At 65.4% G+C, this 227,267-nt stretch carries 210 protein-coding genes, 1 tRNA gene and 1 pseudogene (2 of these 212 running past the window's edge); 104 read left to right on the plus strand and 108 right to left on the minus strand.

What is annotated here, in order from left to right:
- Together MFF62_RS08935 and MFF62_RS08940 are read right to left on the minus strand one after the other, a co-directional pair.
- A protein-coding gene (locus MFF62_RS08935; protein WP_238262287.1) for an anti-sigma factor family protein crosses the window boundary here: on the minus strand, nt 1-125 show its 5' portion. Its footprint begins 631 nt before the window's first position; only the first 125 of its 756 coding nucleotides appear in the window; it begins with the start codon at nt 123-125; the stop codon falls past the left edge of the window.
- Nucleotides 122-640, minus strand: a complete 519-nt coding sequence (locus MFF62_RS08940) for a sigma-70 family RNA polymerase sigma factor (protein ID WP_238262289.1) — start codon at nt 638-640, stop codon at nt 122-124. The genes MFF62_RS08935 and MFF62_RS08940 overlap by 4 nt, the downstream gene beginning before the upstream one ends.
- Nucleotides 641-864: 224 nt before the next feature.
- Between MFF62_RS08940 and MFF62_RS08945 the strand changes: the two genes are divergently transcribed.
- Genes MFF62_RS08945 through MFF62_RS08955 form a run of 3 tightly spaced genes read left to right on the plus strand, consistent with a single transcriptional unit; the run spans nt 865 to nt 3,438 of the window.
- A complete protein-coding gene (locus MFF62_RS08945) occupies nt 865-1,182 on the plus strand; it encodes a FeoA family protein (RefSeq protein ID WP_238263060.1) in 318 nt (105 codons plus the stop codon).
- A gap of 35 nt (nt 1,183-1,217) precedes the next feature.
- Complete coding sequence (gene feoB, locus MFF62_RS08950) at nt 1,218-3,077, plus strand: ferrous iron transport protein B (protein ID WP_238262291.1); 1,860 nt, start codon at nt 1,218-1,220, stop codon at nt 3,075-3,077.
- A 40-nt stretch (nt 3,078-3,117) separates the two neighbouring features.
- A complete protein-coding gene (locus MFF62_RS08955; RefSeq protein WP_238262292.1) occupies nt 3,118-3,438 on the plus strand; it encodes a DUF6587 family protein in 321 nt (106 codons plus the stop codon).
- A 365-nt stretch (nt 3,439-3,803) separates the two neighbouring features.
- On the opposite strand, the gene MFF62_RS08960 is transcribed toward MFF62_RS08955, so the two are convergent.
- The gene (locus tag MFF62_RS08960) at nt 3,804-5,180 is read right to left on the minus strand and encodes a hypothetical protein (RefSeq protein ID WP_238262294.1); all 1,377 of its coding nucleotides are present in this window, start codon (nt 5,178-5,180) and stop codon (nt 3,804-3,806) included.
- Between the two features lie 576 nt (nt 5,181-5,756).
- On the opposite strand from MFF62_RS08960, the gene leuA reads away from it, so the two are divergent.
- Together leuA and MFF62_RS08970 are read left to right on the plus strand one after the other, a co-directional pair.
- Entirely contained in the window at nt 5,757-7,445 is a 1,689-nt protein-coding gene (leuA, locus tag MFF62_RS08965; RefSeq protein WP_238263062.1) for a 2-isopropylmalate synthase, read from the plus strand.
- 353 nt (nt 7,446-7,798) lie between these two features.
- Complete coding sequence (locus tag MFF62_RS08970; protein ID WP_404990708.1) at nt 7,799-8,455, plus strand: OmpW/AlkL family protein; 657 nt, start codon at nt 7,799-7,801, stop codon at nt 8,453-8,455.
- Between the two features lie 101 nt (nt 8,456-8,556).
- On the opposite strand, the gene MFF62_RS08975 is transcribed toward MFF62_RS08970, so the two are convergent.
- The gene (locus MFF62_RS08975; RefSeq protein WP_473700883.1) at nt 8,557-10,044 is read right to left on the minus strand and encodes an AMP nucleosidase; all 1,488 of its coding nucleotides are present in this window, start codon (nt 10,042-10,044) and stop codon (nt 8,557-8,559) included.
- Between the two features lie 250 nt (nt 10,045-10,294).
- Here MFF62_RS08975 and MFF62_RS08980 point away from each other — a divergent pair, with 250 nt between their 5' ends.
- Nucleotides 10,295-10,684, plus strand: a complete 390-nt coding sequence (locus tag MFF62_RS08980) for a GNAT family N-acetyltransferase (protein ID WP_238262298.1) — start codon at nt 10,295-10,297, stop codon at nt 10,682-10,684.
- Between the two features lie 38 nt (nt 10,685-10,722).
- Here MFF62_RS08980 and MFF62_RS08985 read toward each other — a convergent pair whose 3' ends face one another.
- Nucleotides 10,723-11,454, minus strand: coding sequence for an NADPH-dependent F420 reductase (locus MFF62_RS08985; protein ID WP_238262299.1), 732 nt, complete (start codon nt 11,452-11,454; stop codon nt 10,723-10,725).
- A 222-nt stretch (nt 11,455-11,676) separates the two neighbouring features.
- Here MFF62_RS08985 and MFF62_RS08990 point away from each other — a divergent pair, with 222 nt between their 5' ends.
- Entirely contained in the window at nt 11,677-13,764 is a 2,088-nt protein-coding gene (locus MFF62_RS08990) for a ParB/Srx family N-terminal domain-containing protein (RefSeq protein ID WP_238262301.1), read from the plus strand.
- A gap of 246 nt (nt 13,765-14,010) precedes the next feature.
- On the opposite strand, the gene MFF62_RS08995 is transcribed toward MFF62_RS08990, so the two are convergent.
- From MFF62_RS08995 to MFF62_RS09005, 3 genes are read right to left on the minus strand one after another with little or no spacing between them, the layout of a single operon-like run.
- Nucleotides 14,011-14,991, minus strand: a complete 981-nt coding sequence (locus tag MFF62_RS08995; RefSeq protein ID WP_238262303.1) for a Bug family tripartite tricarboxylate transporter substrate binding protein — start codon at nt 14,989-14,991, stop codon at nt 14,011-14,013.
- A 44-nt stretch (nt 14,992-15,035) separates the two neighbouring features.
- On the minus strand, nt 15,036-15,386 hold the full coding sequence (locus MFF62_RS09000; RefSeq protein WP_238262305.1) for an AtuA-related protein: 351 nt from the start codon (nt 15,384-15,386) through the stop codon (nt 15,036-15,038).
- A 12-nt stretch (nt 15,387-15,398) separates the two neighbouring features.
- On the minus strand, nt 15,399-16,763 hold the full coding sequence (locus MFF62_RS09005; RefSeq protein WP_238262307.1) for an acyclic terpene utilization AtuA family protein: 1,365 nt from the start codon (nt 16,761-16,763) through the stop codon (nt 15,399-15,401).
- Nucleotides 16,764-16,888: 125 nt separating this feature from the next.
- Between MFF62_RS09005 and MFF62_RS09010 the strand changes: the two genes are divergently transcribed.
- Nucleotides 16,889-17,791, plus strand: coding sequence for a LysR family transcriptional regulator (locus MFF62_RS09010; protein ID WP_238262309.1), 903 nt, complete (start codon nt 16,889-16,891; stop codon nt 17,789-17,791).
- 11 nt (nt 17,792-17,802) lie between these two features.
- Here the strand turns inward: MFF62_RS09010 and MFF62_RS09015 are convergent, their stop codons facing one another.
- From MFF62_RS09015 to MFF62_RS09050, 8 genes are all read right to left on the minus strand, one after another.
- Nucleotides 17,803-18,582, minus strand: coding sequence for an SDR family oxidoreductase (locus tag MFF62_RS09015; RefSeq protein ID WP_238262311.1), 780 nt, complete (start codon nt 18,580-18,582; stop codon nt 17,803-17,805).
- Nucleotides 18,583-18,629: 47 nt separating this feature from the next.
- Complete coding sequence (locus MFF62_RS09020) at nt 18,630-19,784, minus strand: ABC transporter substrate-binding protein (protein WP_238262313.1); 1,155 nt, start codon at nt 19,782-19,784, stop codon at nt 18,630-18,632.
- Between the two features lie 301 nt (nt 19,785-20,085).
- On the minus strand, nt 20,086-20,598 hold the full coding sequence (locus MFF62_RS09025) for a DUF1269 domain-containing protein (protein ID WP_238262314.1): 513 nt from the start codon (nt 20,596-20,598) through the stop codon (nt 20,086-20,088).
- A 171-nt stretch (nt 20,599-20,769) separates the two neighbouring features.
- A complete protein-coding gene (locus MFF62_RS09030; protein WP_238262316.1) occupies nt 20,770-22,206 on the minus strand; it encodes an acetate kinase in 1,437 nt (478 codons plus the stop codon).
- A 71-nt stretch (nt 22,207-22,277) separates the two neighbouring features.
- A complete protein-coding gene (locus MFF62_RS09035; RefSeq protein WP_238262318.1) occupies nt 22,278-23,471 on the minus strand; it encodes a hypothetical protein in 1,194 nt (397 codons plus the stop codon).
- 13 nt (nt 23,472-23,484) lie between these two features.
- On the minus strand, nt 23,485-24,183 hold the full coding sequence (locus MFF62_RS09040; RefSeq protein ID WP_238262319.1) for a C39 family peptidase: 699 nt from the start codon (nt 24,181-24,183) through the stop codon (nt 23,485-23,487).
- Nucleotides 24,180-24,638, minus strand: a complete 459-nt coding sequence (locus MFF62_RS09045; RefSeq protein ID WP_238262321.1) for a hypothetical protein — start codon at nt 24,636-24,638, stop codon at nt 24,180-24,182. Before MFF62_RS09045 ends, MFF62_RS09040 begins: the two co-directional genes overlap by 4 nt.
- A 179-nt stretch (nt 24,639-24,817) precedes the next feature.
- Entirely contained in the window at nt 24,818-26,377 is a 1,560-nt protein-coding gene (locus MFF62_RS09050; protein ID WP_238262323.1) for a hypothetical protein, read from the minus strand.
- A 675-nt stretch (nt 26,378-27,052) separates the two neighbouring features.
- Here MFF62_RS09050 and MFF62_RS09055 point away from each other — a divergent pair.
- The 4 genes from MFF62_RS09055 (at nt 27,053) to MFF62_RS09070 (ending at nt 30,804) form a co-directional block, all read left to right on the plus strand.
- Nucleotides 27,053-27,835: a GntR family transcriptional regulator gene (locus tag MFF62_RS09055; RefSeq protein WP_238262325.1), complete on the plus strand. Its 783-nt coding sequence runs from the start codon at nt 27,053-27,055 to the stop codon at nt 27,833-27,835.
- Between the two features lie 127 nt (nt 27,836-27,962).
- On the plus strand, nt 27,963-28,979 hold the full coding sequence (locus MFF62_RS09060) for a tripartite tricarboxylate transporter substrate binding protein (protein WP_238262327.1): 1,017 nt from the start codon (nt 27,963-27,965) through the stop codon (nt 28,977-28,979).
- Nucleotides 28,976-30,295, plus strand: coding sequence for a 3-isopropylmalate dehydratase large subunit (locus tag MFF62_RS09065; protein WP_238262329.1), 1,320 nt, complete (start codon nt 28,976-28,978; stop codon nt 30,293-30,295). The genes MFF62_RS09060 and MFF62_RS09065 overlap by 4 nt, the downstream gene beginning before the upstream one ends.
- A complete protein-coding gene (locus tag MFF62_RS09070) occupies nt 30,292-30,804 on the plus strand; it encodes a LeuD/DmdB family oxidoreductase small subunit (RefSeq protein ID WP_238262331.1) in 513 nt (170 codons plus the stop codon). Before MFF62_RS09065 ends, MFF62_RS09070 begins: the two co-directional genes overlap by 4 nt.
- Here the strand turns inward: MFF62_RS09070 and MFF62_RS09075 are convergent.
- Nucleotides 30,801-31,556, minus strand: coding sequence for a phosphoribosyltransferase (locus tag MFF62_RS09075; protein WP_238262333.1), 756 nt, complete (start codon nt 31,554-31,556; stop codon nt 30,801-30,803). The genes MFF62_RS09070 and MFF62_RS09075 overlap by 4 nt on opposite strands.
- Nucleotides 31,557-31,882: 326 nt before the next feature.
- On the opposite strand from MFF62_RS09075, the gene MFF62_RS09080 reads away from it, so the two are divergent.
- Nucleotides 31,883-32,047: a hypothetical protein gene (locus MFF62_RS09080; RefSeq protein WP_238262335.1), complete on the plus strand. Its 165-nt coding sequence runs from the start codon at nt 31,883-31,885 to the stop codon at nt 32,045-32,047.
- 79 nt (nt 32,048-32,126) lie between these two features.
- On the opposite strand, the gene cynS is transcribed toward MFF62_RS09080, so the two are convergent.
- Entirely contained in the window at nt 32,127-32,570 is a 444-nt protein-coding gene (cynS, locus tag MFF62_RS09085; RefSeq protein ID WP_238262337.1) for a cyanase, read from the minus strand.
- A gap of 61 nt (nt 32,571-32,631) precedes the next feature.
- The gene (locus tag MFF62_RS09090; RefSeq protein WP_238262339.1) at nt 32,632-32,772 is read right to left on the minus strand and encodes a hypothetical protein; all 141 of its coding nucleotides are present in this window, start codon (nt 32,770-32,772) and stop codon (nt 32,632-32,634) included.
- 542 nt (nt 32,773-33,314) lie between these two features.
- Between MFF62_RS09090 and MFF62_RS30775 the strand changes: the two genes are divergently transcribed.
- The 3 genes from MFF62_RS30775 (at nt 33,315) to MFF62_RS09100 (ending at nt 35,550) form a co-directional block, all read left to right on the plus strand.
- Entirely contained in the window at nt 33,315-33,440 is a 126-nt protein-coding gene (locus MFF62_RS30775) for a hypothetical protein (protein ID WP_029050781.1), read from the plus strand.
- Nucleotides 33,441-33,484: 44 nt separating this feature from the next.
- Complete coding sequence (locus MFF62_RS09095) at nt 33,485-33,790, plus strand: hypothetical protein (RefSeq protein WP_238262341.1); 306 nt, start codon at nt 33,485-33,487, stop codon at nt 33,788-33,790.
- 809 nt (nt 33,791-34,599) lie between these two features.
- Nucleotides 34,600-35,550, plus strand: coding sequence for a helix-turn-helix transcriptional regulator (locus MFF62_RS09100; RefSeq protein WP_238262342.1), 951 nt, complete (start codon nt 34,600-34,602; stop codon nt 35,548-35,550).
- A gap of 58 nt (nt 35,551-35,608) precedes the next feature.
- On the opposite strand, the gene MFF62_RS09105 is transcribed toward MFF62_RS09100, so the two are convergent.
- From MFF62_RS09105 to MFF62_RS09115, 3 genes are read right to left on the minus strand one after another with little or no spacing between them, the layout of a single operon-like run.
- A complete protein-coding gene (locus MFF62_RS09105) occupies nt 35,609-36,685 on the minus strand; it encodes a GNAT family N-acetyltransferase (RefSeq protein ID WP_238262345.1) in 1,077 nt (358 codons plus the stop codon).
- Nucleotides 36,686-36,718: 33 nt separating this feature from the next.
- Nucleotides 36,719-37,429, minus strand: coding sequence for a phosphatase PAP2 family protein (locus tag MFF62_RS09110; RefSeq protein ID WP_238262347.1), 711 nt, complete (start codon nt 37,427-37,429; stop codon nt 36,719-36,721).
- 2 nt (nt 37,430-37,431) lie between these two features.
- Nucleotides 37,432-38,670 (minus strand): DegT/DnrJ/EryC1/StrS family aminotransferase, encoded by a 1,239-nt coding sequence (locus MFF62_RS09115; protein WP_238263066.1) that lies wholly within the window; start codon nt 38,668-38,670, stop codon nt 37,432-37,434.
- Between the two features lie 491 nt (nt 38,671-39,161).
- On the opposite strand from MFF62_RS09115, the gene MFF62_RS09120 reads away from it, so the two are divergent.
- The 11 genes from MFF62_RS09120 (at nt 39,162) to MFF62_RS09170 (ending at nt 53,487) form a co-directional block, all read left to right on the plus strand.
- On the plus strand, nt 39,162-41,177 hold the full coding sequence (locus MFF62_RS09120) for a polysaccharide biosynthesis protein (RefSeq protein ID WP_238262349.1): 2,016 nt from the start codon (nt 39,162-39,164) through the stop codon (nt 41,175-41,177).
- Nucleotides 41,178-41,238: 61 nt separating this feature from the next.
- Nucleotides 41,239-42,345 (plus strand): GNAT family N-acetyltransferase, encoded by a 1,107-nt coding sequence (locus MFF62_RS09125; protein ID WP_238262350.1) that lies wholly within the window; start codon nt 41,239-41,241, stop codon nt 42,343-42,345.
- Between the two features lie 310 nt (nt 42,346-42,655).
- Nucleotides 42,656-43,972 (plus strand): UDP-N-acetyl-D-glucosamine 6-dehydrogenase, encoded by a 1,317-nt coding sequence (gene wbpA / locus MFF62_RS09130; protein ID WP_238262352.1) that lies wholly within the window; start codon nt 42,656-42,658, stop codon nt 43,970-43,972.
- An 18-nt stretch (nt 43,973-43,990) separates the two neighbouring features.
- Entirely contained in the window at nt 43,991-44,941 is a 951-nt protein-coding gene (locus MFF62_RS09135) for a Gfo/Idh/MocA family protein (RefSeq protein WP_238262354.1), read from the plus strand.
- 7 nt (nt 44,942-44,948) lie between these two features.
- Nucleotides 44,949-45,530: an acyltransferase gene (gene wbpD, locus MFF62_RS09140; RefSeq protein ID WP_238262356.1), complete on the plus strand. Its 582-nt coding sequence runs from the start codon at nt 44,949-44,951 to the stop codon at nt 45,528-45,530.
- A gap of 47 nt (nt 45,531-45,577) precedes the next feature.
- Complete coding sequence (locus MFF62_RS09145) at nt 45,578-46,690, plus strand: DegT/DnrJ/EryC1/StrS family aminotransferase (RefSeq protein WP_238262358.1); 1,113 nt, start codon at nt 45,578-45,580, stop codon at nt 46,688-46,690.
- Nucleotides 46,687-48,147, plus strand: coding sequence for a lipopolysaccharide biosynthesis protein (locus MFF62_RS09150; RefSeq protein ID WP_238262360.1), 1,461 nt, complete (start codon nt 46,687-46,689; stop codon nt 48,145-48,147). Before MFF62_RS09145 ends, MFF62_RS09150 begins: the two co-directional genes overlap by 4 nt.
- Before the next feature lie 70 nt (nt 48,148-48,217).
- Nucleotides 48,218-49,330, plus strand: coding sequence for a glycosyltransferase family 4 protein (locus tag MFF62_RS09155; protein ID WP_238262364.1), 1,113 nt, complete (start codon nt 48,218-48,220; stop codon nt 49,328-49,330).
- A 280-nt stretch (nt 49,331-49,610) separates the two neighbouring features.
- Nucleotides 49,611-50,840, plus strand: coding sequence for an O-antigen ligase family protein (locus tag MFF62_RS09160; RefSeq protein ID WP_238262365.1), 1,230 nt, complete (start codon nt 49,611-49,613; stop codon nt 50,838-50,840).
- Between the two features lie 49 nt (nt 50,841-50,889).
- A complete protein-coding gene (locus MFF62_RS09165; protein WP_238262366.1) occupies nt 50,890-51,843 on the plus strand; it encodes a GNAT family N-acetyltransferase in 954 nt (317 codons plus the stop codon).
- A gap of 51 nt (nt 51,844-51,894) precedes the next feature.
- A complete protein-coding gene (locus MFF62_RS09170) occupies nt 51,895-53,487 on the plus strand; it encodes a hypothetical protein (protein WP_238262369.1) in 1,593 nt (530 codons plus the stop codon).
- Nucleotides 53,488-53,529: 42 nt separating this feature from the next.
- On the opposite strand, the gene MFF62_RS09175 is transcribed toward MFF62_RS09170, so the two are convergent.
- Complete coding sequence (locus MFF62_RS09175) at nt 53,530-54,873, minus strand: polysaccharide deacetylase family protein (protein WP_238262371.1); 1,344 nt, start codon at nt 54,871-54,873, stop codon at nt 53,530-53,532.
- A 492-nt stretch (nt 54,874-55,365) separates the two neighbouring features.
- Between MFF62_RS09175 and MFF62_RS09180 the strand changes: the two genes are divergently transcribed.
- From MFF62_RS09180 to MFF62_RS09200, 5 genes are all read left to right on the plus strand, one after another.
- Nucleotides 55,366-56,637 carry a glycosyltransferase family 4 protein gene (locus MFF62_RS09180; protein WP_238262373.1) on the plus strand — a complete coding sequence of 424 codons (1,272 nt, stop codon included), beginning with the start codon at nt 55,366-55,368 and terminating at the stop codon, nt 56,635-56,637.
- Between the two features lie 336 nt (nt 56,638-56,973).
- Nucleotides 56,974-58,068: a polysaccharide biosynthesis/export family protein gene (locus MFF62_RS09185; RefSeq protein ID WP_238263067.1), complete on the plus strand. Its 1,095-nt coding sequence runs from the start codon at nt 56,974-56,976 to the stop codon at nt 58,066-58,068.
- A gap of 13 nt (nt 58,069-58,081) precedes the next feature.
- Nucleotides 58,082-58,546 (plus strand): low molecular weight protein-tyrosine-phosphatase, encoded by a 465-nt coding sequence (locus MFF62_RS09190; protein ID WP_238262375.1) that lies wholly within the window; start codon nt 58,082-58,084, stop codon nt 58,544-58,546.
- Nucleotides 58,543-60,765, plus strand: coding sequence for a polysaccharide biosynthesis tyrosine autokinase (locus MFF62_RS09195; protein WP_238262377.1), 2,223 nt, complete (start codon nt 58,543-58,545; stop codon nt 60,763-60,765). The genes MFF62_RS09190 and MFF62_RS09195 overlap by 4 nt, the downstream gene beginning before the upstream one ends.
- 83 nt (nt 60,766-60,848) lie before the next feature.
- The gene (locus tag MFF62_RS09200; protein WP_238262379.1) at nt 60,849-61,517 is read left to right on the plus strand and encodes an acetyltransferase; all 669 of its coding nucleotides are present in this window, start codon (nt 60,849-60,851) and stop codon (nt 61,515-61,517) included.
- A gap of 28 nt (nt 61,518-61,545) precedes the next feature.
- On the opposite strand, the gene MFF62_RS09205 is transcribed toward MFF62_RS09200, so the two are convergent.
- The 5 genes from MFF62_RS09205 to MFF62_RS09225 form a co-directional block, all read right to left on the minus strand.
- Complete coding sequence (locus tag MFF62_RS09205) at nt 61,546-62,259, minus strand: phosphatase PAP2 family protein (RefSeq protein ID WP_238262381.1); 714 nt, start codon at nt 62,257-62,259, stop codon at nt 61,546-61,548.
- Between the two features lie 8 nt (nt 62,260-62,267).
- Nucleotides 62,268-62,945 carry a sugar transferase gene (locus MFF62_RS09210; protein ID WP_283205328.1) on the minus strand — a complete coding sequence of 226 codons (678 nt, stop codon included), beginning with the start codon at nt 62,943-62,945 and terminating at the stop codon, nt 62,268-62,270.
- Nucleotides 62,946-63,222: 277 nt separating this feature from the next.
- Entirely contained in the window at nt 63,223-64,296 is a 1,074-nt protein-coding gene (locus MFF62_RS09215; protein ID WP_238262383.1) for an acyltransferase family protein, read from the minus strand.
- A gap of 96 nt (nt 64,297-64,392) precedes the next feature.
- The gene (locus MFF62_RS09220) at nt 64,393-65,190 is read right to left on the minus strand and encodes a class I SAM-dependent methyltransferase (protein WP_238262385.1); all 798 of its coding nucleotides are present in this window, start codon (nt 65,188-65,190) and stop codon (nt 64,393-64,395) included.
- Between the two features lie 45 nt (nt 65,191-65,235).
- A complete protein-coding gene (locus tag MFF62_RS09225; protein ID WP_238262387.1) occupies nt 65,236-66,567 on the minus strand; it encodes an NAD(P)-binding domain-containing protein in 1,332 nt (443 codons plus the stop codon).
- Between the two features lie 346 nt (nt 66,568-66,913).
- On the opposite strand from MFF62_RS09225, the gene MFF62_RS09230 reads away from it, so the two are divergent.
- The gene (locus tag MFF62_RS09230) at nt 66,914-67,573 is read left to right on the plus strand and encodes a sugar transferase (protein ID WP_238262388.1); all 660 of its coding nucleotides are present in this window, start codon (nt 66,914-66,916) and stop codon (nt 67,571-67,573) included.
- A gap of 77 nt (nt 67,574-67,650) precedes the next feature.
- On the plus strand, nt 67,651-68,724 hold the full coding sequence (locus MFF62_RS09235) for an ATP-grasp domain-containing protein (protein WP_238262390.1): 1,074 nt from the start codon (nt 67,651-67,653) through the stop codon (nt 68,722-68,724).
- 99 nt (nt 68,725-68,823) lie between these two features.
- Here the strand turns inward: MFF62_RS09235 and MFF62_RS09240 are convergent, their stop codons facing one another.
- A complete protein-coding gene (locus tag MFF62_RS09240; protein WP_238262392.1) occupies nt 68,824-71,160 on the minus strand; it encodes a polysaccharide biosynthesis tyrosine autokinase in 2,337 nt (778 codons plus the stop codon).
- Between the two features lie 425 nt (nt 71,161-71,585).
- On the opposite strand from MFF62_RS09240, the gene MFF62_RS09245 reads away from it, so the two are divergent.
- Complete coding sequence (locus tag MFF62_RS09245) at nt 71,586-72,611, plus strand: DUF1839 family protein (protein WP_238262394.1); 1,026 nt, start codon at nt 71,586-71,588, stop codon at nt 72,609-72,611.
- Between the two features lie 84 nt (nt 72,612-72,695).
- Here the strand turns inward: MFF62_RS09245 and MFF62_RS09250 are convergent, their stop codons facing one another.
- From MFF62_RS09250 to MFF62_RS09290, 9 genes are all read right to left on the minus strand, one after another.
- Nucleotides 72,696-73,424: a Crp/Fnr family transcriptional regulator gene (locus tag MFF62_RS09250; RefSeq protein WP_238262395.1), complete on the minus strand. Its 729-nt coding sequence runs from the start codon at nt 73,422-73,424 to the stop codon at nt 72,696-72,698.
- 390 nt (nt 73,425-73,814) lie between these two features.
- On the minus strand, nt 73,815-76,385 hold the full coding sequence (locus MFF62_RS09255; protein ID WP_238262397.1) for a glycosyl hydrolase 2 galactose-binding domain-containing protein: 2,571 nt from the start codon (nt 76,383-76,385) through the stop codon (nt 73,815-73,817).
- The gene (locus MFF62_RS09260; protein ID WP_238262399.1) at nt 76,382-77,368 is read right to left on the minus strand and encodes a DUF1839 family protein; all 987 of its coding nucleotides are present in this window, start codon (nt 77,366-77,368) and stop codon (nt 76,382-76,384) included. The genes MFF62_RS09255 and MFF62_RS09260 overlap by 4 nt, the downstream gene beginning before the upstream one ends.
- Entirely contained in the window at nt 77,369-78,334 is a 966-nt protein-coding gene (locus MFF62_RS09265) for an amino acid--[acyl-carrier-protein] ligase (RefSeq protein WP_238262401.1), read from the minus strand.
- 10 nt (nt 78,335-78,344) lie between these two features.
- Nucleotides 78,345-79,538, minus strand: coding sequence for an acyl-CoA dehydrogenase family protein (locus MFF62_RS09270; RefSeq protein ID WP_238262403.1), 1,194 nt, complete (start codon nt 79,536-79,538; stop codon nt 78,345-78,347).
- Complete coding sequence (locus MFF62_RS09275; RefSeq protein ID WP_238262405.1) at nt 79,535-79,786, minus strand: acyl carrier protein; 252 nt, start codon at nt 79,784-79,786, stop codon at nt 79,535-79,537. Before MFF62_RS09275 ends, MFF62_RS09270 begins: the two co-directional genes overlap by 4 nt.
- Nucleotides 79,787-80,585: 799 nt before the next feature.
- Nucleotides 80,586-80,846, minus strand: a complete 261-nt coding sequence (locus MFF62_RS09280; protein WP_238262407.1) for a hypothetical protein — start codon at nt 80,844-80,846, stop codon at nt 80,586-80,588.
- A gap of 97 nt (nt 80,847-80,943) precedes the next feature.
- Nucleotides 80,944-81,498, minus strand: coding sequence for a DNA-binding response regulator (locus MFF62_RS09285; protein WP_238262409.1), 555 nt, complete (start codon nt 81,496-81,498; stop codon nt 80,944-80,946).
- 269 nt (nt 81,499-81,767) lie between these two features.
- Nucleotides 81,768-82,586, minus strand: coding sequence for a helix-turn-helix transcriptional regulator (locus MFF62_RS09290; RefSeq protein WP_238262411.1), 819 nt, complete (start codon nt 82,584-82,586; stop codon nt 81,768-81,770).
- A gap of 515 nt (nt 82,587-83,101) precedes the next feature.
- Between MFF62_RS09290 and MFF62_RS09295 the strand changes: the two genes are divergently transcribed.
- Nucleotides 83,102-84,901 carry a methyl-accepting chemotaxis protein gene (locus MFF62_RS09295; RefSeq protein WP_238262413.1) on the plus strand — a complete coding sequence of 600 codons (1,800 nt, stop codon included), beginning with the start codon at nt 83,102-83,104 and terminating at the stop codon, nt 84,899-84,901.
- A 34-nt stretch (nt 84,902-84,935) separates the two neighbouring features.
- On the opposite strand, the gene MFF62_RS09300 is transcribed toward MFF62_RS09295, so the two are convergent.
- On the minus strand, nt 84,936-85,658 hold the full coding sequence (locus MFF62_RS09300) for a glutathione S-transferase C-terminal domain-containing protein (RefSeq protein ID WP_238263069.1): 723 nt from the start codon (nt 85,656-85,658) through the stop codon (nt 84,936-84,938).
- Between the two features lie 251 nt (nt 85,659-85,909).
- On the opposite strand from MFF62_RS09300, the gene MFF62_RS09305 reads away from it, so the two are divergent.
- Entirely contained in the window at nt 85,910-86,608 is a 699-nt protein-coding gene (locus tag MFF62_RS09305; protein ID WP_238262415.1) for a hydrolase, read from the plus strand.
- 1,052 nt (nt 86,609-87,660) lie between these two features.
- A complete protein-coding gene (locus MFF62_RS09310) occupies nt 87,661-89,262 on the plus strand; it encodes a phage integrase family protein (protein ID WP_238262417.1) in 1,602 nt (533 codons plus the stop codon).
- A 9-nt stretch (nt 89,263-89,271) separates the two neighbouring features.
- Here MFF62_RS09310 and MFF62_RS09315 read toward each other — a convergent pair whose 3' ends face one another.
- Entirely contained in the window at nt 89,272-90,288 is a 1,017-nt protein-coding gene (locus tag MFF62_RS09315; RefSeq protein ID WP_238262418.1) for a ParB/RepB/Spo0J family partition protein, read from the minus strand.
- Nucleotides 90,289-90,292: 4 nt separating this feature from the next.
- A complete protein-coding gene (locus MFF62_RS09320) occupies nt 90,293-90,949 on the minus strand; it encodes an AAA family ATPase (protein WP_238262420.1) in 657 nt (218 codons plus the stop codon).
- A gap of 416 nt (nt 90,950-91,365) precedes the next feature.
- On the opposite strand from MFF62_RS09320, the gene MFF62_RS09325 reads away from it, so the two are divergent.
- Nucleotides 91,366-91,569, plus strand: a complete 204-nt coding sequence (locus MFF62_RS09325) for a cold-shock protein (RefSeq protein WP_006159056.1) — start codon at nt 91,366-91,368, stop codon at nt 91,567-91,569.
- Between the two features lie 136 nt (nt 91,570-91,705).
- Here MFF62_RS09325 and MFF62_RS09330 read toward each other — a convergent pair whose 3' ends face one another.
- Both MFF62_RS09330 and MFF62_RS09335 read right to left on the minus strand, forming a co-directional pair.
- Nucleotides 91,706-92,800: a replication protein RepA gene (locus MFF62_RS09330; protein WP_238262422.1), complete on the minus strand. Its 1,095-nt coding sequence runs from the start codon at nt 92,798-92,800 to the stop codon at nt 91,706-91,708.
- A 1,599-nt stretch (nt 92,801-94,399) separates the two neighbouring features.
- On the minus strand, nt 94,400-94,603 hold the full coding sequence (locus tag MFF62_RS09335; protein WP_066737667.1) for a cold-shock protein: 204 nt from the start codon (nt 94,601-94,603) through the stop codon (nt 94,400-94,402).
- Between the two features lie 364 nt (nt 94,604-94,967).
- Here MFF62_RS09335 and MFF62_RS09340 point away from each other — a divergent pair, with 364 nt between their 5' ends.
- From MFF62_RS09340 to MFF62_RS09350, 3 genes are all read left to right on the plus strand, one after another.
- On the plus strand, nt 94,968-96,290 hold the full coding sequence (locus MFF62_RS09340; RefSeq protein ID WP_238263071.1) for an NCS2 family permease: 1,323 nt from the start codon (nt 94,968-94,970) through the stop codon (nt 96,288-96,290).
- 621 nt (nt 96,291-96,911) lie between these two features.
- Nucleotides 96,912-97,385, plus strand: coding sequence for a hypothetical protein (locus tag MFF62_RS09345; RefSeq protein ID WP_238262424.1), 474 nt, complete (start codon nt 96,912-96,914; stop codon nt 97,383-97,385).
- Nucleotides 97,386-97,513: 128 nt separating this feature from the next.
- Complete coding sequence (locus tag MFF62_RS09350; RefSeq protein ID WP_238262425.1) at nt 97,514-98,887, plus strand: sigma-54-dependent transcriptional regulator; 1,374 nt, start codon at nt 97,514-97,516, stop codon at nt 98,885-98,887.
- Nucleotides 98,888-99,047: 160 nt separating this feature from the next.
- Here the strand turns inward: MFF62_RS09350 and MFF62_RS09355 are convergent, their stop codons facing one another.
- Entirely contained in the window at nt 99,048-99,383 is a 336-nt protein-coding gene (locus MFF62_RS09355; protein WP_238262427.1) for a hypothetical protein, read from the minus strand.
- A gap of 838 nt (nt 99,384-100,221) precedes the next feature.
- Nucleotides 100,222-100,431: a hypothetical protein gene (locus tag MFF62_RS09360; RefSeq protein ID WP_238262429.1), complete on the minus strand. Its 210-nt coding sequence runs from the start codon at nt 100,429-100,431 to the stop codon at nt 100,222-100,224.
- A gap of 229 nt (nt 100,432-100,660) precedes the next feature.
- Here MFF62_RS09360 and MFF62_RS09365 point away from each other — a divergent pair, with 229 nt between their 5' ends.
- The 4 genes from MFF62_RS09365 to MFF62_RS09380 all read left to right on the plus strand — a co-directional run bounded on the left by MFF62_RS09365 (nt 100,661) and on the right by MFF62_RS09380 (nt 106,153).
- The gene (locus tag MFF62_RS09365) at nt 100,661-101,656 is read left to right on the plus strand and encodes a YihY/virulence factor BrkB family protein (protein ID WP_404990712.1); all 996 of its coding nucleotides are present in this window, start codon (nt 100,661-100,663) and stop codon (nt 101,654-101,656) included.
- Between the two features lie 117 nt (nt 101,657-101,773).
- Complete coding sequence (locus tag MFF62_RS09370) at nt 101,774-103,366, plus strand: peptide chain release factor 3 (protein WP_238262431.1); 1,593 nt, start codon at nt 101,774-101,776, stop codon at nt 103,364-103,366.
- A 289-nt stretch (nt 103,367-103,655) separates the two neighbouring features.
- Nucleotides 103,656-104,942 (plus strand): MFS transporter, encoded by a 1,287-nt coding sequence (locus MFF62_RS09375; RefSeq protein ID WP_238262433.1) that lies wholly within the window; start codon nt 103,656-103,658, stop codon nt 104,940-104,942.
- A gap of 308 nt (nt 104,943-105,250) precedes the next feature.
- On the plus strand, nt 105,251-106,153 hold the full coding sequence (locus MFF62_RS09380; protein WP_238262435.1) for a mechanosensitive ion channel family protein: 903 nt from the start codon (nt 105,251-105,253) through the stop codon (nt 106,151-106,153).
- A 182-nt stretch (nt 106,154-106,335) separates the two neighbouring features.
- Here the strand turns inward: MFF62_RS09380 and edd are convergent, their stop codons facing one another.
- A complete protein-coding gene (gene edd, locus MFF62_RS09385) occupies nt 106,336-108,162 on the minus strand; it encodes a phosphogluconate dehydratase (protein ID WP_238262437.1) in 1,827 nt (608 codons plus the stop codon).
- Nucleotides 108,163-108,492: 330 nt separating this feature from the next.
- Here edd and zwf point away from each other — a divergent pair, with 330 nt between their 5' ends.
- From zwf to MFF62_RS09410, 5 genes are read left to right on the plus strand one after another with little or no spacing between them, the layout of a single operon-like run.
- Complete coding sequence (zwf, locus tag MFF62_RS09390; protein WP_238263073.1) at nt 108,493-109,941, plus strand: glucose-6-phosphate dehydrogenase; 1,449 nt, start codon at nt 108,493-108,495, stop codon at nt 109,939-109,941.
- Nucleotides 109,942-109,975: 34 nt separating this feature from the next.
- On the plus strand, nt 109,976-110,656 hold the full coding sequence (gene pgl / locus MFF62_RS09395; protein WP_238262439.1) for a 6-phosphogluconolactonase: 681 nt from the start codon (nt 109,976-109,978) through the stop codon (nt 110,654-110,656).
- Between the two features lie 5 nt (nt 110,657-110,661).
- Entirely contained in the window at nt 110,662-111,657 is a 996-nt protein-coding gene (locus MFF62_RS09400) for a glucokinase (RefSeq protein WP_238262441.1), read from the plus strand.
- Between the two features lie 13 nt (nt 111,658-111,670).
- Nucleotides 111,671-112,387, plus strand: a complete 717-nt coding sequence (locus MFF62_RS09405; RefSeq protein WP_238262443.1) for a response regulator transcription factor — start codon at nt 111,671-111,673, stop codon at nt 112,385-112,387.
- On the plus strand, nt 112,387-113,721 hold the full coding sequence (locus MFF62_RS09410; RefSeq protein ID WP_238262445.1) for a sensor histidine kinase: 1,335 nt from the start codon (nt 112,387-112,389) through the stop codon (nt 113,719-113,721). The genes MFF62_RS09405 and MFF62_RS09410 overlap by 1 nt, the downstream gene beginning before the upstream one ends.
- Here MFF62_RS09410 and MFF62_RS09415 read toward each other — a convergent pair.
- A complete protein-coding gene (locus MFF62_RS09415; protein WP_238262447.1) occupies nt 113,718-114,653 on the minus strand; it encodes a 2-hydroxyacid dehydrogenase in 936 nt (311 codons plus the stop codon). The two genes, MFF62_RS09410 and MFF62_RS09415, sit on opposite strands and share 4 nt — an antisense overlap.
- Nucleotides 114,654-115,112: 459 nt before the next feature.
- Here MFF62_RS09415 and MFF62_RS09420 point away from each other — a divergent pair, with 459 nt between their 5' ends.
- Nucleotides 115,113-116,849: an OPT/YSL family transporter gene (locus MFF62_RS09420; protein WP_238262449.1), complete on the plus strand. Its 1,737-nt coding sequence runs from the start codon at nt 115,113-115,115 to the stop codon at nt 116,847-116,849.
- Between the two features lie 20 nt (nt 116,850-116,869).
- Here MFF62_RS09420 and MFF62_RS09425 read toward each other — a convergent pair whose 3' ends face one another.
- The gene (locus MFF62_RS09425) at nt 116,870-118,267 is read right to left on the minus strand and encodes an aminotransferase-like domain-containing protein (protein ID WP_238262451.1); all 1,398 of its coding nucleotides are present in this window, start codon (nt 118,265-118,267) and stop codon (nt 116,870-116,872) included.
- Between the two features lie 123 nt (nt 118,268-118,390).
- Between MFF62_RS09425 and cyoA the strand changes: the two genes are divergently transcribed.
- From cyoA to cyoD, 4 genes are read left to right on the plus strand one after another with little or no spacing between them, the layout of a single operon-like run.
- Nucleotides 118,391-119,371 (plus strand): ubiquinol oxidase subunit II, encoded by a 981-nt coding sequence (gene cyoA / locus MFF62_RS09430; RefSeq protein ID WP_238262453.1) that lies wholly within the window; start codon nt 118,391-118,393, stop codon nt 119,369-119,371.
- Nucleotides 119,372-119,376: 5 nt separating this feature from the next.
- A complete protein-coding gene (gene cyoB / locus MFF62_RS09435) occupies nt 119,377-121,353 on the plus strand; it encodes a cytochrome o ubiquinol oxidase subunit I (RefSeq protein WP_238262454.1) in 1,977 nt (658 codons plus the stop codon).
- A 2-nt stretch (nt 121,354-121,355) separates the two neighbouring features.
- Nucleotides 121,356-122,030: a cytochrome o ubiquinol oxidase subunit III gene (gene cyoC, locus MFF62_RS09440; protein WP_238262456.1), complete on the plus strand. Its 675-nt coding sequence runs from the start codon at nt 121,356-121,358 to the stop codon at nt 122,028-122,030.
- The gene (gene cyoD, locus MFF62_RS09445; protein ID WP_238262458.1) at nt 122,030-122,416 is read left to right on the plus strand and encodes a cytochrome o ubiquinol oxidase subunit IV; all 387 of its coding nucleotides are present in this window, start codon (nt 122,030-122,032) and stop codon (nt 122,414-122,416) included. Before cyoC ends, cyoD begins: the two co-directional genes overlap by 1 nt.
- A 102-nt stretch (nt 122,417-122,518) precedes the next feature.
- Here cyoD and MFF62_RS09450 read toward each other — a convergent pair whose 3' ends face one another.
- Nucleotides 122,519-123,010 (minus strand): DUF421 domain-containing protein, encoded by a 492-nt coding sequence (locus tag MFF62_RS09450; RefSeq protein WP_238262459.1) that lies wholly within the window; start codon nt 123,008-123,010, stop codon nt 122,519-122,521.
- 167 nt (nt 123,011-123,177) lie between these two features.
- The gene (locus MFF62_RS09455; RefSeq protein ID WP_238262461.1) at nt 123,178-123,372 is read right to left on the minus strand and encodes a DUF1059 domain-containing protein; all 195 of its coding nucleotides are present in this window, start codon (nt 123,370-123,372) and stop codon (nt 123,178-123,180) included.
- Nucleotides 123,373-123,511: 139 nt separating this feature from the next.
- Here MFF62_RS09455 and MFF62_RS09460 point away from each other — a divergent pair, with 139 nt between their 5' ends.
- Nucleotides 123,512-124,165 carry a DsbA family oxidoreductase gene (locus MFF62_RS09460; protein ID WP_238262463.1) on the plus strand — a complete coding sequence of 218 codons (654 nt, stop codon included), beginning with the start codon at nt 123,512-123,514 and terminating at the stop codon, nt 124,163-124,165.
- On the opposite strand, the gene MFF62_RS09465 is transcribed toward MFF62_RS09460, so the two are convergent.
- Nucleotides 124,156-125,232 (minus strand): porin, encoded by a 1,077-nt coding sequence (locus tag MFF62_RS09465; RefSeq protein ID WP_238262465.1) that lies wholly within the window; start codon nt 125,230-125,232, stop codon nt 124,156-124,158. The two genes, MFF62_RS09460 and MFF62_RS09465, sit on opposite strands and share 10 nt — an antisense overlap.
- 832 nt (nt 125,233-126,064) lie before the next feature.
- Between MFF62_RS09465 and MFF62_RS09470 the strand changes: the two genes are divergently transcribed.
- Genes MFF62_RS09470 through MFF62_RS09480 form a run of 3 tightly spaced genes read left to right on the plus strand, consistent with a single transcriptional unit; the run spans nt 126,065 to nt 127,318 of the window.
- The gene (locus tag MFF62_RS09470; protein ID WP_238262467.1) at nt 126,065-126,625 is read left to right on the plus strand and encodes a response regulator; all 561 of its coding nucleotides are present in this window, start codon (nt 126,065-126,067) and stop codon (nt 126,623-126,625) included.
- Between the two features lie 41 nt (nt 126,626-126,666).
- Nucleotides 126,667-126,921 carry a hypothetical protein gene (locus tag MFF62_RS09475; RefSeq protein WP_238262469.1) on the plus strand — a complete coding sequence of 85 codons (255 nt, stop codon included), beginning with the start codon at nt 126,667-126,669 and terminating at the stop codon, nt 126,919-126,921.
- Between the two features lie 28 nt (nt 126,922-126,949).
- Nucleotides 126,950-127,318 (plus strand): hypothetical protein, encoded by a 369-nt coding sequence (locus MFF62_RS09480; protein WP_238262471.1) that lies wholly within the window; start codon nt 126,950-126,952, stop codon nt 127,316-127,318.
- A gap of 69 nt (nt 127,319-127,387) precedes the next feature.
- On the opposite strand, the gene MFF62_RS09485 is transcribed toward MFF62_RS09480, so the two are convergent.
- From MFF62_RS09485 to MFF62_RS09505, 5 genes are all read right to left on the minus strand, one after another.
- Nucleotides 127,388-127,873: an SgcJ/EcaC family oxidoreductase gene (locus MFF62_RS09485; RefSeq protein WP_238262473.1), complete on the minus strand. Its 486-nt coding sequence runs from the start codon at nt 127,871-127,873 to the stop codon at nt 127,388-127,390.
- A 181-nt stretch (nt 127,874-128,054) separates the two neighbouring features.
- Nucleotides 128,055-128,735: a response regulator transcription factor gene (locus MFF62_RS09490; protein ID WP_238262475.1), complete on the minus strand. Its 681-nt coding sequence runs from the start codon at nt 128,733-128,735 to the stop codon at nt 128,055-128,057.
- A complete protein-coding gene (locus tag MFF62_RS09495; protein ID WP_238262477.1) occupies nt 128,732-130,366 on the minus strand; it encodes a sensor histidine kinase in 1,635 nt (544 codons plus the stop codon). Before MFF62_RS09495 ends, MFF62_RS09490 begins: the two co-directional genes overlap by 4 nt.
- A gap of 85 nt (nt 130,367-130,451) precedes the next feature.
- Nucleotides 130,452-131,855 carry a class II fumarate hydratase gene (gene fumC, locus MFF62_RS09500; protein ID WP_238262479.1) on the minus strand — a complete coding sequence of 468 codons (1,404 nt, stop codon included), beginning with the start codon at nt 131,853-131,855 and terminating at the stop codon, nt 130,452-130,454.
- Nucleotides 131,856-132,051: 196 nt separating this feature from the next.
- A complete protein-coding gene (locus MFF62_RS09505) occupies nt 132,052-132,402 on the minus strand; it encodes a four-helix bundle copper-binding protein (protein WP_238262481.1) in 351 nt (116 codons plus the stop codon).
- Between the two features lie 240 nt (nt 132,403-132,642).
- On the opposite strand from MFF62_RS09505, the gene MFF62_RS09510 reads away from it, so the two are divergent.
- Entirely contained in the window at nt 132,643-133,014 is a 372-nt protein-coding gene (locus MFF62_RS09510) for a hypothetical protein (protein WP_238262484.1), read from the plus strand.
- Between the two features lie 44 nt (nt 133,015-133,058).
- Here the strand turns inward: MFF62_RS09510 and MFF62_RS09515 are convergent, their stop codons facing one another.
- The 3 genes from MFF62_RS09515 to MFF62_RS09525 form a co-directional block, all read right to left on the minus strand.
- On the minus strand, nt 133,059-135,059 hold the full coding sequence (locus MFF62_RS09515; protein WP_238262485.1) for a sensor domain-containing diguanylate cyclase: 2,001 nt from the start codon (nt 135,057-135,059) through the stop codon (nt 133,059-133,061).
- Between the two features lie 273 nt (nt 135,060-135,332).
- Nucleotides 135,333-135,662, minus strand: coding sequence for a PadR family transcriptional regulator (locus MFF62_RS09520; RefSeq protein ID WP_238262487.1), 330 nt, complete (start codon nt 135,660-135,662; stop codon nt 135,333-135,335).
- A 240-nt stretch (nt 135,663-135,902) separates the two neighbouring features.
- A complete protein-coding gene (locus MFF62_RS09525) occupies nt 135,903-136,112 on the minus strand; it encodes a hypothetical protein (protein ID WP_238262489.1) in 210 nt (69 codons plus the stop codon).
- Between the two features lie 95 nt (nt 136,113-136,207).
- Here MFF62_RS09525 and MFF62_RS09530 point away from each other — a divergent pair, with 95 nt between their 5' ends.
- Nucleotides 136,208-137,119 (plus strand): DMT family transporter, encoded by a 912-nt coding sequence (locus tag MFF62_RS09530; RefSeq protein WP_238262491.1) that lies wholly within the window; start codon nt 136,208-136,210, stop codon nt 137,117-137,119.
- A 10-nt stretch (nt 137,120-137,129) separates the two neighbouring features.
- On the opposite strand, the gene MFF62_RS09535 is transcribed toward MFF62_RS09530, so the two are convergent.
- Entirely contained in the window at nt 137,130-137,528 is a 399-nt protein-coding gene (locus tag MFF62_RS09535) for a hypothetical protein (RefSeq protein ID WP_238262493.1), read from the minus strand.
- Between the two features lie 107 nt (nt 137,529-137,635).
- Nucleotides 137,636-138,103 carry a ferric iron uptake transcriptional regulator gene (gene fur, locus MFF62_RS09540; RefSeq protein WP_238262495.1) on the minus strand — a complete coding sequence of 156 codons (468 nt, stop codon included), beginning with the start codon at nt 138,101-138,103 and terminating at the stop codon, nt 137,636-137,638.
- 534 nt (nt 138,104-138,637) lie between these two features.
- On the opposite strand from fur, the gene MFF62_RS09545 reads away from it, so the two are divergent.
- The 3 genes from MFF62_RS09545 (at nt 138,638) to MFF62_RS09555 (ending at nt 141,547) form a co-directional block, all read left to right on the plus strand.
- Nucleotides 138,638-139,375, plus strand: coding sequence for a 2OG-Fe(II) oxygenase (locus tag MFF62_RS09545; protein WP_238262497.1), 738 nt, complete (start codon nt 138,638-138,640; stop codon nt 139,373-139,375).
- A gap of 194 nt (nt 139,376-139,569) precedes the next feature.
- Nucleotides 139,570-140,031 carry a tripartite tricarboxylate transporter TctB family protein gene (locus MFF62_RS09550; RefSeq protein ID WP_238262499.1) on the plus strand — a complete coding sequence of 154 codons (462 nt, stop codon included), beginning with the start codon at nt 139,570-139,572 and terminating at the stop codon, nt 140,029-140,031.
- A gap of 13 nt (nt 140,032-140,044) precedes the next feature.
- Nucleotides 140,045-141,547: a tripartite tricarboxylate transporter permease gene (locus tag MFF62_RS09555; protein ID WP_238262501.1), complete on the plus strand. Its 1,503-nt coding sequence runs from the start codon at nt 140,045-140,047 to the stop codon at nt 141,545-141,547.
- Nucleotides 141,548-141,617: 70 nt separating this feature from the next.
- Here the strand turns inward: MFF62_RS09555 and selD are convergent, their stop codons facing one another.
- The 10 genes from selD to MFF62_RS09605 form a co-directional block, all read right to left on the minus strand.
- Complete coding sequence (gene selD, locus MFF62_RS09560; RefSeq protein ID WP_238262503.1) at nt 141,618-142,682, minus strand: selenide, water dikinase SelD; 1,065 nt, start codon at nt 142,680-142,682, stop codon at nt 141,618-141,620.
- Complete coding sequence (locus MFF62_RS09565; protein WP_238262505.1) at nt 142,682-143,812, minus strand: transglutaminase-like domain-containing protein; 1,131 nt, start codon at nt 143,810-143,812, stop codon at nt 142,682-142,684. Before MFF62_RS09565 ends, selD begins: the two co-directional genes overlap by 1 nt.
- A 105-nt stretch (nt 143,813-143,917) precedes the next feature.
- Nucleotides 143,918-144,010, minus strand: a tRNA-Sec gene (locus MFF62_RS09570).
- A gap of 164 nt (nt 144,011-144,174) precedes the next feature.
- Nucleotides 144,175-146,097, minus strand: a complete 1,923-nt coding sequence (gene selB, locus MFF62_RS09575; RefSeq protein WP_238262507.1) for a selenocysteine-specific translation elongation factor — start codon at nt 146,095-146,097, stop codon at nt 144,175-144,177.
- Nucleotides 146,094-147,533: an L-seryl-tRNA(Sec) selenium transferase gene (gene selA, locus MFF62_RS09580; RefSeq protein WP_238262509.1), complete on the minus strand. Its 1,440-nt coding sequence runs from the start codon at nt 147,531-147,533 to the stop codon at nt 146,094-146,096. Before selA ends, selB begins: the two co-directional genes overlap by 4 nt.
- Nucleotides 147,530-148,489 carry a formate dehydrogenase accessory protein FdhE gene (gene fdhE, locus MFF62_RS09585; protein ID WP_238262510.1) on the minus strand — a complete coding sequence of 320 codons (960 nt, stop codon included), beginning with the start codon at nt 148,487-148,489 and terminating at the stop codon, nt 147,530-147,532. The genes selA and fdhE overlap by 4 nt, the downstream gene beginning before the upstream one ends.
- Nucleotides 148,490-148,534: 45 nt before the next feature.
- Nucleotides 148,535-149,179, minus strand: a complete 645-nt coding sequence (locus tag MFF62_RS09590; protein ID WP_238262511.1) for a formate dehydrogenase subunit gamma — start codon at nt 149,177-149,179, stop codon at nt 148,535-148,537.
- Nucleotides 149,166-150,140 (minus strand): formate dehydrogenase subunit beta, encoded by a 975-nt coding sequence (gene fdxH / locus MFF62_RS09595; RefSeq protein WP_238262512.1) that lies wholly within the window; start codon nt 150,138-150,140, stop codon nt 149,166-149,168. Before fdxH ends, MFF62_RS09590 begins: the two co-directional genes overlap by 14 nt.
- Before the next feature lie 9 nt (nt 150,141-150,149).
- The gene (gene fdnG, locus MFF62_RS09600; RefSeq protein WP_238262514.1) at nt 150,150-153,218 is read right to left on the minus strand and encodes a formate dehydrogenase-N subunit alpha; all 3,069 of its coding nucleotides are present in this window, start codon (nt 153,216-153,218) and stop codon (nt 150,150-150,152) included.
- A 437-nt stretch (nt 153,219-153,655) separates the two neighbouring features.
- Nucleotides 153,656-154,267, minus strand: coding sequence for an HD domain-containing protein (locus MFF62_RS09605; RefSeq protein ID WP_238262516.1), 612 nt, complete (start codon nt 154,265-154,267; stop codon nt 153,656-153,658).
- Nucleotides 154,268-154,663: 396 nt separating this feature from the next.
- On the opposite strand from MFF62_RS09605, the gene MFF62_RS09610 reads away from it, so the two are divergent.
- Together MFF62_RS09610 and MFF62_RS09615 are read left to right on the plus strand one after the other, a co-directional pair.
- A complete protein-coding gene (locus MFF62_RS09610; protein WP_238262517.1) occupies nt 154,664-156,283 on the plus strand; it encodes a hypothetical protein in 1,620 nt (539 codons plus the stop codon).
- 155 nt (nt 156,284-156,438) lie between these two features.
- Nucleotides 156,439-157,760: pseudogene (locus MFF62_RS09615) on the plus strand (IS4 family transposase).
- A 61-nt stretch (nt 157,761-157,821) separates the two neighbouring features.
- Here the strand turns inward: MFF62_RS09615 and MFF62_RS09620 are convergent.
- Together MFF62_RS09620 and MFF62_RS09625 are read right to left on the minus strand one after the other, a co-directional pair.
- Nucleotides 157,822-158,511 carry an ABC transporter substrate-binding protein gene (locus MFF62_RS09620; RefSeq protein ID WP_238263075.1) on the minus strand — a complete coding sequence of 230 codons (690 nt, stop codon included), beginning with the start codon at nt 158,509-158,511 and terminating at the stop codon, nt 157,822-157,824.
- A 131-nt stretch (nt 158,512-158,642) separates the two neighbouring features.
- The gene (locus tag MFF62_RS09625; RefSeq protein ID WP_238262519.1) at nt 158,643-159,527 is read right to left on the minus strand and encodes a metal-dependent hydrolase; all 885 of its coding nucleotides are present in this window, start codon (nt 159,525-159,527) and stop codon (nt 158,643-158,645) included.
- 323 nt (nt 159,528-159,850) lie between these two features.
- On the opposite strand from MFF62_RS09625, the gene MFF62_RS09630 reads away from it, so the two are divergent.
- Nucleotides 159,851-160,201 carry a mechanosensitive ion channel protein MscS gene (locus MFF62_RS09630; protein WP_238262521.1) on the plus strand — a complete coding sequence of 117 codons (351 nt, stop codon included), beginning with the start codon at nt 159,851-159,853 and terminating at the stop codon, nt 160,199-160,201.
- A 35-nt stretch (nt 160,202-160,236) separates the two neighbouring features.
- Here MFF62_RS09630 and MFF62_RS09635 read toward each other — a convergent pair whose 3' ends face one another.
- Together MFF62_RS09635 and MFF62_RS09640 are read right to left on the minus strand one after the other, a co-directional pair.
- Nucleotides 160,237-160,437 (minus strand): DUF3079 domain-containing protein, encoded by a 201-nt coding sequence (locus MFF62_RS09635; protein ID WP_238262523.1) that lies wholly within the window; start codon nt 160,435-160,437, stop codon nt 160,237-160,239.
- 190 nt (nt 160,438-160,627) lie between these two features.
- Nucleotides 160,628-161,362 (minus strand): GntR family transcriptional regulator, encoded by a 735-nt coding sequence (locus tag MFF62_RS09640; RefSeq protein WP_238262525.1) that lies wholly within the window; start codon nt 161,360-161,362, stop codon nt 160,628-160,630.
- Between the two features lie 144 nt (nt 161,363-161,506).
- On the opposite strand from MFF62_RS09640, the gene MFF62_RS09645 reads away from it, so the two are divergent.
- From MFF62_RS09645 to MFF62_RS09660, 4 genes are all read left to right on the plus strand, one after another.
- On the plus strand, nt 161,507-162,880 hold the full coding sequence (locus tag MFF62_RS09645) for a class-II fumarase/aspartase family protein (RefSeq protein WP_238262527.1): 1,374 nt from the start codon (nt 161,507-161,509) through the stop codon (nt 162,878-162,880).
- A gap of 30 nt (nt 162,881-162,910) precedes the next feature.
- Nucleotides 162,911-164,293, plus strand: a complete 1,383-nt coding sequence (locus MFF62_RS09650; protein WP_238262529.1) for a cation:dicarboxylate symporter family transporter — start codon at nt 162,911-162,913, stop codon at nt 164,291-164,293.
- 130 nt (nt 164,294-164,423) lie between these two features.
- Nucleotides 164,424-165,392 (plus strand): tripartite tricarboxylate transporter substrate binding protein BugD, encoded by a 969-nt coding sequence (locus MFF62_RS09655; RefSeq protein WP_238262531.1) that lies wholly within the window; start codon nt 164,424-164,426, stop codon nt 165,390-165,392.
- A gap of 4 nt (nt 165,393-165,396) precedes the next feature.
- Nucleotides 165,397-166,797 (plus strand): class II fumarate hydratase, encoded by a 1,401-nt coding sequence (locus MFF62_RS09660; RefSeq protein WP_238262533.1) that lies wholly within the window; start codon nt 165,397-165,399, stop codon nt 166,795-166,797.
- Here MFF62_RS09660 and MFF62_RS09665 read toward each other — a convergent pair.
- From MFF62_RS09665 to MFF62_RS09680, 4 genes are all read right to left on the minus strand, one after another.
- The gene (locus MFF62_RS09665; protein WP_238262535.1) at nt 166,794-167,687 is read right to left on the minus strand and encodes a DMT family transporter; all 894 of its coding nucleotides are present in this window, start codon (nt 167,685-167,687) and stop codon (nt 166,794-166,796) included. The genes MFF62_RS09660 and MFF62_RS09665 overlap by 4 nt on opposite strands.
- Before the next feature lie 109 nt (nt 167,688-167,796).
- Nucleotides 167,797-170,010, minus strand: a complete 2,214-nt coding sequence (locus tag MFF62_RS09670; RefSeq protein WP_238262537.1) for a xanthine dehydrogenase family protein molybdopterin-binding subunit — start codon at nt 170,008-170,010, stop codon at nt 167,797-167,799.
- Nucleotides 170,011-170,047: 37 nt separating this feature from the next.
- Nucleotides 170,048-171,031 carry an FAD binding domain-containing protein gene (locus MFF62_RS09675; protein WP_238262539.1) on the minus strand — a complete coding sequence of 328 codons (984 nt, stop codon included), beginning with the start codon at nt 171,029-171,031 and terminating at the stop codon, nt 170,048-170,050.
- Nucleotides 171,031-171,702 carry a (2Fe-2S)-binding protein gene (locus tag MFF62_RS09680; protein ID WP_238262541.1) on the minus strand — a complete coding sequence of 224 codons (672 nt, stop codon included), beginning with the start codon at nt 171,700-171,702 and terminating at the stop codon, nt 171,031-171,033. Before MFF62_RS09680 ends, MFF62_RS09675 begins: the two co-directional genes overlap by 1 nt.
- A gap of 278 nt (nt 171,703-171,980) precedes the next feature.
- Here MFF62_RS09680 and gcvA point away from each other — a divergent pair, with 278 nt between their 5' ends.
- A complete protein-coding gene (gene gcvA, locus MFF62_RS09685; protein ID WP_238262542.1) occupies nt 171,981-172,874 on the plus strand; it encodes a transcriptional regulator GcvA in 894 nt (297 codons plus the stop codon).
- A gap of 54 nt (nt 172,875-172,928) precedes the next feature.
- Here the strand turns inward: gcvA and MFF62_RS09690 are convergent, their stop codons facing one another.
- The 7 genes from MFF62_RS09690 to MFF62_RS09720 are packed head-to-tail and all read right to left on the minus strand — an operon-like array spanning nt 172,929 to nt 178,662.
- Nucleotides 172,929-174,146, minus strand: coding sequence for a CaiB/BaiF CoA transferase family protein (locus MFF62_RS09690; RefSeq protein WP_238262544.1), 1,218 nt, complete (start codon nt 174,144-174,146; stop codon nt 172,929-172,931).
- The gene (locus MFF62_RS09695; RefSeq protein ID WP_238262546.1) at nt 174,140-174,538 is read right to left on the minus strand and encodes a PaaI family thioesterase; all 399 of its coding nucleotides are present in this window, start codon (nt 174,536-174,538) and stop codon (nt 174,140-174,142) included. The genes MFF62_RS09690 and MFF62_RS09695 overlap by 7 nt, the downstream gene beginning before the upstream one ends.
- Nucleotides 174,535-175,530: a Bug family tripartite tricarboxylate transporter substrate binding protein gene (locus MFF62_RS09700; RefSeq protein WP_238262577.1), complete on the minus strand. Its 996-nt coding sequence runs from the start codon at nt 175,528-175,530 to the stop codon at nt 174,535-174,537. The genes MFF62_RS09695 and MFF62_RS09700 overlap by 4 nt, the downstream gene beginning before the upstream one ends.
- A 39-nt stretch (nt 175,531-175,569) precedes the next feature.
- Complete coding sequence (locus MFF62_RS09705; protein WP_238262579.1) at nt 175,570-176,373, minus strand: enoyl-CoA hydratase/isomerase family protein; 804 nt, start codon at nt 176,371-176,373, stop codon at nt 175,570-175,572.
- Nucleotides 176,374-176,383: 10 nt separating this feature from the next.
- Nucleotides 176,384-177,148, minus strand: a complete 765-nt coding sequence (locus tag MFF62_RS09710; RefSeq protein ID WP_238262581.1) for an SDR family NAD(P)-dependent oxidoreductase — start codon at nt 177,146-177,148, stop codon at nt 176,384-176,386.
- Between the two features lies 1 nt (nt 177,149).
- Nucleotides 177,150-178,295 carry a thiolase family protein gene (locus MFF62_RS09715; RefSeq protein WP_238262583.1) on the minus strand — a complete coding sequence of 382 codons (1,146 nt, stop codon included), beginning with the start codon at nt 178,293-178,295 and terminating at the stop codon, nt 177,150-177,152.
- A 4-nt stretch (nt 178,296-178,299) separates the two neighbouring features.
- Complete coding sequence (locus MFF62_RS09720) at nt 178,300-178,662, minus strand: Zn-ribbon domain-containing OB-fold protein (protein WP_238262585.1); 363 nt, start codon at nt 178,660-178,662, stop codon at nt 178,300-178,302.
- A gap of 205 nt (nt 178,663-178,867) precedes the next feature.
- Here MFF62_RS09720 and MFF62_RS09725 point away from each other — a divergent pair, with 205 nt between their 5' ends.
- The 3 genes from MFF62_RS09725 to MFF62_RS09735 are packed head-to-tail and all read left to right on the plus strand — an operon-like array spanning nt 178,868 to nt 181,336.
- A complete protein-coding gene (locus tag MFF62_RS09725; protein WP_238262587.1) occupies nt 178,868-180,088 on the plus strand; it encodes a helix-turn-helix domain-containing protein in 1,221 nt (406 codons plus the stop codon).
- Nucleotides 180,089-180,136: 48 nt separating this feature from the next.
- On the plus strand, nt 180,137-180,769 hold the full coding sequence (locus MFF62_RS09730; RefSeq protein ID WP_238262588.1) for a Vgb family protein: 633 nt from the start codon (nt 180,137-180,139) through the stop codon (nt 180,767-180,769).
- 60 nt (nt 180,770-180,829) lie between these two features.
- Nucleotides 180,830-181,336 (plus strand): GAF domain-containing protein, encoded by a 507-nt coding sequence (locus MFF62_RS09735; RefSeq protein ID WP_238262590.1) that lies wholly within the window; start codon nt 180,830-180,832, stop codon nt 181,334-181,336.
- Nucleotides 181,337-181,340: 4 nt separating this feature from the next.
- Here MFF62_RS09735 and MFF62_RS09740 read toward each other — a convergent pair whose 3' ends face one another.
- From MFF62_RS09740 to MFF62_RS09750, 3 genes are all read right to left on the minus strand, one after another.
- The gene (locus MFF62_RS09740) at nt 181,341-182,252 is read right to left on the minus strand and encodes a bestrophin family protein (RefSeq protein WP_238262593.1); all 912 of its coding nucleotides are present in this window, start codon (nt 182,250-182,252) and stop codon (nt 181,341-181,343) included.
- Nucleotides 182,253-182,337: 85 nt separating this feature from the next.
- Entirely contained in the window at nt 182,338-183,369 is a 1,032-nt protein-coding gene (locus MFF62_RS09745) for an MBL fold metallo-hydrolase (RefSeq protein ID WP_238263078.1), read from the minus strand.
- A gap of 243 nt (nt 183,370-183,612) precedes the next feature.
- Entirely contained in the window at nt 183,613-185,427 is a 1,815-nt protein-coding gene (locus MFF62_RS09750) for a hypothetical protein (protein ID WP_238262595.1), read from the minus strand.
- 313 nt (nt 185,428-185,740) lie between these two features.
- Between MFF62_RS09750 and MFF62_RS09755 the strand changes: the two genes are divergently transcribed.
- Nucleotides 185,741-186,298, plus strand: a complete 558-nt coding sequence (locus MFF62_RS09755) for a ferritin-like domain-containing protein (RefSeq protein WP_238262596.1) — start codon at nt 185,741-185,743, stop codon at nt 186,296-186,298.
- 77 nt (nt 186,299-186,375) lie between these two features.
- Here the strand turns inward: MFF62_RS09755 and MFF62_RS09760 are convergent, their stop codons facing one another.
- Both MFF62_RS09760 and MFF62_RS09765 read right to left on the minus strand, forming a co-directional pair.
- Nucleotides 186,376-187,389, minus strand: a complete 1,014-nt coding sequence (locus MFF62_RS09760) for a DUF1254 domain-containing protein (RefSeq protein ID WP_238263080.1) — start codon at nt 187,387-187,389, stop codon at nt 186,376-186,378.
- Nucleotides 187,390-187,587: 198 nt separating this feature from the next.
- Complete coding sequence (locus tag MFF62_RS09765) at nt 187,588-188,463, minus strand: LysR family transcriptional regulator (RefSeq protein ID WP_238262598.1); 876 nt, start codon at nt 188,461-188,463, stop codon at nt 187,588-187,590.
- 123 nt (nt 188,464-188,586) lie between these two features.
- Here MFF62_RS09765 and MFF62_RS09770 point away from each other — a divergent pair, with 123 nt between their 5' ends.
- From MFF62_RS09770 to MFF62_RS09790, 5 genes are read left to right on the plus strand one after another with little or no spacing between them, the layout of a single operon-like run.
- Nucleotides 188,587-189,588, plus strand: coding sequence for a tripartite tricarboxylate transporter substrate binding protein (locus tag MFF62_RS09770; protein ID WP_238262600.1), 1,002 nt, complete (start codon nt 188,587-188,589; stop codon nt 189,586-189,588).
- A gap of 20 nt (nt 189,589-189,608) precedes the next feature.
- Nucleotides 189,609-190,841, plus strand: coding sequence for a CaiB/BaiF CoA transferase family protein (locus MFF62_RS09775; RefSeq protein WP_238262602.1), 1,233 nt, complete (start codon nt 189,609-189,611; stop codon nt 190,839-190,841).
- Nucleotides 190,841-191,863: a cyclase family protein gene (locus MFF62_RS09780; RefSeq protein WP_238262604.1), complete on the plus strand. Its 1,023-nt coding sequence runs from the start codon at nt 190,841-190,843 to the stop codon at nt 191,861-191,863. Before MFF62_RS09775 ends, MFF62_RS09780 begins: the two co-directional genes overlap by 1 nt.
- 50 nt (nt 191,864-191,913) lie before the next feature.
- Nucleotides 191,914-192,873 carry a tripartite tricarboxylate transporter substrate binding protein gene (locus MFF62_RS09785; RefSeq protein WP_238262606.1) on the plus strand — a complete coding sequence of 320 codons (960 nt, stop codon included), beginning with the start codon at nt 191,914-191,916 and terminating at the stop codon, nt 192,871-192,873.
- A 17-nt stretch (nt 192,874-192,890) separates the two neighbouring features.
- Complete coding sequence (locus tag MFF62_RS09790) at nt 192,891-193,757, plus strand: HpcH/HpaI aldolase/citrate lyase family protein (protein ID WP_238262607.1); 867 nt, start codon at nt 192,891-192,893, stop codon at nt 193,755-193,757.
- Nucleotides 193,758-193,772: 15 nt separating this feature from the next.
- On the opposite strand, the gene MFF62_RS09795 is transcribed toward MFF62_RS09790, so the two are convergent.
- Together MFF62_RS09795 and MFF62_RS09800 are read right to left on the minus strand one after the other, a co-directional pair.
- The gene (locus MFF62_RS09795) at nt 193,773-194,162 is read right to left on the minus strand and encodes a hypothetical protein (protein WP_238262609.1); all 390 of its coding nucleotides are present in this window, start codon (nt 194,160-194,162) and stop codon (nt 193,773-193,775) included.
- Between the two features lie 84 nt (nt 194,163-194,246).
- Entirely contained in the window at nt 194,247-195,143 is an 897-nt protein-coding gene (locus MFF62_RS09800) for a LysR family transcriptional regulator (RefSeq protein ID WP_238263082.1), read from the minus strand.
- A 120-nt stretch (nt 195,144-195,263) separates the two neighbouring features.
- Between MFF62_RS09800 and MFF62_RS09805 the strand changes: the two genes are divergently transcribed.
- Nucleotides 195,264-196,121 (plus strand): aldo/keto reductase family oxidoreductase, encoded by an 858-nt coding sequence (locus MFF62_RS09805; RefSeq protein ID WP_238262611.1) that lies wholly within the window; start codon nt 195,264-195,266, stop codon nt 196,119-196,121.
- 1 nt (nt 196,122) lies between these two features.
- On the opposite strand, the gene MFF62_RS09810 is transcribed toward MFF62_RS09805, so the two are convergent.
- Complete coding sequence (locus tag MFF62_RS09810) at nt 196,123-197,916, minus strand: redoxin domain-containing protein (protein ID WP_238262613.1); 1,794 nt, start codon at nt 197,914-197,916, stop codon at nt 196,123-196,125.
- Between the two features lie 230 nt (nt 197,917-198,146).
- Here MFF62_RS09810 and MFF62_RS09815 point away from each other — a divergent pair, with 230 nt between their 5' ends.
- The 5 genes from MFF62_RS09815 (at nt 198,147) to MFF62_RS09835 (ending at nt 202,110) form a co-directional block, all read left to right on the plus strand.
- Entirely contained in the window at nt 198,147-198,890 is a 744-nt protein-coding gene (locus tag MFF62_RS09815) for a response regulator (protein ID WP_238262615.1), read from the plus strand.
- 29 nt (nt 198,891-198,919) lie between these two features.
- Nucleotides 198,920-200,191 carry a sensor histidine kinase gene (locus tag MFF62_RS09820; protein ID WP_238263084.1) on the plus strand — a complete coding sequence of 424 codons (1,272 nt, stop codon included), beginning with the start codon at nt 198,920-198,922 and terminating at the stop codon, nt 200,189-200,191.
- Nucleotides 200,192-200,531: 340 nt separating this feature from the next.
- Complete coding sequence (locus tag MFF62_RS09825) at nt 200,532-201,005, plus strand: hydroxyquinol 1,2-dioxygenase (RefSeq protein WP_238262618.1); 474 nt, start codon at nt 200,532-200,534, stop codon at nt 201,003-201,005.
- A 54-nt stretch (nt 201,006-201,059) separates the two neighbouring features.
- Nucleotides 201,060-201,479, plus strand: coding sequence for an organic hydroperoxide resistance protein (locus tag MFF62_RS09830; RefSeq protein WP_238262620.1), 420 nt, complete (start codon nt 201,060-201,062; stop codon nt 201,477-201,479).
- 76 nt (nt 201,480-201,555) lie between these two features.
- Entirely contained in the window at nt 201,556-202,110 is a 555-nt protein-coding gene (locus tag MFF62_RS09835; protein ID WP_238262622.1) for a thioredoxin family protein, read from the plus strand.
- 55 nt (nt 202,111-202,165) lie between these two features.
- Here the strand turns inward: MFF62_RS09835 and MFF62_RS09840 are convergent, their stop codons facing one another.
- Together MFF62_RS09840 and MFF62_RS09845 are read right to left on the minus strand one after the other, a co-directional pair.
- Nucleotides 202,166-202,501 carry a cupin domain-containing protein gene (locus tag MFF62_RS09840; protein ID WP_238262624.1) on the minus strand — a complete coding sequence of 112 codons (336 nt, stop codon included), beginning with the start codon at nt 202,499-202,501 and terminating at the stop codon, nt 202,166-202,168.
- Nucleotides 202,502-202,685: 184 nt separating this feature from the next.
- Complete coding sequence (locus MFF62_RS09845; protein WP_238262626.1) at nt 202,686-203,084, minus strand: hypothetical protein; 399 nt, start codon at nt 203,082-203,084, stop codon at nt 202,686-202,688.
- A 538-nt stretch (nt 203,085-203,622) separates the two neighbouring features.
- Between MFF62_RS09845 and MFF62_RS09850 the strand changes: the two genes are divergently transcribed.
- The 5 genes from MFF62_RS09850 to MFF62_RS09870 all read left to right on the plus strand — a co-directional run bounded on the left by MFF62_RS09850 (nt 203,623) and on the right by MFF62_RS09870 (nt 207,268).
- The gene (locus tag MFF62_RS09850; protein ID WP_283205329.1) at nt 203,623-204,006 is read left to right on the plus strand and encodes an NUDIX hydrolase; all 384 of its coding nucleotides are present in this window, start codon (nt 203,623-203,625) and stop codon (nt 204,004-204,006) included.
- Between the two features lie 159 nt (nt 204,007-204,165).
- Nucleotides 204,166-204,357: a hypothetical protein gene (locus tag MFF62_RS09855; protein WP_238262630.1), complete on the plus strand. Its 192-nt coding sequence runs from the start codon at nt 204,166-204,168 to the stop codon at nt 204,355-204,357.
- A 173-nt stretch (nt 204,358-204,530) separates the two neighbouring features.
- The gene (locus MFF62_RS09860) at nt 204,531-205,949 is read left to right on the plus strand and encodes a selenium-binding family protein (protein ID WP_238262632.1); all 1,419 of its coding nucleotides are present in this window, start codon (nt 204,531-204,533) and stop codon (nt 205,947-205,949) included.
- Nucleotides 205,946-206,641 carry a hypothetical protein gene (locus MFF62_RS09865; protein ID WP_238262634.1) on the plus strand — a complete coding sequence of 232 codons (696 nt, stop codon included), beginning with the start codon at nt 205,946-205,948 and terminating at the stop codon, nt 206,639-206,641. The genes MFF62_RS09860 and MFF62_RS09865 overlap by 4 nt, the downstream gene beginning before the upstream one ends.
- A gap of 30 nt (nt 206,642-206,671) precedes the next feature.
- Nucleotides 206,672-207,268 carry a hypothetical protein gene (locus MFF62_RS09870; RefSeq protein WP_238262637.1) on the plus strand — a complete coding sequence of 199 codons (597 nt, stop codon included), beginning with the start codon at nt 206,672-206,674 and terminating at the stop codon, nt 207,266-207,268.
- Here MFF62_RS09870 and MFF62_RS09875 read toward each other — a convergent pair.
- From MFF62_RS09875 to MFF62_RS09890, 4 genes are all read right to left on the minus strand, one after another.
- Complete coding sequence (locus MFF62_RS09875; protein ID WP_238262639.1) at nt 207,228-207,815, minus strand: cysteine hydrolase family protein; 588 nt, start codon at nt 207,813-207,815, stop codon at nt 207,228-207,230. The two genes, MFF62_RS09870 and MFF62_RS09875, sit on opposite strands and share 41 nt — an antisense overlap.
- A 56-nt stretch (nt 207,816-207,871) precedes the next feature.
- The gene (locus MFF62_RS09880) at nt 207,872-208,756 is read right to left on the minus strand and encodes an isocitrate lyase/PEP mutase family protein (protein ID WP_238262641.1); all 885 of its coding nucleotides are present in this window, start codon (nt 208,754-208,756) and stop codon (nt 207,872-207,874) included.
- A 136-nt stretch (nt 208,757-208,892) separates the two neighbouring features.
- Nucleotides 208,893-209,444, minus strand: coding sequence for a hypothetical protein (locus tag MFF62_RS09885; protein ID WP_238262643.1), 552 nt, complete (start codon nt 209,442-209,444; stop codon nt 208,893-208,895).
- Nucleotides 209,445-209,476: 32 nt separating this feature from the next.
- Entirely contained in the window at nt 209,477-210,403 is a 927-nt protein-coding gene (locus tag MFF62_RS09890) for a LysR family transcriptional regulator (protein ID WP_238262645.1), read from the minus strand.
- Nucleotides 210,404-210,493: 90 nt separating this feature from the next.
- Between MFF62_RS09890 and MFF62_RS09895 the strand changes: the two genes are divergently transcribed.
- Nucleotides 210,494-211,261, plus strand: coding sequence for a sulfite exporter TauE/SafE family protein (locus MFF62_RS09895; RefSeq protein WP_238262647.1), 768 nt, complete (start codon nt 210,494-210,496; stop codon nt 211,259-211,261).
- A 38-nt stretch (nt 211,262-211,299) separates the two neighbouring features.
- Here MFF62_RS09895 and MFF62_RS09900 read toward each other — a convergent pair whose 3' ends face one another.
- The 3 genes from MFF62_RS09900 to MFF62_RS09910 all read right to left on the minus strand — a co-directional run bounded on the left by MFF62_RS09900 (nt 211,300) and on the right by MFF62_RS09910 (nt 212,714).
- Nucleotides 211,300-211,704 (minus strand): hypothetical protein, encoded by a 405-nt coding sequence (locus MFF62_RS09900; RefSeq protein ID WP_309295904.1) that lies wholly within the window; start codon nt 211,702-211,704, stop codon nt 211,300-211,302.
- 8 nt (nt 211,705-211,712) lie between these two features.
- Nucleotides 211,713-212,129 (minus strand): cupin domain-containing protein, encoded by a 417-nt coding sequence (locus MFF62_RS09905; RefSeq protein WP_238262649.1) that lies wholly within the window; start codon nt 212,127-212,129, stop codon nt 211,713-211,715.
- 72 nt (nt 212,130-212,201) lie between these two features.
- Nucleotides 212,202-212,714 (minus strand): DUF3016 domain-containing protein, encoded by a 513-nt coding sequence (locus tag MFF62_RS09910; protein WP_238262650.1) that lies wholly within the window; start codon nt 212,712-212,714, stop codon nt 212,202-212,204.
- 90 nt (nt 212,715-212,804) lie between these two features.
- Here MFF62_RS09910 and MFF62_RS09915 point away from each other — a divergent pair, with 90 nt between their 5' ends.
- On the plus strand, nt 212,805-213,272 hold the full coding sequence (locus MFF62_RS09915; RefSeq protein WP_238262652.1) for a nucleoside deaminase: 468 nt from the start codon (nt 212,805-212,807) through the stop codon (nt 213,270-213,272).
- 168 nt (nt 213,273-213,440) lie between these two features.
- Here MFF62_RS09915 and MFF62_RS09920 read toward each other — a convergent pair whose 3' ends face one another.
- The 3 genes from MFF62_RS09920 to MFF62_RS09930 form a co-directional block, all read right to left on the minus strand.
- Nucleotides 213,441-214,388: a Bug family tripartite tricarboxylate transporter substrate binding protein gene (locus tag MFF62_RS09920; protein ID WP_238263087.1), complete on the minus strand. Its 948-nt coding sequence runs from the start codon at nt 214,386-214,388 to the stop codon at nt 213,441-213,443.
- A gap of 242 nt (nt 214,389-214,630) precedes the next feature.
- Entirely contained in the window at nt 214,631-215,371 is a 741-nt protein-coding gene (locus tag MFF62_RS09925) for a helix-turn-helix transcriptional regulator (RefSeq protein ID WP_238262654.1), read from the minus strand.
- Between the two features lie 279 nt (nt 215,372-215,650).
- Nucleotides 215,651-217,210 (minus strand): methyl-accepting chemotaxis protein, encoded by a 1,560-nt coding sequence (locus MFF62_RS09930; protein ID WP_238262656.1) that lies wholly within the window; start codon nt 217,208-217,210, stop codon nt 215,651-215,653.
- 246 nt (nt 217,211-217,456) lie between these two features.
- On the opposite strand from MFF62_RS09930, the gene MFF62_RS09935 reads away from it, so the two are divergent.
- A complete protein-coding gene (locus tag MFF62_RS09935; RefSeq protein ID WP_238262658.1) occupies nt 217,457-218,053 on the plus strand; it encodes a PAS domain S-box protein in 597 nt (198 codons plus the stop codon).
- A 24-nt stretch (nt 218,054-218,077) separates the two neighbouring features.
- Here the strand turns inward: MFF62_RS09935 and MFF62_RS09940 are convergent, their stop codons facing one another.
- Both MFF62_RS09940 and pdxR read right to left on the minus strand, forming a co-directional pair.
- A complete protein-coding gene (locus MFF62_RS09940) occupies nt 218,078-218,566 on the minus strand; it encodes a DUF6130 family protein (protein ID WP_238262660.1) in 489 nt (162 codons plus the stop codon).
- 181 nt (nt 218,567-218,747) lie between these two features.
- Nucleotides 218,748-220,163, minus strand: coding sequence for a MocR-like pyridoxine biosynthesis transcription factor PdxR (gene pdxR, locus MFF62_RS09945; protein ID WP_238262662.1), 1,416 nt, complete (start codon nt 220,161-220,163; stop codon nt 218,748-218,750).
- A gap of 92 nt (nt 220,164-220,255) precedes the next feature.
- Here pdxR and MFF62_RS09950 point away from each other — a divergent pair, with 92 nt between their 5' ends.
- The 8 genes from MFF62_RS09950 to MFF62_RS09985 form a co-directional block, all read left to right on the plus strand.
- The gene (locus MFF62_RS09950) at nt 220,256-220,693 is read left to right on the plus strand and encodes a cupin domain-containing protein (protein WP_238262664.1); all 438 of its coding nucleotides are present in this window, start codon (nt 220,256-220,258) and stop codon (nt 220,691-220,693) included.
- An 18-nt stretch (nt 220,694-220,711) separates the two neighbouring features.
- On the plus strand, nt 220,712-221,167 hold the full coding sequence (locus MFF62_RS09955) for a carboxymuconolactone decarboxylase family protein (RefSeq protein ID WP_238262666.1): 456 nt from the start codon (nt 220,712-220,714) through the stop codon (nt 221,165-221,167).
- Between the two features lie 217 nt (nt 221,168-221,384).
- Complete coding sequence (locus MFF62_RS09960) at nt 221,385-222,038, plus strand: PepSY-associated TM helix domain-containing protein (protein ID WP_238262668.1); 654 nt, start codon at nt 221,385-221,387, stop codon at nt 222,036-222,038.
- Between the two features lie 40 nt (nt 222,039-222,078).
- A complete protein-coding gene (locus MFF62_RS09965; RefSeq protein ID WP_238262670.1) occupies nt 222,079-222,600 on the plus strand; it encodes a DUF2271 domain-containing protein in 522 nt (173 codons plus the stop codon).
- Nucleotides 222,601-222,626: 26 nt separating this feature from the next.
- The gene (locus MFF62_RS09970) at nt 222,627-223,463 is read left to right on the plus strand and encodes a DUF4198 domain-containing protein (RefSeq protein WP_238262672.1); all 837 of its coding nucleotides are present in this window, start codon (nt 222,627-222,629) and stop codon (nt 223,461-223,463) included.
- A gap of 9 nt (nt 223,464-223,472) precedes the next feature.
- Entirely contained in the window at nt 223,473-224,477 is a 1,005-nt protein-coding gene (locus MFF62_RS09975) for an FAD:protein FMN transferase (protein ID WP_238262674.1), read from the plus strand.
- The gene (locus tag MFF62_RS09980; RefSeq protein ID WP_238262676.1) at nt 224,474-226,063 is read left to right on the plus strand and encodes a sulfite reductase subunit alpha; all 1,590 of its coding nucleotides are present in this window, start codon (nt 224,474-224,476) and stop codon (nt 226,061-226,063) included. The genes MFF62_RS09975 and MFF62_RS09980 overlap by 4 nt, the downstream gene beginning before the upstream one ends.
- A gap of 102 nt (nt 226,064-226,165) precedes the next feature.
- Nucleotides 226,166-227,267 carry the 5' portion of a penicillin acylase family protein gene (locus MFF62_RS09985; RefSeq protein WP_238262678.1) on the plus strand. It continues 1,328 nt past the right edge of the window, so the window shows 1,102 of its 2,430 coding nt (coding positions 1-1,102); its start codon is at nt 226,166-226,168; its stop codon lies beyond the right edge, outside the window.

Consider the following 227,267-nt stretch of genomic DNA (forward strand, 5'->3'; position numbering starts at 1 on the left):
TCCACCTGCCGCGCCAGGTCGGGATGGGTGGCAATCAGGGCGTCGATCTGCTGCCGGCGCGTTTCGTCCAGTTCGCCATCGACGTAGGCGTGGAGTTCCGGTTCGGTGGGCATCAACGTATTCATTTGAGGACCTGCAGGGGAGGATGGACGACCTTGCCTTCGGTCAGTTCGCGTAGCGCCTTGCGTGCGCGGGAGATGCGCGACATGACGGTGCCGATGGGCACCTCCAGCGCATCGGCGGCTTCCTGGTAGCTGAGCCCTTCCACTGTCACCAGCACCAGCAGCGCGCGTTGTTCGGCCGACAACTGGTTGAAGCCGTCCAGCGCCGAGCGCGTGATGACCACGTCCTCGGTGGACGGCGCGCTGTCTTCGTCACTGCCCACGCCGAACAGCGTCAGCAGGCCGGCATAGCGCCGCGCCCGGCGCTGGCCGTCGAGGAACAGCCGGTACAGGATCGAGAACAGCCAGGCGCGCAGGTCGCTTTCGGCACGGCGCGTGGCGCGGCGCGACAGCGCACGTTCCAGGCACGCCTGGACCAGGTCGTCGGCGCTGGCCTCGTTACGGGTGAGCGACACGGCAAAGCGGCGCAGTCGCGGAATTACCTCGCGCAGGGCGTCGTCTGAGAAATCGTTGTCCATCGGAGTCTGGGGGGCACGGGGCAGAAGGTTCGTCACGAGGTATCGCGTGGTATACGAACGGCGCTGCGCCCTTATTCCGCCTCACATTACAAACAGCTAACAAAAGTATGGCTTCAGCACGCATGTGGCGCGAATGCTATACAATCGAGAACGATTTTTATTTACGTACCCGACAGGATTTTCCCTGTTGCGCGGCGGCGATCCCGCCCTTGGACTGGAAGCATATGCGGTTGTCTGAACTGTCCCGGCGCACGGTCGCCATCGTGAAATCGGTGGAGGATTCCACCCCCGAAGACCCGGTTGCGCGACGCCTGCGCGATCTTGGTTTCGTGCCCGGTGAAACCGTGCAGATCGTCACTTTCGGCCCATTCGGCAAGGACCCGCTGGTGGCCCAGGTAGGCTACACGCGCTTTGCACTGCGCCGCTCCGAAGCCGATCGCATCACGGTGGAAGTGGCTTCGGCCACCGTTTCCAGCATCGCACCCGCCGATCCGGCCGCGGCCCAGTCCGACAAGTCCGACGCAGCCCAGCGCATCGCCTGAGGGCCTGCCCGCCTTCGCCCGACCCTATTCCCATCATGTCAGTTGCCCAGAATGCCTCCGCCTTGCGCATTGCGCTGGTAGGCAACCCCAATTGCGGCAAGACCGCCCTGTTCAACCGCCTGACCGGCAGCCGCCAGAAGGTGGCCAACTACGCCGGCGTGACCGTCGAGCGCAAGGAAGGCCAGTTCACGTCGCCGGCCGGCCGTACCGTGCGCATCCTCGACCTGCCCGGCGCGTACAGCCTGCACTCGGCCAGCCTGGACGAAGCCATCACGCGTGAAGTGTGCATGGGCCAGCGTCCCGGCGAGGCGCGGCCCGACCTGCTGGTGTCGGTGGTCGATGCCACGAACCTGCGCCTGCACCTGCGTTTCGTGCTGGAACTGCGCCGCCTGGGCCTGCCGATGGTGGTGGTGCTCAATATGAGCGACGCCGCCGCACGCCGCGGCATCATCATCGACCGCGACGCGTTGTCGCAGGCGCTGGGCGTACCCGTGGTGCAGACCGTGGCGGTCAAGCGCGACGGCGCCGCCGCGCTGGTCAGCCTGTTCGACCAGACGCTGCCGCCGGCCCCGCCCGCGCAGCCGCTCGACAGCGTGTCCGAGCTGGACACCCACGCCGAGGTCAAGCGCCTGCTGGAGGCCGCCGTGACCATGCCCACGCGTACCGCGCGCTTCGACGACGCCGTGGACCGCGTGGTACTGCATCCCGTGTTCGGCCTGGTGATCCTGGCCGTGCTGCTGTTCTTCATGTTCCAGGCGGTGTTCTCGTGGGCCGAGCCGATGATGGACGGCATCGAGGGCGGCGTGCACATGGCGGGCGAATGGGTCGGCGCGATGATGCCGGACGGCATGCTCAAGAGCCTGCTGGTCGACGGCATGATTGCCGGCCTGGGCAGCGTGGTGGTGTTCCTGCCGCAGATCCTGATCCTGTTCCTGTTCATCCTGACGCTCGAGGAATCGGGCTACCTGCCGCGCGCCGCGTTCCTGCTGGACCGGCTGATGATGGGTGCGGGCCTGTCGGGCCGGTCGTTCATCCCGCTGCTGTCGAGCTTTGCCTGCGCGATTCCGGGCATCATGGCCACCCGCACGATCCAGGACCCGCGCGACCGCCTGACCACGATCCTGGTGGCACCGCTGATGACCTGCTCGGCGCGGCTGCCTGTGTATGCGCTGCTGATCGGCGCGTTCATACCCGAACGCACCGTGGCCGGCCTGTTCAACCTGCAGGGGCTGGTGCTGTTCGTGCTCTATGTGGCCGGCATCGTCAGCGCGCTGGTGGTGGCATACGTGCTGAAGTGGTTCCGCCGCGACCGCACGGACCATCCGCTGCTGATGGAACTGCCGTCGTACCGCGTGCCCAATCCGCGTGATATCGCCATCGGCCTGTGGGAACGGGCGCGCATCTTCCTGGCGCGCGTGGGCAAGGTGATCCTGACGCTGACCGTGCTGCTGTGGTTCCTGGCCACGTTCCCGTCGCCGCCGGAAGGCGCCACGCTGCCGCCGATCGACTACAGCTTTGCCGGCATGATCGGCCGCGCGCTGGAACACGTGTTTGCCCCGATCGGCTTTAACTGGCAGATCTGCGTGGCGTTGGTGCCGGGCCTGGCCGCACGGGAAGTGGCGGTGGGCGCGCTGGCCACGGTGTATGCGCTGTCGGGCAGCGACGACGCGGTGGCCGTGCAACTGGCGCCGATGATCGCGGCACAATGGTCGCTGGCCACGGCGCTGTCGCTGCTGGCCTGGTACGTGTTTGCTCCGCAGTGCATTTCCACGCTGGCGGTGATCCGTCGCGAGACCAATTCCTGGAAGGTGATGGCGGCGTCCGCTGCCTACCTGACCGGCCTGGCCTACCTCGCGTCGTTCATCACCTACCGTGTGGCGCTGGCGCTGACCTGATTTCGAGGAAACTGGCGGACCATCCGCCAGTCAAACGGCCATGACGCTCTATCACGCCTTTGAAACCCTGATCGTCCCGCTGATCGTGCTGGCCTGCGCCGTGCACGTGGCCGGCCGCTACATGCCCCGCACCCGCGAGCGCGTGAAGGCTCGTCTGGCCACGATGCTGGGCGGCGCCTCGGCCACAGGCTGGCGCGGATGGCTGGCCCGCCACCTGGCACCGACCCAGGCCGCCGGATGCGCCACTGGCTGCGACACGAACAGTGGCTGCGGCACGTGCGGGTCGAATACGTCGGGGTCGGGGGATTCGGGCTCCGGCGATCGTAACGAGCAGATCATTCGCTTCGTGCGCAAGTCTTGAGGGCTGGTTGATTGAGCTGAAACGGCGACCTTTTGGGGTCGCCGTTTTGCTTTTGGGGTGATGGATTGGGGTACGCAGAAACGGGTACGCTTTTGCTTCGCTACCACCAGATTCAGCTCCCCTCTCCCACGCCAGTGGGAGAGGGGTTGGGGGTGAGGGCATCGAGGCTCTGCTTGCCGATCTGTCGCATTTTGAACCGCTGCGCCCTCTCCCCCGCCCCTCTCCCGCCATGCGGGAGAGGGGCGCAAACCACGGGCAAACCGACCCTCAAGTCGCATCCAAACCACCACGCAGAAACGGGTACGCTTTCCCCAAATAAAAACCCGCCGCGACCAAGCGGCGGGTTTTTTCGAGACCCCGACAGCCTACTGTGCCGTGCCCGGAATCGTCAGCGTTACCGGCATCGCCTCGGCACCGGCCGTGCACGTCACCGTCACCGTGAACGGTCCTGTCCCTGTCGGCACCAGCGATGCCAGGTTGTTCGTGAACCCTGCGATCGAGATCGGGCCGCTGGTGACTTGCCAGTTCCAGGTGCCATTGCAACCCGTGATGCCTTCGTCGATGCCCTTGTGCAGCACGTGTGCCGACACCGGTGCGCCGCCGCTCGGCACGACGAACGGGTCCGGGCCGCTGTAGATCAGGCCCCACGTCGGCTGTTCGGTCACCAGCAACTGGGCGCGCGGCTTGGCGGTCAGGGTCAGGCTGCTGGCCATTTCGTCGATCACGCTTTGCAGCGGGGCGATGCCGGTCGGGCGGCTGGTGCTGACCGTGGTCACGCGGGTGGCTCCATTGGGCACCACCGACAGCGACGGCGACGTGGTCATGTAGGTCCACAAGCCCGTGAAATCGGCCGTCGAATCGGTCTCGTCGTTGCGCAACACACGCGAGTCATAGGTCTGCGGATAGCCGTTGAGCACGTTCAGCGCGTTGATCTGCTGGCCGAACTTCGACAGCACCAGCCGATACGTCGACACGCTGCTCTTGAACACCGACACCAGGAAGGCGCCGGTCAGCGTGTTGCCGTCAGGCGCGGTGACCTGCACCGTCACCACCGACTGCGCCGGCGTGTCGCTGCTGTTCACGCCGCGCAGCGTGCCCACGTTCACCGCGCCCGTTACCTGTACCGCCGTCGTGCTGCTGCGCCACGTCCAGCCGCTGGCCACGGACGTGCGGTCCGCGCCGTCGCTGTCGATCAGCGATGCCGTCACCGGCAGCACCTGGCCGTCGGTCATCGACAAAATCGGATATGGCAGCGCCAGGCTGTAGGTGCGCACGCCCGGAGCGACCACGGTGATCGTCGCAGCTACCGCAGGCAAGGCGGTAGTCGCGCCATTGGTGCCGGTAACCGTCGCCAGCACGCTGATGGTGGCGGTGCCGACGCCCACGCCGGTGACCACTGCACTGCCAGGAATCGTGCCGTTGGCCACGGCCGCTATCGACGTGCTGGAGCTCGACCACACGAACTTGGTGGACCCCGTGACATCGTTGCCCAGATCGTCAACAACCGACGCGGTCAGCGAGATCGTGCTGCCCACGCCCACCTGGCCCGACGTGCGGTTCATGACCAGCGTGTACGACTTGGCAACGGCCGTGCTGCCGCCACCGCTGCCACCACCACTGCCGCCGCCCGTGTCCGCCGGCGCTGTCGTGCCCGCGCTCGAGCCGCCGCCGCCCCCGCATGCCGCCATCAACATGACCGTGGCCATGCACGCGATCCACCCGGCCCATGAACGTGTACGCATGATTGTCCCCTCTCGTTATCGATCCCGTTCCCAGTCCTCTCAGCCTAGGCGCGATGTGCATGAGGATGTACTGGCCAGAGGACTGAGCGAAAACGCACATTTCGGGTGGAACTCATCCGTTCGGGGTAAGGCTTTGATGTGCGCACGCCCACACAGGCGCCCGATTCGGACCAGGCAGACAACACTGCGGACGAAATACCAAAGGTTGACGCTGCCGCACGTTTTGCACTACGCTTTGGTTCGTCCCGACCACAAGTCGGACGACATTTACCTTCCGTACGATGCCAGCCAACGCCCTCAACCTCCGCCACGCCGCAGATGCCTCGCGCATCGGTGCCGCCGTGCGCGCGCGTGTTGATGGATCGCTGACCGGCCTGCCGTCGTACCGCGCCCTGGGCGCTTCCTCGCTACTGCTAAGCCTACTGATCGGTTGCCGCGCCTAGTGCCCTGTGGCCGTTCGGCAGCCCTTCGCCACCCGATTTCCGTTTCCGGTTTTTCCGTTTTCTGATTTGAAGCGCTCGCACGACGAGACGCTTCCTCATTGTTTCCTTAGCGAGGAAGGAGATTCCCATGCCGATGTTGCACAACCCCGCCACCAAATACCACCCCGCCACCGTCGTCGACTTGCCTGACCGCACCTGGCCGTCGCGCCAGATCACGCGCGCACCGCGCTGGATGAGCACCGACCTGCGCGACGGCAACCAGGCGCTGATCGAACCGATGAACAGCGCGCGCAAGCTGCGCTTCTTCGAACAGCTCATCAAGGTGGGCCTCAAGGAAATCGAGGTCGCCTTTCCGTCGGCGTCGCAGACCGATTTCGATTTCGTGCGCATGCTGATCGAGGAAGATCGCATTCCCGACGACGTGACCATCGTCGTACTGACCCAGGCGCGTGAAGACCTGATCCGGCGCACCGTCGATTCCGTGCGCGGCGCCAAACGCGCCACCGTGCACCTGTACAACCCTATTGCGCCGGCCTGGCGCCGCATCGTGTTCAATGCCTCGCGCGACGAGATCAAGGAAGTGGCCGTGGCCGGCACGCGCCTGATCCGCGAATTGACCGACGCGATGCCGGAAGCCGCCTGGTCCTACGAATATTCGCCCGAGACCTTCAGCCTGGCCGAGCTCGATTTCTCGCTGGAAGTGTCCGACGCCGTGTCGGCCGTCTGGCAGCCCGATGCTAAGCGTCCGATGATTCTGAACCTGCCCACCACGGTGGAATGCAGCACGCCCAACATCTTCGCGGACCAGGTGGAATGGATGCATCGCCGTCTGGCACGGCGCGAACATATCGTGCTGTCCGTGCATCCCCATAACGACCGTGGCACGGCCGTGGCCGCCGCCGAATTGGCTGTGATGGCCGGCGCGGACCGCGTGGAAGGCTGCCTGTTCGGCAACGGTGAGCGCACCGGCAACGTCGACCTGGTCACGCTGGCGCTGAACCTCTACACGCAGGGCGTGAATCCCGAACTCGATTTCTCCGATATCGACGAGGTACGCCAATGCGTGGAGCACTGCAACCAGTTGCCCGTGCATCCGCGCCATCCGTACGTCGGCGATCTCGTGTTCACGGCGTTTTCCGGATCGCACCAGGACGCCATCCGCAAGGGCTTTGCCCAGCAAAAGTCCGACGCCATCTGGGAAGTGCCCTACCTGCCGATCGACCCGGCGGACCTTGGCCGCAGCTACGACGCCGTCATCCGCGTGAACAGTCAGTCGGGCAAGGGCGGCATGGCCTACCTGCTGGAACAGGCGCACGGCATCTATATGCCGCGCCGCCTGCAGATCGAGTTCAGCCGCGCGGTGCAGGTGATGACCGACGAAACCGGGCTCGAAGCCAGCGCGGAAGACCTCTACGCACTGTTCCGCCGCGAGTACCTGGATGTGGATGCGCCGCTGCGCTACGTCTCGCACCGCATGGTGTCTACCGGTGACAGCGCCGTGGAAATCGAGATGGACATGCTGCGCGATGGTCAGCCGGTGCGCGTACGCGGTGCGGGCAACGGCCCCATCGACGCGACGGTCGATGCGTTCTCGCGCGGCCTGGGCATTGCGGTGCGTGTGATGGACTACCACGAGCACGCCATGACCACCGGCGCCGATGCCAATGCGGCCTGCTATGTGGAAGTACGCGTCGGCGATTCGCCCACTGGCTTTGGCGCGGGCGTCGATACAAGCATCGTCACGGCGTCGCTGAAAGCCATGGTGTCCGGCGTCAACCGCCATCTGGCGGTGCGCGACGAGGCCGAGGCCAAGGCGGCCTGATTGCGGTCTGACTGCGGCTTGACCGCAGCCTGAAAAACGGTGTGCCCTCCCCCCAGAGGGCACACCTGAAAAGACGTCCTGGCGGACGTCCACGACATGCGCGGTGCACAACCACGAGCCCACAGCGTAAGGGGCGCGATGCGCGGGCGCCACGAATAAAACCGCATGTCCATAGAAGCATCGGCACTACGGCGCAAGCCCCCATCACGGCGTTTCAAGCGTGGTGTCGCGCGTTGACGACGCTGTCGCAGTCAAATAGTGTCGGCTGCGCTTCACTTGTTCTGCATCAAGGTTTGGGACGTTGCCACGGCACACACTGGTCGCACTTTTTCGATGTTTCGTGCTTGACCAACATGACCACTGCAACCACTCCCCGCCGCAAGACCCTCGTTTCCTCCCTCTGCATGGCGCTCGCCGCCGCCACCATCGGCACCCTTTCCGCGCCGGCATTCGCCGCCGACGAGGCCCAGAGCAACTGGATGATCCGCCTGCGTGGCACCTACCTCGACATGTCCAACAAGTCCGACCCGGTGGGCGGCGTTGGCGCATCGGATCGCATCCATGTCAACAACAAGTGGATTCCGGAAGTCGATATCACCTACTTCATCGTGCCGCATATCGCGGCCGAGCTGGTGCTGACCTATCCGCAGAAGCAGGACGTGAGCCTGGATGGCAAGAACATCGGATCGTTCAAGCACCTGCCGCCCAGCCTGCTGCTGCAATACCACTTCCTGCCGAATGGCACGTTCCGTCCGTACGTGGGGGCTGGCGTGAATGCCACGCGCGTCTATGGCGTGGACCTGGCCGGTGGCACGCTGGGCCTGGACAAGTGGAGCGTGGGTCCGGCCCTGCAGATCGGCATGGACTACAAGATCAACAAGAACTGGTTCCTGAACGTCGATGCCAAGAAGGTCTGGATTTCGAGCAACGTCTATGCGAACGGCGTCAAGGTGTCCACGGTGAACCTGGACCCGTGGCTGTTCAGCGCCGGCGTCGGCTACCGGTTCTGACCGGGCAATCCTCGAGGAAGGGCTAACTATCCAACGCCCTTCCGCCTCACAGCGCGCGGTGATCCCGCGCGCTTTTTTACGTGAGGCGGCCGGGTTGCCGGCTAGCGGAATGCCGGTTCGTCGAAGCTGCGCAGCTTGCGCGAGTGCAGTTGCTCCACGCCGTTTTCGCGAAGGATGCGGATGGCCTCCAGGCCGATGGTCATATGCTGGCTGACGCGCTGGCGGTAGAACGCATTGGCCATGCCGCGCAGCTTCAGTTCGCCGTGCAGCGGCTTGTCCGATACGCACAGCAACGTGCCATACGGCACGCGGAGCCGGAAGCCGTTGGCCGCCACTGCCGCGCTCTCCATATCGATCGCAATCGCGCGCGACTGGTTGAAGCGCGCATACAGCGCCTTCGACTTCAGTTCCCAGTTGCGGTCATCGGTGGACACCACCGTGCCCGTGCGCATGCGCGTCTTCATCTCGTTGCCCGACAAACCCGTGATGCGCGCCACGGCTTCCTGCAACGCCACCTGGATTTCAGCGATAGGCGGCACCGGCACCCACGGCGGCAGATCGTGGTCCAGCACGTGGTCATCGCGCACATAGGCGTGCGCCAGCACGTAGTCGCCCAGCTGCTGCGAGCGGCGCAGTCCCCCGCAATGCCCCACCATCAGCCAGCAATGCGGCCGCAGCACCGCGAGGTGGTCGGTCATGGTCTTGGCGTTGGACGGACCCACACCGATATTTACCAGCGTCACGCCCAGGCCATCTTCGCGCACCAGGTGGTAGGCCGGCATCTGCGGCAGCGCCTTGGGACGCAATGCCTCGTCAGGCTCGGCGCCATCCAGTTCCTGCACGATGTCGCCCGGCTCCACGAACCGCACGTAGCCGTCGCCACCACCGCTGCTCATCAGGCCTCGACCCAACGTCACGAACTCATCAACATAACGCTGGTAGTTCGTGAACAACACAAAGCGCTGGAAATGCTGGGGCGCGGTGCCCGTGTAGTGGTAGAGCCGCTGCAGCGCCAGGTCCACGCGTTCGGCCGAGAACAGCGACAGCGGCCAGGCTTCGCCGGGCGTGGGCTCATAGGTGCCGTTTGCAATCGAATCGTCGATGCGGCTCAGTTCCGGCAGCACGAACGACGCCTCAAGCTCGCGGGCCTGCGTGAAGCTGATGTCGGTGGTGGATGCCTCGATCACGAACGGCAGCGGAATCGGCCGTCGGGACAGGCCCACCACCACCGGCACGCGGTGATAGCGCATCAGCCGCTCTATCTGGTCGCGGTAGTAGTCGCACAGCAGGTCCGGCCGGGTGACCGTGGTGCCGTAGACGCCGGGGTAGGCCACCGTGCCCCACGACGGGCGACTGTCGGTGACCATGGTTTCCAGATTGACGGAGATGCCGAGATACGGGTAGCACGCGTGCGCCGCCGAGGGCAGCGGCTTGCCTTTGGCGAACGCGTCGAAACGCGCACGCACGGCCGCCACGGAGCTTTCGTAGATCTCGCGGATGCGCGCCATCGCGCTATCGGCATCGCTGAACTCGGCCAGTTGATCGGCCGGGTGGGCGGAGGAGAAGATCGGGGCGTTCATGGAAGCCATCATACCGCCAGCGCGGGGGCTGTGGCAGGCCATTGCGTGCGCGGCCCAACCCGCGCGCATGCGTGCGAATGGTCGCATTTTGCGGACGAAGGTGTTTGACGCCGCTGCATCGGCTTCGCTACACTCTGCGCCGAAATGCGCGGCATATTGCGCGACGCATTGTGCGAAAACGCGGCGCAACCGCACTGCGGCCCCCACTTCTGGAGGGTCTGCGGGCATGCGCTCCGGAATCACGCAGGAGGAATTGTCGATGGAAATCCGTAATCCGTTGCCCGCGGAAATCGAGGCAGCCCGGCTGCTGCTGGCTGCCAACGGTTGGGAACAACGGGTCGGCAATCCCGAGCGCTTTGCGCAACTGATCGCCAACTCGCAGCGCGTGGCGGTGGCCGTGGAAAACGGCGAAGTCATCGGCTTTGCCCGCGCGCTCTGCGACGACATTTCCAACGGCTACATCTCGGTCGTGGCCGTCGCGCCCCAGCATCGACGCCGCGGCATCGGCCGCGCCCTGCTGCGCCACGTCATGGGCAACGATCCCGACATTACCTGGGTACTGCGCGCGGCGCGCTCTTCAGAAGCCGCGTTCTTCGGCCAACTGGGCTTTACGCCGTCGATGGTGGCCATGGAGTGGCGCCGCCGCTAGGCCGCACCACGCTTCACCTCCCCCTGCTACTGCCCCAACTACTGTTCCATCGCACGGCGGAATTCCTCGGCCGTCCCCATCTGGCGGAACAGCTTGCCCCCGGGCGCAAAACGGTCAGCCGTCGATAGCCCGCCCACCACCACCGGTTCGAAACCCGCATCGCGCACCAGACCGGCCGCCACCTCCAGCGCGCCCGCATCGTTACCCGCCATCGGCACCGCCATTAGCGCCCCCTTGCGGTGGCTCTCACGCGTGAACTCGCCCGCGCCCGTGAAGTTGAATACCCGCACGACGCGCGCACCCGCCAGGTATTTGGCCGTGGTGGCACCGATACCGTTGGCCTTGACCTCGTCGACGATGGCACCGTCACGCGGCGCAATCGCATTGGTGGCGTCCAGCACGATCTTGCCCTGCCAGCGGTTCTGCTGGCCCACGTCGGGCACCGCGCCGTAAGGCACGGCAAGCAGGATCACATCGGCAAACGCCAGCGCCTGGGCCACCGTGCCCACCGATGCCAGAGATCCCAAGGAATCTGCCAGTGATTTCAGTTCCTCGGGATGGCGCGAAGCAAACATCACCGGGTGCCCGGCCTTGACCAGCAGGCTGCCGACCGCGCCGCCAAGGCGCCCCGAACCCACCACGCCAATCTTCGACTTGGCGCTGTCCTTCGCCTTGCCGCGCGTGGTCTGCGCCACGGCATGCCCGGCCGGCACCGCCAGCAGCATGCTCCATCCGCCTGCAATCAGCACCCTGCGTCGCCCGTGCGACATGCCTCGATATCCGTGCGCCATGGCTCGTCCCTTCGCTTCACGCGTCGACTAACTCAAACAGGTAAGTACTCCGCTCCGATCACTCTAGGCGAAAAATCCCCGCTCGCCCCAGGGCCAGGTTGTCACAGGACCGTCATGGCGCGTCCCTAGACTGACGCGCGGCCACGTGCCGCCGACGGCGCACGCTGGACACGACACGAACAACGACAACGGGGAAGAAACATGGAAAACACGGCGACCAAACCTGCGCAGTGGATGCGACGTGGCGCCAGCAAGGCGGCCATGCTGATGCTGGCCACCGTGGCGATGACCGCATGCGGCGGCAGCGACGATGGCAACACCACGAACACTGGCACCAATCCGGCCGCCACGCCGGCCGAAGTCAAGCCGCTGGCAGGCGGATCGCTCTACGTGGGCTCGGTCAGCTTTGGCGACACGGTCTCGGTCCAGCTCGACCAGCCCGCCGCAGGCCAGCTTACCCTGCGCTTCCTCGATTCCCGCTTCGGCCTGGCCGGCGCGCTGGTCGGGCAGTACACGCTCGATGGCACCACCTACCGTGTGTCGAACCTGACCGCCACGGGCACCGACGTGCCGGCTGCCCTGGCCAGCGCCGCGGCATCGATCACGTTCAGCTTCACGCTGGACGACGGCCTGCTCTCGGGCGCGCTGGGCCAGGTGCCCAACGTCAAGGCCGGCAACGGCAGCCTGCTGCAAGGCTATATTTCGGCCGCCAACAAGGGCGCCCAACTGAAGGACATCGCCGGTACCTACAGCTACCTGCGTCAGACCAGCGATTCGGCCACCGCCGGCCAGCTGGCCATCCAGGCTGACGGCTCGGTGCGCGTCTGCGCGGGCCAGGGCTATACCGCAAGCTGCGCAGGCGGCCAGACCGGCCAACTGAGCGCCGATGCCGACCAGTCGCGCTATCCGGGCGCCTTCGCGCTGACCATCGCCGGCACCAAGGTGGGCCGCGTGTTCGTCGGCAAGCAGCAGGGCAGCACCGCGCTGTTCGTCGACGAAACCGGCGCCAGCGCCACCGCAGCCACCGGCAACTGGGTGGTGCGCGCCGCCACGACGCTGCCCGCCACAGCCGTCGACGGCGACTGGGTCTGCGCAGAGCCAGAACTCAACGACGCCAACGCCACCACGGGCCGCACGCGCCGCAATATCGTCTCGATTGGCAGCAACGTGCTGGCTGCCGACAATATCCCGGCCGATGTTCCCCTGATCTACAACGGCTTTGGCACCGGCGCCGCCATGGGCTTGATCTCCGGCACGTGGCAGGAACCAATCGCCAACCAGATGCAAAGCGCCACGCTGGCCTGGCTGCCGGTCAGTAGCAAGCTTGCGTACCAGTTGCGCCAGGTTCCGGGCACGCAGCGCGTGCTGCCGGCCGTCTGCACGCCGCTGCCGGCCCCGACGCCGATCAGCACCTACCTGCAGGCCGCCGCCCAGCAGAACATCCTCGTCACCATGGCCGACCTGCGTCCCACGCAGCCCGCCATCGGCCGCGACCAGATCTATTACAAGCTGGGCCGCTACGCCGTGGATTCGGCCAAGAACTTCGACGACGCCTGCGAGAACAACGGCCAAAACAAGACCGCCAAGGACGGCATCAAGTCCGATTCGCGCATCGACAACCTAGCCTCGTTCACCTGCACCAAGGCCGTTGGCGAGAAGCCCGAGGACATGAAGACGCTGGTCGTGGGCCCCTACGGCGAGCCGTACCTGACCGACGGTCACCACGCGTTCACCACGGTCTGGGAAGCACCGACCGCCGGCCCGCAAGCCAAGATGTGGATCCGCGTGCAGGACAACCTGTCGAACCTGAACCGTGCCCAGTTCTTCCGCACCATGCGCGCCCGCAAGCTGGTCTGGCTCAAGGACGGCGACAACCGCCCCATCTACCCGGCCGACCTGCCGCGCAAGCTGGGCCTGTCGAACGGCCTGGGCAACGATCCGTATCGTTCGCTGGTCTACTTCACGCGTGACATCGGCTACAGCCAGCCCACCGGCGCCACCGAATTCACCGAGTTCTACTGGGGCGACTGGCTGCGCAAGGTCGTCGACCTGAAGACCGTGAACTTGAACGACACGGCCGACTACCTGGCCGCCGTACGCAAGGCCGCCGTAGCCATGGTGGCCCTGTCGCCCGATGCAATCGTCAGCGCCGACAAGACCGCCGCCACGCTGGGCCGTCTGGAGACCTTCAACGAAACCGAATTCACCGCGCTGTCGCAGCCGGTGACTGCAACGAAGCCGGGCAAGCTGCCGTATGCAGTGGATTACCGGTTGAAGCTGAAGCCTTGATGGCGGTTGGTTTGGAGGTTTGATGCCAGAAGGCCCGAGACTGGGCCTTCGTATTGGCTGACTGTGAGCACCCCAGGTTCCTGGTAACGGGACTGGGGTGTTTTGTTTTGATGGCTGCTGTCTGGGGCGTTCAATGCGGCAGGTGCGTACCCGTTTCTGCGTGGATGCTATGACGCAGCGCACCGCCGGTTTTTGCTCCCCTCTCCCGCACAGCGGGAGAGGGGAGCAAAACAAGCTAAGCCGTCATCATTCCGGCTGGATATTGGCAGCCTTGATGATGCGGCCCCATTTATCCGATTCCTGGGTCTGGAACTTGGCCAGTTCCGCAGGGGTGCTCGTGAACACCTCGGTGCCGGTCGACTTGTAGAAGTTCGACGCCGTGTCGCTCTTGGCGGCCTTCACCAGCATCTGGTTCAGCTTGGTCACCACGGCCGGCGGCGTGCCTGCCGGGGCGTACGCGGCGAACCAGTAGCTCATTTCGTAGCCCTTCACGCCGGCCTCGTCGATGGTCGGCACGTCAGGGGCCAGCGGCGAGCGCGCCTTGCCCGATACGCCCAGCGCGCGCAGCTTGCCGGTCTTCACCTGCGGCAGGCCGGTGGCGGTGTCGGTGATCATCATCTGGATCTGGTTGCCCAGCAAGTCGGTGACGGCCAGCGGATTGCTCTTGTACGGCACGTGCAGCAGTTGCACGTGGGCCATCTGCTGGAACAGTTCGCCTGCGATGCGCGACGACGAGCTGCCGCTGCCGAAGCTGAGCTTGCCCGGTTCCTTCTTGGCCAGCGCGATGAACTCGCCGACGGTCTTGGCCGGTACTTGCGGGTTGACCACCATGATCTGGCCGCCGCGTCCCAGCGCGGACAACGGTGTGTAGTCCTTCACCGGGTCGTAGGGCAGCTTCTTGAACAGGTGTTCGTTGGCGGCGTGCGTGGTGTTGGTGGTGATCAGCACCGTGTAGCCGTCGGGCGCGGCCTTGGCCACGTCGGACGCAGCGATAAAGCCGTTGGCGCCGGGCTTGTTGTCCACCACGACGGTAGCCTTGCTGTCGACCGTCACGGCTTGTCCGATGGCCCGCGCCAGCTGGTCCGTGGCGCTGCCGGCCGCGAACGGCACGACAAAGCGGATCGGCTTGTCCGGGAACTCCGCCCAGGCGCTGCCGGCGGGCAAGGCCAGGCACGCGAACGTGGCGAGAGCGGCTGCAGCGGCCAGCGGCCAGCGAATTCCGTACATCTGTGTCTCCTCGAATCGTTTTGACATATGGGACGGCTCGGCAATCATGAGGCGCCGCCGGCGAGCCGCGGCGGCAGGGGGATCGGCAGGCCCAGCAGCAGAAACGCCAGCGCCTTGCCGTGGGTATCGAGATTCAATGCATCGTTGACGCCGCCGTCCAGCACGCCGTCGATCACGAAATTCATGGCCTGGATCGACGGCACGACGTAGCGCTTCACGGCCGTGGGCCGGCGTGCCGCGAACAGTGCGCGTACGGCGTCTTCGGTGACATGCGTCACCAGGTGATCGAAATCGCGAGCGTCGTAGGCAATGACGCTGATGTTGGAGCGGTCGCCCTTGTCGCCGGTGCGGCCATGGGCGAACTGGTAGAGCGGCGCGGTTTGCAAGGCAGTCATGGCGGGCTCCGGTCAGGCTTCGATAAACGTATGCGTGGCGACCACGACATGGCGCGGCACCAGGCACGACGTGGCGTTCAGGCGCGTGCGCAACGCAGTACGCACGCCGCCACCGCCAGCGGGGCCGCACGTGTACAACGCGTTCACCTCGCGCAGCAGCGCCTGTGCCACGGCCTTGTCCTCGTGCGCCAGCGCCGCACGCATGCGCACATCGCGCGCCGTGGCCTCGGCCGGCGACGGATCGGCCAGCATGGTGCCGGCGTCATCGCCAAACACGCTCAGCACGCCAATCAGGTCAAAGCGGATCGGCACGTCAAAGCCCAGCCCCTGCATGCGCTTGCGCACGATATCGGCTGCCAGCCGCGCACGGGCGGCGGCGTTGGGGCCGGCGTAGGAAATCTCGCCCTCGGCGAACCAGCCGCCCTGGTGGAACAGGTTGGCCTTGAGTTCGGCCGGACGCGCATGCCCACGGATGCCACGCACGGCCACGCGGTCGGGGCCGATCTGCGACACCGCGACCTCGCCGATATCGGCCACCACGTCGGGCGTCAGGTAGGCGCACGGATCGTGCACCTCGTACAGCAGTTGTTCCTTCACGGTGCGCAGGTCCACGCAACCGCCGGTATTGGCCGCCTTGAAGATTTCGATCGCGCCATCGGCGTCGATCTGGGCAATCGGAAAGCCCACGTCATGCACGTCGGGCACGTCCTTCATGCCAGGGTCAGCAAAGTACCCGCCGCTCACCTGCGCGCCGCATTCCAGCAAATGGCCTGCCATGGTGGCGGCGGCCAGCCGGTTCCAGTCGTCCCAGGCCCAGTCGAAATGCGCCATGGCCGGGCCGACGGCCAGCGCGGGGTCGGCCACGCGGCCGCACGCCACCACCTGGGCCCCGGCGCGCAGCGCGTCGGCAATGCCCTGCGCGCCGATATAGGCGTTGGCGCAGACGAAACGCGCTTCGGGAAATGCGTCGCCGACGATGCCGCGCAGCACCGCGCGGCCCGCGTCATGCGACAGGTCGTCTCCCTCCACCACGGCCACGCGCGGTGCGGGCAGGCCCAGCTCGCCCGCCAGCGCCAGGATGCGGCGCGCGGCGGCGCGCGGGTTGGCGGCGCCAAAGTTGCCGATGATCGGAATGCCGTTGGTCAGGCACAGCCCCAGCACCGGCGTCAGCAGATGGTCCAGCAGCGGCTCGTAGCCGTGTTCGGGATTGTCCCGGCGCGCCAGCTGGGCCAGCGCCAGCGTGCGTTCCGCCAGGGTTTCGAAGATCAGCGCGGCCGGGCCGCCATTGGCGATCAGCGTTCGCACCACGGGCAGGGCGGCGTCGGTGCGGTCACCGGAGAATCCGGCCCCGGATCCGATCAGCAGGGGAGCAGTCATGGGCGTGGGCAACGTCAGGGTAAAAGGGCAGCCACTTCATTCTAGAGCCGCCCGGTGTCACGCGAAAACGGATTATTTGGATTAATCTATCGGCTTCCTGGATGAATCCACGGTCCTGACCCGCCATGCTGTCGAACCTCTCGGTAAAGCACTTGCGCGCCTTCGTGGCGCTGGCCTCGCATCGTAACTTCACGCGGGCGGCGCAGGCCTGCCACCTGTCGCAATCGGCGTTCAGCACGCTGATCCAGACGCTGGAAGACCAGGCCGGCAGCCGCCTGTTCGAGCGCACCACGCGCCATGTGGACCTGAGCGCCGACGGCAAGCGTTTCGAGGAAGTGGCGCGGCGCCTGCTGGCCGATTTCGAGACCGCGTTCGAAGACCTGCGCGACCATGCCGAACGCCGCAAGGGCCGCGTGGCCATCGCGGCGCTGCCCTCGCTGGCGGGCGGCGACCTGCCGCCGCTGCTGGCCGATTTCCATCGACGCTACCCCGGCATCTCGCTGGAACTGTTCGACCAGTTGGCAGATGGCTGCATCGACATGGTCCGGCGCGGGCAAGCCGACTTTGCGCTGGCCCCGGCGCCCGCCCAGGACGGCGACCTGCGCGTGGAATCACTGGTGCACGACACCTTTCACCTGGTGTGTCCCGCCGACCATCCGCTGGCGGCCAAGCGCCGTATCGCACCGCAGGCGCTGGCGGGGCTGCCGTTCATCCAGTTGTCGCGTACCAGCAGCGTGCGCCAGCATCTGGACGCAGCGATGCATCCGCTCAAGCTGCATGGGGTGATGGAAGTGGAGCACCTGGCCACGGTGGCGGCGCTGGTGGAAGCGGGGCTAGGCGTATCGGTGGTGCCGGCGCTGGCGCTGTTCCAGTTCCGCCGCGAGGGGCTGGCCGTGCGGCCGATGCAGATGCCGTCGCTGGTACGCGAGATCTGCCTGGTGCGGCTCAAGGACCGCAGCGATTCCGCCGCCGCCAGCGCCATGATCGACTGCCTGCGCGCGCATTACGGCACGGGCAGGCGCATCTGATATCGGGATGTCTAGAAGTGGCCCAGGTAGCCGCCGTCGACGGCCAGCACCTGGCCCGTGATGTACGACGCGGCCGGCGATGCCAGGAACACCACGGCGCCCGCCACTTCGGCCGGCTGGCCCCAGCGGCCCAGCGACGTGCGGTCGCGCAGCCATTGCGCCACGGTGGCGTCGTCGACCATGGCCTGGTTCGGCTCGGTCGCGAAGTAGCCGGGTGCCACCGCGTTGACGGTAATGCCCGCTCGCCCCAGGTCGGCGGCCATCGCGCGCGTCAGTGCATCGAGTCCGCCCTTGGTGGCGGGATAGAGCACGTCGTTGGCGCGTGCCACCTGACCGGCAATGGACGTCACGTTGACAATGCGGCCGTACTGCCCTTGCTGCATCAGTCGGGCCGCATGGCGGCACAGCGCGTAGGGGGCCACGAGGTTGGTTTCCAGCATCGCGCGCAGGTCGCCGGCATCGAGCTGGGTCATGCCATTGCGATTGCGTGCGCCGGCATTGTTCACGAGGATATCGAGCCGGCCATGCCGGGTCGCGATGGTCTCGAACGCCTGCGTCACGGCTGCATCGTCGGTGATGTCGAGCACCAGCGCCTCGGCACTGCCGCCGCGCGCGTGGATCTGCGCCACGGCGTCGGCCACGCGCTGCGCATTGCGCGCGCAGACCAGCACATGGGCTCCGGCATCGGCCAGCGCCTCGGCCATCGCCAGGCCAAGGCCCTGCGCGCCGCCCGTGATCAGGGCCACGCGTCCAGCCAGCGAGAAAGGATGAACTGCGGGGGAAGTCGCCATGGCGGCAACTATACCGCAGCCATCCGGCCGCGTTTCCTGCCCTCGGCCTAGCGGATCAGCTTGCCGGTCGACGAGACGATCGACATCTCGACGAACGACGAACCCGTGTGCCGCGTGGGGCTGTAGCTGATCAGGATGCCGCCCAGGTCGTAGTCGCGCAGGCCCTCCAGCGCGCCAATCAGCTTCTCGCGCGTGGGTTCCGGCCCGGCGCGGCGCAGCCCTTCCACCAGCACCTTGGCCGACATGAAGCCCTCCATGCCCGCGTTGCTGGCTTCCTGCTTCTGCGCCTTGGCCATGCCACGATATTCGCTGGCGATGCTCATCTGGCTCGAATTCATGCCCGGCACCACCTGCGTGATGATCAGGCCCTTGCCGTCGTCGCCCAGTTCCTTGATGAACGAATCGGCCGCGTTGTTCGACAACGTCACGAACTGCGCCTGGCTGCCGGCCTTCTTCATCTCGCGGATGATCCGGGCGGCCTCCGAGCCCGAACCGATCACCATCACCGCCTGCGGGTTGGCCTTGTTGACGTTGGCCACACCCTGCGCGATATCGCCCATTGGCCGGTTGAACGATGCCGATGCCGCTGGCTGCACGCCACGCGCCTGCAGCGCCGTGTTGAAGCCTTCGAACACGTCCTGCCCGAAGCCGTCGTTGGCGTAGAAGATGGCGATGCGGCTCATGCCGGACGTGGCCAGGTGGTTGATCGCGCGCGCCACTTCGTCCTGGTACTTGGCGCGGACGTTGAACACGTAGCGGTTCACGGGCCGATGCAGCGTAATGGCCCCGGTCAGCGGCGCGATCAGCGGCACTTTCTCGGCCCCGATGATCGGCAGGATGCTTTCGTTCTGCGGCGTGCCGCGCACCATGAACAGCGCGAACACCTTGTCGTCGCCAATCAGCTTGCGCACGTTGTCGGGCGTGCGCTTGGCGTCGAATCCATCGTCATAGGTCAGCAGTTCGATGCGCCGGCCTGCCACACCGCCATTGGCGTTCACGTGGTTCAGGTACACCTGGGCACCGGCAATCTGTTCCTTGACCGATCCGGCCACGGGTCCGCTGACACCGGCCGACTGGCCGATGCGGATGGCGGACTTGGTGATGCCGGGCTCCGCGTGCGCCGCGGTGGGCGTGACGATGGGCGTGACAAACCCGAGCGTGGCGGCAAGGACGCCGCACGCAACGTATCGTGCGTTCTTCATTTTTTGACCCCTCCAGAAGCGCTGGCTTTATAAATGTTTTGCAGCTGCCTGCCGTTGCGGCCTTGTCGCGTTTGAAACGACACGTCGCATGGCGTTTGCGAAAAGTACCTCAACCGAGGTAATTGTTCAAACTTGGGGACAATGGCGGGCGGGGAACTGTTGCTGCGGCATCACACCGACACCTGTTTGGTCCAGTGCGGGCCGGTGTGGCCGCAGCGGGCGCATGATGGAACATGCGCCAGAGGCGCGCCACGCGGGCGCGCTGGGTAAAGCTGACCGGCGGCGGTTGCCGCCCCGGGCTTCAGGGGAAAGCCGGTACTGCCGGATCGAGTCCTGCGAAGCGGGCTTCCGGATGGGCGTTCTGCAGCAGCGTTTCGATTTCTTCCACGCGGCCGCGCGGCACGTCCACCATCAGCAACAGCTTGCCGGCCTCGATGTCCTTCTCGAACGCGCGCAAACGGCTGTTGGGCGCCGAACTGCCGATCATGCTGGATGCCCACGCGCCAAACACGGCGCCAAGCACGGCCAGCACGCCAACCAGGCCCCATTGCGGCGTATCGCTGACGATCGGGAACATGGCCACCACCACCCCGGCCACGATACCCACGCCGCCACCCACCATCAGGCCCATTTCCGCCGCGTGCACGATGTCCGAAGTCTGGAACAAATTCGCTTCGTGCAGCCCGGTCATGTCCGCGCCGTCGCGGCCCACAAAGTGGATGTGGCCGTTTTCGATGCGAGCCAGCAGCAGGTCGTCCATGGTACGGCGGGCGCTTGCCAGGTCGGGCAACAACCAGAAGATCCGTTTGCGCATGTTTGCCTCCTCTGTCAGGCCGCCCCATGCATAGATCGTTGGGTCTCCGTCAGGGACGGTTTCGTTCCGTTCTACTCTCTCCGCAGTGACAGTGCAAGGCACCGAAAGGCTGACTGCGGGATGACGCGCACGGTATGGATTCCGGGCGTCACCTCGCGGTGCATCATGCGGTCAGAATGTGATCGGCAGGCGTACCGTGACCGTCAGGTCTGGCGTGTCGCGCGTCAGGCCGGCACCCACCGAAAGGTTCAGCGTGTAGCGGTTGTTGAAGCGATACGAATAGCCCACCAGCAGCGTGCCCTGCGTGATGCGTACCGAGCCCGGTATGGTCTGTCCGTTCTGCTTGGTCGGCCAGATGATGCTCTGGTCGTAGCCGATACTGAACGACGCATGCTCGTTCAGCGACAGGCCCATGCCGAAGTTGAACTGGAAGATATCGCCCGGTGCGATCTTGCCCAGCGATTCCTTCTCGCCATTGAGCACGGTGCGGCTGATGTTGTCGCGCGCAAAGTTGTGCAGGTAGCTGAAGGTACCGAAGAACACGGCCGGATCGGTCGGCAGCAGCCACGTCACGCCCGGCTGAATCGCCTGGAAACCCGTGCCGGTAGGCATGCCCAGGGGCAGGCCGGTACCGGTGGTATTGCTCACGCAGCGCGTAATACAGTCGGTCACCACCTCGAACGGATCGCGGCCCGTGTTCGACTTGTAGCGCAGCCAGCCGATGAAGAACGGCATCTTCTCGTTGCCGTAGTTGAGCTGGTAGCGCAGCGTCGCTTCCACGTCGCCCAGGCCGCTGCCGCTGGCATTGAACACGCTATCCACGGCGGTGCCGGTGAAGATCTCGCGGCTCACCGTGTCGGCGCTCGTATGCACGTACGGGATCTTGGCTTCGATTTCGAGCCGCTTGGTCAGGCCGTAGCGGAATGCCACCGCGCCAATGTACGTGGACGTCTTCACCTGCCGCACATCGACCAGGCCGATCAGGATGGCCGGGATCACCGAATAGCCCACCAGCGCCACGCGGTCACTCGACGAATAGCCGTACTGCAGGCTGGGTTCCACCACAAGCTTCTGGGCCGGCGTGAGCACGCCAGGCTGGTCGAAGATCGGCGCGATCTCGGGCGGGCGCGTTTCGCGTTCGGGCGGCTTGCCCACAGGCTCCTCGATGCCGGCAGCCGATTCGCCAGGCTGCGCGGCCTGGCCCTGCGGCGGCGCGTCGGGCGGCGCTGCAACTGGCGCCTGCTGCGCCTGCACGCCCTGCTGCGCGGTGTTGTTGATCTGGGTGGCGCTGGCGGCGGCGCCGGCGGCTGCCGCGTTGGTCGCCGTGTTGCCGGGCGTCACGCCCGCGCCCTGACCGCCGCGCTTGCGCGCCAGCGCATCGTTGTCCACCGTGCTGCGCAGCTCGCGTATCGTGGCCTGTTGCTCGGCCAACGCGCGTTTCATGTCGTCAAGCTGTCTGGCTTGATCGGCGAGCTCCTTCTGCAACGACTCCAGCCGGGCGGCGGCTGGCGGCCCCGCATCCGGCGGTGTCTGTGCCTGGGCCATTCCCCCAAGCAAAAGCATCGAGCATCCGGCATAGCCGATGCCCTGCAGCGAACGCTTCTTCATGACGTCTTCCTCCCCCGGGACGGCGGGCATACTGCAGGGCCCGCACCTGTTCGTTCGTGACTACACGCGATTTACCTCATTGCTGCTGACCTTTGGAGAACGCTGTTCAACGCCGTGTTGGCCATCTGTGCGCGGAACGCGGCCAGGGAATTCACGCTTGCGTTGAGCGTCATCAGGCTCTGTATGTTTTGGTTATTGAGATTATTCTGGATCACAGTACCGGGCATGTTCGATACCGCACCGAGATTGGCGACATTGCCGGCGCCGTTCTGGATTACCGTCAGCAGCCCGTTGGTCACGACCGTGCCGGCCGCATTGGCCACGGCCTGCTGCGCCACGCCTGCCGCGCCCGCTGCCATGCCGGCGGCACCGGCGGCCGCCGCACTGGCTGTGCTGCTGGCTGCACCTGCGGCGCCTTGCGCCGACGCGGCGGCACCATTGGCCGTGGCGGTAGCCGCCTGCCCTGCCTGACCCGCCTGGCCTTGCGCCGCGGCTGCCGCCGCTTGCGCGGCCGCCACGGCGGCACTGGCCGCACTGTTTGCCGCAGTCACGGCCACCGTGACCTGCCCCAAGGCTTGCGCCAGCTGATTGGCCTGCGCGGCCGTAATGGCGCTGATATCGGGAATGGTGATGCTGGTGGACACCGCCAGCGCGCCGTTGACGAACACGGCGCGGTCGATGCCAAAGCCCACCTGCAGCCCGCCGGCGCTGAACCCGCCGCGGGATTCATCAAGCCGCGCCTGCGCGACCGGCTTCCACTTGGCCATTTGCTTGCGTGCCGTGGACACCTCCGCATCGGGGTCGCGCGTGGCCAGTGTCATGGCAACCGCGAGCGGATCTCCGGTGGTCGGGTGTCGGGCCACGCTGGCCTTGTCGACCGGAACCACTCGCGCAGGCGCTTCGGCAACGGATTCGATGGCAACGGGTTGTGTAACGGATTCAACTGCCCTGGCGGCGCTTTCCGGCGCGACAGCCACGGCAGGCAATTCGGGTAACTGGGGCGATGCGACCGATGCGGAAGGCGGATCCGGCGCGTGCGTGGCGAGCGCCGTCAGTTCGGTGGCGGCCGGCAGTGCGGGCAAATCGATGGCAGTGGCAATGGCAACGGCCACGCCGCTTTCCGCGGTTTCGGTGTTCTCAGTGGCCAGTGCCTCGGCGCTGGCGTGCGCATTGCCAGCGCATGCCAGGCCCGCGCCAAGCAGCACGGCGGCGGTAGCATGACCGGCCGTGCGTCTGGGCGCGTTGGAACCGCTTGTCTGGGCCATGACGTTCCTCAACTCAGAAATCGGAAATGCCATGCTTGGGCATGACGGTGAAAAACAGACTGTCTCGCGGTACTCCCATTGAGTAAGGGCCGGTCGGCGCGACACGCCAGTCCGCGGCCACGTTGAAACGGGCTTGATCCGTACGGTTATGGATCACGAACAGCAGGCTGCTGTCCCAGATCCGCTCGAAATGTTCGCGCTCCAGTGCGCGGGTGCCGCGTGCCGGGTCGCCAATCAGGACACGGTTGCCCTTGACGCCCTTGACCACGACGAAATGGTGGTAGCCGTTCTCGATGATCAGCACGATGGCCGGAACCTGCGCTTCCTCCAGCTTCGACAGCGGCAGTTCGTAGCCATCGGCCTCGAAGCCGCGCGACTCCAGGAACCGCTTCATGTCGAGCAGCGAAAAGCCCTCGGCCCGGATCTTGGCCTGGTCGCCGTTGACGTACATGTTGGCGAAGACCGTCTGCTCCGATGTCGGGACGTTGTACTGGTACGTCAGCAGCGTGGCCACCGCCGCCGATCCGCAACTGAAGTCGTATTGCTGGCGGATCGTGGTGCGAAAGCGGGCCTCGCGCAGGCTCGTGACCGGCACGTAGAAGGTGTTGCCCTGGTCGCCGGGAACGCGGATCGTATCGGCCTGGGCGGCCGTCACGCCGCCCAGCACCGCCGCCACGCAGGCGACCTTACAGAGCAGGCTGCGCATGATCATTTGAACTGGACGTTGAGAATGGTCGCGTTCTGGATCAGTACGTTGTTGCCCGAATTCTGGATCACGGTGGGCAATCCCGCAGCGTTCGAGAACGATCCGTCCGACACGATGTTGCTGCCGGAGAATGTGTTGACGGCCGCGTTGTCGCCAACCGTGCCATGCAGGCGCATGTCGTTGACCACCAGCTCGGCGCCACCGCGTACCCCGTCGAGCTTCTCGGCCGCCACGGCCCTTGCTGCCGTGCCGAAGATATCTGGTTTGCGGCTCGCGTCCGGCGTTGCCGACACGCTGGCCACCGCGCCCGCCACTGCCGTGGCCGCGCCTGTGTCACTGCTTGCGACCGCGACTGCCGTGGCGGATGCCTCGGCGCTGGGCGGCCCTGCGTTGGCCTGCATGAACGGCCAGACCAGTAAGGCTGTCGACAATACGGCGACAGCTGGGCGATGCGATCGCATGGTGCGTCTCCCCTCGTGCTCCGCGGTGTGGCACCCCATCCGGGCCACGGTACGCGAACCTGCAAGCATCTGACATGGCAGCGCAGGGGTCAGACCTCGGCCCCATGCGCTGTCGTGTCCATTCAAACCCAACGGCTCTGTTCCGCTCCGTGCGGAACAGAACAGAGCACGCCAGGTGCTTACTTGCCAACGTTCATGTTGGCTTGCACATTGACGCTTTGCTGCACCAGCGATGCCATGCCGCTGTTCTGGTTGGCGATCATGATGCCTGCGGCGGACTGGCCGACGCTGGTCATGGCATTGGACATGTTGAAGGTGCCGGCATCCACATAGTTCGTGCCACCGTTACCACCAGCGCCACCGACCGCACCGTTGCCGGTACCGCCCGTGCCGCCATTGCCCACACCACCGGCGCCACCTGCACCGCCGGTACCCGAGGCCGCACCCACCGCACCGTTGCCGGCCGTGGCGCTGCCATTGGAGGCCGTGCTCGAAGCGCTGCCATTGGTAGCATTGCCGCCAGCACCACCAGCACCGGCTACGCTGTTTTGCGCGCCGCCGTTGCCGCCGGTACCCGAGCCTGCACCACCAGTAGCTGCACCCGAGGTGGACGTAGCTGCACCGCCGGCGCCGCCCGTGCCCGAACCAGCGCCAGCCGTTGCCGTGGCCGTAGCCGATCCGCCTGCAGCGCCTGCACCGCCAGTGCCGGTGCCGGACGCGCCAGTACCGGTGCCGGTTCCAGTGCCCGAACCCGTGCCGGTGCCGCTGCCTGCGCCGCCAGCGCCAGCCGTTGCCGTGCCCGTGCCACCGGCACCTGGACCACGCTCGTTGGACGAGTTGGTGGCACCGCTGCTGCCGCCAGCGCCAAGGCCGCCGCCCAGGCCTGCGCCCAGACCGCCGCCCAGGCCGGAGCCGCCGCTGCCCTTGGCCCAGCCGCCGTCGCCGCCGGAGCCACCCTTCGACACATTGCCAGCGCTACCGCCAGCACCCAGGGCCGAACCACCCTTGCCGCCAGCGCCCAGGCTTGCCGACAGTGCATCGCCGCCATAGCCCTTGCCGCCGCTGCCGTCACCGCCCCAGCCAATGGCCTTGCCACCGTTGCCGCCGTCACCAGCCGAAGCGCTGCCGTTCACGGCATAGCCTGCGCTGGCGCTGCCGTTGGTGGCGTTGCCGCCGCTGCCGCCGCCGCCGCCATTGCCGCTGTTGCCGCCATTGCCGCCATTGCCGCCCGAGCCGCCTTGGCCCGTGCCGCCATAGCCCTTGCCGCCAGCACCGCCGGACGCGCCATTGGCGTTGCCGCTATTGGTCGCGTAGTTGCCGATGTTGCTGACCGAGACGCCCGACACCGTGCCATTCAGCTTGCTGATCGCCAGCGCCTTGCTGCTGTTGAACGAATTGCTGAAGTTCGCGGTAGCAGTGCTGCCGTTGGCGGCTGCTGCGTTACCGTAGCCGGCCATGTCTTGGTCGGTGTAGTTGTGCGAATTGGTGGAGGTCGTTGTCCTGGTCGACGTCTTGTTCGACGTCAGCGTTGCGGTCTTGGTGGATGTGGAAGTGCTACGGTCGGAGTTGTCCTGAGTCGCAGTGGAGTTTTCGTTGGCGTTGTTTCCCTTCCCCTGAGTTGAAGTCGCGGTGGCCGTCTGCTCGTTCCCGCCTCCGGTAGTGTTGTTGTTCGTCGGGTTAGCCCAAGCTGTGCCTGCAAAAACCAGGGTAATCGCCGACGCGAGTAAAGTCTTTTTCATACGAAGCTCCCAGGAAGTTTGTACTGCGGCTCAGCCTCCGGCCGGCGCTCTCGAGAACATCGGCTGGAGGTTTAGGTCCGGCACGGTTGCCAGTCCAGCCTCCCCTTGCGCATATTCAGTGCCAGCCCGCATGGCTCAAGCGGAATTCCGTTGAAATACAACGGCTGCCGGAACATTTCGAGGGAACTTTCAGACAGGTTTTTGGCTCGGCCGCGGGCGCGGGCCTGTGCTTGGGAGTAGACATGTCACAGGGCTGTGACACAGGTTCCGGCCGGTTGTCGGCCAACAGCCAACACTCCCCCGAAAAAGGGCTTGCATTCAATGAGTTAGCGCGCACCTACACGCAAACCCGCATGGCTACGCGGCGTAACGGCCATGAAACAAGGGTCATTCGGGATTCACATGGCGCTGGCGGTGTGCGGATGACCGGAGGCACGACGGCCGACGCGTGGGCCGCTTGGTGGCAAGTCATGCGTGTGCGCCACTGCACAGCGCAAATCGCGCGGTTCGGGCAGGGTTTCTTGCGAAACCGGATACAGCGGGGGCCCGCCGCGATTAAACGCGCCGTAATACAGTGGCCCGGGCGTCGCAACGATGTTTCATGCTAGGCTCTATGTCTGATTTAACGTACATTAGTCGCGTCAACACTTGTTAGCGCATTTGCCAGGGCAAACCATGAGTGAAGCCGTCGTCCCCCTGTATCACCAGATTTACGTGGTGCTCCGCCAGCAGATCGTGGAAGGCCGTTTCGGCCAGGGCCCGCTGCCGGGCGAAATTGACCTTGCCAAGCAGTTCCACGCCTCGCGCGTGACGATGCGACGCGTTTTCGACCGCCTGGTGCAGGAAGGTCTGGTCCGCCGTCATCGCGGCCTGGGCACCTTCGTGAACCCCCATCCGGTCAAGCCGCAATCGGCCGACGAGCGTGCCACCAGCCTGCTCGGCACCATCATCGACATGGGCGAGAAGACGTCCGTCAAGGTCGTCTCCATCGACGAGGTGCACGCCACCCCCGACGTGGCCGAGTCGCTGAAGATCCAGGTGGGCGACCCCGTCATCAAGATCGTGCGGGTGCGCCACTACAAGAGCCGGCCGCTTTCCCATATCACCACCTACCTGCCCGCCGACCTGGGCCGGCCGCTGGCACGCAAGGACCTGGAAACCACGCCGATGCTGCGCCTGCTGGAAGCCGCTGGCGTGGAGCTGGGACGCGCGTCGCAGGTGCTGACCGCGCGCCTGGCCGATGTGGTCGTGGCTCCGCTGCTGGATGTGCCGGTGGGCGGTGCGCTGCTGGCCGTGCGCCGCGTGGTGCTGGACAAGGCCGGACGTCCGGTACAGCTGCTGATGGGACAGTATCGGCCCGACCGCTACGAGTACCGCATGGAACTGTCGCCGATGGGCGGTGGTGATAGCGCCAACGTGTGGGTGGAAAACGAAACCCGCACCGGTCTGCGCGACTGACCCGCCTGACACACTGAATCGACCGGATGCCGGTGCAGGGATTTCCCTGCGCCGCTCCGGCGTTTCCACACCACGCTTTTCGGGCCATACTGCGCACTCCAGATCACACTGACGAGGAGCCCAAGTCATGCCAGTCGTTCGCCCGGGCGTGCATTCGCCTGCCCGACCCTCCACCCGACCCGGCCGTCGCCGCGCGCTGGCGCTGCTGGCGCTGGCTTCTGTCCTGGCCATGCCGGCCGCGCACGCAACCATTGCTGGCGGCAAGCCGATCCGCATCCTGGTGGGTGCGCCCGCAGGCGGCACCACAGACACCCTGGCGCGCACCATCGCGCAGGAAATCTCGCAGACGCTGGACCAGCCTGTGGTGGTCGAGAACCGTCCCGGCGCCGGCGGCAACATCGCGGCCGACATGGTGGCCAAGAGCCCGCCCGACGGCACCACGCTGCTGATGAGTTTCACCAGCCATACCATCAACGCCACGCTCTACAAGAAGCTGCCGTTCGATCCGATCGCGGACTTCACGCCGATCACGCTGGTGGCCAACGTGCCAAGCGTGCTGGTTGCCACGCCCAAGCTGCCCGCCAACAACATTCCCGAACTGATCAAGCTGGCTCGCGCCGAGCCCGGCAAGCTCAATTTCGGTATCGGCTCGGTGGGTTCGTCGGTGCATCTGGCTGGCGACATGTTCAAGATGATGACGGGCACGTACATCGTCAACATTCCGTACAAAGGCACCACGCCCGCCATCACCGACCTGCTGGCGGGACAGGTGGACCTGATGTTCGCCAGCACCATCAACGTGGCGCAGCACGTGAAGGCCGGCAAGCTCAAGGTGCTAGGCGTGACCAGCCCGGCACCGCTGCCGCAGTTTCCGGGTGCGCAGCCGATTGGCGCGACCGTGAAGGGCTTTGAGTCGAGCGCGTGGTTTGGCCTGTTCGGTCCTGCCGGGCTGCCGCCCGAGATCACGCAGGCGCTGTACCAGGCCGCACGTCGTGGCCTCGAGCAGCCTGCCGTGCGCAAGCGGCTGGAGAACGACGGCGTGCAGCCCAGTGGCATGCCGCCGGCCGAGTTCGCCAACTTCGTGAAACAGGACGTCAAGCGCTGGGCCACCGTGGTGAAGTACTCGGGAGCCCAGCCGGAATGACCCTGTCCAGCGGCAACGCCGTCGACCCTGTTCATTTGCCCGCCACGCTCGCGCAAAAGCTCGTCGCACGCGCGGCAGGCGTGGCGCACGTGGTGCCGGGCAGCATCGTGATGTGCAAGGTCGACCTGGCGATGTCGCACGACTCCAGCGGCCCGCGCCGCGTGGCGCCGCTGCTGCGCGAGCTGGGCGCGCGGGTGTGGGATCCATCGCGCTATGTCGTGGTGACCGACCACTTCCTGCCGGTATCGGACCCCGATGCGGATTCCATCGTGCGCTTCACGCGCGACTGGGTACGCGATACCGGCATCACCAACTTCATCGACGGCCAGGGCATCTGCCACGTGGTGCTGCCCGAGCGCGGCTTTGTGCTGCCGGGGCGCTTCATCGTGGGCGGCGACAGCCACAGCCCCACGGGCGGGGCCTTCGGCGCGTACATGTTCGGCGTGGGCGCCACGGAAATGGCTGGCGTGCTGGCCACCGGCGAAATCTGGCTGCGCGTGCCGCAGACCATCCGCATCGACTGGCAGGGCGCGCTGAGCGACGGCGTCTGCGCCAAGGACATCATGCTGTTCCTGTGTGCCACGCTGGGGCTTGGCGGCGGCCGCTACGAGGCCATCGAGTTCACCGGCCCGGCAGTGGCCGCGCTGCCGATGCAGGAACGCATGACGCTGACGAACATGTGTACCGAACTGGGTGCGCAGACGGGACTGATCGCACCCGATGCCACCACCATGGAATGGCTGGCGGCGGCGGGCGTCGATGCGCCAACGCTGGCCGCGCTGGACCCACGCCACTGGCGCAGCGACGCCGATGCCCCGACGCTGCTCACGCATCGCTTCGATGCCACGACGCTGGCGCCCCACGTGGCGGCGCCGCACACACCGGCCAACAGCGCACCCGTGACGCAAGCCGCGGGCGAGCCAATGGACATCGCCTATATCGGCGCCTGCACCGGGGCCAAGCTCGAAGACCTGCGCATGGCGGCGCGCGTGCTGCGTGGTCGCAAGGTAGCTCCGGGCATATTGCTACGCGTGGCGCCTGCCTCGGTACGCGACCAGCAGATCGCGCAGCAGGAAGGCACGCTCGGCGTGTTGCTCGATGCCGGCGCCGAACTGCTGCCCAACGCATGCAATGCCTGCGCCGGCTATGGCGCCAGCCGCTTTCCGGCCGGCAGCCGCGCGATTGCCTCGACCGCGCGCAATTTCGCCGGGCGCATGGGCGATGAAGGCAGCGCGGTCTGGCTGGCATCGCCGCTGACCGTGGCAGCCACCGCCGTGACCGGCCGTATCGCCGACCCCCGCACGCTGCTGGCATGACTCCCGCCCCCGATTTTCCGCATCCACCCGCTGGCCGGGTCTGGCGCTTCGGCAACGATGTCGATACCGATGCCATGGCGCCGGGCCGCTATATGAAGTCGAGCCTCGACGAACTGGCACGGCATTGCCTGGCAACCTTGCGACCGGAATTTCCCGGCGGCGTCCGTCCCGGCGACATCGTCGTGGCGGGCGCCAACTTCGGCATGGGTTCGTCGCGCGAGCAGGCGGCCCAGGCGCTCAAGCATCTGGGCGTGGCAGCAGTGCTGGCGCCATCGTTCGCGGGGCTGTTCTATCGCAATGCCATCAACCTGGGCCTGCCCGTGCTGGTGTGCCCGCGCACGGACGCGCTGACGGATGGCATCCATGCCACCTTCGATCTCGATGGCGCGCGGGTGACGCTGGACGACGGCACCCACGTGCCTTGCGAGCCCGTGCCGGAATTCCTGCGCGCGCTACTGCGCGCCGGCGGCCTGATTCCGCACCTGAAGGTGCGTCTTGGCACGCCCTAGCGCGCCAGCGGATTTGCTGTGAACGGCGGCTCACCGCGCCGCCACGCCGCATGGGGCGGCAGCATCGACGCGCAATGGGCTTCGCGCAGCAGCGACATGGCCTCGTCGTCGGTGGTTTGCGTGAAATCGAGATAGAACGCACCGACCGCGCCAAAGCTGACCGGCGTGTTGAGACACACCACGTCGTCGGCCACTTCGCGCAGCGTGTCAAGCCCCTCGGCGGACCCCACCGGCACGGCGGCCACGACCCGCGACGCGGTAGCCGTGCGCGCGGCATCCAGCGCGGCACGCATCGTGGCACCGGTGGCCACGCCGTCATCCACCACGATCACGCAACGGCCGGCCATGGCCACCACGGGCCGGCCCTGCCGATAGCGCTGCTGCCGACGGCAAATCTCGCCGAGCTGCCGGCCGCGCTCGGCATCGAACGCACCCGATTCCACCGCGCGCTGTACCCACGGCCCCTCGTTGATCACGGTATGCGGACCATTGCCGCTGGCATCGGCCTCCACCACGGCTCCGAGCGCCAGCTCGGGATAGCCCGGTGCGCCGATTTTGCGGACCAGCAGGATATCGAGCGTGCCATCGATGGCACGCGCCACCTCATGCGCTACGGGCACGCCGCCACGCGGCAAGGCCAGTACCAGCGGCGGATTGGCATCGGCCGGACGCGCATAGCCAAGTTCGACCAGGCGCTGGCCAAGATACTGGCCAGCCTCACGGCGGTCAGCAAAGCAGGGCGGCAGACTCATGGCGGGCTCCCGCGTCAGGTGGGGGGGAAGTGAACAACCGCTTGCATGTTCCACAGCCACTATAGTCCCACGCCACACCGGTGGCGGGCTTTATTCCCGGTTTCCCGCAACGGGCGCCGACGCAGCCGCTTTGTTGCGCTCTCGCCGCTATGAGCCCGATAGCCAACCGCGATTGATCCCCGAAATGGAACAGTCTTTTCAGCGTTAACCCGATGATCAATAGCGCGCGATTACGTAGGATTGCTGCGTGGCGACAATTTGCGCCCGACCAACCCCCGTGCAACGCGGCGCCTGACAGGCCCGCCTTCGATTGAGTGAGTGTTACCGTGAATCCCCAGCACATCTCCCGCACCGACGAAGTGGCCGAGCACCCCGAGGCCGATCTCGACATCCCCTTTGGCTCGCTGGAAGCAGCCGCCATGGCCGAACTGCCGTACACGTTCCGCCAGACCGGCACCTGCGCGCGCTACTACCAGGAATATTTCGGCTGACACGCCGCCGCGTGCAGAAGAAAAGCCGGGACGACCGCACCCGCGGCCGTCCCGGCGCCCGCAATGCTGCTGAACGTCTTCAGTACGTCTTGTAGGGCAGGAACTTTCCGGACATCTCGATGCGTACCCGGTCGCCATTCGGATCGGCCTCGCGCTGCAGGTCCATCCGGAAGTCGATGGCACTCATGATGCCGTCGCCAAACTCCTCGTGGATCAGCGCCTTGAACGTGGTGCCATACACGCTGACCAGTTCGTAGAACCGGTAGATCAGCGGGTCAGTGGGTACTTGCGTCGGCAGCGAGCCTTTATAGGGCACGGTGCGCAGCCACGGCTCGGCCTCGGCTGGCAGGTCGAAGATCTCCATCACGGCGCGTGCGCCGGCCTCGTCGAACGTCATCTGCCCCAGGCAGGCGGCGGTCGTCCATTCCTTGCTCTTGCCCACCCGTTCGGCCACATGGGCCCACGAGATGCCGCGTTTTACCTTGGCTTCGATGATGAGGTCGGTCACGTCGTCGCGATTCATGTTGGTCTCTCCGGTCTGGTTTGGATGGCCTTTTCCGGAGAGACGTCGCGCCGCCGCGTGGCTACGGTGACTGCGTGCGCTCGATCAACGCCACGGCATCGACGACGCCGCCGTCCAGATGCGCGCGTGCGAACTGCGGCACGGTGAGCGGGCTCAGACCCTCCAGGGCCTGCAGAACCAGCACGATGAACATGACCGGCATGACGTCCTCCCTCCGGGAATACGGCGAAATGACTGGCGCAAGCTTCGTGCCATCGCGACAGCACGCTTTCTGCAAGGCATGGCATGCCGCGATGACGCATCGTGGGGCGTGCCACCACCCGCCATTGCCCCGCCGAGACCGGTTTTCGCACCGTCACGGGGACACGGGAAGAAGCACGACACGCCTGAAGCGTACCCGTTTCTGCGCACAACGGGGCAAACGCCGAATGCGATGACGCGCCCTCCAGGCCGTCCGGACATCGTCGGGACATCGCCGGGACATCGCCAAATCTTTGCGTAACTCATTTCCGATGTAACGCCACATTACCGGCCGCTGACCCGTCAGAGATCTTTCCAGCGCATTCGTCACATTGCCCCAAACCCTTGCCTGGCAAGGCCTGGCGGGCGATGCCGTAAGCCTTCCGGAAGGGCCGCCGCAGGGTCGACCCATGTGAGACAGCCTTACAAGTGCAACCGCGATTGCGCCGACCCCGCCGCTAGAGTGAAGCCGTGTTCAACGCCACCCGGCAACGGAGTTTCCAAATGAAGCGCGCAATCGCACTGGCCATCCTGCTCACCACCACCAGCGCCCTGCTGTCCGCCTGCATCGTGGTGCCGCCGCGTGGCCCGCACTACCACCATGACTACTATCGCGGCGGCCGCTACTAAGCCGAGACGCACCTGACGACCGCCACGTCTCCAAGGAGAAAACCATGAAACGCCAGATCCTACTTGCTGCCACTGTCCTCGCCACCGGCGGTGTCTTCGGATTGCTCTCGCCTGCCGCGCAAGCCCACGGCTACTACAAGAGCCCGCCGCCGCCCCCGCATCATGAAGTGCGACCCGGCCCGCGTCCCGGCCAGGTATGGGTGCCAGGCCACTACGACCGGGCGCGCGGCAACTACGCCTGGCGCGGTGGCTACTACCAGGCCGCCCGCCCCGGCCAGCGCTACGTGCCGGAACGCTGGGTGCATGGTCCCCATGGCTGGTACCAGCGCCCGGGCTACTGGGCCCGCTGAGCGGCAGCCGGGTTAAATCGACCAGTTAGTCAGCGCACGCTAATGCTGAAACGCTGACATGTTGGAAACAGCGGGCCGGATCCACGGGCATGTGGTCCGGCCCGTTGCGTTTTACAGGGGCGTCGCATCATCCATTCAGGGAGGTTGCAGACCGGGCGACGGCCACGCAACAACGCATTTTTCTTTCCTGCCAAGGCACGATCCGCGCTTCATCCTTTTGCACTAGATCCACAGGCTCCCCACCGGCCGCGCAACCGTAAAAACTCACATCCGGAACATTTTCATGGCGTTTCATTAATGCGCCACCACACACTATTTCCGTTAATGCCACACCCCCCATGCGGGTTACTTTTTGATATTAATCCGGCCATTTTCATTCGAATCGGTTGCATGCGTGAAACACCCGCCGGAGGTGATGTATCAACGGTGAAACGCCAATGACAGGCCCGTCTGGATGACTTTGCAAATACTTCTCCAACCAAATGCACGAGCCCGGCAATGGATTATGAGGTTGAGCGCATTACATACCCGCATCAACCACAACCACTACGCTTGCATTCGTTCGGACCAGCCCATAAGATGAATTTAAGTTTCGATTTAGGAGCGAGAGTTTCTTTCGGGTACGGGTACGGGTCATACTTCCGGTCGCGCGGACAAGCCCATCTTACAAGCGGGCATCGACAGACACGGAAGCACGGGGTTACAGCTGACACAGGCGCCATCGCTCAAGGTGTGCGCGCAGGCCAGCGGTGTACCTCCCTCACGCAAAGCGCCCCGCATCTCACCCATAAAACGGGGAGTCAAGAAAAATGAATGCGTTGCTGATTGAGGAGCATCCACTGCTCCGACTTGGGTTGCTGCAGATGCTCGAAACCGTCCAGGAATCCGGACATGTCCTGGCGCTGGCGCCGGCAGACATCAACCGCCTGGAAATCCCTCACCGAAACGCCGACCTGCTGGTCTTCGGCATGCCTGCCGACGAAGCCACGGGCTGGGAACAGCTCGAACAGGCGCGCGAGCGGCTGGCGCCGCAGCGCATCCTGGTGCTGGCCGATACGTTGCCCCTGCACGTGCCGTCGTCCGACGCCGCGCGCGGCATCTGTGGCTGCCTGCCCAAGTCGGCGTCGCTTGCCGTCATCGAAGCCGCCATCCGGCTGGCCATCTCTAGCGTGCAAGGGCTGATGTTCGCGGGCGATGCCGTGGCAACGCCGGTGGCGTCGCGCTCGGCCATGCCCGCCGCCACGTCGCTGGCGTCGGCCGCACCGTTGCCGCTTTCCGCCGCCATGCCGCAGGACCCGGCATCGCCGTTCGCGTGTGCCAGCGCGATGCGTGCCGCCGTGGCCGTGCGCGACCTGACCAGCCTGCGCCCGGGCCAGCCGATTGCGTCGTCGTCAGCCGTGTCCGCGCAGCCGATGCCGATCGCCGAGGACGGACCCAGCTACAACGAAGCGGAAATGCTCAAGATCACCCCACGCCAGTACGAGGTGCTGGTGCTGCTGGCGCGTGGCTACCCAATCAAGACGGTCAGCCGCATGCTCAATATCTCCGTGGCCACCGTCAAGAGCCATGCGTGCACGCTGTACCAGCGGCTCAAGGTGCGCAACAAGGGCGAGGCGGTTTACGCGGCCTTGCAGCGCGGCGCCACGCTGGAATGGGTGAGCGGCGATGAGCATATGACACGCGGCAGCAGCGCGCTGTCGGCAGTGACGCCCCGCACCAGCGGCGAATCCACCTACCAGGCGACGAGCCCGACGATCTGAGGGTTCGCCCGCGCCCGCATCCGCGACAAGCGAAGCGGTTCCGCCAACGGCGCCAGGATCATTCCGAAAGGATCTCCTGGCGCCGGTACGCCGGAAAATATCCGTCCAGATCGCACCCTGGCTCGTGGGCGTTGGCACCGGCGCAGAGCGCCGCATACCGCTGGGGGTTGACGATCACCCGCTGTGTCTTGAAGACGTGGATGTCCGGCGAGAATCTACGCTTGAAGGTCAGGAGCGAATCCTCCGACTGCCCACCGCAGCTCCGCCCCCCGCCCAGGATCAAATGCTTGTAGCCGTGCTCGCGGCCCCATGCACGCTGGGTATGGATCACCAGCTTCTGCGGCTCGCGATGGAGAAACCGTGCATCGGCGCCAAACAGATGGCTCTGCAGGATGCCCATGGACCTCGCCACCGATAGCAGCCCCACACCGATGATCTCCTCATTCTCCTCCGCCACGAACAACTGCAGGCTGCTACCGAGCTCCTTCCGCAGGGTGATGTAATACCGCTCGTCGAAATAGTAGTACGCCTGGGCGTGAAGGCGGCACATCGACTGGTTGTAGATGTCGACGAATCTGGACATGGCCTTCCGGCTGTTGTCGATCCTGACGCTGACACCGGCCTGCGTGGCCTTGGCGATCGCGCGACGATGGCCGTGCCCGGTCTCATGCCAGTGCTGGTCCTCGGTCTTGGTCAGGTCGATCGCGACGATCGGTCCCTGCTCGATGACCGCGCCGACCGAACTTTCCCAGCCGGCGTTGATGAGCGGATGAAGGCGAATGAACCAGGACACGCAGCCTGCTTCACGCAGCACGTCAACGGCCTGGCGCAGTGCCGCATCCGTGAAGGCCCGCGATGCGCCGTCGCTGACGATCGGACCGCCGTAGCCATAGGGCGAGACCGCATCCCACTCGCCGCCCGGCAGCTCGCGCCGTATGAAGGGCACCAGCAGGTGTGCGTCGCCGTCTGTCGCATGCACGGCGTGCGCCTTGCCGCGATCCCCGTATTCGGCGGCGCGAAGCCAGCCGGGCGTGTGGCAGCAGTCGTGCCTGCAGCATGCAAGCATGGCTCTCCATTGGGAACTGGACGTATCCAGTATGGAGATTTCCATCAGATTCCGCTGTCTGACGTTCAAGGTGTCTCTCCCGTTCCGTCGTCACTCCCGCATTCAGCTGGGACCACCCTCCTTGACACCAGGAACGTGTTGCCGTCGCTCCTTCTCCATTGCATCCCGAAGGGGAAGAAGGACCTGTACCTGTGAGCGCCCGGTAACGGGATCGGCTGTAATGAGCCGATCGTAGCGTTGGTCGTCGTCGAGCCACTTGCCGGGCAGCGCGACCACGGTCCCGCGAAGGGCACGGACAACCGTACGCGGATCGAGGGTCACCGAGACCAGGCACACGATCGACAATGCCGTGACAACGGCCGCCCGCCCCACGACTTGCCCGCGCGCATTCATCAGCGCGATGCCCAGCCCGATCGCCGCACCCAGCAGGGTTTCCGTGAAGGTATGGTAGTGGCCAACCACCAGGGCAATCGCCACCATCAACGCCAGGACAAGCCCCGCGACAAGCCCAACTCTTGCCGCGCGTGGACTCACGGCGGCCCCTAGCAGCATGAACAGAACGGGATACGCGGCGGTTGTCAGCATGGCATGTCCGCTGACACTGTATATACCCAGTGCTGGCGCGTACCAGCCGTTAACTTCAAACGCCAGCTTGCAGACAAGAATCAGCGCGGCGCCCGCGCAAAACGAAACCAGCCAGCGAGAGGCGCGTGCCCAGTGTCCCGCGCAGACAAGGATCAGCGCACTGAGCATGGCGATGGCCAGCGCTCTTCCCGCTTCCCCGAAAAAGAGCAGCGATTCCAGAAATGCCATCCTCAGGCATCTCCACTCATCAGTCCTGCCGACAGGGAGGCGCCGGCAGCTGCCTGGACGGGCACGCGGGCGGTGGCCCGCGTGATGACCTCCTCGGCGACGCGTGCCGTTTTCCTGATTTCCGCATCGCTCAGGGTCGGGTGCACCAGGAACATCAGGCTGGCTTCACCCAGCAACTTCGCATTGGGCAAGCGCCGTGCCGGGCGCCAGCCAGTGCCGTCGAACGCCTTCTCGCGATAGGCCTCGGTGCAGCCGCCTGGATAGCACGGCACGCCCTGTGCCTGGATCTCGGCCACGATACGATCGCGGCTCCAGCCATCGGCCAGCAATCCCGGGCGGAGGAATGCATAGAACTTGTACCAGGCGGGCTGTGCGTGTGCCGGACACGACGGCAATCGCACGGCGTCGCACAATCGAAGCGCTTCGGCAATGACGTCTGCGTTGGCCGCGCGCTGCGCCGTCCATTGCGTCATGCGTGCCAACTGTATCCGCCCGATGACGGCCTGCATTTCCAGCATGCGCCAGTTCGTCCCGAAGGATTCATGCAACCACCGGAAGCCCGGAGGGTGCTCGCGTCCATAGACGGCGTCCCAGCTCTTGCCATGGTCCTTGTACGACCACATGCGGGACCATAGCGCCTTCGAGTTGGTCGTCACCATGCCGCCCTCGCCGCCGGTGGTCATGATCTTGTCCTGGCAGAAGGACCATGCACCGATGTCGCCGATCGCGCCGACCGACCGGCCCTTGTACCGTGCACCATGCGCCTGGGCGCAATCCTCGATCACCTTGATCCCGCGCTCACCCGCCAGCGCCATGATCGGGTCCATGTCACACGGTATGCCGGCCAGGTGTACGCACAGGATCGCCCGCGTCCTTGGCGTCAGGACCTTGCGGATCGTCGCCGCCGAAAGATTGCCGCTGGCAAGCTCGACGTCCGCGAATACCGGCGTCGCTCCCGCATTCACCACGCTGGAAATGCTGGCGATGAAGGTACGCGGCGTCACCACGACCTCGTCGCCCGGTCCAATGTCCAGGGCCTTCAGCGCGATGTCCAGCGCGAGCGTCCCGTTTGCCAGCGCGACCGCATGCGCCGTCCCCACCCAGGTGGCGAACTCCTCCTCGAACTTCCGGCATTCCGCGCCCGTCCAGTAGTTCACCCGGTTCGAGAGCAAGACCTGTTGCACGGCTGCGGCCTCGTCGGCGGAGAAGCTCGGCCAGGGAGAGAATCCGGTATCCAGCATGGTCATCCACCTCGGAAATCGTTGTCAGGGTAAGTGCTGCCAATCGGGCCGTTCACGACGCGCCCCAATCCGCGCGACGCGACACACCCCGTCCGACGGAATGCGTTCATCTAATCAAACTTGCATAGGCAAGTGAAGGCCGTCATGTGGCCTAGACCACTCAGTTGAGGTGGAAGCGCGCTGGCGTGCAGGCGCCGCTACGTACGCGAGCACACGTAGTCGTGTTGCATGTCCCGAAGCAACATCAATACTTCCTTCCATCGGGTCGTGCGTCGACGAAATCGGTCACGCTGCCGGCGTGAAGGAAATCGGGAGCCACGCTCAAGCCAGCATGACCCTTGAAGGCCACCAGCCGGTGGACCTTCCCATGAAAAGAACAACCATCGAGCCATGCAGAACCGCTTGCACCCAATCCTTTGTCCCTCGGGGTATCCGGACGCCTGTCCGGTAGTCGTCGGACGTCGTCCCATCACGGCATGGGGTAGCGGCAAATGATCAAATGGTTCTCGCAATGGCTGACCGCCCTGCCAAGACGCCGCAAGACCGCGATCATGATTTCAGCCGATCTGCTCGCCTTGCCCCTGTGTTTCGGCTTTGCACTGTTCCTGCGCGCCGGCAACTTCGAACTGCTCGAGCGGTACGGCGTCACGCCACCGCTGATCATCGCCGCCTGCACGATTCCCGTGTTCTCCTTGAGCGGGCTGTACCGGACAGTCGTCAGGTACTTTGACCTGAAGGTCCTGTGGACGACCGGCGCCAGCCTGGCCTGTCTGGTCGGGCTGACCTATGGGCTGTCGTTCCTCATACATCTGGACAGTCTGCCCCGCACCGGCTTGCTGATCTACTGGTTCATCGCCTTTGCCTATGTAGTGATCTCGCGCTTTGTCGCACGGGCGTTGCTGACACGCTCGCAGCAGGTCCGGAGTGCGCAGCCCGGGCCCTCGGCCTCGCGCGTGGGCATCTTCGGCGCCGGCGAAGCGGGCTTCCAGCTCGCCATTGCCATGCGTGCCAGCCTAGGCCACAAGGCCGTCTGCTTCTTTGACGACGACTTCACGCTCGACGGCAAGGTCTTTGCCGACCTGCGCGTCTATCACAGCAACCAGATGCGCGAGCAGATCCGACTGCACGCCATCAATGAAGTCGTGCTGGCCGTTCCAAGCCTGCCGGTCGAGCGTCGCCGCCAGATCGTTGACAAGCTGCACCGCTATTCGGTCAGCGTTCGCATGCTGCCGACCTTGCTCGAACTCGTGGACCGCAAGATCACCGTGCAGTCCATCCGCGACGTCCGGGTGGAGGATCTGCTGGGCCGCGACATCGTCCCGCCGCGAGAAGACCTGTTCGCCAAATGCACGCAACGCAAGACGGTCATGGTCACCGGCGCGGGTGGCTCCATCGGGAATGAGCTGTGCCGGCAGATCGCCACGCAGGAGCCGCAGCGCCTCATCCTGTTCGACCACTCCGAATACGCGCTCTATACGATCGAACAGGAACTGCGCCAACGCTATCCTGAACTGCCGATCACGGCCCGGATCGGCTCGGTGTGCGACGCCGAAGCTGTCTCGGCCGCATTGCGCGGCCAGCAGGTGGACACCATCTATCACGCGGCGGCCTACAAGCATGTGCCGTTGGTGGAAGGGAACATGTCCGAGGGCATCCGCAACAATGTGCTGGGCTCTCTGACCATTGCCGACCTGGCGGACCACTTCGGCGTCGAGACCTGCGTGCTGATCTCCACCGACAAGGCGGTCCGCCCCACCAATGTCATGGGTGCAAGCAAACGGACTGCGGAACTGATCTTTCAAGCCGCTGCCGCCCGTCCCAATACCAGAACCACGTTCTCGATGGTGCGTTTTGGCAATGTCCTGGGCTCGTCCGGGTCGGTGGTGCCACTGTTCCGCAAGCAGATCCGTGCGGGCGGGCCCATCACCATCACGCATCCCGATGTCATCCGCTTCTTCATGCTGATCCCGGAAGCTGCCCAGTTGGTAATCCAGGCCGGCGCGATGGCGAAAGGCGGGGAGGTCTTCGTGCTGGACATGGGGCAGCCGGTGCGCATCATCGACCTTGCCCGCACGATGATCGAGATGTCCGGGCTGGTGGAAAAGACACGCAAGAACCCCGCCGGCGACATCGAAATCAAGGTCGTGGGGTTGCGTCCGGGCGAGAAGCTTTTCGAAGAGCTCCTGATCGGTGGCGAGGTGACGCCCAGTAGGCACGAGCGCATCCTGTGCTCGAACGAACCGTTCCTCGAAGCCTCCGTGTTGCATGCCAAGCTCGATCGCCTGTTCGCGGCCTGCGAGACCCGCGACGAACTGGAGATCCAGATCGCGATACAGAGTCTGGTCTACGAATACACCCCCTACAGCTCCCTGGATTCGCCCGCCCGCAAGGCCGTGGCAACGACTCCGCCGTCGTCGCGCGCCCCGGCATCGCGCTGGCACCCGCCCTCGGAAGCCGACGTGGACCTGCCGCAGGCCACGTTGTCCAATCCGAGCGAGGCTGGCTGAAGGTTGCCGTGGACGCATCCGCCGGCGAACGGCATGAGAGGAATCGATGAACAGTGCGAATGTGATCGCCAATGCCGCGACGGACGTGGCCCCACCGACTTTCGACCCCCGCCCGCAAGGGGATACCGGCCACCGCCCCGAACTCGCGCCCGTGGCAAGCACGGCCACTGCGGCCACCAGGGACGTCGCCGGGACCGAGGTAGCGGCCGAGACCGCACAAGCGCGCTACCGCCAGCACTGCAATACGGCTGCGAACATTCCGCTATTCAGCCAGGCGTGGTGGCTGGACGCCACCGCCGGCCCCGGCAACTGGAGCGCCACGCTGGTCGAACGTGGTGGCCAGATCGTGGCAAGCATGCCCTACGCGACCCGGCACATGTACGGGTTTAACGTCATTGCCCAGCCGGCACTGGCCAAGATGCACGGCCCGTGGCTGGCACCCATGGATGGCAAGCCGGCAAGGGTGCTGGGCCAGCAGAAGGAGTTGATGGACGACCTGATCGCGCAGCTGCCACGGTTCGACCATTTCCAGCAGCACTGGGCCCCCAACCATACCAACTGGCTGCCCTTTTGCTGGAAGGGGTTCCGTCAGACCACCAAGTACACCTACGTACTCGATGATCTGTCGGACCAGGACGCGCTCTGGAACGGCTTGCAGCCCAACATCCGCGCCGAGATCCGCAAGGCGTCCTCGCGCCATGGCCTCGAGGTTCGCGACGACCTGGGCATCGACGAATTCATCAAGCTGAACAAACAGGTCTTCTTGCGGCAGGGCATGGCGCAACCCTACACGGAGGATTACGTCCGCCGCCTTGACGCCGCGTGCGCGGAACGCGGCGCACGCAGGATCCTCATCGCCGTGGACAAGGAAGGCCGTCGTCATTCCGGTGTCTATCTGGTCTGGGATGGGCGTGTTGCCTATTACCTGATGGGCGGCTCGGACCCCGTGCTGCGGACCAGTGGCGCGGCCAGCCTGTGCATGTGGGAAGCGATCCGCTACGCGTCCGGCGTGACACGTAGCTTTGACTTCGAAGGGTCGATGCTGGAACCGGTCGAGCGCTTTTTCCGGGCATTCGGGGCCAGACAGCAGCCTTACTTCTTCATTCAAAAGACTCCCTCTCGCATCCTGCAGGCTTACCTGTTCGTGCGTTCGCTCCGTCAATCCTGATGCATTGGCTGGCGTGACGATGCCTGGTGCGTCGACGTGCCTTGCAATCGCGTCGTCGATGCATCGTGCTGCGCAGGGATGCGCGGTCACCCCCCCTCTGTTCGGATGCTGGGCATACCACCTGGCCCGCGTCCGTGCGGCCGCGCACATTGCCGGCGCGCCGCAACGTTGTGTGCGGGCGACAACAATGCCCGCATCTCTGCAGGACCGGAAGTTTCTAGAATCCAAGCACGGCTGATCAATCCAGCGCTGTCAGCTTGCACGCCAGTCCGACTCAAGCGAGTTCAACCACAAATCTTCTGATTCCATTATGTCGAGCCCAATTGCCAAAGAACTCATCGAACGGATCAAGAACAGGGAGTCCATTATCGGCATCGTCGGCCTGGGTTATGTCGGGCTGCCCTTGATGCTGCGCTACTGCGCAATCGGGTTTCGTGTGTTGGGTATCGACATCGACGAGAGCAAGGTTGCCAAGCTGAATGCCGGGCAAAGCTACATCGAGCATATCCCCGCGAGCAGCATCGGCCGTGCCCGCGAGACCGGATTCGAGGCCACCACGGATTTCGAGCGCGCCAGCGAGTGCGATGCCATCATCCTGTGTGTGCCGACGCCGCTCAACAAGCATCGCGAACCGGACATGAGCTTCGTCATCAACACGGCGGACGCCATCAAGAAGCACTTGCGCGCCGGACAGGTGGTGTCGCTGGAAAGCACCACGTACCCCGGCACCACCGAGGAAGAACTGCTGCCTCGCATGCAGGAAGGTGGCCTGGAGGTCGGCAGCAACATCTTCCTCGTGTACTCGCCGGAGCGCGAGGACCCGGGCAATGGAAAATTCGAAACGCGCAGCATTCCCAAGATCGTCGGTGGCCAGACGCCGGTCTGCCGCGAGGTCGGTATGGCGCTGTACGAAGTGGCGATCGATCGCGTGGTGCCGGTGAGCTCGACCAAGGCCGCCGAGATGACCAAGCTGCTCGAGAACATTCATCGTGCCGTGAACATCGGCCTGGTCAACGAAATGAAGATCGTGGCCACGCGGATGGGCATCGATATCTTCGAAGTGGTCGACGCCGCCTCGACCAAGCCCTTCGGCTTCACCGCCTACTATCCTGGACCCGGCCTCGGCGGGCATTGCATTCCCATCGATCCGTTCTACCTGACCTGGAAGGCCCGCGAGTACGGCTTGCACACCCGCTTCATCGAGCTGTCCGGTGAAGTCAACAAGGCCATGCCGGAGTACGTGGTCAGCCGGCTGGTGGAGGGGCTGAACCAGCAGGGCAAGGCGCTCAAGGGCTGCCGGGTGCTGATGCTGGGCATCGCGTACAAGAAGAACGTCGATGACATGCGCGAATCGCCGTCAGTAGAGATCATGGAACAGATTCGCGCACGCGGCGCGACGATCGCCTACAGCGATCCGCACGTCCCGGTGTTTCCAAAGATGCGTGAGCATCAATTCGATCTGTCGAGCGTGCCGCTCGATGGCGAAACGCTCCGCGACTTCGACGCCGTGGTGCTGGCCACCGATCACGATGCCTTCGACTATCTCCTGATCCGCCAGCACGCGAAGCTCCTCATTGACAGCCGCGGCAAGTACCGCGCGTCGTACGCAAACGTCATCAAGGCCTGAGTACAAGGGAGCGCTAGCGTGAAACGATTCGCACTGATCGGCGCGGCCGGCTACATTGCCCCGCGCCACATGACGGCAATCAAGGACTCGGGCAATGAGCTGGTGTCGGCGTACGACATCAACGATTCCGTCGGCATTCTCGACAGCATTTCGCCACAAAGCGAATTCTTCACCGAATTCGAGCGGTTCTACGATCATGCCTGGCGTCTGCGGCGCCAGCCGGGCACGGCGCTGGACTACGTCTCCGTCTGCTCGCCGAACTACCTGCACCAATCGCATATCTCCGCCGGCCTGCGCCTTGGATGCGACGTGATCTGCGAAAAGCCGCTGGTTCCGACACCGGCATTGCTCGATGAACTGGCGCTGGTCGAACGCGAGACTGGCAAGCGCGTGTTCAACATCCTGCAACTGCGCCATCACCAGGCGATCCTCGCGCTCAAGGACAAGGTCGAGAGCGAGCGCAACGGGCACAAGCACGAGGTCGACCTGACCTATATCACCTCGCGCGGAAAGTGGTATCAGGAAAGCTGGAAAGGCGACACGCGCAAGTCCTTCGGCGTGGCCACGAACATCGGCGTGCACTTCTACGACATGCTGCACTTCATCTTCGGCAGCCTGCAACGCAACGTGGTGCACCATGCCACCGACAACAAGGCTGCGGGCTATCTCGAATACGAGAATGCACGCGTGCGCTGGTTCCTCTCGATCGATGCCAATGACCTGCCCACGGCGGTGAAGTGCAAGAAGCCGACCTATCGGTCCATCACCGTGGACGGTGCCGAGATCGAGTTTTCGGAGGGCTTCACCGACCTGCACACCACCAGCTACCGCGAGATACTCGCGGGTCGCGGTTATGGCCTGGACGACGCGCGCCACTGCGTGGAAACCGTCAGCACGATCCGCTCCGCACGCGCGACGGCGCCCACCGACGACGAGGGCCATCCTTTCCTTCAGCAACTTCTTGCCTGAGGCTGTGATGACGAACCAAGTACATACGTCGGCCATCGTCGACGAAGGCGCCCAGATCGGCGAAGGCTCGCGCGTCTGGCACTTTGTGCATGTCTGCGGCGGCGCGCGCATCGGCCGCCATTGCTCGCTCGGCCAGAACGTGTTCGTAGGCAACCGTGTCGTCATCGGTGACCACGTCAAGATCCAGAACAACGTCTCGGTCTACGACAACGTCACGCTGGAGGACGGCGTCTTCTGCGGCCCCAGCATGGTGTTCACCAATGTCTACAACCCGCGCTCGCTGATCGAGCGCAAGGGCGAGTACCGTGACACGCTGGTGAAGCGGGGGGCCACCCTCGGCGCGAATTGCACCATCGTCTGCGGTGTCGTGATCGGCGAATATGCATTCGTCGGCGCAGGCGCCGTGGTCAACAAGAACGTGCCTGCCTATGCGCTGATGGTCGGCGTTCCTGCCCGGCAGATCGGGTGGATGAGCGAATTCGGCGAACAGCTTGACCTGCCCGTGCGCGGCGAGGGCGAGGCCGTCTGCCCAAATAGCGGGCAGCGCTACGTCCTGGATGGCACAACACTGCACAAGGCCGCAGCCTGAGCCGGTGCCCAAATCCCCTCCGCATGCCCCCGCACAGGACATCCGCCATGATCGAATTCATCGACCTCAAAGTACAGCAAGCCCGCCTCAAGCACGAGATCGACGCCGCCATCCAGCGCGTACTGGCGCACGGCCAGTACATTCTCGGGCCGGAAGTGGATGAGCTGGAGCGGCGGCTTGCGGAAGCGACCGGCGCCCGGTACTGCATCAGTTGTGCCAATGGCACGGACGCGCTGCAGATCGCCCTGATGGCCCTGGGCATCGGGCCCGGCGACGAGGTCATCATGCCCGGATTCACCTATATCGCCACCGCCGAGACCGTCGCGCTGCTGGGCGCCAAGCCCGTCTATGTGGACGTGGATCCGCGCACCTGCAACCTGGACCCGGCAGTGCTCGAAGCGGCGATCACCGATTGCACCGCAGCCATCATCCCGGTCAACCTGTATGGACAGTGCGCCGATTTCGACGCCATCAATGACATCGCCGCACGCCACGCGTTGCCGGTGATCGAGGACGCCGCGCAGAGCTATGGTGCCACCTACAAGGGCCGCAGCAGCGGCAAACTGTCGACGATCGCCTGTACCAGCTTCTTTCCCAGCAAGCCGCTGGGCTGCTATGGAGACGGCGGCGCGCTCTTCACCGACGACGAGGAATTGGCCAAAGTGATGCGCCAGATCGCCCGTCATGGCCAGGACCGGCGCTACCACCACATCCGCATCGGCGTGAACAGCCGCCTGGATACATTGCAGGCCGCAATCCTGCTGGCAAAGCTGACGATCTTCGACGAGGAAGTTGAACTTCGCCAGCAGGTTGCGGCGCGCTACTGCGATCTGCTGCGTCAAGGGGGGTTCGATGCCGCGCCGCATGTCGAGCCCCACAATCGCAGCGTATGGGCCCAGTACACGATCCGCGTGCAGGATCGCGAGGCCTTGCAGGACGTGCTGAAGGCCGCGGGCATTCCCACTGTCGTGCACTATCCGTCGCCGCTGAACCGGCAGCCGGCGGTCGCCACCAGCCAGTCCCTGCCGGTCGGCGATGCGCTGGCGCGAGAGGTGTTGAGCCTGCCGATGCATCCGTACCTCGACCTGGCCAGCCAGCAGGCGATCTGTTCGGTCATTCTGCAGCACGCCAAGTGCCAGCCAGAGCGAGTGATGCCTTGAACAAGCAAGCGCTTGCCGCGGACCCGGGCACGGTGGAGAAACCCCGTGTGGGCCGAAGCATTGGCGTGCTGGTCAGCGGGCAGGCCGCCGCGCAGGTTCTGACGCTGGCGGTATCGCCCATTCTGACGCGCCTCTATTCGCCGCAGGATTTTGGTGCCGTGGCGGTCTTCGCGGGCCTGCTCGCGTTCGTCGGTGTTGTGGCCTGCCTGCGCTACGACCTCTCGATCAACCTGCCCGCCAGTGATCGCGCTGCCGAGAACCTGGTGGCCTTGTGCTTGTTGTGTGTGACAGCAACCAGCGCGCTTTGCGCGCTCGGCGTGCTGCTCTTTGGCGATTCGCTGATCCTGGCCCTGAACTGGTCGATCGACGCCGGCGTGCTCTGGCTGCTGCCTTTTGGCGTGGCCGCGACGGGCCTCTATACCGTGATGGAACGGTGGATGGTCCGGAAGCAGAAATTTGGCCCGCTGGCGCAAACCCGGCTGGTGCGGTCCGTGATCGCAAACCTGGTGCAACTGGGCGGTTATGGATTCGGCGTACTGGCCTTGATGGGCGGCACGGTGATTGGCCAAGGCGCTGGCGGACTGGTCTACGCGATCCGGGAAATCCGCCGCAGAGGGACCCGCAACGTGAAGCGGATCCGCATCGTTGCCCTGGCGCGCCGCTACAAGGACTTTCCGCTGTACTCCACCTGGACGGCCATGTTCAATGTGGCGGGCGTGCACCTGGTGCCGCTGATCTTCTCGGCGTTGTTCGGCGCGGCCGTGGTCGGCTACTTTGCCTTTGCGTTGCGGATGATATCGGCACCAATCTCCCTGATCGGTGCGGCAATCGGCAGTGTCTTTTTCGCCCAGGCCCCCGCTGCCCTGCGTGCCGGCCATCTACCCGAGCTGGCCGAGTCGCTGCGCCGGAAGCTGGCCAATGCTGGCATCCCGGCACTGGTGCTGCTGATATGCGCCGGGCCGGACCTGTTCGCCGTCGTGTTTGGCGAACGGTGGCGCATGGCCGGCCACTATGCACGCTGGATGGCGCCCTGGATCTACTTCCAGTTCCAGTTTTCGCCGCTCTCGTGCCTCCCTGATGTGATGGAACAGCAGAGGATGGAACTGTTCGCGCAGTTCAGCACCTTTGCAGTGCGTCTTGCCACGCTGGCGGCGTGTTACGGATTCAGTGTCGCTGCGGACTCCAGCGTTGCCGTGTTTTCCGCGGTGAGCGCCGTTGCCTATCTCGGGATGCTGACCCTGTTCATGTCGCGGGTGGGCATTGGACTCCGGGCAATGGTGACGCACGATGCCAGGCGCCTGCTGATCTTCTGCGCCTGGGCAATGCCTTCCATCCTGCTGTTCAGTGGCGAATCCCACTGGCGGTCCCTGGTGGCCGCCGCATATTTCCTGGCCCTGTCGGCATTCTGGATGCAGCGTACGTTGCGTCCGGCGCCGGCTGGTGGTGAACGATCGTAGCCTCGATCCGCAAGCGGACCAGGCGTACCTGTCCCGGATGCCTGTCGTGGCGTTGTAGAGGGAGTTTCAAGTGCAAGTACCTAACGTAGCCCACCTCACCTCGGTTCATCCGCGCTACGATGACCGCATCTTCCTCAAGCATTGCCGTAGCCTGGCGGCCAACGGCTATCGGGTCTCGCTGGTGGTGGCCGACGGCGAAGGCGATGAAAGCCAGGACGGCGTGTTCATCACCGACGTCGGCGGCTCCGCAGGACGCTTGAACCGCGTTCTCCGGACCACGACACGCGTGCTGCGCCGGGCGCTCTCGCTGAATGCGGACGTCTACCACTTGCACGACCCCGAGTTGATTCCCGTCGGCCTGAAGCTGAAGAAGATGGGCAAGCGCGTCATCTATGACTCGCATGAGGATGTGCCCCGGCAGTTGCTCAGCAAACCCTACCTTGGACCAAGGCGGTTGCGCGCGCTGGCGGGTGCCTTTGCCATGTACGAGCGGCGCGCCTGTCGCCAGTTCGACGGCATCGTGGCGGCCACGCCCTTTATCCGGGACAAGTTCCTGCCGATCAATTCTCACACCGTCGACATCAACAATTACCCGATTCTCGGCGAACTCGGCGGCCCGGTGCACTGGGAAACCAAGCGCGCCGAAGTTTGCTATGTCGGCGGCATCAGTTCCACGCGTGGCATCCGCGAGACGGTCATGGCGCTCGAGCAGGTGCAATCCCCGGCGCGGCTGAATCTGGCTGGCCGGTTTGGCGACGAGGCGCTGGAGTCGGAGGTGAAGGCGGCCAGCGGCTGGTCCCGCGTCAACGAGTTCGGGTTCCTGGACCGGGCCGGGGTGCGGGGCGTGCTGGAGCGGTCGGTAGCCGGCCTGGTGACGCTGCACCCACTCATCAACTTCCTCGATGCACTACCGGTGAAGATGTTCGAGTACATGGCGGCGGGCATCCCGCCCATTGCCTCCAACTTTCCGCTTTGGCGCGAGATCGTCGAGGAAAGCGACAGCGGCCTGTGTGTGGATCCGCTGGATCCGAAGGCCATCGCCGATGCCGTCGACTACCTGGTGACGCATCCTGACGCCGCCCGCCGCATGGGAGAAAACGGGCGCCGCACCGTCATCAGGAAATACAACTGGGCGAACGAGCAGGACAAGCTGCTGCACTTCTACGAACGGATCCTGGCGTGAGTGCATGACCGGCGCACCGCTTCATGGCGCCGTCCGGGCGATGGATTCGGGCCCCGATTGTCGCCTTGCCGGATGTGGGCTGGCCCACGCATCCGCCTACCCAAGTCGCGGCGGATTTGGTTAGATGGATGGGGCGCGAGCGGGTATCCGGGGCCGGGCCTTGCATGCTCGAAGACCGCTTGCCCTGGGGGCGGCCTTTCACTGGCTGTTGGCCTGCAAGCAGGCGCTTTTCCGGCATTTCGCCTGCAATGACGACTAACAGGGATGCGGCAGGGCAATCATGAAGCACGGCAAACTCTCGCTGTTTGGCAGCGTCGTCTTCCTCACACTCTTTCCGGGCTATTTCTACTACCACAGCGCGGTCGCCGCCGGCGTGATATCGCCCGTGCTGGGGGGCTTCTTCGGTCCGATGTCGGTCTACCTTGGCGTCCCGATGGTGGTCTTCGGCTTCGGTACGCTGGCACGCGGGCGCGAGCCAATCCTGTTTATCGATCGGGCGTTCGTGCTCTACGTGATCTTCATCATGGTCTGGATCACGCTGCACTACGTGCTCGGTTCCGGTGAGCAGAAGTCCGCCGACTTCTATTCGTATAACGTGAGCACGGTTTTCATGTGGATGGCGGTCTACATGGCGGTCAGGAATCTGGATCTGAACAGAAAGTGGATACGCTGGGCGCTCTCCATTTCACTGCTTCTGTTCCTTGCCATCGCCGCGTGGTCCTCGAACGGGCAGTTCTACGATACCGCGCAGATTGCCGGTGATGCCGTGCGGGTCTCCGGCTATCAGGGCCTGGCCCGTTCTGCCGTGGTCGTCGCGCTTGCCGCGATGGCATTCCACCGCGGCCTGCGTGCCGTACTGGTGATCCTGATCACCGTACCGCTGCTATTCCTGCTCGGGGCACGAAGCGAGTTCGTGGCATTTCTCGTCGTGGCCGCGGCGCTCTTCGCGCTTCGGGACGGCGTATCGCCGACCACGCTGATCTGGGTGCCGTTGGGCGTTGCCGGACTCGTCTATCTGGCTGTCAGCTTCCATATCTTCGAAGGCGGTTCGCGCATCCTGCAGCTTCTGGAAATCCGGGAATCGAGTTCCTATCAGGCCCGACAGGAATTGCAGCAGTTCGCCGTCAGGGCCATCGTGGAGCATCCGGTGCTCGGCAGTTACGCGTCCCAGCTTGAGCTCGGCGAGATGGGGGACTACGCGCACAACGCCCTCTCCGCATGGGTCAGCTTCGGGCTGGCCGGCTTTCTGGGCTTCGTATTCCTGCTTGGCTATGCCTTGGTGCAATCGGTTCGGCTAGCCCGCAAGGGCTACGCGGCGGAACCGGAAGTGGCGCTCGCGCTGGCCTTCAGCATCTATACCGTGACCTTGGCGGCCACCGCCAAATCCGTCAACGACCCGATTTTCGCCTTGGCATGGGGCGCAATCGCCTGCGCACTGCGCAAGCGCAGGCGAGCGGCCACCCGGCCTGTGCTCGTGCCGTACGCAGGTCAGGAAGCTGCACGGTCCTGACGGCCCGCGGCCAGCTTGCGACAACCGTCATTCATTGATGATTGAGCATATGGACATCAAGCAAAGGAAATACAGGGAGCTCTGCGAGAGCGAACGTTCCATCCCGCTGTCCAGCCGGGCCTGGTGGCTGGACGCGACGGTTGGGGCCGACCGCTGGAGCGTCGCCCTGGTGGAGCGCGGCGGCAAGGTGATTGCCGCGATGCCCTATGTCAAGAAGAAGAGGTATGGCTTTGTCATCCTTACCCAGCCTCGCTCCGGACACGGATTGGGTCCATGGCTGGCATGCGAGGATGCAAAGCCGGCGAGAGTGCTGGGCCAGCAGAAGGAACTGATGACGGACCTGATCGAGCAACTGCCGAGGTTCGACCATTTCGTGCAGGCCTGGGACTACAACCATACCAACTGGCTGCCCTTTTGCTGGAAGGGGTTCCGTCAGACCACCAAGTACACCTATGTGCTCGATGACCTGTCGGATTCGGATGCGATCTGGAACGGCATGCAGCCCAACATCCGCGCCGAGATCCGCAAGGCGTCCACGCGCCATGGCCTCGAGGTTCGAGACGACCTGGATATCGAAGAGTTCATCACGCTGAACAAGCAGGTCTTCGAGCGGCAGGGCATGGCGCTGCCCTATACGGAGGATTACGTCCGCCGCCTTGACGCCGCATGCGTGGCACGCGGCGCGCGCAAGATCTTCATTGCCGTGGACAAGGAAGGCCGTCGCCATTCCGGTGTCTATCTGGTCTGGGATGGGCAGGTTGCCTACTACCTGATGGGCGGCTCGGACCCCGCGCTTCGGACCAGCGGCGCGGCCAGCCTGTGCATGTGGGAAGCGATCCGCTTCGCCTCGGGCGTGGCACGCACCTTTGACTTCGAAGGATCGATGCTGGAACCGGTCGAGCGCTTCTTCCGGGCGTTCGGTGCCGAGCAGAAGCCGTATTTCCTCATCACGAAGACACCATCCAAGGCGATCTCGCTGTATCAGCACATACGTTCCCGATAGCCATGCCGCCGGGAAGGCAGAGCGCCCAAGCATTGACAAGGAGATGCGGCAATGACCCAGCACAACGGAAGCGCCCGTCGCCCTCTTGCGCCCCGTCTTGCGCGCGCGCTGCTGCGCGCCGGTAGCCTGGCTGTACTGCTGGCCTGTACCGTGCCGTCGGCGCAGGCGCAAGTGCAGTCAGGCGGGTTGATGCCAGCCGCACTGGACTGCGGCGGCCCTGTCGAAGACCTGGTCTGGCGCCGCTGGGATGGGGATCCCAGGCGAAATGGAGAAGGCGGCGCGCGCGTTTTCGTGGAACAGCAGCTGATCGCGGACCGCTTGCTGAAGCAGGGCGACACCTATGCGCTCTATCACTTCGAGATCTATTTCCACAACTTGCTGGCCATGGCGCAACGTTGCCAGCGCACCGATCGGCAGGCAGAGTTGGCCCACCTGGTTGCGAGTACCTATGCCAAGCTCGAACCCGCGCCCGGTGATCAGCCAGGGCGGGCCTGGATCTGCCGTGGTGGTCCGGAATGCACCCACACGCCCCGGCTGCGCGATAAGGAGCTGATGCTCAACAGCACCCAGTTCATGGCCTTCGCGAGCAGCCTTGCCAACGGCATCAGCCGCGAAAATCGGAAGGGGGCTCGCAACGACTTCGTCGAACAGACGGCAACCATCGCGCGCGAGCACCTGGAGCGCTGGAACACACCTGCGGCGCAGGATACGTTGCGCAAGCAGATCGCCGCCCGGCCGGAGGATGTGAAAAATACCTCGTCCGCATTGTTCCTGACCGACAAGGAGCTTTGGCAAATTTCCATCTACGCGGATCTGGCCGGCATGCTGGTCGCACGCCCGCCGCTTGCCCAGTCGGCGGAGCTGAACGCCGCGAGACTTGCCGCCATGAAAACGCACCTGGAATTATTGCTGCAACTGGTTGCGGCGCGCACGACCGTGCAGGAGATTCCCGCCCCAAATGACAAGAGCGGCAAGACCATCAAGGTGGCCGATCTGGATGCGGGCTTCTGGCGGCTCTATGACACCAACCGGTATGCTGCCTACACCGGACGCGACAAGCCCGTGGTGTGCAAGCGCGATCCGGTCACGCAGCAGGTCACGGCGCAGACCGTGATCCCTGCCGATCGCTTCGCGCCGGTGGCCAACATCAGCTGGGACATCAGCCACGCACGACGGCTGGTGCATTTCTTTGATGCCATCGAACGCAATCGCGCGGCGATGGTCCAGGTCTACGGCCTGGACCCCGCGATGTTGCCCTCGCAAGACACCATGGCTGCCTTCGTGCGCCAGTTCAGTCTTCACGTCTGGAATCGGGATCGGGTTCGCCCGCTATTCACAAACTACTACAGCGGCACCAACGGCTGGTATCGGGTGAATTACGACAACGGTACCGGCAGTTGCGCGGAAGGCTATCCACCGTATGGCATCTCGGACTCCTTTCCCACCGGAGGCTATGCGGTATGGCCGTCCATGCACGAGCAGGGCGTGCGCTTGTTCGATATCACCCAGTCGTTGCGCCTGGAAGACCAGGCCTTCGTCGCGGCCTACTACCCCAACTTTGCGAGGTCGCGCAGCGCCAGCTCCCGCATGACTGACGAGATGATGTTCTGGCCCACACTGGTGCGGCGCGGCGGCAAGCGCTGACCGGATGGCGGCGCGCCCGTGGCGCGCCGACGCCACGGCTTGTCAGTGGGCGACCACGGCCTGGTACAGCTCGCGCTCACCGGCGTTGCCGAGCGACGAGTTGTGCCACAGCATGGTGAAGCAGCCGTTCACCGCATTGCACGTTTCCTTCAGTTCGCGGAATTTCTTCCAGGCCGCCTCGCCCGCGCCAAGTCCCATATAGCCCATGACAGTGCCTTCCATGGCGATGAGCGGGCGAATGCGCAAGTTCAGGGCCTTGCCCGCGACCGGATCGAAGGCCGGATATTCGAAGCAGGTGCCGCAGCGGAAACCGGCGTGATCGGCATAGCTGAGCGTACTGTCGTAGGTCATGCCAGCCTGCTCCCAACCGAGCATCGTGGTCGGGTGCTCCCAGCGCAGATAGTGCATGCGCCCGCCCCAGACCGCCTGCTCGATCTTCTCCTGCTCGCATATCTTCCGCAGCCGATTCGCCTCCGCCTGCACCTCGCAAGGGTCCTGATAGGTATTGAAGCTCGGGTGCAGGCCGATCTCGTGACCACGGGCGTGGATATGCTTCATCAACCCGCGTATCGCGGGATGCTCCGGCTCGTAGTCCGCATCCTTGCTGGCCTCGGTGCGGCCGCAGATGAAGTAGAAGGCGCTGACCAGCCCGTGGCGCTCCGAAACATCCATGATCCAGTCGAAGGTGTTGACCCGATCGCTCGGATGCAGCGCGTTGCGCGTTTTCATCCTGATGACCGGCGCCTGCAGCACGCTGCGGATGTCACGGCGAATCAGGATATCGCCGGCCATGCGGCGGAGCATCCGCGACGCGGAGCCAAAGCCATAACGACTGGGCACATCGACGTCATGCGACACCTTCATGCTGGACTGAAGTTGCTTGAGCGTCAGGGCTGGCCATTGGCGTCCAATCACCTGCCCGAGGATATGCAACCACTCGTCCACCACCGGCCGCTCCAGATAGCCGAACTTGTGGGCATGCGAGCCGCTGGCCGGGAAGCGCCCGAAGTTATCCAGGTCGGTGCGTCCAACCTCCTCCTGGCGCGACAGCATCCAGTAGCAAAGACCCAGGATGTCATAGTGGATTCGATAGCCACCGGGGGTCGTCTCGGTCAGCGGCGAGGGCGCGCGTGCCAGGCCTGGCGCCGGCAACGGCCCAGGCAGGACCGGCTGCCAGCCCTCCGCACGCGCATCCCAGGTGGTGAAGGCGAGCGCCGAGTCCGCGCGCTGGAAGGTGACGGGGTCCGCCGCAATCTCGATCGATCCCTCGCTGGAACCGGCAAGGCTCAGGCGGACGGTGCCCGCGTCGGTACCCTGCAACCGAAAGCCATGGCCAAAGCGCTCCGCAAGAATTTGCTGCAGCCAGGAGAGGATTTCCTCGGTCATTTGCCTCATTGGGGAGTTCCAGAGTGAGAAGGCGGGCGCCCTGATGGACGACGGCTGTCCACGGCCCGAGCCTGGCATGGACGGTGAAACCGAATGGTCTTACCTCAACCGATGACGCTGATAAGGCGGATTATCGGGACTTGCCAACGTGCCCGCAATCAAGCTGGGTGTGACACCGAACGCAAGGCGCGCGCACTTTTCCCGGCCGGGCGCGGGTGCATGCCGGCAGTGTGGCCTGGGCCACACTAACCGCTTCCACGAGGCTTCTGACTCTGGTTAGATGTTCGCGTGCGGATGAAAAGCCGTTGCTGCGGCAAGGTGTTCCATCCTCCGGCCCCGACCATGGCTCTGCGCGCCCACATGCGATCGCGGCAAGACCCGCTTTTGTCGGGCCCGCGTCTGCTCCGGTGACCCACCGGGCAGCCCGGGCCGGGCATCCGGGCGACGTCCAACCATGACACGCGCGCCAGCATCCAACAAACCTGTCCCTCCATGAAGCACGTCTGGATTCTCAACCACTATGCCCAGGAACCCGGTAGCGGCCCCGGCGGCACGAGACACTACCACCTGGCCGAGCACCTGAGCGCGTCCGGCTGGCAGGCAACCGTTATCGCGGCCAACTCGGTCGGCACAAGGGAACGACAACAGGTGACAGGCAAGTTGTCGCAACTCGAGCGCATTCGCGATGTCGCGTTCCTGTGGGTACGTACGCCCCAATACGAAGGCAATGGCGTCGGCCGTATCCTCAACATGCTGACTTACAGTTGGCGCGCCTTGCGGCGGCAGACCACGCGCGACTTGCCGCGTCCCGACGTGGTGGTCGGCTCCAGCGTGCACCCGTTTGCCGCGGCGGCGGGCGCGCTGCTGGCACACCGCTTCAAGGTTCCGTTCGTGTTCGAGGTGCGTGACCTGTGGCCTCAGACGCTGGTGGACATGGGTCGCCTGCGCGAAGGCGATTTCCTGACCTGGGCGCTGCGCAAGCTCGAGCTTTGGCTATACCGGCGCGCCACCCGCATCGTCGTGCTGCTGCCGCATGCGTGGGAGTACATCGCACCGCTGGGCATCCCGAAGGCGCACATTGCCTGGATTCCCAACGGGGTGGACCTGTCGCTATTCCCGCCGCCCACGCCCGCACGCGCCGTGGCCCCGACCGAGCCCTTCACGCTGATGTATTTCGGTGCGCACGGGCAGGCCAACGGCCTGGAGAACGTGCTGCACGCAATGAAGCTGGTACAGGATCGGCCCGAGGGGCAGCACATAATCCTACGCATGGTCGGCGATGGCGGCCTCAAGCCTGCGCTGATGGCGCAGGCACAGCAACTCGGCCTGAGCAATGTCATCTTTGAGCCGCCCGTACCGAAAACCCACATTCCGACGGTGGCAATGGAGGCCGATGCCTTCGTGATCGCCGTGCGTGACCTGCCACAGCTGTACCGGTACGGCATCAGCATGAACAAGCTGTTCGACTACCTGGCTGCAGGCCGGCCCATCGTCATGGCCTCCAGTGCCGCCAACAATCCGGTGGCCGACGCGGCGGCCGGGTTGACGGTAGCTGCGGAGCAGCCCGAGGCCCTGGCCGACGCCATCATCCGTATCGCCTCGACGCCGCTCGAGGCGCGCCAGCGCATGGGACGCGCCGGGCGCGAGTACGTCGAGCGCCACCACAGCTTCCAGCTGCTGGCACAGCACCTGGCAGGGGTGCTGGACGAAGCATGCAGAGCCCAGGAAGACCCGGTCCCTCATCAGCATGAACAGGCGGTTTGACCGCCTGTCCACTTGCCCCCCCACGTCACGGCCGCGCCGCGCCTGTCCAGGCCGGGCGCCGGCCGCTGACAGGTTGAGCGCAACCGGCGCATCCAGCCGCCGGCAAGGGTTGGAAGGACCTGTACCGGCCCGCGCACCTTCGCCAAAACCCAACGTGCGACAACGCACCGATGCATGGTACGGCCCCTCCTACGATACGAACCATCGGGGCATCGCCTATGCGGTGCGATGTCCACTGCCTTCAGTAAGGAGACCACCGTGAGACCAGTCAATTGGGGCATGCATTTCCGGAGCATCCTTGCTACCCATCGCCGCGACATCGCTTCCCGCCTGTTCATGCTCGCCGCCACCGGTCTGCTGGCCGCCTGCTCGGCATCGCCGGGCATGTACTTTGACAACAAGGCAGTGGTGAGCGCCATCGGTCCCGATGTCGTGCCCAAGGTGACACCGATCACCCTCGACCTGGTGAATGCCCAGCGCGGCAAGCCCCGTATGGACAACCTGCGCGTCGACGAACTGTTCGCCACGCCGCAGCCGTATCTGATCGGCCCTGGCGACATCATTTCGGTCGTCGTATGGGACCACCCCGAACTGGTGTTTCCCACGCAGACCTACAGCATCGGCGCCGCCTTCGAGATGCCGACGTCCAGCGGCGGCTCCAACGTACCGGGCTATGTGGTCAGCGCACAGGGCGATGTGCAGTTTCCCTACGCTGGCGTCATGAAGGTGGGCGGAAAGACCGCCAACGAGGTGCGCGACCAGATGGCGCGTGTCCTGTCGCGCGTCGTCAGGAACCCGCAGATGACGGTGCGGGTGCTCGGCTTCCGTAGCCAGCGTGTCTACGTGGACGGCGAGGTCAAGACGCCCGGCATGCAGGCGATCGATGACGCGCCGATGACGCTGGTGGAAGCGCTGAATCGCGCCGGCGGCGTGCTGAACCTGACCGGCGACAACAGCCGCATCCGCGTGACGCGCGGCGAGCGCAGCTGGTACGTCAACATCCCAGCGCTGCTGTCCAAGGGCATTGACCCGTCCCGCATCCTGCTGCGCTCGGGCGACATCGTCCGCGTGGAACAGCGCGAGGACAACAAGATCTTCGTGACGGGCGAAGTCGTGCGCCCGGCATCCCTGCTCATGCGCAACGGCAAGATGACGCTGAACGAGGCACTGGGCGATGCCGGTGGCGTCAATCCGAGTTCGGCCAATGCGGAGCAGATCTACGTGATTCGCAAGGCGCCCGATGGCGAGCCGAACATCTTCCACCTGGACGGCAACTCGCCGGCGGCGCTGGCGATTGCCGAGGGATTCGAGCTGGAACCGAAGGACGTGGTGTATGTGGACGCACGCGAAGTGGTCCGCTGGAGCCGCGTGATCAACCAGTTGTTACCGAGCACGCAGCCTGTGTTCAGTACTGCCACGGCATTCAAGTAGCCGGATGCGAAATATGACGCGCTCAATCCTGGTGATTTGTATCGGCAACGTTTGTCGCAGCCCTATGGCGGCTGGCCTGCTGAGCCGTCACATGCCCGCATGCGAAGTGACTTCGGCCGGACTGGCCCCGCCGGTTGGCGCCCCCGCCGATCCCAGCGCCGTCAAGCTGCTTGCGCGCGAGGGCCTGGATATCGGCAGTCACCGCGCCCGTGCAGTCGATGGCGCACTCGTGGCGGCGGCAGACCTGATTCTTGTGATGGACAGCGAGCAACGCGAAGAAATCGAGCGCGCTTTCCCCATCGCACGCGGAAAAACCCATCGGATTTGCGAATCCACATCTACTGACGTGCCGGATCCGTACGGGTGCTCGCCGACCATGTTCTACATCGTTTTAGAACTAATCAAACAGGGCATCGCATCATGGTCTGCAAGGCTCGGAGAGGTTGCACCAACTAAGGGTCGAGGAGAGGCATCATGAGAACGGTCAGCACCCGGGATCCGGGCCCGGCAAGCGTCGACGAACAGCAGAGCACGGTGGACTTTACCGCCTACATCGATCTGCTGGCCCGCTATCGAAAGACCTTCCTGCTCGTCATAGGCATCGCCATCGTGATCGGCATCACCTATGCCATGCTCGCGAAGCCCGTCTACCGCACGAACATGACGGTGCAGGTGGAGGAATTGGGCGGCAACCACGTCAGCAAGCTCATCGCCGCCTTCTCGCAGGGCCCCGAAACCAAGCCCGCCGCTTCCGCGGAGATCGAACTCCTGCGCTCGCGCATGGTGGTCGGCAAGGCGTTCGACAACCTGCAGCTGTACATCGATGCCTCACCGCGCTACTTCCCCGTGATTGGCGCGTCGATCGCCGGCTTCAATCATGAGCTGTCGCACCCCGGGTTGTTTGGATGGGGTGGCTTTGCGTGGGGCCATGAGTCGATTACCGTGTCCCAGCTTGACGTGCCCGCGTCCATGGAGGAGCGCAAGATCCTGCTGACCGCACAGGCTGACAACACCTACAAGGTCCGGTTCGCCAGCGACGATGCCGAGGCGACCGGCAAAGTGGGATCGCCATTGACGATCAAGACGGCCCACGGCGCCGTCACCATCCTGGTCAGCCAGATGGATGGACGCCCCGGTACGCAGTTTGTGCTGCGTCGCCTGGCCCGTGCCGCGGGCATCGCGCGCTTGCAGGAGAAGCTGTCGATCAGCGAGCGCGGCAAGGATAGCGGCGTGCTTGGCGTATCACTGGAAGGCACTTCGCCGGACATGACGGCGGCCATCCTCAATGAAATCGGCAATGCCTACGTTGACCAGAACATCCGCCGCAAAGCCGCCGAAGCCGAAAAGTCACTCGCCTTTCTCGAACAACAGTTGCCGCTGCTCAGGCAGCAGGTCGACACGTCCGAGACCAAGTACAACGCGATGCGCAATCAACGCGGCACGGTCGACCTTGGCGAGGAATCCAAGCTGATCCTGGGCCAGTCGGTACAGATTCAGACCAAGCTGCAGGAGTTGCAGCAAAAGCGGCAGGAACTGGCGGCGCGATTCACGCCAACGCACCCTGCGATCTCACTCGTCGACGGTCAGATCTCCAGCCTCACCGCCCAGTTGAACGGTGTCACCGGACGGATCCAGAAGCTGCCGGAGGTGGAACAGAACGTGGTGCGCCTGATGCGCGACGTCAAGGTCAGCACCGAGATGCTGCAGTCCCTGCTCAACGACGTCCAGCAGCTCAAGCTGATCAAGGCGAGCAAGGTGGGAACGGCGCGGATCGTCGACCCGGCAGACCCGCCGCTCAGGCCCGTCCGGCCGGATCGGGTGCTCATCGTCGGGCTATCGCTGGCGCTGGGCGTGGTGGCTGGCCTGCTGGTGATCTTCGTGCGCCATACGCTCGAAGGCGGCGTGGCCGACCCGGACGAGATCGAGCGGCAGACGGGGATGACGGTCTACTCGACGATCCCCTTCAGCAAGCAACAGTCGCATCTGTCACCGGGCGCCGGCCTCCTGGCACTCCAGCAGCCGGACGATCCCGCCGTGGAGAGTTTGCGCAGCTTCCGTACCGCATTGCGTTTCGCTATGGCAGGGAGCAAGAACCGGACCGTGGTGATCACCGGGCCTGCCCCGGGCGTCGGCAAGTCCTTTATCTGTACCAACTTTGCCGCGATCGCCGCCACCGGACTCCGCGTGGTGCTAGTCGATGCCGACCTGCGCCGTGGCAGTCTGCAGAGTTCCTTCGATACCAGGCGTGGTCCCGGCTTGACCGAACTGCTGATGGGCGCGCCCCTGGAACAGGTGTTGCAGCGGCAGGTGGCGCCCGGTCTGGATTTCATACCGACCGGCTCCCAACCCCCGCACTCGACGGATCTGCTACTGAGCCCCACCATGGACTCCCTGCTCGAGCAGCTCAAGGCGCGCTATGACGTCGTGCTGATCGACACACCGCCCGTGCTGGTGGCTGCCGACGCAGGCATTCTGGCAGGCAAGGCTGGCGCCGTGTTTCTCGTGGCGCGTGCCGAAAAGACCACGACCGCCGAACTGCTGGCGTCGCAACGCGCCATCCTGCAGGCCGGCGCCGATGTCAAGGGCGTACTGTTCAACGGGCTTCTGATCGAGGGACGCTGGTACCGCGCCCACAGCTACTTTGGCAAGTACCGCTATCTCGCCGACTACGGCAACGGGCAGACCAAGCGGGCTTAGCCAGGCGACGGCGGCTGGGGTTTTCGTCCAGCCGTCGTCAGCTGCCGAACTGGAACGCCGCTTCGCCTCAGTACCAACACGTCATGCCACTCATTCAAGCAAATGCCGTCTCATCCGTTGTCATCGCCGGTTCAGGCGGTCTCGGGCTGGAGCTCTACGATTATTTGCAGGTCGAAGCACACCGCGGCGGACCATCGGTGGCAGGCTTTATCGATGACACACCGGACAAGGTGCCGGACGGCATAGACCTGCCAAATCTGGGCCCGATCCGGCAGTTTCGACCAGCGCCGCACCAGGCCGTGCTGGTGGCGATCGCCGCCACCCAGGTACGGCAAGACGTGCTGTCGTGGCTCCTGGAAATCGGGGTCGAGGTGCCCAGCTACGTCCATGACACGGCCGTCGTATCGCCCTGCTCCCGTCTGGGCATCGGCGCATTGATCTTTCCGTTCACGGTCATCAGCCGGGACGCGGTGGTGGAGGATGGCGTGGTGGCCAATGCCGGCTGCGGAATCGGGCATGGTGCCCGGGTGGGTGCGTGCTCCGTGCTGTCTCCGCACGCCGTGCTCAACGGCAACTCCGCCATCGGACCGCGGTGCTTTCTGGGGACGCGTGCGACGCTATTCCCTGGCACCAGCATCGGCGCGGACTGCGTGGTCGATTCCCATACCTGCGTGTCGACCAGCGCCAAGGACCGGAAATTCATCACGACTCGCGCGGTCCAGATGACTTCGCGAGTGATTCGCGATCAGTGATGCACGGCGCGGAGCCGCGGCTCGGTACTCAGTAGGTCTCGGAGCAGACGCGATACGCCGCCACCTGGCATTTCACGACGGTCACCACGACTTGGCCCGAGACCGGATCGGTGTCGATGTATCGGGAATAGCGCTCGGTAATACCGAACCAATCCAGTCCGCGTGACCACAATCGGTTTTTCACCGGACTGGTCCCTGCCAGCGCAAAAACGAAGAGGAATCCGCAAAGCGCCAGCCTCGCAAGCACCGACACTCGACTGGTGTGCGCGGGCCGACGAACGGGCTGGGGATCGGGCCGACGAAGGTGACGCAGGTTGATCCACGCCACGGCGGAGCCGACCGTCATGCCGATCAGGGTTTCGGCGGGCGTGTGATAGTGCCCGACCACCAGGGCAACCGCCACCACGAGGGCCATGCATATGCCGGCGGACAGGCCGATCCTGGCCATTCGCTGGCTCCAGGCCGATCCCAGTACGGCACCGAGCATCGGATAGACCGATGCCGTGAGCATGGCGTGCCCGCTCACGCTGTACACGTTCACCGATGGCATGGACCAGCCATTGAACTCGAACGCCAGCTTCCCTGCAAGAATGAGGGCTGCGCCGCCCACCAGCGACATGATCCAATAGCACGCGCGCTTCCACAAACCAAGGTAGGCCAGGCGGAGCGCAACCAGGCCCGCAAGGGGAATCGTCAGTGAAGCGCCTCCACTATGAACAACCAGTGTCCAGGATAGCTGCATCGGGACCCTCAACCTGCCGATTGGCCGCTTACCTGTACGTCCCGGCGGTCGCCCCCGGTTTCCGGCGCGCGTGCGGCATCGGGGTCGGCGACGCTCCGTTTGCTGCCCATGAAGCGCGGGGCGGAGAACTCTCCCACGGCGCTGATACCCTCGCGCGCGACGACCTTGATGACGGTCTTCCACAGGATCACGATATCCAGCCACACCGATACATGATCGACGTACCAGACGTCGAGCCGGAACTTCTCCTCCCAGCTGATCGTGTTGCGCCCGCTGATCTGTGCGAGCCCTGTAATGCCGGGACGGACCAGGTGGCGGCGCATCTGCTCAGGAGAGTAGCGCGGCAGGTATTCCATCAACAGCGGCCGTGGCCCCACCAGACTCATGTCACCCTTGAGGACGTTCCAGAGTTCAGGCAGCTCATCGAGACTGGTCGAGCGCAGAAACGCTCCAAACCTGGTCAGCCGCTCCGGATCCGGCAAGAGTTCGCCATCGGGTCCGCGCGCATCGGTCATCGTACGGAACTTGAGGATATGGAATGGCTTGCCATGAAGTCCCGGCCGCAACTGCCGGAAGAAAACCGGTTTGCCCAACCGCACGCGCACGAGGACAATCAGCAGCAGCAGCGGAATGGCAAGCAGCAACATACCCAGCAAGGCCAGGACAATATCAAAAACGCGCTTCATCACAATGACTCCGAGAAACCGCACCCGATTTGGCATGGCGCGGCAAACGCGCAGCCGACAGGCGATGGCCTCTGTTTGAACAGCCGATCCTCGGCCAGGAAAAGGTGAGCCTTGGGTGCAAAGGGGTTGCGTGCCGGCGCGGCGCCGCACGGGACCCGATACGGACCATGCGGGCAGCCAGGCGCGGCTTGACACCTCGCTGGATCAATATAGCCCACGAGGCGAGCAGGCTTTGCCGTGTTGTGTGGCGCTGGACACGGAATGCACACCGTCCGCGCTATGCACTCCGGTCCAGGGCCGCCGACCGCGTCAATACCCTCCGGCGCAACGCCCGCATCTTTACGTCGATTCTTCGCTCGACAACCCTGTAGACAATCATCGACACCACGATCGTGGCGCTCACGATCAACAGGCAGGCGACATCGCCCGGCAAGATCCTGTGTTTGTCGATCCCGGAAAAAAGGCGAGCAAAGCCCGGGATGGTGAACGCCTGCATCAGGTACAGCGAGTATGAGGAATCGCCGACGATCGGCAGCCAGCTCCCGCCTGCCCAGCCGCCGGCACTCTCCCAGAGCACCGCCCCGGATACGAGCAGCGCCGCCGGAATGCCCGCCGTGAGCACCCGGTAGTCCATCGAAGCGCTGGGCGTCAGGACAAAAAACCCGATGACGCCGATGGCGATCAACGCGGCGAAGCCCGGTTTGGAGAGTCGGTAGCCAGATCTGTAGACCCAGGCAAACATGCAACCAAACACGAATTCCAGCAGCAACGGGGACGTCAGAAATCGGTAGATGTATGGCGTGGGCCGGGTCAGTGACAGGACCGAAAGCACCACGAAGAATGCGGGCAAGGCCCAACGCGCGGCTCGCTCGGGGAAACAGATCGAGATGGCAAAGACCAGATAGAAGAACATTTCATAGATCAGCGTCCAGCCCACATAGAGCACCGGGTAGACATTGCCCTCGCCCTCGACCTCATAGGGGACAAAGAGGTAAGAGTCCAGGATCTCCGTCGCTGTGAACTCGAAGTGCTTGAGGTTCGGTACTACCCACAGCATGGCGAGCATCAGGCTGGTGAGAATCCAGTACATCGGCACGATGCGCGCGAGCCTGGCGACCATGAAATCCTTGGCTGCCAGCGGTCCGCGACTGTGGCCCGACGTCGCGATCACCATCACGAATCCGGATATGAAGAAGAAGATATCAACGCCCGCCCATCCCCATTGGCTGGCATTGCTGAAGACACCTGGCGTCCATCCGAAATTCCGGATCGTGGCGGCGGAATGATAGGCGACCACGGCGATCGCCGCGACGGCACGCAGCGACTGCACGGCAAACAAGTCTTGCTTCATGTCCTGGCTCCGGTGCTTTGCCCACGGCCCACGATCCGGTCACGGGCATTCACCGCGGAGGATTGCCTGTCGGTGTCATCCCGGTCCTGGCACGGGTCAGCCATGGTTGTCCCGCGCCAGTTCGTACGCCGTGGTACGAATGACGCCTCCGCTGTCCTTCACCTCGCAGAGCAGCCGCGTCGACAAGACCTTGAGGTTGAACGGCGGCGCGGTCAGCTCGATCGCGCTCGGCTTCTCGCCCCAGAGTCGGAGCGCGGAGCCGATGGGCTTGTCGAGGTTTGGTGTGAAGCCGGGTGTCGCTGGCGAGTACTCCGTCAGGATCAGTATCCTGTACGGCGTCAGGCGGGCCAGTACTTCGGCGATGAGCGCGTTATCCAGGTGATCCAGTACCTGGCGCAGGAACACGACGTCGCCTGCCGGCAAGGGCTCGCTGGTAATGTCGACGCACCGGAAGTCCACATCCAGGCCCGCGAACCGGGTGCGGTTCGACCGGACGACCGGCTCCACCACGTCGCACGCGATATAGCGCGCGCAAGCGGGTCGAATGCGCTTGCCGATATTGAAATCACCGCACCCAAGATCCACGACGTCAGGCCGACTCGGCATCGATGCCAGGTAGGCCGTCACGGCCTTGACATAGGTGTCGACGATCGTCGGGTCATGGGAGCTGCTTCCGCTGTAGAACTCCGCGGGGTCCTCCGCCACGCCCCAGGCGCCGGTTTCATAGACATTGGAAAACACCTCGCGCAGCGTCTTGCCTTGATATCTCGCCCCGTCCTTGCGGATGATCCGGTTGTGGTGGTAGTTCAGCAGCCACGTGGGCGCGTATGGCTTCACCCACTGCTTGAGCTTTGTCGTCAACACACTACGCATGGGCCTGCTCAGCGAATTCATGGTGTCTCCTACTGTTCTTGCGGGAATGTTGAGAACCCTGCCAGCCTAGTTTTCCGGGGCCTGAAGAATGCCTTGCCCATGCAGAACGCTTCCGCTCTTTGCCTCTACCGGCTCCACGGGAGCCGCCTGAGGTTTGATGATGTGATTGCCGGCTTCCTTCCTGAAGCATCGACCGATGTGCCCTGCGAGGTGTGGGGCCGCATACTTGGCGCCATAGATGAAACGCAGGGCGGGACCAAAGCTCGGCGCGGCCGCCGGACCCACGACATACAGGCCGGGCACATTGGTTTCGAAGTTGCGGGTCAGGCCTGGCGAGCCACCGTCGAGCGAGAGCGCATCCCGAAGCTCCTCCGAAAGAAAGGCGTGCTTCGCCATATCGGTCTTGAACCCCGTGGCGAGTACCACATGATCCGCGCGGATACTGGACGGCTTGCTCCCTGTCGCCACCTGCAGAACGATCTGCTCGTTCTTGAGTTCGGCGTGCGTGATCTCGGTCTGCGTGGAGATGTCGACCTTGCCTTCCACCCGGCTACGCAGCCACCAGGCACCCGACGCTGCCCAGCCGGTCTCCATGATCTTCTTGCGCCTTGAGGCATCCATCATGTGGAAGACCACCGGGTATTCGGACAGCAGGAATGACATCAGCAGCGAACCCGGACTATTGGAATTCCAGCCGCGCCCCAGGCCAACGCGCCCTCTAAGAAGCCTCGTCACGCCCCTGCGGACGCTGCGCTGCTCGCCACTCCAATTCACCTCATCGCGCACGAGCAGGCGAACGCGGGCGCCGAGCTCGCTGAACAGTGCCGCCAGCCCGATCGCCGACTGCCCGCCGCCGACGACGACGATATCCTTGCCTTCCGCCCAGGCGAGGTTCCCGATTTCACTGGAGTGCACCACATAGGGTCGCGGCAAGCCCTGCAGGGCGAGAGGCCTTTGCGCGAATCCCTTCAGGCCCAGGGCGATGACCGCACGCCGCGCCACCAGGGAACCGCCACCGGCCAGGGCCAGCTGAAAGCCGCCATCCGCGCGATGCATGTCGACGACTTCCACCGGGCGCGCATGGTCAACCACCTGCGACTGAAACCAAAGCCCGTAGTCCACGAAGAGTTCCAGCGGCATGCGGATGCCCACTGCCTTGTAGGCGATACGATGGCGACGACAGTACGCTTCCATCGTGTAGCCCCGCCATGGCGCATAGAGACTGGAGGCGAACGGCTCCGAGCGCAGGAGCATCCCGGGGGGCATGAAGTCTCTCCACGCATGCATGGGTTTCCCGAGAATTTGATGGGGGACACCGGACCTGGACAGATGAGCCGAAATCGATAAGCCATATGGGCCGGCGCCGATAATCACCGTATCCGTCGACGCGATCGTCATTGCTTCTCCCATTGAACTTGCGCGTCGGCCCTTGCGGGTCTGCGCAGTACAAGATGCCTTGATCGCTGGCATCAGCGCCTGGCCAGTCATGTCACGTCAATCTAGAGGCAGCCGCCCCTGTCATCCGTGCGGGCGCCCACACATGACCGATCTCGCGTCGCAATCTTCAATGTTGAGCGGTCCACCGTTCTTGCACGATCCGCCGCACGGCAGTACGTGGCCTCGGCCACATTTCCGCGCTTCACGCAGCAGCCCGGCATGGTTAGATTGACTCCGGAGCGGATATCCGTTGTCTGTCCAGGGACGACTGCGAGCATCGCTCCTGGACAAACCAGACAGATCGATCATGAAGCGCTCTTTCGACATCGTTTTCGCCGCCGTGGCATTACTTGCCTTGGCCTTGCCGTTGCTGGTCCTGGCTGGCGTGGTGCGCTGGAAGCTCGGCAGTCCCGTGTTCTTCCGTACGACACGCGCAGGACTTGGCGCCAAGCCATTCAAGTTCATCAAGTTCCGCAGCATGACGGAGGCGCGAGGCCCCGATGGCGAACTCTTGCCGGATGAAGACCGGCTCACGCCGTTTGGTGCCTTCCTTCGCCGATCGAGCCTCGATGAGCTGCCCCAGTTCTGGTGCGTACTGGTAGGAGACATGAGTGTCGTTGGCCCGCGGCCCTTGCCAATGAAATACGTACCGTGCTACTCGGCCGACCAGGCACGGCGTCATCTTGTCCGTCCCGGAATAACTGGCTGGGCGCAGATCAACGGGCGCAACGCGCTCACCTGGGAAGAAAAGTTTCGCTTCGACACCTGGTACGTGGATCACCAATCCTTCTGGCTGGATTTGAGGATCCTCTGGCTCACGCCGGGCGTGGTCATGCGCCACCGTGGCATCAATGCCGCGGGGGACGTGACCGTGCCGACGTTCACAGGCAGTCCGGCGGTCGTCCAGCCCGCCCCCAGCGCGCCCTCGTGCATACCGGAGGAAGAGATGCCGGTTCGCTCAACGTGATGCGTCTTCATGCGGTATGTCGCATTTTCCCGTGACGTTCTGGCGGATACATCAGACTGGATGCAATCGGAGTGCACATGAATGTCCTGCTGACATGCGTAGGTAGAAGGCGCTATCTGGTCGAGTATTTCAAGTCGGAGCTGAATGGCGCCGGCAAGGTACTCGGCGTGGACATGCAAGCCAATACGACAGCCGCGAGTGCGTGCGATGTATTCCTGACCGCGCCAAGCCTCCATGCCGAGCACTACATCGACTTCCTGCTCGACGTATGCAGGGAGCATCGGGTTTCGGCCATCCTGTCGCTGAATGACCTCGAACTGCCGCTCATCGCGGCGCACGCACAACGGTTTCGCGAGATAGGTACGATACCCGTCATCTCGTCCAGCGAGGTCATCCGCCTATGCGCGGACAAGTTCCTGACAGCGCAGTTCGCCGAATCGATTGGGCTGTCCACGCCGCGCAGCTATGCGACGCTGGACAGCGCGGAGTCTGCCATTGCGGCGGGCTCGGTGAATTTCCCCCTCGTGGTCAAACCCCGCTGGGGCAGCGCAAGCTTTGGCATCTTCTTCGTCGAGGACCGAAACGAGCTTCGCTTTGCCCATGCCTACTGCCAGCGGATCTGGCAGCAATCGATCTTCGGAATGTTGGGCCAGCCAGGTGAACAGGTGCTGATCCAGGAAATGATTTCGGGCCAGGAATACGGGATCGATATCTTCAATGATCTCCACGCGAACCTGGTCGGATTCGCGGTGCGCAAGAAACTGAGGATGCGGGCGGGAGAGACGGACCAGGCCATCACTGTCGAAGGCACGCCATTCCGCGAACTGGCCGCACGCATCAGCCGGGAGTTGCGACATATCGGCAACGTCGACTGCGATATGATCGAACGCGACGGACGCCACTACCTGCTGGAAATGAATCCAAGATTCGGCGGCGGCTATCCCTTTACCCATATGGCCGGCGCCAACCTCGTACGGGTGCTGCTGAACTGCTTGCGTGGTGGGCAGCCAGCGCAGGAAGTCCGGTACCAGGCCGGTGTCGAACTGGCCAAGTGTGACTACCTGGTCAGGATGAATACGCCGAACGAGGCAGAAGCAACGCTGGCCGCGCCGCTCCAGTCGTTGATGGAAGGCGTGGCGGAAGGCCAGTGAACCGCCCCTGCCCCCAGTGATCCACCCCTCCCCCCACTGAATCGCCCCGCCCGCGTTGCCGGGCGGCAACGCGTACGCCGGCGGGCCGCCGGCTGTGCTTCAGGCCGCCTCGCCGGACCCGGTGCGCACGTGGGCGATCTGTCTGACTGACGTCGCCACCAAGGGCATGCCCAGGTAGGGATTCATGGTGCCGAACTCCGCCTGGTTGCTGCGCTTCGGTGTGACGCCATTGAGGATGCCACCCGACAGATTGGCGTGCGCACGTGCCAGCCGCTTGAGCGATTCATCGACCTGGTCGGGCAACGTCGACCCTGCGCGCAGCACCATCAACGTGCCGCCGACCACGTTCGCGACGAGCGCGGCGTCGGCCACGGCCAGCACGGGCGGCGTATCGATCAGTACCAGGTCAAAGCGGTCCGCGCAGGCCCGCACGCATTCCGCGAACGCCGGATGCATCAGCAGCTCCGACGGGTTCACCGGAGGCAGGCCAGCCGGCAGCACGGACAGGCCGTTGATCACGGTGCGCTGAACGGCCTCCGGCAACGCCACGCGACCGGCGAGCAGGTCGGCGAGGCCCACGTCGGTGGGCAGGTCGAACCAGTTGCCCACCTTGCCGCGCCGCAGATCGGCATCGATCAGCAACACACGCTGGCCGGCTTCGGCAAACAGCACGGCAAGATTGACCGATGCGAACGTCTTGCCGGCGCCCGCCGTGGGACTCGTCACCGCCAGCACCCGTTGCGGCGCATCACGCAACATGAAATGCAGCGCCGCGCGCACGCTGCGCAACCCTTCCACCGCCATCGAGTGCGGGGCATTGCGCGCCAGCAGGAACTGATCGTGCAAGCCAAGCCGCAGCAAGCGCTCGGCGCCATCGAGGTCATCCTGGCAGTTGACGGCGAGTTCGTCCTGGTTGACGAGCGCGTGGCCGGGCGCGTGCGCCAGCAGCCCCGCGACCTTTTCCTGCACCGACTTCGCACGCGCACCGACAAGCTTCTCCAACTCCACCTGCTCCTGGCTGAACACGACGTCGCCAAGCATCGGCAGCCCGAGCCGCAGTTCGGCGTCGTTGGCGGAGCCCAGCGTGGGCCGGACGCGCTGGCGCATGGTCACGCAGGCCATCGCCAGGCAGAGCCCCATCAGCGCGCCTGCCGCGGTGGCAGGCCAGGGGCCCAGGCCCACGGGGCGCACCGGCACCAGCGCGCTGTCCAGCACCCGCACCAGTCCCACGCGATCGAGCTGCACCAGCGACAGTTGCTCCAACTTGTTGCGCAACGTCATGTACATGTCTTCGGCGACCTTCACGTCGCGCGTCAGCGCCACCGATTCCCGCTCGGTCGCGGAAATGTTCTGGTAGCGCGAATCCATGTCCTTGCGCTCGCGCACCAGTTGCTGGATCTGGTTGTCGACCGTCTTGACCTCGTTCGCTTCCTCGGTGAACCGTTGCAGCAGCCGCGTGCGTTCCAGCTTCAGCAACGCGATCTGGCGCTGGTAGTCCATGCTGCCAGACAGGTACGACTGCGCATCCTGTGTCGGTGCCATGGAACCCGCCTTCGAGCGGTAGCGCGTCAATGCGGCCTCGGCGCGCTCCAGTTCCCCTTTGACGCGCGGGATCTCGTTGCCCAGGAAGGCCAGCGTCGTCGCCGTATCGTCGCGCCGCTGCGTGGCCTGGTTGCCGATGAACGACTCGGTGATGCCATTGACCAGCGCGGCAGCGGCCGTTCGGTCGGCGGTCCGCCACGAGATGCTCACCGTGTTCGCATCGCCGGGCTGCATCTCGACGCGCAGCCCGTTGGCCACGTCGCTGATCGTCTGCACCAGGTCGTGGCGCGTGAGCATGAAGCGCGTGCCGGGCCGGGCGTCAATGCGCGACACCATCAGCGCCACGCCGTTCGCCTCCGCCCGCGTGCCCACATGGCCATCTAGCAGTTCGCTGTCGCGGTCGTAGAGCCGGTACCCGTTGTCGGGCAGGACCTCCAGCGTCAGCGGCACGTTGAGCAGGCGTTCAGGCACCGAGAGCTTGTCCACCTCGATCTTTTCGCCTCCCCACGCGTACCCGAGGCTTTGCGGCCACGGGGCACCCACGCTGCCGGGATTGGCTAAACGCGCGACCAGCCCGCCGATCAGCGGCGCGCGCAAGGGCTGCGCCGTGACATCGAGACCCAGCCGCTCCACGACGGGGGCCACCACGGTGCGGCTGCTCAGCATGGCGACATCGAGCGGCACGGTGGGGGCCTGCATGGCCCCGGCGGCGTTGCGTGCCTGCGCCGCGCCTTCGCGCGGCTGCAGCACCTGGACCAGCGCGCTCGCACTGTACACCGGCGGCTGCGAAACCGCGCACATCCAGGCCACCACCGCGCCCACCAGGCCGGCACCCAGGATCCACCCGGCGTGGTCCACCATGGCACGTCGCATCTCGCCGCCAGCCGCAGGCATTGCTGCATCGACCGTTCCGGCTCCGGTTGCAAAAAATGGCATCTTGCTCACAACGTCCCCCTTGACTCCGAATACGGCCATGTCCCTGCGGGCGCGGCTTGCCTGGTTGAGCCAGTTGTCATGCACGGGGCCCTATGCGCGGCGCTCTCATCATGCTTCCTGGTGCCTGCGTGCCGGTATGCGCTACGAACGCGTTTGCACACGCCGGCCAGCGTGGATGTGGCCAGTGTAGGGATCCGGATGAAAACGATTCTGTTCGATTCCGCACACGTTGCCCGCCGGGCCGTGGTCGTGGCCGGACGACGGCCAATCTGTTGGAAAGCGTACCGAACTGCCGCGCCGGAACGGCTCCAATGCTGATGGACACGCACGCGCATGGCCGGCCGGCTCCCCGCCGCCTGCCATCCCAACCCGGAGGAAACGAGATGGAGCAATGCACAGCGGATGCCCTGGCACCCACGCAGACCGTACGGCCCGTGGTGGCGCCGCAGCGCCTGCTGCACGGCGAGGCGTCGATCTGGCAGGAAACGAACTGCTACATGGACCTCTGGATCGAGCTGCTGTATGGCTGGCACCTCGACCCGCGCGCAGCACTGCCGTTCACCGTGACGCAGGACTATGAAGGCGACCATTTCACTTTCTTCAAATACCCGCAGGCCGATCTGGAACAGCTGTATGGAACGGTGGTGCAGGAAAGTGCCATCTATGACACGCTGGAAGCACACGTCGCGGAGCAGGTGCGACGCGGCCACACGATGCTGGTGGAGATGGACAGCTTCTACCTGCCCGATACGGGTAACACGACCTATCGCACGAGCCACGTGAAGACCACGATCGCGGTCGTCCAGATCGATCCGGCGGCGCAGACGATGTCCTACTACCACAACTCCGGGCACTACACCGTCGACGGCGAGGATTACCGGGGCCTGATGCGGCTCACGCCCGAACTCAGCACCAACGGCAACATCCTGTTTCCGTACGTCGAGTGCGCGAAGCGCGTGCGCGCGCCGCTGCAGGGCCGCGAACTGGCCCATACGGTTGCACAGCTGATGCGCTATCACCTCGGCCGGCGCCCGGCGCAGAACCCCATCACGCGCTGGCGTACCGAGTTCCCGGCGCAGGTCGACGCCATCCTTGCGCGCGGCGATGCCTACTTCCATCACTACGGATTCAACCTGCCACGCCAGCTGGGCGCCAACTTCGAGATGCTTCATCACTGCCTGAACTGGCTCGGCGAACACGGCCATCCGGTGCCGCCGGCCATCGGCGAGGCGGCCAGCAGAATCGCAACCGAATGCAAGGTGCTCCAGTTCCGCCTGGCGCGCGCCGTGGCACGCCAGCGCGCCGATGCCTGCACCGAGTGCCTGGACAACCTGGAGGCCGCCTACGGCACCGCGCTCGCGGGCCTGGTCTCGTCGTTCGGTAGCATCGAACCGGCACATGGCGAATAGGCGTCGCTCGCGAAGCGCGCCCCGGAACCCCGCCTGACGGCGGGTGGCATGCGGGGCGTGCTGCATGGCGCCAATGCCGGCCGGTCAGGCGTGCGCCAGGGTCAGTGCTGGCAGCAGGCGGTCATACTCGCGTTTGACGAGCTTGTAGCATTCGCATGAATGCTCCTCCAGTCCGCAGCGGTCCAGCACGGTGATGTGGCCGCGGCTGTGATGGATCAGGCCCAGGTCTTCCAGCTTGCCGGCGGCTTCCGTCACCCCTTCGCGACGCACACCCAGCATGTTGGCAATCACCTGTTGCGTGATCACGAGTTCGTTGCTGGCGATACGGTCAATGGCCAGCAACAGCCAACGGCACAACTGCTTGTTCAGCGAGTGGTGACGGTTGCAGGCGGCGGTCTGGGCAATCTGCGTCAGCACGGCCTGCACATAGAGCAGCGTCATGCGCTGCAGCGTGGGCAGTTGCGTCAGCTCGGCACGCAGCGCACGGGCCGGGATGCGGTACGCAAACCCAGGGCTTCGCACTTCCACGCGGCTGGGCATGGTGTCGCCACCCGTCACCACGGGTATGCCAACCAGGCCTTCGTTGCCCACGGCGGCGAATTCCACCGTGGCGCCGTCCTCGAGCAAGGAGAGCAGCGACACCACCGACGTGGTGGGAAAGTACACGTGCACGATGCGCTGGCCCGAATCGGTCAGCAATTCCCCTGCACGCAGGCGGACGAGCTCGAAGTGTCGCGACAACACTTCCCATTCATGGCGTGGCAACGCGTTGAGCAGATGATTGACATGCAGGTCCGACCGATGCGTGATCATTTTTTTTCCCTCTCCGTATGACCGGAGCGACATCGGTACGCGCACGCAGGCAACGCCTGCGAGACGTGTGACCCGACTTCGCCGCTCCACCCTCTATCAGCTAGCTTGCTGGCGAATGTCTGGCAGCCTTGGCGGCTGCCACCCGTAAAACCTGCCGGAGCCGTTGCACCCCGGAATTGCTTTGTTGTTGACTGTATTAAGTGCCATGGCGCACAGAACCGACAGTAGGCAGACGGATAGGTCAGGCCGTAATGCTTTGGTAGGTTGGATGTAGGAATTCGGAGGAGGGAGACGCGGGCGCGGCGGGGCAGGCACACCGGCCATAAGGTGGAGGGATATGTGACCTGCCGCGCCAGCCGTGGCATAGCGGGCAGGTGTAGATCGACCGCTTCAGCCGTCGTAATTGACCGACCGATCGGCGTTCAGGGCGGATACCTCGCCCGAAGGGATGGCGCCGGTACCGGCTCCACCCACGGCATCGTGCATCAGGCGGATGCGGCGCGATTCGCCCGGCCCGAGATGGAACCAGTCAACCTCGGGCAGGTACGCGTGGTCGTCGATATGCACCCAGCGCGCGAAGCGCTGCGCCGTCACCGTGAGCCACCAGACACCGTCTTCACATGCCACGCCGGCACGCAGGCCCGGATCGCGCAGGGCATCCGCGCGCCGGTCCGGCAGATAGACGGACTGGCTGAGCAACCGGTTGCCTGCCTTGTCGGGGGGGCTGTCCGGCGGCAGGTCATGCAGCGTCGCCAGTACCACGTCGTGCGCGGGCGGACCGAAGCGGTACGCGTATGTGAAGTCGAAGAAGTGGTCGAGCAGCTCCGCTGCCACCAGCCGCCGCGATTCGCGCGGCGCCAGCGTCAGCGTCAGCGTGGCGTGGCTGGCCACGGCCTCGCCGTCGCGCAGGCAGCGCAGCGTCAGTTGCACGGTGCGAGGCACGGCGGTTTCATTGATCACGTGAACGTGCAGCCCGTTCAACCCCTCGTCCGTCAGGATGACTTGCAGCGGCAGCCAGACCTGGCGCAACGCGTGCCACGCCGATTTCGGCCGTGCCTGCGCGTCGACGATGCCCCACCCGGGGCCTGGCAACAGGTCCTGCAGCTGCCAGACCAGGCCGCCCTGGCAGGTGGAACCGATGCGCCGCCATTCGCCGAATACCTCGGTCATGATCTCGGCCACCACGGCGCGCGACAGCGCCAGGTAGCGCGCCGGGCGTTCATAGCGCAAGCGCGGCGGGTCGACATCGTAGAGTGCGCGCAGGTAGAAGTCGCGAATGTCCTCGAAATCCCACGCCGCACCAGCATCGCGCGGCACGCGCGCCTTCCAGCGCGGGTCGTGCAGCGGTTGCGACAGGCCGGCTTCGCGCAGCGTGCGCGCGCAGGGTACGTTGGCAAAGGCCAGGCATTCGGAGGTGAACCGCACGTTGGCCAGCCGCGCGTCGGACAGCGGTCGCTGGTAGGCGCCCACGCCGTAGTAGTGCGTGACGCCCGTGTCGGGCTGGAACGGCCATGCGCCCTCGCTGGGCGAGTTGCGCACATAGACCACATCGGGACGATGCTCGGCGACCAGCGCGGGGATCAAGGTATCGAACAGCGGCTGGCGCCACGCACCGCGCGGCGCGCCCATCATTGCCGCCTGCTGCTCCGCTTCGCTGCCGCCGCACAGAACCGCCAGGCTCGCGTGCGCGCGTGTCGATGTCAGCCATTGCGACACCTCGCGCCGCGCATCGTCCATCAGCACGGCATTGGCGCCAGACGCGTCGCCGTAGTCGAAATTCGCGAACATGAAGTCCTGCCACACCAGCAGGCCCAGCGCGTCGCATTGGCGATAGAACGCCTCGCCCGGATAGCAGGTCACGCCGCTCACGCGCACCATGTTCGCACCGGCATCGCGTGCCAGCCGCAGCCAACGCGCCACGGCTTCGTCGGTGTCGGCCAGGCCAGGCAGGTCGTGGCTCGATACGCAGGCGCCACGGCAGAACACACGCTCGCCGTTCACGCGCAAGGCGAAAGCGCCGGCGTCGCCCTCGCGATCCTCGGTGATCGTGCGGAACCCGACATGGCCACAGGCCAGCACATGGCCGCCAACGCTGGCGTCGATGTGATAGAGCGCCGGATCGCCATGCGTATGCGGCCACCAGCGTTGTGCATTGGGGATGCGCAGCGTGCCGGCCAGCGTTTGCGGGCCGATGCGGCGCAGTTCGCCATGCCACACGGCGTGCTCGGGGCCGATCGCCGAGAACGCACCATGTGCCGGCGCCGGCCCCGGATAGTGCAGGGTTGCCTCGACGATGCCATCGCTGCCTTCGATACGGCTCGACAACTGCGTGCGGACACCGTGCGTGGGATCGTTGCCCGCAGGATCGAGCAGCTCGATATCGCGCCACGGCCCGACCGCGTGCACGGGCGGGCACCAGCCGGGCATATGCCCGAGTAGCGTGGTGCGTACGGTCCGCAGCGTGGGCGGCTGGATCATGCGGGGTTTCCAGCGGACGGGGCCGCGCTGCGTGCGTAGCCACGGATGCAGCGCGCGAAAGCACAGATGCAGCACGTTGTCCGCGCCCGCCAGCTCCACTGCCACCTGGTGTGCCGCAAACATGTGATGCGTGGTGAGTACCCGCACGCCGTTGAGCCAGACTTCGGCAATCGTGGCCAGGCCGTTGAAGCGCAGCAGCCGGCGTCCGCTGCCGGAGAAATGCAGCCGGTACCAGTAGTCGTGCTGGTGCAGGGGCGGCGGCGCGGTATCGTCCCAGCGCCCGGCCGCGCGTAGTGCACTGGCCACGGTTCCCGGCACTGGCGCCGGCAGCCAGTGGCCGGTCTCGGACAGCTCCCCCGGATGCGCAGCGGCATTCGCGAAGGTTTCAAGCAGGGACCAATCCCCTTCGAGCCGCGAAGGCCCCACGGCCACCCCGGGTTGAAGGATGGGCAGCAGTGTCGGTTCCGGATCCCGTGCAGTCATGTGACGGTCTCTCCAAAGTGGGACGCGAGCGCGGGCACCGTGCCCTGGTAAGCCAGTTCGAGCTGCTCGAGGCAGTCCTGGCAGCTGTCCGGCTTGCGGCTGATGACGGCGCGCATCAGCCGAAACTGCATGACCATCGCCTCGGATGCCATCGTGTAGCACGCTTCGGCCACTGTATCGGGCAGCGCCTGCCCGTTCATGACCAACCAGCGCACATAGCGGCCCAGCAGCTCGAAATTGGCGCCAAGCTGCCGCAGGACGCTGGCGGCATAGATCTGGAAGTTCGACTCGTTGCGCGCCATCAACTGCTCCAGGTGCGCCGGGAACGCGGCGCGGAATGCCTGGATCGGGTTCTCGCGCGGGCGCCGCGCCAGATGCCCGCGCAGCAGGTCCACCGATGCGCGCAACAGGGTCTCATCGGTCAACGCTGGAAAGCGGCGCCGCACCACTTCCGCCTGCGGAAACATGGCCACGCCCCACATGGTCTCGTGGGCTGGCATGCGGAAGATGGCCAGGTAATCATCACCGCTCGCGGTGTGGTAGCCGTCGTGGTGGTAGTAGCCCACCGCCGTCGCCTCGGGCACCATGGCATCGATCGCAATGCACGCCCGCGCGTGCTGGCGCCGGTAGGTGCCGACAGGCTGCGGCAGCTGGTAGCTGTCCACCTCCAGCAGCACCGCGTTGCCGCGGTTGGTCTGTGCGGCAACATGCGCCTCGAGCCGGTTGTAGGTCGACAGCTCGTCCTTGACGATGCCGTACAGGCACTCGAGGTCGGCCGACGGAATGTTCGACGACGTGAATTGGTCTCCCTCGAAATCGAGGGTGACCGTGAACGGTAAAGCTGCGACGGGCTCGAATTCCCATCCATGCAACAGTTCGACCCAAAGGTCGATATGGCGGTTGGAATGTGCCCATACCGGGTTGCCACCATGCAGCGCAAGCGCGCCGCCGCGTGTGCGTACAGCCTTGCCGTCTCCGTACATTTACACGTCTCCCAGCGTCTCACGCACCGGTTGCGGCCAGGTGTCCGGATCGAGCCCGTGGTGCTTGAGCAGCGCCAGCACCAGCCGTTCAATGCCGAAGCCCACACAGCCCGTATGTGCCGCGCCGCCATCGGGCAGGCCGATATGCCAGAGCGCACCGAAGTGGTCGATGTGGTAGTTGAAACTCATGCAGGCAGTGGGCGGCGCGCCGTCGTTGACCGGAATCAGCAGCTCGAACTTGAGCTTCAGCTCGCGCTGGCTGTCGGCCACGATCTTGCCGCCGCGTCCGAAGAACGGATCGTTGGCCACGTCGACCTCCACCGGCAGCTGCAGCGCCTCGGCCAGGGCCTGTCCGCGCTCCATCCACAACTGGCGGAATGCGACGATGCGCTCGGGCGAGCCCAGGCACACGTATTCGCGCTGGCGAAACAGCTGCATGCGCGTGGGCTCCAGCGACGGCTCGTGCCGGTAGCAATACGACAGCACATCCACCACCTTGCCTTCGGGGGGCAGCGGGCCGCGCTTGGCCACCACGGGGTAGATCGGGTAACAGGCAGCGGGGGTCAGCACGACGCCGGTGAACTCCTGCTGGTCGGTCCACTCTTCCTTGTCCTCCAGCCTGGCCAGCAGGCGGCGGTGGGCGCGGTCGTCGCCGCAGAAGCTGTGGATGGTGCCGGCCAGTTGCGGGAAGTTCTTCAGGTATTCGCTGGTCTCGAAGTCCTGCCGGCCCATCGCAGGGGGAAAGTGCAGGACTTCGGCCTGCTGGTCCGCGCCGATGCGCGTGATGGCCGCGTTCAGACCATTGGCGATGCTTTCGAATCGCGCGCTGCGGCCATATAGCCCCCTGACGCCGGTTTCGATCAGCATGCCCGCGGCCAGCAGCTGCTCCAGGTAGGTCCGCTCGGCGGGCGCGGATTCGGCCGCGCCGCCGCTGCTCACGACCTCGGTCAATGCATGGGCATCCATAGCTGTTTCCTCACGAACGGTCGGCCAGCAACAGGTTGGCGGTGTTGGCCTGAATGCGATCGTTGTTGATCATCAACGGTGCGGACCACAGATCACGCAGATGGCGGCCCAGGCTGAATGGCGTGCCGTGCTTGTAGCCGGCCATGCCGCATACCAGCAGCGCCTGCTGCACGACATCGAGCGCCATCGTCGACATGGCGGTCTTCAGTCCGTTCATCTCCGCCGCAAGCGCGAATGCCGCGGACACCGATGCGCCCGCGTGGCGCGCGCGCTGGCGCTCGAGCGCCATGTCTACGCGCGCCTCCATCATCTGCAGCAGGCTCACCGCCTCGGCCACGCGCGGTGCCGACGGCGGCAACTGGCCCGGCCGCGCGCGCGCCTGCCCCTGGAAGAAGGTCTTGGCACGCGACACCGCATCGCCAGCGATGCCCAGCCACAACGCGCTCCAGAGAATGTGCGAGACCGGCGTCATGGTGGCGTCGGCAATCTCGCCGAACGGCACCGGCAGTACCTGGTCCACCTGGCCCACGGCCTCCAGCCGAAAGCCGTTGCTGCACGTGCCGCGCATGCCCAGCGTGTCCCACGTGTTCAGGCTTTGCAGCGTGTAGTCCTGCTTCAGCACGCAGACCATCACCTGGTCTGACGGCGCGGCATCGGCGTGGCGCCGCGCCGTGATCAGGATGCCGTCGGCATGTGCGCCATAGGAAATCGTGGGCGCCATCTTGAGCAGATGGAATCGGTCGCCCTCCACATTGACGGCACAGCTGCTGCTGCGCAAGGCGCCGCCGATGGCTTCTTCCGACGTGGCCGATGCCAGCAGCAGCTGTTCGTTGGCCACGCGTGACAGCAACTGCTGATGCCACGGGCTGCCGCTGCCATGTTCGAGCAGGCAGGCCACCTGGATCTGGTGCATCGCGTAGATCATGCCGGCGGATGCGCACGCCTCGCCCAGCACGCGTCCGATCATAGCCACCGTCGCCAGCGACGCGCCACTGCCGCCCAGCACGGCCGGCACCATCGCGCCAAGCAGACCTTTCTCGCGCAGCACCTCGAACGCTTCGTGCGGGAAGCGGGCTTCCTGGTCCACGGCGTCGGCAGAGCGCTGTGCCACTGCGGCGGCTTCGCGGGCTGCCGCGATCAGTTCTTCACCGGCCATGGCGCCGGCGCCGGAGGCATGCGCCAACGATACCCTGGCCGTGTTCATGCCGCCTCCTGTTGGCGGCGAATGATCTCGACCGCAGCGGCGATCGAATCCACGCTGCGGAAGAGCTGGCGCGTCAGCATCTGATCGGGGATTTCGATATCGAAGGTGTTCTCCAGCGCCAGCATCACGTGCACGGTAGCCAGCGACGACAGCCCCGCCGCATAGAGGTCATCGCTATCGGCCAGCGTGCTCAGCGGCACGTCCAGTCGCGCCACTTCGCCAAGGATGTTGCGGATGGTGGATTTCATTCGGTTTCTCCGGTGTCATCGACGGGCTCCATTCCAGGAGCTTTTTGCGTTGGCCTCGGTACGTTGTCGCACTAAGACAGCAAGCTGCAGGCGGCGGGCGTACTCAATACCGCGGTGCCGGTCCAGTCGCGCAGCGCGGTGCACAAGAAAATGAGGAACTCAGGCCGAAGCGACCCGTGACGAATGACGCCGATAGCGAAGCGAGATGCCCGTTGCGACGCCATGACCGCCACAGGACCCTTGCGGGATGCTGATTGAGCTCATGGTTGCGTAGGCGTTCATAGGCGTCTGTTGGGCGGCGCACACAGTTCCGACCCCCATGCGCCACGCGACAGCAGGCCTCGGCGCGTCATCCCGCGCGTTGGGAAACCCGCTTGCGGGGCACGTGCGCGGACGTGTGATGAAGTGCGTACCTCCATCGGCCCTGCCGCGCCAACGGCTTGTGCATGCGTGCATCCATCCCGAAGCATGAGGCGTCCGGACGGCCGCTGGACCCTCCGGCGCGGCCGGCAACGTCCGTGCGAGCGCGCCAGTATTGGGCCGCAAGCCTGCAGCAGGCCGCTGGCGCAGGGTTGAGATGCCCGTGCAGCATGCGTCTTCTGGTTGATACTGTCCCGCACGGCGATTCGATATGGTCAATGTAATGGCCGCTCACCACGTGAGCGGCCATTTCAAAGCCCGCATGGTCCCCCGGTCGGCGGGCTTCTTTTTTGGCGCGGCCGGTCCGGTTTGCGACAACGGGAAACGAGCGGCGACCCGCGCATGGGGACGCCGGTATCGAGCTGCGAAGCGATGCACGTCAGGGAAGCGGGGCGCGTGTCAGCGCGATGAACATCGCGCGTGCGCTATCCAGGTGCCGGCTTGCTTCGCGCTCGCCGATCTCGCACGCGGCCAGGATGGCAGCGTCCTCAGAGGCGAAGCGACGTCCGTGCAGTTCGCCCCGATACAACAACGGCCCGCCAATGATGGCGAGCCGTATCTCATAGCAACATGCCCACTTGCCCCGGCCCTCGCGCACGGCAAACCCGTGGATGACCAGGATATCCAGACTGTGTTCCATACGACCCCCTGCTGCGTCTCGGGACGGCCGGCCTCGGAAAGGCGCCGGCTTCTGACCCGAGCACAATCAGCATAGTCGTATCAAAGCGCGGGCGCCCTCATCCGATGGCTGTAGTCCCATCGGGGCTCAACCGCGACGCAGGGATGAAGTGCGAGATCGCTGACGCTGCCGCATCGATTTGCGCGCCGTGCGGATGCAGGGACCTCAGCAGCGACAGCGCGCTGCGCGGAAAACATTGCCCGCCCGCCCACACCAGCGACGCAGCCGCGCACACCAGCTCCACCGGGGCCGGCACGGCCAGGCAGCCGTTGGCACCCAGCATCGCGGCATGGCTCATGAGCGCGGAGTCCAGCGCGTCGGACAGCACCAGCCACCGGCGTGGTGCCAACCGCGTGCGCACCCGGTCGAGCAGCGCGCGCGGATCGCCCGACACGCCGCTGCAATCCACCAGTGCCAGCGCCACGGGGTGGTCCGGCACGGGTTCGGTGGCATCGGGATTGTCAATCGTGGGTGTGGGTACGGTGAAGGCGTCGCCGTCGAGCAGCCATTCAGGGCCGTGCCAGCGAACCGGCGATGGAATGTCCTGCCCTTCCATGCGTCGCGCCAGGATGCGGCACATCATTTCGTTGCTGGCGATGAGATAGGTCGTCATCTGAATGCCATCCGCGCGTCGTGCACGTGTGTCCGCTGGGTGTGGTGCACCGGCGGGGCGCCCTGTCGGGGCGCATCGTTTTCTTGTGGAAATGATGGCGATGAGGAGTTATTGCCGGATTCCGCTGATTCCCGCGGCCGCCCCCCGGCGCCGGACCTGAATTACAAAACTAGCAAGCATGACCAGCCACCGCCTCATGCTTTTGGATGAGGGGTGGACCGGCAGATGGTGGAAGCGGGCCGCTACCCGTGTGCGGCCGATGATTCTTGTTATGCGGCCTCACATGCCTCCCGTGCGCTCAACGACGACATCGGGATATGAGTGGGCTTGGCCGGCGCGGGTCCGGCCCAGTTCAGGGTGGCGCCACGCTGCAGCGCCACGTACACCGCCTCGCCCTTGTTGCGCACGTGCAGGCGCTGGTAGAGCGTACAGGCGTGGGTCTTGGCGGTGGCCACCGAGATGTTCAGCAGGCGGCTGACCGTCTTGATCGGATAGCCACGCGCCAGCAGTGCCAGCACTTCGTACTGGCGCTCGGTGATATTGAGCAGATGCGCGCCAGAGGCGGGCGTTTCCAGCGATGCTGCCTGGCTGGGCGCGGCCACATCGGGCAGGTGCGTCGGCACGCTGTGCAGCGGCACCACGATGGGCGCCGCGTCGTGGCGTGCCTCTACCGGCGACGGCTCGGCATGGCGGGCGGCAGGCAGCTGCGACGGGAAGCACTCCCCGCCGGCCAGCACCAGCCGGATCGCGGCTTCCAGCGCATCGGCCGAACAGGTCTTGGCCAGCAGGCCGCGCACGGCTTCGGGCATGCCCGCTTCGGGCAGCGGCACCGGCAGATGGTCCGCCAGCACCAGCACGCGCAGCGGCTTGAGCCGCTGGCAGAGTTCAGCCAGGGTATGCCAGCCCTGCTCCGCTTCGGCGGGCAGGCCAAAGAGCAGCAGGTCCGCGTGGTGTGTCCACGGATCGGGTTCGTGCAGGGCGGCGGGATCTAGATCGATGAGATCGCCCGGTACATGCGCTTGTGCCAACAGGTGGCGCAGACCGAGACGCAACAGAGGATGTGGCTCGAGCAACAGAATGGTGGCCATGGCCGCTCACTTCTTATTGGCGCGTCGCTACGAATCCTGGCAATCACTTCGTGCGGCGCGCTGATTGGAAGGGCTCCGCTTTTGGCGCGGCTGCACTTCCATACGGCCTGCATCACCTCCTGAGCCCCGACTGCGTCCGTGTTGTCCGGATCGCCGCCTACTGCACTTGGGCCCTCCCTCGGAGGATGTCAGACCGCCCCGTTTGCGTATGTTACGCGTTAGATGCTTCTGAACTCAGATTCAAATTAAATCTAATTCTGGTGTTCAGCATAGGCAGCACTCCGATTGAAAGCAAGCGGATGCTGCAGTGCAACGGGTATTCCCTTGGTTGTATGGCAACACCCCCACCAACGTATGGCAGCGGGCGTAACGACACCAAATGTGCGTTGTAACCGCCGGTATGTGACGCATGATTCTTTATGCTGCAGCGCACTAAAGTCGTGCCCCGAGCATGCCGTCAATGCGTAGGCATTTCAACCGCCCATACCCGGGCCAACCTGAGAAGAGTTCCACAGATGCTTTCCTCGCTTCGCGCACGTATCGTGGCCCTATCCGTGGCCATCGTGATCGTGGCGCTGGCTGCCAACGCCATCGTCAACCAGTTAGTGGCTCGTGCCTATAACAATGAGGCCATCGACAACAACCTGGCCGCCGTGCAAACCGGCCATGTGGACGCCATTGCCGCGTGGGTTTCCGACCATACGCAAATGATCGCGTCACTGCAGGACGCTGCGCTGCAGGAAGATCCGATTCCCGCACTCAAGCTCGTGTCCAACGCGGGTGGCTTCATCAAGACTTATGTCGGCTATCCGGACAAGAGCCACCGGTTTTCGGATGCCGCCGGACTGAAGCCCGACTACGACCCCACTGCGCGGCCCTGGTACAAGCAGGCCGTGGCCGCCGGCAAGCCAATCGTCACGCCGCCCTACATCGCGGCCAGCAGCGGCAAGCTCGTGGTGACGTTTGCCGTACCCGTGATCCGCGACGGCGGCGTCAAGGCGGTGATCGGCGGCGACGTGGCCATGGACACCGTGGTGGCCAATGTCCGCTCCATTCATCCCACGCCGGCCAGCTTCGGCATCCTGGTGGCGCGCGACGGCAAGATCGTCGCGCACCAGGACGACAAGCTCACGCTGAAGCCCATCGGCGAACTGGTGCCGGCGCTGGAAGGCGACAAGCTGGACGCGCTGGTATCGGCCAGCGCGCCGCTCGACGTCAATATCAATGGCGTCGACAAGCTGGTGCGTGGCCGCGCCATCGCGGGCACCGACTGGGTGGCCGTGATCGCGCTGGACAAGGCCGAGGCCACGGCGGGCATGCGTTCCGTGCTGATCGCGTCGATGATCTCGCTGGTGATCGTGGCCTGCGCGGCGGCGGCGATCGTAGCGGGCGTGACGGCGGTGTCGTTCCGCCAGCTCTCCGGCATCCGCGACGCGATGGTGGCCATTGGCTCCGGCGACGGCGACCTGACGCGCCGCCTGCCCGCGCAAGGCACCGACGAGGTCGCGCAGATCGCGCGCGCGTTCAATGCGTTTGCCGACAAGCTCGTGCACGTGATGCGCCAGATTCGCGATGCGAGCGAATCGGTGCACGTGGCGGCCAACGAGATCGCGGAGGGCAACGCCGACCTGTCGCGGCGCACCGAATCGGCGGCCGCCAGCCTGGAGCAGACCGCCGCGTCGATGGAGGAGATCACCGCCACGGTCGGCCAGTCGGAAAGCTCGGCTCGCCAGGCCGACGAAACGGCAACGCAGGCACAGCAAGTGGCCACCGAAGGCGGCAGCGCGATTGCCGGAGCCATCGACACGATGGGCGCCATCGAACGCGCCGCCGTGAAGGTGTCGGACATCATCGGCGTGATCGAAGGCATTGCGTTCCAGACCAACATTCTTGCGCTGAACGCGGCCGTGGAAGCGGCACGCGCGGGCGAGCAGGGTCGCGGCTTTGCCGTGGTGGCGGGCGAAGTGCGCGCGCTGGCCCAGCGCAGCTCGCAGGCGGCCAAGGAAATCAAGACACTGATCGAGGCGACGGTAGGCAGCGTCAGCGAGGGATCGGGCCAGGTCCGGATGAGCGGCGAGACCATGCGCGAGATCGTCGGCAACGTGGGGCGCGTCACGCAGATCATCTCGGAAATCACGAGCGCGGCGCGTGAGCAGACGCGTGGCATCCAGGAAGTGAATGTCGCCGTGGGGCAACTGGACCAGATGGTGCAGCAGAACGCCGCGCTGGTGGAGCAGTCCACGGCCGCCGCAGCCGCGTTGCAGGGTCAGGCGGCCACGCTTGCCGATGTAGTGCGGACCTTCCGCCTGGACTGAGTATCCGATCTGGCGCGGGGATGGCTGGCGCCGGTCAGCCTTCCCCCGCCCCTTGCTGCACGGCATCGCGCATGACACGCGCATGGATCTCGCGGCAGTGGCGCACGAGATCCGGCCGCGACAGCACGTACCGCCGCAACGGCGTGTCGATCTCGTAGTAATAGATATTGGCGACGAATCCGTAGATCGCCGCGTCGATCGACGTGGGCTGCTCGCCGAACACGAATCCCGTCCCGCCAATCAGGTCTGCCACCACGCGCAGGTCTGCCACGCCGCGCGCATAGACCTGGTCCGGTGCGTAGCGGCCAATCCCCTGATAGTGATAGCGCTGATGGTTGTACGCGCGCGCGGCATCCAGGGCCTCTGGCGCGATGTCTGGATGCGTGGCGCGCAACGCGTGCCGGAAGGCCGGCCAGTACCGGTCATCGGCCCAGCGCGAATAGCTCATCGGCCAGTACAGGTCGTCCAGCGTCCTGCGCACCAGGAAATCGAGGTTTCGTTGCCCCGCTGACAGGTGGCGGTCCAGCGTCACGCCGTAGCGCTCGGTCAGGTACGCCATGATGGCGTCGCTGTCGCCCACCGCCTGCTTGCCATCGACCAGATAAGGCAACTGGCCGCGCGGCGCCTTTGCGGTATCGAGGATATGGCGGTGTTCGAACGCCAGCCCGGCCAGCCGCATGAACGCAAATACCTTCAGGCCGAAGGCGTTGTTGTCGGCCACCCCGAACAGCTCGGGATAGGAATAGAGCGTTGGCATTGGCATGGCGGGGGCTCCTGCCGCGTTGTCGTGCGTGGATTGTGGCAGAAGGGGGCGTTTTTCCCCATGCATTCCACAATTCAATTATTTTGAATAACTATGACAGCGATAGCCTGCTTCCTCCGGTTGGGCGACCGCTATAGTTCTGCACATGGACAGCGCAGCAACGCACTGAAGCAAACGAAGCGAAGCCCGCGCCGCCCGATAAAACCTCAAATTCATTGAATCATCTTTTATACCGGAGAAACACCATGTCGAACGCCAAGCTGCAAGTCCTGACCCCGCGTAACAGCCAGCTGATCATCATCGACCACCAGCCCCAGATGGCCTTCGGCGTGCAGTCGATGGACCGCCAGACCATGAAGAACAACGTGGTGGGCCTGGCCAAGGCAGCAAAGATCTTCGACGTGCCCACCACCATCACCACGGTGGAAAGCGATTCGTTCTCCGGCTACACCTACCCCGAACTGCTCGACGTCTTCCCGGGCAAGCAAACGCTGGAACGCACCTCGATGAATTCGTGGGACGACCAGAAGGTGCGTGATTCCCTGGCCGCCAACGGTCGCAAGAAGATCGTCGTGGCCGGCTTGTGGACAGAGGTCTGCAATACGACGTTCGCCCTGAGCGCGATGCTGGAAGGCGACTACGAGATCTACATGGTGGCCGACGCCTCGGGCGGCACCACCAAGGAAGCGCACGACTACGCCATGCAGCGCATGATCCAGGCCGGCGTGGTGCCGGTCACCTGGCAGCAGGTGCTGCTGGAATGGCAGCGCGACTGGAAGAACAAGGAAACGTACGACGCCGTGACCGGCCTGGCCAAGGAACACTCGGGCGCCTACGGCATGGGCATCGACTACGCCTACACGATGGTGCACAAGGCCGCGCAGCGCACGCAGACCGCACACGAGTCCATCGCCCCGGTGCATGCACCGGTGATCGAGTACTAAGCTGACCGAACCGAACGAACTGATCGAACCGACAAAAGGGCACGAGCGGGCCATCTCCTTGGATGGCATTTTCGTGCCCTTTTTCTATTCGCGCAATTTATTCGGTGGATTAGTAATGTGGGGTCCACCACGGCCCCCAAAAATCATTCGACGAATGATGTGCCGAACGTGTGCTTTTGGCTCGCTGGGCCATCGCCGCGCGTTGTTCCCTTCGAAGCGCCAAAGCGTATACGCGGTATACGTATACGCTTTTCGCGCTTCACCGCACTTGCGCGGCTTCACCTTGGCAGATGCGCGAACCCTGCACGCGACACCCAAAGCGTACTCACTGCTGCGTATGAAATTCCTTTTAAATCAATGACGCGGAATGCGATGTGCGCTGAAGAAAATTTGTCGTTTTCGATGCGCTTCGAGGCGCATTACCAGCGACCACGAAGGCTCGTGTTCCTGGCCTTGGCAAGGGTGTCGTCACCACGACGCATGGGTACCTTGAGACGCAGGCCAGGGTCGTGACGCAACATCAGTCGACATGGGATGAATGGAGCCTGTCGATTGAAAGGCCCCAACATTCGTTTGCTGGATTTCATCGCTTTCGTCCCGCCGCCTGCCGATGACGCCCCTTCCGCTCTGCTAGCTCCCTCAGCGCTGTGCCTGCCGCCTCTCGCCCGCCTCTACCTGCGCCCGTCTCCCGCAACGCGGGAGAGGGGGCGGGGGGTGAGGGCAAAAGGCCTCTGCTTGCCGCCGCATCGCCCGTACACCCCCGCCGCATCTCATCTACCCGCACCCCGTCCTAGCCCACGATCAGCCTGAAACCCTTCCCCCAGCCAACCACGTCCCACTTCAGCCAGCCATAGCCATGTGCGCCACCTTCCATTAAAATAATTTGCATTGCATTTCCATGTGCAGAATGGGCCGGTTCGATTCAGACATGGAAAAATCCGGTTGCAAATCAGTCACTTAGAACGATTTCCGGATATGGGCAGCACACAACACCTGGCACGACCCGAAGTCGGTCGGCAATCACCAGAAAGAGAAGAACAGGATGCAAAGTCATGGCCGATGATCGCGACACGCTAGCAGCCACCAAGCTGACGCGCACCGAATTCGCGGTGGTTCGAGCCTATGCCCAGGGCATGCGGCCGGTCGATATCGCCAACCGCTACCTGCTCGATCCGGACGATGACGACGACCTGACGGAGCACCAGGCCATCCAGCGAATCCTGGCGCTGCGGGACCGGCTGGTGCAGTTTGCGCTACAGCACGATCGGCCCGACATCGCCGAGATGTTCGAGGCGCTGCGTGGCCGATCCGACACCGGCATGTCGCGTCGCGTGGATGCCCTGTCGTCCATCGAGCAGCTTGGACAGGGGCGGCCGCTGCCGTCCCATCGGGTGTCGCTGTGGTTTGGCCCCAATCTGGCCCGCAGGCTGGTTGCCGCCGATATTCACAGCATTGCCGACCTCGTGACCCTGGCCAATCGGCGTGGCAGCAGCTGGTGGCGCCATGTGCCCCGTATTGGCCGGAAATCGTGCGAAACCATTGTCCGGTGGCTGGCCAACCAGCAGGCATCGTTCGATATCAAATTGCGGGAATTCGTCCAGACGCCCGATGCCTATGTGCATAGAAGGGGGCTCGACGTCGCCGCATTGGGTACGGCAATGCGGGTGCCGGTGCCGCTCGAATCGATGCGGGTGGCGCCAGGGGCCACATCCCGCGAGGTCGAACTGGCCGGAGATCTGCATCGGGTACGCGAATGGTTGAAAGCCAGGGAGGCGTCGCCAAACACCTGGAAGAGCTATCGGCGCGAAGCCGAGCGGCTACTGCTCTGGGTAGCCCGGAACGGGCGCACCCTGCGTGCCCTGACGCCTGACGATCTGCTTGCGTATCGATCGTTCCTGGCCGACCCGCAGCCCGCCGACTTCTGGTGCGGACCAGCGGGAGCCCGTGACAAGGCCCATTGGCGGCCGTTCGAGGGGCCGCTGCGTACCAGTTCCTGCGAGGCCGCGATGCGCGTCGTCCGGGCGCTTCTGCGCGCGATCCGCGGCGAGGATGAGCCCGGCATTCCGGCACACCGGCGGGGGCGGCGGCCTGCATCGGGCGATGTTTCCGAGGCGGAAGCCTTGGCTTCAACAGATATGGTGGAAACGTCGCAGACAAGTCCAGTCATCCCCGTGGAGCGATTTCTGGCGTGGCTCGCCAACGATGCCGATACACCTCAACAACGTGCCGCACTGGCGGCCGCACTGCTGATCGCCCGGCATGGCTTCCGGATGGTCGAGTTGCCCACGATCCGGTTTGGGCAGCTCGTGCCTGACGGAGAAAGTTGGCGGCTCAGATGTATTGCGAAGAGTGCCTCGCGGGCCGGCGACATCGATATAAGCCCCGACGTCTGGCTGGCCTTGTTGGCGCACTGGCGCGACCGACTGTTGGATTGGGATGACCAGGCGCCGGGTTGGCGCCCTGACGCGGCGTTGCTGGCGCCCGTCGATTTTCCCGAAACGGAGCGCGGTCGCGCCAAGCGGGCCCACGACTCAGCGGGCTATTCGGCCAGTGGCCTGGACCGGTTGCTGCGCGCAAGCTGGCGGCGATTTGTCGCCGCGCACGACGATGTGCCGGAGGACTTCACCCCGCGACAGCTGCGTTTTTCGTCCTGATGCCTGAGGTCAGAGCAAGGTCTTGTCCAGCCCGAAGCGGGCCTTGAGCACCTCGAGCAGATCTTCCCGCGCATTGCGGTCGGTCAGTTGGACGTCCAGCATGATCCGGCCCGAATCCCATTCCTTGATCGTGCCGAGCAACTGGCCAGACTCAGTGCGGATCTTGTACTGCCGGCTGATTTCCTTGACCTTGCGCGACTTGCCTTCCTGGGCCTGCTTGCGGATCGACTCCACCTCGCGGCTCGACAGGCCATCGTTCATGATCCGCGACGCGAGATCGCGCGTGCGATCTTCCCCGGCAATCTTGAAGTACAGCGTCAGTTCGTACCCTGCCGCAATGCCGATGGCGCTGGGGCGCTCGCGCATCACACCGATCACCGACTCGGGCAGCTTGAGCAGCGCCAGCGTCTTGTTCACCGTGCCGGCGGACATCCCGGTCAGCTCGCAGATTTCTTCTTCCTTCTGGACCTTGCCCTCGTCGAGCAGCTGGCGCCAGGCAATCGCATTGTCCAGCGCGGACTGGTCCGAGCGCTGCTCGTTCAGCAGGAACGACAGCCGGTAGAAATCGAGGTCGCTCAGGTCGTCCTCGATAAAGCACTCCATCTCCAGCTTGCCGGCCGACGCCAGTGCACGCTTGCGATAGTGGCCGTCGATCAGGATGTAATGCCCGGGCCGCGTGGGGTCCGGTGCGGCCAGACCAGGCGTCTTCTGCCCGTGCGTGGCGATGGATGCGGCACGTTCCTGGACGACGGCCGGGTCATAGATGCGCCGGGCGTTGAACGGGTTGTCGTGCAGGTTGGCGATAGGCACGCGGATCAGCTGTCGCCCTTCAATGCCCGCCGTCGCACTTTCAGCGCTGAAAGTGGCCGTCGCCACCGCCGCACGCTGAGACTGCAGCAGGCCATTGGGATGGTCCGACAGAGCGGCTTCCGCACGCGCGAACCGGTCGATCGCGTCGCTGCGGGTTTTTTCCGCCGCCATGCCGGCAAGCATGCCGGCTTTGAGGCTTTTCAATTTTGTTGCCATCTTATTACTCAATCAGGGACAAGATTTCGTCCACCATCATGTCGACTTCCTGGATCGCTTCGCGCGCGCCCGGCACACCGTGGACCGTGCAACCCATGGCCAGACACTCGCGGAAAGCGGAGCGCGAGCCAACCATCGAATTCAGCAGCGGAACATCGCCATCGTCACCAAGGATCTCGATTGCCTGCCGGGCAATCGACACGCGGCGCTGGACCATGTTCGCCATCACGCGAATCTGGAGCGATTCGTTCTGGACCTGCGCGTGCTGGGCGAGCGTCTTGGCTGCCACGGCGGCCCAAAGGTCAGGCGGCGACGGCACCACCGGAATGATGGCCAGATCGGAAATCAGCAGGGCGCTGGACGGAGCGGCCGAGTGGACGGCTGGCGGGCAATCGATAAGGATGTAGTCGTAATCGTGAACGAACTTGCGGACTTCGCGGTGCATGGCACCTCCCGAAGGCGCCAGCCCGATCACGGATGCCGGAAACGGCCTTTCGTCGGTGGCCTGAGCAGCCCAGCGCGTTGCCGTGCCCTGCTCATCCATGTCCACCAGCATGGAACGCGCCCCCCGTAGGCCCAATGTGCCAGCCAGGTGCATGCTGACGGTGGTCTTTCCGCAGCCGCCCTTCTGGTTGAAAACGGTGATGATTTTTGCTGCCACTTGGGGCCTCACTTTCAGCGCTGAAAGCGCGAATGATGGTGTTCAATCAAGGCGCAACTTTAGCCAATCCAAACATGGGCTACAACCCATTTTCGAAAATTTAAATATTTAAATTGGCTCGTTCGTGCGCTTGATCAGGACACCCAGACACCGAAATAGCCGGAAGTGTCAGAACCCGGCTACCTCAACATTGCGGGATTCTTCTTCTTGAAAAGCGGTACAGAATGCGCCTAAAGTAAAGGTAGTGCGCATTACGCCGCACATGACACCGCAACACAATGTGGTTATGATCGCTGCTACAGTCGAGTCAAGTCGTCTCTACTCGTTGACTTCCGTTCGGTATCTACGAGACCCCAGCGTGCTTGAACGGTTGTTTTGCGTTTTGTAAAACGAACTTGCTTCGAAAGGACTTTCTTATGGCAACCGGTACGGTCAAGTGGTTCAACGAGACCAAGGGCTTCGGCTTCATTACTCCCGATGACGGCGGCGCAGATCTCTTCGCTCACTTCTCGGAAATCCAGGGCTCGGGTTTCAAGACGTTGAAGGATGGTCAGCGCGTGACGTTTGAAGTCAAGCAAGGCCCCAAGGGCCTGCAGGCTTCGGCGATCAAGCCCGCCTGAGGCGAACCACTGCAGTCTCCGGACGGTCGCCGATGTGACTGACCGGTAAGCAAAAAGGGCAAGCGTTCAGCTTGCCCTTTTTGTTTGTATCGCTGGCGCCGCGCGCTTTCGCCGTGATGCGCCGGCGTGGCCGCGTTCAGCCGAGCTTGCGCACGCTGGTCCGTGACGGCTGCAGGATCAGGGCCTTTGACGAGTCGGCATCGACCTTCGCGCCTGGATACACCACCAGCACGTCCTTCAGTGCCTTGCGGAACAGCGCCCGGAACTTCCGCTCGCTCTCCGTTTCGGTTCCGAACTGCATTTGCAGCGCTTCCCACGGGATTTCCGTGCGGCGCTGGATCGTGAAGAAGCGATAGGTCAGCCAGGAATAGACATCGAGCGCAAACGGCGACTGCTTTAGCGCCTTCAGCGCGCGCATGTCCACCGGCACCGGCCGGTTCACCAGCTCGTTGAAAAACGGCTCGGACAGCACCACGAAGCTCTCGAACATCGAGCCCTGGCCTGGCTGCATGGGGTCCCACCACGTCGAAAGCTGATCGGCCAGTAGATAACCGACCCGATCAATCGACAGCGGCTCATGGCCGGGTGGCTGATTGGGCACAGGTGTCGACTTGTTCTGCACGATGGCGATCGTGGCGGAAAACAGCCGGATCATCTGCTGGCGCACCAGGGTCATGGTGCCGCGTTTGCCGCCCGTCGCCATCGGAATGCCGAGGTTGTACATGAACTCGGACAGCGAGTTGCCCAGCGAGATGCGGCGGTCCTCCACGGTGCCCGTGAACTCGCCCCGCTTCTTCTTGGCCATGATCTCCTTGCCGATCCAGGCCAGCATCAGCCGCGGATAGGAGCCATACGGGTAGCCAAGCGACACCGTCTCGGAAACGAGCTTCTGCCGGCCGTTGGACGCCTTTTCCGATCGCTGCTGCGTGAAGTAGCCAGGCTGGATCATCAGCGAAATATTGCCGCTGGTACGCGTCCATACCGGTGGCGCACCCTTGGGCGCGCGATAAGGCAGCGTGACCTGCACACTGGCACGGCTCAGGAAGCCTACCTCGCCGCTTTGCCAGGCATCTTCCCGCTCCATTGCCTGGGCTTCGTCGAAAAGTCGCTGGAATTTCTCGGACGGAACCACGAGGTTCTCGTTGCCGGGAACGATGATGCGGGACGGTTCTGCGTCCGCTTCCAGGACTGTGCGTTCCCCCTCGGAGGCCATAGAGCGTTTGATCGACATATTGATGGGCTTCGGATTACCCGCCTTTGTACGCGATCACGTATACGTTGTCACGCAGAAACGGGTACGTATACGTGTTTATCTCGTGTCGCCCGATTGCCACGGTCGCTCTGCAAGCCGTGATGTGAAGTCCCCCGGCGTCTCAGGGTTGGCAGTCTGGTTTGCCTGGCCGGGAATCCGGCGATTGGCAGGATGACGGCCACACGGTGGGCAACCCCGCAGGGTTGTCCACGGTTGGCTGCTCATCCACTACAAGTAAACGATACCGATACGGGTTAACTACTTGTAAACCGTATACGGAGCGAAAAGCCCATTGATTCGAAAGCGCTTTTTAACCCTCTCCGTACCCGATTCTGCGTGCTTCCGTACTCGTTTCTGCGTAGCCCCGTACCCGAATCTGCGCAAAGCCGAACCCGTTTCAGCGAGATCCGCGAACCGGAATCTGCGGGGATAAGTCACTGATCCCACAGGCTTTTCCACAGCCGGGCGACGCTGGAGCGTACCCGTTTCTGCGCACCGAGGCGAACCAGGGTCTTCGCCGGTGTCCGTCTGGGTCCGCAACGGGGCTTATCCCCGCAGAATCGGGTACGTTTTCCCGTGCCTGGCAGCCTGCCCTTGCGCAAAGCGTACCCAAATCTGCGTGCCGTGGCTCCAGAACCGTACCCGTATCTGCGTATACAGGCTTGGCGCCGGGGAAAAGCCTTGTCGTACCCGTTTCTGCGGCGTACCCAATTCTGCGGCACGGCCAGAAATAAGGGGTGCACGGGCAAGCGAACCCAATTCTGCGTGCCTTTTCGGCGACGTCCAAAGCGCAGGCGTACCCGATTCTGCGTACGTGGGAAGGTGCGGGAGCGCGCCGCAGACGTATACGCCCGCTAACTGACTTACGTATACGCAGAGCTAGTCCCTACTTAATAGTGCGCATCACGAACGGGCAACGGCGCAAAGCGTACCCAATTCTGCGGCCGCGCAACGTATACCTGGAGCGACGCGGACTCACGGCCAGTCCTCCAGTCTGTGGGGCGTACCCGTTTCTGCGTCATTTCACGCGAGTAAGGCGTACCCGTTTCTGCGCATGGCTTGCCGGGCTATGACGTATACGTGGTTGGCGGCCCAGACGTACCCGAATCTGCGTGGATAAGTGACGTGCACAAAGAACAGGCGGGATAAGTAGGCCGAAAACGGGGAGTGGCGGCGATCCGAGGCGGAAAGCGTACCCATTTCTGCGTTGCACAACGGCTGTTGCAAGAACGGTACAGCTGGGCCGCGCCGGACGATCGCGCAGCCCCATGCGTACCCATTTCTGCGTGGGCCGATGAAGCCGGGCGTACCTGTTTCTGCGTGCCAGAGAATCGCCAGGGACCCCGTCGGCGGGAAACCGTACCCGTTTCTGCGTCCGTGGTTTGGGCAGGCACGGCCAGGCAGCGCTTGGACTGAGCGGAATTGGGGGTGGATGGGCGGTCGGGGAGGGAGGAGGCGCCTGAACCAGGACACTAGGCGCGGCAAACCAGGTGGTTCGCGGTCGACAGGCGAAAAAAAACCCGCCGAAGTGGCGGGTTCGTGGCTGACGCGAGCCTGAGCTCGCGTGCTACCTGGTCTTTAGACCGGCGTGATGTTCGCCGCTTGCAGACCCTTGGGGCCGTTCTTGACTTCGAACGACACGCGCTGGTTTTCTTGCAGCGACTTGAAACCCTCAACGCGGACTTCCGAGAAGTGCGCGAACAGGTCGTCACCGCCGGCGTCCGGCTTGATGAAGCCAAAGCCCTTGGCGTCGTTGAACCACTTGACGATACCGGTTTGCATGGTATTGCTTTCCAAAAAAATAAATAAAGAAACCGATGGTGCTCACACCACCGTACTGCCAACTCAAGGAAAGGACACCATGGACAACCGAAGTACCAAGACGGTGGCTAACGAATGAACTGTTGCCTCGTCGCTTGAATCTGGCGGAGATTTATACGGGGGATTGCCTGACTCGTCAAGGCAGGGAATTCCCCGGGCATGTCTGGCTGCACATGCCCGCTTGTGGGATCATCCGGCCTTTTCCAAATTGTCGAGTCAACACGACACCCTGGCGACGTGCGCCGCATGCGCCGCTCACGCTTCTGGAGACACCATGACCACGCCTGATCAGGCCCCCCGGCCAGACAACCAACCCGCGCCCGCCATGGCGGCAGCCCCCGCATCAACCAGCCTGGTCGAACGCATCTTCCGCCTGCGCGAGCACGGCACGAACGTGCGCACCGAGGTGCTGGCCGGTGTCACCACGTTCCTGACGATGGCCTACATCATCTTCGTGAACCCCAGCATCCTTGGCGATGCCGGCGTGCCGAAGGACGCCGTGTTCGTGGCAACGTGCCTGGCCGCGGCGCTGGGTACGCTGATCATGGGTTTCTACGCCAACTACCCGATCGCCATGGCGCCAGGCATGGGGCTGAACGCGTACTTCGCCTATACCGTGGTCAAGGGCATGGGCCTGCCATGGCAGGCCGCGCTCGGTGCGGTGTTCATCTCGGGCTGCCTGTTCCTGATAGTCACGCTGTTCCGCGTGCGCGAGGCCATCGTGAAGGGCATACCGCAGGCGATTCGCGGGGCCATCACGGCCGGCATCGGCCTGTTCCTCGCCATCATCGCGCTGCACAGCGCGGGCATCATCACCGGCAACCCCGTCACGCTGGTCACCATCGGCGACCTGCATCAGCCGCCGGCCGTGCTGGCCATCATCGGCTTCTTCGTCATCGTGGCCCTGGACCGCCTGAAGGTGAAGGGCGCCATCCTGATCGGCATCCTGCTGACCACGGTGCTGAGCTTCATCTTCGCGGGCAACCAGTTCCACGGCGTGGTGTCCACCCCGCCGTCGATCTCGCCGACGTTGTTCAAGCTTGATATCTCCGCCGCGCTGTCGATCGGCATCGTCAACGTGGTGCTGGTCTTCTTCCTGGTGGAGCTGTTTGATGCCACCGGTACGCTGATGGGTGTGGCCAATCGCGCGGGCCTGCTCAAGGCCGGCAAGATGGACCGCCTGAACAAGGCGCTGATGGCCGACAGCACCGCCATCATGGCCGGCTCGCTGCTGGGCACGTCGTCCACCACCGCCTATATCGAAAGCGCATCGGGCGTGCAGGCGGGTGGCCGTACCGGGCTGACCGCCGTCACCGTTGCCGTGCTGTTCCTCGCCTGCCTGTTCATTTCGCCGCTGGCCGGTACCGTGCCTGCCTACGCCACCGCGCCGGCGCTGCTGTACGTGTCGTGCCTGATGCTGCGCGAGCTGGTCGATATCGACTGGACCGATGTCACCGAAGTGGTACCCGCCGTGCTGACCGCACTGGGCATGCCCTTCACGTATTCGGTTGCCAATGGCGTGGCATTCGGCTTTATCTCCTATGCCGTGCTGAAGCTGCTGACCGGCCGGGCCAAAGAAGTGCCGCTGATGGCGTGGATCATCGCCGCGGTGTTCCTGTTCAAGTTCTACTACCTGCCCGGGCATTGAGCCTGGCTGGGTCCGCGGTCCGCATGTCACAGGAGGGGATGGCACCACGCCATCCCCTTTTTCTTTTCCATTGAGCCGGCCGTTGCGCCCATTCAAAATGAAAACGATGACATCTGGCGCTGACAGCGTGTGGGAGCGTACCCGTTTCTGCGTATCAAACGACTGTACCATCACCCCACGGCGTACCCGTTTCTGCGGCGAATGTAAGGGCTCATTAACCTAGCAAGCGAGCGTAAAAGCCCCTCTTGAGCCTCATACAAAAGTATGAGACTTGGCTGAAAGCGAACACTCCGGACTGGACAAAAGGGGGGAAATGCACTGAACTAGAGGCGTGGCAAAAATTTGAGGGCGCGCAAGAGCGCCCTTTGTTGACTCCGGGATACGGGGCAGCGTTGGCTGTTTGGCGGACGCTTGCCCACGATATGCGGCAAGGCCTGCCGGTACCACAAGAACGAGGCCAGCCGAACATGAGACCGTCCGCGAAAAGGGCGGCTCGCCACCGCGAAGCAAAGAGTGCGCGGCATGCATGCGCACCACACAAGACAGCTCAAATCCAGAACAAAGAAAGTGGTAAACGCGAACGTGTAGTGCCGGGGGATGTTGTTCAACGGGGAACAGATCATGACCGCAGGAGAAATCCGGCGTCCCGCCATCGGGCCCATCAGCCAGCCCGGCAGTCAGCCGGCACGTGGTAGCTGGGCAGCCTTGGGAGAGGCCTCCGCAGACATCGCGCTAGGCGATGGGAGCGATAAAGGGCGCGAGAACTACGCCATCACAGACGTTGCCACACTGCTCGCCGAAGACACTGACGTCTCGCCGCGCACGCGCGCCGCAGTCGAAGGCCTGTTGCAGCGGCATCGCCTGCTGAACGAAGAACTATGTCGCCAGCGCCTGCTGCTGCAGGAGTGGATTCTCAGCCAACTCACCTACAAGGCGCTCTACTACCAGTACTCGGGCCAGAAGCCGGAGTCGCCCAGCATCGAGCTGATGCGCGAGAAAGACATGGTGCGTCGACGTATCCGCGACGAACTATGCGCGGGCGGCGATCGTGCCAGCGTGCTCGAAGACCCATCTCGCAGTTTGTCCACACCGTGATCCACCAGACGTTGCGCGCGGGCCAGCCCGCGCAGCCAGCGGAACCCAGCCGGACCGAATGGCCCGCAGCCGCGCATGCGGCAGGTTCCGCTGCCACGAACAAGAAGCCCAACGTCAGGGAGAACGTCATGGACCGACTGTGCAAGGCGCCGGCACGCACCGCACAGATCGTGCTCGTGTCGCGCTATGAAGATTTTGGATTTAGTGCGAACCAGTTCGGTTCGGGCTGGGAAATCCGGCGGGTGCAACAGGTGAGAGACCTGGAGCGCGCGGTGCGCGGCAGCGCGCCGATGGCCGGCATCATCGACCTGCAGACGCCGTATGGCGATGCCGAGTTGACCCAGCTTGAACAGGGACTGCAGCACCTGCATGTCATGTGGGTGGCCATCACCTCCACGGCCATGCTCGAGGACGAACGCGTGCGTCGACTGATCCGCGACTACTGCGTGGATTACGTGCGTACGCCGTTTTCGTTCGACGAACTGCTCTACACGCTCAAGCACGCGCACGGCATGGCCTGCCTGCACGGTGCGCGCATTCCGGAGCAGGCGACGCGCGGGCCGATGATCGGCGAATGCCAGGCCATGCGCGTCATGTTCCGGTCGCTGGCCAAGGTTGCACACAACGACGCGCCGGTATTCATCTCGGGCGAATCGGGCACCGGCAAGGAACTGGCGGCGCAGGCCATTCACGAGGCATCGAGCCGGCGCAAGGGTCCGTTCGTAGCCATCAACTGCGGCGCGATTCCATCGCACCTCGTGCAGTCCGAGCTGTTCGGCTATGAGAAGGGCGCGTTCACCGGTGCCAACCAGCGCAAGATTGGCTGGATCGAGCAGGCGCAGGGCGGCACGCTGTTCCTGGACGAAATCGGTGACCTGCCGCTGGAAAGCCAGGTGGCGCTGCTGCGATTTCTGCAGCAGGGCACCATCACGCGCCTGGGCGGCCATCAGTCGATACCGCTGGACTTGCGGATCATCTCCGCCACGCACGTGGACCTGGTGCTAGCGCAGGCCGACGGCCGGTTCCGGTCCGACCTGTTCCACCGGCTGTGCGTGCTGACCTTGACGATCCCGCCGCTGCGCGAGCGCGGCGAGGACATCCTGCTGCTGGCCAATGCCGTGCTGGCCGAGCATGGCAACGAGGCGCATCGCCGCATTCGCGGGTTCTCGTCATGTGCCACGCAGGGCATGATGCAGTACGGGTGGCCAGGCAACGTGCGCGAGCTGATCAACCGCGTGCGCCGGGCCATCGTGATGACCGACAACCGGAAGATCACGGCCGAAGACCTGCAACTGCATGGGGGTGTGGAAGTCCCGCGCAAGACGCTCGACGCGATCCGCGAGGAAGCCGAGCGCGAGGCCATCCGGACGGTCATGGCAAGTCATGGCTTCCACGTGGTGCCGGCCGCGCGCGAACTCAACGTGTCGCGCGTGACGCTGTACCGGCTGATGCACAAGCACAACATCCGCGTGGATCTGCAGGCAGGAGCGCCGGGCGACTAGCCTTCGGAAACGGAATCTAAATCAGGATCAGCGCCACGGATGCACGTGGCGCCAAGGGGGATCCGGCGACGTCCGCTCGCCGGATCCCCTTCGTCCTTTCGCCCGGACAGCGGCGGAAGGCTGGCGCGGCTTGGCCCGCGCAAAACGTGACGGTGGGCGCCTAGGTCATGCCGACCTTGTCGCGGCGTCCGCGTGGCGGCGCACCACCCTCGTGCTGCAGTCGTCCCGGCAATGCGTCACGTGGATCGGTGACGTTGTCGCGTGCCTGGCGGTCGCCAGCCTGCGGTGACTGCGCGGGGTTCTGATCCGGTTTGAAGCCCACATCGCCCCACGCCCAGCCAAACGCGCGCACATAGATGTCGTTGCTCACCGCCGCATGGTTGTTCGGCGTGGAATCGTCCGGCCTGTCGAAATAGGCATAGTTGCCGGCCAGTGCCGGCCCGGCCGTGGTCGAGAGCAGTGTCAGCGCGGCGATGGCGAAGACTCTGGCGTTCATGGGTGGCTCCCTCCCTGCTGGAAAAAGGTGCCCGCCGGGGGACGGAGCACGTAAACCGGTTTAGGTCCGGGCGCGCCAAAAAGCAAAGGGCGTTTGCGCGAAACCCGTTTTTTGTCTATGGCCGGGCACCGATGATTCAGCAACCGGGGTGGCCATTGCGCTGCCTGCTGGCGGGCGCGGCCACGCTGCGGTTGGCGGCGGCGCAAAAGGACGTCACGGGGCGCGCGGTGGGGCGCGGAGATGGCAGCAGGGGCGGCGACAGCAATTCCCTGACGGACGGAGCCGGGCCCGCAAGCCGGTAGGCCCGACGGCGCGCCGTCATTCGCGCTGGTGGATGACGCATGGCGTTGTGTCTCCTGCGTTCTGACCTTCTATGTTTTTGGACTCGTAATTCTCCCAATCCACAGCAGAGCGACAAGTGTGCCAATCGCACCCAAACACTTGTTTTACAAGGGATGTGGGATTCCGGGGCGCTGTATATCGCCCGAAATGACGCGCCGGGGGCGGCAATCGGTTACGCCGCTGTAACGACAAGGGGACGTAACACCGCGTAGGCCGGTCCGAAATGAAACGTATCCCCCGACAGTAGGGAGGCCGACGTTGCCGTTCGCGCGATTGGACCCGGGTGCCGAGGTGGGACGCAGGCAACCTTACGTGCACGAAACAAACATACGTGTCTGCTTTTTCAGGCGCATATGGCTTCGCGGAGCCATTACCGCGCCCGCTACGCGTAACGTCGCGGGCTGGCGGCGGGCGGGCTCATGCACCACGTGCATCCGGTTGCATCACTGAAACCGGTGCCGCCCCGCAGAAACGGGTACGCCCTGGCGCCGGGGCGCTAGCGCGGCGTGGGCTGCGCGCCCGAGGCGCCGGTCGTGGCGGGCGCCGTGGCGCTGCCCGAAATGGGCTTGGGTCCCGGCCCCGGCTGCTGGTTGCGTTCGCAGCCGGCCAGCGCAGCCACGGCCAGCGCAGCCACGGCCAGCGTCAGGCTGACGGATACGCAGGCAGCGCGCGCGGCAGGGTGCCGGCCAATCGAAATGAGGATCACGTAGGGCTCCTGTTCTGGCCGGACCTGACCGCGCGCGGCGGCGCGGGTCCAGCATGTGTGCCTTGATCAACTGTAGCAGGCGGCCGTACGCATGGCTGGCCAGGCGAACTATGATGAACACACGCTTCAGACACCGGCTGACAGACAGGACATGTGCGCAGCGCACAAGCTCCGAGGGGTGACAATGTGCCCCAGGCCCGACGCCTGCCCATCTCAAGGACGCCCCGGCATGCCCCCTGACCCAATGCCCGAACAGCACGACTCAAGGCCGCCCAGCCCGCAGCGCGGCCGATGGCTGCCCGACCGCCATACCGGCGCGCGGACCGTGCGCGTGGTGTCGGCGGCCATCTCGTCATGGTTCGACCATCGCGCCGCAAGCAAGGGTGCAGCGCTGTCGTTCTACATGCTGTTCTCGCTCGCCCCAATCCTGGTGCTGGTCATCTCGATTGCCGGGGTGTTCTTTGGCGCCGAGGCGGCGCGCGGCGAGATCTTCGCGCAGCTCAATGGCCTGGTGGGCGAGCAGGGCGCCGCGGCTATCCAGGAAATCCTGGCCGCCACGCATCGCGCGGGCGGCGGCGGTATCGCGGCGATGATCGCCTTCGGCATCCTGGTGGTGGGCGCCACCAGCGCCTTTGCCGAACTCAAGAGCAGTCTCGACGACATCTGGCATGCGCCGGCTCCGCTGGGCGCCGGCTGGAAGAAGCTGCTGCGCGCGCGCATGCTGTCGTTCAGCATCGTGCTGGCGCTCGCGTTCATGTTGCTGGTGTCGCTGGTGGTCAACGCCGCGCTGGCGGTGGTCAACCGGTTCTGGGGGCAGCTCTGGACGGCCTCATGGTTCGCGCCGGTGGCCGATGTCATTTCCACCGCGTTCTCGTTCGCGGTGGTGACCGCGCTGTTCGCCACCATCTTCAAGATGCTGCCCAATGTGCGGATTGCGTGGCGAGACGTGCTGATGGGCGCCATCATCACCGCGCTGCTGTTTTCCGTGGGCAAGCGGCTGATCGGCCTGTACCTGGGCAACAGCGCCGTGGCGTCGTCGTACGGCGCGGCGGGCTCGGTGGTGGCGCTGATGCTGTGGGTCTATTATTCGGCGCAAATCTTCTTCTTCGGCGCCGAGCTGACCCGCCAGTACGCGCTGCAGTTCGGCAGCCTGCGGGGCCGCGACCCTGCCCGCGATCAACGCACCGAGCCGGCTCATGCCCCGGCCGGGACCGCGAACCGGTAAAATAGCGCCCGATCAGATCCCGGGAGCCATCCCGGGTTGCTTCCCTGGCCTTCCCGCCTCGCCGATTCCGGCGCCTGCGCTCTGCCCGGGCCATTGCCCCTTACCGATTCCAAAGCCGTGAGTTCGCTCGTTTCCGAAATTGCGCGTCGTCGCACGTTTGCCATCATTTCCCACCCCGATGCGGGTAAGACCACGCTGACCGAAAAGCTGCTGTGGTTCGGCGGCGCCATCCAGGTGGCCGGCGAAGTGCGTGCGCGCAAGGCAGACCGCCACGCCACGTCGGACTGGATGGAACTGGAAAAGCAGCGCGGCATCTCGGTGACGTCGTCGGTGATGCAGTTCCCCTACCAGCCGCGCCCGGACGCCCCGGAAAACATCGTGAACCTGCTCGATACGCCGGGCCACGAGGACTTTTCCGAAGATACCTATCGCACGCTGACCGCCGTGGACTCGGCCGTGATGGTGATCGACTCCGTCAACGGCGTGGAAGCGCAGACCATCAAGCTGCTGAACGTGTGCCGCCTGCGCGACACGCCGATCCTCACGTTCATCAACAAGCTCGACCGTGAAGGCCGCTCGCCGATCGAGCTGCTCGACGAAATCGAGGACGTGCTGAAGATCCAGTGCGCGCCGATGACCTGGCCGATCGGCATGGGCAAGGCGTTCCGCGGCGTGTACCACATGATCGACGACAAGGTGCAGCTGTTCGACCCGAAGGGCGAGAAGGGCACCGCGGCCATCCTCGACGGCCTGGACAGCCCCGAGCTGGACCGTATCCTCGGCTCGCAGGCCGACGAACTGCGCATGGAGATCGAACTCGTGCGCGGCGCGTCGCATACGTTCGACAAGGAATTGTTCCTGGCGGGCAAGCAGACGCCGGTCTACTTCGGCTCGGCGATCAACAACTTTGGCGTGCAGTCGATGCTGGACGCGCTGTGCCAACTGTCGCCGCCGCCGCTGGCGCGCCAGACCGAATCGCGCGTCGTGCAGCCGGACGAAGGCAAGTTCAGCGGCTTCGTGTTCAAGATCCAGGCCAACATGGACCCGCGCCACCGCGACCGTATCGCGTTCGTGCGCGTGTGCTCGGGCCGTTTCGACCGTGGCATGAAGCTGCTGCACGTGTCGCAGGGCAAGACCGTGGCCATCAACAACGCCATCACGTTCATGGCGCAGGACCGCAATACGACCGAGGAAGCCTACGCCGGCGACATCATCGGTGTGCCCAACCACGGCACGATCCGGCTGGGAGATGTGTTCACCGAAGGCGAGCCGCTGCGCTTCACGGGGATTCCGTCGTTCGCGCCGGAATTCTTCCGCCGTGCCCGCCTGAACAACCCGCTGAAGGTCAAGCAGCTGCAGAAGGGCCTGCAGCAGCTGGCGGAGGAGGGCGCCACGCAGATGTTCCGTCCGCTGATGTCGAACGACCTGGTGCTGGGCGCCGTGGGCATGCTGCAGTTCGACGTGGTGGCCCACCGCCTGGAGCACGAATACGGCGTGGATGCGATCTTCGAGTCGCACGAATGCGCTACGGCCCGCTGGCTCAAGGGCGACCCGGCCGAGATCGAGAAGCTGATCGACAAGAACGGCCACAACGTGGCGGTGGACGGCGCCGGTGACCACGTCTACCTGGCCCCCAGCATGGTGAACCTGCGCCTGACGCAGGAGCGTTTCCCGAACATCCGCTTCCTGGAAACGCGCGAAATCGCCTGATCGGATTTTTCCTTCCCGATTGGTTTTTCCCCTCTCCCCCCGGGAGAGGGGCAGGGGAGAGGGCAGGCGGCCCGAATTGCGACCCACGCATCTTGAGGCGCCAGCCCGCACCCCCACTCCCTCTCCCGCCACGCGGGAGAGGGGAGCTTCCACAACCAGAACCAATCGCTCTGTATCCATCCCGATACAAAGCCCGCACGCACGTCTCCCCTGACTCGGCTAGAATCCTGAGCTTTGTACGCAATCGCGTACATTGCCGCTTCTGCGTCCTCAGGACGCTTCCTGCCTCATGTCCAACGCCCCCGCGATGCCGGCCGACGAGCCGGACTCTGTCTTTCGTGACCCCGCTTTCCGGCATTTCTGGTTTGCCCGGCTCTGCACCACCATCGGCTACCAGATCTTCACGGTGGCCGTGGGCTGGCAGATGTATGACCTGACGCGCGATCCGTTCATGCTGGGCATGGTGGGACTGGTGCAGTTCCTGCCGTCCATCGTGCTGCTGCTGATGTCCGGCCACGTGGCCGACCGGTTCGACCGTCGCATCATCGTGCGCACGTGCCAGATGCTGGAGGCGGTGATCGCCGCCTCGATGGCCGTGGCCAGTTTCTCGGGCTGGGTCACCAGCGAGCACATCTTCCTGTTCGTGGCGTTGATCGGTGGCTGCCGCGCATTCGAGACCCCGACGCTGCAGGCGCTGCTGCCCAGCGTGGTCACGCCGCGTCAGTTGCCCCGCGCGGTGGCGCTGGCCAGTTCCGCCGCACAGACCGCCATCATCATCGGGCCGGCACTGGGCGGGTTTGCCTACGTGGCGGGCGCCGGTGTGGTGTACACGATCAGTGCGGTGCTGTTTGCGATTGCCGCGATGCTGGTGTTCACGCTCAAGCTGCGCCAGGCCGCCCAGCGCCTGACCGCCCCGGTCAGCATCAAGACGCTCTTCGCCGGCTTTGCCTATATCCGCAGCCACCAGGTGCTGCTGGGCGCGGTGTCGCTGGACCTGTTCGCCGTGCTGCTCGGGGGCGCCACGGCGCTGCTGCCGATCTATGCGCGAGACATCCTGCACACCGGCCCCTGGGGCCTGGGACTGCTGCGGTCGTCGCCCGCCATTGGCGCGCTGGTGACGGCGCTGTGGCTGGCGCGGCATCCGCTGAACCGCCGCGTGGGCCGCGTGATGTTTGGCGCGGTGGCCATTTTCGGGGTGGCGACGATGGTGTTTGGCGTGTCCACGTGGCTGCCGCTGTCGATGGGTGCGCTGGTGGTGCTGGGCGCGTCGGACATGATCAGCGTGGTGGTGCGGCAGACGCTGGTGCAGCTGGATACCCCCGACGACATGCGCGGCCGCGTGGGTGCCGTCAACTCGGTATTTATCGGCGCCTCGAACCAGCTTGGCGAGTTCGAATCGGGCGTCACGGCGGCCCTGCTGGGGCCCGTGGGCGCGGTGCTGCTGGGCGGCGCCGGCACGGTGCTGGTGGTGGGCGCGTGGATGAAGCTGTTCCCGGCCCTGACTCACCGCGACCGCCTGCACGACCACCCGACCGATACCAGCACAGCGGAAAAGAAGGCGGCGCCGGCAAGCTGATGCGGCACTGCGTGACGACTGGAAAAGGCGGCCTGGCCGCCTTTTTTCATGGCAAAGCGTACCCATTTCTGCGGCGCCGCACGACGGGTCGGACGGCGGCAGGCAAATATTGCCGCCGGTTGTAAATCCTGCGCCGGCCACCGCACCTGAATATGGTTTGTGATGCCGGCGCCGCGTCCGGTGCGTGACGCCGTGAGCCCTTGTGGGGTCGGGCGTCACGCAGAAACGGGTACGCTTTGGCCGTCTGCGATGCGCAGGCTGGCACGTCCTTCGCAACACTCGCGGGGTTTTTCACCCGGAGCCGACGCATGGACCTGAACCTCATCGATCACGCCAAGCTGGAAGCCACATGGGCCTACCTGACGCAATTCGCCGTCAGCCAGGGCCTGAATTGCCTGGCCGCCCTGACCATCCTGCTGATCGGATGGTGGCTGTCGGCACGCGCCGCCAAGGGGTTGCGCCAGGCGCTGCAGCACACCCACGTCGACGACACGCTGCGGCCCATGCTGGCCAGCATCGTCCAGTGGGTGGTGCGCGTGCTGACCGTGGTGCTGGTGCTGTCCCAGTTCGGCGTGCAGACCGCCAGCATTATCGCCATGCTCGGCGCCGCCGGCCTGGCCATCGGGCTGGCGCTACAAGGCACGCTGCAGAACATCGCGGCAGGCATCATGCTGGTGCTGCTGCGGCCGTTCCGCGTGGGCCAGTACATCGACGCCCAGGGCGTGGCCGGCACGGTGCGCGAGACCGGTCTATTCATGACCGAGCTGCAGACCTTCGACGGCGTCTGCCTGCGCGTGCCCAACGGCAAGATCTGGGGCAGCCCGATCATGAACTACAGCGAGAATCCCACCCGCCGCATGGATATGGAGGTCACCGTGACCTTCGACAGCCCGATCCAGGCCGGGCTGGACGCGCTGGCCGCCATGCTCGACAGCGAAAAACGCCTGCTGCCGAAACCCGGGCGCGAAGTCATGGTGGTGCGCTACACCGACCGCGGCGTGACGCTGAACGCGCGCTACTGGACGTCGAACGACGATTTCTGGAGCGTGCAGTTCGCGCTGTTTGCACGGCTCAAGTCGGTAGTCGAGGATGCGGGATGCCGCATCGCTGTGCCGGTGCAGGAGGTGCAGATTCCGGAAATGGAAGAGGAAACGGCTGAGGCGGGAGGGGGTGATCGGCGTGCGGAGGTGTATCGCGGGCGGCCGAATTGAGGCACGCAGAAACGGGTACGGTTTGCTTCAATCACCGCTCGGTTTGGTCCCCTCTCCCGCAAAGCGGGAGAGGGGACGGGGGAGAGGGCCAGCGGTGCAAATTGCGAATTGGTCGGCAAGCAGAGCCTCCGGCCCTCTCCCCCAGCCCCTCTCCCGCCGGGGCGGGAGAGGGGAGCGAAGACTCAACCTTCCTCCGCAAACAACGAACAAGCCCCGGTCTCCGCCGTCCCCACATGCTTGCGGAAGCCCCCAAACAGATCCCGCCCCACACCATGCCGGTTGGCGCTCAGGTCGGGCACCTCCACCTTGCGCGCGCTCCAGTCCCCATCATCCGCCAAGACCGTCAGCACGCCGGCCGGCGCATCCACGCGCACGATATCGCCCGTGCGGACCTTGCCGATTGGACCGCCTGACAGCGCTTCGGGGCACACGTGAATGGCGGCGGGTACCTTGCCCGAGGCGCCGGACATGCGCCCGTCGGTGACCAGCGCCACATGAAAGCCGCGATCCTGCAGCAGCGTCAGCGTGGGCGTGAGCTTGTGCAGTTCGGGCATGCCGCAGGCCGAGGGACCTTGCCACGGCAGCACGGCCACGAAGTCGCGCTCCAGCTCGCCGCGCTTGAAGGCGGTCAGCACATCGTCCTGATGCAGGAACACGATGGCCGGGGCCTCCACCACCTGGTGTTCTGGCTTGACCGCCGACGTCTTGATCACGCAGCGCCCCAGCCGGCCGTCCAGCAGCTTGATGCCGCCATCGGCCGCAAACGGCTGATCGGGCCCGCGCACGATGGTGTCGTCCAGCGAAGCCTCGGGGCCATCGGTCCACGTCAGCTTGCCGTCGCGCAGCGCGGGCTCGCGTGTGTAGTCGGCCAGGCCACGGCCGACGATGGTGTTGACGTCTTCATGCAGCAGCTCCAGCGACAGCAGGCCACGAATCACCAGCGAAAGCCCGCCGGCCGCCTGGAACTGGTTCACGTCGGCCTTGCCGTTCGGATACACGCGCGCCAGCAGCGGCACCACGGCCGACAACTCGTGAAAGTCGTCCCACGTGAGCTGGATGCCGGCCACGCGGGCCATCGCGATCAGGTGCAGCGTGTGGTTGGTCGATCCACCGGTGGCCACCAGCCCGACGATGCCGTTCACGAACGCGCGTTCGTCCAGCACGTCGGCGATGGGCGTGTAGCGATCGCCGCCATGCACCAGCCGCAGTGCCTGCCGGGCCGATTCGCGCGTCAGGGCCTCGCGCAGCGGCGTGCCCGGGTTGATGAACGCGGTGCCGGGCAAATGCAGGCCCATGATCTCCATGAGCATCTGGTTCGAATTGGCCGTGCCGTAGAACGTGCAGGTGCCCGGGCCGTGGTAGGACTTGGACTCGGCCTCGAGCAGCCCGGCGCGGTCGATCTTGCCCTCGGCGAAGAGCTGGCGGATGTGGGCCTTCTCGTCGTTGCTCATGCCGGTGGTCATCGGCCCGGCCGGTACGAACACGGTGGGCAGGTGCCCGAATGACAGCGCACCCATCACCAGGCCCGGCACGATCTTGTCGCACACGCCCAGGCACAGCACGCCGTCGAACATCTGGTGCGACAGCGCCACGGCGGTGGCCATGGCGATCACGTCGCGCGAGAACAGCGACAGGTCCATGCCGTCCTGCCCCTGCGTCACGCCATCGCACATCGCGGGGGTGCCGCCGGCAAACTGCGCGGTGCCGCCCGCTTCGAGCGCGGCTTCCTTGAGCCATTGCGGATAGGTCTGCAGCGGCTGGTGGGCCGACAGCATGTCGTTGTAGGCCGAGACGATGGCCAGGTTGGGCCGTTCCTGTGCCTTGAGCCGGATCTTGGATTCGTCCGGCATGGCGGCCACCGCATGCGCCAGGTTGGTACACGAGATGTTGGCGCGCTCTACCTTCTGGCCCGCCATGGCGCGGGTGCGATCCAGGTAGGCCTGCCGGGTTTGGGTGCTGCGGGCCACGATGCGAGCCGTGACCTTCTCCAGGACGGGATGGCGGGGCATTGTTATCTCCTGAAAGGGCGCTTCTCAGCCTAGCCGAAAAAACGGGACGCCACCGCCACGATACCGTCACGGCGGCGTCATCGCCCTCGGCTCTCATGGTTGTGGGAGTACTAGATGGCCCGGGATGTTCCGCATCCGTCGCGTGACCCGCGCCCGACTGGAGCACAAACGGAGCCCAGGCGGGCACGCAGAAACGGGTACGCTTGTTCCGCCTGGCGGCCCGCCTGCCTGTCCAAGCGGCCATGAGTGACGTAACATCACTGGAACCAACGCGCCGCCCGGCGGCACTTAGTAGTTGTCCCCGATATCCGGAAGGAGCCCAGGGTGAGCATGCCCGATTTCGACATGGTGCTGTTTGGCGGCACCGGTGACCTGGCGCGGCGCAAGCTGCTGCCGTCCCTTTTTGACGCCCATCGCTGCGGCGTGCTGCATCCGTCAGCGCGTATCCTGGCCACTGGCAGCCATCCGCAGACCACCGAGCAGTACAAGGCCACGCTGGAAGACACCGTGCGCCCCGGCCTGGAACACGCACCGCCCGAGGCGTGGGCATCGTTCCTGGATCGCATCTGCTACGTGCAGGCCGATGCGCGGCAACCCGAGCATTTCGATGCCCTGGCCGAGAAGGTGCTGGCCCGCAAGCCCGAGGTGGTGGTCTGCTACCTGGCCACCGCGCCCCATATCTTCGTGCCCATCTGCGAGCAACTGGCCCGTACCGGCCTGAACACGCCCAACGTGCGCGTGGTGCTGGAGAAGCCGCTTGGGCACGACCTGGATTCCTCCGAGGCCATCAACGCGGCCGTGGCGCAGTACTTTGCCGAAGACCAGATCTACCGGATCGATCACTACCTGGGCAAGGAATCCGTCCAGAACCTGATGGCGATCCGCTTCGGCAACGCGCTGTTCGAACCGCTGTGGCGCCGCGAGTGGGTGCAGGACGTGCAGATCACGATCGCCGAGGAACTGGGCGTGGAAACGCGCGGCGACTTCTACGACCGCACAGGCGCGCTGCGCGACATGGTGCAGAACCACTTGCTGCAGCTGCTGTGCATGGTGGCGATGGAGCCGCCGGCCAGCCTCAGCGAGGACGCGATCCGCGACGAGAAGATCAAGATCCTCAAGGCGCTCAAGCCGATCCAGCCGCAGGACGTGGCCGAAAAATCGGTACGCGGCCAGTATCGATCGGGCGCCATCGCCGGCAAGCCGGTGGTGGGCTACCTGGAAGAGCAGGGCATTGCCGCGGACAGCCGCACCGAGACCTTCGTCGCGATCAAGGCCGAGATTGCCAACTGGCGCTGGGAAGGCGTGCCGTTCTACCTGCGCACGGGCAAGCGCATGCAGTCGCGCGTGGCCGAGATCGTCGTGCATTTCCGCGACGTGCCGCACGCGATCTTCCCCAAGCCGCTGGGTTTGTCGCCGCAGAACCGGCTGGTGATCCGGCTGCAGCCAGAGGAAAGCATCCGGCTGTACTTCCTGGTCAAGCAGGCCGGCGACACGCTGGAGCTGACCCCCACCTCGCTCGATCTGGACTTTGCCAACTCGTTCAAGACGCGCCGGGCCGGCGCCTACGAGCGCCTGCTGCTGGACGTGATTCGCGGCCGGCTGGGCCTGTTTGTGCGGCGTGACGAGCAGGTGCAGGCGTGGCGCTGGGTGGAGCCGATCATCGACACCTGGGACGCCAGCACAGTGCCGCCCAAGCCGTACACGGCCGGCACCTGGGGCCCGCCGGCATCCACCGCGCTGATGTCGCGCGATGGCGCGCTGTGGCACGAGGAAGTCTGATCCGAACGCAACGCCTACTGACAGGAGCCCCGCCATGCGCCAGTTCGAACATCCCACCGTGATGGACCAGGCCGAATCGCTGGCGATTTCCGTCAGCCACGCGCTGGACCTGGTCATCAAGGCCAAGGGCTGGGCGGTGCTGGCGGTGTCGGGCGGCAAGTCGCCGGTGCCGATGTTCGAGCGGTTGCGCTACCGGCCCATCCGCTGGGACGCCGTGACCGTGACGCTGGTGGACGAACGCGCGGTGCCGCCCGATGACGCCGACAGCAACGGCGCGATGGTGCGCAGCCACCTGCTGCGCGAAGGCGCCGGCGTGGCGGGCTGGGTGCCGCTGATTGCCGACGCCGCCGAGGCCGCCGAACCGCTGCGCGCCGTGCAGCGGCTCAACGCGTCGTTCCAGCAGCCCGATGTGGTGGTGCTGGGCATGGGCGAGGACGGTCATACCGCGTCGCTGTTTCCGGACGCGCCCGAGTTGCAGACGGCGCTAGCCGAGCCGCAGCCCGGCTACATCGTCACGCATCCGTGCGTGGCGCCCCACGCGCGCGTGACCTTGAACCTGGCCGCGCTGCTGGCCGCCGAACGCACCTTCCTGGCCATCACCGGCGAGAAGAAGGCAGCCGTGCTGGAGAAGGCGCTGCAGGCTCCCACGCCCGCGCTGCCGGTCAGCGTGGTGCTGGCGCGGCACCGGCGCGGCGTCGACATTTTCCGCACCTGAACACGATGACCCACGGATTTCCGAGACTGCTCGCCGATGTCGGCGGCACCAATGTGCGATTCGCCCTGGAAACCTCGCCGATGCGCATCGGCGACGTCACGGCCTACAAGGTGGCGGATCACCCGTCGCTGGAAGCGGCGATGCGGCAGTACGTGAGTACGCTCGACGCCAAAACTCAGCCCGCTCACGCCGCCATCGGCCTGGCCAATCCGGTCACGGGCGACCACGTCAAGCTGACCAACCACAACTGGGCCTTCTCGATCGATGGCATGCGCCAGGCGTTGGGGCTGGAAACACTGGTGGCCATCAACGACTTCACGTCGCTGTCGCTGGCGCTGCCTTTCCTGCCCGACGACGATCTGGTGCAGGTGCGCTCCGGCACTGCCGTGGCAACGGCCCCGCGTGCGCTGATCGGGCCGGGCACCGGCCTAGGCGTGTCGGGACTGGTGCCGGCCCCGGGCGGCGGCGCCGTCGCGCTGGCCGGTGAGGGCGGCCATATCGAGGTGATGCCGGTGACCGACGACGAATGGATCGCCTGGCGCGCGGCGCATGACCAGCTTGGCCGGGTCTCGGCCGAGCGGCTGTTGTCGGGCATGGGCCTGTCCCATATCCATGCGGCGCTGTCCGCAGAAACGGGTACGCTTTTGGCCGAACCGCTGACGCCAGCGCAGGTCACGGACGGTGCGCTCAAGCAGAACGACCCGCTGTGCCGGCGCGCCTTCGACGCGTTCTGCGGCCTGCTCGGCTCGGTGGCAGGCGATATCGCGCTGGTGCTGGGCGCGCGCGGCGGCGTCTACATCGGCGGCGGCATCGTGCCGCGCTTCGTGCAGGCGTTCCACGCATCGCCGTTCAACGCGCGCTTTAGCGACAAGGGCCGCATGGGCAAGTACCTGGCCGATATCCCGGTGTTCGTGATCACCGCGCAATTCCCGGCGCTGCCCGGCCTGGCGCGGGCGCTGGCCGACCGGCTCGAAGGCGACATGCGCCGGCCCAATCCCTGATTTCGACACGACCATGCGCGTATTGCTGGTGGAAGACGACGCCATGATTGGCGAAAGCGTGAAGGTGGCGCTGCGCCAGGAAGGCTTCACGGTGGACTGGGTGACCGATGGCGACGCCGGGCTCGATGCCGCGTCCGACCAGCACGGGCCCCGCGCCGACGGCGGCTATGACCTGGTGCTACTGGACCTGGGCCTGCCGCGCCGTTCGGGCCTGGACGTGCTGCGCGCCCTGCGCGCACGGAATATCCGCACGCCGGTGCTGATCGTCACCGCGCGCGACGCGGTGGCCGACCGCGTGGCCGGGCTGAACGCCGGAGCCGACGACTATGTGATCAAGCCGTTCGACCTGCAGGAACTGGTGGCCCGCATGCATGCGATGGCCCGCCGCGCGGAAGGGCGCGCCGAACCGGTGCTGCGCTATGGCGACATCGTGCTGAACCCGGCCACGCGCGAGGCCACGCGGGGCGGCAACCCCGTGCGACTGTCGGCGCGCGAATATGCGCTGCTGTCTGCGCTGATGGCCCGGCCCGGCAAGGTCTGGTCGGTGCCGCAGCTGCAGGAGCGGCTCTACGGCTGGGACGACGACGTGGGCAGCAACACGGTGGAGGTCTATATCCACGCGCTGCGGCGCAAGTTTGGGCAGACGCTGATCCGCAATATCCGGGGCGTGGGCTACCTGATCCCCCAACTGGACGAGGCGGCGGGGCACGCGGAAGGAACGACGGACTGATGCGCTCGATTCAACGAACGTTGTTGTGGTGGCTGGCAGCCGGCCTGGCGGCCGGCATTGCCGTGGCCACCGTGCTGATCTACGGCCAGGCGCGGCAGGAAGCCAACGCGCTATTCGACTACCAGATGAAGCAGGTGGCGGCCGCGCTGCCCAGCCAGTTCTCGGCGCCGATGGCGGCGCCGTTCGATCCGGTGGGCCCCACAGGCGCCGACCTGCTGCACGCGGACGAGGACGTGGTGATCCATATCTGGGACGGGTCCGGCCGCAGCCTCTATCTCTCGCATTCGCACCCGACATTGCCGCAGCGCGCCGAGCTGGGCTTCACCGACGCCAGCACGGAATCGGGCGAATGGAGGATCTACAGCGTGCAGCTGGGTCCGGCTGTGGTGCAGATTGCCCAGCCGCTCAGCGCGCGGCGCACGCTGGCCGCCCATATGGCGCTGCGCACCGTGGCGCCGCTGCTGCTGCTGTTGCCGCTACTCGGGTGGCTGGTGTGGCTGGCGGTGGGGCGCGGGCTGCGCCCGCTGCGCGAGATTGCCAGCGAAGTGCGCGCACGTGACGCCAACACGCTGGCGCCGCTGGCCGTGCGCGATATGCCTGACGAGATCGCGCCGCTGTCCCATGCCCTGAACCAGTTGCTGGCACGCCTGGCGCATGCCATCGACACCCAGCGTGCCTTCGTGGCCGACGCCGCGCACGCGCTGCGCACGCCGCTGACGGCGCTGCAGTTGCAGGCCCAACTGGTGGAGCGCGCGCCGAGTGCCGAAGCCCGGCAGGAGGCGATGGGCCAGTTGCGGCAGGGCCTTGAGCGGCTGACCCACCTGGTGGCCCAGTTGCTGACGCTGGCACGGCAGGAGCCGGGTGCCGCGCCACCGCCGCACGAGCCGGTGAACTTGCGCACGCTGGCGGCCGATGTGGTGGTGGAGATGTCGCAGGCCGCCATCGACCGCGATATCGACCTTGGGGTTGAGGACGGGGGCGCCAAGGGGCCGGTCACGATCCGTGGCGATTCCGATGCGCTGCGCATCCTGCTGACCAACCTCGTCGACAACGCGCTGCACTACATTCCGCGTGGCGGCCGCGTCGACGTGGCTGTGGCGCACACCGCGCAGGGCATCGAACTGGTGGTGACCGATAACGGCCCCGGCATTCCGGCGGCCGAGCGGGCACGCGTGTTCGACCGCTTCTATCGTGTGCCCGACGCGCCCACGGGCGGCAGCGGGCTGGGGCTGGCCATCGTGGGTGAAGTGGCGCAATCGCACGGCGCCCGCGTGGCGCTGGAAGACGCCGCGCCGGGCCTGCGCGTGCGCGTGGTGTTTCCGGCCGTCGGTTAGTTGACCGGCGCCACCAGCGGCTGGCCGGCAAAGTGCCGGCGCGCATTTTCGATGAACTGGTTCACCGACGCCAGCACAGCCTCGGGCGACCAGCCGGCCACGTGCGGGGTCAGCACGACGTTTGGGCAGTCGAACAGCTCCACGGGCGGCTTCGGCTCGCTTTCATAGACATCGAGGCCGGCACCACCGAGTTTTCCGGCGCGCAGCGCATCGGCCAGTGCGGCCGTGTTGACCACGCTGCCGCGCGCGATGTTCACCAGATACCCCTTCGACCCCAGTGCGCGCAGCACCGGGGTATCGACCATATGGCGCGTCACGGCGCCGCCCGGCGTGGCGATGACCAGGTAGTCGGCCCACTCGGCCAGTGCCATCACATCGGCGAAGTACTGGAACGGCGCGTCGTCGCGCGGCCGGCGGTTGTGATAGCCGACCTCCAGGTCGAAGCCTTGGCCGCGCTGCGCGATGCGGCGGCCGATCGTACCCAGCCCCACGATGCCCAGGCGCTTGCCCGACAGGTTGGGCGGCAGCGGGATGGTATTACGCCAGACGCCATCGCGCGTGGCGCGGTCCAGCGCCGGCACCCGGCGCACGGTGGCCAGCAGCAGCGCCATCGCGTGATCGGCCACGCAGCTGTCGTTGGTGCCGGCGCCATTGCCCACGGCGATGCCGCGCGCCTTGCAGGCGGCGATGTCGATGTTCTCGTAGCCGGCACCCAGCGCGCAGACCAGTTCCAGCGCGGGCATCGCGTCGATCTCGGCGGCGGTAATGCCGGTGGTGCCGTTGCTCAGCACCGCGCGGAACGTGCCGCCGGCGCTGGCGATGGCTTCGGTGCGCTGCGCGGCGCTGGGCGCGTAGACGACGTCGTATTGCTGGGAGACAAGGGCGAGGTGGTCCGGTTCGAGCTGGACCAGAACAAGCAGGGCGGGCTTCATGCGTGACAGCGAGACAGGGTTTGTTGTGGAAGCCGGCAGGGCCGACGCGACATTCTATGCCCGTGCTGATGGTGCTGCCTGCGTCCGCCCGGCGGTTCTGGGCGATTATCAGCGTCTGAAAACGGTGCGCGGGGGTACGCAGAAACGGGTACGCTTTGACGCAGAAATGGGTACGCTTTGGGGTGTGAGCCGTTCGTACGCCTCTGGTTTTCGCCCCTCTCCCGCTCGCGGGAGAGGGGCGGGGGAGAGGGTCAGCGGTTTAAATTGCGATATGTCGGCAAGCAGAGCCTCAAGCCCTCACCCCCAACCTCTCTCCCGCTTTGCGGGACAGGGGAGACCCCAATCAGCAGTTCGTACGCCTCCGGTTTGCTCCCCTCTCCCGCTTGCGGGAGAGGGGCGGGGGTGAGGGCAAAGCGCCCCCAACACCGACCACACACAAACCAAGAACCAAAACCAAAGATGCGCCTCCCCACCCCCAACACCTGGCAATACCACCTGCTGCTCGGCGCCGCCGGCATGCTGGTACTCGGGCCACTCGGGGGCGTGGCGGCGGCCTACATGAACTTTTCGCTGGGGTTCTTCGTGGGCGGGCAGGTGCTGGCTGGCATCCTGGGGTCGGCGGTTACGGCCGGGTACGGCGCCGCCGGTCGGCACGGCGCCAATTACATCCAGACCGCCGCGGCGTCGGTGTCCGGCATGGGCGCGATGGCCGTGGTGATCCAGGCCATGCAGTGGATGGGCATGGCGCAACCGCCGTGGTGGCAACTGATCGGCTACATGCTCTGCATCGGCATGTATGGCGTGGGGGTGGGCATGCTCTACACCCCGTTGCTGGTGGATCGCATGCAGCTGACGTTTCCGTCCGGACTGGCCGTGGCCAACATCCTGCGCGCGCTGACCGATCGCGTGCTGCTGCGCCGGTCCATCGCGCGGCTGGCCGGCGGCATGGGCCTGGGCGTGCTGGCCAGCGTCGGCGCCACGCGCATCGCCTGGCTGGGCGCCATCGACCTGTCGGCGTCGACGTTCGGCGCTGGCATGATCGTCGGGGCACGCATTGGCATCGCCGCGCTGGTGGGTGGCCTGGTGGGCTGGGCGCTGACGCCGTACTTCGTGTCGATCGGCTGGCTTGCGCCCGGCGATCCTTATCGCAAGATCACGTTCCTGTTTGCGCTGGGCATGATCATGGGCGCGGCGGCGGTGGACGTGCTGCTGTTGCTGACGCGCGCCTGGCAGCGCTCGCGCCAGCGTGTGCCCGACGACGTGGCCGCCCGGCCGCAGCGCTGGATCGTGGCGTGGGTGGTGTTCTGGGGCGCGGCCGTGGTGGGCACCGGGGCGCTCTGGTTCGGGCAGCCGGTGGGCTACCAGTTGATGGCCGTGCTGCTGGTGCTGATCTTCGCGCTGGTCAATGGCATATCGGTCGGCATGGTCGACCAGAATCCGATCTCGTCGGCTTTCGTGCTGACCGTGATCCTGATGGCCGCGCTGGGTTTGCGCGAGCCGCATATCGGGTTGATTGCAGCTACGGTGCTGCTGGTGTCCACGGCCGAGGCGTGCGACATGCAGCAGGACCGCTCCACCGGCTGGCGGCTCGGTACCGACCGGATGGTGCAGTTCGGCTACCAGGTGGCCGGCATCGTGGCCGGTGCAGTACTGGCGGTGCTGCTGGCGCGCTTGTTCATGGATGCCTATCCGGTGCTCCGCCTCGACCAGACCGTGCTGCCGGCCGACCAGCAACCCGCGCGCTGGACGTCGGCCATGACCTACAAGTTCGTGGGCGCGCTGCGCAGCATGACCGAGGACCGGCCCTATCAACGGCTGGCCGTGTGGATCGGCCTGGCCATCGGGCTGGTCACTGAGATTCTGCGCAAGGCGATTCGTATGTCGGCCCGGTATCGCGCCTTCGCGGATCGCAGCCGAACAGGCAAGGCATGCGATTTCCTGCTCGATGCCGTGGTGCTGCCATCGCCTTATGCGTCGTCGTTCGGCGGCTTCGTCAACCTGCCCGCCTCCGCATGGTTCGCGGCTGGAGGCGTGCTGGCCAGCCTGGTGGAATGCCGCCCACGCCCCGCAGCGCAGGACGCGGCCTTGCCCGAGGACATGAGCACAACGTCGCTGGTGGGCGGGGGACTGATCGCCGGCGATGCGCTGGCCGCGCTGGGCTTCGGCATCGCCGGTTTGCTGGCGGTAATGAGCTGATCGGCTGACGCGTTGAGGCGTCAGATCACCGGCATCGACGCATTGGGGGGCTTGCGCGCCAGCAGCCCCGACAGCTTCTTCAACGCCATCGACAGTTGCGCGCGTTCCGCCACGCCGCCCAGCGAGATGCGAATCGCATTGGGTGGCGCCGCGCCATCGTAGAAGACCTCCGAAGCCGTGACGCGCAGCGATTCGTCCTGCGCCGCGCGGCTAAAGGCGGCCGACGACCAGTAGCTGGGCAACGGGTGCCAGACGTGGATACCGGACGGCGCATATGGGCCGGTGGCGGCCAGCCATTGCCGGGCGATCTGCTGACGCGCGGCCGCCTCGCTGCGAATGCCGGCCAGCAGTTCGGCGGCTGAGCCATCGCGAATCCACTGCGTGGCCAATGCCGTGGCAATCGGCGACGCCATCAGCGTGAGCGCACGCAACGCGCCGAGCATCGACTCGTGCAGTGTGCGATCGGGCGCCACCACATAGGCGGTGCGCAGCCCGGGGCTCAGACACTTGGCCAGCGTGGCGATATAGACCGTCTGCTCGGGCGCGATAGCGGCCAGCGGCGGCGGTGCATCGGGCGTCAGCAGCCAGTAGGGATCATCTTCGACGATCAGCACGCCATGTTGGCGCGCCACGCGGGCGATGTCGTGCCGCCGGGCCTCGGGCATCGTGTGCGTGGTGGGGTTCTGCAGCGTGGGGTTCAGGTAGATCAGTTGCACGTTGCCCGCGCTGCAGGCGGCGTCGAGCGCGTCGGGCCGCATGCCGTCGTCGTCGGTTGGGATGGTGACAACGTGCCGCCCCAGTTCGGCGGTGGCCCCGCGCACGCCCGGATAGATCAGCGGCTCGGCGGCCACGCCGGCGCCGGGGGCGGTATGGCACAGCATCAGCGCGGCCAGCGCCGATTGCGCGCCGGGGCTGGCGATCACGCGGTCGGGGGAGATGTCGCCCAGCATCGGGGCCAACCACTGCGCGCCGGCCACGCGATCAGGCAGGGTGCCGCCGCCGAGCTGATAGGTCATCAGCAGGTTGGCATCGGCGCGTAGAGTCACCTGCGCCAGCCCGCGCCGGAGCATGTCCGCGAAGTCGATGCCCTCGGGCGGCGGCGGCACGTTCATGCTCAGGTCCACCGCCTGGGCCAGCTCGAACGTCGGGGCGGCGATAAAAGTTCCGAGCGATCCGCGCGGTTCCACCAGGCCGCGTCGCCGCGCTTCGGCCAGTGCCCGGGTGACGGTGGTCAGGTCCACGCCCAGCAGGGCAGCCAATTCGCGCTGCGGAGGCAGACGGTCGCCAGGCGCCAGCAAGCCATCGGCCATTGCGCGCTCCAGGAAACCGGCGATCTGGGCATAGCGCGGCCCGCCTGCTGCTGCGAGCTGGCCAATCCAGCCGGGTTTGTCGTCGTCGGACGGAGTCTTTGTATGCAAGACAAGCCCTCATCTTGTATGGGTTTTGTCTTACCTTAGCATGCCGCGCAAGTCAGGCAAATCCATACAAATACCGGGATCTTGTCTGCATCCCCGCCTGTGCCCCTGTAAGAAGGTGTTGAAATGCGTGAGCAACCGGCCGACCCCAGACCCGTGCGTCGGCACCCCCCCTCGAAGCTGTCTCCCCGTCACTGGCTGTATGCCGCAACCCCGCTGGTCCTGACCGGATGCTCGTGGGACCTGCTGAACCCCAGCGGGTCCATCGGCGTGCAGACGCGCAACCTGATCGTGCTGGCCACGGCGCTGATGCTGCTGGTGGTAATTCCCGTGATCATCCTGACGCTGGTGTTCGCGTGGCGATACCGCGAGACCAACACCAAGGCCGAGTACGCGCCGCGCTGGTCGCACTCGACCAAGATCGAAGTGGTGGTGTGGGGCATCCCGTGCGTGATCGTGGCGATGCTGGGCATCATCATCTGGGACACCACGCACAAGCTCGATCCGTTCCGCCCGATCGAATCGAACGTGGCGCCGCTGGAAGTGGACGTGGTCGCGCTGGACTGGAAGTGGCTGTTCATCTATCCGCAATACGGCGTGGCGTCGCTGAACGAGCTGCCTATTCCCGTGGGTACGCCGATCAATTTCCGCATCACCGCCGAGTCGACGATGAACGCGCTGTTCATCCCGCGCCTAGGCAGCATGGTCTATGCGATGGCCGGCATGCAGACCAAGCTGCACCTGATTGCCGATGAGACAGGCGTGTTCGACGGCCGCTCCGCTGCCTACAGCGGCTCGGGCTTCTCCGACATGCATTTCCGCACTATCGCCACGTCGCGCGGCGAGTTCGACGCGTGGATCGCTCGCGCCAAGGCATCGGGCAATACGCTGGACGAATCCGAGTACCGAAAGCTGGAGCAACCCAGCAGCAAGGACCCCGTCACGGTCTATGCCCGCGTGGAACCGCGCCTGTTCCAGGGCGTGGTGGACCAGTACATGGCCAGCAATGGCGAGATCTGCCGGGCCGACAGCCCGGTCACGCTCGGCGCCATCGCCGGCGCCAACATGCCGCCGCTCCCGGCGCAGCAGACCATCCTGGAGCGCTAAACATCATGTTCGGAAAACTCTCTCTCGATGCCATCCCGCTGCACGAGCCCATCATCATGGGCACGCTGGTGGTGGTGCTGCTTGGCGGCGCCGCGCTGCTGGGCGCCCTGACGTACTACCGCAAGTGGGATTACCTGTGGCGTGAGTGGATCTGCTCGGTGGACCACAAGCGCATTGGCGTGATGTACATCATCCTGGCGCTGGTCATGCTGCTGCGCGGCTTTGCCGACGCCATCATGATGCGCACCCAGCAGGCCATCGCCGTGGGTGAAGCGGTGGGCTACCTGCCGCCGCACCACTACGACCAGATCTTCACCGCGCACGGTGTGATCATGATCTTCTTCGTGGCCACGCCTTTCATCCTGGGCCTGATGAACGTGATCGTGCCGCTGCAGATCGGCGCGCGTGACGTAGCCTATCCGTTCGTCAACTCGCTGAGCTTCTGGATGTCGGCGATGGGCGCGGTGCTGGTCATGATGTCGATGTTCGTTGGCGATTTCGCCGCCACGGGCTGGGTGGCCTACCCACCGCTGAGCGGACTGGGATACAGCCCAACGGTGGGGGTGGACTACTACATCTGGTCACTACAGATATCGGGGCTAGGCACCACGCTGACCGGCATTAACTTCATCGTGACGATCCTGCGCATGCGCGCGCCCGGCCTGAACCTGATGAAGATGCCCGTGTTCACGTGGACGGCGCTGATCACCAACATCCTGATCATCGCCATCTTCCCGGTACTGACCGCCACGCTGGCGCTGCTGGCCGCCGACCGCTACCTGGACATGCACTTCTTCACCAGCGAGCTGGGCGGCAACGCCATGATGTACGTGAACCTGATCTGGATCTGGGGCCACCCCGAGGTCTACGTGCTGATCCTGCCGTGCTTTGGCGCGTTCTCGGAGATCATCGCCACGTTCTCGCGCAAGCCGCTGTTCGGATACTCGTCGATGGTGTACGCCACCTCGTCGATTGGCGTGCTGTCGTTCTTCGTGTGGTTGCACCACTTCTTCACGATGGGCTCGGGTGCCAGTGTCAATGCGTTCTTCGGCATCATGACGTCGATTATCTCGATCCCCACGGGTGTGAAGCTGTTCAACTGGCTGTTCACGATGTACCGGGGGCGTATCCGCTTCCACTCGTCGACGCTGTGGACCATCGGCTTCATGGTGACGTTTGCGGTGGGCGGCATGACCGGCGTACTGCTGGCGGTGCCCGGCGCGGACTTCGTGCTGCATAACAGCCTGTTCCTGATTGCCCACTTCCACAACGTGATCATCGGTGGCGTGGTGTTTGGCTGCCTGGCCGCGATGACGTTCTGGTTCCCGAAGGTGTTCGGCTTCACGCTGAACGAGTTCTGGGGCAAGGTCGCGTTCTGGTGCTGGCTGATCGGCTTCTACCTGGCCTTCATGCCGTTGTATGCGCTGGGCCTGCAAGGCATGACGCGCCGCATGAACCACTACAACAACCCGGAATGGCAGCCGTACCTGATCGTGGCGCTGGTCGGTGCCGTGGTGATCGGCTGCGGCATCCTGGCCATCCTGTGGCAACTCTATGTCAGCGTGCGCGACCGTGACCAGAACCGCGACCTGACCGGCGACCCGTGGGACGGGCGCAGCCTGGAATGGGCCACGGCGTCGCCGGCACCGTTCTACAACTTCGCGCACGTGCCGAAGATCACCTCGCTGGAACAGCACTGGGACAACAAGGAAGCCGGCACCGCCTACGCGCAGCCCGCGCAGTACGAGGACATCCACATGCCGCGCAACACCCCCACAGGTTTCCTGGTGTCGGTGTTCGGTCTGGTGCTGTGCTTTGCGCTGGTCTGGCACATCTGGTGGATGGCCGGCTTTGGCCTGGCCGCGATGATCTTCACGTTCATCGCCCGCGCCTACGACCGTGACGTGGATTACTACGTGCCCGCCGCCGAGGTGGAGCGCATCGAGCGCGCACGCTTCCAGCAACTGAAGGGGGCCAACTGATCATGACGACGACCCTGAAGCTACGCGTCGACGCCGCCGAGGTGCCGCACGGCACCGTGCCGGCTGCCCAAGCGCACGACCACGATCACGCGCATCACGCCCAACAGGCGGAGTCCAGCCTCAAGCTGGGTTTCTGGATCTACCTGATGAGCGACTGCCTGATCTTCGCGTCGCTGTTTGCCACGTTCGGCGTGCTGGTGCACGGCACGGCCGGCGGCCCGACCGGCCGCGAACTGTTCGACCTGCGCTTTGTGCTGGTGGAAACAATGCTGCTGCTGACCAGCAGCCTGACCTTCGGCGTGGCCATGCTGAAGCTGCACGAAGGCAAGCACGGCAAGGGCGATCCGCAGGCGGTAATCCGCTGGCTGGTGCTGACCTTCGCACTGGGCGCGGCCTTCGTGTGCATGGAAGTCTATGAGTTCCGTGAACTGCTGCACGAAGGCGCCGGCCCGAATCGCAGCGCCTACCTGTCGGCGTTCTTCATGCTGGTGGGCACGCACGGGCTGCACGTCAGCGCCGGCCTGCTGTGGATCATCGTGATGGTCAACCAGGTGCAGGTGTTCGGGCTGGACGCCGTCGTGCGCCGCCGCCTGGCCTGCTTGAGTCTGTTCTGGCATTTTCTGGACCTGGTGTGGATCTTCGTGTTCACGGTCGTCTACCTGCGGGAGTTCCTCTGATGTCCCATTCACAACACGCCCATGCTGCATCCCATGAAGCTGTCCACGATGCCTCGCATGGCAGCCTGCGCAGCCACCTGATCGGCTATGCGCTGTCGCTGGTGCTGACCTTCCTGTCGTTCGGTGCCGTGATGGGCCGCGTGCTGACGCCGCGTGCCGGCCTGGTGCTGATCGTGGCGCTTTGCATCACGCAGTTGCTGGTGCAACTGGTGTTCTTCCTGCACCTGGGGCCGCGCCGTGGCCAGCGCGGCAATACGGCGATCTTCGCGTGCACGGTGTTCCTGATTGCGATTGTCGTGTCGGGGTCGCTGTGGGTCATGCACAACGCCAATCTGAACATGATGCCGATGCAGTCCCTGCCCGCTGGGGCGAGCGCGGGACGCTGAAGCATCTGTACCGGGCTCGGGCTGGGACCGGTTTTTGACAGGACAGACGTGCAAGCGCGCACGGTCTGTCCTTTTTTGCTTGTCCGGCCCGGGTGGCGTCCGTCATTTGACGATGAGCACGCTGATCTTGCCGTCGGGCTCCAGGTACATCGCCTTGACTTCGCGTATCGACTCCAGGCCTTTCTCGCGCAGTTGCGAATCCAGTTCCTCGTCGGTGATCGTGTGGCGTTCCAGGTTCTTCACCACCTTCTGGCCATCGCGCACCAGCAGCACCTTGGGCGGATCAACAAAGCGCCGGATCGCCTTCGATCTCCATGCGCCCAGGTCCAGCAGACGGTTCCATCCAACCAGCGTGGAAACCAGCAAGGCAGCGTCGGCCACGCTGTCGCCCTTGCCAGCCATGCCGTTCTGCGCGGCATCGGCCACGATCACGATGATCAGCAGGTCGGCAATGCCAAGCGATCCGATGTCGCGGCGCGCAACAAAGCGGAATAGCAGGAACAGGAACCAGTACATCAGCGTACCGCGCACCACGGTTTCGAGTGGCGAGATGGTGAAGCCAAGAAGCGAATGCAAGTCGACGGACAGGACCATGCGGATTGGCGCGGTGTTGTGCCAGTCTCCATGGTATGGATTACCGCGCGCCGACGTCGACGGCGCTTGTCCGATCCCACTGTCGGGCGCTTCCTACGCGCCGGCTGCGCGCGACAGGCGCTGGACCTTGCCGTGTCCGGCGCCCGTCACCCCGCGGGTTGGCTGCGTCAGGCCGGCGGTGTGCCCTCCTTGAAGCACGCCTTGAGCTGGCTGCGCAGCTCGGGGGAGTCCTGGTGCTCGTGCACCTGAACGGCATGCTGCACGGCTGCCTCCAGCAGCTCGTCCTCCGAATCGGCGCTCAGCGCGACCGTGCAGTTCTTCTCACTGGGAAATTCGCGGCAATCGATGTATTTGCGTCCCATGGCTGCCTCCTGGCGCGAAGTATGGTCGCGCCAGATCCAGTATAGGGCGCAGGGATTTGCGCGGCCGCCCTGCAGGCATCGGCAAATCCGGCTACCCTGTCGCGTCTTTCCCCCAGCCACGCCCACAGGAAAAAAAGCCATGACCCAATCACTCAGGATCGACTTCGTTTCGGATATCGCGTGCCCGTGGTGCGCCATCGGGCTGTCGTCGCTGATGAAAGCGCTGGAGCGCACCCGCGACGTGGTGGATGCCGAAGTGGTGATGCACCCGTTTGAACTGAATCCGCAGATGGGTCCGGAGGGCGAGCCGGTTGTCGATTACATCGCCAAGAAGTACGGCCGTACGCCGGAGCAGATCTCCGAAACCCAGAAGATGATCCGCGAGCGCGGCGCGTCGGTGGGCTTCACCTTCGGGCCGCGCAACTTCATCTACAACACGTTCGACGCGCACCGCCTGCTGCAGTGGGCAGCCACGCAGGGCAAGCAGCTGGCGCTCAAGCAGGCGCTGCTGCAGGCGTACCACGGCGACGGCAAGGACCCGAGCAACCACGCGGTGCTGCTGGAAGCCGCGCAGGCGGTGGGTCTGGACGCCGCCGAGGCTCGCCAGGTGCTGGACGGTGACGCCTATGCCGACGAAGTGCGCGCCGAGGAGCGCGAGTACCAGGGCATGGGCGTCCAGTCGGTGCCGTCGGTCATTTTCAACAACCGGTACCTGGTGACGGGCGGCCAGCCCGTGGAAGCGTTCGAGCAGGCCATCCGCGAGATCGCGCAGGAAGCCCAGGCTCAGAAGTGATGGCGCACGCCGACCATCGCGCCCACGCGCGTGCTGCGGCTCACATCGGTGACCGGCGTGCCGGCCCAGTACTCGGTCTCGCGCCCCACCGTGCCGCCACGCGCGTGCACCACGTCGGCTTCCAGGTACAGGCTGGTTCGCTTGGAGAAGGCGTAGTCGGCCACGAATGCCAGGCTGTCGGCATTGCCGCCGCCCAGGTGCACGGGAGTGTTCTGGAACTGCGTGGTGACATCGCCTGATTGGCGATAGTGGTAGTAGGCGCCGGACAGGTGCAGCGCGGGAGTCAACTGGTAGCCCAGTCCCGCAAACGAGATGTTGAAGCGTGCGTCGCCCGCTGACTCGCGTCGACCCATGTGCCCCAGATAAGCCGTGGTCTTGCCCATGGTGTACGAGCCGCCCGCCGAGTAGTTGCGCACCGTGTCGGCGCCATCGTCGCTGCGGCGCTGGTCATACGCCACGCCCAGCGCCAAGGCGCCCTGCTGGTACTTCACGCCGCCGCCCAGCGTCGTGCCGCGATTCATGCTGCCCGGCTGCTCGCCGGCACCGTAGTCGAGCTGGACTGAAAACGGCCCCACCGTGCGCTGATACACCACGCTGTTGTTGATGCGGTAATCCTGGAAAAAGATGTCGCCGCCGATGTAGAGCGGGTCTGACCAGAAGTTGCCCCACCCCTGGTCCAGCGGATCGAACGCCCAGCCAATGTTGTTCAGTGCGTTGTACTGGCGGCCGAACGTGAGGCTACCCCAGTCACCGCTTAGGCCCACCCATGCCTGGCGCCCAAAGAAACTGTCATAGGCCGCGCGGCCGTCGTCGCTGTTAAAGCCGGTTTCAAGCTGGAAGATGGCATGGTTGCCGCCGCCAAGATCTTCCGATCCCTTCAGGCCAAAGCGGCTGCCGACCATGCCGCCCGACACCAGAGCAACCTGGTCGTGATGGCGGCCATCGACATTCGAGGTGTATCGCACCGCCGAGCTGACGATGCCATACGAGGTCACGCCAGGATCGGCGAAAGCAGCGCAAGGCAACAGCCCGGCCGCGAGCAGCCAAAGGCTGGCTGGTTTCTTCACGAATTGTCCTCCGGAATACGGATCCGCCCGGCGCGCGCAGGCACCGGGAAGGTTCAGTTCAGGCAACTACCTGAGGGGTTCCAGTCCCGCGCAGAAGTCTTTCGAGAGAAAGTGCGCAGGGCGTTATCCGGGATGCGCGCAGCGGCGCAGCGCCTGGATCGAGGCATCGAAGCTGGTGGCGAATGCTGTGAGCGGGCACAGGCAAGCCAAAGGGGGGCGGGCGCGAAGCCCTTTTGTGATGTTTCGCCGGTGCCCACTTCGACAGCGACAAGGCCGAAAAACCGGCGATGCCAGGCGGGGCGAAAGGCGCGTAGTTTACCGCATCCGTTGTTGATCGCTCAAATGTGGCGGTATCGCCATGCCCAGCGCATTCAGACGACTGACTTTAGGAATCCTTCTATGTCGTCTTCATCGACACCCCAGTAGCCTCTAACGCTAAGGGCTATCCTCGGCCCTCTGCCAAGTGGTTTGGTATGACCCCCAGACCACGCATTCCTCCTTTCCCCCGGCCGTTGCATAGCGGCGTCGGGGGATTCTTTTTTGGGCTATGTCCTGAGCCCGTGCTCACTCGCATAGTCATAGAGCTCCAAATCGGTTGGGTCAATCAGCCATTCACCGGCCTTGCCGTTTGGCGCCGCGGCCGATCCCGTGGAAGAATTTTTAAAACTACGCTTAGCGCTTGGGTACGAGATCCGAAGACGTGGTCGTCAGATCCATCAACTTCGGAAAAAGCAGAAAGTACAAGGTCTGACTCCGCAGCGCACCTGCATGGCTGGATCGGCGTTACCTGAATAGAAGTACGAATAACCGACGATTCTTCGGGGCGCACACCATGAAAACCAAACGTGTCATGTTGGCTGACGATCATCCGCTCATCGTGTTCGGCGTGCGCGAGATGTTGTCCCGGACGCTTGGCTTCACGGTGGTTGCCGAGGCCAATGATCCGCACGCGTTAATGGAACATCTTGCACGGACCGAGTGCGATGTCCTGATTACCGATCTTTCAATGCCTTCCGATAATGCACCGGACGGCCTGGCGCTCATTAGTGCGACACGCGCACGATTCTCGAAGGTGAAAATCGTAGTGCTGACCATGCTGGAAAATCCCGGCCTCAGCATGCGCAAGGCCGGTGTACTGTCCCTGCTGAACAAGCGCGACGACATGCAGGAGAACGCGCGGCACGTGCGGGAGGTCAGCGAGAAATACCAGGCCCAGGTTTCCTATATGCCAAGCGTGGGCATGTTTCCCATTACGATGGTGCTCGGGAATCTACGTATCGCGCCGCTGCAGCTGATGGCGCTGGGTCACCCAGCAACCACGCATGGCCATGCCATGGGGTGGTGGAAGAGGACTATGTTGGCGATGAGGCATGCTTTAGCGAGAAGCTGCTGAAACTACCTTCGGATGGTATGCCGTACCGCCCACCCGCTGCCATGCTCGATCTGAGCCTTTCGCAGAAGTCCACGGGCTCGAATGTGGTGAAGATTGCCGTTGCGGCCACCACCATCAAGCTGAACCCGACGCTGTTTGCTGCCTGCGCGACAATTGCCCGCAACGCAAAGTGCGCTGTCGAATCCCACTTCCTGGTGGGTCAAGCGACTGGCCTGGCTTTTCCGCAGATTCGCAATCTGGTGCGACGCCTGGTTGGCGATTCAGCGGTAGTGCACAAGCATCAAAACTACGGATGATTACATGCGCGTCAGCTCGGAATGTGACATGTTTTTGAATCCGTTCCCGTTCGGCAATACGAACCCCATCATCGATACGGTGTGGGCAGGCTTGGTCGGTATTTGTAAGACCGGCCGCGAAGTGCACGAACATATCGACGAAGGCATGTTCCGCCGGCTGGGATTCCCGGAGTGGACTATTACCAGGACCACCGAAGAGTACGTGACCGCGGCATTGCGTCTGATCGAGAATGCGGAGGAACGACGTGCAATGAGCGTGGCGCTTGCCGCGCCGCAGGCTATTGAGAAGCTGATTTTTAAAGGGCGGCCGGAAATACTTGGGGAACGCGTGCAGGAACTGTGGGAAGCCAAGCTGCCAATGCCGAGCACGAAGGCGGCCAAGTCAAAGAAGGACTGAGCACTTTTGAAGTAGCGATCGGGCACGGCATGAGCCGTGCCCGATTTGCATTGCGTCAGACTATGATGTTTAGCGCGCAGCCACCGGCTCCGGCATTGCCGACGAATGGTGGTGTGCAATCAGCCACTTGCCGTCTTTCCACTCGTACACGTACGTGTAGCGGGCATGCACGGTCTTGCCATTTGCATACTTGAACGTGTAGTTGCCCACGTCCTGCGCCACATTGCAGCCGATGCGGATGAAGCGGTCGTCAATGGTGCCTTGCGGCTTGTTCTTGAGGAACTTGACGAAGTAGTCCTTGATCTCCGTCGGGTTGGTGCGTGCCTGGTTCGACACGGTCGGCAGCAGCACGCCGTCAGGCGCGTAGTTGGCCAGGACCTTGTCGGGATCGCCAGTGCGCAGCGAGTCGTTCCAGCGGTCGAACAGCGAGGCGATCTGCTGTTCGGTTGCCGGTGCGCACACCTGCGGCGACTTCGTCTGCGCCGCTGCGGGCATCGAAATCAAGAGGGCGCTTGCGGCGATGGAGAGGAGGGAAGCGGCACCAACGTATTTCATCGGGATATTCCTGTATTCAGACTGGTCGTCGCACCTGGTGGCGCGGTACCGGTGAATCGGCACAGGTTTATTCTCGGCGTCGAAGGTTAACCGCGGGCCGTGCGTTCGATGAAGCGATCCTGACGAAAAGATGAACGGAAGATGAACAGGATGTAATGACGATGTTGCAATGCCTGGACGCTCACGGCGTGTCGTCGATCCGGTAGCCAAGGCCCCGTACGGTCTTGAGCAGCGGCAGCGCGTGGCCATCGTCGATTTTGTTGCGCAGGCGGCGCACGTAGACATCGACGATATTGGTCAGCGGATCCTCGTTGGCGCCCCATACGTTCGACAGAATGCGCTCGCGGCTGAACACGCGACCGGGTGCGCTCATCAGCAGTTCCAGGAAGGCCAGCTCCTTGGCGGTCAGCGAAATGGCGTTGCCGGCGCGTGTGACCTGCATGCGGTCGCGGTCGAGCACAAGGTCGGCCACCTGGAGCTGTTGCGCCTTGGCTTGCTGCTCGCGGCCGCGCCGGAGCAGTGCCTCGATGCGCGCCAGCAACTCCTCGAATGCGAACGGCTTGGTGAGATAGTCGTCGGCCCCGAGTTTCAGCCCGGCCACACGGTCGCCCACGTCGCTGAGTGACGTGAGCATCAGGATTGGCACGTGATTGCGTTCGGCGCGCAGGGTCTGGCACAGCTCCAGGCCGTTGATGCCCGGAAGCATCAGATCGAGCAGCAGGATGGAGGCATCGCCTTGACGCGCCATGTCCAGCCCCTCGGGGCCGGTGCGCGCTAGCTGGACGAGGTAACCCTCGGCACGCAGGCCGCGTACCAGGAAATCGGCTACGCGGACGTCGTCTTCAATGACCAGGATGTTCATGGCGTGGGAGATACTTGGGCGGTGACCACGGCGTGGTCAACCGGAAGTTCGATGCATGCGCGGGTGCCCTGGGGCTCTGCCTGGGCCAGCGTGATGCGGCCATGATGGGCATTGACGATGGCCTGCGCAATCGACAGCCCGATGCCGGTGCCATCGGCCCGGTGTGCGCGGGCGCGCCGGCCCCGGACAAAGCGTTCGAATACCAGTGCAAGTTCATCGGCATCGATACCGATGCCACGGTCTTCCACTTCGATCTGTACGCCGGTGGGGACTGGCTTGCACCGCAGGCACACGGTACTGCCGCGCGGCGAGTAGCGGATGGCGTTGTCGAGCAGGATCACAATGGCCTGCCGTAGCCGTTCCGCATCGGCCATGACCATGATGCCTTCGGCGTTTTCGAGCGATTGCAACTGGATGCGGACGTCATGCCCGGCGCCCAGTGCATCGGCAAAGTCGGCGGCGTCCTGCAACAGTGGCAGCAACGCGACGCTGCGCGGCTGCATGACGAGCTGGTCGGCCTCGGCTCTCGCAATCAGTAGCAAATCATTGATATGGCCGGTCAACTGCTGCGCGGCGCCGACGATGTGCTGTAACGCCTGGCGATATTCCTGTGCCGGCTTCTCGCCGCCGCGCAACGCGATCTCGGCTTCGCCACGGATGGCCGTGGTTGGCGTGCGCAGCTCGTGGCCCAGGTCCGCGAACAGTTGGCGACGGCGCTGGTCGATGTGCTGGAGCGTTTCGTGCGCGGAACTCAGTTCGGCCGTGCGGGCCTGCACAGCTTCTTCCAGGCGCCGGCGCGCGGCATCGGCATCGCTGCGGTGCTGTTGCAGTTCGGCGGCCATGGCGTTGAAGCCTTCGGCCACATGCTCGAACTCGTCGCCCGAGCGGATCGGCATGCGGTAGTCCAGCGCACCGGCCCGCAGCGCCCCGACGCCTTCCAGCAATTGGTCCAGCGGCCGCTTGAGCCGGCGCCCGAGGTGCCAGGCCAGCACGATGGCGGCCAGCAGCGTCACGGCCGCCATGGCGAACGCCTGGGCGCGCACGCGGTCTAGCCCGCGCTCTGTAGCCGCGCGTGCCACCGGTACGGCTGCGCGCTGGCGATTGATCGCGCCATAGAGCAGCTCACGCAGATCGCGGCCGCGTGCCTTGTCGAAAACGTCGTTGAGTTCGTCCCACACCCCCGCGAAGTCCGCATCGCGTGGCAGTGGCTGCAGGGCCAGCAGCCGGTTCTCGACGGCGACGATGTTGTCGCCAAGCAGTTCCGTCATGCTGGCCAGTCCGTTGACATCGAACGGAACAGGCACGCCGTCACGCGCGGTGATCTGGCTCCAGAGTTCGATGTCGCGCTGCGCCAGCTGTTGCAGCTTTGCGGCGCCCTGCTTCATGTTCGCCAGCACGCGGTCACGCACCTCGGGCGACGCATCGGCATCCATCAGCCGCTGCGACGCCCACACGCGCAGCCGCTGCTTATTGGCGGAAAGGTCCAGCAGTTCGGACAGGATGTCGCTGGCCAACCGGCTATGCTGCGCATAGTCGTTGACACGATTGGCGCCCAGGTAGACGAAGCCGGCCTGCACGCAGACCAGCGCAACCAGCAGGGCAAAAGCCAGAGAAAGGCGAAAGCGGAACATGGCGGAATCGAGAGTCGCGCGCGGCCAGGGTTGTGCATAGACCCGGAAGGCCGCGCCCCGTTCCGTATCGCCTTCCGGCGCGGGGTCAGACTTCCTTCGTCATCGCCTTGAAGTCGATCCACTGATCGAACTGTTCATTTGTTACGTGACCTGAATCAATGGCGGCTTCGCGTAGCGACAGGTTTTTCTTGACCGCCAGCTTGGCGATCTCGGCGGCCTTGTCATAGCCGATATGCGGATTCAGCGCGGTCACCGACATCAGCGAGCGTTCCAGCAATTCCTGGATGCGGGCACGATCCGGTTCCACGCCTTCCACCATATGCTCGGCGAAGCTTGCTGCAGCATCGGCCAGCAGCGTCACTGATTGCAAGAGACTGTAGACGATCACCGGCTTGTATGCATTGAGCTCCAGCGTGCCCAGGCTATTGGCCAGCGTGACCGTGGTGTGATTGCCGATCACGCGGCAACAGACCATCGCCAACGCTTCAGCCTGCGTCGGATTGACCTTGCCGGGCATGATCGACGACCCCGGTTCGTTGGCCGGCAACTGCAGCTCGGCAAAGCCGGCGCGCGGGCCGGAGCCCAGCAGCATGAAATCGCGTGCGATCTTCAGGAACGACGACGCCGTGGTGTTGAGCGCGCCCGACAGATCGGCCAGCGCATCGTGCGCGGCCTGCAGCGCGTAGCGGTTTGCGGCGGGTTCGAACGGCAGGCCGGTATAGGCGGCCAGTGCGCGGGCGAAGGCCGAGGCAAAGCCCTGCGGGGCGTTCAGCCCGGTGCCCACGGCGGTGCCACCCTGCGCCACCGGCATCGCGCGCAGCATGGCTTGCTGCAGGCGCGACTGGGCATCGGACACCTGCGTCATGTATCCGGAAAATTCCTGGCCCAGCGTCAGCGGCACGGCATCCTGCAGATGGGTGCGGCCGACTTTCACGATGTCGGAGAACGCTTCCACCTTCTTTGCGAAGGTCTGTTGCAGTTTCTCTAGCGACGGCAGTAGTGTCTGCTGGATGGCGCGGGTAGCGGCGATATGCATCGCCGTGGGGAAGCTGTCGTTCGACGACTGGCTGGCGTTGACGTGGTCGTTCGGGTGCACCGGCTTCTTGCTGCCCACTTCGCCGCCAAGCATCTGGATCGCGCGGTTGGAAATGACCTCGTTGAGGTTCATGTTGGTCTGCGTGCCGGAGCCCGTCTGCCAGACCGACAGCGGAAACTCGGCCGGCCACTTGCCGGCGATGACTTCCTCGGCGGCTTTTTCGATGGCGTCGGCCACTTCGGGCTTGAGCACGCCCAGTTCACGGTTGGCGCGTGCGGCGCACAGCTTCAATACCGCGAACGCCTCGATCAGCGCGGGCGGCATCTTCTCGCTGCCGATGCGGAAATTCTGACGCGACCTTTCGGTCTGCGCACCCCAGAGATGGTCGGCGGGGACGGCAACGTCGCCCAGGCTGTCTTTCTCGATACGGGTGGCGGTGGACTTCTCGGACATGGGACGGGCTCCTTCAGGAAAGAGGTCACAGCGGGAATCTGAGAGGGACCTAAAGGATAGCCGCCCGGTGGCATATGCGCCGCATAGCCCTGCCGCCGGCGCGTGCTTGTGCGTGGACCGGCGGTGGTTGCCTGGCAGGGCCTGCGGCGCGAGCCGCGTGGTGAGCGCGCCGTTACGCGATCACGCAATCACGCGGTCAGGCGGTCATCTTGAGGCACATCTCCATGCAGGCCGTGCACGCCTTGGCGCATTCCTGGCAGTGCCAGTGGTCGTGCCGCTCGCATTCTTCCTTGCACCACTTGCATACTTCGGCGCAGTCCTCGCAGACCAGCGGCGCGAATTCGCTGTTGCGCAGCATGTACGACGCCGCCAGGTTGGCGATGCCCGCGCAGTCCATGTCGAGTGCGATGCAGCGCGCCATCTTGCGGGTGTCCTGTTCTTCCAGGCACGCGGCGGCGCACTTCAGTGCAGCGGCGGCGGCGGCATTGCACGCGGCGATACAGTCGGCGTAGCGCTTGAAGTTTTCCTGCACGTTGGGTCGAATCATCGGTGTCCTCCTAGGGGGATAAGTGGTAGGCAACCGTTATCCACAATAGCAGGCATGTGGCGACTATGCCGGGTCACTGGGGCGTGCGCCGCTTTCACGGGCGTGCCGCCGGACTGTTCTACAATGGCCGCCTCTGCCAAGTTCTCTGCTGACTGCCGTGCTGCCATGCAAATTGCGTGATGGCCGGCGAAGCGCACAGAAGGCGGCAGTTCACGACTCAGGCAGTGAAAGGACAGCATCATGGGTGAGGCAAAACGGCGGGGTACGCCCGAGGAACGGGCGCAGCAGGCACAAGCACGCGTCGACGCGCTACGGCCCGCGCAGCTGGTCTGTGGATCATGCAAGACGGCATTCACCAATTTCGACGCCATCCCGGCGCCGGGGCTGCATGGCATCGATGCCGTATTCGGCGGCCAGTGCCCGAATTGCGGCAATGACGTGGTGGTGTTCAGGGGCGAATCGAAGGCCGTGGCCGAAGCGATGCTGGCCTACGAGCGGATGATGGGCGAGAACGCCAAGCTGGGTTACCAGTCGGCCGACGGGCGCCATGTGCCGTTCGACGCCGACGCGCCCCAGGCGTCGGACGCTTCCGACGAATCTACGAAACACTGAGCACCAAGCACTGACCCACTCTCCACCGCACCCGGCGGCGGCTTTCAGCGCCGAAAGTCGTCGCTGGCCAGCGTCAGCAACTCCGCCGGGCCGATCTCGTACCGCCCACGGCCCAGTGCCTTGGCGCGATACAGCAGCACATCGGCCATCCGCATCAGCGCCTCTTCGCTGAGCGGCGCGCCCTGGTACAGGGCCACCCCGATGCTGACGTCCACATCGGTCGTCACGCCGTCGAAATAGAACTGCCTCCCCACCGATTCCAGGATGGCTTCGGCCACTCGCCGGGCCGCAGTTGGCGTATCGATATCCGCCAGGATGACCGCGAATTCATCGCCGCCCAGCCGGGCCACGTGATCCTGCTTGCGTACGCAGCGACGCAGCCGCAGCGCGAAAGACTGAAGCAGCAGGTCGCCGGTGGCATGGCCATGGGTGTCGTTGACGGCCTTGAAGCGGTCCATGTCCAGATACAGCAACGCCATCAGACGATTCTCGCTGCGGACCAGCGCCATGGCGTCGCGCAGGTGCGCCTCGAACGCGCCGCGATTCTGCAACTGGGTCAGGTGATCGGTCTGCGACAGATGCGCCAGGCGCTGTGTCTCCAGCTTGCGCTGCGTAATGTCCTCCACGTGGATGTGTACACCTACCACCTGCTTGCCGTCCTCGCTCCATTCGGGACGATAGGTGGTTTCCATCCAGTGAGGGTGCGGATGCGCGAACTCGCCCTCGAAGCTGATCACGCTGCCGGCCCGCGCCCGCTGCAGATGGGGCTGGGCGCGCAGGTAGCGTTCCTCGCCTATCAGCTCGCGCACGGTCATGCCGCGAATCCGATCCACCGGCAAGCCGAACGCGCGCTCGTAGGCCGCGTTGTTGAAAACGTAGCGCTCGTCGTTGTCGATGAAGGCCAGCAGCACGGGCAGGGTATCGGTCACCGCGCGCAGCCGGCGTTCGCTGCGGGCGAGCTGTTGGCCGCGCTGGCGCACGTCGCGCATCAGGCGGGTGAACGCGCGCGTGACATCGCCGATCTCGTCGCGCTGGGGTTGCGGCAGCCGTTCAAAGGCATCCACGTCGCTGGCACTGTCGCGCACCACCTGGTGCAGGCGGGACAGCGGCATGAGAAGGCGACGCAGGGCCAGCCAGATCAGCAGTGCCACCACGGCCAGCACGATGCCGGACATCATCAGGAAGCGCCGCTGCATCTGGCGCAGCGGCGCATAGGCCTCCCGTGCAGGCAGCACGGCCACCAGTTCCCATCCCGTGGTGGCCATGATCCGGCGAGCGATGACGGGCCGCGTCGGGGTCAGGAATTCAAGAGGCGCGGTGCGGTCGTCGACGCCGCAGGTATTGCCGGTGATCGGGGCCGGCCGGTTGGCCTGGGCAGGGTCCGGATGCTGGATGTACACTGGCGCCGCGCCGGCCGACACCAGGCAATAGAAGCCCGTGATGCCCAGCCGGCTATGGCCGATTTCCACCAGGAAGTTGGAATGCGCAAGGTTCAGCCAGCCCGCGACCAGGCCCATGAATTCGCCCGATGGCGACAGGATGGGCACCGCGAGCAGTACGCCCATCGAACCATCGGTCCGTGCCCGCAGCGGCGCGGCCACCACGAAGTTGTGGGTACGCACGGCCTCGCGGAAGTAGGCACGGTCGCTGATGTCGGCCGGCGCGCCGCCGTTCATGGTCAGCAGGCTGCCGCGGGCGTCCGCTACCAGGATGGAATCGAACGCTTCGGGCGTAGGCACCGAGCGCGTCACTACATCCTTCATGCGGCTGCGCAACGTGTCGCGGGACAAGCTCGGCGCCGCTGCCAGCGCCCCGCTCAGTTGCGGCGCCAGGTGCGTCAGCATGACGATGCGGTCTTGCATCGCCGTGTCGAGCTGGTCCACGGACAGCTTGACGATGGACTCCTGCTGGTTCTGCAGCACGTCTTCCAGGTCGCCCTGGGCGTAGTAGAGCGATCCCAGCACGATGCCGGTGCCCAGCACGGCGGCAAGCACCGTGGTGATCAGCGCAATGCGCGCCTTGAGCGATGGCAGTAATCGAGGCATGTGTTCCGGGGCGATACGGGCGCGCGGCGTGTGGCAACTGACCGCCTTGGGTGTGGCGTTGCTGACGGGCGCGAAGGTACGACTAGGCGTGAGAAAGGTATCACGGCACACCCGTTCCAATCAGCCCGGACTTTCCGGGTTGACAGCCTCGGGTTGACGGCCACGGGTGCACGGAGTCGCTGCCAGGCGGCACGCAGAAACGGGTACGCTCCGGCCAAAATAAAACCCGGCTGACGCCAGGGCGGCAGCCGGGTTTCGCGGGAGCGGGGGCGCTCAGGTATTCGAGGTGACGGCCATGGGTTCTTCCGCACCGGTCGGATTGTGCAGCCGCCGGTACAGGTCGTCGATGCGGGAGCGGCTGCTTGCCAGCTCCTCGCGGCCCTGCTCGGTGAGCAGATAAACGCGTCCGATGCCGTCACGCAGGACGCTTTCCAGATAGCCTTCCATCTGCAGCGCGCGCAGCAAAGGTCGTACGGTGCCGATGTCTACCTGGAATCCGTATTCCATGAGCATTTCTGCAAGCATGGCCACGGTGGCGGGCACCTCCATGGCGAATTGCATGACGTAGACGCGGGCTAGCAAGCCGAGGAACTGTCGTTTCATGTGGCAGGCAACGCAAAACCAGGGGTGGCGGTTGACGCAAGAATGCAACGTGCACGAAGCGCCCCATCCCTGCAACGCTCCGCAGTCGCTACGATACGTGATTTACGACGCCAGAAAAAAAAGAAGCCGCCAGTTGCCTGGCGGCTTGTCGGGAATGCGTCGGAGGGGTCAATTAACTCTGGCGCAGGGCAGATTTTAATAGAACTGAATACGCCATGTCACGCCCTGTGGTAGTGCCCCCTACCTCGGGGGGGTGATTCCGAAAGCCATTCGAAAGCGATATTGCGGCGAAAACGCAACAAAGGTGAATTTTGCCCCGCTTTTGGGCGTGAAATAGGTCTTTTTCTGCATATCGATGTCGCGCAAACGGCGGCAATCCGCGCCGGCCGCATGTCCGCTTACAGCCAGCCAGCAAGCCGGATTTGGGCTGAAATAGGCGTCATGGGCCATGAGGAACAACGCCTGAATTCCATGAACCGCTGTACCCGTAGCATTACCGCAACGGTTTGACGTATTCAAACCGGATCATTGCCTCAACCACACCAATGAAGCCCTCCGACCTGTTCCGCCTCCTGCTGCTCGCCGCCATCTGGGGAGCCAGTTTCCTCTTCATCCGGATCGCCGCCCCCGTGCTGGGTCCGTTTCCGACGGCATTCTTCCGTGTGCTGGTGGGCGCCGTGACGCTGGTGGCCTGCCTGCCAATGCTGGGCGTGAAATGGGATATGAAAGGGAAATGGCCCGCCGTCGTCATGCTCGGCATCATCAATTCGGGCATTCCGTTCGTGATGTATTCGGTTGCCGCGCTATGGCTGCCGGCTGGCTACTCGGCCATCTTCAACGCCATGACGCCGCTGATGGGCGTGGTGATCGGGTCACTGTTCTTTGCCGAAAAGCTCACGCGCGCCAAGGCGGCGGGGGTGCTGATGGGTTTGGCGGGCGTGGCGGTGCTGACGCGCACCGGGCCGGTGGTGTTCTCGCACGACGTCTTGCTGGGTGCGTTGGCCTGTCTGGTGGCCACGTCGTGCTATGGGCTGGCGGGTTTCCTGACGCGCCGCTGGATTACCGCGAAGGGCGGGCTCGATGCCCGGCTGGTGGCGGGCGGCAGCCTGATCGGTGCGGCGCTGTTCCTGTTCCCGTTCAGCGTGGTGGCCTTGCTGCGCGAAAACACGTTGCCGGCGGCGGGGATGGGGGTTTGGGCCAGCATGCTCGGCCTGGGCATGTTCTGCACGGCCATCGCCTACGTGCTGTATTTCAAGCTGATCGCCAACCTGGGGCCGGTCCGGTCGCTGACCGTGACCTTCCTGATTCCGCCGTTCGGCATCGTCTGGGGCTGGATGTTCCTGGGCGAAACGCTGTCGTGGGCGCATGCCGCCGGGATGCTGCTGATCGGCGTGGCCGTCTGGCTGGTACTGCGCCCGGCCACGCCGGCACCTGCGCCGGCCGTGGCCCGGTCATGACGGAAGGCGATCAGCGGCGATAGTAGCCGCGGTCGTAGCCATGGTCATAGCCGCGGTCGTGCTGGTGCCAGGCGTGATATTCGCGACGGTCGTACCAGCGGTGGCCATCCCAGTAGCGTTCGCCGTGCCAGCCAATGACAACGGCCGGCACGGGGGCGATCACCACCGGCGGGGCCGGGCGGTACACCACGGGCGGCGGGGGCGGCGGCGCCACATAAACCGGGCGGGGCTGGACGTAGACAGGCGGGGGTGCGGCGTAGACCGGAGCCGGGGCGACGTAGACCGGTGCTGGCGCAACAGGCACGCCCAGGTTCACGTCGACGTCGACGCGCGCCATGGCGGCGGTGGAAGTGGCCAGCGCGGCGGCGCCGGCAAGGAAAAGAGAAACGGACAGGAGGCGCTTGTTCATCGTAATCACCATGGGTGGGGTGCTATGACTCCACTTTACCCATCTGGCGTATTACGGTTTGCACGCCTTTGTAACGGCACTTGGCGTTTGTGTAAGAAACGTCCGAGTTACTTGTGGACCACTCCCGTGGCGGTTTCCACGTTAGCCTGCTGACAGGCTGGGCACAGGCCATAGAGCACCAGCATGTGCTCGCGCAGCACGAAATCGTTCTGTGCCGCCACCTGCCGCTGACGTTGCTCGATGCCTTCGTCGCTGAATTCCTCAACCAGTCCGCAGCTCACGCAGATCAGGTGGTCGTGGTGGCCGCCCTCGTTAAGTTCGAAGACGGCATGGTCGGCTTCGAAGCTGTGGCGCAGCAGGATATTGGCCTGCACGAGCTGGTTCAGTACGCGATAGACGGTGGACAGGCCCGCATCGACGTCGAGTTCGAGCAGTTGCCGGTAGACATCCTCCGCGCTCAGGTGCCGACGATTGCTGTTGCGAAACGCTTCCAGCACGTGCATGCGTGGCGAGGTGGCTTTCAGGCCAGCGCGCTTGAGAGGTACGGCATCGGCGTTCACGGTCGACGTAGTCATGCGGCAGCTCGCGCCCATCGAGGGGCGCACGGTTAATACTCCAGTTGGAGGATCCACGGCGGAAGGCCCGGTCCGGCGCCCTGTGGCCGGCGTGCCTTCCACCGGAACTTGGCGGAAGCAGGCGGATGCGTCTGATCGACCATGGTGCATCGGTCCGGACGGCGCGCTGTGCCTGCACGGCGCGCGGAATAAAAAGGTGGCCTGGCTTGCTGCAGGATGACGCGATCGGGAAAACGGGGTCTGGATGTTTTCCCGATCTTCCTGCAGCTGGCTACTACCAAACGCTCCGTGTGTCGGAGCGGTCCCCACAAAAGACGGTATCGGGCGCGGTATCGAAGGGGGGAAGACTCACCCTGACTTACTGCGGTACCACGCCCTGCAATCGGTTCCAAATCTGTTCCTGTCCGGTGTCGGCGGCGTGCCGTGCGTCAGACAGTGAGTGAATAGTAAATGGGAATCGATCTCATTTCAAGAGAAATTTTTTGCTCTTTTTTTCGTTCGTCTTGTTCCGACGATCCTGGAGTGCCGCCAGTCATGACCTCCCGACCCCCCTTGGCCCATCCGTCCACTATCAGTCGCCGCGTGGATGCGCTCGACTGGCCCGCGATCGGGCGCGATCTCGACGCCTTCGGCTGCGCCGCCATCCGGTCGCTGATCACGCCGGCCCTATGCGACGAACTGGCTGGCCTTTACAGGCAGGATGCGCTGTTCCGCTCGCGCATCGATATGCGGCGGCACGGCTTCGGCAGCGGGGAGTACAAGTACTTTGCCTATCCGCTGCCCGAGGTCGTCGCGGCGTTGCGCAGCACCCTCTACCCGCATCTGGCCCCAATCGCCAATCGATGGAACGAAGCGATGGGTGTCGGTATCGACTACCCCGCCGTGCATGCCGACTATCTCGACCGCTGCCACCGCGCGGGCCAGTCGCGGCCCACGCCGCTGCTGCTGCAGTACGAGGCCGGCGACTACAACTGCCTGCACCAGGACCTGTATGGCGAGCAGGTCTTTCCGCTGCAGGTGGCGATCCTGCTGTCCGAACCGGGCAAGGACTTCACGGGCGGCGAGTTCGTGATGACCGAGCAGCGGCCGCGCATGCAGTCGCGCGCAGAGGTGGTGTCGCTGGGCAAGGGCGATGCCGTGGCGTTCGCCGTCAGCCAGCGGCCCGTGCAGGGCACGCGGGGCACGTACCGCGTGAATCTGCGGCACGGCGTAAGCCGTCTGCATGCGGGACATCGGCAGACGCTGGGCATCATTTTTCACGACGCTGCCTGAAATGTATTCCTTATTGCATCATGTTGTGATGTAAATATTACCGAACGCAATTTCCAAAATTAATTGTCGGGGATTTCCCGTATCGGCGTCCAATTACATCACGTCATGATGTAAGGTCTCGCACTTCCTGCACCGACAATACCAATCGCCGCAACCAGACGGAATCGGTGCGTAGACGAGAAACGGGGAAACACATGCAGATACGGAGACAGACGGACTTCCTGTCCGGGCTGATGTTCATTGGCGTCGGGCTGAGTTTTTCACTCATCGCCCGCGGCTACACGATGGGAACGGCGGCCCGCATGGGCCCCGGCTATTTCCCTTTCTGGCTTGGCATCGTGCTGGCGCTGCTGGGCGCGGTGGTGGCCATCGGATCGACATCGCCCAAGGGCGAGTCCGACCGCATGGCGCACTGGGACATCAAGACACTGTTGTGGATCCTGGGGTCGGTGGTGCTGTTCGGCCTGGTGCTCAAGCCGCTGGGCATGGTGCTGTCGGTACTGGTGCTGGTGCTGACGTCGTCCATGGCGAGCCACGAATTCACATGGAAGGGCGCCTGCCTGAATGCCGTGGTGCTGGTGGTGATCAGCACGGTTGCATTCGTCTACGGCATCAACCTGCAGATGCCGGTGTGGCCGGCGTTCCTGACGAACTGAGGAGGCACGGAACATGGAATTGTTGAGCCACCTCGCGCTGGGGTTTTCCACGGCGCTGTCGCTGCAGAACGTTGCCTATGCCTTCCTGGGCTGCGTGCTCGGCACGCTGATCGGCGTGCTGCCGGGCCTGGGCCCGCTGGCGACGATCGCGATGCTGCTCCCTGTCACGTATTCGCTGCCGCCCGTGGCCGCGCTGATCATGCTGGCGGGCATCTACTACGGCGCCCAGTACGGCGGTTCGACCACGGCCATCCTGGTGAACCTGCCTGGTGAGTCGTCGTCGGTGTGTACCACGCTGGACGGCTACCAGATGGCTCGTCGCGGCCGCGCCGGCGTGGCGCTGGCCACAGCCGGCCTGGGATCGTTCTTCGCGGGCAGTGTCGCCACGCTGATCCTGGCGGCGTTTGCCACGCCGCTGTCGGAACTGGCGTTCAAGTTCGGCCCCGCCGAATACTTCTCGCTGATGGTGCTGGGCCTGATCGGCGCCGTGGTGCTGGCATCGGGCTCGCTGGTCAAGGCCGTGGGGATGATCGTGCTGGGCCTGCTGCTGGGCCTGGTCGGTACCGACGTGAACTCGGGCGCCGCGCGGTTCTCGTTCGACGTGCCCGAGCTGACCGACGGCATCAGCATCACCGCACTGGCCATGGGCCTGTTCGGGTTTGCCGAGATCATCGCCAACCTGGAGCAGAAGGAAACACGCGAAACCTTCACGGACAAGGTATCGGGCCTGTTCCCCACGCGCGAGGACTTCAAGCGCATGATCCCGGCCGTGCTGCGCGGCACCGTGCTGGGGTCGGCGCTGGGCATCCTGCCGGGCGGTGGTGCGTCGCTGGCGTCGTTTGCCGCGTACTCGCTGGAAAAGAAGACCTCGAAGTACTCGCATGAATTTGGCAAGGGCGCGATCGAAGGCGTGGCGGGCCCCGAGTCGGCCAACAATGCGGCGGCGCAGACGTCGTTCATTCCGCTGCTGACGCTGGGCATTCCGCCCAACGCCGTGATGGCGCTGATGGTGGGCGCCATGACCATCCACAACATCCAGCCGGGTCCGCAGGTCATGACCAGCAACCCGTCGCTGTTCTGGGGGCTGATTGCCTCGATGTGGATCGGCAACTTCATGCTGGTGGTGCTGAACCTGCCGCTGATCGGTATCTGGGTCAAGCTGCTGACCGTGCCGTACCGCTTCCTGTATCCGGCCATCCTGACGTTCTGCAGTATCGGCGTCTACTCGGTCAACAACACCGTGTTTGATGTGTTCGTGGCGGCTGCATGCGGCATGATCGGCTACCTGTTCCTGAAGCTGCGCTGCGAGCCCGCGCCGTTGCTGCTGGGCTTTGTGCTGGGACCGATGATGGAAGAGAACTTCCGCCGCACGCTGCTGCTGTCGCGTGGCGACTTCAGCGTGTTCGTGTCGCGGCCGCTGTCGATGGGTCTGCTGATTGCCGCCGCTGCGCTGGTGGCGGTGGTGGCGCTGCCGTCGATCAAGGCCAAGCGCGAGGAAGCGTTCCAGGAGGAGTAGATCGAGGAGTAGATCGTCAAGGTGCCCGATTTCCCTCCGTCCTCTACGTGACAGAGGGAACCGGTTTCCTTCAGGCGGTGACGCTGACGCCCGCCACCCCTTCCTTCATCACGCCCACCACGGCGGCGTGACCAAATCCCTCCCGCCGGAACACGGCCAGCACCGCATCGACGGCCTCCGGCGCGCACGACACCAGCAAGCCGCCACTGGTTTGCGGATCGGTCAGCAGCGCCTGCTGCACTGCGGATACCCCGGCATCCAGCGTTACCTCGTGGCCATACCCGGCCCAGTTCCGTTTGGATGCGCCCGTCACGGCTCCCGCTTCCGCGAGTGCAGCCACGCCTGGCAGCAACGGCACGTGCGCCATGTCGATGGTGGCCGTGAGCCCGCTGCCACGGCACATCTCCAGCAGATGGCCAAGCAGGCCGAAACCCGTCACGTCGGTAATCGCATGCACGCCGTCCAGCTCGCCGAGTGTCTTGCCCGGTGTGTTCAGTTGCGTGGTGCTGGCAATCATCTGCCGATAGCCGTACGCGTCGAGGGTGCCCTTCTTGATCGCTGCCGAGTACACGCCCACGCCTAGCGGCTTGCCCAGCACCAGCACGTCGCCGGCCCGCGCGTCGCGATTGCGGCGCACACGGTCAGGATGCACCAGCCCCATCACCACGAGCCCGTAGATCGGCTCCACCGAGTCGATCGAATGCCCGCCCGCAATGGGAATGCCTGCTTCGGCGCAGACCGCTTCACCGCCTGCCAGGATCTTGCCGATGGTTTCCGGCGACAGCTTGTCGACGGGCATGCCCACCAGCGCCAGCGCCATGATCGGCGTACCGCCCATCGCGTAGACGTCGGAGATGGCATTGGTGGCAGCGATCCGCCCGAAGTCGTGGGGGTCGTCCACCACGGGCATGAAGAAGTCCGTGGTGGCTACCAGCGCCTGGCTGTCGTTGATGCGGTACACGGCGGCGTCGTCGCTGGTCTCGATGCCGACCAGCAGGGCCGGTGGCGCCGGAAAATGCCGCGTACTGCGCAAAATCTCGCTGAGCACGCCCGGCGCGATCTTGCAGCCGCAGCCGCCGCCATGCGCCAGCGACGTCAGCCGGACCTCATGCTCGCGTTGCGTCGATTCCGCCATCAGGCCACCCTGCGTGATGCGATGCGATAGCCGGATGCGGCGGGGTCAAGGCTGTCCAGCGTGCCGGCGACGGTCTTGGCCTGCGGATACATCAGGAACGGCAACGGCAACGGCGCTAGGCCGCTGCCGGGCAGGCGCACATCGTGCGCGTGGTTGTACGCGACCCAATTACCTTCCCAGGCGCCCAGCAGCATGGCCCGCGCGGCGCGCACCTTGCTGTCCGTCATCGGCAGGCCACCGGGGACTTCCTCAAGCGCGACCTTGCGCACATCGCCCGGATCGGCCGGAATCCAGCCATAGCCGGCCGCGTAGAACTCGGAGCGGCAATGCTGGGCCTTGCTGATGTCGCCAGCCTTGCCGAGCGCGCGGAAACCCCGCTGCGAGTCGTCCACGCGGATGCCGTACGCGTCGCGCGCCGGAATGCCGGCTGCGCGGGCCAGCGCCACGAACAGGCCGTTGATGTCGGCGCACTTGCCATTCATGATGCCGCCGGTCTTGAGCATCTTTACCACGTCACCAGTGCCGCAGCCGCGCACGCTGGCATCGCGACAGGTGTGGTCCACCACCCATTGGTAGATCGCCTGTGCTTTCGTCAAGTCGTCGGTCATGCCGGCCGTGATGGCCAGCGCGGTCTGGCGCACGATGCCATCGGTGGGCATCAGCCGGGTGGGCCGCTGGTAGTCGCGCAACGCCGCCGCCGATTCCCGCCCGGCGCCGGACGATGGTGCCGCGCCAAGATCGACCTCGCGGTCGCGCAGCGCCACGGTGCTGGTGAGCTTGCCCGCCAGCGGCGCGCCGTGCGTGGGCGAGGGCCAGTCGATGACCAGCATCTCGGCGCTACCCGCGCGCATGACCCGCGCCTGGGCGCCGGGCGCCTGCCATTCGGTGGAGACGGTGTGCTGATAGTCGCCCAGGTTTCGCGCCGTGAGCGGCACCCAGACCGTGGCCGGTGCCGAGGCGGCGGGTAGCTGGATTTCGGTGGTCATCTCGTAGACGCGCCAGCCGGCACTTGCCGGGTAGGGGTCTGAAGAGGTGGGAGAAGTGGTGGCTGCGAAGGCCGGGCTGATGCCGGCGGCGCCGATGGAAACTGGTACGGCGGCGCCAAGCCGCAGGAATGCGCGTCTGTCCATGGTGATCCCCTGGATGAGAAGTTCGAGACTCGAAACAGCCCAACCGCTGCCTTAAGCATGTTAGGCCATGCCGGTAGCGAATGCGAAACGCAAATGGGGGGAGGGCGGAAAGCAGCAGGAGTCGAACCTACCTGGGAACGTCTGGCGCCCCCAACCGGGTTTGAAGCCCGGCCGCATCACCGGATACGGATGCCTTCCTTTTTGAAGTACTACGGTTTTCTCCCCTCTCCCTCTGGGAGAGGGGCGGGGGAGAGGGCAGGCGGTGCAATTTGCGACAGATCGGCAAGCAGAACCTCGTTGCCCTCTCCCCCAACCCCTCTCCGGCGTTGCGGAAGAGGGGAGCAAAACAAAGGGGAGCGAGCCTATGACGGCGGTACAGAAACCTGCCCCAACGGCCGCCACTCACTATCAGGCCGCAGCATCCGGGCATTTCCCACGCGGCGAGTGTATCCCGCGCGATCGAAGAACTCCAGAATCTGGATCGCGCGTTTGCGGCCCAGCCCCACCGCGTCGCGAAATGCCACCACCTCCACGCGCCCCATGGCCGCGGCCAGCGTGCCGAACAGCCTGGCCAGCGTCTCGATGACGTCTTCCGCGTAGAACAGATCGCGCATCACCTGATGCACCGCACCCTGCCGTGCGAGCTTGCGCAGCAGTTGCCGCACTTGATCCTCGGGCTCGCCGAGCGCCAGGGCATGGTCGCGTACCCAGGGCGGATCGAAGCCGCCTGCCTCCACGCGTGGCAGCAGACGCGCGGCCAGTGCCTGCTCGGCGTCGGTGAACGTGATGGCGTGGCCGGACAGGCGCAGCCAGCCGCCGTGCCGCTCCAACGCCTGCTCGCGCAGCAATACGTCGAGCAACGCCGACCACAGCGCGTCGGGAATCGGCGCGCCGGCAAACGCCACGCGGCGCAGCGATCCGGAACCGAGTCCGGGCTCGTCCGGCATGCGCGCATGAAACGCAGTCAGGGTCTCCAGCACCCGGGCGCGCAGTGTGTCGAGATGGCGCGACAGGATCAGCGTATCGCCCACGCGCAGCGCATCGTCGGGCAGCACGTGGGCGTCGATGGGCAGCCCCGTCAGCGCCACCAGCCGGGGCGCGGTCAAACCGTGCGGCGCGTTCTCCAGCAGCGGGCGCAGGCCCTGGCCATCGAGCATGCGCTCCACCGCGTGCAACCAATCGAGTCGTGCCGGGGCTCGCCGGTGCCGTTCTGGTGCCACGTTGTCCAACACCACGCCGCCGCCCACGGTCTGCGTGGCCTGGGCATTGCGCACGATGTAGCGGTCGCCGGCCAGCGCGCAGACCGGCGCGGTAAAGACCAGCTGCGCCAGCGCGGAACCGCCGGCTTCAAGCGATTCGCCTTCGAGCAGCACGGCGTTGGCCATGCGGTGCGCGGCGCCCAGGTGGATATGCAGCGGCGTCCAGTGGCCGATGCGGATGGCCGCGCCGGGCTCCAGCGCGAACCGGACATCGAGTCGCGTGACTGGCGACATCAACGCCGGATCGACGATCCAATCGCCGCGCCGGATGTCCGCCTTGTCGATACCGGCCAGGTTCAACGCGCATCGCTGGCCGGCCACGCCGGCCTCGGCCGGACGGTTCTGTGCATGGATGCTGCGCACGCGCGCAGGCAACCCCGACGGCGCCACCTGCATCACGTCGCCCACGGCCACGCGTCCGCCAAACACGGTACCGGTGACCACCGTGCCATGCCCGCCCAGCGTGAAGACCCGGTCCACCGCCAGCCGGAACAGGCCATTGGCGCCATGCGCAGGCATCTGTTGCGCCGCATCGTGCAGCCACGCGCGCAAGCCGGCTACGCCGGGATCGGCATCGTCGGTCGCGTTCAGCGCAAAGACCTGCGCGCCCGCGTAGGGGCTGCCTGCCAGCAGGTTGTCGATTTCACCGCGTACGTTGGCCAGTTGCGCGGCATCGGCGCGGTCGGCCTTGGTCAGTGCCACCACGGCGCGCGGCACACCAAGGCGTTCGACGATGGCCAGGTGCTCGCGTGTCTGCGGCATGACGCCGTCGTCGGCGGCCACCACCAGCAGCGCCACGTCGATGCCGCTGGCCCCGGCCGCCATCGTATGGATCAATCGCTCATGGCCGGGCACGTCGATATAGCCCAGCACGTCGCCGTCGGGCAGCGGCGTGTAGGCGTAGCCGAGTTCGATCGATATGCCGCGCGCCTTTTCTTCCTTGAGCCGGTCGGTGTCGACGCCCGTCAGCGCGCGTACCAGCGTGGTCTTGCCGTGGTCGATATGGCCAGCCGTGCCGACGATCATGCGCGCAGCGCCTCCGCCAGCGCCGGCCACTGGTCGGCAAACGCGGCCTCGTCGACCGGCTCCAGGCAGCGCAGGTCCAGCCAGAGCACGTCTTCGGCCACGCGGCCAATCACGGGGCGCGGCAGCGTGCGCAGCGCAGCTTCCAGTTGCTGCAGCCGCCGGCCGGTGCGCCTGCCGGCGTCGCGCGGGCCGATCACCAGGCCGAAACTCGCCAACTGGCCGCCGGGCATCGCGCCGCTGCCGATCTGGCTGACCATCGGCACGGCCGAAACCTGCCAGCCATCGCCAAGCGACGACTGCAGACCGGGCTGCAGTCGTTCGGCCAGCGCGGCGATATCACCAGCGGGCCGGGTCAGCAGCCGCAGCGTGGGCAGCGACTGCGCCAGTGTTTCCGGATCGCGATACAGCCGCAGCACCGGCTCCAGCGCGGCCAGCGTCAACTTGCCCACGCGCAGCGCGCGTTTGAGCGGGTTCTTCTTGATCTTCGCGATCAGGTCGGCGCGGCCCACGATCAGGCCCGCCTGCGGGCCGCCCAGCAGCTTGTCGCCGCTGAACGTGACCAGATCTGCGCCGGCGGCGATGGTCTCGCGCACCGTGGTTTCCTGCGGCAGTCCCCACTGCGTCAGATCGCACAGCGTGCCGCTGCCCAGATCCACCACCACGGGCAGCCCGTGCGGCTGCGCAATGCGCACCACCTCGGCCACCTCCACGCTGCGCGTGAAGCCGGTGATCTCGTAGTTGCTGCAGTGCACCTTCATCAGCAGCGCGGTGCGCGCGCCGATGGCATTGCCGTAGTCGTGCGGATGCGTGCGGTTGGTCGTGCCGATCTCGACCAGCTTGGCGCCCGCGCGCTGCATGACATCGGGAATGCGGAAGGCGCCGCCGATCTCCACCAGTTCGCCGCGTGACACCACCACCTCGCGCCGCTGCGCCAGCGTGTTGAGCATCAGCAACACGGCTGCCGCGTTGTTGTTCACTACCGTGGCCGCCTCGGCGCCGGTCAGTTCGCACAGCAGGTCGTCGACCAGATCGTCGCGGTCGCCACGGCCGCCGGTTCCTAGGTCGAATTCGAGATTGGCCGGCGCGGTCATGGCACGCACCACGGCTTGCACCGCGCTGTCGGGTAGCAGCGCGCGGCCCAGGTTGGTGTGCAGCACCGTGCCGGTCAGGTTGAATACGGCGCGCAGGCGCGGCTGGCTGTCGCGCGCCAGTTGCGCGGCCAGCGCCTCGCACAGTGCGTCGTCGGTGATCGCCTGCCGGGCAAGTTGTCCGGCCACGGCGCGGGCGCGCAGCGTGTCCAGCAGCCGGCGCAACGCGGCGGTGGCGGGCGTGCGGCCGTACTGGTCCAGCAACGGCTGCAGGCCCGGTAGCCGCAGCACGCGGTCGACCGATGGAATGTCAGCCGGACGCGCCGGCATCGACACGCTGTCGTTCATCGGCGCCCCCCGTCTGCCACCTCCACATCGCCATGTTCGTCGTCAGGATCATCGTCGTTGGCCAGCCACAGCAGCGGATTGCCGTTGGCGCGGCCATAGCCGGCGTCGCCCATCATCACGTCCAGCGCCAGCGAGGCCAGATCGTCGGCCAGCGGCTCGACCATCGGGTCCTTTTCCATATAGGCGATCTTGCGATAGTGATGGCACTGGTCGCAGGTTTCGGCCTTGAGCGCTTCGCCGTGTCCCTCCACGGCGTAGTAGCTGATGCCCTCGGTAGTCTCGCAATGACTGCACTTGACGCGCACCATATGCCATTCGGTGGCGCACAGGCCGCAGTGCAGGTAGCGCAGGCCCTGGTAGCGGCCGCCGATGCGCACGATGCTGGCCACCGGCGGCGTGCCGCAGACCGGGCAGACCGTGTGCACGTCCAGCACGGGGATATCCTGCTCGTGCAGTTGGCTGGCCAGGACCGTGCGGTCGAGCTGAAGCGCGGCCATCAGTAGCGGGGCAATGGTGGTGTCGACGGGCGCGGCGTCGTGCAAGCCAAGCAGCGCCTGGACCTGGGTAGCCAGCGCGTCGGGCGACATCGTGCGCAGCGCCGCCAGCGGGGCGGCCAGTGCCGGTACGGTGTCCGCAAGGTGCGTGAACAATGCGGCGGCACTCAGCGGTGCGCCGGCGTCCTGCGCGGGCACCAGTGGCATGCAGTGCTCGCCGGCACGCTCGATGGCGTCTGCGGCAAGGGGTGGGATCTGCAGCGTCCGGGCCACTGCGTGCTGCGCGTCGGCAACGGTGGCCATCAGTTCCAGGTAGGGTCCGATCGGATTCGACGCCGCGAGCTGCCGCAGGCGCTGGGCCCGTGCGCTGAACACCTCCGCGCGATCGGGCAGACGCACACGCGCAATGGCGATGTGGTCGATCGATTCGATTTCCGCCGGCTCAAGAATGCGCTGCACCATCGTGTCGCCATCCTCTGCAAGCCGGCGTATCAGCCTCCGGCTCGCCTATTTATCGCCGGGCCGGAAATTGTCCCGGAACCACGCGCGATGATGTTTCCACGCCCAGCCGGGCGTGACCGTTCCGCGCGTCATGGCCTGCACGGAACCCTTGACCCATACGGCTGCATAGATGTGCACAATAATGCCGCAAATCAGCAGGAAGGCGCAAACGGCATGTACCACCGACGCCAGCCGGATACCCCAGATCGGGAAGTACGCCGAGAACCATGCGCGCCACATCACCAGCCCGCTCAGCAACAGCAGCAACAGGCAGCCCACCATCACGAAGAACAGCAGCTTCTGCCCACCGTTATAGCGGCCCACGTCGGGAAGGTTTTCCTCGCGGTTGACCAGCACCTCGCGGCCATGGCGCAGCCACTCGCGGTCGCTCCAAGTCAGCAGGTTGTGATGCCAGAACCGCAGCGCCAGGATCAGGAACGCCACAAACATGAACACGCCCACGTACGGATGCAGGATGCGCGTCCACGTGCCGCCACCAAACAGCGCGCTCATCCAGTACATCGACGGATGGAACAGCGCCAGCCCGGACAGCGCCAGCAGCACGAACGTCAGCGCCACGATCCAGTGGTTGGTGCGCTCGCCTGCCGTATAGCGGCGGATGGTTGCCTCGCGGCGCTTATCGATTCTCATCGCGCACCTCCTCTGGCGGCGTCACTTCATCGGGCGTGCCACGCGGCTTGGGGTTGTCGCGGCCCCAGCGCACGATCTCGTCTTCCGCGGCGGCCTCGTCCTCGGGGCCGGTTTCGTTCGGACCCACGCGGATGTAGTGGAAGAAGCCCGCTATCGCCGCCAGCGCCATGCCCGCCACGGCGAGTGGCTTGGCAACGCCCTTCCACAGGCTGACCAGCGGACTGATGTGCGGGTCCTCGGGCAGGTTGTGGTACAGGCCTGGTTGGTCCGCGTGATGCAGTACGTACATCACGTGCGTGCCGCCCACGCCGGCCGGGTCATAGAGCCCGGCCTTCTCGAAGCCGCGCGATTTCAGGTCGACGATGCGTTCCTCGGCGTGCGCGATCATGTCGGTCTTGGTGCCGAACACGATGGCGCCGGTCGGGCAGGTCTTCACGCACGCGGGTTCCTGCCCCACGGCCACGCGATCCGAGCACAGCGTGCACTTGTATGCCTTGTGGTCGGTCTTCGAGATACGCGGGATATTGAACGGGCAGCCGGTGATGCAATAGCCGCAGCCGATGCAATTTTCCTCGTGGAAGTCCACGATGCCGTTCGAGTACTGCACGATGGCGCCCGGCGACGGGCACGCCTTCAGGCAGCCCGGGTCCTCGCAGTGCATGCAGCCGTCCTTGCGGATCAGCCATTCGAGGTTGCCGTTGGGGTTTTCGTATTCGGCAAACCGCATGAGCGTCCACGTGTGCTCGTCGAGGTCAGCCGGGTTGTCATAGACGCCGACATTGACGCCGACGTCGCCGCGCAGGTCGTTCCACTCCATGCACGCCGCCTGGCAAGCCTTGCAGCCGATGCACTTGGTGGTGTCGATCAGCTTGGCCACGCTGCCGGTAACCGGCTGGCGTACCGCTGGCGACGGCGTGGTGGTGGCCGAGCGGCGCACGATATCCAGAGACTGCAGTGCCATGTCTGTCTCCTATGCCCGTTCGACCTTCACCATGAACGACTTGAACTCGGGCGTCTGGGTGTTGCCGTCGCCCACGAACGGCGTCAGCGTGTTGGCCAGGAAGCCCGGCTTGGTCAGTCCGGTGAAACCCCAGTGCAACGGTATGCCCACCATGTGCACCACCTTGCCGTCGATCTTGAACGGCTTGATGCGCTTGGTGACCAGCGCCACGGCGCGAATGTAGCCGCGCGTGGACGTCACCTTGACGCGGTCGCCGGCCTTCACGCCCACCTGCTTGGCCAGGTCCTCGCCAATTTCCACGAACTGTTCCGGCTGCAGGATCGCGTTGATGCGCGCGTGCTTGGTCCAGTAGTGGAAGTGCTCGGTCAGCCGGTAGGTGGTGGCGATTACCGGGTAGGCGTCGGGCTTGCCGAACTGCGCCCAGTCGCCCTGGAACACGCGTGCGGCAGGATTGCTGACGACCTTCGAGTCCTTGCCGTTGAGCGGGTTGTAGCCCAGCGGGTTTTCGAACGGCTCGTAGTGTTCGGGGAATGGCCCCTCCACCATGTTCTGGCGCGCAAAGAACCGTGCCACGCCTTCGGCCTGCATGATGAACGGCCCCATGCCGTTGGCCGGGTCCTCGTCGAGCTTGAAGTCGGGCGTATCGAAGCCGGTCCAGCTCTTGCCGTTCCACGCGATCAGCTTGCGCGCCGGGTTGAACGGCTTGCCGTTCACGTCGCACGACGCGCGGTTGTACAGCACGCGCCGGTTGGCGGGCCACGACCACGACCAGTTCAGGTTCTGGCCGATGCCGGTGGGGTCGCTGTTATCGCGCTTGGCCATCTGGTTGCCGGCCTGCGTCCATGATCCGCAATAGATCCAGCAACCGCTCATGGTGCTGCCGTCGGCCTGCAGCTCGCCAAAGCTGTTGAGCTGCTCGCCGGCCTTGCGCACTACCTTGGTCGGATCCTTCGGATCCATCAGGTCTGTCAGCGCGCGACCCGAGTATTCCTTGGCCAGCTCCTCGGGCGTGGGCGAGTGCGGCACCGCATAGGGCCACCACAGGTTGACGATCGGATCGGGATACTTGCCGCCGTCCTTCTGGTACATGGCGCGGATGCGCAGCCACAGGGCCGACATGATCTCGATGTCGCTGCGCGCCTCGCCGGGTGGATCGGCGCCCTGCCAGTGCCATTGCAGCCAGCGCGACGAATTCACCAGCGCGCCGTTTTCCTCGGCAAAGCAGGTGGTGGGCAGGCGGAACACCTCGGTCTGGATCGACTTCGGGTCCACGTCGTTCGATTCACCCACGTTGCGCCAGAACTCGCTGGTCTCGGTGGCCAGCGGGTCCATCACCACCATGAACTTGAGCTGGCTCAGGCCCTTGAGCAGCTTGGCCTTGTTCGGTGCCGCCGCCAGCGGGTTGAAGCCCTGGAGGATGTAGCCGTTGATGCGGCCCGCGTGCATCAGCTCGAACACTTGCAGCATGTCGTACGGCTTGTCGAGCTTGGGCAGGTAGTCGAACGCCCAGTTGTTCTCCTTGGTCGCGGCAGGGCCCCACCAGGCCTTCATCAGGCTGACGTGGAACTTGCCGTAGTTCTGCCAGTAGCTGAGCTGGTTGGGCCGCAGCGGCTTGAACGAACGGGCTTCGATGTACTTGTCGTAGTCCTTCTCGGGATCGGATGGCAGCGTCAGGTAGCCGGGCAGCAGGTTCGTCATCAGGCCCAGGTCGGTCAGGCCCTGGATGTTCGAGTGGCCGCGCAACGCGTTCATGCCGCCGCCGGCAATACCGATATTGCCCAGCAGCAATTGCACCATGGCGCCAGTGCGGATCATCTGCGAACCAATCGAATGCTGCGTCCAGCCCAGCGCATACATGATCGTCATCGCACGGCTTGGCGTGGCCGTGGAAGCCATCATCTCGCAGACCTTCAGGAACTTGTCCTGCGGCGTGCCGCACACGCGCTCCACCATTTCAGGCGTATAGCGCGCGTAGTGCGCCTTCATGAGGTTGTAGACGCAGCGCGGGTGCGTGAGCGTGGGATCGGTCTTGACGTAGCCGTCTTCGCCTTTCTCCCAGTCCCAACTTTCCTTGAGGTAATGGCGCTTCTCGGCGTCGTAGCCGGAGAAGATGCCGTCCTTGAATTGGTAGTCCTCGCGCACGATGAACGTGAGGTCGGTGTAGTTCTTCACGTACTCGTGCTGGATCTTGTCGTTTTCCAGCAGCCAGCGAATCACGCCGCCTAGGAACACGATGTCGGTACCTGTGCGGATCTGCACGTAATAGTCCGCCACCGACGCCGAACGCGTGAAACGCGGGTCCACAACGATCAGCCGCGCCTTGTTGTGCGCCTTGGCCTCGGTGACCCATTTGAAACCGCACGGGTGTGCCTCGGCGGCATTGCCGCCCATGATCAGGATAACATCCGCGTTCTTGATGTCGACCCAATGGTTCGTCATCGCTCCACGGCCAAACGTCGGGGCAAGACCTGCCACCGTCGGGCCATGTCAGACACGTGCCTGATTGTCGAATCCCAGCATGCCAAGACTGCGGACAGTCTTGTGCGTGATATAGCCCACCTCGTTGCTGCTGGCGGACGCCGCCAGCATGGCGGTGCTCAGCCAGCGGTTGACCGTGGTGCCCTCATCGTTCTTCTCGATGAAGTTGGCGTCGCGGTCCTGCTTCATAAGCTTGGCGATGCGGTCCAGCGCCTCGTCCCAGCTCATGCGCTGCCACTTGTCCGACCCCGCCGCGCGGTACTCGGGGTACTGCAAGCGATTGGGACTATGGATGAAGTCGATCAGGCCCGCGCCCTTGGGGCACAGCGTGCCGCGATTCACCGGGTGATCGGGGTCGCCCTCGATATGGATGATGCTGGCCTTTGCGTTCTTGGCCTTGTCGCCAAGGCTGTACATCAGCAGGCCACACGCCACCGAACAGTAGGGACATGTATTGCGGGTCTCAGTGGTGCGCGCCAGTTTGTAGGCACGTACCTCCGCCAGCGCGGTATCGGGCGCGAACCCGATCAGCGCAAGGCTCGATCCCGCCAGCGACGCTCCCGTGAACTTCAGGAACTGTCGGCGGTTCATCGTAACCATGAGCACACCTCCTTGTACCGGATCGCCGTGCCCGGTCAATGGATCTTCTGCAGGGACAAAAATCAGTATAGGAAAGTGTGGCGTTTTAGCTATGTGCGGGTGAGTGGCTTTCCCCACCTGTTTTTCGCTCCCTCTCCCGCATTGCGGGACAGAAAGCTATATAACATCGGTGCAAATCATGCTGCACTTTCGTAGATCGCCGATTTTCATCGCGAAAAGGCAGTATCGAGTAGGCGGCGAACGCGCGCAGCCGATCCAGGCGCCTTCGGTCTCGCAGGACTGCGCCGCCGCCGAGCAGGACGCCTTCGCCACATCGTTGCCGACGGAAACGCCATGCTTTCAGAGCGCCCGGCTGACCATTGACGTCCAGAAAGAGCTCCCCGAATCCACGAGGCAACTGATGACATGGGAGTTCGAGGACTATAGCCAGCAGTTTTTCAGCCCCCCAACTCCCCCACCCCCCTCTCCAAATTCCCCCTCGCCCCCGCCTCCCATCTACCCCCGTCCTCAGAAAAATAAATCCGCTCGCGTTCCAAAAAAGACGCATAAATAGCAGCCCGCCCCTCCCGCCACGCCATATCCGGATCCGCAGCACGCGCCAACAGTGCAGCATATTCATCCCGAATCGCCGCCGCATGCCGGTCGAACTCCGCCGCATCAACAGACAGCCGGTATAGATCCAGATCCAGCACGACCTTTGAAGCCTCGCTCGATGGCATGTGTTCGATGGTGTCGAGGATGATCGATACCGCTTCGTCGGCCAGTTGCTGTCCTGCACTGCCGGCAGGCCATCCCTCGCGGAACATTTGGTCGCGCATCAGCAGCGCGGATGCCTTCTCGTTCATCCCCTTGTCTAGGCCGGGAACATAGACGGCGTCGTGCCACAAAATGGCCAAATGCTGAGCCGGGGTCAGGACCAGGCCGTGGGTATCGGCGACCGACAGCATTTCCTCGATATGCGCCCAGTTGTGATAGTGCCGATGCGGCTGGTCGTAGTGAGGACGCGCCGCGTCACGGGCCTTGGTCAGCAGGTCGCTGGGGAGTGTCATGCTGGCCGTCTCCTTTAAGTATCCCTGTCCGAGTACCGACAGTATCAACCTAACGGCCTGGCGGAAGTCAGCGTTGCAGCGCTGCAACCTGTGAATTTTGCCTCTACGGCGTTTCCGTCCAGAGGACAAAGCCTGCGCCAATGCGGGGCCTGCCAAGCACCATGCGGCTTCCAGGCAAGCGAATTGCCACGTGTCGGTGTTGTATTAGAAAAATTACAAAACTGTCATATGTCAATGCCCCCAAGGAGGGTTGCTGGGCGTTAAGCAGCTGCTACACACTCCACGCCGCTTGGCATTGGCGTCTGACACCATGCCGGTTTGTGAGCGCCAGTCCGGGCCAGGGGTCGGAACCGGGGCGCGAACGATGCATAACCAACCACATAAGAGACAACAGGGATGAAATCAAAGCTTCTTTTGACGGGATTGGCGGCTGTCGTGCTGACGGCTTGCGGCGGCGGTGGTGGCGATAGCACGCCGGCCACCCAGTCACCTGCCAGCATGAAGATCAGCGGTACCGCCGCGGTTGGCGCAGCGCTGCCCAACGTCACGGTATCCGCCAAATGCGCGACCGGTAGCGGCACGGCCACGACGGCCACGAACGGTACGTTCACGGTCAGCATCGACAACGCTGTGCGTCCCTGCGTGTTGAGCGTGCCGGGTCCGGACAACATGACGCTGCACTCGGTGGTCGAGGCTGGCACGGGTGCCACCCCGGTGGCCAACATCACGCCGCTGACCGAGCTGATCACGGCTTTGCTGGCGAAAGGCGACACCAACGCGTTCTTCAACGGCTTCAATGCCAATTCGCAGGCGCAGCTGACGCCGGCCAACGTTTCGACCGCGCTCGCCAATCTGGTAGCGACGCTGAGCACGGTCATCAACCTGTCGAACGTCGATCCGATCAAGGCGCAACTGGTGGCCGCCAATGGCACCAATGCAGGCAACGCGCTGGATCAACTGCTCGATCAACTGGGCGCGCAACTTAAGAAGGCCCAGACGTCGCTGGCGGCACTGTCGACCGCAATGGGCAACAACCCGGGCGCGGCAGCAATCCAGACGATCCTGAAGACGGCTTCGACGACTTGCGCGGGCCTGCGGACTGGTGACTACGTGGCTACAACGCCGGTTGGCGTCCAGACGGCGCACGTCGACGCCACGGCGCTGACGCTGACCCAGAACGATGGCCAGGGCGGCACGTTGAACGTCCAGTTCGTTCCCGTAGGCAACGAAGCATGCCGCTTCTCGGCGTCGGTCATGGGTTCCGTGTCCGATATCCAGGTGTCGCAATCGGGCGTCATGGTGGTGCGCAACGTGTCCAACCAGGCCAACCAGCGCTTCCTGCCGACGATGATCGTTCCCGCGCAGGCCCTGACGCTGACCGACCTGGCCGGCAACTGGAATGCACTCGGCTTCGAGACGGATAGTGGCCCCTATGTGCCGACTCGCATCAAGATGACGATTGGCGCGGATGGCAAGGCCACGACTGGCGCTGATTGCACGGGCGTGGACAACTGCTCGTCGTGGGCTGCAAATGAACTGCCCGCACTGTCGGCAGTGTCCGGCGGCGGCTTCAAGCTGACCGATTCGACGGGCACGGCCTATGTGGCGGCGTTCAAGGGTACCGATGGAGTGGTGACCGCTGTCATCGCGACGGCCAACGGCCTGATCGTGGGCTCGACCCAAGGTGCCCGTGCCCTGCCGGTGGTTGGCACGAAGAACTCGTACTGGGACCTGACCATGTTCAATGACCTGACCGTCAACACCGACACGGCATCGACGGAAATCCAGTCCGTCGACGCGGCAACCAACTCGTACACGCGCAAGCGCAACGATGGCCGTGTGGACACCTGGGTCCAGAACAAGCCGGCGAATGGCCTGCGCTATCGTGCCCCGTCGAACGACAACTCGTCGCGTGAATCGGTATCGCTGGTGCTGGGTAACACCGGCGTGGGCATCTTGATCAGCCTGGATTCGACACTGCCGTTCTTCGACATCTCGGTGAACCGCCCGCTGTAAGGCGATGACGATCTGGCGATGAGAGATCGCCGGTCGTATTGGCTATAAAAAAAGCCGGCCCTTGTGGCCTAATGCCGTTCAGTTAAGACCTGAACGGCATTTTTCTTTAGGGTTGGAGTTGTAAACAGAGTGGCAGGCTGTTAGCTTTGGTTGCTATGCTGAGCGACCACCTGACCTTCTTACTGGATGCAACGCCCGCCGATCTGAGTCGGCTGGGCGAGCATCTGCCGCACGAGTGGATCGAGCAGGCCATCGATGCCACGGGCAGCGCCAGCATACGTCGCCGACGCTTACCGGCTGAACAGGTGGTGTGGCTGGTCATTGCCCTGGCGATCTACCGCCATTGGTCAATCAGCGAGGTGGTCGACAGTCTGGATCTGGTCTTGCCCAACGACGCCACGTTCGTCAGCAAGAGCGCCATCGCCCAAGCTCGCCAGCGATTGGGCGATGCACTGATGGCCTGGCTGTTCGAGCGAACGGCACAAGCATGGCGGCAGCAAGACGCAGCGCGCCACACCTTCGAAGGATTGAGCTTGTGGGCCATGGATGGCACCACTCTGCGCACCCCAGACAGTCCCGCGAATCGCGAGCACTTCGGCGCCCAAAGCTATGCCAGCGGCAAGGTGGCGAGTTACCCGCAAGTGCGCGCGGTGACGCTGACCTCTATTCCGACGCATCTCGTCGCGAATATCGCATTCGGTCGTTACGACACGAACGAGATGCTCTACGCCAAGCAATTGCTGGCACAGATCCCCGATCACTCGCTGACCGTCTTCGACAAAGGCTTTCTATCGGCAGAGATCCTGTGTGGAGTGACTGCGGGCTAGCCCAATCGCCACTTCCTGATTCCCGCCAAATCCAATACGCGCTGGGAGGTGGTCTCGGGCAAGCCCGACGATGCCTTGGTGCGTATGCGCGTCTCGCCGCAGGGGCGGCAGAAGTGCCCAGAACTACCCGAATGGTGGACCGTGCGTGCGATTCGCCTGCTGGATGCCGGAAGTCGCGAGCGGGTACTACTGACTTCGTTGACCGACCGGCGCCGGTTCAAGGCGGCCGACCTGGGTGCCTGCTATGAACGCCGCTGGCAGGTGGAAACGAGCTACCGAGAACTCAAACAATCGATGCTCGGCAGCGACTGACACTGCGTAGCCGGACCGTCGAGGGCGTTTATCAGGAAATCTGGGGCGCACTGATCGCCTACAACCTGATTCGCCGTGAAATGGCCAGCGCGGCCTTCGAGGCCAAGTGCGAGCCAACCGAACTCAGCTTCGTGCGCTCATTCCATCTTATCCAGCACGAGATGATGTGGGCCGCTCGCACGCCTGCATTGGCCAAGCTTCCCGCTGTTCTCAAACGGCTACGGCAGCACCTGAAGCTGCTCCTCAATGTAAAACGGCCCGACCGCAAATGCGATCGGGCCGTCAAGTCCCGTCCTGCTCGTTATGCCGTTCGATATCTTCGGAAAGACCTTAACTGAACGGCATTAGCCCTTGTGGCCGGTTTTTTTCATGGGGCTTCACGTCGGAGCGTTGAGAGCGTCAAGCCTTGCTCGCAGCCGGCGCCACGCCTGCCCCTTCGATCTGGTGCCGGCGCAGCGCCTCGGCGATGAAGCCAGACGCCTTCATTTCCTCGATATACGCGCTCAGCCATGCCTGCGCTGCCGTGCGGCCCTTGGGTACGCCCATGGCCTGCTCGATCACCATGAAGCGGCCCGGCAGCATCCGCACGCCGCCTACGCGTTTGGCATCGGCTTCCAGTTGCTGCCTGACGCCGGCGGCCACGTCGAGCCGCTGGGCCAGGAACATGTCGGTCACGGCGGGCGATGTGGGCGCGCGCACCAGCGTGGCCTGCTTCAACGCGCGGGTCAGATACAGGTCGTAGGCGCTGCCCTTGCCCACCACCACCCGGGTGCCGGAACGATCGACGTCTTCATTCCGCTGCAGCGTGGAATCGTTGCGTACCAGATAGGCGCCCTCGATGATCACGTACGGCGCTGTATAGTCGATATCGGCGCCGCGCACCGGGTCGATGGCCACGAAGGCCAGGTCCACCTGTTTCGACTTGACGGCCTCGACGACGCTGCCGGCCGACTGGAATGCGATCAGGTCGGGTGTCACTCCGAGCCGGCGCGCAGCCTCGCGCGCCAGGTCCACCGATACGCCCTGCAGGTCGCCGTTGCTGGCGCGGCTGGCCAGGATGGGATTGCCTAGGTTAATGGCCACGCGCATCTTGCCGGTACCGGTCAGTTGCGCGCGGGCATCGGCGTCTGCGGTGGCGGGCCGGCTGGCGCAGCCGGCCAGTGCCAGCGCCGTCCCGATGCAGAGCGCGCGGCGTGTGGGGTTTGGCTGCATCGGCGCCATCAGAAGTCCACCTTCTGGCCCGGCTCGGGCACGATGACCGCCGTCCTGGACGAGTTGCCAAGCGCCGCCTTCAGTTCCGCCGGCGTGCCGCGCAGCATCGGCGAGGTACCGTAGTGCATCGGAATCGCGTACTTGGGCTTGATGAAGTCGCTCAGCGCGATGGCGGCGTCCTGCGGCCCCATCGTGAAATGGCCGCCAATCGGAATCAGCACCAGGTCGGGCTTGTAGCGGTCTGCCACCATCATCATGTCGCCGTAGAGCCCGGTGTCGCCCATGTGCCAGATCTTGAAGCCGTTATCCATCTCGATGATGTAGCCCACGGGCTCGCCGCCATAGTGCGTTTCATCCTTGCCCGTGGCGGGATTCTTCCAGACGATCTCCGACGAATGCTCGGCATGCACGGCCGTGATCTTGGGGCCGTTGGCGCCCAGCGGCTGGATCGTGCCGCTCTTGCCAAAGCGCTGTGCCAGGTTGGCCGGCACGATGCCCAGGTTCACCAGTTGCTGGCCCAGTCCGCCGCCGTTCCAGATCGGCGCGTTGTTGAGCTTGGCCAGTTCGGCCGCATCGCCCAGGTGGTCGCCGTGTGCGTGCGTGACCAGGATCAGGTCCACCTTGCCCAGCGCGGATAGCTGCTTGAACGCAGCCGGGGTCTTGGGATTGCCGGTCAGCCAGGGGTCGACGACGATGACCTTGCCGCCCGGCGTGGTGATGCGCATGGCGGACTGCCCCAGCCACAGCACTTCGGTCTTGCCGGCAGTGACTGGCGCCGACGGCTGCGAGGGCACGGGCGGGTTGGTGAGATGGCTGGCGCAGGCGGTAAGCAGCGCTACGGCACTGGCCACGAGAAGGTGGCGAGGGCGCAGCGGCAAGCGGCGTGTGATCATGGTTGTCCCCGGTAGAAGTTGTATCGACATTGCCAAATCCGCACCGCTTCAGGGGTATCGCGCAGGCACTGAGGCGTTGCGACAGCGAGTATTTGCATGGCCGCAAACGCTGTCAACTGGCGTTTCCCGCGAGGGACCGGCCGGGAAGTTGTAACGCCAGATTCGTCAAACGGCTATCAAGCCGCCTGCGCAGGCCATCTGCCGGGTTGGCACGGCCTTCGCGCATTTACATCTGCTCACAGCGCCGTAACCCACTGTAATCATTCAATTGCCATGATGCACGTCATGGAACGGGCCATTGGTGGCCTGCCAAGGAGTCAAAGATGCGCAAGTCGATTCGTTACACCGGTATCGCTGTCCTGAGTGCCGCCATGCTGGTCGCCGGCACGGCCTCGGCCCACGACCGCTACCACCGTGGTGGCGGCGGATCTTCAGCAGGTGCCGCGATTGCGATAGCCGCCGTGGCCGGCCTGGCGCTGGGCGCGATCGTGGCCAGCAGCCAGCCCGTGGTGGCAGCACCGGCTCCGTACTACGCGCCGCCGCAACCGGTCAGCTACGCCGCGCCGGCCGTGCCGCCGGGCTACTGCTATGACAACTATCGTGGCGCCTATGTACCGTGCGGCCGTCCGGCGCCGGTGCAGTACGCCCCGCCGTCGTCGTATTACGGTTATTGAGATTGGAGGATCGGGGCGGGCGTCTTGCCGGTCAGTCAGGACGCCGTCTGGGCGGGCGCTTCGACTTCGATGCCCCAGTCGCCGTGCTCGTACCAGTCGTCGCCGAGCAGTTCCATCGGATGCTGCGTACGGCTGGAACCATTGCCGCAACCCAGCGCATCGACGGGGCAGTATTTGTCGCAGCCCCAGCAGATGCGCTCGGGGTGCTTGGGATGGATGGGGAATTTCTTGGCCATGGAAGATGTGTGGGCGCCCAGGGGGTGACGCCAATGCATTGAATCGTAGTCCTTCCATCGCGCGGGTTTGGCGATTTGGCTATTCGATTTGCTCTGAGTCAAAGTCGATGTTGCAGTGTGGAACGCGGCCCACCGCCATGCGCCTCACCGCATACAAGAAAGCGGGCCTTTACGGTCCGCTTTTTTCTTTTCAGCCCGTCGACCGCTTGAGCCGCATCGATACGGCAAAGCTGTCGGCCGGGTGCACGGTCACCGAGACTTCGAGCGTTTCGCCGTTGTCGTCGATGTAGCGCCGCACGATCTTGAGCACCGATGCGCCCGGTTCCAGCTGCAACGCGTTGGCCACGCGCGGATCGGTCAGGGTAGAAGCGCGCACCTCCTGCTCGATCTCGGCGATGTGCTTCTGGTGCCGTGTCTCCAGCAACGAACTGACCAGCACGGCAGGCGGCTGGCGCACGGCCTCGGCGATGTCGGTGTAGGCCGGATCGATATAGATGTCGGTCCAGCCGATCGGCGTGGTGCTAGTGGCATCGCTCATCCGCACGCTCGATATGCGCAGCCGCCGCGTCTGCTCGGCGCAGCCGATGTCCTTCGCCGCATCGCCCGTCACTGTCACGGTTTCCACCGACTGCACCACGCGCCGGTGCTCCTCGCTGAACTGCACGAGATCTTCCACCGATGCCAGCGTGGGGCGGAATACGGTGCGCGGGCTGGCAGCCTCTACCCGCGTGCCCACGTTCTTGCGGCGCGATACCAGACCCAGGTCCTGCAGCTCCTGCAGCACCGCACGAATCGTGTAGCGGCTGGCCGCGAACTGGTCGCACAGCTCGAATTCCGTCGGCAGCAGCGTGCCCACGGGGTAGTGGCCCGAAGTGATCCCATCCAGCAACTGGCGGGTGATTTCAGCGGAATTGGTTCTGCTCATACAAGCCTGATGCGCCGGACGTGCTGCAATGCACAAACGAGCGACGCGGGTTAACCCTCATTTTCTTAATATGTTCGAACATATTTAATGACAGATATGTTCGAACATATTAAGACTCTTGTCTGATTGCCACAAGGTAGCACCATGACCCGAATCTCCATTCCCGCCGCCAGTACCGTTGTCGATTCCGCGTTGTTTCGCGACGCCTTCGGCACCCAGAAGATGCGGCAGATCTTTTCCGATGGCGCGCTGGTTCAGCGCTACATCGACGTCGAAGTGGCCCTGGCCCGTGCCGAAGGCCGCGTTGGCGTGATTCCGGCCGAGGCGGCTGAGATCATCGCCCGCGAGTCCAGCATCGACCGCATCGACTTCGACCACATGCGCGAGGAAACCGACATTGTCGGCTATCCGATCCTGCCGTTGGTACATCAGCTGGTGAAGATGTGCGGCGATGCGGGCCGATACGTGCATTGGGGTGCTACCACGCAGGACATCATGGATACCGCCGTGGCACTGCAGGTGCGCGACGCACTGGACAGCATCGATGCCGATATCCGCGAGCTGCGCGGCATCCTGGCCGATCTCAGCGTCAAGTATCGCGACACGCCGATGGCCGGCCGTACCCACCTGCAGCAGGCGCTGCCGGTGACGTTTGGCTACAAGACCGCGATCTGGCTTGCCATGTTCGACCGCCACCAGCAGCGCATTGCCGAACTGCGCCCGCGCGTGGCCGTGGTGGAGTTCGCCGGTGCGGCGGGCACGCTGGCTTCGCTGGGCGACAAGGGCTTCGAGGTGCAGCGCGCGCTGGCCGAGGAACTGGGCCTCGGCGTGCCGGCTACCACATGGCACGTGGCGCGCGACGGGTTTGCCGAAGCGGTGAACCTGCTGGCGCTGGTCACGGGTTCGCTCGGCAAGATCGCGCTCGACATCATGATCATGGCGTCCACCGAGTTTGCCGAAGTCTACGAGCCGTTCGTGAAGGGCCGGGGCGCCAGCAGCACGATGCCGCAGAAGCGCAACCCGATTTCCAGCGAACTGATGCTGGCCGCGTCGAAGGCAGTGCGCCAGCATGCCGGCCTGATGGTCGACGCCATGGTGCAGGACTTCGAACGCGCCACCGGCCCGTGGCATGCTGAATGGATCGCCATCCCCGAGAGTTTCATCCTCACGTCGGGCGCGCTGCACCAGGCCAAGTTCGCGCTGGGTGGGCTGATCGTCGACACCGCGCGCATGCAGCACAACCTGGGCATCTCGAAGGGCCTGATCGTGGCCGAGGCCGTGATGATGCGCATGGCGCCGCATATCGGCCGCCAGCAGGCGCACGACGTGGTCTACGACGCCTGCCGCACCGTCAACGAGGCCGGCGGCACGCTGGCCGATGCGCTGCTGGCGCTGCCCGACGTCACGCGGCACTTCGATCGCGCCGCCATCGAGCAAATGGTCGACCCGGCCAACTACCTGGGCCTGTCGCCGCAGATGGTGGACCGTGCCATCGCCTTGTCCAGGGAAGTTGCCTGAGGCCCGAAGGCCCGGCTGGAGGAAGACACCATGCAACACACATCCATAGAGACGCCGGCCGCACCGCCGGCACTGAAGCGCCTGCCCTGGTATCGCAAGCTCGGCATGCAGGTCCTGCTGGCGCTGATCCTCGGCATCGTGGTCGGGTTTGCCCTGCCGCAGTTCGCCGCCAAGCTCAAGCTGCTGGGCGACATGTTCCTGTCGCTGATCAAGGCTGGCGTGGCGCCGCTGGTCTTCCTGACCATCGTGCACGGCATTGCATCTGCGGGCGACGTCAAGAGCGCCGGCCGCGTCGGCTGGCGTTCCATCGTCTACTTCGAAGTGATCTCGACTATCGCGCTGGTCGTTGGCATGTTCGCCGGCAACCTGCTCGAAATCGGCAAGGGCATGAGCCACGTGACCGGCAGCGCCGTGGCACCCGCCGCCAAGGCCGCCGCCCCGCAGGGATTTCTGGAATTCATGATGCATATCGTGCCTGACAACTTCGTCGGTGCGTTTGCCAAGGGAGAACTGCTGCAGGTGGTGGTGCTGGCCGTGATGGTCGGCATCGGCATCCTGGCCATTCCGGAGACGCGACGCGAGAAGGTCAACGCCGGCCTGGACATGATCTCCGAGGTGCTGTTCTCGTTCATCAACCTCGTCATGAAGCTGGCGCCGATTGGCACCTTCGGCGCGGTGGCCTATTCGGTGGGCAGCAACGGGTCGGCGGTGCTGATCGCGCTGGCGCAACTGGTGCTGAGCTTCTACGCCGTGGTGATCCTGTTCGTCGCGGTGGTGCTGGGCATCGTGGCCAGGCTGGCGGGCTTCAGCCTGTGGCGGTTTCTGCGCTACATCAAGGATGAAATCCTGATCGTGCTGGGCACTGCGTCGTCGGAAAGCGCGCTGCCCCGGCTGCTGATCAAGCTGCAACGCCTGGGCTGCGCCAAGCAGACCGTTGGCCTGGTGTTGCCTACGGGCTATGCGTTCAACCTCGACGGCACGTCGATCTTCATGGCGATGGGCGTGATGTTCATCTCCCACGCCTATGGCGTGCCGCTTTCGCTCGACCACCAGCTCGGCATCCTGGTGCTGATGCTGCTCACGTCCAAGGGCGCGGCCACGGTGTCGGGCGGTTCGTTCGTCGTGTTCGCTGCCACGGTCACGTCCACCGGCCTGCTGCCCGTTGAAGGGCTGGCGGTCATCTTCGGCGTGTACCGCTTCCTGTCGATGGCGATCTCCACCTGCAACACCATCGGCAACAGCGTGGCCACCGTGGTGGTCGCCAAGTGGTCGGGCACCTTCGACGCCGATACGGCGCAGCGTCACCTGTACCCGGAGCGGTATCCGGGCCAGGCGTTCGACGATGAAGAGGCCGACAACCCGGCAGTGCAGTCGCCGCGCGCAAACGTGGAACTGCGAACCTCCGCAACCTGATGGTCTGCTCCCCTCTCCCGCACGCGGGAGAGGGGCCGGGGGAGAGAGCAGGCGCATCCATCACCACAAGCCGCCCGCCAAACGCCGCCCAAAAAAACTTCAAACCAAAAAATCAAAACCGGAGACAACCATGAAACCCATCCTGGCCGCGGCCGTCGTCGCGATGCTGGCCACCTCGGCCCACGCCCAGAATTACCCGTCGCGGCCCATCACGTGGATCGTGCCGTTCGCGGCGGGCGGTCCCACCGATGCGCTGGCGCGCACCATCGCCGAGCGTGTGTCACGTGAAGTCGGCCAGTCGATCATTATCGACAACTCGCCCGGCGCCGGCGGCACGATTGGCACCACCAAGGCCGCGCGGGCCCAGCCGGACGGCTACACGATGCTGGTGGGCCATATGGGGTACATGGGCGCGGCGCCCGCGCTGTACAAGAAGCTGTCTTACGACCCGGTCAAGGACTTCGCGCCGGTATTCCGCTTCCCGGACACGCCGATGGTGCTGATGGTGCGCAAGGACCATCCCGCCAAGGATGCACGCGAGTTCGTCGACTACGGCCGCAAGAATCCCGGAAAGCTGAACCTCAGCAACGCGGGCATGGGTTCCACGTCGCACCTGGTGGCCGCGATGTTCGCTGCTTCGGCTGGCATCAAGGTGTCGCTGGTGCCGTACAAGGGTGCCGGCCCGGCGCTGATCGACGTCATCGGCGGGCAAGTAGACGGCATGTTCGACCAGACCAACACCGCGCTGCCGCAGATCACCGAATCGAAGGTGCGCCCGCTGGCGGTGACGTCGGCGGTGCGCGTGCCGCAACTGAAGGACGTGCCGACGCTGGCGGAAACCGTGCTGCCGGGCTTCGAGGCCGCCACCTGGTATGGCATCTATGCACCCAAGGGCACGCCGCAGGCCGCCGTGGACAAGGTGCAGCAGGCCTATCTGAAGGTCATGGCGGACAAGGATTTCACGACCAGGCTGACCGCGCAGGCCATCCAGATGCTGCCGCCGGAGCAATACACCGCCAGCGCGCTGGGCAAGCACACCGCCGCCGAAGTGGCGCGCTGGAAGGTACTCGCGGCCAAGGCCAATATCTCGCTGGATTGAAGACATGTCAGAAGTCAGGATGGAGCACGATGCGTTCGGGCCGGTGGCGATTCCCGCCGACCGCTACTGGGGCGCGCAGACGCAGCGCGCGCTGGCCGTATTCGATATCGGCGACGAACGCTTTCCGGCCGCGCTAGTGCACGCGTTCGGGCTGCACAAGATGGCGGCGGCGCAGGCCAACCTGCGCTGCGGCGCGTTGGCCCCTGAGCTTGCCAAAGCCATCATCGGCGCAGCAGCGGAAGTGCGGGCCGGCGCGTTCGACGCGCATTTTCCGCTGACGGTCTGGCAGACGGGGTCGGGCACCCAGACCAACATGAACACCAACGAGGTCATCGCCAACCGCGCCAACGAACGGCTCGGGCAGCCGCTGGGCGGCCGGCATCCGGTCCATCCGAACGACCATGTCAATGCATCGCAATCGTCCAACGACAGCTTTCCGTCGGTGATGCACATCACGGCGGTGCTGGAGCTGGAAGCCCGGCTGCTGCCGGCGCTGGCAATGCTGCGCGACAGTCTCCAGGAGCGCGCTACGGCATTCGCCGATATCCTGAAGCTCGCGCGCACGCACCTGATGGACGCGGTGCCGATGCGGCTGGGCCAGGCGTTCGAAGGATTCACACTGCAGATCGACAACGCGCTGGCACGCGTGCAGGCCACCATGCCGCGCCTGCTGGTGCTGCCGCAAGGCGGCACGGCGGCGGGCACGGGTCTCAATGCCCCCGCTGGCTTTGCCGACGCCTATTGCGAGGAAGTCAGCCGCCTGACCGGCCACGCGTTCCGCTCCAGTACCTGCAAGGTCGAGGGTATGGCCGCGCACGATGCGCTGCTGGAACTGTCGGGCGCGCTCAATGTGATCGCAGCATCGTTCATCAAGATCGCCAACGACCTGCGCTGGATGAGTTCGGGGCCCCACTGCGGCATCGGTGAACTGGCCATGCCGGAAGACGGCCTCACGTCATCGATCATGCCGGGCAAGCGCAACCCGACGATCGCGGAAGTCATGGTGCAGGCCGGCATGCAGGTGGCCGGCAACCACGTGACCGTGACCATGGCCGATGCGTCGGGCAACTTCGAGCTGAACGTGGCGAAGCCGGTGCTGATCCATAACGTGCTGCAATCGATCCGGCTGCTGGCCGACAGTGCGCGCGTGATGGCCCAGCGTGTGATTCCCGGTCTGGAACCGGTACGCGAGCGGCTGGCGCGCAACCTCGACAGCCCGTTGCTGGCGGCCACGGCACTCAATCCGGTGCTCGGCTACGACAAGGCGGCGGCCATCACGCGGCATGCGCGCGAGCACCAGACCACGCCGCGCGCCGCCGCCATTGCGCTGGGCCTGCTCGATGGCGACGCCTACGACCGGCTGGTCGATCTGGCCAGCATGGCGGGCGGCAGTCCCCGCTCCTAACGCCGCCGCATCACCAGGTACAAGCCCGCCGCCGCGATGGCCATGCCAGGCCAGGCCATCGCCGGCAGCGCTTCGCCCAGCAGCACGAATGCGATGACGGCCGTGACCGGCGGCACCAGGAAGAACAGCGCCGACACGCGCGACGCCTCGCCATGCCGGATCATCGCCAGCAGCAGCGAAATCGCCACCAGCGAGTTGCCGAATACCAGGTAGGCCAGCGATCCGAACAGTCCCGGCGTCCACTGCACATGCATCGGCTCCAGCATGTACGCCAGCGGCGCCGTCACCAGCAGCGCCACCGCGTACTGCACCGTATTGGCCAGTACCGGATGCACGGGTGCGCCAAAGCGCTTCTCGTAGAGCGTACCGCTGGTCATGGCCAGCAGTGCCAGCATGGCAAAGCCGAGCCCGATCGGTGAACTCATCTGCACCGACGACTTGGCCGTGATCACCATCGTGGCGCCTGCCACGCCCAGCGCTAGGCCGGCCCAGCGCACGCGATCCACGCGTTCTCCAGCGATGATGGGCGCCAGCAGCCCGATCAGGATCGGCTGCTGCGACGTGACCAACGCCACCGCACCGGCAGACATGCCCAGCTTGAGGCTCAGGTAGGTGAATGCAAAGTAGCCGGCCTGGATCAGCAGGCCGATCATCGCCAGATGCACCCATGGCGCCACGCCGCGCGGCATGGGCGGACGCAGCCACAGGCAGGGCACGATCAGCAGCGCCACCACGCAGGCGTAGCGCAGCGCCAGGAAGGTCAGCGGATCGGCGTACTGCAGGCCCAGCTTCAGGAAGACGAAGCCGCACGACCACAGCAACAGGAACAACGCGGGGGCCAGGCGCAGCCAGAGCGGGACGGCCGGCGCCTGCAGGGTACTGTCGGACATGGACGAGGGGCCCGGACGGCGGCCATGGCGAGGACAAGGCGCAACGATAACACCGCACCGCCCGCAGCGCCGGCCTCAGTCCGCCCCCACGCCAGCCTGTGCACCCCCATCACGCCATCAGCTTTTCCTTCACGATCGGCAGGTCGCGGATACGCTTGCCCGTGGCGTGATACACCGCATTGGCAACCGCTGCCGCAAAGCCGGTGATGCCGATCTCGCCAATGCCGCGCGCGCCGAACTCGTTGAACTCCAGGTCGGGATAGTCCAGCAGCACCACATCGATCTGCGGCTGGTCCGCGTGCACCGGCATCGCGTACTCGGCGTAGTTGTTGTTGCCCGGCATGCCGTTGCGCTCGTCGTATTCGGTGGCCTCGAACAGTGCCATGCCGATGCCCATCACGATGGCGCCTTCCACCTGGTTGCGCGCCGTGACCGGGTTGATCACGCGTCCCACGTCGATGGCGCTGACCACCCTGGACACCCAGAGCCGCGAGATGCCCGGGTCCCACCGCACCTCCACGAAGTGGGCGCCGAACGACATGAACGACATCTTGTCCATGTTCGGCGCACCGCCCGTGCGGCCAAAGCCCTCGGCCGCCGCAAAGCGCTGCTTGTTCAGGATGGCCGCGAAGTCCACGCTGCGCTTGCCATCGCCAAGCTTGCCGTCGCGCAGCGTCAGCGTCTCGGGCTTCGCGCCCGCGAACTCGCCACCTTCGCCGGTGGCAAACGCGCGCAACTGGGCGATAGCCTCGCGCGTGGCCTCTGCCACGGCGGGCAGTACGCTGGCCGTGGCCCACGAACCCCCGGCCACCGGCGCGGCCGGCGATGACGAATCGCCAAGCTTGACCTCGATCCGCTCGAACGGCAGGCCGGTCAGTTCGCTGATGGTCTGCGCCACGATCGTGTACATGCCGGTGCCAATGTCCTGAACCGCACAGGTCACCGATGCGGTGCCGTCCGCGCGCAGGAATACCCGGGCCTCGGACGGCGTACGCCACGCATCCCAGTTGCAGACGGCCATGCCGTAGCCAATGACCTGCGTGCCGTCGATCATCGATCCGGGGCGCGGATTGCGCTTGTCCCAGCCGAACTTGCGGCCGCCGGCCTCGATGGCCTCGCGCAGGTGATTGCTCGACCACGGCAGGTTGTTGCTCTCGTCGCGCGTTGAGATATTGGCCAGGCGAAACTGCAGCGGGTCTTGCTGGCAAGCCAGCGCCAGTTCGTCGATGGCCGATTCCAGCGCGAACAGCCCCGGCGCGGCACCGGGCGCGCGCATCGACGTGGGCGCGCCGCGATGCACATTGGTGGTCTGGTGCGTCACCGTGACGTTGGGGCACGAATACAGGCTCTGCGTCATGCCGCCGCAGTTTTCCAGGTACTGGTCGATGAACGACGTGGTGTTGACCGACTCGTGCCGGATCGACGTGATCTTGCCATCGGCACCGGCCGACACGCGCAGGTGCTGCCGCGTTTCCGGGCGATGGCCCGTGGTGGTGAACATGTAGGCGCGTGGCACCACGAACTTCACGGGACGGCCCGTCATGCGCGCCGCCGCGCTGGTGGCCACCGAATGCGGCCACAGGAACAGCTTGGACCCGAAGCCCGAACCGATGAACGGACAGTCCACGGTCACGCGCTCGGGCGCCAGCCCGAACACCTGGGCGATGGTGTTGCGGTGCACGGTGGCGCCCTGCGTGGCCTCGTACAGATGCAGCTCGGGGCCTTCCCACCACGCCACGGTGGCGTGCATCTCCATCGGGTTGTGCGTTTCAACGGGCGTGCGGTAGACGGCATCGACCTTGAATTTCGCCTGCTCGAACGCTGGCTCCGGCGTGCCGCGCGCATGGTTGCTGCCCGCGTCCTTCAGGCCGCCCGCCTTGATGCCATGCTCCAGGTCCGTCACGGCATGGCCGGGCGCATACGACACCTTGACGCGGTAGGCGGCCTCGCGTGCGTGCTCGTAGGTGTCGGCGATGACCAGCGCCACCATCTGGCCGCCGTAGTGGATGGTGTCGTCCTCGAACGGCAGCCGGTGCTCGTCGGTGATCGACGCGGTCAGGATCGTCGTGAAGGAGATCGGGCTTTTCGGCGTCTTGTAGAGGCGCGGGAAGTTGCCGTTGTGGAGGATGTCGACCACGCCCGGCACGCGGCGCGCGTCGGCCTGTTCGATGCCCGTGATGCGGCCGCTGGCCACGGTGCTGTACACGCCGTAGGCGTACAGCATGCCCGGCATCGTGCGGTCGGCGGTGTAGAGGGCGGCGCCGGTCACCTTGAGCCGGCCATCGATGCGGCGCGGCGAGGCGCCGATAGCAGTGCTGTTCACGCGAATCTCCCTTGGGAGTCGGCGGCCGGTGCCGGCCTCACGCCGTCAGGCGCGTCAGGTTTCGTATCACGGCCTGCTGGCCGAGCGGAATCTTGAAGGCGTTCTGTCCATACGACTGCGCGCCCGACATCGCCGCGACGGCAGCCTCGCGGATCACCGCTTCGGTCAGCGGCTTGCCGCGCAGCACGGCTTCGGCATTGGTGGAGCGCCACGGCTTGGTGGTCACGCCGCCCAGTGCGATGCGTACGTCGCGCACGGTGCCGCCGTCCAGCGCCAGCACCACGGCGCTCGACGCCAGCGCAAACTGGTATGACGTGCGGTCGCGCAGTTTCAGGTAGGCCGACTTGCTGCCCGGCATCGGCGCATCGATGGTGATATGCGTGATCATCTCGTCGGCTTCCAGCGCGTGCTCCTTCCATGGCGAGTCGCCCGGCAGCAGGTGGAAGTCCGCGAACGGGATATCGCGCTTGCCCTTGGGGCCTTGCACGTGCACCGTCGCGCCGATGGCTACCATCGCCACGCACATGTCGGACGGATGCGCCGCGATGCATTGCGGGCTGCCACCGAGCACCGCGTGCACATTGCGGTTCAGGCCGTCCATGGCCGCGCAGCCGGAGCCCGGCACGCGCTTGTTGCACGGCGACACCCCATCGCGGAAATAGCCGCAGCGCACGCGCTGCATCACGTTGCCGGCCGTGGTGGCCTTGTTGCGTAGCTGGGTGCTGGCGCCCGACAGGATCGATTCGGACAGCACGGGATAGTTTTTGACAATGTGGGCGTGACGAGCGAGGTCGGTGTTGCTGACCATCGCGCCGATGCGCACCTTGCCGTCGGCAAGCGGCTCGATCTTGTCGAGGCCAAGCTTGTGGATGTCCACAACGCGCGCCGGCTGCATGACGTCGAGCTTCATCAGGTCCAGCAGCGTGGTGCCGCCGGCCAGGAAGACCGTATCAGAGCCGCGGGCGTGGAGCGCGATGGCCTGCTCGACATCGGCGGCCCGCGCATACTCGAAGTTACGCATCAGGATCTCCCGATCTTGCCGCGCGCGTCCTGGATGGCCGCCACGATGTTCTTGTACGCGCCGCAGCGGCAGATGTTGCCGCTCATCGCTTCGCGCACCGCTGCTTCGTCGGCCGGCACCCGTTTGTCCTGCAGGATGCCGATCGCGCTCATCACCTGCCCGGCCGTGCAATAGCCGCACTGGTACGCGTCGTGGTCCCAGAACGCTTGCTGCACCGGATGCAACTGGCCGTCGTGCGACAGCCCTTCGACCGTGGTGATCTCGTCGCCGTCGTGCATGACCGTCACCGACAGGCAGGAATTCACCGTCACGCCGTTGACGATCAGCGTGCACGCGCCGCATTGCCCGTGGTCGCAGCCCTTCTTGGTGCCGGTCAGGTGAAGCTGGTCGCGCAGCGTATCGAGCAGGACCGCGTTGGCCTGCACGGTCAGCCGGTGCGACGTGCCATTGACCTTGAGCGTGACCGGATAACCGGTGGCGGCCGCAGCGGGCGGCGGCGCGGTCACGGTGGCCGTGGCCTGGGCGGTTGCCTCGGACGTTATCGTCACGGTCGCGGCGCCGGCCCCCGACGTACCAACCGCTTGCAGGAATCGTCGACGCGAGAGGACAGCCGCTCCGCGTTCGGGCATGGCACCCGAGCCGCCGGACGGCGCAGTGGTGGGGTCTTCCATTTGTTCTCCTCGTTCTGGAGTGCTGGAGCGAGACCGCTGGCCCGGCAACATTGCAGCATTGTCATGTGCCGGGCAGGGGCGACTGGTGTCGCGCGCTCTCACTTTATGCGCCACGCGCGCTTTTTCAAGGACGGCTTAACTGAGCACCGCAATGAAGCAAATGTATGCGTGCTTGTTTCATCCCGGCCATGGCGGTGTCATCGAACGATGTGTGGCGGCGCGCGGGGGAGGGATGCGCTCGATTGAGATTTCCTCAAGCGCATGCCAGAATCCGCGCCATGGATCGCCTGCCCCCGCTCAATGCCATTCGCGCCTTCGAGGTAGTGGCGCGCCGCCTGAGCATCACGGTTGCCGCCGAAGAGCTGCACGTGACGCCCGGTGCCGTCAGCCGCCAGGTACGCACACTCGAAGACGCGCTCGGCGTGCCGCTGTTCGTGCGCGGCCATCGCGAGATCACGCTCACGCGCGCGGGCGAGGAATACTACCGGGCGGTCACCAGATCGATGGACGGCCTGCGCGAGGCCACGGTGCGCATCACGCGCCGTACGCGCCGCACGCAACTGAAGGTGCGTGCCTACACCACGTTTGCAATGCGCTGGCTGATTCCACGGCTGTCGAGTTTTCATGCGGCCAACAAGGGGATCGAAGTGCTGCTCACGGCGTCGCTCGACCCCGTGGACTTCCGGCGCGAAGACATCGACGGCGCCATCCGCCTGGGCGACGGCAAGTGGAATGGCGCAAACGCCTTCCGGCTTGTATCGAACATCCTCGTGCCCGTGTGCAGCCCGGCCGTCGCGAAAAAGGTCCGTGGCCCCGCCGACCTGCAACGCCAGGTACTGCTGCACTCGATCGCCCGCCCGGACGACTGGGCCTGCTGGCTCGCGGCCGCCAAGGCCGACGGCCAGGTGGACGCGCGCAGCGGCATGACCTACCAGAGTTCGGCGATGGCCTATGCCGCCGCACTGGAGGGGCAGGGCTTTGCCATCGCCCAGCGTTTTCTGGTGGAAGACGACCTGGCGTCGGGCAAGCTGGTGGCGCCGTTCCGCAAGGCGGTGGATATGGGCGATTTCACGTACTACCTGGTGACGCCCGCTGATCGGCCCGAGAGTGCCAGCATGGCGACGTTTCGGAAGTGGCTGTTGGCGCAGTTTGGCGGGGATGTCGCTGTGTGAGCGACCTGTTTGCTCCCCTCTCCCACGTCGTGGGAGAGGGGAGCTTGCTGCGAGCTAGTTGGCGGTTATCGTTGCGGGCGCGCAATGGATCGCACCGCGTCCGGACAGGGCCGCAATCTCTTCCTGACCAAAACCCAGCGATTCCAACACCGCCACAGTGTCCTGCCCGCACCCCGGCGCCGCACGCGCTGCCTGCGCATTCACCTCTGCACTGCAAACCGGAAACCCCGGCATGCGGATCATCCCCAGCGTCGGATGCGGCACAGCCGCAATCATCCCATTGGCCGCCACCTGCGGATGGTCAATCACATCGGCATAAGTCGCCACGCGTGCACAGAGAATGTCGGCGGCGCCAAGCACCGGCAGCCATTGCGCGGTGGTGCGCGTGACGAAGACGCGCGTCAGGGCCTCCACCATGGCCGCGCGGTTGGCCACGCGCAGCGGCGATGTGGCGAAGCGCGGGTCATCGATCATCTCCGGCAGGCCCAGCGTCTCGCAGAGCCGGCGCCAGCGGTCGGGCATGTAGGCGGCCACCATGATCCAGCCGTCGGCCGTGCGGAATGCCTGGTTCGGTGCCGAGTACGGCGCTGCGCTGCCCGCGCGCACCGGCAACTCCCGATCCGACAGATAGCTGGTCAGCGACGATTGCTGCAGCGCCAGCGCGGCGTTGAGCAGGTTCACGTCCAGATGGCCGCCCTGCCCATTGCGCTGCCGCTGCGCCAGCTTGGCCAGGATGCCCATCACGGCAACGTAGCCGGTCATCACGTCCACCACCGGCGACTGCACCTTGCAGGGCTCGCTGTCCTCGGTGCCGATCAGGCTCATGAGCCCGGAATCAGCCTGCAGGATGCCGTCAACGCCCGCGCGGTCCGCATAGGGTCCGGTCTGGCCATAGGCCGAGATCGAGCAGTAGATCAGCGCCGGGTGATCGGCCGCCAGTTGCGCGTAGCCCAGCCCGAGCCGGTCCATCACGCCGGGGCGCATGCTTTCCACGACGATATCGGCCTGCGCGATCAGCCGGCGCGCCACGGCCACGCCTTCGGGTGACTTCAGGTCCAGCGCGACGCCGTCCTTGTTGCGGTTGAAGGCATGGAACAGCGCGCTGTCGTCACCGATCCATCCCGGCCCGAGGCTGCGGCCCAGTTCGCCACCGGGCGGCTCCACCTTGATCACGCGCGCACCCATGTCGGCCATCAGCATGGTCGAGATCGGGCCGGCGGCGATCTGCGTGAAGTCGATCACGGTCAGGCCGTCCAGTGCATGGCTCAGCATGATGTCTGCTCCCGGGCGCGCTTGAACGTGCCCTGCGCGGTGGCGATGCATGCGCCGTTATCGGCCACCAGCTCGGCGGTTGAAAAATAGACGCCCCGGCCGGCGCGCGTGATGCGGGCCGTGGCGCGCACGCGTCCCGTGCTGACCTTGTCCAGGTAGCAGATCGACAGCATCAGCGTCACCGCATTGCCAAGATCGCCGCCGTCCTGCTGCAGCCCGGCATAACCGCATGCGGCATCGAGCAGCGTCGCGCTGACACCGCCCTGCAGCGTGCGCTGACGGTTCAGGTGACGCGGCTCCAGGTCAAGTTCGAAGGTGCACGTGCCCGGCCCGACGTGCGCGAGCCGGATGCCCAGCGATTCGAGCAGCGGGTTGTCGATGGACGGGCTCACATCGCCACCTTGATGTTGTTCTCGGTGATCACGCGTTGCCAGCGCTGTAGCTCGCGGCTGATATATGCCTTGAGTTCGTCGGGCGTCGACCCCTTGACCTCGAAGCCCTGCTTCGTGAACTGGTCGGCCATGTCCGGCGCCTTCAGCGCGGCCAGCATCGCGGCGTTGATCTTGTCGACCACCGCGCGCGGCGTCTTGGCCGGCGCCAGCAGGCTGTACCAGAGTTCGGCGTCGTAGCCCTTGAGGCCGGCTTCCGCGAACGTGGGCAGGTCCGGCATCAGCGGCGTGCGGTGCTGGCCGGCGATGCCCAGCGCGCGCAGTTTGCCGGCACGCACGTACTGGATGGCCGAGGCGAACGTGGCAAACGACACCTGCACCTGGTTGCCCATCAGGTCGGAAATCGACGGCCCGGTGCCGCGATAGGGCACGTGCAGCAGCTCGGTCTTGTTGAGCTTGGCAAAGACCTCGCCGGCCAGATGCTGAGGCGTGCCCGGGCCGGGGCTGCTGTAGCTGATCTTGCCCGGATTGGCGCGCGTGTAGTCGACGAATTCCTTCAGTGTCTTGTACGGCTGCTCCATGTTCGACACCAGCATCAGCGGCACCGATCCCAGCCGGCCCACCGGCTCAAAATCGCGCTCGATGTTGAACGGCACCTTCATGCCCAGGTAGGGATTCATGGTGATCTGGCTCGACGCTATGACCAGCGTGTAGCCATCGGGCGCCGCATGTGCGACGTAGTCGGCGCCAAGGTTGCCGCCGGCGCCGGGCTTGTTCTCGATGATGACGGGCTGGCCCAGTTGCTGGCTCATCTTCGGCGCGATCAGCCGCGCCAGGATGTCGTTGCCGCCGCCGGGCGCGAACGGCACGACGATGGTGATCGGCTTCGACGGAAACGGGCCTTGCGCGGCGGCCGGCGCGACCAGGCCGGTGAGGGCGGCGAGGCCGGTGACAGCGGATAGCGTGGCCCGCAGCAGACGGGGCAGGGTGTTCATGGTGTGTCTCCTGGTTATAGGTATGGATCGTTGATCTGGCTAGCGGCCGGCAAAGTGCGGTGGTCGTTTTTCGGCAAACGCCTGGCGGCCTTCGATGCGGTCCGCCGTGTCGCGCAGCGCGCCCCAGTAGAGTTCGGTCAGGTCCTGCGCATCGGCTTCGCTCAGGTGCGCGGTCTGGCGCGACAGCTTCTTGACGGCCTGCACCGCCAGCGGCGCATTGGCGGCGATCCGGTGCGCAAGCGGCAGCGCGCGGTCGAGCAATGCCTCGGGCGCCACCGTCTCCGACACCAGGCCGATGCGGGCCGCCTCGGCCGCGTCGATGCGCTCGCCGGTCAGCACCATCTGCATGGCCGGCGCTGCCGGCACGGCCTTGAGCAGCCGGTGCAGGCCCGAGACGGCCGGGATTGATCCGACCCGCACTTCGGGCAGGCCGAACGTGGCTTGCGTCGACGCCACGCGCATATCGCACTGCAAGGCGATCTCAAGTCCCGCGCCCAGGCAATGGCCGTTGATGGCCGCGATGACGGGCTTGTGGCACTGCAGTCCGGTCAGGTCCATCAGGCGGATATAGAGCCCCAGGTCGGCGGCCAGGTCGGGCGCCTGGAACATCGCCTCGGCATAGCTCGCCGGCGAGGTCCGCGTGCCTTTGAGGTCGGCGCCAGCGCAGAACGCCCGCGTGCCGCTGCCGGTCAGCACGGCCACCAGCACGTCGGCACGGTCGCGCACTTCGCACAGGTGGGCGCGCAGCGCCTGCAGCGTGGGCACGTCGAGCGCATTGAGCGCGTCGGGGCGATCGATCGTCAGCAGGGCGACGCCGCCTTCGATCTCGAATCGTACGGTCATGATGCGCCCCTCACACGCTTGGCGACGACAGGCTGCGCCCGCCGCACACGTACAGCGTCTGGCCTGTCACGTAGGACGCATCGGGGCTGACGAAGAAGCTCACCGCGTTGGCGATGTCCTCGGCCGTACCGATGCGCTGCACTGGCACCGACTTCTGCAGCTTCGTCTGCACGTCGGGCGCGAAGTTGCGGAACAGCGGCGTGTCAACGATGCCCGGCGCCACGGCGTTGACCGTGATGCCGTGCGCGGCGAACTCGATGGCCAGGGACCGCGTGAGACTGACCACGCCACCCTTGGCCGCCGAGTAGTTGGCCTGCCCGAATCCGCCCAGCCAGGCGCGCGACGAGATGTTGACGATGCGTCCATGGCGGCGCTCGACCATGCCCGGCAGCGCGGCCCGGCAGCACAGGAATTGCGACCGCAGGTTGGTATCGATGACGAGGTCCCAGTCGTCGTCGGTCATCTTCAGAAAACGCATGTCGCGCACCGCGCCGGCGTTGTTCACCAGGCAGTCGATACGCCCGAGCTTGGCGGCAACGTGTTCGAACGCAGCGTTGACCGCCGCGGAATCGGTCAGGTCGACGGTGACGCCCATGGCGCGGTGGTCGGCCTGGATCAGGCCCGCCACGGCTTCGGACAACGCGGTGGAGTCGCGGTCGAGCAGCGCCACGGCCATGCCCTGGCGCGCCAGCCGCGTGGCGATGCCAAGGCCAATGCCGCGCGCGGCGCCCGTGATGACGGCAACCTGCCGGGGTTCGATTGAAGGCGTGCTCATGTCAGGCTCCCAGGATATGGACCGAAGACGCGGCGTGATCGACGCCGGCGATGCCGCCGCCCGTGCATTGGGTCAGCCCGATCCGGGCATCGCGCACCTGGCGGCTGCCGGCGCGGTCCTGCAGGTGCCACATGACTTCCACCATCTGCGCGATGCCGGTGGCGCCCAGCGGATGGCCCTTGGCCAGCAGCCCGCCGCTCGGGTTGACCGGTACGCGGCCGCCCAGCCGCGTGGCGCCAGAGCGCAGCAGCGGCACCGCCTCGCCATGGTCGGCCAGGCCCAGCGCTTCGTAGTAGAGCAGTTCGGCAATGGTGAAGGCGTCGTGCAGTTCCACCACGTTGACGTCGCGCGGGCCCAGTCCGGCCTGTTCGTAGGCCAGGCGTGCGGCGCGCGCGGTGATCTCGGCGTCGAGGATGTCGTCGTCCGCCTGCTCGCGAATGCCCGACACCACCACCGAAGACAGCACCTTGACCGGCTTGCGCTGCGCGGGGCGGCGCGTGGACATGACCACGACGGCGGCGCCGTCCACCTGCGACGGGCAGCACTGCAGCAGCGTCAGCGGATCGGCGATCATGCGCGATGCCAGTACCTCGTCGACGGTGGTCTCGCTGCGCTGCTGCGCGTATTCGTTGAGCGACCCGTGGTGGCGGTTCTTGACTGCCACGGCGGCCAGGTCCTGCGGCGTGGCGTCGCGCTCGTGCAGGAACCGCGTGCCGCGCATCGCGTAGACGGCGGGCAGCACCATGCCGGACGTGGCGTAGAGGTCGGTCTTGATGTCGTTGCGCTGCATCGGGATCGTGCCGCCGCCCAGCGCGGTGAGCTGCTCGATGCCGAACACGAGCACGGTGGAGTACTGCTGGGCCAGCAGCGCGTGGCGCGCCAGGTGCACGCCGGTGGCGCCGCTGGCGCAGGCATTCTCGACGTTGTAGACCGGAATGCCGCGCAGGCCGAGATCGCGCACGATCAACTGGCCCAGGATCATGCCGCCCAGCACGTTGGCGCAGTAGACCGCCTCGATGTCGTCCAGCGTCACGCCCGCGTCGTCCACGGCCTTGAGGATGGCCTGCTGCGCCAGTTCTGGTGCCAGCACGCCGGTGTGGCGGCCAAACGGCGTCATGGCGCCGCCCGAGATGTAGATGTCGTGCATGGTGTCAGTCCTGGAGTGCGTGAAATACGTAGCCGTAGGTGTCGTCGGGCAGCGCCGCGTAACGGCTGCCGATGACCGGGCGGTCATTGCCCTGCAGGCGCCCGAAGATGCGCACCGGGCCATCGAAATCGACATAGCCCAGCGCGTACGGCGGCTGGCCCGTCTTCGGCGCAGGATGGATGACCGTGAAGCTGTAGACGGTGCCCACGCCCTGCACGGGCACGGTGGCGTGTTGCGAGGCCAGCGGCGAGTGCTCGGGCAGCGCCGGGAACAGCCATTCGCCGGTGGCGTGATGGCGCGAGGCCAGCAGGCGCGGCGGCGAATCGGCGCTCCACAGGCTTGAGGTGGCGGTGGTGGCAGCGGTCACTTCAGGTCTCCTTTGTCTGGGTCTGGTCTGGCACGGGGCTGTGCGTTGACTGGATATTGGTTGCCCGCACGCTTGCCGTAAAACGAGTTTTCGGGCCGTCTGGCTTGCGTTTTTCTCAAGCGAAAGACGTCTGACATCGCAGCAAACGTGATGTACAGCCGTCATTACGCATGTGCTAGATTGGCCCCGGCTCCCCGGGAACTCCATGGACTCATTGATTACCGCCGCGGCCCGCGCGCTCGCGGCCGGCGATCCGCTCGGCGCGTTGAACCGTATCGCCCTGCGCGATGACGCGCCCGCGCTGGCGTTGCGCGGCATCGCCATGTCCCAGCTTGGCGATTTCGTGCGCGCCCGCACGCTGCTGCGCAGTGCGGCGCGTGCGTTCGGACCCAGGGAGAGCATTGCCCGCGCCCGTTGCGCGGTGGCCGAGGCCGAGATCGCCATCGTTTCGCGCGATCTCGGCTGGCCCGCGCGGGCACTCGACGCGGCGCGCCGCGTGCTGGACGCGCATGGCGACGTCGTGAACGCCGCCCACGCGCGCTACCTGATCGCACGCCATCACCTGATGACCGGCCAGCTCGACGATGCCGAGCGGACCATCGCGGGCGTGAACACCACGCCGTTGCCGCCCGCGCTGCACGCCGCCCACGAACTGGTGCTGGCCGGCATCGCCATGCGCCGTGTGCGTTCAGCGCAGGCGCACGAGGCTCTGACGCGCGCGGCCGCTGCCGCCAGGCAAGCCGGCGTTCCCGCACTGGTGGCCGAAGTCGAGAGCGCGATGCAGGTGCTGCAGACCCCGGTGGCGCGCCTGCTGGCGCGCGGCACCGAGCAACCGCTGCGGCTCGATGCGGTTGAGCGCTGGTTTGCCTCCGATGCGCTGATCGTCGATGCCTGCCGCATGACCGTGCGGCGAGGCACCGAGATCGTGGCGCTGGCCCGTCGTCCCGTGCTGTTCGCGCTGGCACGGTCGCTGGGCCAGGCGTGGCCGCATGACGTGCCGCGCGATACGCTGATCGCCACGGCGTTCCGCATGCGCCATGCCGACGACACGCACCGCGCGCGCCTGCGCGTTGAGATCGGGCGCTTGCGCAAGGCGCTAGCCGCCATCGCCACCATCCGCGCCACGCCGCAAGGGTTCGCCATGGCACCGCTGGCCGAAGCCGAGGTCGTGGTGATGACGCACCCGTTGGAACAGGCGCACGCGGCGGTGCTGGCGTGCCTGGCCGACGGTGAATCGTGGTCGAGTTCGGCGCTGGCCCTGGCGCTCGGCACCAGTCAGCGTACCGTGCAGCGTGCGCTCGATGCGCTGGCCGATGCGGGCAACGTCCAGCCCGTGGGGGCGGGGCGGACGCGCCGGTGGATGACGCCGCCTGCCGCCGGATTCGCGACGGCCTTGTTACTCCCGGCGCCGCTGCCGGGCGCGTAGCATGGTTTTCACATTCACTACGACATCGATGTCGACAAGGAAACCATCATGAAACGAATCGCCGCCGAGATTGTTCAGGAATACGGTCCCTTCCCGGGTGTCGACCATGTGCACGGCCTGACGTACGACGGCCGGCAGGTCTGGTTCGCCGTGGGCGAGAAGCTGCTGGCACTGGACCCCGCCAGCGGCAAGACGTCGAGCGAAATTGCCGTGCAGGCCGACGCTGGCACCGCGTTCGATGGCCGCTACCTGTTCCAGATCGCCGAGCGCCGCATTCAGAAGATCGATCCGCAGACGGGCAAGGTCGTGTCATCGATTCCTGCGCCTGGCGACGGCAACGACTCGGGCATGGCCTGGGCCGAGGGGTCGCTGTGGGTGGGCCAGTACCGTGACCGCAAGATCCATGAGATCGATCCGGAAACAGGCGCGATCCGGCGCACCATCGAATCGAGCCGCTTCGTCACCGGCGTGACCTGGGTAGACGGCCAGCTCTGGCACGGTACCTGGGAGAACGACCAGAGCGACCTGCGCCATATCGATCCGCAATCGGGCAAGGTGCTCGAAGCCGTGGAGATGCCGGCCGGCATCGGCGTATCGGGGCTGGAATCGGATGGCGCGGACCGCTTTTATTGCGGCGGCGGTGACAGCGGCAAGGTGCGGGCCGTCAAGCGGCCGCGCTGAACGCCCAGGGCGGATCGGCGTATCATCAACGCCCACCCTGAATTTGCCGAGTCAGCCAAGATGTTCCAGCTTTCCAACGACCTTTCACAATCGTCCAAGCCCGAGCAGTACACCGCGCTGGCAGAGATGGCGCGCGGGCTGCTGGCCGACGAGCGTGATCTCGTGGCCAACGCCGCCAACTTCTCCGCACTGGTCTACCACTCGCTCGCCGACCTGAACTGGGCCGGGTTCTACTTCTTCGATGGTACGGAGCTGGTGGTGGGGCCGTTCCAGGGCAAGCCGGCCTGCGTGCGGATTGCCATCGGACGCGGCGTTTGCGGCACGGCGGCACAGGCGCGCGCCACGCAGCTGGTGCGCGACGTGCATGCGTTTCCGGGACATATCGCCTGCGACGCCGCGTCGCGTTCCGAGATCGTCGTGCCGCTGGTGGCGCCCGACGGCACGCTGATTGGCGTCTGGGACGTGGACAGCCCGCGCGAGGCGCGCTTCGACGACGCCGACCGCGCCGGCATGGAAGCGCTGTGCGCAGTGTTCGTCGAACTGGCCTGGGGTCGCCGCCAGCGCTAGTACGTCAAACCTGGATGAAATCGTGCGGGGATGGCGCGGTGCTGCGTGGCGCCTCGCCGATCATCTCCAGCACCGTGGCCTCGATCATGTACGACATCGCGGTCAGTGCCAGGTCGTTCGGCTCCTCACCAAACGGTTCCTCGATCTCCGCGCTGAGCGCTTCGAGCGCGAAGAACGTGTAGCCGATGAAGCAGACGATGACCGGCGTCATCAGGCCGATGGAGTCGAGCAGGCCGAACGGCAGCAGCACGCAATAGAGATAGATGCAGCGGTGGATGATCACCGAATAGGTGAACGGGATCGGCGTGCCGGCCAGCCGCTCGCAACCGCCCAGCGCGGTGCTGAGGTTGTTCAGCGACATTTCCATCGGCTGGGCCAGGGCCGGGGCCAACTGGCCCGCGCGCAACCGGTCGCCCACCCATTCGCCCGCCATCAGCAGCGCTATGGCAGGCTTGAACTTCGCCGCCTTGAGCCGCGCCGCATCGGCTTCGTCGAGAAACGGCGCCACATCGGGCCAGGCATCGGTGCCGCGCAACTGATGACGCAGCGCGTGCACGAACGCGCAGAGCCGGTAGACCAGCTTGCGGGCTTGCTGCGGATCGGCCACCAGCGTCAGGGCCTGGCGCGTCAGCGAACGCGATTCGTTGAGCACGCTGCCCCACAGCGTGCGCCCTTCCCAGAAACGCGCATAGCTGGTGCTGTTGCGAAAGCCCAGGAAGATGGCCAGCGTGAGGCCGATCAGCGAGAACGGCACGAAGTTCAGTGACACCTTCCATTCGCCGATCCGCCCGTGAAAGAGCGTGATGACCGCCGCGAACAGCGTGATCGTGACGAGCTGCGGGGCGATCCGGGGCAGGACCGAGCCGCGCAGCACGAACAGCATCTTGAACCAGTGGAGCGGCGGGCGGGTAATCATCGGCGTGCGAACATCGGTGCAAAGACGTCATGTTCGCACGCCCGTACGCTGGCTGTCAGCGCTGAAGTTGGCTGGTGCCTGGTGCTTAACGATCGCTACGGATCGGACCGAACTCCACCGGCACCCAGGTAAAGCCAACCTGGTCGCGCCGCACGTGACCCAGGCCCGGGAACGGCAGGTGCGCGCCGCCCACCCACAGCTTGTCCTTCGCGGCTTCGGCCATCAGGCGCTTGCGGGTCTGCACGGCCTGGTGGCTGTCCACGTCGAACTCGATGGCGATGTTCGGGCGGCGGAACTGGGTGGCGTGGCTGTGAACGATGTCGCCCCACAGCAGCAGGTTTTCCTTGCCCGACGTGAACAGGTAGCCCGTATGGCCCGGCGTGTGGCCCACTGCCGGCACCGGACGCACGCCCGGGATCGGCGCTTCGCCGGCGGCGGCGTTGAAGGTGCGGAAGCGTTGGGCAGCCTGGTACGGCGCCACGGCGTTGCGCGCCATCGTAAAGAATGCCTGGGCGCCTTCGGGCGCGGCGGCGGCCACCGATTCACTGAGCCAGTAGTCGGCGTCGGCCTTGTCGGCCATGACCGTGGCGTTCGGGAACACGGGCTTGCCGTCAGCGGTCAGGCCGCACGCGTGGTCGCCATGCAGGTGAGTCAGCAGCACCGTGTCCACCTGTTCCGGGGTGTAGCCGGAGGCGCGCAGGTTCTGCAGGATGCCGCCCAGCGTCGGGCCGAAGCACGCGGCGGCGCCGGTATCCACCAGCACCAGGTGCGAGCCGGTGTTGACCAGGTAGGCATTGACCGCAGTCTGCACGCCCGGCGTCGACGTCACGAACAGGCGCGCCAGCAGGCGCTGCACTTCGCGCTCGCTGGTGTACTTCAGCAACTTCGTGTCCAGGTCGATGTAGCCGTCGTACAGGGCCGTCACTTCGAACTGGCCCACCATCATTCGGTAGTAGCCGGGCACCTGCGTCTTCTGCGGCGCGGGCGGCGCGGCATGGGCGACGCCGGCGGTCAGCGGCAGCGTGGTGGCCAGCGTGGCGGCCACGGCGGCGGCGGTCACCGTGGCGGACAGGCGCGACAGGGGTTTGCGGGACAACAGGGCGCGGGGCAGGCGCATGGGCATGAGGATCTCCGTGTGAGCGAGGTTCCGGACTCTGCACGTTGTTGCAGATGTACGCAGAGCGTCACACTACGCGGATCCCAGCGTGCGGACAAGTTGGGCCTTGCGGTGGTGGGGGTAAGCCCTTCGTCTGATGGGGCCTGAAAAGACACGGCCGCCGCCAGCTGGAGACGGGGACGGCGGCCGGATGAGGCGATGACGGGCGCCGGCGTGCCGGTGCCCGTCATGCGTGGTGGCAGATCAGTTCGGGATCTGCAGGGCGGTCAGCACGCTGGGCAGGGCGTTCGGGAACTGCACGGTGCGCTCGGCATAGCCGGCCGGGTACAGCAGGCCCGCGTGGAGCTGGCCATTGCGGATCGCGAACACCAACTTGGCGCCTTGTTCCAGATTCTTGGCGTTGATGCCGTTCAGGGCGAGCGTGGCGGCGCCTTCGCGCGACACGTTGAACACCATCACGTTCGGGTTGCGATCCAGAGCCGACCACGTACCGACCACGGGGCTCGGGTCCACCATGCTGGCCTGGGGCTGGGCACCGATCATCTGCGGCAGGATGTACGGGATGGACAGCGTGACCGTGCCATTGGCGTCGATATCGATCTTGCGCTGGGTGATGACCGGATCGAGGAAGCTCCGGCCCACCAGTTGCTGGATCGAGTTCAGCGGCGACGGCAGGCCTGCGTCGTTCTGCGGCGTGGCCGGATCGTAGGTCGCCGACGAGAGCACCGGGCAATTGCCGATGCCCATGCCCGAGTTGGTGAACAGCACCGGTACCTGGCAGCCCGTGTACGTCATGTTCATCGGCAGCAACACGCGATCCGAATCGTACGACTGGATGCCCAGGTAGCCGCGCGAGCCGGCGGGCAGCTTCACGTTCGAGAGCATCATGGACGAGTAGAACGGCACCGGGCCGAGCATGCCGCCCGTGACGGCCATCGAGGCGGCCTGGCCGCTCAGGTCGACCTCGCGCGATTCGTACTTGAACGTGATGTCGGTCAGCGGGTCGGTGCCGGCCAGCGTGCGCCCGATGGACGTCAGCGGCTGCGGCGCGCGCCATTGCGTGCGGCCGAGCATGTCGGTCCAGCTGCCGTCGGCCTTCATCATGAACACGTTGGCCGGATCGTTGATCGCAGCGGATTCGGCATCGGTCAGCCCTTCCCATGCGCCCGCCTGGCTGCGGCGGATCTCGAGCGACTTGCGCAGTGCGTTGCCGTCGAGTTTCTGGACCATCTGCACCGGCAGCAGGTCCATGATCATGTTCAAGGAATCGCCGAACGCGACGTCGACGAAGCTGTACAGCGGCTGGGCCAGCACCTTCGAAGCATCGGTCAGCGCATACAGCGGCTTGGCGGCCTGTGCGTCGATGTCGGTCTGCGTCACGGCCACATTGCCCTTGGCGACCATCGCGTTCAGCGTGTTGCGCACGGCGGCCGCATCGGCCTTGCCGGCGACGGCCAGCGACGTGATCTTGTCGACGATGGCGGCGGCCATCGTGGCGGCCGCTGCGTCACCACCGTTCACGTAGTCGACGGTGGGGTCGACGCTGGCGCCCAGCAGCGTTCGAACCGCCTGCAGCGCTTCGTCACGGCTCATACCGGCTTCCATCTGCGCGGTCACCAGCGAGGTCAGCGGCGAAACGTGCTGGGCGGTAGTGCCGCCGTCCAGCACGGCGGTCATGGCAAAGCTGGCCGGGAACGTGAAGCCTGCCGGGCGCGACAGGTCGCGCGTGGCCGGCGTGACCTGCACGACGATGCGCTTGCCGTGGGTGTCGCCTTCGTACGGAATGGTGAAGTCACCATTGGCGCCAGTGACGGCCGACGGCTCGCCGTCATCGCACGCGTTGTTGGCGTTCAGGTCCAGGCAGGCGGTGGCGCCCACGAGATAGCCGTCGATGGCCTTGCCGGTGATCGATGCCGACGCGGCCGGTGCGGCGGGCGCGGCTGCGCCCGTGGTGCTGTCGCTACCGCCGCCGCATGCGGCCAGCGTGGCGCAGAGCACGGCGATCAGGGTGGGGCGGGCCAGCGGGTGGGCGGCGCTTGTAACGGTTACTGCTTTCACTGCGGCTACTGCTTTCAAAGCTGTCTCCAACGGAACGTCGAAAAAATGAAACGTGGCACATGGCCCGACGTGAGTTGACGGCGCAAGTTGGAAGACCTTGAGCAGAAAGATGGAATAAGGGGGTGAATGCGGTCCTGAGCAGGCATTGCAAGCTTCGCAGCGTGGCGTTTGTAAAAAACACATGCGCCGGACGGCCCACCGACGGATTTACCGCGCATTGCGGAATGGCACCGATCTTGCCTGCAGCGGTGAAGTCCGTCCCTACCTTTGGGTGGGGAACGACGCCATTCAAACAATGACGAAGGAGTCCCCCATGTCTAGCAAGCAATCGTTCCTGACGGACGTCAAGACCATCCGCGAGCGCGCCCGCCAACACATCGACGATGGCGCTGTGACCGCTGGCTACGATGCCGAGCGCGACACCGTGATCAAGCTGCTCAACGAGGCGCTGGCCACCGAGATTGTTTGCGTGCTGCGCTATCGCCGCCACTACTTCATGGCCAAGGGGCCGAACTCGAAGAGCGTGGCCGATGAGTTCCTGGCGCACTCCAACGAGGAACAGGGCCATGCCGACCAGATCGCCGAGCGTATCGTGCAACTGGGCGGCGAGCCCAACCTGTCGCCCGAAGGACTGGCCTCGCGCAGCCATGCCGAATACATCGAGGGCAACTCGCTGGCCGACATGATCAAGGAAAACCTGGTGGCCGAGCGCATCGCCATCGACACCTATCGCGAGATCATTCAGTTCATTGGCGAGAAGGACCCGACGTCGCGCCGGCTCATGGAGAGCATTCTGGCCGTCGAGGAAGAGCATGCGGATGAAATGCTCGACCTGCTGTCATCGCATCCCGAGGACAAGAAGAAGCACTGACGCCCGGCACACCCGCAATGCAAAAGGGGCGTGTCCGCACGCCCCTTTTCCCCTTTGCGTTCCGCTCCGCTGCGGAATCAGTTCACCGGCTGTGGCGTCGGGAACTGGTACTTGCCGCTAAGTATTTCCTGGCGCGGCCGGTACAGTCGCACCGTGTAGTTCCAGCCTTCCACGATGGGCAGGCAGTTGGCCGTATTCGCGTCGCAACCGCCGAACTGGATCGTGACGCCGCCGTCGGCGTCCTTCTTCGCCGTCAGGTTGTTCAAGGCATAGGCATTGGCGGCATTCTTTTCGAAGTACCCCTTGGCGTTGTAGACGCTGATCGACCAGAACGCGTCCACCGGCACCTGCTTTACCTGCAGGCGATACACGGTCTTGCCATCGTTCTTCGGCGGCGTGACATTCAGATAGGTGGCATCACGGTCGGGATTGCCACCCCAGCCGGCGGCCGCCCCCACCAGGTGCCGCACCGGATCGACCTCGCCCTTCTTGCCGAACGCGCCCTTGAAGTCAGGCATGGCGGACGCCAGCACCAGCACCGCGTCGCGCAGCTTCTTCTGGCTGACCGGGTCCCACTTCGGCAAGTCGAGTTGGCCCGGCGCCTTCTGGCTGACCTGGATGGCGTCCTGCAGCGCATGCACCTGGCGGATGTCCTCGGGGTCGTTGGGGTCGACCAGCGTGCGCACCCCCACCACTACGTAGCGCGTACCCACGCTGGCGCGCGTCAGCACATGCTTGCCCGCGCCGTAGTACACGGCCGGCACGTAGTGATCCTCGTTGATGACCTGCATCGACATGAACCGCTTGCCCGCGTTTGGCATGGTGATCGTGACCGGGCCGGCATCGAGGTCGAACACGCCAGACGAATACAGCGTGTCGCGATTGAGCCGGATCACGGTCTGGTTCTCGATCGACGCGGGCTCGCGCCGATGCAGCATCTTGCCGACGCCGCCCTGCTTGGCCAGGCCGGAGAAGTACATGTCGGATTCGGCCCGCACGAAATTGTCGAGCGTGACCGGTACCGTGGCGCCTTCGGCGGCTGGCTTGTCCTGGGCATGGACCACACCGGCGCTGGCAAACGCCAGGCCCATCAGGCCCACGATGACGTTGACGATCTGCGTCTTTTTCACTGGCTCACCTTTTCATAGCGAAGCATGGCCGCGGGCCACGGGCGGCCCAGTATGCCGCAAGCCGCCTCGCGTGGGCACCGCTTGCGAAAGGACTTGGATCGCCAAACGAAACCGTTTAAATGACCGCAAATCACGGCTTGTGAAGGGTGTTTGGTCTGCTCAGACGTTTCCGGTTGCCGCGCTCCGCAGGGTGTCCAGCAGCGCGGCAATGACGCGGTCTTCGTCGGGCGCCACGCGCGACGCGAACGAGATCTGCCGCGACGGCGGCGACTCGCCCAGCGCGACCACGCGCACCGGAAACGCTTCGAGCAGGTACGGGTCCGGCTGGGGCAGCACCGATACGCCAAGCCCGCGCGAGGCCATGGCAACGATGGCCGGGATGGAGAGCAGTTCGATGCGCGAGCGCGCGTCGGGTGCCACGCGCTGGACGAACTCGGCCGCCACCGAACCGGCGATGGTCGAGGTATCGAACCGGATCCATTCGTAGGCCTTGAACAGCGCCTTCACGCTGCGCGTGGCGGCGTCGCGTGGCGCCACCAGCACGCAAGGCTCGCGGAACAGCGGCGCCCAGCGTACCCGCGCCGAGGCGCCCGACTCGGGTTGCGCCACCACGGCGGCCTCGATGGCGCCCGAGCGCAGCGCATCGACCAGCGCGGTGGAGCGGCCTCGTTCCAGCCGTACGTCCAGGTTGGGATAACGCTTGCGCACCAGCGCCATGAACGATGGCAGCAGCGTCACCTGCATCGGCTCGATGATGCCCAGCGTGACCTTGCCCTCCACCACCGGCGCCGATTTACGGCGCAGCGACTCCAGCGCATGCATCGCGCCGTCCAGCGTGGCGCTGACTTCCAGCGCAAACGCGGTGGGCCGGACCTGCAGCGCCGAGCGGTCGAACAGCGGCTGGCCGAAATACGTCTCCAACTGCTTCATCTGCAGGCTGACGGCACTGGGCGACAGGTTCATCTCGGCGGCGGCGCCGGCAAAACTGCCGCTGCGCAGGACGGCGGCCAGCGTCTGGAAGCACTCGACCTTCATGAGTTTTCCTCACCGATACATTGGAAAACGTCACTTTATCTCAATCGATGGCGTGGCTACGATGCATGCCAGACGGTGCCGATCGAACAGGTGCCGCACCGCACAATATCCGGAGACAACCACGTGACGCCGCAACGCTTTCGCCTGCGTACCCTCGCATTCGGCCTTTCCACCCTGTCAACCGTCGCACTGGCCCTGGCCGGCGCCATGCCCGCCGCCCATGCGGCAGATGCGACGATTCCGAAGAATATCCGCGTGGTGGTGCCGTTCCCGCCCAGCGGCAGCAACGACGTGTTCGCGCGGCTGGTCAGCGACAGGTTGTCGAAGAAGCTCGGTGTCACGGCCATCGTCGACAACAAGCCGGGCGCCGGCGGTGCGATTGGCGCCGAGTTCGTGGCGCGCTCGGCGCCCGATGGCGCCACGTTGCTGATTACCTCGTCCACGCTCACGGCCAACGCCGCCGTGCAGCCCAAGACCACCTACGACGTGAACAAGAGCTTCGCGCCCGTGGCCATGCTGGCCAGCGGCCCGATGGTGCTGGCGGTCTCGGACAAGTCGCCGTACAAGACCGTGGCCGACCTGGTGGCCGCCGCGAAGAAGGACAAGGGCGCCATCAACTATGGGTCGGCCGGCATCGGGTCGATCAACCAGATGTCCAGCGAACTGCTGGCCGGCGATGCTGGCATCGAGTTCACGCACGTGCCCTACAAGGGCATCTCGAACGCGCTGACGGACCTGATCGCGGGCCAGGTGCAATTCGTGATTGCCAGCTTTCCGTCGGTGGCCAGCCAGGTGAAGGGTGGCAAGGTGCGCGCGCTGGGCGTGACATCACCCACGCGGTCGCGCTTTGCGCCGCAATGGCCCGCAGTGGCCGAGACCGTGCCCAACTATTCCGCCGAACTCTGGTGGGGTGTGTTCGCGCCGGCCGGCACGCCGCAGGCCGTGGTGGACAAGCTCAACGCCGAGATCCGCGCCATCATCGCCACACCCGAAATGCGCGAGACGTTCGCCCGCGAAGGCGCGGAGCCATCTGCGCTGACCGCCGCCCAATTTGCCGACCACATCCGCCGCGACAGCGCGCGCTGGAAGCAGGTGGCCCAGGCGCGCCACATCACCGCAGAGTAAGTCCACGGGAAACGTTACCCATGTTCAAGCAGCAAGCCCTGGCGCCTGACGCCACCGGACCGCTCGACGGCATCCGCATTCTCGACCTGTCCCGTCTGGTGGCGGGCAACACGCTGACCATGGCGCTGGCCGACCTGGGCGCCGACGTGCTCAAGGTGGAGCCGGCCAGCGGCGATACGCTGCGCGACTGGAAGGTCAAGGACGTGGCCACCGCGTGGAAGGCGTACTGCCGCAACAAGCGCAGCCTGTGCCTGAACTTCCGCGCCGACGGCGCCATCGGCGTGATTCTCGACCTGGTCGCGCACGCCGACGTGTTCGTGGAAAGCTTCAAGCCGGGCACGCTCGAAACCATGGGGCTCGGCCCCGATGTGCTGCTGGCGCGCAACCCGCGGCTGGTGATCGTGCGCATATCGGGTTGGGGCCAGGACGGCCCGTACTCGCATCGCCCGGGCTTTGGCACGCTGGTCGAGGGCATGTCGGGCTTTGCGTCGATGAACGGTTTTGCCGACCGCGAGCCGGTGCTGCCGCCGATCTACCTGGGCGACATGACCGCCGGCTTGTACGGCGCGATTGGCGTGCTCAGCGCCGTGCGCGACGTCGAGGTGCGCGGCGGCGTGGGTCAGGTCATCGACCTGCCGCTACTCGATCCAATCTTCGCCATCCTGGGCGCGCAGGCGGCCAACCACCGGCTCACCGGCACGGTCAAGCCGCGCACTGGCAGCCGGTCCACCAACAGCGCGCCGCGCAACGCCTACCAGACCGCCGATGGCAAGTGGGTGTGCCTGTCCGCATCCACCCAGGCCATGACCGAGCGGCTGTTCCGCGCGATCGGCCGTCCGGAGCTGATCACCGATCCGCGCTTCGCCACCAATGCGGAACGCGTCAGGCACGCCACGCTGCTCGACGGCATCATCGGCGAGTACCTGGGCAAGATGACGCAGCCCGATTGCGTGGCGTTCTTCGACAAGGCAGGCGTCACGATCGGACCAATCTACGACATCTCCGATATCGAGCAGGACCCGCATTTCCATGCGCGCGACATCGTGGTGGAGATTCCCGATGCCGAGATGGGTCAGATCCCGGTGCACAACATTTCGCCGCGCCTGGGCGGCACGCCGGGGACGTTCCGTCGCGCCGCGCCCGCACTGGGCGAGCATTCGACCGAAGCGCTGCGCGCGGCCGGTATCAGCGACGCGCGGATTGACGAGCTGCGGGCCGCCGGTGTCGTCATCGATGCAGGCGAGGCCCAGTGATGACCACGACCGCGAATCCGCGCTGGAAGCACCGTCCCGAGGGTGCCAACTGGGGCGACTTCGGTCCCGATGACCAGCTTGGCCGGCTCAACCTGATCGGCCCCGCGCAGGTGCTGGCCGCCGTGCGCGAGGTGCGCGACGGGCTGACCTTCTCGCTGAGCCTGCCACTCGACGTGCCGCGCGCGGGCGTGCTGAATCCGCGCCGCCGACCGCCGGTGATGCATCCGTCGGAAAAGGACGGCCAGCGCGTGTTCAATCGCCCGCTGGCCGGCGACGTACCCGGGGCCACGGATGTGATCAGCGACGACCACGTCACGCTGTCGCCGCAGTACTCGACGCAATGGGATGCGCTGGGCCACGTGAACTGCCTGTTCGATGCCGACGGCGACGGCCATGCCGAGACGGTGGGCTACAACGGTTTCTCTGTCGGCTCGGGCAGCGCGCCTGACGGCACGTTCATGGGCGCGCGAGCACTGTCGGTGGCGCCCATGGCGGCGCGCGGCATCCAGGGACGCGGCACGCTGGTGGACCTGCACCGGCATTTCGACACGGGGCGGCACGCCGTGGGCTACGACGACCTGATGCGTGTGATCGAGGCCGACCATGTGGACGTGCGCCGTGGCGACATCCTGTGCCTGCACACGGGCCTGGCAGACATGGCACTGAACCTTTCCGCCGATGACGACCACACGGCGCTGCGTGGCGCCTGCGCGGTGCTGGACGGCACCGATGCCCGGCTGCTGCGCTGGATCGATGACGCCGGCATCGCAGCCATCGCCGCCGACAACCACGCCGTGGAAGAGCGCCGGCATGCGCTGCCGCCTGGCACGACCGGACCCCTACTGCCGCTGCACGAACTGTGTCTGGTGAAGCTCGGCATCCCGCTGGGCGAGATGTGGCACCTGACGCCGCTGGCCGCATGGCTGCAACAGGCCGGGCGCGCGTCGTTCCTGCTGACCGCGCCGCCGATGCACCTGCCCCATGCGGTGGGATCGCCCACCAATCCCATGGCCACGGTCTGAGTGCCGCCGGCCCCTCACAACACAAAAACCTGATGACTGGAGACCCGTTCATGCAATCGACCTGTCGCAAACTGCTGGTCGCGCTGGCGGCATGCGCGCCGCTGCTGGCGGCCGCTGCCTGGCCCGACCACCCGATCCGGATGGTGGTGCCGTACTCGGCCGGCGGCGGCGCCGACAACACGGCGCGCGTGATTGCACAGCGGCTGAGCGTGTCGCTGGGCCAGCAGGTGGTGATCGACAACCGGCCCGGCGCGGCCGGCGTGATCGGCGAGGAAGCCGTGGCCAAGGCGGTACCCGACGGCTACACGGTGCTGTACGACGCGTCGGCATTCGCGGTGAATCCGAGCCTGCGCAAGATGTCGTTCGATCCGTTGAAGGAACTGGTGCCGATCTCGCTGGTGGCCACGGCCGCCAACATCCTGGTGGTGCCGCCCAACGCGCCGTACAAGACCGTGAAGGACTTCATCGCCTACGCCAAGGCCAACCCGGGCAAGCTCACGTTCGCGTCGGCGGGCTCGGGCAGCGGCTCGCACCTGGCCGGAGAACTGCTGGACGCCAAGGCCGGCATCGACCTGCTGCACGTGCCGTACAAGGGTGGTGCGCCGGCGCTGACCGATGTCATGGGCAACCAGGTGTCGGCCTACTTCGGCAACGTGGCGTCCACGCTCAACTATGCGAAGAGCGGCAAGCTCAAGGCGCTGGCGGTGACGTCGCTCAAGCGCAACCCGGGCCTGCCCGATACGCCGACGCTGGCGGAACGCGGCTTGCCCGATTTCGAGGTGCTCGAATGGAATGGCGTGTGGGTGCCCAAGGGCACGCCGCCCGACGTGGTGGCGCGGCTCGCCAAGGAGGTGCAGGCAGCCGTGGCCGATCCGCAGGTCCAGGACAAGCTGCGCCAGATGGGGCTGGAGCCGGTGGGCAATTCGCCGCAGCAGTTCGACAAGTTCGTCAAGGGCGAGGCCGCGCGCTGGGGTGCGCTGGTCAAGGCCCGCAACATTCGCGCCGAGTAATGACGATGAGGGCCATCATGCGTAGCAAGCTGTTCGTACCGGGATCGCGGCCGGAATTGTTCGACAAGGCGCTCGCCAGCGCCGCCGACGCGTTGTCGTTCGACCTCGAAGATGCCGTGGCCGAAGCGCGCAAGGCCGAGGCGCGCGCCGCGCTGCAGGAACTGCTGACGTCGGACCGTACGGACGGGTCCGGCAAGACGCTGATCGTGCGCGTCAACGCGCCGGACACCGCGCACTTTGCCGCCGATATCGTCGCGGTGGTTCGCCAGGGCCTGCATCTGGTGAATGTGCCCAAGGTGGAGGATGTGGAGCAGGTGCACATGGCCGCGCAGGCCGTGGCGCTTGCCGAGGCGGCCAACGGCGTGACCTCGCCGGTCAGGCTGCTGCTCAATATCGAATCGCCACGCGGGCTGCGCCGTGCCTATGAACTGGCTGCCGCCGATCCGCGCGTGGCGGGGCTGCAACTGGGGTACGCCGACCTGTTCGAGCCGGCCGGCATCCATCGTCGCGAAACGCTGGCCGTGGCGCAGACCATGTACCAGATGCGCATGGCCGCCGCCGAGGCCGGTGTGTTTGCCTACGATGCGGCGTTTGCCGACGTCAAGGACATCGACGGCTATCGCGCCGAGGCCGAACTGGCGCGCCGCCTGGGCTATCTGGGCAAGAGCTGCATCCATCCGAGCCAGATCGCGCAGGCCAACGATGTCTTCCGGCCCACCGAGGCGGAGATTGCCGCCGCGCAACGTATTGTCGCGGCGGCCAGCGAAGCGGAGGCCCAGGGTGTGGGCGCCTACATGGTCGACGGCAAGATGGTGGACCGCCCGTTCGTGGAACGCGCCCAGGCCGTACTGGCCCAGGCGCGGGCGATGGGGTGGACGGCCTAGCCGTGAAGACCCGCCTTACGGGTTTGCCGTGCCCGGCTTGCAATCCTTGACGTAGCCTGTGACGCGCCCCTTGCTCAGCATCGGGCGCCAGTCGCCGGCGCTGCGGATCTGCACATCGGTGCCCTGGCGCGCCGCGCGCAGGTTGATCAGGTACGAATAGCCGGCGTCCGCGCGGCTGCCGTAGCCCACGCGCACATCGACCTTGCCGGGCTCGGGGAAGGCCATCACCGTGGCATCGTCGCCGAGCTTGCGCTTCAGGCACAGCACGAGGTCGCCGACGCTGGCGTCGGAGTGGATCTCGCTGCCATCCTGCGATTCAAGGTATTCCATGCTGGTGCCGCTGGCGCAGGCCGCCAGCAGCGGGGCGGCGAGTGCCGCGATCAGCAGTGGCCGAAATCCGGTCATTGAGTTTCCTGTCGTTGAAAAAGGGTTCGGGAAGCGTGCCCCCGCGATGCTGCCATGGGATAGGCACCGGGTCAAAACGGCCGGTCAAAGTCCGTTGTCCTTCAGGAAATCGACGAACGCGCGCAACGGCGCCGGCAGGTGGCGGCGGCCAGGGTAATAGAGAAACGGCCCGGAGAACGATTGCCACCACGGCTCCAGGATCGGTTCGAGCGCGCCGCTGTCCAGGTGTTCGCGCAGCATGTCTTCGAACAGGTGGATCACGCCCACGCCCGCCAGCGCCATCTCGATGCCGAGGTCGATGGCCGCGCCGGGCCGTGTCAGCAGCCGGTTGGGCGGATCGAGGCGGATCATTTCGCCATCGCGCTCGAAATCCCACGTAGGCATGGCGCCCCCGGCGAACTGGCCGCGCAGGCAGGCGTGGCCCAGCAGGTCGCTCGGGTGTTGCGGACGACCGCGCGCGGCCAGGTAGCGCGGCGTGGCTGCCGTGGCAAAGCGCTGCACGCGCGGGCCGATCGGTACGGCGATCATGTCCTGCTCCAGCCGCTCGCCGTAGCGGATGCCGGCGTCGCAGCCGATGGCCAGCACATCGACAAAACCGTCCTCGACCACCACCTCCACCCGGATTTCAGGGTACTCCGCCAAGAAGGGCGCCAGCACTGGCGGCAGCACGGTGCGCGACACGCTCGACGGCACATTGAGGCGCAGCGTGCCGGCGGGCTTGTCGCGGAAGGCGTTCAGCACGTCGAGCGCTGATTCCATCTCACCGAACAACGGCGTGAGCCGCTCCATCAGCCGTTGGCCCGCCTCGGTGGGCGCCACGCTGCGCGTGGTGCGGTTCAGCAACCGCAGGCCCAGCCGGGCTTCGAGCCGTCGCACCGCCACGCTGAGGCTGGACGCCGATACGCCGCTGATGCGCGCCGCATCGCGGAATCCGCCCGCGCGCGCCACCGAGACAAAGGCGGCCAGATCGTTGAACTCCATCGCATTGTTCGAAATTTTCAACAGGGCATTCAATCTAGCCCCGGTTATCAAACAATGCAACGCTGTCCATACTGGCTCGGTGTCCTTCCAACACCCAAGGAAAAGCGAGGAAAAAGCGCCATGACAAACCAATCCGATACCTACCGCCTGGGCGACCGCCTGATCCACCGCATGGGCTATGGCGCCATGCAACTGGCCGGCCCTGGCGTGTTCGGCCCGCCCAAGGATCGCGCCACCGCCGTCGCCGTGCTGCGCGCCGCCGTGGAGGCGGGCGTCGACCATATCGATACCAGCGATTTCTATGGCCCGCACATCACGAACCAGATCATCCGCGAGGCGCTGCACCCGTACGCTGACGACCTGCTGATCGTCACCAAGGTGGGCGCCGTGCGCGACGACAAGGGCGCGTGGCTACCCGCGCTGGCGCCGGAGGACCTGCGCCGTGGCGTACAGGACAACCTGCGCAACCTGGGCCTGGAACAGATGGAGGTGGTGAACCTGCGCGTGATCGGCAATGTGCATGGCCCGGCGGAGGGGGCCATCGCCCGCGAGGTCGAGGCAATGGCCGAACTGCAGCGGCAGGGGCTGGTCCGGCACATCGGCCTGAGCAACGTCACGCAGGCGCAGGTGGACGAGGCGCTGGGCATCGCGCCCATCGTGTGCGTGCAGAACCACTACAACCTGGTGCACCGCGAGGACGATGCCCTGATCGACGCGCTGGCCGCCAAGGGCATCGCCTATATACCGTTCTTCCCGTTGGGCGGCTTTACGCCGATCCAGTCGGGCCAGCTCTCGGCGCTGGCGGATCAGGCAGGCGCCACGCCGATGCAGCTGGCGCTGGCGTGGCTGCTGGCCCGGTCGCCCAATATCCTGCTGATTCCGGGCACGTCGTCGGTGGGGCATCTGCGCGAGAACCTGGCGGCCGGCCAGCTTGTGCTGACCGGCGCGCAGCGGCAGGCGCTGGACGCGCTGGCCTGAATCAACCGAACGTGAACGCGTAGGCCTGCGCGCCCGGGTCCAGGAAGCGGATCTCGAACGTGTGTTCGCCGACGTCGCCGGCCTGGCGCACCAGCTGGTACAGCCGCGTCGCCGTGATCGCGCCATTGCCGTTGGCGTCGGTGTCGGCACCGTGGCTGGCGCCAGGGGCCTTGCCGTCGATCTTCACCACGAAGCGCACGGCGCGGCCGTCGGCGGCTGGCCCCAGCACCAGGTGCAGGTCACGCGCCTGGAAGCGGTAGGTGATGCCACCTTCCGCGCGGTCCAGCGTGGCGTGCTCGGGGCCGACCGTCCATTGGCCCGTCAGGCCCCACTGGTTCAGGCGCAGGTCGCCCACGCTGTAGGCGCGCGATGCGTCGGGGCGCACGCCGCCCGGCGAGGCGAAGTTCGACGCCTGGTCGTAGCCCACGTAGGTTTCGCCGGATCGGACATGCTTGAGGTCCGGCGCAGCCTGGGCGCCCTGGGCATCGGGTACCACCACGTCACGCGATGCCGACGGACGGCCGGCTTCGGCCAGCAGGGTCTGGATCACGCGCTCGGAGTTGGCATAATCGCCTTCGCCGAACTGGTGATGGCGGATATTGCCGCGTGCATCGACAAAGTAGGCGGCCGGCCAGTAGTTGTTGTTGAAGGCGCGCCAGATGTTGAAGTCGCTGTCCACGGCCACCGGAAAGCCGATCTTGAAGTCGCCAATGGCCCGGCGCACGTTGTCCAGGTTCTTCTCGAACGCGAACTCGGGCGTGTGCACGCCGATCACGGTCAGGTTCGGGTACTTCTCGGCCCAGGCGCGCAGGTAGGGCAGCGTCCGGATGCAGTTGATGCACGAGTATGTCCAGAAGTAGACCAGCGTGACCTTGCCCTGCAACTGGTCGCGCGAGATCGGCGCGCCGTTGGGCGTGTTGAACCACTTGACCGCGCCGTCGAGCGCCGGCATCTGGCCTTCCACCGGCAGGCGTGAGCCCAGGCCGAAACTCGTGTCATTGGCTGCCAGCAGCGTGGCGGCGCTGGTGGCCGCCGTGGCGGCCTGCGTGGCGACCTGCGGCGGCGTGACGGCCGTATTGCCGTGCAGCTGCTCGATCAGCGCCTGCTCCAGCCGCGCGGGGCCACCGATGGACAGCCGTGCCAGAAAGCCGGTATCGGCGCCGATGGCAATCGCGGCCACGCCTCCCAGCACTCCCACGCCCAGGCCACGGCGCAGCCATTCACCGGCCCCCATCGACCGCTTCATCGCCGCGAACAGGCGTCCGCCCAGCCCCAGCGCGGCGGCCAGCGACGTGGCCGCGCCGGCCGCGTAGGCCACCAGCAGCAGCGAGCTTTGCACGCTGGCACCCTGCAACGCGGCCGTGGTCAGCACGATGCCGAGGATCGGGCCGGCGCAGGGCGCCCACAGCATGCCCGTGGCCACGCCCAGCAGCAGCGATGCGGCCGGCGACGCCTGGCCGGCCCCATTGCCACCGGCCAGCCGGTTGCCCAGCGCCACCACCGGGCGGGTCAGGGTGTCGGCCAGGCGCGGCACCAGCAGCGATACGCCAAACACCGCCAGCATCGCCAGCGCCGCGTAGCGCCCGTATTCGTTGGCCCGTACCGCCCAGGCGCCGCCCACCGACGCCAGCGTGGCCACGGCGGCAAAGGTCAGCGCCATGCCGGCCAGCATGGGCAGGCGGCCGCGCAAGAACGGCTGGCCGCTGCCGCTGAGCACGAACGGCAGCACGGGGAGGATGCACGGGCTCAGGATGGTCAGGGCACCGCCCAGGTAGGCGAGGATCAGCAGCGTCATGATCGGGGTCCTTTCAGGAAGGAAGGGGGCCAGCAATCTGGCATGCCCCAATGAGACGCCCTTGATCTACCGTAAATGTGTCTTGAACCGGCAAAGTTGTATGGCTTTGTGGGGTCGGAGCCGACAGATACATTGCGATACACGGAAACCCCCGACCGCCCATACAATCTCGCCAACAGACTGATCGTTCACATTTTTCGCAAAAGAATACATAGCCAGGGGTGAAGCTGATGGAATCGCATGTCGACCATGTCCTGATCGTTGACGACGACCGGGAAATCCGCGAGCTGGTATCGACGTACCTGAGCAAGAACGGCCTGCGCGTCACCATGGCGCCAGACGGCCGGCACATGCGCCAGTTCCTGGACGCCAACACGGTGGACCTGATCGTGCTGGACGTGATGCTGCCTGGCGACGACGGCCTGGTGCTGTGCCGCGAGCTGCGTGCCGGCAAGCACAAGGCCACACCGATCCTGATGCTGACGGCCCGCGACGACGAGACCGACCGCATCATCGGGCTGGAAATGGGCGCCGACGACTACCTGACCAAGCCGTTCGCGGCGCGCGAGCTGCTGGCCCGCATCAAGGCCGTGCTGCGCCGCACGCGCATGCTGCCCCCGAACCTGCAGATCACCGAGGCCGGCCAGATGCTGGCGTTCGGCGACTGGCACCTGGACACCACGGCCCGCCACCTGATCGACAACGAAGGCACCATCGTCGCGCTGAGCGGCGCGGAATACCGGCTGCTGCGCGTGTTCGTGGACCACCCGCAGCGCGTGCTGAACCGCGACCAGCTGCTGAACCTGACGCAGGGCCGCGAGGCGGACATGTTCGAACGCTCGGTCGACCTGCTGGTCAGCCGCCTGCGCCAGCGCCTGAAGGACGACGCCCGCGAGCCGGCCTACATCAAGACCGTGCGCAGCGAGGGCTACGTGTTCTCGATGCCGGTCGAGATCAAGGAGGCACGTCAGTGAGCACTCGCCGCTGGCAGTGGCCCCATACGATGGGGTCGCGCCTGTTCCTGATCCTGCTGGCGGGCATGATCGTCGCCCACCTGCTGTCGTTTGCCGTGCTGTTCTCGGAACGGTACATGACGGCGCGGCAGGTCATGCTGGGCACGCTGGAAACGGACGTGGCCACCTCGGTGGCCATCCTGGACCGGATTCCGGCCGCCGAACGGCCCCAGTGGCTGCCGCGTGTGAACCGTGGCAACTACCAGTACATCCTGGGGCCGGGTCTGCCGGGCGTGCCCGAGATGACCGAACGGGGCCAGGACATCGCCGACAGGATCATGGAGGCCACCGGCACGCATTACCCGGTCACGGTGCAGTCGATTCCCGGCGACGGCAAGCGCATGCAGGCGCACCTGACGCTGAGCGACGGCAACCCGCTGACCATCGACGTGCATCCGCGCATGACGCCGATTGCCGAGTGGCTGCCGTACGTGCTGGTGCTGCAGCTGGGGCTGCTGATCCTGTGCTGCTGGTTTGCCGTGCGCCTGTCGATCCGGCCGCTGGTGGCGCTGGCCGATGCCGCCGACGCGCTCAATCCCAATGTGAAGTCGCCGCCGCTGGATGAAGGCGGGCCGACCGAACTGGCGCAGGCGGCGCGCGCGTTCAACGCGATGCGCGAGCGGATCGCCCACTTCGTCGAGGAGCGCGTGCAGATCCTGGCGGCCATCTCGCACGACCTGCAGACCCCGATCACGCGTATGAAGCTGCGCGCCGAGATGACCGAGGATTCCGAGGACAAGCGCAAGCTGGTCAGCGACCTGGCCGAGATCCAGACCCTAGTCAGGGAAGGGCTGGCCTATGCCCGAAGTACCAGCGGCGACAGCGAGGACGCGTCGCGCATCGACCTCGGATCGTTTATCGAAAGCCTGGTCTACGACTACCAGGACACCGGCAAGGACGTGACGATCGGCGAAAACGCTGGCGGTGCCATCGTGATCCGCCGCAATGCCTTGCGGCGCGTACTGACCAACCTGATCGACAACGCGATCAAGTACGGCGGCGGGGCGGCCGAGGTGGGCGTGCGGCGCGACCGCGACGCCGTGGTCATTGCGATACTCGACCGCGGCCCCGGCATACCGGAAGACAAGCTGGAGGCCGTGCTGCAGCCGTTCGTCAGGCTGGAAGGCTCGCGCAACCGCGAAACCGGCGGCACCGGGCTGGGCCTGGCCATCGCGCACCAGCTCGCGGCGGCCATCGGCGGCCAGCTCAAGCTCAGCAATCGCCCGGGTGGCGGCCTGGCCGCCGAAGTCCGCCTGCGCTGATTGGGCGTCAATCGGACGCACCCTACCAGCTTTCTCCGTTTTCCCCCCCATGGCCGCACCTGACGAAGGTGCGGCCTTGTCACTTTGGCGCCCCGCGCGCCCGGATCGCGCCAGCGGTCCCCGCTTTCCCGCCACGCCCCTCCCCCTTTTTGTACGCCTTTGTATCAGCCCGCCATGGCGATACGTGCCCTGACACAACGGCCGCCAACTCGCTACGGGCGCGATACGTGGGCCGCCTTAAATACGTTCCGTGGCAGCGCAACGCATCAACGACAAAGCGAAGACGCTGCTTCTGCACAACACCGAACCCGCCGTATCTCACTGATTAAAGGAAACGATCATGTCCAAGAACCTCACCAAGCGCCTTGTCCTCGCCGTTGCCCTGGTTGCCGCCGCCGCTGGCGCGCAAGCCTCCGTTGTCGGCGCCCGCGACCCGTACAGCGATGGTGCCCGCACCGTCACGCAAAGCCGCGACGTGTACACCGATGGCGCGCGTTCGGTACAGGAACCGCGCAGCCCGTACTCGGATGGCGCCCGCTCGGTGCAAGAGCCGCGCAGCCCCTACTACGACGGCGCCCACACCGTGGCCGGCCTGGACCACGTCGGCGTGTCCGCCGCCCCGGCCCGCTCGGCCGATCCGTACCTGGACGGCGCCCGCTCGGTGCAAGAGCCGCGCAGCCCGTACTACGACGGCGCCCGCACGCTGGACCCGTACTACGAAGGCGCCCGCGTGCTGGCAGGCATGGACCGCACCGGCGTGTCGGCTCCCCCGGCACGCAGCGCCGACCCGTACCTGGACGGCGCCTACGCCTGAGCCCGGCTTCACCGCTTCGATTCAACCTGACCTCTACGACATAAGGAACGCATCATGACCCGCATCGACAAAGTGCTGTACACCGGCAAAGTCAACGTCACCTCCGGTGGTCGCGATGGCTCGGCGCGCAGCGACGACGGCAAGCTCGATATCAAGCTGTCGCACTTCGCCGGCAAGGGTACGGGCACGAATCCCGAGCAGCTGCTGGCTGCCGGCTGGTCGGCCTGCTTCATCGGCGCCATCGGCATTGCCGCGTCCAAGCAGAAGGTGCAGCTGCCGGAAGACCTCTCGGTGGACACCGAGGTGGACCTGGGCACGGCCGGCGTCGACTTCTTCCTGCAGGCCCGTCTGCGCGTGCATATCCCCGGCGTGCCGCGCGAGGTAGCGCAGTCGCTGGTGGACACCGCGCACCGCACCTGCCCGTACTCGAAGGCGCTGCACGGCAACATCCACATCGAAACCGAACTGGTCTGACCGGTGAACGGCCCCTTCTCCCGCCACGCGGGCGAGGGGGCCACGGCGCCCTACGACTTCAAGCGAGCCCCACATCATGCGTAACCTTCTTCGCGCCATCGTGGCCACGATTGCCATCGCCGCGATCTATACGTTCGGCACCGGCGCCATCGCCGAGAGCCCCAAGGTGGGCGACCAGGGTGTCGCGCCCGAATTCGTGGGCATCAACAACTGGCTGAACTCGCAACCCCTGACGATGCAGGACCTGCGCGGCAAGGTGGTGCTGGTGGATTTCTGGACGTATGCCTGCGGTAACTGCGTGAACACGCTGCCCTACGTCAAGCAGTGGTACGACAAGTACAAGGACCAGGGCCTGGTCGTGGTGGGTGTGCACACGCCGGAATTCCCGTTCGAGAAGTCGACGGAGAACGTGCAGGCGGCGCTCAAGCGCTACGACATCCGCTACCCGGTGGCGCAGGACAACATGTACGGCACGTGGTCGGCCTATCGCAACCAGTACTGGCCGGCGCTGTACCTGGTGGATGCCAACGGGCGCATCGTCTACCAGCACTACGGCGAGGGCCGCTACAAGGAAACCGAGGCGGCGATCCAGAAGCTGCTGGCGGAACGCAAGGCGGCGCAGCCGCAATGATCCTGACCTAAGGGAAAGGGGCCTGCAAGGGCCCCTTTTTCTATGGTCGGCGCATCTAGCGGCCGTCGAGCAGCACGATGGTCAGCAGCACCGATGCATCGGTCAGTGCCTTCACGTCATGCCGTACGTTGCCGGCCAGGTAGATCAGGTCGCCTGCGCGCAGGCGCTGCGAGCCATGGTCGAGCGTGACTTCCACTTCGCCCTCGATGCACTGGATGGTCATCGGGCCAGCCACGGCATGCGGCGGCAACTGCTTGCCGGCCAGCATCACCAGGCGGGCTACCTCCATGTGGGGTGCCTTGAACAGGGCGGTGGTGGGTGTGTTCTTGAGGTTGGCGCCGAGTGGCAGCACGCTGGCGGTCTGGCCGGAAGACAGGTGGGGAATCGACATGGTTTGGGCTCGCTGGCTTTGGGGGATTGGCTGGTTGTACAGCCGCGCCTTCCTGCACGCGGTAGCCTTCAGTCTATTGCCTAAAGCGGCCCTATGGCACAGTGGCCGATTGCACTATGTGGCCGAGCCAGCTTAAGCGGCAGCGGGCCATGCCGCGATGGGCATGACCCGCATGGCGCCGGACTCAGGCCACGGCACCGTCGGTGTAGACGTCGAACTTGCGCGACGGCTCGGCGGACACACCACGGCGGTCCATGCCGGCCATTGTGCCGTCGGTGTAGACATCGATCGTGCGCGACGGCTCGGCCGATACGCCGCGCCGGTCCATGCCGGCCAGCGAGCGGTCATTGTTGATTTCGCGCGTGGCGGGGGCCACGTCACGCGAGCCTTCGCTGTACGTGTCGAATCGGCCGGTGCGTGCGCCGTCGGAATAGACGTCGCGCGTATCCATGCGGAAGCTGTAGCCATAGCGGTCGCCGGCGTGCGTGCTGTCGCGCGGGCCGGAAGCCTGGGCGGCGCCTGCGGCTAGTGCGAGGGCAAGGGCGGCGGTGGAAAGAGTTGAAACGGTAAATCTGCGTGACATGGCAAAACTCCAGAGGCAGGTGAAACAACGGAACGCCGCAAGATATTTTTCGCCGCGTTCCTCTGCTATTACGCAGGACTCGTACCAGTGGAGATCGGGCCGTATTTGTGCCGCGCGTGACGCCTGGCAGGGCTGATTTCGCGAGTTATGGTGGGTATGGGCCAACATCCCGGCGCGGCGGCTGCCGGTGTCTGGCAGACAGGCGGAGCGGTGTCACGACCATGCCATCGGCCATGCAGTTGGTCGCAACGGAGCCAGGCCAGTACGCGGCGCGATTCGTCCCTGGGCCACTACATTTGAAAATGACCGGCCGCGCGCCTGCACCTGGCACGACCCGTGCGTGATGCTCGCGGGCAACATCTGGCGATTTCATCCATTGCATGCTGGCGGGGAAAGTCCGACACTACGCGCCTGTTCGGGAAGCGTGGATGCCGAACAGGACATCGACACACCGCGCCGCGACGATCCTTCTTGACAGGGGACCGGCACCGGGGCGGGATGCGGGTGTCGGGAAGTTTCAGTTGTTTCATTGGCCGATATGTCATTCATCAAACCAAAAATCAGAGCCACAGTCGTATGCGTTCGCGCAGGAGAAGTCCTGCTCGTGTCCAAGGACGGCGTGCGCTGGGCACTCCCAGGTGGGCGCCCGGACAAGCAGGAGTCGCTGGCGGAAGCCGCGCGTCGCGAATTGCGCGAGGAAACCGCCATCGATGCCAAGTCGATCGTCAACGCCTTCCAGTTCATTGGCGCCACGACGGTGCACCACGTCTTTGCCGCCACGGTGGGCAAGTCGGCCACGGCCAAGCCGCGCAACGAGATCAAGCACCTGCAGTGGACGCCCCGCGAGCAGCTTGACGACCTGTCGGCCAGCCCCACCACGCGGGCCATCGTTTCGCAATATTTTCTCTGCGTCGTTAGCTAGCCCGCCTGCCGGTGGGCAGTTTTTGCAAGACGTGCGCATTGATGCCTCCCATCTTCTGCAAGTAACCCCCGAAAAGAGACGCGCAGCCCCCTTCCGTGACGCGGGCACGGCGTTTGCGCCTGACCTGGCATCGGCAACACACCGAGGAAGGGGTTAGCCATGGAAAACAAGCGTCGCGCGGTGCCGGGCACCGATGACACGAGCTGGACCGAGGAGTCCAGCGAGCCGAGCCTGACCGGTCAGCCGGGCCAGGCCGATCAACCGGGCGAACCGGCACCGACCGAGGCCGCCAAGGAGGATCAGGCAGGGGAGCCTGCGCCGGCAGTGCCGCCCGCCAGGAACCCCTTGTGACCTCACGGGGCTGATCGAATCGAACGCGTTTCGTCTGTCGACATGCGGGTTTCTTCGTTCGCATGTGCCGCACGCGTGACTACGCTGGTCGGGACGGCGTTTGACGTGCCCCCGATGCCGACCTAGGCTAGTCAGGCTCACGGGCCACTGCGTGCCCCGAGGAGAACCTGATCATGAATCTGCGGCCTGATCCGACGTTTCACGCATCGCCCCGGCTCGCGATGCAGGCGCCGATGGAAACCCATGCATACACGCTGCTGCTGAGCCCCGATGCATCGCAACCCGATGCCCTGGCAGTGATCGATGTGAATCCCGACTCGTCGCGCTACGGCACCGTGGTGCATACGGTGCCGATGACCGAGAAGAGCGACGAGCTGCATCATTTTGGCTGGAACGCCTGTTCGTCCGCGCTCTCGCCGCTGACCGGGCATGCGTTTCTGGAGCGGCGCTACCTGATCATTCCCGGCATGCGCAGTTCGCGCATCTACATAGTCGATACGAAGCCCGACCCCACCAAGGCGCGCATCCACAAGATCATCGAACCCGAGGAAGTGTTCCGCAAGACCGGCTATTCGCGGCCCCACACGATTCATTGCGGGCCGGAAGGCGTCTATGTCAGCACGCTGGGTGGTGCGGGTCCCGACGGCACCGATGGCCCACCCGGCATCTTCATCCTCGATTGCCAGACGTTCGAGGTGCTGGGCCGCTGGGAGATCGATCGCGGCACGCAGGACAAACACTATGACTTCTGGTGGAACCTGCCGCGCGACTACATGGTGTCGAGCGAATGGGCATTGCCGCCGCAGTTCGAAAACGGCCTGGTGCCCGAGGACCTGCTGGGCAACCGCTACGGCCATCGGCTTCATTTCTGGGACCTGCGTGCGCGCCGCAATGTGCAGACCCTGGACCTGGGCGCGCAGCACCAGATGGCGCTGGAAGTGCGGCCGGCACATGATCCGGTGCGCGAGCACGGGTTTGTCGGTGTGGTCGTTGACACTACCAATCTCGAAGGATCGATCTGGACATGGTGGCGCGAAGGCGGCCAGTTCCATATCGAGAAGACGGCCACGATTCCGCCCGAGCCCGCCGCCGCGGACGACCTGCCACCGCTGCTGAAGGGTTTCGGCGCGGTGCCGCCGCTGGTGACCGACATCGACCTGTCGCTGGATGACCGCTTTCTCTACGTGTCGTGTTGGGGCACCGGTGAGATGCGCCAGTACGACGTCAGCGATCCGCGCAAGCCAAAGCTGGCCGGCTCGGTGCATATCGGTGGCATCGTGCGCCGCACGCCGCATCCCGATGGCACGCCGTTCGCCGGCGGTCCGCAGATGGTGGAGATCAGCCGCGACGGCCAGCGCGTCTACTGGACCAATTCGCTGTACTCCACCTGGGACGACCAGTTCTATCCCGACGGCGTGCCCGGCGCGCAGGTCATGGCGCACGCTTGTGCCGATGGCGGGCTGACGCTCGACCCCGGGTTCCGCGTGACGTTTCCGGACGGCTATCGCGCGCACCAGATCCGGCTTGAAGGCGGAGACTGCTCGACCGACTCGTTCTGCTATACCTCGGCAGAGCGCGCGGTGACCGCTTGAGCGACGGCTGGGAGCAGATCGGGCTGTGGGCCGCTGTGGTGGGTAGCGGCCTCTATCACGGCATCAACCCCGCAATGGGATGGCCGCTCGCGGTGTCCGGCGCAATGCTGGCGCGCGACGCGCGCGGCCTGCCTGCGGCCCTCGGACTTCTCGGCATTGGCCACGCACTGGCGGTACTGGCCCTGATCCTGCCATTCGGCCTGCTGGTATCGCTGGCCGCCTGGGAGACACAGATCCGCCTGATCGCGGCCTTGCTGGTGACCGCTTACGGCGTGGCACTGCTGGCATGGCGCCGGCATCCGCGCGTGTTGGCGCGCATCCCGCCATCGAGGCTGGTCGTGTGGTCGTTCGCGATTGCCATCGCGCATGGCGCCGGCCTGATGCTGGTGCCGATCTACCTGGGCCTGTGCGCCGCACCGACCGATGCCGGCCACCAGGCTGCCAACGTGCTGGCCGTCGGTAACGCCGGTACCGCGCTGCGAGTGGCGGCCGTGCATACGGCAGCCATGCTGGCGGCGGGTGGCGCGCTTGCGTGGCTCACGTGGCGCTACCTGGGGCCGCGCTTCGTGGCGCGCAGCTGGTTCAACCTCGACGTCTTATGGGCGCTCAGCCTGGTGCTGGTGGGCGGTGCTTCGCTCGCACTGCTGTGGATGAGCCGATTCTCAAATATTGGATACCTCCGGGGCTTTTGATCTGGCTGCATCCCCTGCCGGCGGTGATCCATGTTCGAATGCAGGCACGATGTTTCCAACGATTCGAACAAGGACGCCATGTCGATGTTGACCCTGAACGCGCCACGCGCCGCATATGGCAGGGAGGCCACCATGACCGTGAGTCAGCTCAAGGTGGCCGGTACTCTGTGCGCGGCGACGATTGGCATTCTGATCGCTTCGATGACCTACGTGACGGGCCAGGCCCGCGATATGGTGATCGCGTCAGCCGTGCCACTGGTAAGCCGGCTCGACCGGGTGGATGTCCGCCTTGATCGGATGGATGGCCGCATCGACAGAATGGACGGGCGCATCGATGGGTTGGAATTGCGGATGGGCAAGCTGGAAGACCGCATGGGACATCGCGAAACCAGGATGGACAATTTCGAGGTCCGCATGGAGAAGATCGAGATCCGCATGGAGCGCGTGGAAACCAGCATCGCACACCTGAGAACCGACGTCGACAAGCTGATCGGCAGCGTGGCGGCATTGACGCGGCTCGTCGAGCGCCAAGCCAGCGTGCGTGCAAACAACGAGTCGGGACAGACCGAGTCCTGGGGGCCAGCCGTTACCCTTGGCGCAGACCAGGCAGGGCATCCACCGTCGTGACCGTGGCGATGGCGGCGAGGTTCTTCAGCGCCTGCCGATGGTCGTCTTCGCTGCGCGCCGCACAGGCGTCCTCGACCACAACTACCTGATAGTCGCGGTCATGCGCGTCGCGGGCGGTAGATTCCACGGCCCACGTGGTACTGACGCCGGTCAGCACCACTCGCTCCACGTGGTGCGTGCGCAGGATGGGTTCCAGCGCGGTGCCATAGAAGGCGCCGATGCGATGCTTGGTTACCACGCTGTCGGTGGGCTGCACGTCGAGTCCATCCACGAACGCCGTGCCCCAGCCGTCCAGCACCAGTGCACCGGCCCCGCGCGCCTTGCCGAAGAACGGCGAGTCCTTCGGATGCTCGGCATGGTTGCCGGAGAACCCGACCTTGACGAAGATGACCGGCCAGCCGCTGGCGCGCGCATGGGCGATGACCGCGTTGTTGGCGGTCACCAGGTTGCGCGCAGCCGCCTGCGCCGCGGTGCCGCCGCCGGCCAGCTTGCCTTCGGCGTGGACGATATCATTGATCAGGTCCAGAACGATCAGTGCCGTGTTCATGTCCGCCTCCCGCTCGCCAGGTTAGTTGCGCAGGTTGGTGCGCCAGGTTCGTTCGCTCAGTCGTCGCTCTTGTAGCGTCCGTCCAGTTCGTCGTACAGCGGCTTCCTGACCAGTCGCTGGCGTTCGCCGAATGGTGCGACGATGGCGGGGTCTTCGGTCATCTGGCCTTTGGTCTGCAGCATGTCCAGCGCCTGCTGCATGCCGCGTACCGCGCCTTGCAGCGCCGCGTTGGCGTAGAGCACCAGTCCGTAGCCCAGGCGCTCCAGCGCGTCGCGGCCCTGCACCGGCGTCTTGCCGCCAATGACGATATTGATCAGCAGCGGCGTGTTGAACAGCCCCGGCAGCCGTTCGATGTCCTTGGCATCCTCGATGGCTTCGAGGAACAGGATGTCGGCGCCGGCTTCGGCAAAGCGGTGGCCGCGCTCGATGGCGTCGTCGATGCCATGCACGGCGGCTGCGTCGGTACGGGCCACGATCAGGAAATTGGGATCATCGCGCGCATCGGTGGCGGCGCGGATCTTGGCCACCATCTCGCCGGTGCTGACCACATGCTTGCCGGCAAAGTGCCCGCACTTCTTGGGCATGACCTGGTCTTCGAGCTGGATGGCATCGGCGCCGGCCCGCTCCAGCGTGCGCACCGCATGATGCACGTTCAGCGCGTTGCCAAAGCCGGTATCGGCATCCACCAGCAGCGGCAGGTCCACGGCATCGCGCACACGCGACGTGTGCTCGGCAATGTCACTGAGTCCGATGAAGCCAAGGTCGGGCAGCCCGAACGACATGTTCGTGACGCCGGCACCGGTCAGGTAGACGGCCTGGAATCCCAGGTCTTCGATCACGCGTGCGCTCATGGCGTTGAATGCACCGGGCATCAGCAGTGCCTTTCGCGTGGCTACCTGCTGGCGGAAGGCCTGTCTGCGGGAAGAGGCTTTGGAGGTCATGGGGGCGTGCTCCAGTCGGGCGGGATGCCGGCGGGCATCCCGGAGTGTGCGTGGGCGCGGCCAGGGCGGCGCGCGATGCAGGCTGAAGAGTACACCCTGGCCGTCGACGTGGTGAAAGACCACGTGCCCGGCGTGTTCAGAGCGCCGCGGGTACCTTGGCCGGAGCGGCGGTGGCCGTCGGCTGGGATTTTTCCTGGCGGCTGCCGTAGGCAAAGTAGCGTGCCTTGGCGCCGCGGCTCCAGTAGGCCACCGTGAACTGCTTGCCGTCGCGTGCATAGAGCAGTTCCAGGGTGCCGTTGGCGGCCGCCCATTCGGCATAGGCGTTCTGGGCGCCGGCATCGGTCTTGCGCTTCGATTCGTAGCGGGCGTCGAGCTTGTGGCTCACGTCGTCCAGCGCGGTGCGGTCGAAGGTCAAGGTCACGAGCGTGACGATGTCCTGGGCGTCGCAGTTCACCACCGCACGGGACAGCCCGGGCAGGTTGAAGCGCTCCAGGCGCTTCAGCTCGAACGCGTCGCCGCCGGCCCACGGCGTCTTGCCGGTCTTCTCGCGATTGGGCCCGGGCGCCAGGCGCGCGCATGGGGTCTTGCCGAGCTCCAGCCCGAGGGGTGCCGCAATGCCACCAACGGCGGACTGGGCGTTTGCAGCCGATGCCAGGCACGCGATGGCCAGCAGGAATAGCTTCTTCATGGGGGAATGCTTCCAAACGATGACGGTGGATTTTACGGCTTTCCGGCGTCCGGACTTGAGGGATCGACCGCAGCCCCGACCGGGGCACCGCTGGTCAGTTGCCGTGCCAGCAGGCCGGCATGCGGCGTCAGCGCGCCAAAATCGCGTGCGCACAGGTACAGGCGCCGCGTGGCCCATGGCTCGGACAGCGGCAGGATGGCCAGTCCTCCCGGCATCGAACGCGCCAGCGCGTTGGACACGATAGAGATGCCGATGCCGGCGTCCACCAGCATCGCCACCTGTTCGGTGCTGCGCAACTGGACGCGATAGTGAAGCTGGTGGCCAAGCCGCGAGGCGCGCTCGGCAAGGTGGGCCTCCAGCGCCGTGTCCGCCATGCCGACGATGGGCTCGCCGACGATGTCGGCAAACGCGACCGTGGCTTGCGCGGCGATGCGGTGGCGGCGGCTGGCCACCACCACGAGCTGGTCTTGTGCGATGCGGTGGGTCTGCAGGTTCGCGAAATCGGTGAAGTCCGCCACGATGCCCAGTTCCGCGCGACCCTCGACCAGGGCCTGGACGATCTCGGGGCTGGGCCGTTCGCCCAGGTCCACCGACAGGTCGGGATGGTCGGCGAGAAAGCGGCACAGATGCGGCGGCAGGAACGACGCCAGCGCCGCCGTGTTCGACAACAGCCGGATGCGGCCCTTGAGGCCGGTGGCAAAGCCGCGCAATTCGCCGCGCATCTGCTCGACCTGGCCCAGGATCGAGCGGGCATGGCGTACCAGCGCCTCGCCGGCCGCCGTGGGCGTGACCCCGCGCCGGTTGCGTTCCAGCAACGGTGCGCCCAGCACGGCTTCCATCCCGGCGATGCGCTCGCTGACGGAGGCCACGGCCAGATGCATCGACCGCGCACCCTGGGTCAGGCTGCCGCATTCCACGACGCTCAGGAAGAGCCGCATATCGGTCAGGTCGAAGCGCACGCCAGTTGTCCCCTGCTTTCGGTTTGGCCGAAGTCTAGCACCGGAAATGCCAGATTGCGGAGGCGGCGGGCGATGGCTAGCATTCGCTCCATGGACCCCATACTTCTGGTTTTTGGCGCGGGATTTGTGGCCGGCGCGATGAATGCGCTGGCCGGCGGCGGCTCGTTCGTCAGCCTACCCGCGATGATTGCGGCCGGTGTGCCACCGGTTCAGGCGAACACATCGAGCACGGTCGCGCTGTTTCCGGGTGGCCTGGCCAGCGCCTGGGCCTATCGCGACGGGCTGGGTCCGGTCGGTTCGGTGCCGCTGCGCGCGCTGATGGTGGCCACGCTGTGCGGCGGCTTCGCCGGGGCGCTGCTGCTGTTGCGCACGTCGTCGGCGGCGTTCACGTTCGTGCTGCCCTGGCTGCTGCTGATCGCATGCGTGGCGCTGGCGTTCGGGCGCCAGCTGGGCGAGGCGCTGCGCCGGCGCTGGCGCATCCACGCGCATGCGGTGCTGGCCGTGCAGTTCGGGCTGGGCGTGTACGGTGGCTATTTCGGCGGCGCAGTCGGCATCATGATGATCGCCATGTGGGGTCTGCTGGACAGCCGCGATATCAAGAACCTCAACGCGCCGCGCACGCTGATGGTCAGTGCGGCCAATGCCGTGGCCGTGATCGCGTTCATCGTCGCCAATGCAGTGCGCTGGCCGGAGACGCTGGCCATGCTGATTGGCGCGGTCCTGGGTGGTTACGGTGGCGCGCTGCTTGGCAGGATGACGCCGCCGCGCGTGGTGCGCGCCGGTACGCTGCTGGCCACGTCATGCATCACGCTGGCGTTCTTCGTGAAGACGTACGGGCCGGCGCTGATGCACCGCTAGAACGCCGCTGGACGTGGTGGATGCGGGCGTCGTGGTTGCTAGTCGACCTGCTCGACCAGCGCGGCGTCCATCATCGCGATGGTCAGGCCGATCAACAGCGCGATGGCCGAGGCAATGAACCAGCGCACGGTCTTGCGGTACTCGGGAATGCTGTCGTCTTCCAGCCGCAACGCGCGAAACAACGCAAGGATCTGCAGCGCGACGGCCAGGATCAGGCACAGCGCGGCCGCGAGCGAACTGGCGCTCCAGTAGCCGGGACTCTCGAATCCCCAGAAGCGCCAGAACGCCAGCGAAAACCCCAGCAGCACCGTGATCGCGGTGATGATGCCCTGACGGAAGCCGGATGGCACCACCGATGGCGCTGGCACGGGTAGTGGCGCTTGCGGCAGCACGGGCGGCGGCGCGGAGCCCGGCTGGTTCTGGGGTGGGATGTCGGCAGGCATCCGCAGGCTCAGCGCTCGGTTGCCGGCATTTCCACGATGGCCAGTGTGGCGATATTGCCGCCGATCACCCGGCTCCGATGCCCCTTGCCGCGCGTGTCCTCCAGCAACAGGGGGTTTCCGGGCACCAGCGAGCGGCACTCGCCGTCGGACGCTTCGAATTCCATCTCGCCGTCGAGCATGAAGACCCACATGCGGATGGGCGCCGGATGCAGGTCGCCGACCCAACCCGTAGGCAAGACCAGGAATCCCTGCCGCACTGCCTCATCCAGGCGCGACACGCGGAAGGCAGGCGCCGGCGGCGCGAAGTTCCGCTCGGTCATCTCGAACGACAACGCACCAAAATGTGATTCGCCGGATTCATCGGCATAGATGCGCCCGAAGGCAAGTGTCGAATGACTGACTGGATAATCCGTGGATGCGGCCATGGCGTGCCTCCCCCTGATGTGTGCTCTCCAGTCTAGTCGGGCCATGCGGCGGCGCAACGCGTATCAGACCGCTCAGCCCTGTACGCGTCGGGTGATGGCGCGCGCGAACCAGTCGTCGAGCATTGCCTTTTCATAGCGGAGCGGATCGCTGTAACCGTACAGGTTCACGCCCCAGTTGAAGTTCATGTTGTTGATGCGCTCCTCGTTGATGGCGATGGTTTCATCGCCGTGCTTCAGCACGTAGCGCAGTGTCATGCGCGGCCACGTGGCGTCGCGGATCACCCGCACGTTGCTCTGGTAGCGCCAGTCGATATAGCCGGCCAGGTCGATGTCCAACACCTCGATCGTCAGCGAGTACCCAGGCGGCAGGTCACGTGCCGCAAGCCGCTGCAGGTGCTGGCGGATGGAATTGAGCACCTGGGGGTCGCTGCCATAGCCGTAGTGCTTCGACGCGTCCTGATAGGTTTCGGGATGGATGAAGGTGACGTCGAGCGCGCTCGACGGCGGCTCGGCCGCGATGGCGGAACCCAGCGTGGCCAGCATGGCCGCAACGGGGGGAAGAATGCGGGCAGTCAGGCGAGACATGGCACGTGCTCCAGAGGCCTGCGACGCTTTCAGCTTAGTACAGGCGGCCTGCGGTTATCATCGGCGCTTGCGATTTACCGGAAACCAGACATGTCGAATGCACAACGGTATCTGCGCGAGGCCATTCGCCTGGCGCAAGCCAACATGGAAGCCGGCGGCCGGCCGTTCGGCGCCGTGATCGTGCGGGACGGCGAGGTCCTGATGACGGCCGTCAACGAAATCCACAAGACCAACGACCCGACATCGCATGCCGAACTGAACGCGATCCGCGCGGCCAGCAGCAAGTTGGGCAGCCCGAGCCTGGCCGGGTGCGCCGTGTATGCCAGCGGCCATCCGTGTCCGATGTGCATGGCTGCCATGCGCCTGGCCGGCGTGACAGAGGTGGCGTACGCCTATTCGAACGACGATGGCGAACCATTCGGGCTGTCCACGGCGGCGATCTATGCGGATCTGGCGAAGCCGTTCGCGGAGCAGTCGATGAAGATCGAGTATGTGCCCGTGCGGCTGGAGGGGGAGGTGGATTTGTATGAGGGGTGGAAGCGGCGGCAGCGGGGATGATGCCTGAGGTGTTCGCCTCTCTCCCACAAGGTGGGAGAGAGGCGGGGGAGAGGGCAAAGCGGTTCAAATTGCGACAGATCGGCAAGCAGAGCCTCCGGCCCTCTCCCCCAACCCCTCTCCCGCGCACGGGAGAGGGGAGTCAGCACATGAGGGTTTGCTAACGAACCCTCAATCCAGCGTGATCTTCCCCGCCTTCACGATCTGCGCGTAGCGCGTGGTATCGCGGTCGATCAGCTTGCGGAACTCGTCGGGCGTGCTGCCCACGGGGATGAAGCCCAGTTCCGTGAGCTTCTTCGCCACGTCGGCGCTGCGCGCGGCGGCGGCGATTTCCTTGGCCATGCGGTCGATCACCGGTTGCGGCGTACCTGCCGGGGCCAGCAGGCCCGTCCAGGAACTCATCACGAAGCCCGGAAAGCCGGACTCTTCCATCGTCGGGATATTCGGCTCGCCGGGCCAGCGCTTGGCCGATGCCACGGCCAGCACGTTGATTTTGCCGGACTTGACGTGGGGCATCGGCACCAGCAGCGGATCGAATGCCACCGACACTTCGCCCGATACCAGCGCGGGCAGGATCGGTGCGCTGCCGTTGTACGGCACGTGGGTCATCTTGACCTTCGATTCCATGGCCAGCCGTTCGCCGGTCAGGTGCGCCGAGCTGCCAACGCCGCTGGAACCAAACGTCAGCGCATCGGGATGCTTGCGGCCGTAGTCGACCAGCTCGCCCACCGTCTTGGCCGGCACCTTCTTCGCAGAGAACAGGAACAGCGGCAGCTCCGCCATTTCAGCAACCGGCACCAGGTCCGACGGCTTGTAACTGAGCTTGGAATACAGCGACATGTTGGCGCTGTACGCGGCCAGCACCGACACGAAGGTGTAGCCGTCGGGGGTCGAACGTGCCGCCACGCCCACGCCCAGCGTGCTGTTGGCGCCGGGCTTGTTCTCGATGATGATCGGCTGGCCCAGGCTTTGCGCCACCTTCTCGAAGACCACGCGCGACACGGTGTCGGTGGACCCGCCCGGCGTGTAGGGCACGATGACCTTGATTGGCTTGGTGGGCCAGGCATCGGCCGCAATGGCTGCCTGGCCGGCAAAAACGGTGGCGATGGCAACGGCCATCCCGCACGCAACGCGCGTGGCTTGACGCTTGATACGCACTACATCTCCTTCACTGATGTTCTTCCGCACCCGGTGGCTGCGCCCCGAGGCTCTATGGCCGGGCATGGCCCAGTCTCGCGGATTATCCGTGAGGGATTCGGAAACCGGAGTCAGGGTCAGCCCCGGGTTTGCGAGGCAATGTGCGATAGCCGAACCGAAGTCTGCCCCGCGGCCCGCTTGCGTACTGCAGGGCAGGCGACAGGTCAGGCGGCTTCGGCCGCAGCCGAGGTGCCGGCCAGCATCGCGCCTTTTTCGCGCGCCATGAAGACTGCCTCGGTCTTGTTGCGCGCGGACAGCCTGCGGTAGACCTGCAGCGTATGGCTCTTCACCGTGGGGATCGAGATATGCAGGCGCCGGCTGATCAGCTTGATCGACAAGCCCATCGACAGCAGCACCAGCACGTCGTACTGCCGCTGCGTCAGGCTGAGTTGCCGCGCCTCGCTGACGCAGTCGGGCAACGTCAGGCCGATCGTGCGCGGCACGGCAATCGGCACCGCCGTCGTCATTGCGTCGCAGTCCATCCATTTCGGATCGTCTGCAATGCGTAGCGCCGCTCGTTCCATCGGCGAACCGGAGCAGCATCCGCTGCGGAGTGCGGCAATCATCTTGCGCAGCGTTTGCTCGATGGCTTCGAGCGTCGCGTTCTCGGGCAGCCAGGACAGCAACGGTGCGATCTCGCGCGGCGGCATCCATTGCACGATGCCTCCAGCGCTCAGGTACAGCACGCCACGGACCGCCGAGGCTGTGCCAAGCAGTTGCAGCATCGCTGCATCGTAGCCATGCAACAGTTCTCCCACGATCAGCAGGTCGATGCCCGCCAGCGAGGTGCCGCGTGCCAAACGCGGTGTCATCGCACGGCAATCGTCGATGTCGCCGATACGATGTAGCACCTGCTGAATACCCAGGCCGATCAACGGCCGGGACTCCACGACAGCAGCCCTCATGGTGACGCTCCCCCTAAATGTATTTCTTGGTTTGGAATCGACTATGCGGCAAGTTCCGTTCCATGGTGACTATCGGCCTGAAAGCCGCATGGGACGGTCGGGAGGATGTTTGGCGGCGTTACGGGTTACGTAACATTGGGAGGGTTCATCGGCGGTGATTCACGTTTTTGCCGATGAGATGTTAAGACTGGGTTAAGGCGGCAGGGCAACATATGCCGTGGTTTGCTCCCCTCTCCCGCGCAGTGGGAGAGGGGAGCAAACCAGGCAGCGATTTGGTGCTTACAAAGCCCCAGCGAGCCTGAACTGCCCCACCGCCCGATGCAACGCATCCGCCTGGTCTTCCAGCGACGCGGCGGCCGCCGTGGCTTCTTCCACCAGTGCGGCGTTCTGCTGGGCCATCTGGTCCATCTGCGATACCGCCTGATTGACCTGCTCGATGCCGCCGGTCTGTTCCTCGGTGGCTGCGCGCATCTCGCCCATCAGGTCGGTCACGCGCTTCACGGCATTGACGATTTCCTCCATCGCCTTGCCCGCACCTTCCACCAGCGTGGCGCCGTCGTCCACACGTTGGGCCGAATTGTCGATCAGTGCCTTGATCTCCTTGGCCGCCGTGGCGGAGCGCTGCGCCAGGCTGCGCACTTCACCAGCCACCACGGCAAAGCCACGGCCCTGCTCGCCGGCGCGGGCCGCTTCCACGGCAGCGTTCAGCGCCAGGATGTTGGTCTGGAACGCGATGCCTTCGATCACGCCGATGATGTCCACCACCTTGCCGGACGCGAGCTTGATCTCGCCCATCGTCTCCACCACCTTGTGCACGATCTCGCCGCCGCGCACGGCGATGTCCGACGCGCCTTCGGCAAGGTGCGCGGCCTGGCGCGCGTTATCGGCGCTCTGGCGCACGGTGCTGGTCAGTTCCTCCATGCTGGCGGCGGTTTCCTCCAGCGATGCGGCCTGTTCCTCGCTGCGGCGCGACAGGTCGACGTTACCAGCCGCGATCTGGCGCGCGGCACCGGCAATCGAATCGGCCGAGCCGCGAATCTGGCTGATGGCACCGGTCAGCTTGGTCTGCATCTGCTGCATGTTGTAGAGCACGCTGTCACGGTCGTTCGGCGCGGTTTCCACGTGGGTGCCCAGGTCGCCCTCGGCGATGCGCGCGGCGATCCGGGACGTCAGCGCGGGTTCGCCGCCCAGCTGCTTCTGCAGGCTGATCGAGATGCGCACCATCACCACGCTCATCAGCGCGCCCACGGCAACCAGCCAGCCCAGCGCCTTCCAGAGCGCGGTGCGGAATTCGGCCTGGATGTCGTCCAGGTACAGGCCGGCGATGTAGTTCCAGTCCCACGGCTTGAAGTTCATCGTGTAGCTGAGCTTGGGCTGCGGGGCGTCTGCGCCGGGCTTGGGCCACAGGTATTCGATGAAGCCGTGGCCGGTGGTCTTGCCGATCTGCGCGATGTCGCGGAACAGGTAGACGCCGTTGGCGTCCTTGGTGTCGGACATGTTCTTGCCGTTCAGTTCGGCCTTGATGGCATGCATCAGCACGACCGTATCCGAACGCATGATGGTGAAGTAGCCGTCGGCGCCAAAGCGCATCGCGCGCACCCGATCAATGGCCTGCTTCTGCGCTTCCTCGGTGCTGATCTTGCCGGCACGGGCCATGGCCTCGTATTCGGCAACCACTGAATTAGCGGTCTCGGTCACCTGCTGCAGCGCCACCTTGCGGTCTTGCAGCCGCTGGTCGCGCATCTGCCAGACGTTCCACAGCGTGATGGCCAGCAGGCACACCCAGCTCAGCACCAATGGCAGCATGAGCTTCCTTCTCAAACTCAGGTCTTGCAACATCCCACTCCTCCGTTTCGCTTCGTTGATCGACGGGACGCTTGGGGGACGTCCTCTACCAGCGGCGCTAACGGCGAGCGGCAACGGAAACTTGACTGAGGATTGATACCAATACGGGAATAGTGGAGAGGCCGTCGCTTTCTCATCATTACATCTGCCCGGATCGTATCTGTGTGTGGCAGTATCTCCAGAAACGTCGAATCTGGCGCAGCACTGCGCTTCCTGACGAAGCGAATGGAGAAGTAGCGGATGGACCGAGCAACGGAAGACGCGATCCTCACCCTTGCGAACGGCGCGCGGGACACGGTATTCCTGGTCGACCGCGGAGGCGTGATTCGATACGTCAATGGACGTTGTGCCGAGACGCTGGGATTTGCACAGTCCGATGTCATCGGACAACCGATCATTGAACTGGTGATGCCTGGCGATCGTGACCGCACGATCCGGGAGGCCGCGCAGGTGCTGTCGGGCCAGCACCGTACGGGATTCGAGAACCGCTACCAGCATCGCGATGGCCGCGCGATCTACCTGTCGTGGCAGGCGAACTGGCTCGACACGCACCAGTTGCGGATGGGCTTTGCGCGCGACGTCACGGCGCTGCGGCAACCGGCATGCGAGCACTTGCTGGCGTCGACGCTGCTCGACGCGCTGGACCCGATGGAGCGCGACGTGCTGGTGCTGCTGCTGACCACGGCATCCGAAACCCAGATCGCCGACCGATTAGGCCAGAGCGCCGCGACGACGCAATCGCATGTGCGCAACGTATTCCGCAAGCTCGGCGTGCCGGGTCGGTTGGGCCTGATGAGCCTGTGCCTGCGCGACCTGGAAGCACCCGCCGAAGCTTGACGACGGTGGCGACGGCAGCGTCGCTCAGTGCTGATGTGGAGCCGGTGCCGCCGCCTTCACGTCGGGCACCGTGACCGGCACGATCTCGGTGGCCAGGATCTTGTGCGTGGGATCGGCCAGTTCCAGCCGCAGCTTGTGCGCGCCCGGCTTCAGCCCCACCACGATGATCGGGTCCTCGCTGGTATGCGCCCACGTGCCGGGCGCGTCATCGACCGTGACGTGAAGGTGCCCGATGCGCGGCGACACTTCGGAAGCGGTCTTGCCGAACACCGGCATCACCCGAAAATTCTCGGTACGAAACTGCACGATGACCACGCCCCGCGCCAACGGTTCGGCCAGCGGCGCGTACGGCACCAGCCTGGCGGCTGCCTCGTTGTTGAGCGGCAGCACTGCCGGCGGGCGGATTGCATCCTGCGTGGCCTGCGCCTGTTGCGCCGATGCGGGCGTGTTGAAGAGGGCAGCGGTGGCGATGGCCACGGCGGCAACGGGCAGGAACTTCAGGGTACGGCGCATGATGTGACCTTCTTCGCTTCGGGATGGGTCCCGAATCTGAGCATAGGCGCGCCGCGCATCGTTGCGAATTTTGTATGGCTACGTATCGGCAAGTATCGTGCGCCGCGCCCGATACTTGCCGATACGTTTTGCGCTGGCCTTCCCTGACTGCCGCGCCATACGGCAATCGCCTGGGGAGACCTCAACCGAACTTGCGGATCAGTTGCTGCAGCCGGTCGCACGCATTGGGCACCTGCCGTTCGATGGCCGTGGCCACCCCCAGCAGCATCCCCGAGCGCTGCGTGGCGGGGGAACAGTACATCGGTGACAGTGGCGCGGGTGCCAGACCATAGGCATAGGCTTCACGGGCGATGCGCTTGTCGTCCGCGCCATCGGGCAACTGCACGATCACGGCCAGCCCCGCCGCATAGGCATGGAATTGCCGCGCCGCCAGCGCGTCGAGCAGTGTCTGGCTGCGCTGGGTATAGACGCGTTTCATGCGCCGCAGGTGGCGCAGGTAATGGCCGTCGCGCATGAACTCGGCGGTAGCGGCCTGCACGGCTGGCCCGGGCGCCGATCCCAGGCACGCCACCACTTCCTCGAAGCGAGCCACCAGACCGGGGGGCACCATCACAAAGCCAAGCCGCAGCGTCGGGCTGATGGTCTTGCTGAACGATCCGATATGGATCACGCGACCGGCGCGGTCCTGCGACGCCAGCGCCGGTGCAGCGCGGCGCTTGAGCTGCAGTTCACCCAGGTAGTCGTCTTCGATGATCCACGCATCGGCCCGGTCGGCCCAGTCGAGCAACTGCACGCGGCGCGCCAGCGACAGCGTGGGCCCCAGCGGCGCCTGCTGTCCGGCCGTGACCAGGGCCAGCGCGGCGTCGGGTGCGTGGCGTTCGCCATAGCCGATGTCCATGCCTTCCTCGTCGACTGGTACGGGCACGGTCGTGAACTGGCTGAGCGCCGCCGCCGTACGGCTGGGCAGGAATCCCGGGTTCTCGACCCATGCCGTGCGCCCCGGTGCCTGGATCACACGCAATGCCACGCCCAGCGCGCCCGTGAATCCAGCGGCGATGAAGATCTGCGAGGGCTGGCATTCGATGCCGCGGGCCAGTGCCAGGTGGGCGGCAATCTCGCGGCGCAGCACGTGTTCGCCACGCGGGTCCGGATACGACGCGGGCGCTTCGATTTCCTCGCGCACCGCGCGTGAGCGCAGGCGTGCGAACAACGTATCGGGAAAGCAGTCGGACGCCGGCACGCCCATCTGGAACACGGCCGGGCCGGGCAGGAAGTGCTGATACAGCGCCGATTGCAGGTCAGATGCGATGGATCGTGCCGGACCGGTGCCGGGGCGGGCCCGGGCGGTGTGGTCGGCCACCCGCGTGCCGTCGGCGCGTGAAGACACCAGCAGTTGCGCATCCACCAGCCGTTCATAGGCCGCCTTGACGGTGCCCCGCGCCACGCCAAGCTGGGTGGCCAGATCGACCCACGACGGCAGCCGGGCGCCGGGCACCAGTACCTGTTTCTCGATGGCGCCGGCAATGCCAAGCCTGATCTGCTCGGAAAGTGATGTGGCGGACCTGCGGTCCAGTTGGAGATCGAATGGGGCGGTCATGGTCTCTGGTACAGCGATATTTGCGATTCTTGGTTCTTTGTCTTGCACCACGGAGCGTCCATGATTCTATCCATCCAAACCGGAGATGCATCATGAAACCAAGACACCTTCTTGTTTCCGTCGTTGCGGCGCTCGGCCTGGCCGTGGCAGGCACGGCGGCGGCGCACGGCACGGCCGGCCACTCGGCTGGCGAGAGCGTCAAGCCCAACTTCGCGCAGGCGATTCCGAACATTCCCGGAAAGTCGCTCATTGCCGTGGAAGTGGACTATGCGCCTGGCGGCGCGTCGAAGCCCCACCTGCACGCCAAGTCGGCGTTCATCTATGCCTACGTGGTGTCTGGCAGTATTGCCAGCAAGGTGAACGACGGGGCGGAGCGCGTCTACAAGGCCGGCGAATCGTTTTACGAAGACCCAGGTTCCCGGCATGGTGTCAGCCGCAATGCCAGCAAGACTAAGCCGGCCAAGCTGCTGGCCGTGTTTGTCGTCGACACCGACACTGACCCCAAGGACCTGACGGTCTACGACAAGTAAAACCCAAGGAGCACTGAAATGAGACTGGACTACACCAAGGCGTCGCCGGGCGGCGTGAAGGCACTGGGCGGCGTGTATGGCTACATCCTGCAATCGGGCCTGGAAGACACGCTTGTCGAACTGGTCTACCTGCGCATCAGCCAGATCAACGGCTGCGCCTATTGCCTGGACATGCACACGCGTGACCTGATCAAGAAGGACGTATCGCCGCAGAAGCTGGCGCTGGTACAGGCCTGGCACGAGGCGGGCGCCATGTTCAGCGACCGCGAGAAGGCCGCGCTGCGCTGGGCCGAGTCCGTGACCCGCGTGGCGGACACTCATGTGCCCGACGCCGATTTCGACGCGGCCGCGAAGGTCTTCAGCGAAAAGGAACTGGCTGACCTGACAATGGCCATCGGCCTGATGAACGCGTTCAACCGCCTGGCGATCAGCTTCCGCCGTGAGCCGGACTCGGCGCTGGCTGCGAACGGTTGATTCATGACGTGGCGCGCCCGACATGGGCGCGCCGGCAGGGTGCGCGCGTAATCAACCGTAACCAAAACAACCGGGCGCAATGCACGTGTTGGGTTGCCGCACCAAATGAGAACAATTATCATCCGTCGGTCCGCGCTGGCATTGTGATGCCGGCGCCCGCTTTCGCGGCGGGATGACGCGCCGTCTGGCGCACCCCGCGCATCGTTACCGCACCCGAATGACCGACACCGCGCCAGTTTCCGGCCAGCAGCGCCGTGCCTTCTGGCTCAAGCATCTTCACCAGTGGCACTGGATCAGTTCCGCGATCTGCCTGATCGGGATGCTGATGTTCGCCATCACCGGTTTCACACTCAATCACGCCGGCCAGATCGAGGCCCGGCCCAGTGTGGTCACGCGCAGCGAGACCGCGCCGCGCGACGTGATCGGCGCACTGCGCCGCGCCATGCCGGCCGGTGCCGAGACGAAGAACCAGAAGGGCGCCGTACCGCCGGCGCTGGCCGAATGGCTGGACCGCGCGCTTGGCGTCGACGCGGCGGGGCGCGAAGCCGAATGGTCGGCCGATGAAATCTATGTGGGCCTGCCGCGCCCGGGCGGCGATGCCTGGGTCAGCGTGGCGCTCGACTCTGGCGAGGTGCAATACGAATCCACCTCGCGCGGCGCCGTCTCTTACCTGAACGACTTGCACAAGGGCCGCAACACGGGCCGCGCCTGGAGCCTGTTCCTCGACGTCTTCGCGTTTGCTTGCCTGGTCTTCAGCGTAACCGGGCTGTTCCTGCTGAAGCTGCATGCGTCGGGCCGCATGGCCACATGGCCGCTGGTGGGCGCGGGACTCGTGATTCCGTTGCTGCTGGCGATCCTGTACATCCACTGATCATCCGCTCATCCACTCCATCTAGAAGGTAGTTCTGACAATGCGCCGACTCCTGACCGTCACCTTGACCGGCCTTGCCGCCGCGCCGCTGACGCCCGCCATGGCCGCCGACCTGAACGTCAAGGTCGAGATTCCCCGCCTTAACGTGGCTGAATACCATCGCCCGTATGTGGCGATGTGGATCGAGCGCGCCGACCAGACCCCGGTGCAGACGCTGGCGGTCTGGTACGACGCGAAGAACAAGGAAGGCGAAGGCACGAAGTGGCTCAAGGACATGCGCCAGTGGTGGCGCAAGGCCGGCCGCGACCTGCAGATGCCGGCCGATGGCGTGTCGGGTGCCACGCGCGCACCGGGCGAGCATGCGCTGACCTTCAAGGAAGGCAAGGCGCCGTTCGCGAAGCTGCCGGCCGGCGAGTACCAGCTGGTGGTGGAAGCCGCGCGTGAAGTGGGCGGCCGCGAACTGGTGCGCGTGCCGTTCACGTGGCCGGCCAAGTCGGCCCAGACCGCGACTGCCAAAGGCGAACACGAACTCGGCGGCGTGACCGTCGAGGCAAAACCCTGATCCGAACCGAAGCCCGGAGCCTGACGATGACCAAGCCTGCCCGTACCTCTTTCCGTCTGTCCACCCGCCTCGCCGTGCTGGCGCTGGCGGCCTTGGCGCCGCTGGCCGCGCACGCGCACCGCCAGTGGCTGCTGCCGTCGGCCACGGTGCTGTCGGAGAAGGACGCCTGGGTGACCGTGGACGCCGCGGTGTCCAACGACCTGTTCTACTTCGAGCACGTGCCGATGCGGCTGGATAACCTGGCCGTGACCGCGCCCGACGGCAAGACCGCCGTGCAGGCCGAGAACGCCGCCACCGGCAAGTACCGCAGCACGTTCGACCTGCACCTGACCCAGCCCGGCACCTATCGCGTGGCCGTGGTGAACCAGGGCGTGTTCGCAAGCTGGAAGGAAAACGGCCAGACCAAGCGCTGGCGCGGTGCCGCCGATGCGTTTGCGCAGAACGTGCCGGCTGGCGCGCAGGACCTGCAGGTCAACGAGATCGCAGGCCGCGTCGAAGCCTACGTCACCAACGGCCGTCCCACGCGCCAGGTGCTGGCGCCGCAAGGCAAGGGCATGGAGCTGGCACCGATCACGCACCCGAACGACCTGATCGCCGGCGAGACCGCCAGCTTCCGCCTGCTGCTCGACGGCAAGCCGGCCGCCAACCAGAAGGTGTCGGTGGTGCCGGGCGGCATCCGCTATCGCGACCGCCTGAACGAGATCGAGGCCACCACCGACGCCGACGGCAAGTTCAGCGTCAAGTACCCGGCCCCGGGCATGTACTGGATGGAAGCCGAGACGCGCGACAACAAGACGACGATCAAGGAAGCCAAGGCGCGCCGCGCCACGTACGCCGTGACTGTGGAAGTGCTGCCGCAGTAAGGACCGTTGATGCATCGCGTGCTGATTCCCGTCGCGCTGTCCGCGCCGCCGCCGTCGCCTGTGCCGCAGGGGCAGGTGCGGCAATGGGTCGGCCAGACGATGGGCACCACGTGGTCGGTCAGCGCGGTGCTGGCGCCGGGGCAGCATGGTGACGGCATCGAGGCGGGCATCGTCGGGGTGCTGGACGGTGTCATCGCCCAGATGAGCAACTGGTCCGATACCTCGGACGTGAGCCGCTTCAACCGCGCTGCCGCCGATAGCTGGCTGACGCTGCCCGAAGACTGCTTCGCGGTGCTGCAAGCCGCGCTGCAAACGGCGCGCGACAGCGGCGGCGCCTACGATCCCACTGCAGGGCCACTGGTCGACCTGTGGGGCTTCGGCCCGGCCGGCGCGCGCACGTCGGCCCCGTCCGTGGACGACGTGGTGCGTCTGCGCCAGCGTTGCGGCTGGCAGCGGATCGAGGTCGATGCCGCGCATCGACGCGTGCGGCAGCCCGGCGGCATCGCGCTCGATTTCTGTGCGATTGCCAAGGGCTTCGCGGTCGATGCCGTGTCACGCCATCTGCACGCGCGGGGCCTGAGCCACCATCTGGTGGAGATCGGCGGCGAGTTGCGCGGCCAGGGACTGAAGCCGGACGGCATGCCGTGGTGGGTCGAACTCGAAGCGCCGGTGGCCGATGGCAGCGCTCCCACGCGCACGCTGGTCGCGCTGCTTGGTTTGTCGGTGGCGACGTCGGGTGACTATCGACGTTACTTCGAGCAGGACGGGCAGCGCTTTGCCCATACGATCGATCCCCGCACCGGCTATCCGGCGGCGCATGCGCTGGCTTCGGTCACGGTGATCCACCGCGATTGCATGATGGCCGACGCGCTATCCACCGCGCTTACCGTGCTGGGGCCGCAAGCGGGCATGGCCTTCGCGCAACGCCAGGCGCTGGCCGCGCGCTTCCTGGTGCGCACGCCCGACGGTTTCGACGAACACACTACACCGGCCTTTGCCGCGATGCTGTCATGACGCGCTGGCTCTGGTGGATTCTCTTTTTCTCTGGCGTGGCGCTGGCCTGGCTGTCGCACAACCGGCTTGGCGCGGCGGCCGGCGTGGTCGTGGCCTATCTGGCGTTCTGCGCCGGGGTCATCGGCTCGCATCGCCGCCGCCGGGCGGCACGCGCGGCGCTGGCCGCTCCCGAAGATGGCGCCGACCGGCCGACGCTGGTGGCGTATGCCAGCCAGACCGGCTTTGCCGAGCAACTCGCCACGCAGACCGCGCAAGCGCTGCGCGGTGCCGGCATGCCGGTGCAACTGCTGTCGTTCGCGGAACTCGATGGCACGCGGCTGGCCGCGTGCGGGCAAGCCTTGTTCGTGGTCAGCACCACGGGCGAGGGCGATGCGCCGGACATGGCGTCGGGGTTTGCGCGCCGGCTGCTGTCGGGCATCGCGCCCGAGGCGCTCAAGCCATTGCGCTACGGCGTGCTGGCGCTCGGTGACAGCAGCTATGCGCGCTTCTGCGCGTTCGGCCATGCGCTAACTGGCTGGCTACAGCGCCACCACGCGCAGCCGCTGTTCGACATGGTCGAAGTGGACAACGGCGACCCCGGCGCGCTGCGTCATTGGCAGAACCACCTGTCCGCGCTGAGCGGCGGCGCCGAGATCGCGGACTGGGAACGCCCGCGCTATGGCCGCTGGCAACTGGTGGATCGGCAACTGCTGAATCCGGGTAGCCAGGGCCAGCCGGCGTACCACTTGGCGCTGGTGCCCGAGGATGCTGCCGACCTCGACTGGCAGGCCGGCGATATCGCCGAAGTGGGGCCCTGCCAGCCGCCTGAGGTAGTGGCGCGACTGCTGGACCGTCTGGCGCTCGACGGATTGACGGCGGTGCGCTGCGACAGCCGTCCGATGACGTTGACGCAAGCATTGGCCACGCGCCTGCCGCTACCCGACGCGCATATGGAAACGATGGCGGGTCTGGCGCCGCAGGCGCTGATCGATGCGCTGCCCGCGCTGCCGCACCGGGAGTATTCGATTGCTTCGCTGCCCGCGGACGGACGGCTTGAACTGCTGGTGCGTCAGACCGTGCATGAGGACGGCAAGCTGGGGCTGGCATCGGGCTGGCTCACGCGGCATGCGGAAGCGGGCGCGCATATCGCGCTGCGGGTACGCGTCAATCGCGCGTTCCATGCACCCGTGGACGACCGGCCGCTGATCCTGGTCGGTAACGGCACGGGCCTGGCCGGGCTGCGCGCGCTGATCAAGGCGCGTGCGGCGGCGGGCCATCGCCGCAACTGGCTGCTGTTTGGCGAGCGCTCCGCCGCGCACGACGATTTCCATGGCGCGGAAATTGGGGCGTGGCTGGAGCAGGGCGTGCTGCAGCGCGTCGACCACGCCTGGTCGCGCGATGGCGGGGCGCCGCACTATGTGCAGGACGCTGTGCGGGCCCATGCGCCGGAGATCGTCGATTGGGTGGAGCAGGGTGCTGCCATCTACGTATGCGGCAGCCTGCAGGGCATGGCCGGCGACGTGCATGCCGTGCTGACCGACATGCTTGGCGAGGCGCGGCTGCAGCGGATGGTCGAGTCCGGTCACTACCGGCGCGACGTCTACTAGTCAGCCGCCCGCACGCCAACGCGCGTTTTTGCGGCGGCGCAGGATCGCCGCCGCCGTCACATTCCGCTATCCTCGCAAATCAGTTTCCGCCGAGGAGTCCCGATGTCCCGTCTCACCCGCGCCGCCACCGTAGCCGCCCTGTGGCTTGCCGCCGCCAGTCTGCCCGCTCATGCCGCCGGCCCCGACAAGTTCACCGTACCCGGCCTGGAAAAGCCGGCCACGGTGCTGGTGGACCGCTGGGGCGTGCCGCATATCTACGCCGGCACGCTCTACGACGCGTTCTACGTGCAGGGCTTCATGGCCGCCCGCGACCGCCTCTGGCAGATCGACCTGTGGCGCAAGCGCGGGCTGGGCGAGATGGCCAAGGACTTCGGCCCGGCCTATGTGGAAGGCGACCGCATGGCCCGCGCGGTGCTGTTCCGGGGCGACATGTATCGCGAATGGCTGGCCTACGGATCCGACGCCAAGCGCGTGGCCGAGGCGTTCGTGGCAGGCGTGAACGCCTACGTGGCGCAGGTGGAGGCGCGGCCCGAGCTGCTGCCGCCGGAATTCAAGATCCTGAACTACAAGCCGTCGCGGTGGCGCGCCGAAGACATTGTGCGCATCCGCCACCACGGGCTGACGCTCAATTTCACCGGTGAAATCGACCGCGCGCAAATCTTCTGCTACGTGAAGCCGAACGCGTTGCGTGCCGACTGGGTGCGCCGCGAACTGGACCCGCAGGTGGAACCGAAGGTGCCCGATGGGCTGGACACCTGCGCCGTGCCGGGCGCCGAACTGCGCAAGGCCTACGATCTGGCCACCGCCGCGCCGCGCTTTCCGAAGGACTGGTGGTCGCAGGGGGCAAGCAAGGCCGAGAACCTTCCGGTCGATCAGCTATACGCGACCGTCGACGCGAACAGCGACGCCGGCCGCAGCCTGGGCTCGAACAACTGGGTGATCGGCGGCAGCCGCACCACCACGGGCCGGCCGATCCTGGCCAACGATCCGCACCGCGCGCATGGCGCGCCCAGCCTGCGTTACATCAGCCATCTCAACGCGCCAGGGCTGTCGGTGATCGGCGCGGGCGAGCCGTTCCTGCCCGGTATCTCGATTGGCCACAACGGCACCATCGCATTCGGCCTGACCCGGTTCTACATGGACCAGGAAGACCTGTATATCTACGAGACCAATTCCGCGCAGCCGCACGAGTACCGCTACAAGG

Source organism: Cupriavidus pauculus, from assembly GCF_022179805.1.
In the GTDB taxonomy this organism is placed as follows: domain Bacteria; phylum Pseudomonadota; class Gammaproteobacteria; order Burkholderiales; family Burkholderiaceae; genus Cupriavidus; species Cupriavidus pauculus_E.

Excerpts from the sequence above, each read along its gene's own strand:
- MFF62_RS09235 (WP_238262390.1), top strand. The coding sequence starts at position 67,651 with ATGAATGTCCTGCTGACATGCGTAGGTAGAAGGCGCTATCTGGTCGAG.
- MFF62_RS09310 (WP_238262417.1), top strand. The coding sequence starts at position 87,661 with ATGGCCGATGATCGCGACACGCTAGCAGCCACCAAGCTGACGCGCACC.
- MFF62_RS09795 (WP_238262609.1), bottom strand. The coding sequence starts at position 194,162 with ATGACCGGATTTCGGCCACTGCTGATCGCGGCACTCGCCGCCCCGCTG.
- MFF62_RS09505 (WP_238262481.1), bottom strand. The coding sequence starts at position 132,402 with ATGATTCGACCCAACGTGCAGGAAAACTTCAAGCGCTACGCCGACTGT.
- gcvA (WP_238262542.1), top strand. The coding sequence starts at position 171,981 with ATGGATCGCCTGCCCCCGCTCAATGCCATTCGCGCCTTCGAGGTAGTG.
- MFF62_RS09690 (WP_238262544.1), bottom strand. The coding sequence starts at position 174,146 with ATGCTGAGCCATGCACTGGACGGCCTGACCGTGATCGACTTCACGCAG.
- MFF62_RS09805 (WP_238262611.1), top strand. The coding sequence starts at position 195,264 with ATGACAAACCAATCCGATACCTACCGCCTGGGCGACCGCCTGATCCAC.
- cyoD (WP_238262458.1), top strand. The coding sequence starts at position 122,030 with ATGTCCCATTCACAACACGCCCATGCTGCATCCCATGAAGCTGTCCAC.
- MFF62_RS09660 (WP_238262533.1), top strand. The coding sequence starts at position 165,397 with ATGTCAGAAGTCAGGATGGAGCACGATGCGTTCGGGCCGGTGGCGATT.
- MFF62_RS09020 (WP_238262313.1), bottom strand. The coding sequence starts at position 19,784 with ATGAAGAACGCACGATACGTTGCGTGCGGCGTCCTTGCCGCCACGCTC.
- fur (WP_238262495.1), bottom strand. The coding sequence starts at position 138,103 with ATGACTACGTCGACCGTGAACGCCGATGCCGTACCTCTCAAGCGCGCT.
- MFF62_RS09175 (WP_238262371.1), bottom strand. The coding sequence starts at position 54,873 with ATGACCGAGGAAATCCTCTCCTGGCTGCAGCAAATTCTTGCGGAGCGC.
- MFF62_RS09610 (WP_238262517.1), top strand. The coding sequence starts at position 154,664 with ATGAAATCAAAGCTTCTTTTGACGGGATTGGCGGCTGTCGTGCTGACG.
- selA (WP_238262509.1), bottom strand. The coding sequence starts at position 147,533 with ATGAACGACAGCGTGTCGATGCCGGCGCGTCCGGCTGACATTCCATCG.
- MFF62_RS09415 (WP_238262447.1), bottom strand. The coding sequence starts at position 114,653 with ATGAAGCCCGCCCTGCTTGTTCTGGTCCAGCTCGAACCGGACCACCTC.
- MFF62_RS09950 (WP_238262664.1), top strand. The coding sequence starts at position 220,256 with ATGAAACCAAGACACCTTCTTGTTTCCGTCGTTGCGGCGCTCGGCCTG.
- MFF62_RS09835 (WP_238262622.1), top strand. The coding sequence starts at position 201,556 with ATGCGTAACCTTCTTCGCGCCATCGTGGCCACGATTGCCATCGCCGCG.
- wbpD (WP_238262356.1), top strand. The coding sequence starts at position 44,949 with ATGACGAACCAAGTACATACGTCGGCCATCGTCGACGAAGGCGCCCAG.
- wbpA (WP_238262352.1), top strand. The coding sequence starts at position 42,656 with ATGTCGAGCCCAATTGCCAAAGAACTCATCGAACGGATCAAGAACAGG.
- MFF62_RS09460 (WP_238262463.1), top strand. The coding sequence starts at position 123,512 with ATGACCCAATCACTCAGGATCGACTTCGTTTCGGATATCGCGTGCCCG.
- MFF62_RS09290 (WP_238262411.1), bottom strand. The coding sequence starts at position 82,586 with ATGGCCACCATTCTGTTGCTCGAGCCACATCCTCTGTTGCGTCTCGGT.
- MFF62_RS09480 (WP_238262471.1), top strand. The coding sequence starts at position 126,950 with ATGTTTTTGAATCCGTTCCCGTTCGGCAATACGAACCCCATCATCGAT.
- MFF62_RS09265 (WP_238262401.1), bottom strand. The coding sequence starts at position 78,334 with ATGGATGCCCATGCATTGACCGAGGTCGTGAGCAGCGGCGGCGCGGCC.
- MFF62_RS09790 (WP_238262607.1), top strand. The coding sequence starts at position 192,891 with ATGCGTAGCAAGCTGTTCGTACCGGGATCGCGGCCGGAATTGTTCGAC.
- MFF62_RS08955 (WP_238262292.1), top strand. The coding sequence starts at position 3,118 with ATGACGCTCTATCACGCCTTTGAAACCCTGATCGTCCCGCTGATCGTG.
- MFF62_RS09620 (WP_238263075.1), bottom strand. The coding sequence starts at position 158,511 with ATGCGCGTGGCCATTAACCTAGGCAATCCCATCCTGGCCAGCCGCGCC.
- MFF62_RS09145 (WP_238262358.1), top strand. The coding sequence starts at position 45,578 with ATGATCGAATTCATCGACCTCAAAGTACAGCAAGCCCGCCTCAAGCAC.
- leuA (WP_238263062.1), top strand. The coding sequence starts at position 5,757 with ATGTTGCACAACCCCGCCACCAAATACCACCCCGCCACCGTCGTCGAC.
- MFF62_RS09070 (WP_238262331.1), top strand. The coding sequence starts at position 30,292 with ATGACTCCCGCCCCCGATTTTCCGCATCCACCCGCTGGCCGGGTCTGG.
- MFF62_RS09170 (WP_238262369.1), top strand. The coding sequence starts at position 51,895 with ATGACCCAGCACAACGGAAGCGCCCGTCGCCCTCTTGCGCCCCGTCTT.
- MFF62_RS09210 (WP_283205328.1), bottom strand. The coding sequence starts at position 62,945 with ATGAAGCGCGTTTTTGATATTGTCCTGGCCTTGCTGGGTATGTTGCTG.
- MFF62_RS09035 (WP_238262318.1), bottom strand. The coding sequence starts at position 23,471 with ATGGCCCAGACAAGCGGTTCCAACGCGCCCAGACGCACGGCCGGTCAT.
- MFF62_RS09355 (WP_238262427.1), bottom strand. The coding sequence starts at position 99,383 with ATGAACGCCAGAGTCTTCGCCATCGCCGCGCTGACACTGCTCTCGACC.
- MFF62_RS09700 (WP_238262577.1), bottom strand. The coding sequence starts at position 175,530 with ATGAACACCCTGCCCCGTCTGCTGCGGGCCACGCTATCCGCTGTCACC.
- MFF62_RS09590 (WP_238262511.1), bottom strand. The coding sequence starts at position 149,179 with ATGAGAATCGATAAGCGCCGCGAGGCAACCATCCGCCGCTATACGGCA.
- MFF62_RS09955 (WP_238262666.1), top strand. The coding sequence starts at position 220,712 with ATGAGACTGGACTACACCAAGGCGTCGCCGGGCGGCGTGAAGGCACTG.
- MFF62_RS09675 (WP_238262539.1), bottom strand. The coding sequence starts at position 171,031 with ATGCGTAACTTCGAGTATGCGCGGGCCGCCGATGTCGAGCAGGCCATC.
- MFF62_RS09400 (WP_238262441.1), top strand. The coding sequence starts at position 110,662 with ATGACCCACGGATTTCCGAGACTGCTCGCCGATGTCGGCGGCACCAAT.
- MFF62_RS09975 (WP_238262674.1), top strand. The coding sequence starts at position 223,473 with ATGCATCGCGTGCTGATTCCCGTCGCGCTGTCCGCGCCGCCGCCGTCG.
- MFF62_RS09090 (WP_238262339.1), bottom strand. The coding sequence starts at position 32,772 with ATGCCGGTCATGTTCATCGTGCTGGTTCTGCAGGCCCTGGAGGGTCTG.
- selB (WP_238262507.1), bottom strand. The coding sequence starts at position 146,097 with ATGATCGTCGGCACGGCTGGCCATATCGACCACGGCAAGACCACGCTG.
- MFF62_RS09015 (WP_238262311.1), bottom strand. The coding sequence starts at position 18,582 with ATGGCGACTTCCCCCGCAGTTCATCCTTTCTCGCTGGCTGGACGCGTG.
- MFF62_RS09550 (WP_238262499.1), top strand. The coding sequence starts at position 139,570 with ATGCAGATACGGAGACAGACGGACTTCCTGTCCGGGCTGATGTTCATT.
- MFF62_RS09960 (WP_238262668.1), top strand. The coding sequence starts at position 221,385 with ATGACCGACACCGCGCCAGTTTCCGGCCAGCAGCGCCGTGCCTTCTGG.
- MFF62_RS09115 (WP_238263066.1), bottom strand. The coding sequence starts at position 38,670 with ATGCTGGATACCGGATTCTCTCCCTGGCCGAGCTTCTCCGCCGACGAG.
- MFF62_RS09250 (WP_238262395.1), bottom strand. The coding sequence starts at position 73,424 with ATGATCACGCATCGGTCGGACCTGCATGTCAATCATCTGCTCAACGCG.
- MFF62_RS09410 (WP_238262445.1), top strand. The coding sequence starts at position 112,387 with ATGCGCTCGATTCAACGAACGTTGTTGTGGTGGCTGGCAGCCGGCCTG.
- MFF62_RS09245 (WP_238262394.1), top strand. The coding sequence starts at position 71,586 with ATGGAGCAATGCACAGCGGATGCCCTGGCACCCACGCAGACCGTACGG.
- MFF62_RS09965 (WP_238262670.1), top strand. The coding sequence starts at position 222,079 with ATGCGCCGACTCCTGACCGTCACCTTGACCGGCCTTGCCGCCGCGCCG.
- MFF62_RS09605 (WP_238262516.1), bottom strand. The coding sequence starts at position 154,267 with ATGACACTCCCCAGCGACCTGCTGACCAAGGCCCGTGACGCGGCGCGT.
- MFF62_RS09815 (WP_238262615.1), top strand. The coding sequence starts at position 198,147 with ATGGAATCGCATGTCGACCATGTCCTGATCGTTGACGACGACCGGGAA.
- MFF62_RS09225 (WP_238262387.1), bottom strand. The coding sequence starts at position 66,567 with ATGACGATCGCGTCGACGGATACGGTGATTATCGGCGCCGGCCCATAT.
- MFF62_RS09030 (WP_238262316.1), bottom strand. The coding sequence starts at position 22,206 with ATGAAGAAGCGTTCGCTGCAGGGCATCGGCTATGCCGGATGCTCGATG.
- MFF62_RS09900 (WP_309295904.1), bottom strand. The coding sequence starts at position 211,704 with ATGCCTGCCGACATCCCACCCCAGAACCAGCCGGGCTCCGCGCCGCCG.
- MFF62_RS09925 (WP_238262654.1), bottom strand. The coding sequence starts at position 215,371 with ATGAGGGCTGCTGTCGTGGAGTCCCGGCCGTTGATCGGCCTGGGTATT.
- MFF62_RS09160 (WP_238262365.1), top strand. The coding sequence starts at position 49,611 with ATGAAGCACGGCAAACTCTCGCTGTTTGGCAGCGTCGTCTTCCTCACA.
- MFF62_RS09335 (WP_066737667.1), bottom strand. The coding sequence starts at position 94,603 with ATGCAAACCGGTATCGTCAAGTGGTTCAACGACGCCAAGGGCTTTGGC.
- MFF62_RS09915 (WP_238262652.1), top strand. The coding sequence starts at position 212,805 with ATGTCGAATGCACAACGGTATCTGCGCGAGGCCATTCGCCTGGCGCAA.
- MFF62_RS09365 (WP_404990712.1), top strand. The coding sequence starts at position 100,661 with ATGCCCCCTGACCCAATGCCCGAACAGCACGACTCAAGGCCGCCCAGC.
- MFF62_RS08960 (WP_238262294.1), bottom strand. The coding sequence starts at position 5,180 with ATGCGTACACGTTCATGGGCCGGGTGGATCGCGTGCATGGCCACGGTC.
- MFF62_RS09000 (WP_238262305.1), bottom strand. The coding sequence starts at position 15,386 with ATGACTGCCTTGCAAACCGCGCCGCTCTACCAGTTCGCCCATGGCCGC.
- MFF62_RS09765 (WP_238262598.1), bottom strand. The coding sequence starts at position 188,463 with ATGAAGGTCGAGTGCTTCCAGACGCTGGCCGCCGTCCTGCGCAGCGGC.
- cynS (WP_238262337.1), bottom strand. The coding sequence starts at position 32,570 with ATGAATCGCGACGACGTGACCGACCTCATCATCGAAGCCAAGGTAAAA.
- MFF62_RS09045 (WP_238262321.1), bottom strand. The coding sequence starts at position 24,638 with ATGCGATCGCATCGCCCAGCTGTCGCCGTATTGTCGACAGCCTTACTG.
- feoB (WP_238262291.1), top strand. The coding sequence starts at position 1,218 with ATGTCAGTTGCCCAGAATGCCTCCGCCTTGCGCATTGCGCTGGTAGGC.
- MFF62_RS09060 (WP_238262327.1), top strand. The coding sequence starts at position 27,963 with ATGCCAGTCGTTCGCCCGGGCGTGCATTCGCCTGCCCGACCCTCCACC.
- MFF62_RS08940 (WP_238262289.1), bottom strand. The coding sequence starts at position 640 with ATGGACAACGATTTCTCAGACGACGCCCTGCGCGAGGTAATTCCGCGA.
- MFF62_RS09220 (WP_238262385.1), bottom strand. The coding sequence starts at position 65,190 with ATGAATTCGCTGAGCAGGCCCATGCGTAGTGTGTTGACGACAAAGCTC.
- MFF62_RS09845 (WP_238262626.1), bottom strand. The coding sequence starts at position 203,084 with ATGTCACGCAGATTTACCGTTTCAACTCTTTCCACCGCCGCCCTTGCC.
- MFF62_RS09855 (WP_238262630.1), top strand. The coding sequence starts at position 204,166 with ATGGAAAACAAGCGTCGCGCGGTGCCGGGCACCGATGACACGAGCTGG.
- MFF62_RS09470 (WP_238262467.1), top strand. The coding sequence starts at position 126,065 with ATGAAAACCAAACGTGTCATGTTGGCTGACGATCATCCGCTCATCGTG.
- MFF62_RS09340 (WP_238263071.1), top strand. The coding sequence starts at position 94,968 with ATGGCGGCAGCCCCCGCATCAACCAGCCTGGTCGAACGCATCTTCCGC.
- MFF62_RS09980 (WP_238262676.1), top strand. The coding sequence starts at position 224,474 with ATGACGCGCTGGCTCTGGTGGATTCTCTTTTTCTCTGGCGTGGCGCTG.
- MFF62_RS09260 (WP_238262399.1), bottom strand. The coding sequence starts at position 77,368 with ATGTACGGAGACGGCAAGGCTGTACGCACACGCGGCGGCGCGCTTGCG.
- MFF62_RS09190 (WP_238262375.1), top strand. The coding sequence starts at position 58,082 with ATGACGCGCTCAATCCTGGTGATTTGTATCGGCAACGTTTGTCGCAGC.
- MFF62_RS09775 (WP_238262602.1), top strand. The coding sequence starts at position 189,609 with ATGTTCAAGCAGCAAGCCCTGGCGCCTGACGCCACCGGACCGCTCGAC.
- MFF62_RS09730 (WP_238262588.1), top strand. The coding sequence starts at position 180,137 with ATGAAACGAATCGCCGCCGAGATTGTTCAGGAATACGGTCCCTTCCCG.
- MFF62_RS09270 (WP_238262403.1), bottom strand. The coding sequence starts at position 79,538 with ATGAACACGGCCAGGGTATCGTTGGCGCATGCCTCCGGCGCCGGCGCC.
- MFF62_RS09075 (WP_238262333.1), bottom strand. The coding sequence starts at position 31,556 with ATGAGTCTGCCGCCCTGCTTTGCTGACCGCCGTGAGGCTGGCCAGTAT.
- MFF62_RS09755 (WP_238262596.1), top strand. The coding sequence starts at position 185,741 with ATGTCTAGCAAGCAATCGTTCCTGACGGACGTCAAGACCATCCGCGAG.
- MFF62_RS09885 (WP_238262643.1), bottom strand. The coding sequence starts at position 209,444 with ATGAAGAAGCTATTCCTGCTGGCCATCGCGTGCCTGGCATCGGCTGCA.
- MFF62_RS09650 (WP_238262529.1), top strand. The coding sequence starts at position 162,911 with ATGCAACACACATCCATAGAGACGCCGGCCGCACCGCCGGCACTGAAG.
- MFF62_RS09110 (WP_238262347.1), bottom strand. The coding sequence starts at position 37,429 with ATGGCATTTCTGGAATCGCTGCTCTTTTTCGGGGAAGCGGGAAGAGCG.
- MFF62_RS09195 (WP_238262377.1), top strand. The coding sequence starts at position 58,543 with ATGAGAACGGTCAGCACCCGGGATCCGGGCCCGGCAAGCGTCGACGAA.
- MFF62_RS09240 (WP_238262392.1), bottom strand. The coding sequence starts at position 71,160 with ATGCCTGCGGCTGGCGGCGAGATGCGACGTGCCATGGTGGACCACGCC.
- MFF62_RS09680 (WP_238262541.1), bottom strand. The coding sequence starts at position 171,702 with ATGGAAGACCCCACCACTGCGCCGTCCGGCGGCTCGGGTGCCATGCCC.
- MFF62_RS09350 (WP_238262425.1), top strand. The coding sequence starts at position 97,514 with ATGGACCGACTGTGCAAGGCGCCGGCACGCACCGCACAGATCGTGCTC.
- fdhE (WP_238262510.1), bottom strand. The coding sequence starts at position 148,489 with ATGGTGCAGCGCATTCTTGAGCCGGCGGAAATCGAATCGATCGACCAC.
- pdxR (WP_238262662.1), bottom strand. The coding sequence starts at position 220,163 with ATGACCGCCCCATTCGATCTCCAACTGGACCGCAGGTCCGCCACATCA.
- MFF62_RS09725 (WP_238262587.1), top strand. The coding sequence starts at position 178,868 with ATGGACTCATTGATTACCGCCGCGGCCCGCGCGCTCGCGGCCGGCGAT.
- MFF62_RS09745 (WP_238263078.1), bottom strand. The coding sequence starts at position 183,369 with ATGCGCCTGCCCCGCGCCCTGTTGTCCCGCAAACCCCTGTCGCGCCTG.
- MFF62_RS08970 (WP_404990708.1), top strand. The coding sequence starts at position 7,799 with ATGACCACTGCAACCACTCCCCGCCGCAAGACCCTCGTTTCCTCCCTC.
- MFF62_RS09300 (WP_238263069.1), bottom strand. The coding sequence starts at position 85,658 with ATGCCAACGCTCTATTCCTATCCCGAGCTGTTCGGGGTGGCCGACAAC.
- MFF62_RS09010 (WP_238262309.1), top strand. The coding sequence starts at position 16,889 with ATGCTGTCGAACCTCTCGGTAAAGCACTTGCGCGCCTTCGTGGCGCTG.
- MFF62_RS09330 (WP_238262422.1), bottom strand. The coding sequence starts at position 92,800 with ATGTCGATCAAACGCTCTATGGCCTCCGAGGGGGAACGCACAGTCCTG.
- MFF62_RS09525 (WP_238262489.1), bottom strand. The coding sequence starts at position 136,112 with ATGGCCCATGACGCCTATTTCAGCCCAAATCCGGCTTGCTGGCTGGCT.
- MFF62_RS09930 (WP_238262656.1), bottom strand. The coding sequence starts at position 217,210 with ATGTTGCAAGACCTGAGTTTGAGAAGGAAGCTCATGCTGCCATTGGTG.
- MFF62_RS30775 (WP_029050781.1), top strand. The coding sequence starts at position 33,315 with ATGAAGCGCGCAATCGCACTGGCCATCCTGCTCACCACCACCAGCGCC.
- MFF62_RS09555 (WP_238262501.1), top strand. The coding sequence starts at position 140,045 with ATGGAATTGTTGAGCCACCTCGCGCTGGGGTTTTCCACGGCGCTGTCG.
- MFF62_RS09005 (WP_238262307.1), bottom strand. The coding sequence starts at position 16,763 with ATGACTGCTCCCCTGCTGATCGGATCCGGGGCCGGATTCTCCGGTGAC.
- MFF62_RS09275 (WP_238262405.1), bottom strand. The coding sequence starts at position 79,786 with ATGAAATCCACCATCCGCAACATCCTTGGCGAAGTGGCGCGACTGGAC.
- MFF62_RS09780 (WP_238262604.1), top strand. The coding sequence starts at position 190,841 with ATGACCACGACCGCGAATCCGCGCTGGAAGCACCGTCCCGAGGGTGCC.
- MFF62_RS09065 (WP_238262329.1), top strand. The coding sequence starts at position 28,976 with ATGACCCTGTCCAGCGGCAACGCCGTCGACCCTGTTCATTTGCCCGCC.
- MFF62_RS09735 (WP_238262590.1), top strand. The coding sequence starts at position 180,830 with ATGTTCCAGCTTTCCAACGACCTTTCACAATCGTCCAAGCCCGAGCAG.
- MFF62_RS09295 (WP_238262413.1), top strand. The coding sequence starts at position 83,102 with ATGCTTTCCTCGCTTCGCGCACGTATCGTGGCCCTATCCGTGGCCATC.
- MFF62_RS09285 (WP_238262409.1), bottom strand. The coding sequence starts at position 81,498 with ATGACGACCTATCTCATCGCCAGCAACGAAATGATGTGCCGCATCCTG.
- MFF62_RS09200 (WP_238262379.1), top strand. The coding sequence starts at position 60,849 with ATGCCACTCATTCAAGCAAATGCCGTCTCATCCGTTGTCATCGCCGGT.
- MFF62_RS09475 (WP_238262469.1), top strand. The coding sequence starts at position 126,667 with ATGCTCGATCTGAGCCTTTCGCAGAAGTCCACGGGCTCGAATGTGGTG.
- MFF62_RS09530 (WP_238262491.1), top strand. The coding sequence starts at position 136,208 with ATGAAGCCCTCCGACCTGTTCCGCCTCCTGCTGCTCGCCGCCATCTGG.
- MFF62_RS09940 (WP_238262660.1), bottom strand. The coding sequence starts at position 218,566 with ATGCGCCGTACCCTGAAGTTCCTGCCCGTTGCCGCCGTGGCCATCGCC.
- MFF62_RS09040 (WP_238262319.1), bottom strand. The coding sequence starts at position 24,183 with ATGATCATGCGCAGCCTGCTCTGTAAGGTCGCCTGCGTGGCGGCGGTG.
- MFF62_RS08985 (WP_238262299.1), bottom strand. The coding sequence starts at position 11,454 with ATGTCGCACGGGCGACGCAGGGTGCTGATTGCAGGCGGATGGAGCATG.
- MFF62_RS09880 (WP_238262641.1), bottom strand. The coding sequence starts at position 208,756 with ATGACCTCCAAAGCCTCTTCCCGCAGACAGGCCTTCCGCCAGCAGGTA.
- MFF62_RS09050 (WP_238262323.1), bottom strand. The coding sequence starts at position 26,377 with ATGAAAAAGACTTTACTCGCGTCGGCGATTACCCTGGTTTTTGCAGGC.
- pgl (WP_238262439.1), top strand. The coding sequence starts at position 109,976 with ATGCGCCAGTTCGAACATCCCACCGTGATGGACCAGGCCGAATCGCTG.
- MFF62_RS09875 (WP_238262639.1), bottom strand. The coding sequence starts at position 207,815 with ATGAACACGGCACTGATCGTTCTGGACCTGATCAATGATATCGTCCAC.
- MFF62_RS09665 (WP_238262535.1), bottom strand. The coding sequence starts at position 167,687 with ATGTCCGACAGTACCCTGCAGGCGCCGGCCGTCCCGCTCTGGCTGCGC.
- MFF62_RS09405 (WP_238262443.1), top strand. The coding sequence starts at position 111,671 with ATGCGCGTATTGCTGGTGGAAGACGACGCCATGATTGGCGAAAGCGTG.
- MFF62_RS09380 (WP_238262435.1), top strand. The coding sequence starts at position 105,251 with ATGGACCTGAACCTCATCGATCACGCCAAGCTGGAAGCCACATGGGCC.
- MFF62_RS09860 (WP_238262632.1), top strand. The coding sequence starts at position 204,531 with ATGAATCTGCGGCCTGATCCGACGTTTCACGCATCGCCCCGGCTCGCG.
- MFF62_RS09870 (WP_238262637.1), top strand. The coding sequence starts at position 206,672 with ATGTTCGAATGCAGGCACGATGTTTCCAACGATTCGAACAAGGACGCC.
- MFF62_RS09785 (WP_238262606.1), top strand. The coding sequence starts at position 191,914 with ATGCAATCGACCTGTCGCAAACTGCTGGTCGCGCTGGCGGCATGCGCG.
- MFF62_RS09515 (WP_238262485.1), bottom strand. The coding sequence starts at position 135,059 with ATGCCTCGATTACTGCCATCGCTCAAGGCGCGCATTGCGCTGATCACC.
- MFF62_RS08975 (WP_473700883.1), bottom strand. The coding sequence starts at position 10,044 with ATGGCTTCCATGAACGCCCCGATCTTCTCCTCCGCCCACCCGGCCGAT.
- MFF62_RS09895 (WP_238262647.1), top strand. The coding sequence starts at position 210,494 with ATGGACCCCATACTTCTGGTTTTTGGCGCGGGATTTGTGGCCGGCGCG.
- zwf (WP_238263073.1), top strand. The coding sequence starts at position 108,493 with ATGCCCGATTTCGACATGGTGCTGTTTGGCGGCACCGGTGACCTGGCG.
- MFF62_RS09655 (WP_238262531.1), top strand. The coding sequence starts at position 164,424 with ATGAAACCCATCCTGGCCGCGGCCGTCGTCGCGATGCTGGCCACCTCG.
- cyoA (WP_238262453.1), top strand. The coding sequence starts at position 118,391 with ATGCGTGAGCAACCGGCCGACCCCAGACCCGTGCGTCGGCACCCCCCC.
- cyoC (WP_238262456.1), top strand. The coding sequence starts at position 121,356 with ATGACGACGACCCTGAAGCTACGCGTCGACGCCGCCGAGGTGCCGCAC.
- MFF62_RS09520 (WP_238262487.1), bottom strand. The coding sequence starts at position 135,662 with ATGAAACGACAGTTCCTCGGCTTGCTAGCCCGCGTCTACGTCATGCAA.
- MFF62_RS09230 (WP_238262388.1), top strand. The coding sequence starts at position 66,914 with ATGAAGCGCTCTTTCGACATCGTTTTCGCCGCCGTGGCATTACTTGCC.
- MFF62_RS09630 (WP_238262521.1), top strand. The coding sequence starts at position 159,851 with ATGCGCAAGTCGATTCGTTACACCGGTATCGCTGTCCTGAGTGCCGCC.
- MFF62_RS09495 (WP_238262477.1), bottom strand. The coding sequence starts at position 130,366 with ATGTTCCGCTTTCGCCTTTCTCTGGCTTTTGCCCTGCTGGTTGCGCTG.
- MFF62_RS09905 (WP_238262649.1), bottom strand. The coding sequence starts at position 212,129 with ATGGCCGCATCCACGGATTATCCAGTCAGTCATTCGACACTTGCCTTC.
- MFF62_RS09760 (WP_238263080.1), bottom strand. The coding sequence starts at position 187,389 with ATGGGCCTGGCGTTTGCCAGCGCCGGTGTGGTCCATGCCCAGGACAAG.
- MFF62_RS09740 (WP_238262593.1), bottom strand. The coding sequence starts at position 182,252 with ATGATTACCCGCCCGCCGCTCCACTGGTTCAAGATGCTGTTCGTGCTG.
- MFF62_RS09640 (WP_238262525.1), bottom strand. The coding sequence starts at position 161,362 with ATGAGCAGAACCAATTCCGCTGAAATCACCCGCCAGTTGCTGGATGGG.
- MFF62_RS09455 (WP_238262461.1), bottom strand. The coding sequence starts at position 123,372 with ATGGGACGCAAATACATCGATTGCCGCGAATTTCCCAGTGAGAAGAAC.
- MFF62_RS08990 (WP_238262301.1), top strand. The coding sequence starts at position 11,677 with ATGGAAAACACGGCGACCAAACCTGCGCAGTGGATGCGACGTGGCGCC.
- MFF62_RS08945 (WP_238263060.1), top strand. The coding sequence starts at position 865 with ATGCGGTTGTCTGAACTGTCCCGGCGCACGGTCGCCATCGTGAAATCG.
- MFF62_RS08995 (WP_238262303.1), bottom strand. The coding sequence starts at position 14,991 with ATGTACGGAATTCGCTGGCCGCTGGCCGCTGCAGCCGCTCTCGCCACG.
- MFF62_RS09715 (WP_238262583.1), bottom strand. The coding sequence starts at position 178,295 with ATGCACGACATCTACATCTCGGGCGGCGCCATGACGCCGTTTGGCCGC.
- MFF62_RS09345 (WP_238262424.1), top strand. The coding sequence starts at position 96,912 with ATGACCGCAGGAGAAATCCGGCGTCCCGCCATCGGGCCCATCAGCCAG.
- selD (WP_238262503.1), bottom strand. The coding sequence starts at position 142,682 with ATGGCGGAATCGACGCAACGCGAGCATGAGGTCCGGCTGACGTCGCTG.
- MFF62_RS09255 (WP_238262397.1), bottom strand. The coding sequence starts at position 76,385 with ATGACTGCACGGGATCCGGAACCGACACTGCTGCCCATCCTTCAACCC.
- MFF62_RS08980 (WP_238262298.1), top strand. The coding sequence starts at position 10,295 with ATGGAAATCCGTAATCCGTTGCCCGCGGAAATCGAGGCAGCCCGGCTG.
- MFF62_RS09100 (WP_238262342.1), top strand. The coding sequence starts at position 34,600 with ATGAATGCGTTGCTGATTGAGGAGCATCCACTGCTCCGACTTGGGTTG.
- MFF62_RS09025 (WP_238262314.1), bottom strand. The coding sequence starts at position 20,598 with ATGCGCAAACGGATCTTCTGGTTGTTGCCCGACCTGGCAAGCGCCCGC.
- MFF62_RS09635 (WP_238262523.1), bottom strand. The coding sequence starts at position 160,437 with ATGGCCAAGAAATTCCCCATCCATCCCAAGCACCCCGAGCGCATCTGC.
- MFF62_RS09095 (WP_238262341.1), top strand. The coding sequence starts at position 33,485 with ATGAAACGCCAGATCCTACTTGCTGCCACTGTCCTCGCCACCGGCGGT.
- MFF62_RS09820 (WP_238263084.1), top strand. The coding sequence starts at position 198,920 with ATGGGGTCGCGCCTGTTCCTGATCCTGCTGGCGGGCATGATCGTCGCC.
- MFF62_RS09850 (WP_283205329.1), top strand. The coding sequence starts at position 203,623 with ATGTCATTCATCAAACCAAAAATCAGAGCCACAGTCGTATGCGTTCGC.
- MFF62_RS09450 (WP_238262459.1), bottom strand. The coding sequence starts at position 123,010 with ATGGTCCTGTCCGTCGACTTGCATTCGCTTCTTGGCTTCACCATCTCG.
- MFF62_RS09055 (WP_238262325.1), top strand. The coding sequence starts at position 27,053 with ATGAGTGAAGCCGTCGTCCCCCTGTATCACCAGATTTACGTGGTGCTC.
- MFF62_RS09535 (WP_238262493.1), bottom strand. The coding sequence starts at position 137,528 with ATGAACAAGCGCCTCCTGTCCGTTTCTCTTTTCCTTGCCGGCGCCGCC.
- MFF62_RS09205 (WP_238262381.1), bottom strand. The coding sequence starts at position 62,259 with ATGCAGCTATCCTGGACACTGGTTGTTCATAGTGGAGGCGCTTCACTG.
- MFF62_RS09645 (WP_238262527.1), top strand. The coding sequence starts at position 161,507 with ATGACCCGAATCTCCATTCCCGCCGCCAGTACCGTTGTCGATTCCGCG.
- MFF62_RS09485 (WP_238262473.1), bottom strand. The coding sequence starts at position 127,873 with ATGAAATACGTTGGTGCCGCTTCCCTCCTCTCCATCGCCGCAAGCGCC.
- MFF62_RS09180 (WP_238262373.1), top strand. The coding sequence starts at position 55,366 with ATGAAGCACGTCTGGATTCTCAACCACTATGCCCAGGAACCCGGTAGC.
- MFF62_RS09935 (WP_238262658.1), top strand. The coding sequence starts at position 217,457 with ATGGACCGAGCAACGGAAGACGCGATCCTCACCCTTGCGAACGGCGCG.
- MFF62_RS09510 (WP_238262484.1), top strand. The coding sequence starts at position 132,643 with ATGGGTGAGGCAAAACGGCGGGGTACGCCCGAGGAACGGGCGCAGCAG.
- MFF62_RS09840 (WP_238262624.1), bottom strand. The coding sequence starts at position 202,501 with ATGTCGATTCCCCACCTGTCTTCCGGCCAGACCGCCAGCGTGCTGCCA.
- MFF62_RS09490 (WP_238262475.1), bottom strand. The coding sequence starts at position 128,735 with ATGAACATCCTGGTCATTGAAGACGACGTCCGCGTAGCCGATTTCCTG.
- fdxH (WP_238262512.1), bottom strand. The coding sequence starts at position 150,140 with ATGGCACTGCAGTCTCTGGATATCGTGCGCCGCTCGGCCACCACCACG.
- MFF62_RS09565 (WP_238262505.1), bottom strand. The coding sequence starts at position 143,812 with ATGGACAGACGCGCATTCCTGCGGCTTGGCGCCGCCGTACCAGTTTCC.
- MFF62_RS09215 (WP_238262383.1), bottom strand. The coding sequence starts at position 64,296 with ATGAAGCAAGACTTGTTTGCCGTGCAGTCGCTGCGTGCCGTCGCGGCG.
- MFF62_RS09120 (WP_238262349.1), top strand. The coding sequence starts at position 39,162 with ATGATCAAATGGTTCTCGCAATGGCTGACCGCCCTGCCAAGACGCCGC.
- MFF62_RS09375 (WP_238262433.1), top strand. The coding sequence starts at position 103,656 with ATGTCCAACGCCCCCGCGATGCCGGCCGACGAGCCGGACTCTGTCTTT.
- MFF62_RS09910 (WP_238262650.1), bottom strand. The coding sequence starts at position 212,714 with ATGTCTCGCCTGACTGCCCGCATTCTTCCCCCCGTTGCGGCCATGCTG.
- MFF62_RS09810 (WP_238262613.1), bottom strand. The coding sequence starts at position 197,916 with ATGACGCTGCTGATCCTCGCCTACCTGGGCGGTGCCCTGACCATCCTG.
- MFF62_RS09970 (WP_238262672.1), top strand. The coding sequence starts at position 222,627 with ATGACCAAGCCTGCCCGTACCTCTTTCCGTCTGTCCACCCGCCTCGCC.
- MFF62_RS09165 (WP_238262366.1), top strand. The coding sequence starts at position 50,890 with ATGGACATCAAGCAAAGGAAATACAGGGAGCTCTGCGAGAGCGAACGT.
- MFF62_RS09800 (WP_238263082.1), bottom strand. The coding sequence starts at position 195,143 with ATGGAGTTCAACGATCTGGCCGCCTTTGTCTCGGTGGCGCGCGCGGGC.
- MFF62_RS09830 (WP_238262620.1), top strand. The coding sequence starts at position 201,060 with ATGACCCGCATCGACAAAGTGCTGTACACCGGCAAAGTCAACGTCACC.
- edd (WP_238262437.1), bottom strand. The coding sequence starts at position 108,162 with ATGCCCCGCCATCCCGTCCTGGAGAAGGTCACGGCTCGCATCGTGGCC.
- MFF62_RS09280 (WP_238262407.1), bottom strand. The coding sequence starts at position 80,846 with ATGGAACACAGTCTGGATATCCTGGTCATCCACGGGTTTGCCGTGCGC.
- MFF62_RS09185 (WP_238263067.1), top strand. The coding sequence starts at position 56,974 with ATGCTCGCCGCCACCGGTCTGCTGGCCGCCTGCTCGGCATCGCCGGGC.
- MFF62_RS09305 (WP_238262415.1), top strand. The coding sequence starts at position 85,910 with ATGTCGAACGCCAAGCTGCAAGTCCTGACCCCGCGTAACAGCCAGCTG.
- MFF62_RS09705 (WP_238262579.1), bottom strand. The coding sequence starts at position 176,373 with ATGACCGTACGATTCGAGATCGAAGGCGGCGTCGCCCTGCTGACGATC.
- MFF62_RS09825 (WP_238262618.1), top strand. The coding sequence starts at position 200,532 with ATGTCCAAGAACCTCACCAAGCGCCTTGTCCTCGCCGTTGCCCTGGTT.
- MFF62_RS09420 (WP_238262449.1), top strand. The coding sequence starts at position 115,113 with ATGCGCCTCCCCACCCCCAACACCTGGCAATACCACCTGCTGCTCGGC.
- MFF62_RS09315 (WP_238262418.1), bottom strand. The coding sequence starts at position 90,288 with ATGGCAACAAAATTGAAAAGCCTCAAAGCCGGCATGCTTGCCGGCATG.
- MFF62_RS09325 (WP_006159056.1), top strand. The coding sequence starts at position 91,366 with ATGGCAACCGGTACGGTCAAGTGGTTCAACGAGACCAAGGGCTTCGGC.
- MFF62_RS09920 (WP_238263087.1), bottom strand. The coding sequence starts at position 214,388 with ATGGCCGTTGCCATCGCCACCGTTTTTGCCGGCCAGGCAGCCATTGCG.
- MFF62_RS09710 (WP_238262581.1), bottom strand. The coding sequence starts at position 177,148 with ATGAGCACGCCTTCAATCGAACCCCGGCAGGTTGCCGTCATCACGGGC.
- cyoB (WP_238262454.1), top strand. The coding sequence starts at position 119,377 with ATGTTCGGAAAACTCTCTCTCGATGCCATCCCGCTGCACGAGCCCATC.
- fumC (WP_238262479.1), bottom strand. The coding sequence starts at position 131,855 with ATGTCCGAGAAGTCCACCGCCACCCGTATCGAGAAAGACAGCCTGGGC.
- MFF62_RS09625 (WP_238262519.1), bottom strand. The coding sequence starts at position 159,527 with ATGATCACACGCCGCTTGCCGCTGCGCCCTCGCCACCTTCTCGTGGCC.
- MFF62_RS09545 (WP_238262497.1), top strand. The coding sequence starts at position 138,638 with ATGACCTCCCGACCCCCCTTGGCCCATCCGTCCACTATCAGTCGCCGC.